The following is a 229297-nucleotide window of genomic DNA, read 5'->3' on the forward strand; positions in this document are numbered from 1 at the left end:
ACGGCGGCAAGCGCCCACCCAACCCTGCACCGAAACTGCTGGAGTGTTGGCGCGCGGTGTATGCCGTGGTGCGACGCCATGTCACTGGGCGTCTGGCGATAGGTGGCAAGTCCATGGGCGGGCGGATGGCCAGTCTACTGGTCGATGAATTGGGCGCGGACGGGTTGGTGTGCCTGGGCTATCCGTTTTATGCGGTGGGCAAGCCGGAGAAACCCCGGGTGGAGCATCTGGCCGAGCTCAAGACCCCGACCTTGATTGTGCAGGGGGAGAGGGATGCGCTGGGCAACCGCCAGGCGGTGGAAGGCTACACATTGTCGCCGAACATCGAGCTGATGTGGCTGGTGGCGGGGGATCATGACTTGAAGCCGTTGAAGGCTTCCGGGTTTAGCCATGAGCAGCATCTGGAAGCGGCGGCTGCGAAGGTCGCAGGCTTTTTACAGGGTTTGTGATGATCGTACCCACGCTCTGCGTGGGGACGCCGCCAGGGACGCTCCGCGTTCCGATTTTGGAGGTGACGCAGAGCGTCACAAGATGCATTCCCACGCAGAGCGTGGGAATGATGGGGGTGACAGGCCTAGCGGTTAAACCGCTCCACCAACGAGTACTGGGTATTGGCTGTCCTGGTCAGCTCTTCACTCAACAGTGCCGAGCTCTGTGCCTGTTCCGAGGTGTGGTCGGCCAGTTGGGAAATGTTGCTGATGTTGCGGCTGATCTCTTCGGCAACCGCGCTCTGCTCTTCGGTCGCGGCGGCGATCTGGGTGGTCATGTCGGTGATGTTGGCCACCGCTTCACTGATGCCCACTAGCGCCTGGTCTGCTTCCAGGACCCGTGCCACACCTTCTTCAGCCTGGCGATGCCCGGCTTCCATGGTCTGGACCGCGGTGCTGGCGGTTTGCTGGAGCTTGGCGATCAGGCTGTGGATCTGCCCGGTCGATTCAGCGGTGCGTTGTGCCAGCTGTCGAACTTCGTCGGCCACCACCGCAAAGCCACGTCCCATCTCGCCGGCGCGAGCCGCTTCGATGGCGGCGTTCAAGGCCAGCAGGTTGGTCTGGTCGGCAATGCCTTTGATCACATCGACCACACCACCGATTTCGTCGCTGTCCTTGGCCAGCTGGGTGACGGTGAGGCCGGTCTCTCCCACCACCGCCGACAGGCGCTGAATGGCGTCGCGGGTTTCGCCGGCGATGTCACGCCCGCGCCCGGTCAGGCGGTTGGCTTCCTGGGTGGCGTCCGCCGTGCGCTGCACGTGGCTGGCAACTTCCTGGGTGGTCGCGGCCATCTGGTTGACGGCAGTGGCCACTTGTTCGGTTTCGACGCGCTGGCGCTCCAGGCCGCTGGAACTGTTGTGTGCCAGGGTATCGGATTGGCGCGCCTGGTCGGTCAGGTGCTCGGCGGTGTCCTGCAGACGGGTCAGGCAGGTCCTGAGGCGAGCTTCCTGGCTGAGGATCGACATCTCCAGGCGCGCCTGGGCACCGCGGCTGTCGGTGTACATCTGGGCGATCAGCGGGTCGGAGGTGGTCTGTTCGGCCAGGCGCAGCAGGCGCTTGATGCCGCGTTGTTGCCAACCCAGCCCCAGCAAGCCCAGTGGCACGCAAAGGCCGGCGGCCAGGGCAAAGCCCCATTGCGAGTTCAGCGTGGCGCCGATCATGAAGCTCAACTGGCTGACCAGAATGAACGGCAGCCAGTCCTGCAACACCGGCAACCATGTGTCGCGTTTAGGGATAGCCGACTTGCCCTGGTTGATGCGTTGATAGAGCGCTTCGGCGCGGCGGATCTGTTCAGCGGTGGGCTTGACCCGCACCGACTCGTAACCGACCACCTGATTGCCGTCGAACACCGGTGTGACATAGGCGTTCACCCAGTAGTGGTCACCGGTCTTGCAGCGATTCTTGACAATGCCCATCCATGGCAAGCCTTGTTTCAGTGTGCCCCACATGTGCGCGAACACCGCTGCCGGAACGTCGGGGTGACGGACCAGGTTGTGCGATGCACGGATCAGCTCCTCACGAGAAAACCCGCTGATCTCGACGAAGGCGTCATTGCAGTAGGTGATCACGCCCTTGGCATCGGTTGTGGAAATCAACCGTTGCTGAGCCGGGAAGGTCCGTTCGCGTTGTGTAATGGGCTGGTTATTACGCATGGCTTTTTCAATCCGCAAGGCTTTGACAGGGTGTCGGCATGGCGGGCGAATTATTGAAAATTTTTTTCAATTGTTGGCACTGCGTCGCAAAACGACCGATGCGTCAGTGGGCGAGCATCGGGTAGCTGAACAAGCCGAAATGCAGCAGGTTCAAGCCAAAATGCGTGGCGATCGCAGCAGCCAGTCCGCCGAAGCGGTAGGCCAGGCCATAACCGACGCCGGCCAGGCCCGCGAGCAGCACCCACTGCCAGCCCGCGCCCAGGTGCGCCAGGCCGAACAACAACGAGGCGAGCAGCAACGCCAGGTGCTCGCCATAAGGCAGGTGCTTGAAGTGCCGGCTCAGGCCACCTTGAATGTAGCCACGAAACAGGGCTTCCTCGACCAGGGTCACCAGCAACAGATTGTTGAGCACCCACAACCAGGCCTGGTCTGGCCATTTTGGTGCCCAGTTGATCATGCCCAGCAACAGCGCGCCGCCAAGACCCAGCGTTGCGCTCAAGATCAATGCCGCGGCTGTGGCGCGAATGGCCTGGGGCAGCGAGCGCCGGCCGACGATCCACGGGCAGACCAGCAACAGCCAGAAGCCGATCAGTGGCTTGTCCAGATTCAGGTACAGGACGAAGGTGACGGCGTCGTCCGTGAAGCGCTGCGGGTTGATCCCGCGGCCATTGTAGAAACCGGGCAGCCAGTGCAGCGCCAGCGCCAGGGTCATCACGATGAACAAGGCGTGGCCCAGGTAGCGACCGATGAGCACCTGTCGCTGATGTACGGCATAACCGGCGAACAGCAACAGGCTGAAGGAGATGACGGCCAACCCGCCGAGTCGACCATAGGCCAGCGCCATGCCGTAACCCATGGAGAGGAGTGCCAGGTACGTCCATGGCAAGGCAAGCATGTGCAGTCCTTACGCGCCTACGGGGCGGGGGTGTTTGCGGGGGCGCAATTATAAACAGCGAACCTACAAAAACACCGCCCTGAGGCGGTGTCTTTGTGGGAGGGGTGTTATGAGGCAATCAATTGTCGCAACACGTAGTGCAAAATCCCTCCGGCCTTGAAGTATTCCACTTCGTTGAGGGTGTCGATCCGGCACAGCACTTCGATTTTTTCGCTGCTGCCGTCCTCACGGGTGATCACCAGGGGCAGGTTCATTCGTGGCGTGAGCTCGACCTGGCTCAGGCCCTCAATGCTGAATGTCTCTTTGCCCGTGAGGTTGAGGCTCTTGCGGTTCTGGTCGAGCTTGAACTGCAGCGGCAGGACGCCCATGCCCACCAGGTTGGAGCGGTGGATCCGCTCGAAGCTTTCGGCGATGACCGCCTTGACCCCCAGAAGATTGGTGCCCTTGGCGGCCCAGTCGCGGCTGGAGCCGGTGCCGTATTCCTGGCCTGCGATTACCACCAGCGGGGTGCCCTCGGCTTGATAGCGCATGGCGGCATCGTAGATGGCCAGCTTCTCGCCACTGGGAATGTGCAAGGTGTTGCCGCCTTCTTCGCCACCGAGCATTTCGTTGCGGATCCGGATATTGGCGAAGGTGCCGCGCATCATCACCTCATGATTGCCGCGCCGTGAGCCATAGGAGTTGAAGTCTCGCGGCTCCACGCCTTGTGCGCGCAGGTAGTGGCCGGCCGGGCTGTCGACCTTGATGTTGCCAGCGGGGGAGATGTGGTCGGTGGTCACCGAGTCGCCGAGCAGGGCCAGGACCCGGGCGCCGCTGATGTCCTGAATCACCGGCAGGGGGCCGGCGATGTCGTCGAAGAACGGCGGGTGCTGGATGTAGGTCGAGTCCTTCTGCCAGACATAAGTGGCGGCCTGCGGCACCTGGATGGCTTGCCACTGTGCGTCGCCGGTAAAGACTTCGGCGTACTCCTTGTGGAACATGGCGGTGTTGACCTGATTCACCGCGTCGGCAATCTCCTGGGTGCTGGGCCAGATGTCCCGCAGGTAGACCGGGTTGCCGTCCTTGTCATTGCCCAGGGACTCGCTGCTGATATCGATGCGTACGGTGCCGGCCAAAGCATAGGCCACCACCAGGGGCGGGGAGGCCAGCCAGTTGGTTTTCACCAGCGGATGCACCCGGCCTTCGAAGTTGCGGTTGCCGGACAGGACCGAGGCCACGGTGAGGTCAGAGCTCTGGATGGCTTTTTCAATCGGTTCGGGCAGCGGTCCGGAGTTGCCGATGCAGGTGGTACAGCCATAGCCGACCAAGGCAAAACCCAGTTGGTCGAGGTACTGGGTCAGGCCCGCAGCCTTGTAGTAGTCGGTGACCACCTTGGAACCGGGGGCCAGCGAACTCTTGACCCAGGGTTTGCGCTTGAGGCCTTTTTCCACGGCTTTTTTTGCCAACAGGCCTGCCGCCATCATCACGCTCGGGTTGGAGGTGTTGGTGCAGGAGGTGATGGCGGCAATCACCACGGCGCCGTTTTTCAGGCGGTGGGTGTAGCCCTCAAAATGGTAGTCAGCCTCACCGATCAGGTCGGCATTGCCCACGGCAACGCCACCGCCGCCTTCGCTCTCCAGGCGACTTTCTTCCTTGCTGGTGGGTTTGATCTGTAGCCCGAGGAAGTCGTTGAACGCCTGGCCGACATTCGGCAGCGACACCCGGTCCTGTGGACGTTTCGGCCCCGCCAGGCTGGCTTCGACGCTGCCCATGTCCAGCGCCAGGCTGTCGGTGAACACCGGTTCCTTGCCCGGCAGGCGCCACAGGCCCTGGACCTTGCAGTAGGCCTCCACCAGCTTGACCACCGCCGTGGGGCGGCCGGACAGGCGCAGGTAGTCCAGCGTCACCTCGTCCACCGGGAAGAACCCGCAGGTGGCGCCGTACTCCGGGGCCATGTTGGCGATGGTCGCGCGGTCGGCCAGCGGCAGATCGGCGAGGCCGTCACCATAGAATTCGACGAATTTGCCCACCACGCCTTTCTTGCGCAGCATCTGGGTGACGGTCAGCACCAGGTCGGTGGCGGTGATGCCTTCCTTGAGCTTGCCGGTGAGTTTGAAGCCGATCACTTCCGGGATCAGCATCGACACGGGCTGGCCGAGCATCGCCGCCTCTGCCTCGATGCCGCCCACGCCCCAGCCGAGTACGCCGAGGCCGTTGATCATGGTGGTGTGGGAGTCGGTGCCCACCAGGGTGTCCGGGAAGGCATAGGTGCGACCGTCTTCGTCCTTGGTCCACACCGTGCGCCCCAGGTACTCCAGGTTCACCTGGTGACAGATACCGGTGCCGGGGGGGACCACGCTGAAGTTGTCGAAGGCACTTTGCCCCCAGCGCAGGAAGGCATAACGCTCGCCGTTGCGCTGCATCTCGATGTCGACGTTCTGTTCAAAGGCGCGGCTACTGGCGAACTTGTCGACCATCACCGAGTGGTCGATCACCAGATCAACCGGTGACAGTGGATTGATCCGCTGCGGGTCGCCACCGGCCTTGGCCATGGCGGCGCGCATGGCGGCCAGGTCGACCACCGCCGGGACGCCGGTGAAGTCCTGCATCAGGACCCGTGCGGGGCGGTACTGGATTTCCCGGTCGCTGCGGCGTTCCTTGAGCCAGTCGGCGAGGGCCTTGAGGTCGGTGCCAGTGACGGTCTTGTCGTCCTCCCAGCGCAGCAGGTTTTCCAGCAGGACTTTGAGCGACATCGGTAGTTTGTCGAGATCGCCCAGGCTCCTGGCGGCGTGCGGGAGGCTGAAATAGTGGTAGGTCTTGTCGTCTATTTCCAGTGTCTCAAGGGTTTTCAGGCTATCGAGGGACGGCATTGAAATGACTCCTTTGGGTCCGCACGGCTACGGACAGGCGGGACGGACAGAGCTTTAAACCTAGCCCTGTTTCAAGTAGCTGGCTAATAACCGGACTCTATGGGCAGGTCCAGCGTTGCGAAGTCAGCTATCATGCGCCGGTTTTCGTGACAGGCTTTGCTACAGGGCAAGTTTGCGCGCATTTGCCCAGGAGATTTAATGAACATCCTCTTTATGCATTGCCGGCCAGGCTTCGAAGGTGAAGTCTGCTCCGAGATAGCCGAGCACGCCGCGCGCTTGAACGTGGCCGGTTATGCCAAGGCCAAGACCGGTGCTGCGTGCGCCGAGTTTGTCTGCACGGAAGAAGACGGCGCCGAACGCTTGATGCGCGGCCAGCGTTTCTCGCAGTTGATCTTTCCACGGCAATGGGCCCGTGGGATGTTTATCGACCTGCCGGAAACCGACCGCATCAGCGTGATCCTGGCGCACATGGCGGATTTCCCGGTGTGCGGCAGCCTGTGGCTGGAAATGGTCGACACCAACGACGGCAAAGAACTGTCGAACTTCTGCAGAAAGTTCGAAGTCCATCTGCGCAAGGCACTGATGGCCGCCGGCAAGCTGGTGGAAGATGCCCACAAGCCGCGTCTGTTGCTGACCTTCAAAAGCGGCCGTGAAGTGTTCATGGGCCTGGCCGAGGCCAACAACTCGGCCATGTGGCCGATGGGCATTCCGCGCTTGAAGTTCCCCCGTGAAGCGCCAAGCCGCTCCACCTTGAAGCTGGAAGAGGCCTGGCACCACTTCATCCCGCGTGATCAGTGGGACGAGCGCCTGCACAGTGACATGACTGGCGTCGACCTGGGTGCCGCCCCTGGCGGCTGGACCTGGCAGTTGGTCAACCGCGGCATGCTGGTGACCGCCATCGACAACGGCCCGATGGCCGAAAGCCTGATGGACACCGGGCTGGTGCAGCACTTGATGGCCGACGGTTTTACCTTCAAGCCCAAACAGCCGGTGGACTGGATGGTCTGCGACATTGTCGAGAAACCGGCGCGCAACGCGGCGATGCTGGAAGAGTGGATCGGCGACGGACATTGCCGCGAAGCGGTGGTCAACCTGAAGCTGCCGATGAAACAGCGTTACGCTGAAGTGAAGCGCCTGCTCGAGCGTATCGAGGACGGCTTCAAGGCACGTGGCATCAAGGTCGACATCGGTTGCAAGCAGCTGTACCACGACCGTGAGGAAGTGACCTGTCATTTGCGTCGGCATGATGTGAGCAAGCCGAAGAGACGCTAATTCCCGCGGACCAGGCTTTTGTGGCGAGGGGAGCCAGCTCCCTCGCCACAGGTACAGTTTGCATGCGCTGTTAACGCATCCGGTTTTGCGCGACAATGCCGGCCAGTTTCAGGAGTTAACCATGAGTGAAATGATCAATGCGCCGGTAGACGGCACCCTCGACGCCACTGGCCTCAATTGCCCGGAACCGGTGATGATGCTGCACCAGCACATCCGCGACCTGGTGCCTGGCGGCCTGCTCAAGGTGATTGCCACTGATCCGTCGACCCGTCGCGACATTCCCAAGTTTTGCGTGTTTCTGGACCATGAGCTGGTCGGGCAGCATGAAGACGCCGGAACCTTTCTGTACTGGATTCGCAAAAAGTCCGTTTAGCCAGCGTTTGTAGAGCTGCCAGTCAGACGTGTAGGAGCGAGCGCGCTCGCGATGGACGTCAACGATAACGCGTATTTTCTGGGTAAACGCGTTGCTCTGGAGTTCATCGCGAGCGCTCGAACGTCGACCGGCTGCTCCTACAAGGGTCAGCGTTCGTTCAATTGACTGATGCGTATCCGCTTGCGTGAACTGCGCACCAGCCGGATCGACAGCATCAACGCCGCGCAACTCAAGCCGGCAATCAACCCCTCCCACAGTCCGCTCGGGCCGCTGGCCGGGCCGAACCAGTCGGTCAGCCCCAGTACGTAGCCCACCGGCAAGCCAATGCCCCAGTAGGCAAACAGCGTCAGGATCATGGTCACCCGGGTGTCCTGGTAGCCGCGCAAGGCGCCCGCGCAGATCACCTGGATCGCATCGGAGAACTGGTACAGCGCCGCATACACGATCAGCATCGAGGCGATCTGGATCACCGCCTTGTCGGGGGTGTAGATCGAGGCGATGGGCTCGCGCAGCAGCAGGATCAGGCTCGCCGAGAACGCCGCGAACACCAGTGCCGCGCCCAGCCCGACCTTGGCCGCGAAGCGCGCCTGATACGGGTCACCGGCCCCCAGTGCCTGGCCCACTCGCACGGTGACCGCCATGCCCAGTGAATAAGGAATCATGAACAGCAACGAACTGATGTTCAGGGCAATCTGGTGCCCGGCCACCACAGTCGAGCCGAGGCTGCCGATCAGCAGGGCAATGACCGCGAAGATGCTGGACTCGGCGAAGACGGCGATACCAATTGGCAAGCCGATGCTGACCAGGCGCTTGATCACGGCCCACTGCGGGCGATCGAAACGCACCAGCACGCGGGTACGGGCATAGACGGGCGCCCAGCGGGTCCATCCGGCCATGCTCAGGGCCATGAACCACATGACGATGCCACTGGCCCAGCCACAGCCGACGCCACCCAGGGCAGGCAGGCCGAAATGGCCATAGATCAGCGCATAGTTCAGCGGGATGTTGAGCAGCAGGCCGCACAGGCCAATGACCATGCTTGGGCGGGTGCGGCCCATGCCATCGCTGTAGCAGCGCAGTACGTAATAGAAGGCAATGCCCGGCAAGCCGAAGGCGATACCGTGCAGGTAGCCCATGCTCGGTTCGATCAGCTGTGGGTCGACTTTCATCCAGTGCAGGATCGGCTCTGCGCTGAGCAGCAGGCCGCTGCCCATCAGTCCGACACAAAGTGCCAGCCACAAGGCCTGGCGTGCCAGCGGACCGATCTCATCGTACTGCTCTGCACCAAAGCGTTGGGCAATCTTGGGTGTGGTCGCCAGCAGAACGCCGGACATCAACAGGTAAATCGGGATCCAGATCGAATTGCCCAGAGCCACCGCAGCCAGGTCTCGTGGGCTCACCCTGCCGGCCATCACCGCATCGACGAAACCCATGGCCGTGGTGGCCAGTTGCGCGATGATGATCGGCACGGCCAGGCCAAGCAGCCCTTTGAGCTCCAGGCGAACCCGGGCCGGGCGGGGGAGGGAAGTAGCGGCGAGGCTGTCAGTCACAGAGTTCACAGGCGAAGCGTCCAGAAGGTGTTGATGCGCAAAGCGACGCATTCTACGCCTTTGACACAGCGGTCAGGAAAACTCCCGTGTTAGGGATTTGTAAACCCCGACTGACGGGAGCTGCGCTACACTGCCGATCCGCCAAAGGAGCCTGCCATGCTGATTGTTGCCGACGAAAATATCCCGCTGCTCGATGCCTTTTTTGAAGGGTTCGGCGAAATCCGCCGTGTGCCAGGACGCTCCATCGACCGTGCCACGGTCGAGCAGGCCGATGTGCTGCTCGTGCGCTCGGTGACCAACGTCAGTCGCGCGTTGCTCGAAGGCAGCAAGGTACGGTTTGTCGGCACCTGCACCATCGGCACGGATCACCTGGATCTGGATTATTTCCAGCAGGCCGGCATCACCTGGTCCAGTGCGCCGGGTTGCAATGCGCGAGGGGTGGTCGATTACGTGCTCGGCAGTCTGCTGACCCTGGCCGAGATCGAAGGCGTGGCGTTGACCGAGCGCACCTATGGCGTGGTCGGGGCCGGTGAGGTGGGCGGGCGACTGGTCAAGGTGCTCAAGGGGCTGGGCTGGAACGTGCTGGTCTGCGATCCGCCGCGCCAGGCCGTCGAAGGCGGCGATTACGTCAGCCTGGAGCAGATCGTTGCACAGTGTGACGTCATCAGTCTGCACACCCCGCTGACCAAGAGTGCCGAGCAGCCTACCTGGCACCTGTTCGATGAGCCACGTTTACGGCAGCTCAAGCCAGGCGCCTGGCTGATCAACGCCAGCCGTGGCCCGGTGGTGGATAACAGCGCGCTGCGCGAAGTCTTGCTGGAGCGCGAGGACCTGCAGGCGGTGCTGGATGTGTGGGAGGGCGAGCCGAGTGTGGATATCGCCCTGGCGGAACTGTGCGTGATCGCCACTCCGCATATCGCCGGCTACAGCCTGGATGGCAAGCAGCGCGGGACCGCGCAGATCTACCAGGCGCTTTGCCAGTTCCTCGGCCAACCCGCGACGGTTTCCCTGGATGATCTGCTGCCGGCGCCGTGGCTGGCACAGGTCAGCCTGAACGCCAGCAGTGATCCAGCCTGGGCCCTGGCGATGCTGTGCCGCGGGGTGTACGACCCGCGCCGTGACGATGCGGACTTTCGTCGCAGCCTGGTCGTCAGCGGTGCCGAACAACGCACGGCATTCGACCTGTTGCGCAAGCACTACCCGGAGCGACGCGAGATTGACGGGCTGAAGGTGCGGATCGAGGGTGATTCGCCAGCGTTACGGCAGATCGTGACGGCGCTGGGCGCGCAAGCAGTCTGAGTCATTCGCGCCCATAAAAAACCCGGCCTATAGGGGCCGGGTCGGAAGACGTAAGGCTATGTATCAATCTTGCTTGGCAGGCTTGACCAATCGCTGTTCCAGTTCGCGGCAAGCGCTCTGGATCATGGCTTCAGTGATCGGTACTTCGCGGCCCTGAGCATCAATAATCGAGCACCCCAGAGACTGGTCTGGCTGCGTGCGGATCACTTGAATCTTGTCATCGCTGCTGTGTTGCAAGGACATGGCCTGTCTCCTCATCAGGTTGTGCGCATAGTGTAGATCCGCCAAATGACCACGCTGTGACAGCTCCCCACAGGCGATGAGGCGGTCTATTCAGTCCATCAGAAATAACCTCTGACTGCCAGCCGGACTTTAGACCAATAACAACTAGGCTCTAGTGTCAGCGGTCATATTCAAACCGACTCATTGTGATTTACATCAGTTCAAACGGATTGACCGGTGTAGGCTCATCCTGTTGATCCTTACCGTTGGTCTTTTCGGATGATCCTGATGCTGTCTGCCCGTCACCGCCGCGCCATTCGTCTTTCCGTGCGGTTTATCGCGCCCTATCGTTGGCAGGCGTTGGGTGCCTTGCTGGCGCTGGTCGTCACGGCGGGCATTACCTTGTCTATGGGGCAGGGGATCCGCCTGCTGGTGGATCAGGGCTTCATGACCCGCTCGCCCCACCTGCTCAACCAGAGTATCGGCCTGTTCCTGATGTTGGTGGTGGGGCTGGCGATAGGCACCTTTACCCGGTTTTACCTGGTGTCATGGATCGGCGAGCGCTGCGTGGCCGATATCCGCCGGCAGGTGTTCAACCACTTGATCTACCTGCACCCGGGGTTCTACGAAAACAACCGAAGCTCCGAGATCCAGTCGCGCCTGACGGCCGACACCACGCTGTTGCAAACGGTGATTGGCTCCTCGCTGTCACTGTTCCTGCGCAATGGGTTGATGGTGATCGGCGGCATTGTGCTGCTGTTCATCACCAACCCAAAACTCACCAGCATTGTGGTGGTCGCCTTGCCCCTGGTGCTGGCGCCGATCCTGATTTTCGGGCGGCGGGTGCGTAGCCTGTCGCGCCAGAGCCAGGACCGTATCGCCGATGTCGGCAGTTATGTCTCGGAAACCCTGGGCCAGATCAAAACCGTGCAGGCCTACAATCATCAGGGGCAGGATGAACAACGCTTCGCGGTGACCGTGGAGCAGGCCTTCGATACGGCGCGCAAACGTATCCTGCAGCGGGCCTGGCTGATCACCCTGGTGATCGTCCTGGTGCTGGGGGCGGTCGGGGTGATGCTCTGGGTCGGCGGCATGGACGTGATCGCCGGACGCATCTCCACCGGCGAACTGGCGGCGTTTGTGTTTTACAGCCTGATTGTCGGCGGTGCCTTCGGGACTTTGAGCGAAGTGATTGGTGAGTTGCAGCGGGCAGCCGGGGCGGCGGAGCGGATTGCCGAGTTGCTGCGCTCGGAAAACATCATCCAGCCGCCCGTGACTGGCCGGGTGACATTGCCGGATCGGGTGCGTGGTGAACTGCAACTTGAAGACCTGCGCTTTTGCTACCCGTCACGCCCTGAAAGCTACGCAATCGACGGCCTGAGCCTGGCGATCAAGGCGGGTGAAACCCTGGCGCTGGTCGGCCCTTCCGGTGCGGGCAAGTCGACGGTGTATGACCTGCTGCTGCGTTTCTACGACCCGGTGCAGGGGCGCATTCTGCTCGATGGTGTGCCGTTGACCCGGCTCGACCCTCTGGATGTGCGCCGTTGCTTTGCCCTGGTGTCACAGACCCCGGCGCTGTTTTTCGGCAGCATCGAAGAGAATATTCGCTACGGTAAACCCTCGGCGACGCTGGAGCAGGTCCAGGAGGCGGCGAAGATTGCCTATGCCCACGAGTTCATCGAGCAGATGCCCAGCGGTTACCAGACCCATCTGGGCGATGGCGGGCAGGGCCTCTCCGGCGGTCAGCGCCAGCGCCTGGCCATCGCTCGGGCGCTGCTGGTGGACGCGCCGATCCTGTTGCTCGACGAAGCCACCAGCGCCCTCGATGCGCAGAGTGAACACCTGATCCAGCAAGCACTGCCCAGCCTGATGAAAAACCGCACCACCCTGGTCATCGCCCATCGCCTGGCCACGGTGAAAAATGCCGACCGGATTGCGGTGATGGATCAAGGCCGGCTGGTGGCGGTGGGGACGCATCAGGAGCTGGTCGTGAGCAATCCGTTGTACGCGCGGCTGGCGGCGCTGCAGTTCAGTGACGGACAGACTGCCCTCACCGACCAGGCAACCGACTAAGTAGAACCCCACAAAAAATGCCCACATCTCGCGATATGGGCATTTTTCTTACGGCCAACCAGAGCGGCTTACAGCTTGCTGCTCTTATTGATCGTCAAAATACCGCTCATGCCAATCCACCAGCGGTTGCGGTGAATTGAGTTTCTGGCCGTAGATCACCGAGTACGACAACACGTTCTGCACGTACTGGCGGGTTTCGTCGAACGGGATGCTCTCCACCCAGACGTCGAAGCTCAGGTGGTCGGCGCCGCGCAGCCATTGGCGGACGCGGCCGGGGCCGGCGTTGTAGGCCGCGGAGGCGAGCACGCGGTTGCCATTGAACTGGCTGTGCACCTGGCTCAGGTAGGCGGCGCCGAGCTGGATGTTTTTCTCCGGATTCAGTACTTGCTGTGGCGAGGCCAGCGGAATGCTGAACTTGCGCGCGGTTTCCTTGGCGGTGGCGGGCATCAACTGCATCAGGCCGCTGGCGCCGACACTGGAGCGGGCATCCTCCATGAAGGCGCTTTCCTGGCGGGTAATGGCGAACACCCAGCTCGAATGCAGGCCACGGACCTTGGCTTCCCTGACCAGGGTGCCGCGGTAGGCCATCGGGAAACGGATGTCCAGGTCGTCCCAGTACTGCGCCTGACTGATGGTACGAATAGCCGGGAAGTACCACTTCAGGTCGTAGGCCAGCTTGGCCTGGGCAACCATTTCGTCACGGTTGAAGCGGCGACTGACGTGGTACCACTCGCGGCGCCCGTCGACGATCTGCCCGCGGGCATGGAACTCCAGTGCGCGGCGAATGCCCGGTGTGTTGCGCACCTTGTTGATCAGTGCCTGGCTCATCACCAGCGGCTTGTGGTTCAGGGAGTACGGTGATTGCGAGCGATCGGCCGCCAGGAAACCGTAGAAGTCCCGCTCGCGGGCGAGGTTGCGGTACAGGGTCTGTGCTTCCGGGTTCTTTGGCTGGGCCAGTTCCAGGCTGCGGGCCTGCCAGTAGCGCCAGCGGTTGGTGGTGGCCAGGTCCTGCGGCAGGCGGAGGGTCAGCTGATAGGCATCGTCCCAGCGGGCCAGGCGCAGCAACAGGCGCAGGCGCCATTCGGATACGGTGTTGTCACGCAGTTCCGGGTCGTACTTGGTCATGACATCAAGGGCGCGGCTGTCGTAGCGACGCGCCAGGGTCAGGCCGATTTCCCGGGCAATGGCGACTTTTTCGTCGCGGGAAAAATGCATGCGGCTGGCGTAATCGTCGAGCAACGCCATGGCCCGCTCCGGATCCTGGCGTGCCAGGCGCCGCAAGCCAAGGCTGACCACATCGCCCATGGCTTCATCGGCGGGGGTAAAGCGCGACGGCTGGTTAAGCAGCTCCGGCTTTTGCGCCACGTCCACCAGCAGGCGGCCACGGGGGGCCAGGGTGGTCATGTTGTTGATCAGACTGTTGGCCAGGGCATAGTTACGGCTCTGGGCGGCCAGTTTGGCGCGTTCCCAGCGCTTCTGCTCGGTCAGTTGGCCTTGGGCGGCCCACTGGGCAAACAGCGCATCACAGGCCGCCGGCTGGGATTTTCCAGTCAGCCAGAGTTTTTCGGTGTTGGCATAGCCTTCAGCCTTGAGATTGTGGCTGATCTGGTATTGGGCGTTGAGGCAGTCCAGCTCAGTGAAGTTGAGCTTGGGGTCGTAGTATTTGACGAAGGTCGACCAGTCGCCGCGCTCGGCCAGCCAGCGCAACCAGCGCAGCTTCATCCAGTTGGCCTGTGGCAGGTCACCGTGTTCGGCGAGGAACTTTTCGATTTCGGCATTGCTCGCGCTTTTCAGTCGCGCGGTCAGCTCGTCATAGGCCAGATAAGGTTCGAGCGGGTAGTCGGCGAGCGCCTGGCTGTAGCGAAAGTACGGGCCGGTGTCACCCTTGGCCAGGGCACGCTTGGCTTCATCGTAGTACTGGCGTTGGGTGGACAGGTCCACCGCCTGAGCGGATTGAGCGGCAGTGGCTGTAAGAAGCAGGCAGGATAAAAAACTGAAAAGGCGACTGCGCATGAGACATCCGGGCAGAGAAATCATGACAAGTGCCGGCTGGTGCCGGCACTGATTACTTGTAGCTTAGCCTTTTGCCAGCAACGGGTGAAAGCTTTGCCGGTTCGGCGGCACAAGTTCGCAACAATTAATGTGCAGAGTGCTTCGGCAGTGAAAATGCCGGCCTTCTGGAGCCTCAAGTCAGGTAGAATGCGCGCCCGGTTTTTGGAGAAGCTCATGACCCTGCTCAAATTCAGCGATGTGTCCCTTGCTTTCGGCGCTATGCCGTTGTTGGACAAGGTGTCCTGGCAGATCGCCCGTGGTGAGCGGGTGTGCATCATCGGCCGCAACGGCACAGGCAAGTCCAGCATGATGAAGCTGGTCAAGGGCGATCAGAAGCCCGATGACGGCTCTGTATGGCGTGCCCCTGGCCTCAAGATCGGCGAATTGCCGCAAGAATTGCCAGTGGCCGACGAGCGGACAGTGTTCGACGTGGTGGCCGAAGGCCTGGACGGTGTGGGCGAGCTGCTTGCGCAGTACCACCACCTGAGCCAGAACATCGTCACCGACGCCGACCTGGACAAGCTGATGCACGTCCAGCACGACCTCGAAGCTCGCGACGGCTGGCGTTTGCAGCAACTGGTCGACAGCACCCTGAGCCGTCTGCAATTGCCGGCCGACAAGACCCTCGCCGAATTGTCCGGCGGCTGGCGTCGTCGCGTCCTGCTGGCACAAGCCCTGGTTTCCGAGCCGGACCTGCTGCTGCTCGACGAACCGACCAACCACCTGGACATCGGTGCGATTGCCTGGCTTGAAGAAGCCCTGAAGGATTTCCAGGGCGCCGTGCTGTTCATCACGCACGACCGTTCCTTCCTGCAGAACCTTGCCACGCGCATCCTGGAACTGGATCGTGGCGGCCTGATCGACTGGAACGGCGACTACGCCAGTTTCCTGGTGCACAAGGAAGCCACACTGGCGGCTGAAGAAACCGCCAATGCGCTGTTCGACAAAAAGCTGGCCCAGGAAGAAGTCTGGATCCGCCAGGGCATCAAGGCCCGTCGCACCCGTAACGAAGGCCGCGTGCGTGCCCTCAAGGCCCTGCGTGTTGAGCGCAGCGAGCGTCGTGAGCGTACCGGCAAGGCCAATATCCAGCTGGACACCGCCGACAAGTCTGGCAAGCAAGTGATGGTCCTCGAGAACGTCAGCTTCGCTCACCCGGACGGCCCGTTCCTGATCAAGGATTTCTCCATGGTCTTGCAGCGCGGCGACCGTATCGGCCTGCTGGGCGCCAACGGTACCGGCAAGACCACCTTGCTGAAACTGATGCTCAACGGCTTGCAGCCGACCAGCGGCACCGTGGAAGAGGGGACGCGCATCGACGTGGCCTACTTCGACCAGTTGCGCCACCAGTTGGACCTGGAAAAGACCGTGATCGACAACGTGGCCGAAGGCCGCGATTTCATCGACATCGACGGCCAGAGCCGCCACGTGCTGAGCTACCTGGGCGACTTCCTGTTCAGCCCGCAGCGTGCCCGCACGCCGGTCAAGGCGCTGTCCGGTGGTGAGCGTGCCCGTCTGTTGCTGGCCAAGCTGTTCAGCAAGCCGGCCAACTTGCTGGTCCTCGACGAACCGACCAACGACCTGGACGTGGAAACCCTTGAGCTGCTGGAAGAGGTCCTGCTGACCTTCAACGGCACCGTGCTGATGGTCAGCCACGACCGGGCATTCCTCGATAACGTGGTCACCAGCACCCTGGTCTTCGAAGGTGAAGGCAAGGTCCGTGAATACGTCGGTGGTTACCAGGACTGGCTGCGTCAGGGTGGCTCGCCGCGCCTGCTGGGCGTGACCGAGAGCAAGTCCGGCAAGGCCGACCTGAACTCTGCCGTGGTCACCGCGGCACCTGCGCCGGCACCGGCTGTTCAGGAAGCACCGGCGGCGAAGAAGAAGCTCAGCTACAAGCTGCAGCGCGAGCTGGAAGCCTTGCCAGGGCAGATCGAGGCCATGGAACAGCAGATCGCTGTGGTTGAGGCCCAGATGGCCGACGCCGGGTTCTATCAGCGTCCTGCTGCCGAAACCGCGACGGTGATCGCTCAGCTGGAACAGTTGCAGGCTGAGCTCGACGTGATGGTCGAGCGTTGGGCCGAGCTGGATGCCTGAGTGATCCTGCGATAAAAAAGCCCGGCGTTCAGTGATGAGTGCCGGGCTTTTTGTATGCAGCAGGATCGACTCGATCCGCTGTAGGAGCGAGCTTGCTCGCGATGGTCGTCAACGATGACGCGGGGAGCCTGACACCCGCGTGGCGTTCTCGGGCTCATCGCGAGCAAGCTCGCTCCTACAGGGGGCGTGTCAGCTTTTGACCAGGCGTACCGCCAGCACATCGCACGGCGCGCCGTGCAGTACGTCGTTGGCGGTGGAACCCAGCAGCAATGCCAGGCCGTGACGACCATGGCTGCCGACGACAATCAGGTCACAACCTTGCTCCTTGGCGAAATGGTGGATTTCCTGGCGTGGCTGGCCGTAGGTCAGGTGGCTGTTTTCCTTGGAAAGCTCGGGGTATTTGTTGATCAGGCGCTCGAGGCGCTCCTTGGCCTGGTCGAACTGCTGTTGTTGCAATTGCGACAGGTCCATCGGCACGTCACCACCAAAGGCCATGGCCATCGGTTCGACGATGTGCACCAGGGACAGTTTGGCGCTGTTGCTGACCGACAGCTCGCGAGCGCGGTGAATCACAGGATCGCACTCTTCGGTTAGGTCTACGGCGACCAGAATATGGTGGTAGGGCATGAGGTGCTCCTCCTGAGGATTGCGATAAGGGTAAGTATGGCTGGTTTCAAGCGAATGGTTTTCGACAGGGATCAATTCGCTCATCAAGAATCGGGAGTACAGATATGACGGTCTGGATAGTGGTGTCAATCCTTGCAGTGGTGCTGAGCCCCTTGGCGTGGCTTCGGCCATCACGTCGCCAGGGTGGCCAGATGGCGCTGCGCATGGAGGCTCGGCGCATTGGCCTGGCCATGCAACTGGCGCCCCAGGTGTGGCCCCACTGGCTGGCGCCCGAGCCGCCCAGCCCCTGTGCGCAGTACCATCGGCCACGGCGCGGCAATCGGCCGGCGTGCTGGAGTTACTGGCAAAAGACCCCGGGGGTTTGGGTCAATCAGTGGCAGGAGGTCTGCGAGGATCGGGCGTTACTGATTCATTTCGAGAAGTTGCCGGCCAACGTGTACAAGGTCGAGGCCGACAAACAGATGATTACTCTGTATTGGGGCGAGAAGGGCGAGGTTGAGGTGTTGCAGCACATCGATGCCACGCTCAAGGCGCTCGCCTGAATACTTCGCTCCCCGTGGCGGCAGGCTTGGCTGGCCGCCGCGGGGGGCGTGTTTATGGCGGGGCATAAAAAGCCCGACATCATCATCGGGCTGGAGTTGGCCAGGCAGGCCGGCAATCGGGTTCGGTCCGATCTCACGCCGGGTATTCGCCCAAAGCGTTGATCTTTTTCCTTCAAGTCCTGCCAGCGTAGCTGCTTGAGCGCACGTTGCGTCGGATTAGGGCGACGTTTCTAAATATTGATTCTATGAATGTCTGTACAGGCTTCGGCGTGTTGCGGCTCTTCGCGTTACGGAAATGACTGCAAAGTCGAGTTTCAACCCGCATTTTGGGCGATTGACAATTGTCGGAAATTCCGTGAAGGTGGCGTACCCAAATCAAACGGGCGTATGAATTGAGCGTTTGTATTTCAGACCGCTCCTACAGAATCCCGACTATCGCGTTGGCGGGTGTGCCTGGTGGAATGGTGTCAGCATCGACGTATATGTCCATGCCGAGCCAGAACATCAGCGTCCGACGTGTACTGTTCAGCTTCCATATCGTGGAGATCAGTTGATGATTTACGAAGGTAAAGCCATCACGGTTACGGCTCTTGAAAGTGGCATCGTCGAACTGAAGTTCGACCTCAAGGGTGAGTCCGTCAACAAGTTCAACCGTCTAACCCTGAACGAATTGCGTCAGGCCGTGGACGCCATCAAGGCAGATGCGTCGGTCAAGGGTGTGATCGTCAGCAGCGGTAAAGACGTCTTCATCGTCGGCGCCGACATCACCGAATTCGTCGACAACTTCAAGCTGCCGGATGCAGAGCTGGTTGCTGGCAATCTCGAAGCCAACAAGATCTTCAGCGATTTCGAAGACCTCAATGTTCCGACCGTCGCCGCGATCAATGGCATCGCCTTGGGTGGCGGTCTGGAAATGTGCCTGGCGGCGGACTTCCGCGTCATGGCCTCCAGCGCGAAAATCGGCCTGCCGGAAGTCAAGCTGGGCATCTACCCAGGTTTCGGCGGTACCGTGCGCCTGCCGCGCATCATCGGTGCCGACAACGCCATCGAGTGGATTGCCGCTGGCAAGGAAAACCGTGCTGAAGACGCGCTGAAGGTTGGCGCCGTCGATGCCGTGGTTGCTCCCGAGAAGCTGGCGGACGCCGCATTGAGCCTGATCAAGGGCGCCATCAGCGGCGAATTTGACTACAAGGCCAAGCGTCAGCCAAAGCTGGAAAAACTCAAGCTCAACGCCATCGAACAAATGATGTCGTTCGAAACCGCCAAGGGTTTCGTGGCCGGCCAGGCGGGCCCGAACTACCCGGCACCGGTTGAAGCGATCAAGACCATTCAGAAAGCCGCGAACTTCGGTCGCGACAAGGCACTGGAAGTCGAAGCTGCAGGTTTCGTCAAGCTGGCCAAGACCTCTGCCGCGCAGAGCTTGATCGGTCTGTTCCTGAACGATCAGGAGCTGAAGAAAAAGGCCAAGGCCTACGACGAAATCGCCAAGGACGTGAAGCAGGCCGCCGTATTGGGCGCCGGCATCATGGGTGGCGGTATCGCCTATCAGTCGGCGTCCAAAGGCACGCCGATCCTGATGAAGGACATCAACGAGCACGGTATCGAGCAGGGTCTGGCCGAAGCCGCCAAGCTGCTGGTTGGCCGCGTTGACAAAGGCCGCATGACCGCCGCGAAAATGGCTGAAGTGCTCAACGGCATTCGTCCGACCCTGTCCTACGGTGACTTCGGTCACGTGGACCTGGTGGTTGAAGCCGTGGTCGAGAACCCGAAGGTCAAGCAAGCCGTACTGGCTGAAGTTGAAGACAAGGTCAAAGAGGACACCATCCTCGCCTCGAACACCTCGACCATTTCCATCACCTTGCTGGCCAAGGCCCTCAAGCGTCCGGAAAACTTCGTCGGCATGCACTTCTTCAACCCGGTGCACATGATGCCGCTGGTGGAAGTCATCCGTGGTGAGAAGTCCAGCGAGCTGGCTGTTGCTACCACCGTTGCCTACGCCAAGAAAATGGGCAAGAACCCGATCGTCGTCAACGACTGCCCGGGCTTTTTGGTCAACCGCGTGCTGTTCCCGTACTTCGGCGGTTTCGCCAAGCTGGTCAGCGCCGGTGTGGACTTCGTCCGTATCGACAAGATCATGGAAAAATTCGGCTGGCCGATGGGCCCGGCGTACCTGATGGACGTAGTCGGCATCGACACCGGCCACCACGGTCGTGACGTGATGGCCGAGGGCTTCCCGGACCGCATGAAGGACGACCGTCGTTCGGCCGTTGACGTGCTCTACGAAGCCAAGCGCCTGGGCCAGAAGAACGGCAAGGGCTTCTACGCCTACGAGACCGACAAGCGCGGCAAGCAGAAGAAAGTGGCCGACCCGTCGGTGCTGGAAGTGCTCAAGCCGATCGTTTACGAGCAGCGCGAAGTCACCGACGAAGACATCATCAACTGGATGATGATCCCGCTGTGCCTGGAAACCGTGCGTTGCCTGGAAGACGGCATTGTCGAAACCGCTGCCGAAGCCGACATGGGTCTGGTCTACGGTATTGGTTTCCCTCCATTCCGTGGTGGCGCGCTGCGCTACATCGATTCGCTCGGTGTTGCAGCATTCGTTGCCCTGGCTGACCAGTACGCTGATTTGGGCGCGCTGTACCACCCGACCGCGAAGCTGCGCGAGATGGCCAAGAACGGCCAGAGCTTCTTCGGTTAAGCGCCCAAACGACTAGAGCGAGAATATTTATGAGCTTGAATCCAAGAGACGTCGTGATTGTCGACTTCGGTCGTACTCCGATGGGCCGCTCCAAGGGCGGCATGCACCGCAACACCCGCGCTGAAGACATGTCGGCGCACCTGATCAGCAAATTGCTGGAACGCAACGTCAAGGTCGACCCGAGCGAAGTCGAAGACGTGATCTGGGGCTGCGTGAACCAGACCCTGGAGCAGGGCTGGAACATCGCCCGCATGGCATCCCTGATGACCCAGATCCCGCACACCGCTGCCGGCCAGACCGTCAGCCGCCTGTGTGGCTCCTCCATGAGTGCCCTGCACACCGCGGCGCAAGCGATCATGACCGGCAACGGTGACGTATTCGTCGTGGGCGGCGTCGAGCATATGGGTCACGTGAGCATGATGCACGGTGTCGATCCTAACCCGCACATGTCGCTGTACGCGGCGAAAGCCTCGGGCATGATGGGCCTGACCGCGGAAATGCTGGGCAAGATGCACGGCATCACTCGCGAGCAGCAGGATGCCTTTGGCGTGCGCTCCCACCAACTCGCCCACAAGGCGACCGTGGAAGGCAAGTTCAAGGACGAAATCATCCCGATGCAGGGCTACGACGAGAACGGTTTCCTGAAACTGTTCGACTACGACGAAACCATTCGTCCGGAAACCACCCTGGAAAGCCTGGCGGCTCTGAAGCCGGCGTTCAATCCGAAGGGTGGCACCGTGACAGCTGGTACTTCGTCGCAGATCACCGATGGTGCTTCGTGCATGATCGTGATGTCGGCGCAGCGTGCCCAGGACCTGGGTATCCAGCCAATGGCGGTGATCCGTTCGATGGCGGTGGCGGGTGTGGATCCGGCGATCATGGGCTATGGTCCAGTACCGGCTACACAGAAAGCATTGAAGCGCGCGGGTCTGGGTATTTCCGATATCGACTTCTTCGAGCTCAACGAAGCTTTTGCAGCGCAGGCCTTGCCAGTGCTGAAAGATCTGAAAGTGCTCGACAAGATGAACGAGAAGGTTAACCTGCACGGCGGCGCGATCGCCCTGGGCCACCCATTCGGTTGCTCTGGCGCGCGTATCTCCGGCACGTTGCTCAATGTAATGAAGCAAAATGGCGGCACCTTCGGTGTGTCGACCATGTGCATTGGCCTCGGCCAGGGCATTGCCACCGTCTTCGAACGCGTTTAAGCGTTGCGTTGACGGAAGCCGGGGCCAAGTGCCCCGGTTTTTGTTTTTCTGAAGATTTTTTTGTTTTTTATTTGATTGGATTTCAGCGAGGCCCAAAGCATGCCGATACAACCAGGGCTCTACCAGCATTACAAAGGTCCGCAGTACCGTGTTTTCAGTGTTGCGCGGCACTCCGAGACCGAAGAAGAAGTGGTCTTCTACCAAGCCCTGTATGGTGATTACGGCTTTTGGGTGCGTCCCTTGAGCATGTTCCTGGAGTCGGTCGAAGTTGACGGCGAGCAGGTCCCACGCTTTGCTTTGGTGCAGGCCGAGCCGAGCCTTTTTTCAAGGCCATAAGGGCAGGGCGCGCAGAACCCTGCGCTTGACCTCACCTTGTTGCCACTATATATAGCGGTGCCGCGTCAGGCGCCAACCGCCTTTCACTTCTAGAATTCAGGAATTTTCTGATCCATGGGCAAATCGCTGGTCATTGTGGAATCCCCGGCTAAGGCCAAGACCATCAACAAGTATTTGGGCAACGAATACGTGGTGAAGTCGAGTATCGGCCATATCCGAGACCTGCCCACCAGCGGTTCGGCTAGCGCCAGCAAAGAGCCTGCCGCCAAGCGTGGCAAGGCGGCTGCTGGTGAAGTGCCGGCGCTATCGCCCAAGGAAAAGGCGCGCAAGCAGCTGGTCGCGCGCATGGGTGTCGATCCGGATCATGGCTGGAAAGCCAAGTACGAGATCCTCCCGGGCAAGGAAAAGGTCATCGAAGAGCTGCGCCGGCTCGCCAAGGATGCTGACACCATCTATCTCGCAACCGACTTGGACCGCGAGGGGGAAGCTATTGCCTGGCACCTGCGCGAAGCCATTGGTGGTGACGACAGCCGCTACAAGCGCGTGGTGTTCAACGAAATCACCAAGAAGGCGATCCAGGAAGCCTTCTCCCAGCCAGGCGAGCTGGACATCGATCGTGTCAACGCCCAGCAGGCACGTCGTTTTCTCGACCGCGTGGTGGGTTACATGGTCTCGCCGCTGCTGTGGGCCAAGATCGCCCGCGGTCTGTCGGCCGGCCGTGTGCAATCGGTTGCCGTGAAGCTGGTGGTGGAGCGTGAGCGCGAGATTCGCGCGTTCAACCCGGAAGAGTACTGGGAAGTCCACGCTGACCTCGGCACCGCCAAGGGCGCCAATGTGCGCTTTGAAGTGGCCCGTGAAAACGGCGAAGCCTTCAAGCCGCTCAACGAAGCCCAGGCCATGGCCGCGCTGGAGAAGCTCAAGGCATCCAGCTACACCATCGCCAAGCGCGAAGACAAGCCGACCAGCAGCAAGCCGTCGGCCCCGTTCATCACGTCTACCCTGCAACAGGCCGCGAGTAACCGCCTGGGCTTCGGCGTGAAGAAAACCATGATGATGGCCCAGCGTTTGTATGAAGCCGGCTACATCACCTATATGCGTACCGACTCGACCAACCTCTCGGCCGATGCCGTGGCGATGGCCCGTACTTATATTGAAGGCGAATTCGGCGGCAAGTACCTGCCGGAAACCCCGAATGTCTACAGCAGCAAGGAAGGCGCGCAAGAGGCTCACGAAGCGATTCGTCCTTCTGACGTGAATACCGACCCAAGCAAGCTGTCGGGCATGGAGCGTGACGCTGAGCGTCTCTACGAGCTGATCTGGCGCCAATTCGTCGCGTGCCAGATGCTGCCTGCCAAATACCTGTCGACCACCGTCAGCGTCGCTGCCAGCGGCTTCGAGCTGCGCGCCAAGGGCCGCATCCTGAAGTTCGACGGTTACACCCGCGTCATGCCGCAAATCGCCAAGCCGGGCGACGACGACGTACTGCCGGACATGGCTCAGGGCGACGTGCTCAAGCTGATCAAGCTCGATCCAAGCCAACACTTCACCAAGCCGCCGGCGCGTTACTCGGAAGCGAGCCTGGTCAAGGAAATGGAAAAGCGCGGTATCGGTCGTCCGTCGACCTACGCGGCAATCATCTCGACCATCCAGGACCGCGGCTACGTCGCCCTGCATAACCGTCGTTTCTATTCGGAAAAGATGGGTGACATCGTCACCGAGCGTCTGTCCGAGAGCTTCTCGAACCTGATGGACTACGGCTTTACCGCCGGCATGGAAGAGAACCTCGATGACGTCGCCCAGGGCGAGCGTGACTGGAAGAGCGTGCTCGACGAATTCTACGGCGACTTCAAGAAGAAACTCGAAGTGGCCGAGAGCCCGGAAAGCGGCATGCGTGCCAACCAGCCGGTCATGACCGATATTGCGTGCCTGACCTGCGGCCGTCCGATGCAGATTCGCACCGCATCGACCGGCGTGTTCCTCGGTTGCTCGGGCTACAGCCTGCCGCCGAAAGAGCGCTGCAAGGCCACCGTCAACCTGGTGCCGGGCGACGAGATCGCCGCGGACGACGAGGGTGAGTCGGAGTCGCTGGTGCTGCGTGGCAAGCACCGTTGCCCGATCTGCAGCACCGCGATGGATGCTTACCTGCTGGATGAGAAGCGCAAGCTGCACATCTGCGGTAACAATCCTGATTGCGACGGCTACGAAATCGAACAAGGCAGCTACCGCATCAAGGGCTACGAAGGCCCGAGCCTGGAATGCGACAAGTGCGGCAGTGAAATGCAGCTCAAGACCGGTCGTTTCGGCAAGTTCTTCGGGTGCACCAACGCCACCTGCAAGAACACCCGCAAGCTGCTGAAAAGCGGTGATGCGGCGCCGCCGAAGATGGACCCGGTGAAGATGCCTGAGCTCAAGTGCGAGAAGGTCAACGACACTTACATTCTGCGTGACGGTGCTTCCGGCCTGTTCCTGGCGGCCAGCCAGTTCCCGAAAAACCGCGAGACCCGTGCTCCGCTGGTGATCGAGATCGTGCCGCACAAGGATGAGATCGATCCGAAGTACCACTTCCTGTGCGAGGCGCCGAAGAAGGATCCGGAGGGTCGTCCAGCGGTGATTCGCTACAGCCGCAAGACCAAGGAGCAGTACGTGCAGACCGAAGTCGAAGGCAAGCCTACCGGCTGGAAAGCGTTCTACGACGGCGGCAAGTGGGTGGTTGAAGACAAGCGCGTAGCCAAGTAACCAGGCAGCGTGATACCAAAGGCCGCATGCAAACCCTCGGGTTGGCCTGCGGCCTTTGTTTTGGGCTTGCAGTCAGCTCGTCCGATCCACGACACTGTCTGACCTGCATCATGCGTCTTATTTCGTTGTGGAGACTGCCGTCATGGCCTTTGAGCTCTATACCCGCACCAATCAGAAAATTTACTTCGCCGGCCTGTCGCTCGAGGCGTTGGCCCGAGCGGAAGAGGGGCGGGCGATGAACTCCCTGGCGCTGATTCAGGCCGGGCGCGAATCGGCGCTGTTTCATTTGTATGGTGCGTTGCTGGGTTTGTGCCATGAGATTGCCGGTTTTTACCGGTTGCCTCAGGCCAATGCGCCACGGGCAGAACTGCTGCTGACCCGTGAGGTGCTCGAGACCATTGCCATTCCGGAAATGGCTGAAATGGTCGAGTTGGCGCATAACCCCGAAACCTGGCTGGCAAAGCTGATAGCCGCCCATGCCGCGCTGTTTCAGCCACCCCGCGCACCGCACAAACCTAAAGGCGACGTGACGCAGCCGTTGATTGTGGCGGTGAGCCTTGATGACGAAGCGCCGACGGAGTTGAGCAGGGAAGAACTTGAGAGCTGGCGCCAGAACCTTAAAAGCCTGGCATTACGCTTTCGCGAAGGGCTGAACGAGTGTTGAGTGTCCGCGCGATGCGCTGATCGCTCAAGTGTGGCCATGGATCAGGGATGATCGCAAACAGTGGTTTCGGTGACATGCAGCCGGTCAAGATCCCGAGCGAAGCAGCGTCGATGCCTATATAATCCCCGCCTTTCGTGGAGAACAGACCTTTATGCCAACGTCCTTTCTAGAAATTGTCGAACTGCCAGACGGCCGTATTGAGCTGCGTAGGGCTGAGGACGAGGGTTCTCTGGTGACGCTGGACTTCTCTGAAGACGCCAAGGCGTTCCTGCAAGGCCAGCACGTCGAGGTCGCCAAGGCGATGTTGAGCGTGGGCGTGCAGATGGCCGGGCGCTTGGTCGAAGGCGAATTCGAGAAGGAAGAAGGGCCGCGGATTCTTCATTGATTCCGTTTGTCGGTTTTTCCTGAAGCATCATTGCACGTTATTGTGACAGATCGGCTTCTCTGTTCTGGAGAAGCCCTGCATCCTTCAAGTACGCATTGCGCGTCACTTAACCCAAGCGAATATTCAGGCTCTGTGCATCCCCGATACGGGCGGCGCTGATCAACTGTTGCCGTGCGCTGCCATTTAGCGGGTTCAGCCAGCTGACGACCGTGTGGCTGCGGCCCAGGCGCAAGGCTTCGCAGGCCAGTTGCTGGGCGCTTTGTGTTCCGCTTGGCTGCAACAGAAGAATACGCTCGCGGTTCAGGCCGGCATCGCGTAACCAGGCTTGGGTCAGGCTGGCCGGTGGCGCAATCAGCGTCAGCCAGCGGGCGTCCTGGTCCTGGCTAAGCTCCCTGAGGATAGGGGCCAGAAGGTTCAGGCAGTTCCCGGCCGCACCACGTAACGACAGCTCACTGAAGGCTTCGGGTTCGGCACTCCAGGGTGTCTCGGCCACCTCTTTGAGGATCGGCGCCAATGGCTGGGCCAGAAACGCTTCGAACAGCGGAAGTTGTGCGTGTTGTGGTGTGTGTGGAAACTGCATAACGCCTCCTTTAGCGGCGAATGACGCCGACACTCAAGCCTTCGATCACCAGTTCCTGGTCTTTCAGGTTCACTTCGATCGGGGCAAACTCCGGGTTTTCGGCAAGCAGCCAGACCTTGCTGCCATCGCGCTTGAAGCGCTTGACGGTGACTTCGTCGCCGATCCGCGCGACGACGATCTGGCCATTGCGGGCTTCGCGAGTGGTGTGTACGGCGAGGAGGTCACCGTCGAAAATCCCCACGTCCTTCATGCTCATGCCGTGGACCCGCAGTAGGTAGTCGGCGCGTGGATGAAAGAACGCCGGGTTGATGTTGCAGGACTCTTCGATGTGCTGCTGGGCGAGAATCGGCGCGCCTGCAGCGACCCGGCCGATGATCGGCAGGGAGGACTCGTCGGCCTTGGCTTCGAAGCCCGGGATACGAATGCCCCGCGATGCACCGGGGGTCATTTCGATAGCGCCCTTGCGGGCCAGGGCTTTGAGGTGTTCTTCCGCCGCGTTGGGCGACTTGAACCCCAGTTCCAGGGCGATTTCCGCGCGGGTGGGCGGATAGCCGTTGTCTTCGAGGCAACGTTTGATGAAGGCCAGAATCTCAGCTTGGCGTGGCGTCAGTTTTAGCATCTCGATCGCTCTGTCTTTTTATACAGTGACTGGAATTATATACAGTGGAGTGGGCTTGGCAATCCTCCATTTGCGCAGGGTCGCCGGACGGTCACCGACAGGTCGTTGGCCCGCAAGGTGCGGGGGCGGCTACAGCCGGCGGTTTATATGGTTAAATGGCTGACTGGGCGTTCGCAAAACGAACCGGTAGACTTGACAAGATACAGACTGAAACGTATGTTTCAAACAAGTGTTTGTCAGGCGGAGTAGCCATGGCCCAGTCGGAAACCGTTGAACGCATTCTTGATGCCGCCGAGCAGTTGTTCGCGGAAAAAGGGTTTGCCGAAACTTCATTGCGTCTGATCACCAGCAAGGCTGGGGTCAACCTGGCGGCGGTGAACTATCATTTCGGCTCGAAGAAAGCCTTGATCCAGGCGGTCTTCTCGCGTTTTCTCGGTCCGTTCTGCAGCAGTCTCGAGCGTGAGCTGGAGCGTCGTTCCGCCCGGCCGGACAACAAGCCGAGCCTGGAAGAGCTGCTGGAAATCCTCGTCGAGCAGGCCCTGGTGGTGCAGCCACGCAGCGGCAATGACCTGTCTATCTTCATGCGCTTGCTGGGCCTGGCATTCAGCCAGAGCCAGGGGCACTTGCGGCGTTATCTGGAAGATATGTACGGCAAGGTGTTCCGCCGCTACATGATGCTGGTCAACGAAGCCGCCCCGCGTATCCCACCGATCGAACTGTTCTGGCGCGTGCACTTCATGTTGGGTGCGGCGGCGTTCAGCATGTCGGGGATCAAGGCCTTGCGGGCTATCGCCGAAACCGATTTCGGGGTCAACACCTCCATCGAGCAGGTCATGCGCCTGATGGTGCCGTTCCTGGCCGCGGGCATGCGCGCTGAAACCGGCGTGACCGACGACGCCATGGCCGCGGCCCAATTGCGTCCGCGCAGCAAATCGGTACCGGTGGCCGCCAAGGTTTAACCGCGTACGGGTGGGCGCGGCAGCTGACATCCGCTAAGCTAGCCGCCCATGCCGACTCTCGTTTCAGACCTGCTCCCGTTTCCCTCTACCGACTCCGTTGCGCCGGGCATTACCCTTGGCGGCGTGGTCGTGTGTCTGCCTCGAGCCGGGTCCTTCAAAGACGCGCCGTGCGCGCATTTCGTTATCAAGGAATCTCTATGACTGCTGGCCTGCAAGGCTCGTTGATGGTGGACGTCGCCGGTACCTGGCTGACGGCCGAAGATCGCCAGTTGTTGCGTCAGCCCGAAGTGGGCGGCCTGATCATTTTTGCGCGCAACATCGAGCATCCACGTCAGGTGCGCGAGTTGAGCGCGTCGATCCGCGCGGTGCGTCCGGACCTGCTGCTGGCGGTGGACCAGGAGGGCGGTCGGGTGCAGCGCTTGCGTCAGGGCTTCGTCCGTCTGCCAGCCATGCGGGCGATAGCCGACAATCCGAACGCTGAATACCTGGCTGAGCAGTGTGGCTGGATCATGGCCACCGAAGTATTGGCCGTGGGCCTGGACCTGAGCTTTGCGCCGGTGCTGGATCTCGACTACCAGCGCAGCGCGGTGGTGGGTACCCGTTCGTTCGAGGGCGATCCGGAGCGTGCGGCCCTGTTGGCCGGTGCTTTCATCCGCGGCATGAACAGCGCCGGCATGGCGGCCACTGGCAAGCACTTCCCGGGCCACGGCTGGGCGGAGGCGGATTCCCATGTCGCGATCCCGAATGACGAGCGCAGCCTGGATGACATCCGCGCCCATGACCTGGTGCCGTTCGCGCGCTTGAGCAAGCAATTGGCGGCCGTGATGCCGGCCCACGTGATCTACCCGCAGGTCGATTCCCAGCCTGCCGGTTTCTCGCGACGCTGGTTGCAGGACATTCTGCGTGGCGAGTTGCAGTTCGATGGCGTGATTTTCAGCGATGACCTGTCGATGGCCGGCGCCCATGTGGTGGGCGATGCCGCCAGTCGCATCGAGGCGGCCCTGACGGCCGGTTGCGACATGGGGCTGGTGTGCAATGATCGTGCGGCGGCCGAACTGGCCCTGACGGCGGCGCAGCGCATGAAGGTCAAGCCGTCGGCGCGGATTGCGCGGATGCGTGGCCAAGCCTTCGCCAGCACCGATTACCGACAGGATCCCCGCTGGCTCGCAGCCATCGGCGCCCTCAAAGACGCCCAACTGATTGATTAAGGACTTTTTGCAATGACGGTTTACGCAATTATCGGTGGCACCGGCCTGACCCAGCTCGAAGGTCTGGACATTCGTCGGTCGTTGGCCCTGGATACGCCGTATGGCGCGCCGTCGGCCGAGATTCAGGTGGGCGAGTACGCAGGGCGTGAAGTGCTGTTCCTGGCCCGTCACGGCCACCCGCACCGCTTCCCGCCGCATCAGGTGAACTATCGCGCCAACCTGTGGGCGCTCAAGCAAGCCGGCGCGCAGGCGATCCTGGCAGTCAATGCGGTGGGCGGGATTCACGCGGCGATGGGCACCGGGCATTTCTGCGTGCCCCATCAGTTGATCGACTACACCAGTGGTCGTCAGCACACCTACTTTGCCGATGACCTGGAGCAGGTCACCCATATCGACTTCAGCTATCCCTACAGCGAGCCCTTGCGCGAACAGTTGATCGCTGCGCTGGCTGCCGAAGGCTGTGCCTACAGCAGCCATGGCGTATACGCCTGCACCCAGGGCCCGCGCCTGGAAACCGTTGCCGAGATCGCTCGCCTGGAGCGCGATGGTTGCGACATCGTCGGCATGACCGGTATGCCGGAAGCCGCGCTGGCCCGTGAGCTGGAGCTCGATTACGCCTGTCTGGCGCTGGTGGTGAACCCGGCGGCGGGCAAGTCGACGGCGGTGATCACCATGGCCGAGATCGAGCAGGCCCTGCATGACGGAATGGGCAAGGTGAAGTCGACATTGGCGCGGGTGCTCAAGGGCTGAGTCCGGCTTTCCATTGGGTTGATCCCATCGCGGGCGAGCCAGTTTAAGGTGGGGCGCATTTGTAGGAGCGAGCGTGCTCGCGATGAACTCAAGAGCAACGCGTTTAATCAGAAAGCACGCGTTATCGTTAGCGTCCAACGCGAGCACTCGAGCGTCGACCGGCTGCTCCTACAAAGGTCGACGTTCGCTTAACTGGCTGACATTAGGGCTTGCCCGCGATGGCTACCTGTCTGGCGGCGAAGACCTCAGCGCTTGTCGAGCTTGTCAGGCAGTGGCGCAAACAGCGCCTCGATGTCATCACTCTGCAGCTTCCAGTCGCCCGTCGTGCGCCCATCCAGCACGCCGGCTGCCAGGTCGGATTTTTCCTTCTGCAGGTGCTGGATTTTCTCTTCGACCGTGCCACGGGCGATCATCTTGTAGACGAACACCGGTTTCTCCTGGCCAATCCGGTATGCCCGGTCGGTGGCCTGGTTTTCCGTGGCCGGGTTCCACCACGGATCGTAGTGAATCACCGTGTCGGCTTCCGTCAGGTTCAGGCCCACGCCGCCGGCTTTAAGGCTGATCAGGAAAATCGGTCGCTTGCCGCTCTGGAATTCCTTCACCGGGGTGCGTCGGTCCCGGGTCTGGCCGGTCAGCAGTGCATACGCGATCCCGCGCTTGTTCAGTTCATCTTCGATCAGCGAGAGCATCGAGGTGAACTGGGAAAACAGCAGGATCCTGCGGCCTTCATCGAGCAGCTCCTCGAGCATTTCCATCAGGCTGTCCAGCTTGCCTGAGGTGCTGCCGCGGGTGGGCAGGGCGGCTTCATTGACCAGCCTCAGGTCGCAGCACACCTGGCGCAGCTTGAGCAGTGCTTCGAGAATGATGATCTGGCTGCGCGCCACGCCTTTGCGGGTAATTTCGTCGCGCACTTTCTTGTCCATGGCCAGGCGCATGGTTTCGTAAACATCACGCTGCGCCTCGTTGAGTTCGACCCAGTGGATGATCTCGGTTTTCGGTGGCAGTTCGGTGGCCACCTGTTCCTTGGTTCGGCGCAGCAGGAAGGGCTTGATTCGGCCGTTCAGGTGCTGCAGTCGTACGTCGCTGGCGTGCTTTTCGATCGGCACGCGGTAATCGCGGTTGAAGCTTTTGACGTCTCCCAGCCAGCCTGGCAGCAGGAAGTGAAACAGTGACCACAGCTCGCCCAGGTGATTCTCCAGGGGTGTGCCGCTCAGGCACAGGCGCTGGCGGGCGTTGAGCTCGCGTGCCGCTTGGGCGGCCTTGCTGGTGGGGTTCTTGATGTACTGCGCTTCGTCGAGCACCAGGATGTGCAAGGGTTGTCTGGCGAGGCGTTCGACATCCTTGGGCAGCAGTGCGTAGGTGGTGAGAATCAGGTCGTAGTCGCCCAACTGCTCGAAATATTTTTTGCGTCCGGCGCCATACAGCGCCAACACCTTGAGCTGTGGGGCGAAGTGCGCCGCTTCGTCGAGCCAGTTGGGAATCAGGCTGGTGGGCATCACCACCATGCAGGGGCGGTCGAGGCGCCCGGCGTTTTTCTCGCTCAGCACATGAGCCAGGGTTTGCAGGGTTTTGCCCAGCCCCATGTCGTCCGCCAGGATGCCGCCGACTTCGAGTTGGCGCAGTGACTGCATCCAGCTCAAGCCTTCGAGCTGATACGGGCGCAAGGTGGCGTTCAGCCCCTCGGGGGCTTCGGCGCTGTAGTCCCGGATGTCGCGCAGGCGCTGGGCGAAGGTGCGGATGTGCTCGCCGCCTTCCCAGAGCAGTGGCAGGTCTTGCAGAGGGTTCAGGCGCGTGGCGTCGGCGTTGCTCAGGCGCAGGGTGGTTTCACCGGGCTCTTGCAGGTAGAACTCGCCGAGGGTCGCCAGCACTGGCTTCAAGCGGCCGAACGGCAGTGCGACCTGCAGGGGGCCGTCAGCGTTCGGGCGGTGCGGGATATTCACCAGAATCAACTCGTCGTCGCGACGCCTGGCCAGGCGCTCCGGGTTGAGAATCTCGGTGTGCGAACGCATCAGGTTCAACAGAATCGGCAACAAGCTCAGGCGCTCGCCGTTGACGATGATCCCCAGTTCCAGGTCGAACCAGTCACGTTCCGGCGCCTCGTCGACCGTGGCGTACCAGTCATCGACGGCCGTCAGGTCGAACCCGAAGTCTTCGTCGATCTGCAGTTCCCAGCCCTGGGTGCGCAGCTTGGGCAGCTCATTGAGGGTAAAGGTCAGCCAGGCGCTGTCATTGACCATCTCATAGAGTTCGCCGGCACTTTCAGGCAAGGCCTTGCTTTGGCGGGTGGCGACTTTGAAACCGAGGGTGCGCAGCTTTTCCCTGTAGATCTGTTCGACTTCAGGGTGACGTTTTATCCGCAACGTCTGCGTCTCCTGACGAATCAGGATGTCGGCGTTCTTCTGTCCGCTGACGTATTCATCCAGGTAGCTGAAGGACAGCGCTGCGCGGTGCTGGATGTAGCGCTGCATTTTGCCGTTGCGCGGTTCGAAGGCGCTGAACTCGACGCTGGCCAGCCACAGGCGCGGCACCGGTTGTACGGTGTCGATCAACTGCTGCGGGAGCGGTGCGGGCGTGCGGTTTTCCAGGACCGCCTGAAGCTTTTCCAGCAACTGCAGGTCCGTGGCGGCCGCAGGGTATTGCAGGGTGTCCTGGACTTTGAGCAGCACCGCCGCGCAATGCTTGCAGTTCACCCGTACCGGGCAACTGCACAGGGCGTCGACCAGCAGCAGTGTGTTTTTGGCTGACTCGCGCAGGGTGATGGTCTGGCGGTAGACATTGCCGCCAGAGCCCTCGCAACTGGCAGTGATAGTGCTGTCGCCGGCTTCGACGATCCTGACGCGGTTTTCCAGGGCGTAGCGGCGGCCACGCTCCAGGCTTTGTTCCTTGAATCGGCTGGCCCAGGAAGGGGCCAGGGGCTTGCTCAGGCTCGGGGACATAGGGACTTCAATCAGTCCGGAATGACATCGGGAGCTGGTTGCGGTGCAGGTGCCGTCAGGGACGTGATCTTGATCAACAGGCCCAGGTGGCCGTTATCGAGAAAGTTCAGCTGGCCATTTTTGGTGTGGCTCTGCTGTTGCAGGCGCTCGCTGGTGGCGACCAGGCCATTGCTGCCGAATTGATTGACCCAGAAGTCGGCGTTGACGTCGGTAAAGCGCCCCAGTTTAAGGTCCAGCGTGCCTTCGATCGGAAAGTGGCCGTATTGCTCCCGGCCATCGCTGATCGCCACTTTGCTCCCCGTTTCGTCGATGTACTGCTGCCAGGCCTTGTGCAGCAGGACGGTGTAGTCAGCGCTGGCGCTGAGTTTTTCCACGTCGGCGTTGAGGGCTGGCGTGCGCAGGCTGTCAGCACCGACCGGCTGCGCGCCGGCGGCCCAATCTTCGGGTGCGGCGGGGCTGGCAACGGCCGGTACGGCGTTCTGGCGAACCAGGATCATTTCAACCTGATACAGGTCGGCGGCAAATGCGGTGGGGGCGAGCAGCGTCATCAGCAAGGTCAGTGAGCGAAACAGGCGCATGGGGCGTCCTTCAAGCAGTTTTCGGGATGAGGTGCTCAAGCAGCGCCTCTACAGTATTAAAGCGCTCTTGCGGGCTTTCCATGGGCACCATGAACTTGAACAGGGTCGCGCCTTCGAACTTGTAGCGTTTGGGCTGGCCCTGGATCAGTTTGATCAGCGTCAGTGGATCGACCGGCGTTTGCGCACTGAACTCGATGCGGCCGCCTTGCGGACCGCCGTCGACTTTCTTGATGCCCAGCTTCTCGGCCTGCAATTTCAGGGCGGTGATCCGCACCAGGTTCTTGGTCGGCTCCGGCAGCAGGCCAAAGCGGTCGATCATCTCCACTTGCAGGTCCTTGAGGCCGTCCTCGTCGGTGGCCGAGGCGATGCGTTTGTAGAGAATCAGGCGGGCATGCACGTCCGGCAGGTAGTCCTCGGGAATCAGTGCCGGCAAGCGCAGGTTGATTTCCGGTCCGCCACCGAGGGGTTGATCGAGGTTCGGTTGTTCGCCCTTGCGGATCGATTTCACCGCGCGCTCGAGCATTTCCATGTACAGGGTGAAGCCCACCGCCTGGATCTGCCCGCTCTGGCCGTCACCCAGCAGTTCGCCGGCGCCACGGATTTCCAGGTCATTGGTGGCGAGCACAAAGCCCGCGCCGAGGTCCTGGGTGTTGGCGATGGCTTCCAGGCGTTTTTCCGCGTCCGGGGTGATTTGCTGGCGCGGTGGCGTGAGCAGGTAGGCGTAGGCCTGGTGGTGACTGCGACCGACCCGGCCGCGCAACTGGTGCAACTGCGCCAGGCCGAACTTGTCGGCACGCTCGATGATGATGGTGTTGGCGCTCGGCACGTCGATGCCGGTCTCGATGATGGTCGAGGCGATCAGCACGTTGAAGCGCTTGTGATAGAAGTCGCTCATCACCTGTTCGAGCTCGCGTTCGCGCATCTGCCCGTGGCCGATGGCGATCCGCGCCTCGGGCACCAGTTCGGCGAGGTCGGCGGCGCACTTCTCGATGGTTTTCACATCGTTGTGCAGGTAGTAGACCTGGCCGCCGCGCAGCAGCTCACGGAGCAGGGCTTCTTTGACCGTGCTCTTGTTCTGCTCCATGACGAAGGTGCGCACCGACAGGCGACGGGCCGGTGGGGTGGCGATGATCGACAGGTCGCGCATGCCCGAGACCGCCATGTTCAGCGTGCGCGGAATCGGCGTGGCGGTCAGAGTCAGGATGTCGACTTCGCTGCGCAGGGCCTTGAGCTGTTCTTTCTGGCGGACACCGAAGCGGTGTTCTTCGTCGATGATCACCAGGCCGAGGTTTTTGATCTTCACATCGTCTTGCAGCAGCTTGTGGGTGCCGATGACGATGTCGATCTTGCCTTCGGCCAGATCCGCCACTGCGGCATTCACTTCCTTGGTCGACTTGAAGCGGCTCATTACTTCCACGGTCACCGGCCAGTCGGCAAAGCGGTCGCGGAAGCTGTTGTAGTGCTGTTGGGCGAGCAGGGTGGTGGGCACCAGGATCGCCACCTGGCGACCGCCGTGCACGGCGATGAAGGCCGCGCGCATCGCCACTTCGGTCTTGCCGAATCCGACGTCGCCGCAGACCAGGCGGTCCATCGGCCTGGGCGCGAGCATGTCTTCGCGCACCGCTTCGATGGTGGTTTGCTGGTCCGGCGTTTCTTCAAACGGGAAGCCGGCGCTGAACGTGGCGTAGTCGGCCTTCGGGTCGGCGAAGGCATAGCCTTCGCGAGCGGCGCGGCGAGCATAGATATCGAGCAGCTCGGCGGCCACGTCGCGCACTTGTTCGGCGGCCTTGCGCTTGGCCTTCTGCCAGGTCTCGGAGCCCAGTCGGTGCAATGGTGCCAGGGCGTCATCGCTGCCGGTGTAGCGGGCGATCAGATGCAGGTTGGCCACCGGCACGTACAGCTTGGCGCCCTCGGCGTATTCGAGGGTCAGGAACTCGGCGGCCTGGTGTTCGATTTCCAGGGTCGCCAGGCCCAGGTAGCGGCCAACGCCGTGATCGATGTGCACCACCGGCGCGCCTTCGCGCAGTTCGGTGAGGTTCTTGATCACCGCATCGTTGTTGGCATCGGCGCGTTTCTCGCGGCGACGACGCTGCATCACGCGCTGACCGAACAGCGGGCTCTCGGCAACCAGCGCCAGGGCTGGATCGTCCAGTAGCAGGCCTTCGTCCAGTGGCGCGATGGTGATGGCCAGGCGTTCCTTGCTGGCGACGAAGTCCGGCCAGCTGTCGACGGTCTTCGGCCGCAGCTTCAGGCGTTCCAGCAATTCCAGCAGGACTTCGCGGCGACCGGCCGACTCGGCGGTAAACAGCACGCGCCCGGAGAACCCGTCGAGGAAGTTCGCCAGTGCTTCCAGCGGCTGATTGGCCTTGGCCTCGATGGCCAGGTTCGGCAGCGACTGGGCCGGGAAGCGTTCACGACCGATACCGGTTTCGACGTCCTGCTGGCTGGCGACCACTCGCGGCCAGTTCTTGAGGCGGGCAAAGCAGTCTTCCACCGGCAGGAACAGCTCGGCGGGCGGCAATAAAGGACGGGACGGATCGATGCGGCGCTCTTCATAGCGGTTGCGCACGTCGTTCCAGAAGTTCTCGGCCGCCTGCTCGATACCGGGCAGGGAGAACACCTGGGTATCCTGGGGCAGGTAGTCGAACAGCGTCGAGGTTTCGTCGAAGAACAGCGGCAGGTAGTACTCGATGCCGGCAGGTGTGATCCCGCTGCTCAGGTCCTGGAAGATCGGGCAGCGGCGGAAGTCGACATCGAAGCGCTCGCGAAAGCGCGCCTTGAAGCGGGTCACCGCATCCTTTTGCAACGGAAACTCGCGCGCCGGCAGCAGCTTGACCGAATCGACCTTGTCGATGGAGCGTTGGTTCTCCGGGTCGAAGGTGCGTAGGGTTTCGATTTCGTCGTCGAACAGGTCGATGCGATAAGGCAGCTTGCTGCCCATCGGAAACAGGTCGATCAGCGAGCCGCGCACCGTGAACTCGCCGTGCTCGTACACGGTATCGACATAGCGATAGCCGGTGGCCTCAAGGCGTGTGCGCATGTGCTCGACGTCGAGCTTCTGGCCAATGTCCAGCACCAGGCTGCTGCCAAGCAGGAATTTGGTCGGCGCCAAGCGATGCAGGGCGGTAGTGATCGGCACAACCAGAACGCCGTGACTCAGCTCGGGCAACCGATAGAGGCTGGCGATGCGCTGGGAGATGATGTCCTGGTGGGGCGAAAAAAGATCGTAAGGAAGTGTTTCCCAGTCCGGGAAATGCAGTACCGGCAAATCGGGGGCGAAGAAACTCAGCTCCTGTTCCAGCCGTTCAGCGCTTTGGCTGTCGGCCGTCAGTAGCAGGGTGAAGCGCTTGGCAGCGCTGGCGGCCTCGGCAATGGCCAGGCTCAGGGCGGCACCGGGCAGGTTGCCCCAGTGCTGTTTACCTGCCGCGGCAGGGAGAAGCGGTAGACGCAGAACGGGCACGGAAGGTTGAGCTCCAAGCGTTGCGACAAAGTCGTCAATTGTAGCGGCCTCGGGTGCCGGCTGTCAGTTGCAGACTGTGTCTATCTACGTGGGGTGCGAAAAATGTAGTGGTAATGACAAAAACGGCGGGTGTTTTGCCGGATATGTAGTGCCGAAACGGGGGTGTGTTACGGAGGGTTACAGACATGACTGCGCTGTCGTCGATTATTTGACGGCGCTGAAAGCCCCGGTTTTACTGGGCTGGCGCAGGGCGTGTTTTTTTTGCAAGAGATTTTGTTACTGCTCGAACGACAGGCGCGCATTGCTACACGAGTCACTCGGCGGCATAATGTAGCCCCTTTTTTCTGCCCCTACATGTGGAAGGTTCCCGTGACTCAGAAGCCCGACCAGTGTCTTGGTGAATGGATCGACCGTGAAGCACTCGCAGAAGCGATGATTCCGCTTATCGGTCAGCTCTACCGCAATAACAACGTGGTGAGCTCGATCTATGGCCGCAGCCTGATCAATCGTTCAGTCATTGCGATTCTCAAAGCTCACCGCTTTGCTCGTCACCGTCAGTCCGACGAAAGCGAGCTGTCCGTCCACGAAACATTCCCGCTGCTCAAAGCGATGAGCGAGCTCAAGCTCGGCGCCGCTTCGGTAGACCTGGGCAAGCTGGCGGCCAAGTTCAAGGCCGAAGGCAATGGCCGTACTGCCGAGCAGTTCGTCCGTGACGAGATGGCCGACGTGGTTGGCCAGCAGAACGCTTCCGCCCGTAAAGGCACCGACGTTGTCCTGTACGGTTTCGGTCGTATCGGCCGTCTGCTGGCGCGCATCCTGATCGAGAAAACCGGTGGTGGCGATGGCCTGCGTCTGCGCGCCATCGTTGTCCGCAAGGGCGCCGAGAACGATCTGGTCAAGCGTGCCAGCCTGCTGCGTCGCGACTCGGTTCATGGTCCGTTCGATGGCACCATCACCATTGATGAAGCCAACAACACCATCACCGCCAACGGCAACCTGATCCAGGTTATCTACGCCAAGGGCCCGAGCGAAGTCGACTACACCCAGTACGGCATCGAAAACGCGCTGATCGTCGACAACACCGGTGTATGGCGTGACGCTGACGGCCTGAGCCAGCACCTGGCTTGCCCGGGCGCTGCCCGCGTGATCCTCACCGCACCTGGCAAGGGCGCGCTGAAGAACATCGTGCATGGCATCAACCATGGCGACATCACCCCTGACGACAAGATCATCTCGGCGGCTTCCTGCACCACCAACGCCATCGTGCCGGTGCTCAAGGCAGTCAACGACAAGTACGGCATCGTCAATGGCCATGTCGAAACCGTTCACTCGTTCACCAACGACCAGAACCTGATCGACAACTTCCACAAGGGCAGCCGTCGTGGCCGCTCCGCGCCGCTGAACATGGTGATCACCGAGACGGGTGCCGCCACCGCAGCCGCCAAGGCGCTGCCAGTGCTCAAGGGCAAGCTGACCGGCAACGCGATTCGCGTTCCTACACCAAACGTGTCGATGGCTATCCTGAACCTGAACCTGGAAAAGGCTACCACTCGCGAAGAGATCAACGAGTACCTGCGCCAGATGGCCATGCACTCGGATCTGCACAAGCAGATCGACTACGTCAGCTCCCAGGAAGTGGTTTCCACCGACTTCGTTGGCTCGCGCCACGCAGGCGTTGTCGACGCTGAAGCAACCATCACCCAAGACAACCGCGTTGTTCTGTACGTTTGGTACGACAACGAATTCGGTTACAGCTGCCAGGTGGTTCGCGTGATGGAAGACATGGCCGGTGTAAACCCGCCAGCATTCCCGCGCTAAGCCTTAGCCGCACATGAAGACGCCCCGACCCTGTCGGGGCGTTTTTGTTTGTGCGGTTTGTAGGAGTGAGCAAGCCCGCTCCTACCGTTCTATCGCATAATACCCGGCCTTGGCGTTGTGTCAGGGCGGAGCATCGGGGGAGACGGTTTTGTTGAGTGGGCGCAAGGGTTCTTTTCTGGTGTTGTTCGTTGCCCTGTCTGGCTGCGGTGCTGGCGACTCCATGGAAAGCTTCGGCGGCCCGACCATGGGCAGCACCTATTCGATCAAGTACGCCCGTCACGCTGGATTACCCGCTCCGGCGGACGTTCAAGTGGAAGTCGAGAAAATCCTCGCCGAAGTCGACCGGCAAATGTCGACCTACCGCAGCGACTCGGACATCGAGCGCTTCAACGCATTACCCGCCAACCGTTGTCAGCCTATGCCTGTGCCAATCCTTGAGTTGGTTCGCGTTGGCGAGGATTTGTCTGTGCAAAGTGAAGGCTCCTTCGATTTGACGGTCGAGCCGTTGCTCAATCTCTGGGGGTTTGGCCCGCAAGCCCGCGAGGAAAAAGTCCCGACCGCCGAAGCGCTCGCCGAGGCACGGCAGCGAGTCGGTCATGGGCACCTGCGCATCGATGGCGATCAGTTGTGCAAGGATGCTGCGGTCGAGGTCGACTTCAACAGCATCGCCGCCGGTTACGCGGTGGATCGCATTGCGGCACAGCTCGAAGCCGCCGGCATTCATAGCTACCTGGCTGAAGTCACCGGCGAACTCAAGGCGGTCGGCAAGAAGCTCGACGGCTCGCCATGGCGCATCGCCCTGGAAGAACCTCGGGATGACAGGCAAGTGGCCGAGCGGATCATCGCCATCGACGGTTACGGTGTATCGACGTCCGGTGACTACCGCAACTATTTCGAGCAGGACGGGCGCCGCTACTCCCACACCTTCGATGCCCGTACCGGCAGACCGGTCTTGCATGACCTGGCGTCGGTGACGGTGATTCATCCTCAGGCGTTGATGGCCGATGGCTTGTCAACGCTGTTGCTGATTCTGGGGCCCGAGCGCGGCCGGGATTATGCGCAAAGGAGCCAGATCGCTGCATTTTTTGTGATGCGTACCGATACAGGCTTCGTCACATCTACCAGTCAGGCTTTTGATCGCCTGAGTGCCGGAAAAACCCAGTGAACACGGCCCCGATCGCAAGGATTGCTGGCGTTGTAGTGCAGGCAAAACTAGCCTACGACGCTACCAAGGGTTAATGTGCGCGGCGTTGACGCATCTATAGACTGTTCCTGGGTTTTCGACTGACCCCAAATTGTTCCTTCATGCCGCGCCGTCGGCATGATTTAGCCGCGGGTGCCAACGGGGTGCCGCGGCCTGTTCTGAGGAGTACGCATGGCTGTCTACAACTACGACGTGGTGGTGTTGGGTTCCGGCCCGGCGGGAGAAGGCGCGGCAATGAACGCCGCCAAGGCAGGACGCAAGGTGGCGATGGTTGACAGCCGTCGCCAGGTCGGCGGCAACTGCACTCACCTGGGCACCATCCCGTCCAAGGCATTGCGTCACTCGGTCCGGCAGATCATGCAGTTCAACACCAACCCGATGTTCCGGGCCATTGGTGAGCCGCGCTGGTTCTCGTTCCCGGACGTGCTCAAGAGCGCCGAGAAAGTCATCTCCAAGCAGGTCGCCTCGCGCACCGGTTACTACGCGCGCAATCGGATTGACGTGTTCTTCGGCACCGGCAGTTTCGCTGACGAGCAAACCATCGAAGTGGTCTGCGCCAACGGCGTGGTCGAAAAACTGGTGGCCAAGCACATCATCATCGCCACTGGCTCGCGCCCATACCGCCCGGCCGATATCGATTTTCACCACCCGCGTATCTACGATAGCGACACCATCCTCAGCCTCGGCCACACCCCGCGCAAACTCATCGTTTACGGCGCCGGTGTGATCGGTTGCGAATACGCCTCGATCTTCAGTGGCCTGGGTGTGCTGGTTGAACTGGTGGACAACCGTGGCCAGTTGCTGAGCTTCCTGGACTCGGAAATCTCCCAGGCCCTGAGCTACCACTTCAGCAACAACAACATCACTGTGCGCCATAACGAGGATTACGATCACGTTGAAGGCGTGGACAACGGTGTGATCCTGCACCTCAAGTCCGGCAAGAAGATCAAGGCCGACGCCTTGCTCTGGTGCAACGGCCGTACCGGCAACACCGACCAGTTGGGTCTGGAAAACATCGGGGTGAAGGTCAACAGTCGTGGCCAGATCGAAGTCGACGAAAACTATCGCACCTGTATCCAGAATATCTATGGTGCCGGTGATGTGATCGGCTGGCCGAGCCTGGCCAGTGCTGCCCATGACCAGGGCCGTTCGGCCGCTGGCAGCATCGTCGACAACGGCAGCTGGCGCTTCGTCAACGACGTGCCGACCGGGATCTACACCATTCCGGAGATCAGCTCGATCGGCAAGAACGAGCAGGAGCTGACCCAGGCCAAGGTGCCGTACGAAGTCGGCAAGGCGTTCTTCAAGAGCATGGCGCGTGCGCAGATCGCCGGCGAGCCGCAAGGCATGCTGAAGATCCTGTTCCACCGCGAGACCCTGGAAGTGCTGGGCGTGCACTGCTTCGGTTATCAGGCGTCGGAGATCGTGCACATCGGCCAGGCGATCATGAACCAGCCGGGCGACCTGAACACCCTGAAGTACTTCGTCAACACCACGTTCAACTACCCGACCATGGCCGAAGCCTATCGGGTAGCGGCATACGACGGCCTCAACCGGCTTTTTTGAGCGGCTCCGGCCGGTGGCCTGAGCCGGCCGGGGAGACCGATTTCAGCAATTCTCGAGGGTGGCAGTGGCCAAACCGGGAAAGTCTGTAATCAGGCTGTCAACGCCGAAATCAGCGAGCCTGCGCATCAGCGCGGGTTCGTTGACTGTCCACACCGAGACATGCAGCCCCTGGCGCTGCGCCTTCTCCAGGCGTTCCGGCGTACACAGGGTCCAGTTCAGCGCCAGCATCTCGCAGCCATAACCCTGCGCGACCTTCAGCGGGTCGAGCCAGGCGTATTCGGCCACCAGTCCGCGCGACACATCCGGCACTAGGTCCAGTGCGGCCTTGAGCACTTCCCGTGAGCTCGAGGTGATCGTCACCTTGTCCAGCAGGCCGAAACGCTGCGCCATTTCGCGAATCGCCAGTACCGTGGTGGCGGCGCGGGTGCGTGAGGCGCTTTTGACTTCCAGTTGCCAGTGCTCGAAATCGCATTGCTCGAACAGCGTCTCCAGCGTCGGGATCGGGCAGGGCTTGATCCAGCCCGGGCCGCCCTTGCGTGCGTCGTAGGTCACCAGCTCTGCCGCTGTATGCTCGACCACCTTGCCGCGACGGTCGGTGGTGCGCTTGAGTGTCGGGTCGTGGATGACCATCAACTCGCCGTCCATGGACAGGTGCAGGTCCAGTTCGCAACGGCGCACGCCGTGCTTGAGGCATTGCTGGAAACTGCTCAGGGTGTTTTCCGGTGCTTCGCCTTTGGCGCCGCGGTGGCCATAGATGAGGGTCACGGTTGTTCCTTAATTAATTGCCGGATTCGGTGTGCTCGCGTGCCAGGCGTCGTTCTTGGGCCTGTCGCTGCAAGATATAGCGGGCCAGCAATTGTCGCTGGGCATCGGTCAGGTATTGGAACTCGGTGCCGATCGCGAAGGTACCGAAACTCTCCGGTTCACAGTGAGTGACCTTGGCTCGCAACAACAGGCCCAGCGCTTGCGGCATCAACAACAGCTTGATCGCCAGATGGCTGCCGGCCGGGTAGGGGAGGTGGTGCTCGAACTCGATACCGCCTTCCGACAGCACCACGCGCTGCGGCTCATCGAACTTACCGAGCACGGTTTGGGCGACCACCTGACTGAGCAGGTCGATGCGTTTGTTCAGCACTTTCAGGTACGCCGCAGTGTTTCGGTCGCGCTCAGTGATCTGGCGCAGCAAGTGTTGCGACTCGAATTCGCTCAGGTGCAGTTCGCTGAGCAGATTGAACAGCGGGGAAGCATCCTGCAACACTTCCTGGCCTGCGGCTTCGGGGCCGGACAGGGGCTGAATTTCCAGTGCGATCATGTCCTCGATACGGTAGTATTCGCGGCGATCTTCTTCATCTAATGTCGACATGGCGAACCCATGGTAGCGGCGGTGGTCTGAGTGTAAAGCTGGTTATCGACCCCCGCCACAAGGACGTTCCTTTTCCCTCCGAACAAGCCCCGACATGTTCAGACCACTCTTCGTATTTATCGGCACGCGTTATACCCGTGCAAAGCGTCGCAATCATTTTGTGTCATTCATTTCCCTGACTTCGATGATCGGGCTCGCCCTTGGCGTGGTCGTGATGATCGTGGTGCTGTCGGTCATGAACGGCTTCGATCATGAGATGCGCACCCGCGTGCTGGGCATGGTGCCCCATGCGACCATCGAATCCGGTGAAGCCATCAACGACTGGCAAGGCCTGGCCGCCAAGGTCAAGCAGAATCCGCAGGTGCTGGCCGTTGCGCCGTTCACCCAGATGCAGGGGTTGCTGACCAACAACGGCCAGGTCTCCAAGGTGTTGCTCAATGGCATTGATCCTGCGCTGGAGCGGCAGGTGTCGATCATCGACAACTTCATGCAGCAGGGCAAACTCGACGACCTGTCCCCGGGCAGCTTCGGCATCGTGATCGGTGACAAGGCCGCGGCCAAGCTGGGCGTGGGTGTCGGCGACAAGCTGACCTTCGTCGCCCCCGAGGTCACGGTGACGCCGGCCGGGATGTTCCCGCGCATGAAGCGCTTTACCGTGGTCGGCATCTTCCACGTCGGCGCCGGCGAGATCGACGGCTACCTGGGGGTTACCAACCTGCAGGACCTGTCGAAACTGCATCGCTGGAAGCCGGACCAGATCCAGGGCTTGCGCCTGAAGTTCGACGACCTGTTCCAGGCGCCGCGCACGGCGTGGAGCATCGCCCAGCAACTGGGTGACGACCGTTTCTATGCCCGTGACTGGACCCGCACCCACGGCAACCTCTATCAGGCCATTCGCATGGAAAAAGCCATGATCGGCCTGTTGTTGCTGCTGATCGTTGCCGTGGCGGCGTTCAACATCATTTCCACGCTGGTGATGGTGGTCAATGACAAGAAGGGCGACATCGCGATCCTGCGTACCCTGGGCTCCACGCCGGGGCAGATCATGGCGATCTTCATGGTCCAGGGCACGGTGATCGGCGTGGTTGGCACGGCGATCGGCGCGGTGGTCGGCATGTTTGCCGCGCTGAATGTCAGCGCCGCGATCGCCGCCCTCGAGAGCCTGATCGGGCACAAATTCCTTAACGCTGACGTGTACTTCATCGACTACCTGCCTTCGCAGTTGCAGGCCCGGGATGTGTTGATGGTCTGCGGCGCGGCGTTGGTCCTGAGTTTCCTCGCCACCCTGTATCCAGCCTGGCGTGCTGCGCGCACCCAGCCGGCGGAGGCGCTACGTTATGAGTGAGTCGGGCATGAGTGATAAAGCAATCTTGAGTTGCCGCAACCTGGGCAAGTCCTACGAGGAAGGCCCGGAGTCGGTGGTGGTGCTGAACGGTTTGCAGCTGGAGCTGCATCCGGGCGAACGCGCAGCGATCGTGGGCACTTCGGGGTCGGGCAAGAGTACCTTGCTCAACCTGCTGGGCGGTCTCGACACGCCAACCGAGGGCAGCGTCTGGCTGGCCGGCGAAGAACTGTCGGCGCTGAACGAAAAGAAACGTGGCCTGCTGCGCAACCGCTCCCTGGGTTTCGTCTACCAGTTCCACCACCTGCTGCCTGAGTTCACCGCCCTGGAAAACGTCTGCATGCCGCTGTTGATCGGCCGCACCGCGATCCCGGAGGCCCGTCAGCGCGCCACGGCGTTGCTGGAGCGGGTGGGCCTGAGCCATCGCCTGGAGCACAAGCCGGCCGAACTGTCCGGCGGCGAGCGTCAGCGCGTGGCCATTGCCCGTGCCCTGGTGAACAACCCCGGGTTGGTGATGCTCGACGAGCCCACCGGCAACCTCGACTCCCACACGGCCCAGGGCATCCAGGACTTGATGCTGGAACTCAGCACCTCGATGCGCACGGCGTTCCTGGTGGTGACCCACGACATGAACCTGGCGCGCCAGATGGACCGTGTCCTGCACTTGCAGGAAGGTTTTCTGACGCCCATCTGATGGGTTGAAACCCGGTGCCTGAAGCGGCACCGGGTCTTTTATTTTTATACGGTGCCCCAGCGAATGTTCAGACCGTTATCGATCTTTATCGGCACGCGCTATACCCGCGCCAAGCGCCGCAATCGCTTTGTTTCGTTTATCTCGATGACCTCGATGATCGGCCTCGCCCTGGGCGTGCTGGCGATGATCGTGGTGCTGTCGGTGATGAACGGCTTCCAGCGCGAAATGAGTTCGCGCATCCTCGGCATGGTGCCCCACGCCACTATCGTCGGGGTCAAGCCGATCGACGACTGGCAGCCGGTGGCAGCGGCCGCGATGAAAAATCCGCAAGTGACCGCCGCCGTACCGTTCACCGAAATGGAAGGCATGCTGTCCTACAAGGGGTCGATGCAGCCGATCCAGATCAGTGGCATTGATCCGGCTCAGGAAGGCAAGGTGTCCATCGTCGCCCAGCACATTGTGCAGGGCCGTCTAGATGCCTTGAAGCCTGGCGAGTTCGGCGTGGTGCTGGGTGAAATCACCGCACGGCGCTTTCGCTTGAACGTCGGTGACAGGATTACCCTGATCGTGCCGGAGGTCAGCACCGCACCGGGTGGGATCACGCCGCGCATGCAGCGGTTGAACGTGGTGGGGGTGTTCAAGGTCGGTGCCGAGCTGGACGGTTCGATGGCCCTGATCCATGTCGCCGACGCCGCGCAAATGCAGCGCTGGGAGCCGAATCAGGTGCAGAGCGTGCGCCTGGCGGTGACAGACCTGTATGCCGCGCCCAAGGTGTCGAGCGATATCGCGGCAAGCCTGGGCAGCGCCTACAAGGCCGATGACTGGACCCATACCCAGGGCAGCCTGTTCAGCGCGATGAAAATGGAAAAGACCATGATCGGCCTGTTGCTGCTGATGATCGTGGCCGTGGCGGCGTTCAACATCATCGCCACCCTGATCATGGTGGTGAACGACAAGGGCGCGGACATTGCGATCCTGCGCACCATCGGCGCCACGCCGCGGCAGATCATGGCGATCTTCATGGTGCAGGGCACGGTGATCGGTGTCGTCGGGACGCTGATCGGCGGCGCCCTTGGGGTGCTCGCGGCGCTGAACGTGAGTGCGCTGGTGGGCTGGGTGGAGCGGGTGAGCGGCCAGCACATCTTCAGCTCCGACGTGTATTTCGTCAGCAACCTGCCCTCGGAGTTGCAGGGCGCCGATGTGGTGTTGATCTGCTCGGCCGGTTTTATCCTGAGCTTCCTGGCCACCCTTTACCCGGCCTGGCGTGCGGCGAAAACCGAACCGGCGAACGCGTTGCGTTATTCGTAAGGCTGATCGATCCCACGCTCCCGCGTCACTAGTGTCCGGTAAACATGTGTCATAGCTGAAGGCTGCCTTGGGCAGCCTTCAGCTTTTCTCGCTCCTGCCTTCGTCGGTCTTTGAATTCTTGGGTAGCAGGCCGTTCATGCAGGACATGAGCGATGCGAACCGTCAGTTCAAATAACGAGCCGGGAAACCCTGAGCGGCGCTGGAAAAGGTGCAACAGCAGGTAGCTGATCAAGGCACTGTAGATCTGTAGGCGCACGGCGTTTTCGGAGAAGGCATAGAAGCGTTTGAGTTTCAGATGTTGCTTGATCCACTTGAAAAACAGCTCGATTTTCCAACGATCTTTGTACAAATCAGCGATTTCTTCAGCGGTTCTCGCGAAGTCGTTGGTCACCAGGATCAGCGGCGTTGCATGCCCCTCGCGTGCAACCACGACACGCCTTACCGGCTCTTCCCAGTAGTCATTCAGACGTTTGCCGCCTAGGTGCTTTTTGCCGAACCGTATGACTTCATCGGTCATGACCACGCTGTGCTCAGCCACATTTGAGTGCTCGTGCAGCACCTTGATATTGGCGTTTTTCTTCAACCGGGTAACGAACAGAGCCCCCTTGGTTTGCAACTGGTGCCACCAGTTGTAATCGCAGTAGCCCTTGTCAAAGACGTAGGTCATGCCGGCCTGAATCGGCATGTCCAACGCGTCACTCAGGTCGTTGACGTTGGCGTGAGTAATGTTCACGTAGACCGGGGCCAACTGCGCCAGATCCAGCCCTACATGCACTTTGAGACCTTGTGTAATGCGGGTTTTCGTCGCGGCAGTCCAATCATCGAAGTGAGGTCCGCGCAAGGTAATGGACGTGGAGTCAATTAAGCTGACCATGGCGCCGACTGCCTTGCGCTGCTGGTGACTGACGCCGCGTAACAGGAGTTCGCAAAGGTCCTGAAACGGCCGGTAGTCACGCTTGTTCAAGGCATCCGACAGTGTCGAGCGAGCAATGGGACCGGCCTGCAGATGGTAGCTATGCGCAGCCAGAGTCTCGGAGAAAGTCGCCAGGGACCGCAGGCTCAAGGCTTGGGTCAGATGGCCGCTGATCAATGTCACCAACAGTTGCCAGGACGTACAGCGTTTGACGTAGTGATCAGCCCGATGCGTTTCGATGGATTGCTGGAAGTACGGGCGCGGGATCGCACTGAGCAGTTGGCCTAAGCGGGTGCTGGAAAACATGAGTCGAAATCGAGTCTGAAAGATCCGATTATGACCGAAGGCCGCCAACAGCAAGGGGGAGCAAGCTCCCCCTTCGGTTTTTACCGGACACTAGTGACGCTCCGCGTGGGAACGATCAGGTGCGGGGCAACTCCATCACAAACCGCGTCCAGCCTGGGCCTGATTCGCAACGAATCGTTCCGCCATGGGCGCGGATGATCGACTGGGTAATCGCCAGTCCCAGCCCGGCATGTTCACTGCTGCCTTCACGGCGCGCCGGGTCGGCGCGATAGAAGCGGTCGAACAGGCGCGGCAACAAGGCTTCGGGAATGCCTTCCCCGGAGTTTTCGATACTCAGCTGCAGTCCCTTGTCGCCATCGACAATCCGTACCTCAACCGCGCCCTGTGGCGGGGTAAAGCGCAGTGCGTTGTCCAGCAGGTTGGAGAGGGCGCGGCGCAGCATGCTGCGGTCGCCTCGGATGGGCGCGTCACCGTGGCGGGTCAGGCGGACCTGCGCGTCTTCGGCCAGCGGCGCGTAATACTCCAGCAGCAGATCCGCCTCATCGCCCAGTTGCAGCGGTTCACGCTTGGGCATCAATAAGCCGTGGTCGGCCTTGGCCAGGTACAGCATGTCATTGACCAGTTGCGCCATCCATTGCAGTTCTTCGAGGTTGCTGTGCAGGGCTTCGCGATAGTCTTCCAGGCCCCGGGGGCGGGTCAGGGTGACTTGGGTGTGGGTCAGCAGGTTCGACAGCGGCGTGCGTAGCTCATGGGCAATGTCGGCGGAAAACGCCGACAGCCGCTGGAACGAATCATCGAGCCTGCCGAGCATGGCGTTGAACGTGTGGGCCAGTTCCGCAAGCTCGGCGGGCATCTGGTCTTCAGGCAGGCGCTGGGTCAGGGAGCTGGCGGAGACGCCGGCGGCGACTTCACTCATGCGCCGCAACGGCCGCAGCCCGCTGCGCGCGGCCCAGGCGCCGAGCAGTGCAGTGGCCAGCGCGCAGAGGCTCACCGTCAGCCAGATCAAGTGCTGCATGCGTTGCAGGAAGTGCTGATGGTGGGTGATGTCGAGCAACAGTGTCAGTTGTGCGGAGTCGGCCTGTTCTGGCTGCAGCGGCACGCTGTAGACCCGGTAGGCCGTGCCCGCGCTTTGCACGGTATGGAGGCCGGGCTGGGCGGGCAGGTCGGTGGGCAGGTTCGGGCTGCTGTCGAACCATAGGCCGCCGTCGGCGCCACGCACGCGCAACGCCAGGTCGGTCTGGTGGCTCATCTCATCCTGCAATTGTGTTTTGCGCTCGGCAAACAGTACGGGATCGTCGGCGCCCTGCAGTGCACTGCGCAGGGCGATCAGCTTGCCGTCGAGCAGTTGCTGGTCGAGTTCAATGAAATGTGCTTCGCTGGCGCGGCTGAACAGGACGCCGGCAAACAGCGAAACCACTGCGGTGCAGGCGGCAAACAGCAGGGCCAGGCGCGTGCCCAGGGACAGGCGGCGCATCAGGCTGGCCGCTCTTCAAGCACATAGCCCATGCCGCGCACGGTATGAATCAACTTGTTCGGGAAGTCATCGTCGATCTTCAAGCGCAGGCGCCGGATCGCCACTTCAATCACGTTGGTGTCGCTGTCGAAATTCATGTCCCAGACCTGGGAAGCGATCAGCGATTTGGGCAGCACTTCGCCCTGGCGGCGCAGGAGCATTTCCAGCAGGGCGAACTCCTTGGCGGTCAGGTCGATACGCTGGCCGCTGCGCTCGACCCGGCGGCGAATCAGGTCCAGGCGCAAGTCGGCCAGTTGCAGGCTGGTTTCCTGCGGCGTGGCGCTGCCGCGACGCAACAGGCTGCGCACCCGGGCCAGCAGTTCGGAGAAGGCAAAGGGTTTGACCAGGTAATCGTCGGCGCCCAGCTCCAGGCCGTGGACCCGGTCTTCCACCGCGTCCCGCGCGGTGAGGAATAGCACCGGAATCTCCAGGCCAGCGCTGCGCACGGCTTGCAGGATCTGCCAACCGTCGCGGCCGGGCAGCATCACGTCGAGAATCAGCAATGAGTAATCGCCGGTCAGGGCCAGATGCTGGCCGGTATTGCCATCGGCCACCAGTTCGGCGTTGAAGCCGGCCTCGGCCAGGCCCTGGCGCAAGTAGTGGCCGGTTTTCGGTTGGTCTTCGACGATCAGCAGTTTCATGGGCGACTCGAGTGGGATGGCACGGGTGCGTTATACCGTGGCGGGCGGTCGATCAGCCCAACCTTACAAAGTTGTAATCTGCTTGTCAGCTGCTTGGCAGCGGCGGGACACTAGAGTTTCCCACAGGCTGAACCTCATCTTGTTGGAGTGTAATCATGTTTTTGCGTAATCGACTGGTACTGGCTGGCTGCTTGCTGGTGTTGAGTTTTCCGGTATTTGCCGCGCCGGCACAGACCTACGGGTTCGGCACGCCGGCCCCGGCGGCGAAGGCCACGCGCACCGTTGAAATCGTCATGGGCGATATGTCGTTCAACCCCAAGGCCCTGCAGATCAAGGCGGGCGAGACCGTGCGTTTTGTGCTGATCAATAAAGGCCAGTTGCTGCACGAGTTCAACCTGGGCGACGTGACCATGCATGCCCAGCATCAGGCCGAAATGCTGAAAATGCAGCAAAGCGGCATGCTCACCCCGACCGCGATGAAAACCACCGCAGCGCCGATGGATCACGCCGCCATGGGGCACGGCTCGATGGCTGGCATGGACCATGGCGCGATGAAGCATGACGACCCCAATAGCGTGCTGGTAGAGCCGGGCAAGACCGTCGAGCTGACCTGGACCTTCAGCAAGGCCGGTAGCCTGGAATTTGCCTGCAATGTTCCCGGCCATTATCAGGCCGGTATGGTCGGCAAACTGACGGTCAGTCAGTAAGCACTCAAAGGCGGGAGCAAAGGCTGATAGAATCGGCTGATTCTTCAGTCAGGTTTCCGCCATGCATCCCGCAGCCGAACACTCGCCGCTGGGCAAGTCCAGCGAATACATCGCCACCTACACGCCGTCCTTGCTGTTCCCGATCCCGCGCACCGCGAAATGGGCCGAGCTAGGCCTGACGGCCGACACCCTGCCGTACAAGGGCGTGGATTTCTGGAACTGCTTTGAACTGTCCTGGCTGCTGCCATCGGGCAAGCCGGTGGTGGCCATTGGCGAGTTCAGTATTCCGGCGGACTCACCGAATATCATTGAGTCCAAGTCCTTCAAGCTGTACCTGAACTCGCTGAACCAGACGCCGTTCGTCGACACCCAGACACTGCAAGCCACATTGGCGACCGACCTGTCGGCCGCCGCTGGTAAGCCGGTGGGCGTGCGCATTCGTCGTCTGGACGAGGTGCAGGCCGAGGGTGTCGTGGCCTTGCCGGGCGTGTGTATCGATGACCTGGATATCAGTGTCAGCAACTACGAGCATCCGCGCCCGGAACTGCTGCGTTGTGATGCTTCGCGTATCGTTGAAGAGAGCGTGCACAGCCATCTGCTCAAATCCAACTGCCCGGTCACCAGCCAGCCGGACTGGGGCAGCGTGGCGGTGGAGTACCGTGGCGCGGCACTGGATCACGCCAGCCTGTTGGCCTATCTGGTGAGTTTCCGCCAGCACTCGGATTTCCACGAGCAGTGCGTGGAGCGGATCTTCCTTGACCTGCAGCGCTTGTTGAAGCCGGAAAAACTCACGGTGTATGCGCGTTATGTGCGCCGTGGCGGGCTGGACATCAACCCGTATCGCAGTACCGAGGACGTGCAACTGCCGAACCATCGTCTGGTCCGTCAATAAAGATCTAATGTGGGAGCGGGCTTGCTCGCGAAGGCGGAGTGCCAGTCACCATTGATGTTGAATGTGATGACCTCTTCGTCGGAACGCCGCCCGGAGCAAGCTCGCTCCCACAAGGGATTGCATTGTCAAACGCAGAAATGAAAAAGCCCTGCTATCGCCAGCAGGGCTTTTTTGCATTTGGCGGGTTCAGATACCCATATTGCCCAACGCTTGCCCGATGTTGCGCAGGGTTGCGGCAAGTGTGGGGTGTTCGAGTTCGAAGCGTTCGACGGCCAGGTTGACGCCGTCGGCGAGGCTGGCGTCCTGGGTCTTGGTTTCGAGCTCAAGCTTGAGTTCAATCTGTTGCATCAGTTCATGCAGGTTGGCGCGCTCGGATTCGGACAGTGGAGGGTTCTGTTCCAGTTGCTCGCGCAGGGTAGTGAGTTGTTCTTGCAGTTCGCGGGCAGGCATGACGTCTTTCCTTTTATCGATAGGCACTGGCATAGACCGCAAGCGTGGATCAAAGGTCTACGTCTGGCCTTTAGATTAATCCACTGGCGAGCGAAGTGCATGATCTTGATCAACAATGACCGATCAGGGCTTCTCGCCCTTGCGTCGACGCAGGCCGATGTCCGACAGGCAGGTGTCGAGTTCGCCCAGGTGATCGATGACCGAGTGCACGCCCAGGCCGAACAGTTGCAGGGTCGCCTTGCCACGTTTGAGTTCGCGTTCCTGCTGGCTCAGGGCATGCCATTCGTTCGGTGCCAGCCCGCACAATGAACCGCAGGACGCCAGGCCGATGGTCCAGAGTCCGGCGTTGAGGCCCGATTGCAACAGGCGCGGTTCACCGCTGACCAGCACGCAACCGTCCAGGCGATCGATATTGAGCGTCATCAGGGCTTGCCAACAGGCATCGGGAGCGGGCCACTGGCCGACGCTCGGGGTGCGCGGGCTGGCAATGATCCAGTCCGGCAGCGAGACGGCCAGTGCCTGGCTTTGTCTGGGAGGCAACTCCTCGAGCCAGGCACAGGGAATGCCTTGCAGTTGCAGGGAGAGCAGCGCTTGCTCGGCCCCAGGTGTTGGTTGTGCGTGCCGGGTGCAGTTGGCGCCGTCGTGTCGGGTGCGGGCGCCGAAATCCACCAGGCAGCCGCTCAGGCCGAAGAGTATGGCGGTGGGGTGGGGGATGGGGTGTGGGACTGTCTGAGCGTGGGGCATTATTACATCCCTGAAATAATCAGAGAGGTTAAGGCAGCAGAGTGACAGTTGAGTGACAAAAAAGGGCCTGATTATAGGCTGATGAGTTGTAGGTGATTTCCCTGAAAGCGGGCATCCGTCTTATACTAGGCGGCTTATTGCCCGGGTTTTGCGACCAGGGCCAGTACCAACCAAGGAGTTTGCGTCTATGCGCTGGAGCAATTGCCTGGCTCGAGTATGTGTGTTTGCCGGCGTTTTGCTGGTCCCGTTCGCTGCCCAGGCGGCCACCGAAGAAGACCCTTGGGAAAGCATCAACCGCCCCATCTACACCTTCAACGATGTGCTGGACACCTATGCCCTCAAGCCTTTGGCACAGGGTTACCAATTCATCACGCCGCAGTTCCTTGAAGACGGCATTCACAATATGTACCGCAACATCGGTGACGTCGGCAACCTGGCCAACGACATCCTGCAGGCCAAGCCACATGCCGCGGGTGTCGACACTGCGCGCCTGATGCTCAACACCACCCTGGGCCTGGCCGGCTTTTTCGATGTGGGCACCAAGATGGGCCTGCAACGCAACGACGAAGACTTCGGTCAGACCCTGGGCTATTGGGGCACGCCCAGCGGTCCTTACGTGATGCTGCCGTTCTTCGGTCCGAGCACACTGCGTGATGCGCCGTCCAAGTACATCGACGGCTATGCCCAGCCTTACCGCTACATGAACGACGTTCCGGCGCGCAACATGGCGATCGGCATGGACGTGATCGACACCCGCGCCAGCCTGTTGTCGAGCGAGAAGCTGATCAGCGGCGACAAGTACGTGTTCATTCGTAATGCCTACCTGCAAAACCGTGAATTCAAGGTCAAGGACGGCCAGGTTGAAGACGATTTCTGAATCGACTCCGGCATGACAGGAAGGCGGCCTGATGGCCGCCTTCTTTGTCTGGATCGTTGTTCAATTCGTCGTGAAGTCGCCGGTATTGTTCCGCTTGAACCCTGCCACTTCGGTTTCGGCCTTCGGGGCCCTGTTATATCCGTATCCATCCGAAGACGGATGAAATCGCGCTTTTCACGGTAGCCACGACCGGTTTGGCTCATGGGTACGATCCTTCCATTGTGTCGCGGATTTAGCTGTTCTTATAACTCCCGGTGATTTGCGACGCAAAGACGCCGGATGACCATCGGCGCAAGCTTGAAACACCTCGCGGATGGGAGTACCGTCTGCGCCTTAGAAGGGCACCTCTGATGAACACGTGTGTAGGGCAAATGCTCGAAAGCAGTGCAACAGAGAGGCTAGAAAGCGAATCCAGTAGTGTGTGCCGGGCCAATTGCCCCGCCAGCTACGCCAACCTAATTCTGGCGCCGTTTGCCCACATGCAAAAAACCAGTGCCACGCTGCTGATAATCGATGACGACGAAGTAGTGCGCGCGAGTCTCGCGGCCTATTTGGAAGACAGTGGGTTCAGCGTCCTTCAGGCCAGCAATGGCCAGCAGGGGCTCGCGGTATTCGAGCAAAATCAACCCGATCTCGTGATCTGCGATCTGCGCATGCCGCAGATGGGCGGGCTCGAACTCATTCGTCAGGTGACCGACCTTTCGCCGCAAACCCCGGTGATCGTGGTATCCGGTGCCGGCGTGATGAACGACGCGGTCGAAGCCTTGCGCCTGGGCGCGGCGGATTACCTGATCAAGCCGCTGGAAGACCTGGCCGTGCTTGAGCACTCGGTACGCCGGGCGCTGGACCGCGCGCGACTGCTGGTGGAAAACCAGCGCTATCGCACCAAGCTCGAAACCGCCAATCGCGAGCTCGAAGCCAGCCTCAACCTGTTGCAGGAAGACCAGAACGCCGGGCGTCAGGTGCAGATGAACATGCTGCCGGTCAGCCCTTGGGCGATCGACGAGTTCAAGTTTGCCCACCAGATCATTCCATCGCTGTACCTGTCGGGCGATTTTGTCGACTACTTCAGGGTCGACGAACGTCGGGTAGCCTTCTACCTGGCGGACGTTTCGGGGCACGGCGCGTCCTCGGCATTCGTCACGGTGCTGCTGAAATTCATGACCACGCGCTTGCTGTTTGAATCAAAGCGTAATGGCACCTTGCCGGAATTCACCCCTTCAGAAGTCCTCGGCCATATCAACCGGGGCCTGATCAGCTGTAAGCTGGGCAAACATGTCACGATGGTCGGTGGCGTCATCGACGAGGAGACCGGTTTGTTGACCTATAGCATCGGCGGACACCTGCCGTTGCCAGTGTTGTACACGCCAGACAGCGTGGGTTATCTCGAGGGTCGCGGTCTGCCGGTGGGCTTGTTCAACGAAGCCACCTACGAAGACCACGTCATCAAGCTGCCGCCGGTGTTCAGCCTGACGCTGATGTCCGACGGTATTCTGGACCTTTTGCCAGAACCCACACTCAAAGAAAAAGAAGCCGCCTTGCCGCAACGGGTAAGATCGGCGGGCGGCAGCCTGGACGGTCTGCGGCAGGTTTTTGGATTGGCCACGCTAGGGGAGATGCCGGATGATATCGCCCTGTTAGTGTTGAGCAGGAATCTTCAATGAGTACCGGTAGAATCCAGTTCGCCGAGCAGGACGGCACCTTCGTCCTGAAGTTCGTCGGTGAAGTTCGCCTGACCCTGTGTTCGGCGTTGGATGCGACTATAGAGCGGATCTTCACCGCGTTGAATTTCAATGCGATCGTGATCGATCTGACCGAAACCCGCAGCATCGACAGCACCACGCTGGGCCTGCTGGCCAAGCTGTCGATCATGTCGCGGCAAAAGGTCGGCCTGCTGCCGACGGTCGTCACCACCCACGAAGACATCACCCGTCTGTTGGAGTCCATGGGCTTCGAGCAGGTGTTCAACATCGTTGACCGCCCAGTGCCATGCCCTGAGTGCCTGACCGACCTGCCAGACCAGGACCAGTCCGAAGAAGTGGTGCGGATCAAGGTGCTTGAGGCACACAAGATCCTGATGGGCCTGAACGACTCCAACCGCGAAGCGTTCCACGACCTGGTGAATGCCCTGGAGCGTCACTGATCTCAGATAACTGAGTGCCTGTGGCGAGGGAGCTTGCTCCCGCTGGGCTGCGAAGCAGACCCAAAATCAGCGTACAAAAAAGGGCGAACCTGTGAGGGTTCGCCCTTTTTGCACTGGCTAGGCCTGAATCACAACTTGGCCTGCAACAGCGCCTCCAGCTTCTCCTGGTCCCGCGCGAACTGGCGAATGCCTTCGGCCAGCTTCTCGGTCGCCATCGCGTCTTCATTCGATGCCCAGCGGAACTGCGCTTCGGTCAGGCTCTGGCGCGCTTCACCGGCGTGGCCTGGTGCCAGCTTGCGTTCCAGCTTGCCGGTGTCGGCCGCCAGCTTCTCGATCAGGTCCGGGCTGATGGTCAGGCGATCACAGCCGGCCAGTTGCTCGATTTGATTGAGGTTGCGGAAGCTCGCGCCCATGACCACGGTCTTGTAGTCATTGGCCTTGTAGTAGTTGTAGATGCGCGTCACCGACTGCACGCCCGGATCATCGGCGCCGGTGTAGTCGTTGCCGTTGGCCTTTTTGTACCAGTCGTAGATGCGGCCCACGAACGGCGAAATCAGGAATACACCGGCCTCGGCACAGGCAATCGCCTGGGCGAAGGAGAACAGCAGGGTCAGGTTGGTCTGGATGCCTTCCTTTTCCAGTTGCTCGGCGGCGCGAATGCCTTCCCAGGTGGAGGCGATCTTGATCAGCACGCGGTCGCGGCCAATGCCGGCCTTGTCGTACAGCTCGATCAGGCGGTGCGCGCGTTTGAGCATCGCGTCGGTGTCGAACGACAGGCGCGCATCCACTTCGGTGGAAACACGCCCCGGAATCACTTTCAGAATCTCCTGGCCCACCGCAACAGCAAAGCGGTCACTGGCCAGGCCGACATCGCCCTTGCAGTCATGGACGCAGGCGTTCAGCAGCTCGGCATAAGCAGGAATGGCGGCCGCCTTGAGCAGCAGGGACGGGTTGGTGGTGGCATCCACCGGTTTAACGCGGGCGATAGCCTCGAAGTCGCCGGTATCGGCCACGACGGTGGTGATTTGTTTGAGTTGTTCCAGCTTGGAAGTCATGAGCGTGCTCTATCCTGTGGGTCTGTTGACATTACCCGAGCGCTGACAGCCACTCAAGGGCGCGAATGCGTAACAACGGCCTGGGCGGCAACTACCTGGAAACAGGTGTTTGAAAGGCCCGGCGCTATCCGTTAACTACGATGTCGAAACAGACCACAGGTTCAATACAAACGACGGTCAGCGCCCCTCGAGCAGCGCCGCCGCCTGATCCAGCAATACCAGCGGCTCCTTGGCCTTGTGGATGTCCACCGACAGCAGCTGGCGAAACTTGCGTGCCCCCGGAAACCCGGTGCCCAGGCCCAGCACGTGCCGGGTGATATGGTGCATCGCACCACCCGCGTCCAGGTGCGCAGCGATATACGGTCGCAACTGCGCCAACGCTTCAGCGCGGCTAATCACCGGCGCAGTGCTGCCGAACAACTGCTGGTCCACCTCGGCCATCACATAAGGGTTGTGATACGCCTCGCGGCCCAGCATCACCCCGTCAAAGGTCTGCAAATGCTCGCGGCAGGCCTCCAGCGTCTTGATCCCGCCGTTGAGAATGATCTCCAGCTCCGGGAAATCCGCCTTTAGCTGCGCGGCCACGTCATACCGCAGCGGCGGAATATCCCGATTCTCCTTCGGCGACAAACCCTCGAGAATCGCAATCCGCGCATGCACGGTAAAACTGGTGCAGCCGGCATCTCGCACCGTACCGACGAAATCACACAGCTCGGCATAACTGTCGCGGCCATTGATCCCGATCCGGTGCTTCACCGTCACCGGAATCGACACCGCGTCGCGCATCGCCTTCACGCAATCGGCCACCAACTGCGGATGCCCCATCAGGCACGCGCCAATCATATTGTTCTGCACCCGATCACTCGGACAGCCGACGTTGAGGTTCACCTCGTCATAACCGTGCTCTTGCGCCATGCGCGCGCAGGCCGCCAGATCCAGCGGAACACTACCGCCCAACTGCAACGCCAACGGATGCTCGGCCTCGTCGTGACGCAGGAAGCGCTCGTGATCGCCGTTGAGCAGGGCGCCCGTGGTGACCATCTCGGTGTAGAGCAGCGCATGCCTGGAGAGCAGGCGCAGGAAGAAACGGCAGTGGCGGTCGGTCCAATCCATCATGGGGGCGACGGAAAAGCGTCTAGACAGCTCTGGCCTTGTATTTACTGCTCTGGAGTGGGTGTTCTGTGCCATTTTGCTCTACGTGTTCACAGCATGTTTTAGGGCGTTTTCAGGCGTTTTTTCGATGGCGCTGGTACAATGTACCAATCACTTTCGGAATTGTACCAGTCGACTATGGCAACGATCAGAGCACGAAAACGCACCGATGGCTCAGTCAGCTACACAGCACAAATACGCCTGTTTCGCGATAGAGCGCAAGTCTACCAAGAGAGCCAGACCTTCGCCCGGAAACAGGCAGCTCAAGCCTGGGTGCGGCGACGTGAGGCAGAGCTTGATCAGCCGGGTGCAATCGAGCGAGCCAATCGGAAGGGCGTCACGGTTAAGGAGATGATTGCCCAGTACCTGGTGGAAATAGAGAAGGCTCGGCCGCTAGGTAAAACTAAGCGAGCTACTCTCAATGCCATTGCCGAAACCGAGTTCGGTCAGACCGTTGACTCTGAGATCAATAGTCAACGATTGGTTGACTACGCGCTTTGGCGTATGAGTAAGGAGGGTGGTGGTGTACAGCCTCAGACCGCCGGCAATGACCTGGCGCATCTTGGTGCTGTTCTATCAATAGCTCGACCGGCCTGGGGGTATGAGGTCGATATCCATGCAATGGCGGATGCCCGTAAGGTATTGAAGAAGTTGGGCTACAACATGAAAAGCCGTGAGAGGGATCGGCGGCCCACCAAGGACGAACTTGATAAGTTGCTGAAACACTTCACCGGGATCCTTCAACGGCACCCCAGCTCAATCAACATGCTCAAAGTGAGTGGTTTTGCACTGTTCTCGACGCGTCGACAAGATGAAATTTGTCGCATTCTTTGGGCTGATGTCGACGAGGAAGGGAAAAGGGTACTGGTACGAGACATGAAGAACCCGGGGCAGAAAATCGGCAACGATGTCTGGTGCCTCCTTCCTGATGAAGCCTGGCGCATTCTGCAGAGCATGCCGAAAAGCTGCCCAGAGGTGTTCCCCTACAACTCGGCATCTATTTCGACGTCATGGGCGAAAGCGTGCAAGTTTCTTGAGGTCGAGGATCTGCATTTCCACGATCTGAGGCACGATGGAGTGAGCCGGTTATTTGAGATGGGCTGGGACATTCCCAGGGTCGCCAGTGTTTCTGGTCACCGCGATTGGAATTCTATGAGGCGCTATACGCATTTAAGGGGGCGTGGTGACATTTATGCTGGATGGAAGTGGCTGGATAAGATAGTCGAAGCTGTTGTGGTGTCCCGTTTGTAAAATTAACTTTCAAGGAAGGGAGGGGTGGGTTGTGACTATAGCAACTAGTTTCTGGGTTCGAGATTATAGAGGGTTTAAAGGCGTCGGCGCGGGCCTTGAGGTTGTCAAGCCTATAAATGTGATAGTTGGTAAAAATAATATCGGTAAATCTAGTCTAATTGCTGCTGTGGAACATATGTTTAGGGATCTTGGGACCCAGTATGAGATCAGCAATAGTGTTGAATTTTGTGAAGAGTTAACTGAGGCGGAATTACAAGCTCAGTTTAGTAGCGGTATGGCTGGGGGAGATCTGCCTGATAATCATTGGCGAGGGCATGGGCAGAATTTTGTAGGTGAACGCGTAGTTTGGAAAGAATCTGCGAGAGACGTGGAGGTGCTCAGGATTGAAGGGGGGGATGGAGCAACGCTCCTAACTGGTGAAAGATCACGTCTCAGTAATGTAATAACAGTGAGTAAGCGTCGGCATTTCCGCCATATTCGACTTGATGCGGATAGAGATCTTGTAAGGGAGGTGCACTCGAATGAGTGTTCGTTGCAGAGTAATGGGGTTGGCGCTACAAATATAGTTCAAAACTATATAAATAGTTCGAACTTGGATAGGGACCTTATTCAGGTAAGGTTGCTTGCCGCGCTGAATGAGGTTTTTACTCCGGATACATTGTTTTCGGAGATTGTAGTTCAGTTTCATCCTCATAGTAATAATTGGGAGATTTATCTAGGGGAAGAAGGAAAGGGCCTAGTTCCGCTATCAGCTTCAGGGAGCGGTCTGAAGACTGTTATTTTGACTTTGATTAATTTGTTGGTTCGTCCGAATTTTGAGAGCAGAGCTATTGATAGTTATGTCTTCTCGTTTGAAGAGCTAGAAAATAATCTGCATCCATCTCTACAAAGGAATTTGTTTTCATTTTTGCTTGCGTATGCGCAATCGAAGGGGTGCTATATATTTTTAACTACACATTCACAGGTGGCAATTGATCTTTTTCATGGTGAGGCCGATGCGCAAATTCTTCATGTTAAAAAGCAAGATGGAGAAGTGCTTGGTGTTGTATTGGATGACTTAAATCGCGGTTACTCTGTTCTGGATGATTTAGGAGCAAAGGCAAGTGATATACTTCAGGCTAATGGCATTATCTGGGTTGAAGGCCCTTCGGATAGAGTTTATTTAAATAAATTTATCGAGTTGTGGGGTGAGGGGGCGTACAGGGAGGGGCATCACTATCAGTTTATTTACTATGGTGGTAGCGTGCTTGCGCATATCGACGCTAGTACTCCGGAAGCGGACATACAGGAAGCTGTTAGCGCAATTAAGATAAATAGGAATTTTATTTTTGCGTGTGATAGTGATAGAAAGAGCAAAAATGGAAAATTAAAGAACAGAGTTACTGAGCTTCTTGCTAGCGTCGCTAACGAACGGGGGTATGTGTGGGTTACGCGATGCAGGGAAATCGAAAACTATATTCCGAAAGAGTGTTTTGAATTGGAGTATGGCGCCTCTAATCTTCCACAAATCAGCGAGTATGAGTATGTGCAGGACTACATGAATCATAATCGTCTCTCTATAGCTGTTGCGTTTGCAGATAAACATCATAAAGCGGTAAGGTTTAGTGAGAACTTCTCCAAAGAAAATCTATCATTTCGACCGGAGTTAGCTGTGGTAATGACTGAAATTATTGAGCGCTTAATGATGTGGAATAGTTAAGATGATGCTCGGTTTCTGTTGTGATGAGTACAATGACAAATGCAGCGGCTGATAAAGATTGTCCAGATGCCCGCGAGGTGAGCGCTTGGTTTGTCGTGTGAGTCAGCAGGCTCGGCGAAGTCCATTGAGCTGGTTGTGTTCCTTCACTGCCGCCTCCCGTTGTAGATCAAGGTAGGCCGCGAGGTCAGTGATATGAATACCTTTGGCACTCTTCTGGCTCGGCTCCAGCCTTGTGATGGGAATCCTGATCTGGCCTGCCAGCACCTTGCGCTGGAACATCTCCGGAGTCAGGTGCGTGAAGTAATCCTTGCAGATCTGATCCAGAGGGATGATCGCCAGGCCGTTGTATTGAGCAATAAGGATGAAGGCAGTGTTCATGCTACCTCCTGGTTTTTATTTCTTTTGGAGTACGACGGGTCAGCGCCTATCAATACGTCCTCTGATGCTTCTGGCCACTGGTCGCGAATTGAGTCGAAATCACCTTCGTTCCAGCACCGAAAAAACTCAATGCCGTCAATATCACCGGAAGCCTCCTCCAGGGCGAAACCGATCGCGGCCACAGCGGTGTCATTGTCCAGCGGATGCTGATCTTCTGTCGGTGTCCGAGCATTCATGGAGCAACACGCGTCCGACTTGACCCGGCGCATGCTCAACGAATTGTCGGCATCACCGATGCCGGTGACCGGGGATTGATTACGTTGGCGGCCTGCCAGGCATACGTCAGAGGTACTGGCCGCTGAACTGGAGTCACCAGCCGGCTCAATTTAAATTTAGAACTTGTCAGCCCAGCCCTATGCCCTTTGTTGGGGTGTAGGGCTTTTTTAGTTTTGGCGTGGGTAATTAGAGTGAGTTCTGAGTGCAGGCAAAAATGTTGCTGATCCCAGTTTTGCTCACTTTGGCATAGTTTGTTTTTTGCCGCTGATGAAAATGTAGGTGTCTGGTTCCCAGTCGAACTTCATTTTTGCGGTATCGGCAGCAGCCAGTTTTTTGTCCGCGGCTTGAAATTGGTTGTAATCCATTGTGCCACTGTAGATGTAGGTTTTTCCTGGGTCAATCTGACTGTCGTTAGTGAGTCCAATTTTTTTGATCACCTCGCCGAACATGTCGCTGAGTACAACTGTCCCCTTGATGCCAGACAGAGCCTCGGTTGTATTGTTATGTAACGCAATTTCAATGGAGAAGTATTCGCTGTATTGTTTGTTTTTATAGTCGACCGGGTTGAGCTTGAGCTCAAGCAGAGATGCTGTAAGAGTGCCATTCATTTCCTTGAGTGCCACAAGTTGCTGCTGTTTCACTTGTTCAGCCAAGGCTTGTTGCTTTGCCGTTTCGACGGCTTTGGCTTCTACCCAAGCCTGCTGTGTTTTCAGGGCATCTCCCAAGGTTGTATCTGACACGATCGTGTTGCCGCCGAAGGCGCTTGCCACTACTTGGCGAGCAGCGTAACCGCCAAACAACTTTCTCTCGTTTTCATCCAGTTTACCAACAGCTTCCATCAGGCCTTTGTCCTCCGACCATTTGCTGATGTCGGCAGGCAGTTTTGCTAGCTTTGGATCAGAGCAAGCTGCGAGTAGCAGGCAGGCAAGAAGGGTTACGATAGCTTTTCCGTTCATGGTTCATTCCTTAATAACATCATGTTGAGGCTCATCCGCTTACCTGATACTGGCCAATCGCGAGTATGGTCGAGAGATTTTCAGGCAAGACTTTGGAGTTCTCAAGCTTTTGTGGGGGGGGGGGCGTAGAAATTAGGGCAAAACACAGGTCACCGCAGGCCGATTCTGGCGTTGTCTTGGCGTTTTTCACCTAGTAAATGCTGGTCTGTAGCGGTTTGAGCGTATAGCGGAGGGGGTTCGAATCCCTATCTACACTTCAAATCCCGAATCATGGCAATGACCGCTTTCAACTGTGGATTCAATTCGATGATTGCGAATTGCTAGTTTCCACAAAGGTGCAGGGGCGACCGTTCGCCCCTGCTGTGTTCAATCAACGCAACCTAGGTATCAAAGCAAGGATGCCAGGCCTGCCAGAATCGGTGAGAACACAGTAATATGCGCTGAAACGTCCTGCATAAAGTCCTTATACGCGTCTCGGAAACGTCCTTCTTTGTGCCCAACGGCAAGCTCTTCGACGTTTTTTAGCAACGCCCCCTCGGTCGTCCCATCGAAACCTTGGGCCTTCACCGCCGCGATAAGCTCATCGAAAACTGCCGGCTGCTGATAGCTCGTCTTCACTGTAGCGGTGGCACCTGCAGAGTTGATATTGATACTGGACCCGGATACCCCGCTCAGGGTGATGTTTGCCTCTTGCTTCACGATGACCTCTCCATTTTCCTCTCTGTACAAATCGCTGCGTTTGAGCATTTCCAACGTCGAGCGAACTGCTGCCAACAAGTTCTCTTGCCGCTTGAAAAGCGAAACCATGCGCCCTACTGACCAAAGCTCAACGTCATGATCAGCACATACTTTTATCGCATCTTCCGGAATTTCGGGCGTATACCCACCGTACACCCAGCTACCCTTGAAATGCTCGACAATTGAAGTGAGCGTCGGATATCTGCCAAAATCGGTATTGATCTCGATCAACGAACCGCCCATGTACATAGCCATGTCTCGCCCCGTTGCGTATACAGCTTCGACCTTGTAACGCTTGTTGTAGGGCACCCGAACGATGAATTTGAAGTCTTCCTCGTTCTTCAGATGAACCCAGTCCTTATCATGCTTGTAGAACTCCAGACCTATATTAAGGAGCCTGGAAATATGCGGTGCTACCGATTCCAAATCCCGTCTAACTTCCACGTTGTGCTCTCCGGCCTCGGCAAACTCGTTTGTCCTTCTGAAATGCGCCACTACTTTGACATATGAGCGATCGGCCGGCCAGAGGAAGGGCATCGTGGTTGTTGGCTAACGTTGAGTTTGCGAAGACCTAGAGACGTTCTAGCTGCCAGCGCCACGATTGCTAATGAGATTTGGTCGACACCAGCGGCAACCTATGGTCGGAAATTGCTTAAGTGTGAGCCTTGACGGACGTTTTTTATAAGCAAGACAGTGTTCGTGATCGGAGCCAAAAAAGGTTGCTTAAATTTGCTACGGTATGACTCACCCACATAGGTAACAAAACAGTTCAAGCCTATCGAGACCGCTAACTTGGCAAGCACGAGTCGAATGACAGGGCTATCGCTGCGTTCAACCCATCCTGCGTACAGCTCACAATTCATACCATTGCATTATAGGGATGTTCAGATTGGTTATATCCGCGCTCCAACATTCGGCTACCGTGATCATTAATACGGTGTGTTGACGCTATGTTTGCCTCTGCTGCGATACATCCACATCCCCCAAGCACGAGGAAACCATGATGAGCTCCCACAAAGCTGTCGCTGTTTCTCTGGCCTTGCTCAGCGCAGCCTTCCTGGCATCTGCGGCCCAGGCCGAGGGAGCGGGTTTGATTACCGCCACCCCATCCGAACTCAAGTGGACAGCGGCACCGTCGGTGGGGCCCGGTGCGATGATCGCAGTGATTGAAGGTGATCTGAAAGCCGCCGAGCCCTTCACTCTGCGCTTGAAGCTGCCGGCAAATACGAAAATCGGCGTGCATACCCATCCCGTGACCGAACGCGTAACCGTTATCTCGGGCACTTTCTACTTCGCCACCGGCGACAAATTCGATTCGGCACAGGCCAAAGCCTATCACCCGGGTGACACCCTGATCATTCCTGTCGGCATGTCGATGTATGGCGCCAGTCGAGAACAGGAAACCGTACTCCAACTCCACGGCACGGGGCCTTGGGGGATCACCTACCTCAACCCGGCGGACGACCCCAGGAACAGCAAGATGTAGCGAGCGTTCTCGCCTGAATGGGTAGCCGGTTAGCTGGAGTTTCGGGACAAGGTCAGACTGCGGCAACACGCCCGGCGTGTTGCCGCAGTCCTCAGTCGGCTGTGGAAAGCCCATGCTTGTGTGCGTAGGCGTACAGATCTATGCGGTTCGTCAGGCCCAGCTTGCTATAGATCGATGTCAAATGGTTGCGCAGCGTGTGCTCGCTGATGTGCAGCCTCTCGGCCACCAACTTGCCAGGGGCGGAGGGGTCGCTGGCCAGCGATGCAATGGTCTGGTGCTCGCGGCGCGTTAGCTTGGCGATTTTTTGCTGCTCCGGGTCTTTATCGCGCTCGGCTTTCTTGCGCGCCAGTTCAAGAAAGATACGGCTGGTCGCATTGCGGTCAATCCAGAGTTCGCCGTCATGCACTTTTTCTATGGCTTTGAGCAATGTGGATGCGGATGCCGACTCCCGCTTATCCACCACGCCACGTGCACCCGCCAGCACCGCACGGTCATGCAGCGCCACGTCGCTCGACCCTGTCACCACCAGAATCCTGGCTTTGGTCTGGCTGTGCAAGTCGGCCAGCGACTCGATACAGTCCTCGCCGTCCAGGTCCAGCACCACCACATCTGGCGCGTCTTGGTGCAGCGAAAGCAGGTATTGCGCCACCGACGGCGCCGAACCCAGCAGCGCCAACCTCGGTTGAGCGCTTTCCACCAGACGCTCAAGGCCCCAGGCCACGAGCGGTAGAGCGACTAACTGGACTTGAATTGGCATGCGGGATGCTGCCTCTTTAGGCGGGTTGTGTTAGCTGCTCATGATAGCAATCGTTGCAGCCTGTCGCTTTTTTCTATAGCGCTTCAGGCAGCCCCTCCCATGACATTTGTCCCATAAAACACTGTTTTCATGGGGGATTGACTCCCAGAAAAAAGGGATAGCGCGCTCATGTAAAAAACAGTGGTCGTTTTTAGACTGCAACCATGAAAGACGCATACCGAACTGAGCCCCGTGAACAAGTCACCCTGTCGCTGCAACTGACCGGCGGGAGCGAAGGTGTCACCCGTGACATCAGCGCCTCCGGTTTGTATTTCGTAACCGATAGCGAGCAGCAGGTGGGTAGCTTGATTGACTTCGAGATCGAACTCGACACCCCCGGCGGCCCCATGAAGTTCAAGGCACAAGGACAAATCGTGCGCATTGAGCCACAGGGCGGCAGGACCGGGGCGGGCGTGAAGCTGCTGGCCAGCCGGTTGGTTCCGGTTGAGTGAGCTGTTCGTGGGTTGAGGAAGAATCGGCTTGTGGCGGTTAGCGGCCCACAGCGGTTTTTTTGCTCAGAGTGACATTCTTGGGAGAAAGACATGGCTAGCACCACCACTACCAGCGGCGGAACCGTTACCTCGTTTTCCAACACGCCACAGGCGAAGGATGACATCTTCACCACCACTGAAGATACGCTGGGGGTCGTGTATTGGGACGTCATGTCTAATGACCTCGGCGGCAACGCGAAGACACTCTGGTCACTCGACAACGCGGACAGTCTTTCTACTGCCACCAAGACTTATGCTCCTGCCGACCTCCTGACCCAGGATACGGCGAGGGCTGAGGCGACGAGTTCTGACACCAGTTTGAATGGTGCAAAGATCTGGATCACCTCGGACGGTAAGGTCGGCTACGACGCCGCTACTTTGTCGGGTGCTTTCAAGGTGCAACTCCAGGCGCTTGCTGCTGGCGAGCTCCTGACGGACAGCTTTACCTATGCGATTCGTCTCGGCAACGGAACGCTCGGTTGGGCCACCACGACGGTGCAGTTTTCGGGCGTGAATGATGGTGTGACGATGAGCATCGGCGCGCAGGCCGGCATGGTGACCGAAGACGCCGGCACCACTGCGAGCACGACCGACTCGCTGACGGCCAACGGCACGATTGCCTTTAACGACGTCGACCTGAGCGACACGCACACGGCGACGTTCGCGCCGACGGGGGGCAACATTACTTATCTTGGTACGTTCGCGCTCTCGCCGGTAAGCGAAGCAGCGAACGAGGCCAACGGCTCGGTGCAATGGACGTACAGCCTGAGCAATGCGGCGGCGCAGTACCTGGCCCAGGGACAGACAGTTACCGAAACTTACCTGGTCACCATCAGCGATAGCCATGGTTCGTCGGTAACGCAGAATGTGACCATCACCATCACCGGCACCAATGACGCGCCGACGGTGACGGCGACAGAGGTCGAAAGCGGTGCGGTGGCCGAAGACGGCACCACGGTGGCCAGCGGCAGCTTCGCCTTCGGCGACGTGGACCTGGCCGATGACGCGCATGTGGCCAGCGTGAGCGCGCCGACCGGTACGCTGGGTACGCTGGTAGCCAATGTGAGCGACGAGAGCACAGGCGACGCTGCGGGCAGCGTGGGCTGGACCTATACGCTGGACAACAGCGCGGCGCAGTACCTGGCCGAGGGCCAGATCAAGACCGAAGTGTTCACGGTGACGCTGACCGACGACTTCGGGGCGACGGTGACCAAGGACGTGACGATCACCCTGACCGGCACCAACGACCAGCCGACACTGACCATCGCCGACACTACCGGAGCAATGAACGAAGGCAACGCCGCAGCCACGCTGAGCGACAGCGGTGCGCTGAGCTTCGCCGATCTGGACAGCCACGACGTAGTGACCGTCAGTCAGACCTTCAATGACGACCTCACCTGGAGCGGCGGTACCCTCGACGCGGCGCAGGCCGCAGCGCTGGTGGCCGGTTTCTCGGTCGATCAGGACAGCTGGAACTACAGCAGCAGCCAGAACCTGGACTTCCTGCGCGCCGGTGAAACCATCACCTTCTCCTACGCCGTGATAGCCAGCGACGACAGCGGCGCGGGCAACGCGGTCTCGGCGACGCAGACGGTGACGATCACCCTTACCGGCACCAACGACCAGCCGACACTGACGATCACCGACACGACCGGGGCAATGAACGAAGGCAACGCGGCAGCCACGCTGAGCGACAGCGGTGTGCTGAGCTTCGCCGATCTGGACAGCAATGATGTAGTGACGGTCAGCCAGACCTCCAACAACGACATCGCCTGGAGCGGCGGTACCCTCGACGCGGCGCAGGCCGCAGCGCTGGTGGCCGGTTTCTCGGTCGATCAGGACAGCTGGAACTACAGCAGCAGCCAGAACCTGGACTTCCTGCGCGCCGGCGAAACCATCAGCTTCTCCTACGCCGTGATAGCCAGCGACGACAGCGGCGCGGCTAACGCGACCTCGGCAACACAGACGGTGACCATCACCCTGACCGGCACCAACGACCAGCCGACACTGACCATCACTGACACGACCGGGGCAATGAACGAAGGCAACGGCGCAGCCACGCTGAGCGACAGCGGTGCGCTGAGCTTCGCCGATCTGGACAGCCACGACGTAGTGACGGTCAGCCAGACCTTCAACAACGACCTCGCCTGGAGCGGTGGTACCCTCGACGTGGCGCAGGCTACGGCGTTGGTGGCGGGTTTCTCGGTCGATCAGGACAGCTGGAACTACAGCAGCAGCCAGAACCTGGACTTCCTGCGCGCCGGTGAAACCATCAGCTTCTCCTACGCCGTGGTGGCCAGCGACGACAGCGGGGCGGGCAACGCGGTCTCGGCGACGCAGACGGTGACGATCACCCTGACCGGCACCAACGACCAGCCGACACTGACGATCACCGACACGCTCGGGGCGATGAACGAAGGCAATGCGGCCGCCACGCTGAGCGACAGCGGTGCGCTGAGCTTCGCCGACCTGGACAGCCATGATGTGGTGACCGTCAGTCAGACCTCCAACGACGATATCGCCTGGAGCGGCGGTACCCTCGACGCGGCGCAGGCCGCAGCGCTGGTGGCCGGTTTCTCGGTCGATCAGGACAGCTGGAACTACAGCAGCAGCCAGAACCTGGACTTCCTGCGCGCCGGTGAAACCATCACCTTCTCCTACGCCGTGATAGCCAGCGACGACAGCGGCGCGGGCAACGCGGTCTCGGCGACGCAGACGGTGACGATCACCCTGACCGGGACCAACGACCAGCCGACACTGACCATCACCGACACGCTCGGGGCGATGAACGAAGGCAATGGGGCGGCCACGCTGAGCGACAGCGGTGCGCTGAGCTTCGCCGACCTGGACAGCCATGACGTAGTGACCGTCAGCCAGGCCTTCAACAACGACCTCGCCTGGAGCGGCGGTACCCTCGACGCGGCGCAGGCTACGGCGCTGGTGGCGGGTTTCTCGGTCGATCAGGACAGCTGGAACTACAGCAGCAGCCAAAACCTGGACTTCCTGCGCGCCGGTGAAACCATCAGCTTCTCCTACGCCGTGATAGCCAGCGACGACAGCGGCGCGGCTAACGCGACCTCGGCAATACAGACGGTGACCATCACCCTTACCGGCACCAACGACCAGCCGACGCTGACGATCACCGACACGACCGGTGCAATGAACGAAGGCAACGGGGCGGCCACGCTGAGCGACAGCGGTGCGCTGAGCTTCGCCGACCTGGACAGCCATGACGTAGTGACCGTCAGCCAGGCCTTCAACAACGACCTCGCCTGGAGCGGCGGTACCCTCGACGTGGCGCAGGCTACGGCGTTGGTGGCGGGTTTCTCGGTCGATCAGGACAGTTGGAACTACAGCAGCAGCCAGAACCTGGACTTCCTGCGCGCCGGTGAAACCATCAGCTTCTCCTACGCCGTGGTGGCCAGCGACGACAGCGGCGCGGCTAACGCGACCTCGGCAACACAGACGGTGACGATCACCCTGACCGGGACCAACGACCAGCCGACACTGACCATCAGCGACACGCTCGGGGCGATGAACGAAGGCAATGGGGCGGCCACGCTGAGCGACAGCGGTGCGCTGAGCTTCGCCGACCTGGACAGCCATGACGTAGTGACGGTCAGCCAGACCTTCAACAACGACCTCGCCTGGAGCGGCGGTACCCTCGACGCGGCGCAGGCCACGGCACTGGTGGCGGGCTTCTCGGTCGATCAGGACAGCTGGAACTACAGCAGCAGCCAAAACCTGGACTTCCTGCGCGCCGGTGAAACCATCAGCTTCTCCTACGCCGTGATAGCCAGCGACGACAGCGGCGCGGGCAACGCGGTCTCGGCGACGCAGACGGTGACCATCACCCTCACCGGCACCAACGACCAGCCGACGCTGACCATCACCGACACGACCGGGGCAATGAACGAAGGCAGCGCGACAGCCACGCTGAGCGACAGCGGTGCGCTGAGCTTCGCCGATCTGGACAGCAACGACGGGGTGACGGTCAGCCAGACTTTCAACGACGACCTCACCTGGAGTGGCGGCACCCTCGACGCGGCGCAGGCCGCGGCGCTGGTCGCCGGTTTCTCGGTCGATCAGGACAGCTGGAACTACAGCAGCAGCCAGAACCTGGACTTCCTGCGCGCCGGTGAAACCATCAGCTTCTCCTACGCCGTGATAGCCAGCGACGACAGCGGCGCGGGCAACGCGGTCTCGGCGACGCAAACGGTGACCATCACCCTGACCGGCACCAACGACCAGCCGACACTGACCATCACCGACACGACCGGGGCAATGAACGAAGGCAATGCGGCCGCCACGCTGAGCGACAGCGGTGCGCTGAGCTTCGCCGACCTGGACAGCCATGACGTAGTGACCGTCAGCCAGGCCTTCAACGACGACATCGCCTGGAGCGGTGGTACCCTCGACGTGGCGCAGGCTACGGCGTTGGTGGCCGGTTTCTCGGTCGATCAGGACAGTTGGAACTACAGCAGCAGCCAGAACCTGGACTTCCTGCGGGCCGGTGAAACCATCACCTTCTCCTACGCCGTGGTGGCCAGCGACAACAGCGGCGCGGGCAACGCGACCTCGGCGACGTGGACCGTCACCATCACCATTACCGGCAGCAACGACGCGCCAGTGCTCAGTTTCACGATGGGCAATGATGCCGGCGCGGTGCAGGAAGACACCACGCTCGCCGTGAATGGCCAGTTCAGTTCGGCCGACATCGATCACGATGCCACGGCGACATGGACCATCAATGGCTCGTCAACAGGCACCTACGGTTCGATCGCGGTGGACAACACCGGCAAGTGGATCTACACGCTGGCCAATGGCACCAATGGCGTCGCCAGTGCGGTGCAGTCGCTGAAGGCTGGCGAGAGTCATGATGACGTGTTTACGGTGCACGTCAGCGATGGCCTGGGTGGCGTGGACACCCAGCTGGTGACCGTCACCGTCAGCGGCAGCAACGATGCGCCAGTGCTCAGCTTCGCGGTGGGCAATGATGCCGGCGCGGTGCAGGAAGACACCACGCTCACCGTGAATGGCCAGTTCAGTTCGGCCGACATCGATCACGATGCCACGGCGACATGGAGCATTGCGGGTGCGGATACGGGCACCTACGGTTCGATCGCGGTGGACAACACCGGCAAGTGGACTTACACGCTGGCCAATGGCACCAATGGTGTCGCCAGTGCGGTGCAGTCGCTGAAGGCTGGCGAGAGTCATGATGACGTGTTTACGGTGCACGTCAGCGACGGCCTGGGCGGCGTAGACACCCAGCTGGTGACCATCACCCTCACCGGCACCAATGATGATCCGGATATCCATCTGGTCACGAGCGACAGTGCGAGCGCGACGCTGACGGAGACTAATGCGGGGCTCACCGCGAGCGGTACGCTGAGCGTCAATGATGTCGATCTATTAGATTCGATCAGCACGTCAATCACCGGAGTGGTTGCAACAGGCACTACTGCAGGGCTTGGCCTGACGAACGCGCAACTGCTAAGCATGCTGAGTGCAACACCTGCTTCCGGCCTGGCGGCTGACAGTGGCGACGCGCACAACCTGGTCTGGAGCTTCGATTCCGGCATACAGGCATTCGACTATCTCACTGTCGGCCAGTCCCTGGTGCTGACTTACACGATGCAGAGCGCAGACAACACTGCTGCGTCTGACACACAGACAGTGACAGTGACTATCAACGGCACGAACGACGACACGACGGCGCCGACGGTAACGGGCACCAGCTATGGCACTAACGATGGCACGCTCAAGGCAACTGAGACGGTGACACTGAGCGTAACTTTCAGCGAGGTCGTACTGGTCACAGGTTCGCCGACGCTCAACCTGAACACCGGCGGGACGGCAAGCTACGCGAGCGGCTCGGGCACTAATACGCTGACGTTCACTTACACGGTAGGGGCCGGTCAAAATACAGCCGACCTTACCCTGGCTGCGTCCCCATTCACGCTTGGTGGTGCGACGATCAAAGATGCGGCGGGGAACAATGCCATTCTTACAGGAGCCAATGGCGTCAATCCAACCGGCACATTGATAATCGATACTGTTGCACCCGTCGGGGGGGCTGGGGGGGGGAACGGATACTACGTTCCAGGTAGCAATGTTTTCACAATAGGTGTGACTGACACTTCAGGTTCAGGCGTGGTGTCGGTGACCGTTCATGATAACCATCCCACTTCTCCTGTCGCAGACTTCTCTTTAGTGCTGGTGAATGGAACTGCAACCAATGGAAATTGGGCGATAGATGGCGATACCAGCTCCGCTTTAGGAACTTCAGACAGTATAGAAGGGCACAATGTCACAGTGACCATGACTGACCTGGCGGGTAACACAAGCACGAGATCAGGAGTTGCCCCAGCGGGGATCGCTGGAGAGGCTATCAACCTTGCACTGACTGATCCGACGGTGGGCGCAAGTGACTCTATCCTGGTGACGATAACAGGGATGCCGTCAGGCTGGACGCTGAACGCCGGAACCAACAACGACGACGGTAGCTGGACAGTGCATACCGACGATCCCGGCTCACTGACGGTGACCACGCCAACTGACTTCGCCGGCGCGCTGGTGCTCGACGTCAGCATGACCTGGACCAACGCCGATGGCAGCATTGGCAATACCTTCGTTTCCGACAACGTCGAAGCCTACGCCCCAGGCTCACCGATCTTCGCTTTGTCAGCGGACGACAACCTGACTGGCTCCAGCGGCGCCGACCTGTTCGTGTTCGCCCAGCCGATCGGCAACAACGTCATTCACAACTTCGATGCGGCGGCGGACAAGATCGACTTGATCGGCTTCACGGGCGTCAACGATTTTGCGGATGTGAGTGTCGTCAACGACGCGAGCGGCAATGCCGTGGTCAGCATCAGCACCGGCCAGACGATTACTGTCAAAGGCGTGGATGCGGCGGCGCTGAGCGGGGCCAACTTACTGTTCGATGTGGACCCGGTCACGACTAATACGGGCACCATCGCCATTGCCGACGGCGCGATCATGCCGTTCGGTGGCAGCATCGACAACAGCGGCACCATCACGCTCGGCTCCACCGGCAGCGGGACCCATCTTGAGATCCTGTTCCGCGGCGCGACGTTGACCGGTGGCGGGCAAGTGGTGCTGTCCGACAGCGCGCAAAACGTGATCTTTGGTGGCAGCGCGGACACGGTACTCACCAATGCCGACAACACCATCTCGGGTGCCGGCCAGTTGGGAGCGGGGCAGATGATGCTGGTCAACGCAGGCCTGATCCTTGCCAGCGGCGTCAATGCGCTGGTGATCGATACGGGTAACAGCGCCGTCATCAACACGGGCGTGCTGGAAGCCAGCGGCAGCGGCGGACTGGTGATTAAAAGCGCGCTCGTCAACAGCGGTAGCCTGTGGGCGAACGATGGCAATATCATCATCCACGCAGATGCCAGCGGCGCGGGAAGCGCGACTATCAGCGGTTCGGCGATGCTCGAATTCGGTGCTGCCTCCGATCAGCACGTGACGTTTGACAGCGGCGCGGCAGGTACGCTCAAGCTCGATGTGTCGACGGCGTTCAGTGGCAGCGTCAGCGGTTTTACCACGGGCGACACGCTGGACTTTGGCGATATAGCGTTCGGCGCCAATACGCAGATCACCTATGCAGCGAGTGACACAGGCACCGGCGGCATGCTGATCGTGAGCGACGGCGTGCATGTGACGCAGGTCGCGCTGAGTGACCAATACGCGGCGGCGGGCTTGCAGGCGAACGCCGAGGGCAGCGGCAGTGAGCTGGCCTACGATGCCGCGGCGGCCAACCACACGATGCTGGGCGGCCTGGCCAACGACATTCTGGTCGGCGGCGCGGGTGACGATCTGTTCCTCGGCGGGCTGGGCAACGACACGCTCAACGGCGGCCTCGGCAACGATACCTTTGTGTTTGCTGCTTCGGGCTTTGGCAACGACTCGATCCAGGGCTTCGACGCCAATCCGACCGGAGGGCAGGACTTGCTCAATATCGCGGGGCTGGGGATCAGCAGCGAGACGTTCGCCGCCAACGTGAGCATTGCGGCTGACGGGGCGGACACGGTGATTGGGATCGGAGTGGAGTCTATTCGCCTTGTCGGTGTCAGCAGTGAAGGCATCGACCAGGCGGACTTTATCCTGACGGTATGATGTTTTTGCTGCTGGCCGCACGTTGCTACGCGGTTGCAGACCCCATTGCGGATAAATTTGCGATGGGGTCTGTGCGAGGTGTTTTTCTCGGCATTCCACCCGGAGCGATTCATTTCGGCTTTTTCGAAATTGATTGAGACTGATCTTTTATGTGGCGTTTCTGTTGTTCCGGGAAACGATACTTGATCAGAACAATGAGTCTCGAGGCTCAGCGGGTAAGTGAACGTTCTGTCAGCTCTAATAGAGGGGTGCCGGATGTATCATTCGTTCAACCATGAGAATGGTTAAGCGACCTTGTCGGAATGCAGCGCCTGGCTATCCATGGTGATTCGGACTGCGTCATGACGCCAGAACTCGCGATCGCAATCAAGTATCTGTCCATGTTGATCGTAGTTGACGCGAATGATCATTAGCAGCGGGCTGCCTTCTGGCAGATTGAGGTAATTCGCCACGCTGGCCTGTGCCGCCGTCGGGTAAATATCAAAAGTCGCGCGGCCGCAATGGATGTCATAGTGCTTTCGGTAAATCAATGTCAGCGACTGACTCAGGTCCAGTTTCAATATGTCCGGGAAAAACTCGGGTTTCAGATAATGTTCTACAAACATCACAGGGCGCCCATCGACTGAACGCAGGCGGCGTATACAGTGCAGCCTGCTTAACGGCGGCACCGCCAACTTCAGGCACAACTCCGGGCTCGCCAATTCCGTACTGGTCGACATGACCTGTGTGATCGCCTTGCGTCCCTGGCTTTCGACCATCTGGTGGAACAGTGAGTGTGTGAAGGGGTTGTACACCAGTCGGGGTGGGGTAACAAACCAGCCACGCCTGCTTTCCCGATAGATCGATCCTTGCGCCTCCATTCTTTGCAGGGCTTCTCTGAGCGTAATGCGGGTTGTGGAAAACAGCTCGCTCAGTTCTCGCTCGGAAGGGAGCTTGCTACCGGACGCCAGCGTGCCATCGATGATCTGCGTTGCCAGGGCGTGATGGATGGTGGCAGCTTGGGTGGTGATTTTTTTTGTCACGGTGAAGGTCTGGATGATTTTCGAGCGCTGATGTTATCCCAGTTAATGATTTCATTCCCTTTACGACTCTCAACTGATGCTCTTCGGGCACACCTGGCCCACTACCTCCCTGACGTTTGATCTCCCGCGACGGGGGCTCGACTGTCGTCCGCGTTCGCGTTCTGGTGCACCTTGGGATAGCGCTTGCCTTTCTTGTTTCTGGTCGAGCCAGGCGCGCCACGAGCGTGGCATCGACAGTAACGACAGCCCTGTTGCATTGCGCATATCTCATCGCATTGGGGGCAGTGTCCCAGCATCCCGAGTGTCATATTTCGGTCATTTCCTCTGGGTAGTATCCAGTTTCCGCCCCAATCTGGTCTATACCACACGGCTAAATCATGAAAAAAATCCTGATTACGAGTTTGCTTGCAAGTGCCTTGTCGATTGCAGTTCCTGCTGCGTATGCGCAGCAGGACATGGATGCTTTAGTCGCCGCAGCCAAAAAGGAAGGCGCGGTTAATAGTCTGGGGATGCCGGATAACTGGGCGAACTGGAAAGATACCTGGGCCCAGATCACGCAAAAATATGGCCTGGTACACCTGGATACCGACATGAGTTCCGGGCAGGAAATCGCCAAATTCGAAGCTGAGAAAACGAACGCATCAGGCGACATCGGCGACGTTGGCCAATCGTTCGGCCCGATTGCCGTCAGGAAGGGTGTAACCCAAGCCTACAAGCCGACCAACTGGGACGACATTCCGGCGTGGGCCAAAGACGAAGACGGTCATTGGGTCGTGGCTTATAGCGGGACCATTTCCTTCATCAGCAACAATAAGCTGGTCAAGAATCCGCCCAAGACCTGGGGCGATTTGCTCAAAGGCAACTATAAGGTGACCGTAGGCGAAGTAGGTGTTTCGGCGCAGGCCAACAGTGCGCTGCTGGCAGCCGCGATTGCCAATGGCGGCAACGAAAAGAATCTGCAACCTGCGTATCAGTTGTTTGCCGAACTGGCTAAACAAGGGCGGCTCTCCATGACCGATGCGAGTATTGCCAACCTGGAAAAAGGTGAAGTGGAGGTCGCGCTGTTATGGGACTTCACCTCATTGGGTTACCGCGAAAAGATTGACCCATCCTTGTTCACGGTCTCCATTCCCGAAGATGGAAGTGTGAGTGCCGGCTATTCAACCCTGATCAACAAATACGCGCAGCATCCGAACGCCGCCAAACTGGTGCGTGAATACATCTTCAGCGATGCCGGCCAGATTAACCTGGCCCGTGGTTTCGCGCGTCCGATTCGTAGCGACGTGGTCCTGCCACAGGATGTAAAGGACAAGATGTTGCCTGCTGCGCAATATAACAACGCCAAACCGATCCAGGACTTCGTGGCGTGGGAGGGGACCACCAAGGCCATACCGCGCCAGTGGCAAGAGCAAGTCATGATTTATAACAAGTAATGCCAAGGGCGTTAGGCCGCCTCTACAAACCACTGCGCGCACGTTGCTCGTTCACTACGGTTTTTAGAGGTGGCCATGAGAGGAGTGTTCGGGGCATTGGCCGCACTAAAGCTTTACTGCCGCGGTGCCCCGCTATCACTTATCAAAACCCAAGGAACACGGAGTTGCTAGTTGTATGACAGTTGCATCGAACCCGCTGGCCACCCCAGTGACCATCGACACCCGGCTTTCTCCACGCTTTCGCCACTGGCGGGCGGCGCTGGTCCTGCTGCCCTTGTTATGTGTATTGGCGTTGTTTTCACTGGCGCCGACAGCATGGCTGCTGATCAACAGCGTGCAGGTTGATGGCGCATGGTCGCTGGCGAACTTCAGTGAAATCCTGAGTTCCCCGTTTTACCGTCAGGCCTTTGGCAACAGCCTCTGGGTTTCCGTCTGCTCCAGCTTGATTGGATTAGCCATCGCGCTGGTGGCCGCCGCTTCGTTGAAGCGGGTGGATTGCACGGTTCGCGACATAACGGTGGCATTCACCAACATGACGGGCAACCTGAGTGGGGTGTCATTGGCATTCGCCTTCATTATCGTGATGGGAACCAATGGTGCCGTGACGTTGCTCTTGCGGCGATGGGGTTGGCTGACTGATTTTGATCTATACACGCAGACTGGGCTGACGCTGATTTACAGCTATTTCCAGATACCGCTGGCGGTACTGTTGCTCTATCCAGCCTTTGATGCGCTGCAGGACGATTGGCAAGAGGCCGCCTCCTTGCTGGGTGCCAGTCGCGCCAGTTACTGGCGCCGGGTTGCGTTGCCGGTGCTGATGCCGGCGATTTTCGGTACGTTCATTTTGTTGTTGGCCAATGCCATGGGGGCGTATGCCAGTGCGTACGCACTGATGACCTCCAACTACAACCTGGTCACCATCCGGATTTCCAGCCTGGTCGCAGGGGACATTTCTCTGGAACCGAATCTGGCGGCAGCACTGTCCGTGCTTCTGGTGGCGATGCTGGTGTTCGTGGCGATGGTCAACCAGTTCTTGATGAAGAGAAGCTACCATGCACACTAACCGTTATCACCAGTTCGTGCTGTATGGCTTGATGGCTCTACTCAGTGTCCCTGTTCTGGCGACCCTGGTTTATTCATTTTCCCAACATTGGGGTGCAACGATATTACCCGATGGGCTGACGTTCGACTGGTATCTCAAGTTGTGGCAAGAGCCGCGCTTCTTGAGCGCATTTAGTCATTCCTTGTTGATTGCACTGGGCACATTGGTCTTCAGCACAGTGGTCATCGTGCCTGCCACCTTTGTCGTGTTCTATTATTTTCCGCACTTGGATCGATGGATGAACATCCTGATTCTGATCCAGTTCGCGGTGCCGCCTGTGGTGTCGTCGGTGGGCCTGTTGCAGATTTATGCCGACGGCCCGTTACCGCTGATTGGCACGCCGTGGGTACTGATAGGGTGTTATTTCACAATTGTTCTGCCGTTCATGTACCGGGCACTCGCCAATGGTCTGCAAGGGCTGAACGTGCGCGACCTGATGGATGCGGCGCATCTGCTGGGGGCAAGTACTCCCGCTGCTTTTCTACGGGTGGTCTTGCCGAATATCCGCAAGGGATTGATGGCCGCCTTGTTTCTCTCTTTCTCCTTCCTGCTGGGCGAGTTCGTGTTCGCCAACATACTGGTTGGCAGCCGTTACGAAACCTTGAACGTCTATCTCTATTCCGTGCGCTCCACCAGTGGCCATTTTGTGAGTGCCGTGGTGATGAGTTATTTCATATTTACGCTGGGCGTGACCTGGATCGCCACCCGCTTGAGCCGATAGGACAGTGCGATGAATTATCTTGAAGTCTCCAAGTTATCTAAATCTTTCGGCAAAAGCTCGGACAAGACCCGGGTGTTTGACGACATCAATTTCACTATCAAGGAAGGCGAACTGTTGACCCTGCTCGGCCCCAGCGGTTGCGGCAAGTCGACCTTGTTGCGCTGTATCGCAGGTTTGACTGAGGTTGATGGCGGTCAGATCCATGTGGCGGGGAATAACATTACCCATGTTGCTCCGCAGAAACGTGGCATCGGCATGGTATTCCAGAGCTATGCGTTGTTTCCGAACCTGACGGTGACGGGCAATATTGCCTTTGGCCTGAACATGCAGGGCGTCTGTGTCGAGGAAACCTTGCAGCGCGTGGCCGAAGCGGTGAGCCTGGTGGAATTGCAGGGGCACGAGAACAAATTCGTGAGCCAACTCTCCGGCGGCCAGCGTCAGCGAGTCGCCCTGGCACGGGCATTGGTGGTACGGCCACGCATCCTGCTGCTGGATGAACCGCTGTCGGCGCTGGATGCACGCATCCGCAAGCACCTGCAGGAAGAGATCAGGCGGATCCAGTCGCAGCTGAAACTGACGACCATTTTCGTGACCCACGATCAGGAAGAAGCGCTGATGCTGTCCGATCGCATCATCGTCATGGATGGTGGTCGCATCGTGCAGGAAGGCAGCGCCGAGACCATCTACACACGTCCGGCCAATGGTTTTGTCGCGCGTTTCATGGGCAGCTACAACCTGCTGGATGCCAGCCAGGCGCAACGACTGCTTGGTCTGCACATACAAGGGCAACTGGCAATCCGGCCGGAAGCGATCCATGTGGCGCAAGCCGGTCGCAGCTATGGCCCGCATCTGGGCGCACCGTGCCGCGCCACGGTACGTCACCATCAACTGCTCGGCAACGTCATCCGTTATCACGTCGATGCGCAAGGCTGTTCGTTGATGGTCGATCTGCTCAATCGCAGTTCTGCATCCTTGCTACCGGCAGGCGCGCAGCTCGACCTGCTGTTCAATCGTGAAGAACTGCAGGAGGTCGCATGACGACGCTGGCTATTTTTGACATGGACGACACCCTTATCGATTGCGATAGCTCCAGTCTCTGGCTGCGCTATCTGGTGAAGCGCGGAGTGGCAGCCGCCGACATGCTGGTCACCGAGCAGGCGATGATGCAGGCCTATCATCTGGGCGAACTGTCCATGGCGCAGTACATGGACTTTACGCTCCAGCCGTTGTCTGGAGTGGCCGTCAGCGAAGTGGAGCGATGGGCTGATGACTTTGTCTCCAGCATGATTTCCACGCGCATATTTCCAGCCGCGCGTCGACAAATCGAGTGGCATCGTCAACAGGGAAACAAACTCTTGATCATCTCGGCCACGGCTGACTTTATCGTCCGCCGTATCGCCGCCATGCTGGGCGTGGACGAGGTGATCGCCATCGAACTTGAGCAGGTAGCAGGCAGCTTTACCGGCGCAACCGAAGGGGTGCTCAGTTTTCGGGAAGGCAAGGTAGAACGCTTGCAGGCGTGGCTGCAGATCCATGGCAACAGCTTGCAAGGCAGCTATGGCTACAGTGACTCGGTGAATGACTTGCCGCTATTGCATGTGGTCCAGCATGCGTGCGTCGTCAACCCCGCGCCAGCGCTGAAACAGGTCAGCGACCAGCATCAATGGCGACAGTATGACTGGCAGTTGACGTAACATGAGCACAGCGTCACGGGGCAGGCCCAAGGGGCGGCATGCTGTTAATCCAGTTGCATTCCGATGCTTTGTTGCGCCACAAGGCAACGGGCCTGCCGGTACCTGGGCTAACCCTGGCGCCGTCGATAGGGACAGGGATGTCTGAATAGAGGCGGGCACGAGGGTGTACGGGTTCGTGCCTGGCCAGACTTGAATGCTTGAGTGCCATCAGACGGCTGCGAAGGGGCGCTTCTTGGCCGAATGTGGCAAGTGACACTCAGTCAGCAGTCTGCGGCCTGACGCCCGACTGAATCTCGCCATGTGAACCATCCCGAACATTTCATGCCGCAACCACCGCTTAGGGTTTTCCCTGGCCGTCCAGACCGCGTATTATCCCGACATATTTTCTGCAGACTTCCTACGCCCAGCGTTTAGGTGACTTGTCTTGCTTTCCACAGGTGCTTGGCAAGGTAACCTCCAGATCACAGAATAATCCTCAGGTAACGTTTAACGACTTGCCCAAAATATATCGGCCAGGCATGCGGCTGTCCGCTGGATGGGACGGTGTTCGGTAGTGTTTTAAAGGAATGGATTTTGACAAAGCCTAGACAGGTAGCAATTGTTGGTTGTTCTTTTCGTTTCCCCGGTTCCACGACCAGCAATTTCTGGCAGAACCTGATGGCAGGGCGGGACCTGGTGACCCAGGTCGACGCCTCGCGCTGGGATCACGCCGAATTCCTGCACCCGGATAAAGCCAACCCGGCCACCAGTTATACCTTTGCCGCCGGTAGCCTGGGCGACATCAGTGCCTTCGATGCGGGCTTCTTCAACATCTCGCCACGGGAAGCGGCGGTGATGGACCCGCAACAGCGCTTCCTCCTGGAAATGTGCTGGGAAACCTTCGAGAACGCGGGCATCAAGCCCTCGAGCCTGCGCGGCAGCAATTGCGGTGTGTACCTGGGGATCGCCGGTGTCGAGCAGGCCTATCGCCTGGTGGAAGACCTGGCGTCGATCGATGCCGCCACGGCCACTGGCAACACCATGAGCATTGCCGCCAACCGCCTGTCGTTCTTCTACGACCTGCGTGGCCCGAGCATGGCGATCGACACCGCGTGCTCGTCTTCGCTGGTGGCCTTTCACCAGGCCTGCCAGGCGATCATCAGCGGCGATATCGATCAGGCGGTGACTGGCGGCATCAGCCTGCACATGCACCCGTTCGGCTTCATGATTTTCGCCAAGGCCTCGATGCTGTCGCGTACCGGGCGTTGCCAATCCTTCGATCAGAACGGTGACGGTTACGCGCGCTCCGAGGGCGGTGGTCTGTTCCTGCTCAAGGACTACGACCAGGCCGTGGCCGACGGCAACCCGATCCTCGCGGTGGTCGCTGCCAGCGCGGTGAACACCGACGGTCGCAAGTCGAGCCTGACCCTGCCGAGTGCCGATGCCCAGGCAGCTCTGCTCAAGAGCACCTATGCCAAGGCCGGGATCGATCCGTCCCGACTCGACTATCTGGAAGCCCACGGCACCGGTACGGCCGTTGGTGACCCGATCGAGACCCGCGCCATCGGCGAGGCTCTGGGCCAGGCCCGGGGGGCGGGTAATCCGCTGCCCATCGGTTCGATCAAGAGCAACCTCGGTCACCTCGAAGCCGCCTCTGGCGTAGCCGGATTGATGAAGGCCCTCAACTGCCTGATCCAGCGGGAGGTCCCGGCGACCATCGGGGTCGAGGCGCTCAATCCGAACATTGCGTTTGCCGACCTGAACCTGCAGGTGGTCACCGAAAACCGTACGCTCAAGCCCGAAGGGCAGTTGACCGTCGGTATCAACTCGTTCGGTTTCGGTGGTGCCAACGCTCACGTGATTTTGCAGAGCGTCGAGTCCGTGCCTGCGGCCGCTGCGTCGACACAGGCCCGGCGCCTGCCGTTGTTGCTCAGTGCCAAGGATGCCGAAGGCCTGCGTGCCACGGCCGAGGGCTTTGCCGAATACCTGGCAGCACACCCACAGATCAATTACTACGATGTGGCCTACCAGGCCATGTTCCGTCGTGACGCGCACCCGCATCGCTTGCTGTTGATCGGCTCCGATCCGGCCGAGGCCGCCCAGGCCCTGGCGGACTATGCCCAGGACCCGAGCCTCAGCGAACTGAGCTCGGTGGTCGAGGTTGGCCAGGCACTGGACAAGGTCCAGGGCCCGGTGTTCGTCTATTCCGGTAACGGTTCGCAGTGGCAGGGCATGGGCCGGGCGATGCTCGACCATCCGCTGTTCGAAGCGGCGGTGACCGAGGTCGACGGGCTGTTCCAGCCATTGGCGGGCTATTCGCTGCGCGCCGAGCTGCTGGGGGAAAACGGCGATGACCGTTATGTGCGCACCGAGATCGCGCAACCGGCGCTGTTCGCCTTGCAAGTCGCGGTCACCCGCGTGCTGGCGGCGCAGGGCTTCCATCCGGCGGCCGTGATCGGCCACAGCGTTGGCGAAGTGGCCGCGGCCTGGGCCAGTGGTGCCCTGAGCCTGGAAGACGCCACCCAGGTGATCTTCCATCGCAGTCGCCTGCAAGGGCTGACCCGCGGCAACGGCAAGATGGCGGCCGTGGGGCTGTCGGGCGAAGCCACCGCGAGCGTGCTGGTGGAACTGGGCCTGGACGACCGTCTGGTGGTGGCGGGCGAAAACAGCGCCCGCGGCGCCACGGTCGCAGGTCCCGTCGAGGCCCTGGCCGAGCTGGAGCAGGTGCTGACCGAGCGTCAGGTGTTCGTTCGTCGCCTGGACCTGGACTACGCCTTCCACTCCCCGGCAATGAATCCGATCGAGCAACAGGTCATCGCCGACCTGGCTCACATTCGTCCGTGCAGCGGTCGCATTCCTTTTTACTCCACGGTAGTGGGTGGCGAACTGGACGGTCAGCGTCTGGACAGCCGTTACTGGTGGCAGAACATCCGCTTCCCGGTGTTGTTCCAGGGCGCGATGGACGCGCTGCTGGAGCGGGGTTTCAACCTGTTCGTCGAAGTCGGTCCGCACCCGATCCTGCGCTCTTATGTGACCGATGCCCTGACCCAGCGCGAGCTGCCCGGTCAGGTGCTTGCCACGCTGCAGCGCAAGGACGACAGCCCTGCGCTGCTGGAGCGATGCGTCGCCAGGTTGCTGATTGCCGGTGCCGAGCCGGATTGGCAGGCCCATTTCCCGGTGGCCGGTAACAACCTGCGTCTGCCGAACTACGCCTGGCAACGCGAGCATTTCCAGTTGCCCGTCAGCGCCGAGTCGTTCGGTGTGCTGCAACGCGAGCGTGTGCATCCGCTGCTGGGCTACACACTGCCCGACCGCACCCTGACCTGGGAAAACCGCCTCGACACGCAACTGTTCCCGACCCTGGGCGACCACAAGGTCGGTGACGCGGTGCTGTTCCCCGGCGCCGGTTTCACCGAGCTGGCACTGGCCGTGGCCTTGTTGCACCAGCCGGGCGAGTTCGTCGACATCGAAGAGCTGGAAATTCATAACCCGCTGCTGCTGGGGCACGAAGGCAGCAAGAAGATCCGGGTCAGCATCGAGGAAGCCGATGGCACCCTGCACATCACGTCCCGCAGCCTGGCCCAGCGTGAAGAGTGGGTGCAGCACGTGGTCGCCCGCCTGCCTGGCGAAGCCCGTGGCGTGATGCTGGGCGGTCGTGCCCCGGCGCTGCCGCAACGCCCGGCGGACTTCACGGGTGAGCAGCACCTGGCGCTGACCCGTGCGGTCGGCCTGAACTATGGCCCGGCCTACCAGGCCGTCGCGGCGGTGTGGGTCGAGCCGGCGCGCGTCCTTGCGCAACTGAGCGTGCCCGACGCCATCACCCATGAGCTGGCCGCGCTGCATTTGCACCCGGCCTTGCTCGATGGTGCATTCCAGTTGATCACCGAGTTGCTGGTCGGCACGCCTGGCAGCAACAAGGGCCTGGCGTTCATTCCGGTCAAGCTCGGCCGCATCGCCTTTGCCAAGGCCGGCGGTGTGCCGTGCCTGGCCGAGGTGCGGCAGCTCAAGCGCACCGAGCATTCGTTGCTGGTGGACTTCACCCTGTACGACGCCGCGGGCGACGCCGTGCTGTTTATCAAGGATGCCCGTTTCCGTGGGGTGCGCCTGCAGCGCGACCGCTCCGGCGACATCAAGCGCCTGGCCCATGTCGGCCTCGCCGCGCCAGGCCAGGTGGTGCCCGTACTGCGTGAAGCGCACGGCAGCACTCCGCTGGCCGCTCATCTACAAGGGTTGGGTGACGAGCCGGTGCAGGCCCGTTACCTCAATGAGGTCGAGCCGCTGCTCGATGCCCTGTGTTCAAGCTTCGTGCTGGACCTGATCGACCAGGCCGGTGGCCATTTGAGCGCCGAGCAGGTTGCCCTGTGGTCGCAGCAGGACGGCGTGCCGAGCGACTACCTGTCGACGCTGCTGCGTCATGGCCTGGAAGACGGCAGCCTGAGCCGCGATGCCGACGGCACCTGGCACGTTGTCGAGACGGGTGAGCGCCCAGCGTCCGAGGCCATCTGGCAGGAGTTGTTCCAGAGCTACCCGGAACACTTCCAGATCATTCATTCGGTGGGTCGTATCGGCCGCCATTTGCAGGCATTGCTCGACGGTCGTCAGCCCCTTGAGCAATTGCTGCCGAGGGAAACCAGCGGCGCCAACCTGTTGCGTCTGGTGCTGGGGGCGTCCGGTCAGCAGCGCGTGCTTGCCGGTCTGCGCGAAACCCTCGCCCAGCGCCTGGCGGCATTGCCGGCCGGGCAGCGCCTGCGGGTGCTGGAACTGGGCTTTGGCGGGCCATCCTTCGCCGAGTCGTTGTACGCCGGGATCGATTTCGATCGTGTCGATTACAGCTATTGCGTGCAAGAGCCGGAGCTGGCGCAAATGCTGCGCGTTGATTGTCCGGCCCTGGATGTCCTGGGCTTTGATCAATTGGCGCAGGGCAGCGGCTACGACTGGGTGCTCATGCCGACCGACCTGGCCGCCCTGGATACCGTGGGCGAAGCCCTGCGTCAGGCGGCGAGCCAGCTCAACCCTCACGGGCAGCTGGCGTTGCTGGCACAACATCCGGCGCGCTGGGCCGACTTCGTGTTCGGTGCCCAGGCCGACTGGTGGCTGGCCGGCCCGGAGCAGGCGTTGTCACGCCAGCAGCGTCCGCAGTTCTGGCAGCATGAAGTGCAACGCCACGGCTTGACCCTGACACACACCCTTGAAGCCTTGCCGGGCACTGCCTGTGGCAGTTACCTGCTACTGGCCGATAAACCGGCGGGCGCGATGAGCCCGCGGGGCGAGACAGCGCCACAGCGCTGGGCGCTGCTGGCCGAGGCCGGGCAGGGCGCTGCTGAAGCGTTGGCCCAGGCCCTGCGTGAGCAAGGCCAGCAGGTCAGCCTGCTGGTTCCGGGCGATGCCCGGGCCTTGGCGCAACAACTGGCCGCCCTGGATCAGGCGCCGGAGCAGGTGCTGCACCTGGTCGGTTTCGACGGCGACCAGGGGCTGGATGCCCAGGGTGCTCGTTGCCTGCAGGCCGCCGCGCTGGTCCAGGCGTGCGAGTCGTTGGGCATGGCCCCGTCATGCTGGCTGCTGACCCGTGGTGCGGCCGGTCACTTCTATGGTGCCGATACGGCCACAGACGTCGACGCCATCGCCGATGCCGCGTTCTGGGGCTTTGGCCGGACCCTGGCGAACGAGTCCGCCAGCTGCCGCATCCGGCTGCTCGACCTGGCCTTCAAGGCGCCGATTGTCAGCCTGATCCCGGCGCTGCTGCACGCCGATGCCGAGACCGAACTGGCGATCAGTGCCGACGGTCAGCGTTATGTGCCACGCTTGCGTGTTCTGCAAGAGCAACACGGTGTCGCTCGCGATGGCGACACGCGTATCAGCCTGGGCTTTGATTTGCCGGGGCAATTGCGCAACCTGCGTTGGGAAGCCCGGGCGCTGACGCCGCCGGCTGCGGACGAGCTGGACATTGAGGTACGCGCCACCGGCCTGAACTTCCGTGACGTGATGTTCGCCCTCGGCCTGTTGTCCGATGAAGCCATCGAGAACGGTTTCTCCGGTCCGACCATGGGCTTTGAATTCTCCGGCGTGGTCCACGGCAAGGGCGCCGCAGTGCTCGGCGATTTCGCCCCGGGCGACCGTGTGGTGGGTTTCGGCCCACGCAGTTTCGCCAACCGTTTGGTGACCAACGCCAATGCCGTGGCGCGGATTCCCGAAGGCATGTCGTTCGAAGCGGCGGCCACCATCCCGAGTACCTTCTTCACCGTGTACTACGCCCTGCATCATCTGGCACGTCTGGAGCCGGGCGAAAAGGTGCTGATCCACGGCGCAGCCGGCGGCGTCGGCATTGCCGCGATCCAGATCGCCAAGTGGTGCGGTGCAGAGATCTACGCCACCGCCGGCAGCGACGAGAAACGCGACTTCCTGCGCCTGCTCGGTGTCGACAAGGTGTTCGACTCCCGCTCCCTGGCCTACGCCGACGAAGTGCTGGCCGTGACCGGTGGCCGTGGCGTCGACGTGGTCCTCAACTCCCTGGCTGGCGAGGCGATCAACCGCAACTTGCGGGTGCTCAAGCCGTTCGGTCGCTTCCTGGAGCTGGGCAAGCGCGACTTTTACCAGAACACCCGGATTGGCCTGCGGCCGTTCCGCAATAACATCAGCTACTTCGGCATCGACGCCGACCAGTTGATGAGCGAGCGTCCGGACCTGACGCGGCGTTTGTTCGGGCAAATGATGGCGCTGTTCGAGCAGGGCATTTTGCATCCGCTGCCATTCCGCGAATTCGATGCCAACCATGTGGTCGAGGCATTCCGCTACATGCAGCAGGCGCGGCAGATCGGCAAGATCGTGGTGACCTATGGCAACCCGATCGAGCAGTTGGTGGAAACCCGCGAACAGCCGTTGCAACAGCTGCAACTCAGTGGCGAGGCGACCTACCTGGTCACGGGTGGCCTGGGCGGTTTCGGCTTGCGCACCGCCCAATGGCTGGTGGACAAGGGCGCCCGGCACTTAGTGCTGCTCGGTCGTCGTGGCCCGGCCAGTGTCGAGGCTCAGCCGAGCCTGGCGGCCTGGCAGGCCCTGGGCATCGATGTGCAGGCGCTGGCGTGCGACATCACCGATGTGCAGCAGCTGCGAGGCGTGTTCCAGCGCATCGCCGCCAGCCCGTATCCGCTGCGCGGCCTGGTGCACGCGGCGACGGTGATCGACGACGGTCTGATCCGCAACCTCGACGCCGAGCAACTGCAGCGCGTGCTGGAGCCCAAGGCCAAGGGTGCGCAATACCTGCATGAACTGACCCGTGAGTTGCCGTTGGACTTCTTCGTGATGTTCTCCTCGGCCACCACCCTGTTCGGCAACCCCGGCCAAGCCAACTACGTCGCGGCCAACCATTGGCTCGAAGCCCTGGCCCGCCATCGTCGCGGTCAAGGCCTGGCCGCCACGGCCGTACTCTGGGGCGCCATCGACGACGTGGGCTTCCTGGCTCGTAACGAGCAGATCAAGGACGCCCTGCAAAGCCGCATGGGCGGTGCTGCGTTGCGGGCCGACGTGGCCCTGGCGCACCTGGAGCAGATGCTGCTCGGTGGTGATGACGGCATCGGCGTGCTGGAGCTGGAATGGAAGGCCTTGTCGCGCTTCCTGCCGAGCGCGGCGACCCCGCGTTTCCAAGAACTGGTCCGCGCCCACGGCGGGGATCAGGACGACGACAATGACGCCGAGGACATCCAGCGCATGCTGCTCGAGCTTGATGACGAGCAACTGCTGGAGCGTTTCGTCGAATTGCTCAAGCACGAGGTCTGCGAGATCCTCCGGCTGCCGGCGGCCCGCCTGGACCCCCAGCGCCCGTTGCAGGAACTGGGGCTGGACTCGTTGATGAGCGTCGAGTTGGTGGTGGCGCTGGAAGAGCGCTTCGGCGTTCGCCTGCCGGTGATGGAGCTCAGCGAGAGTTCCAGCATCGACAAGCTCAGTGTGCGCATTCTTGACCTGCTGCGCGGTGAAGCGGGGGCTGATGAAGCCCCGGCGCCTGTGGCCCTGGCCGAGAACGTACTGGCTCGCCACGGCAGCGAATTGAGCCGCGAGCAAATGGCCGAGATGAACGCCGAACTGGCCGACAGAGCCGCGGCACCCAACCGATTGATTGAGTGATGTTTGATTGAGTGATAGCCCGATGACTGCAACAACGACCACCGGCCTGAGTGTCGGTATCAAGCAACGGCTGATCCAGCAAGCGCTGGAACGCCGTCGCAGCGAGGCGGGCGACACGGCGGGTGGTGCGACTCTGGAGCAAGCGCAACAGGCCGCGCTGAAAGTGCCCGAAGCGTTTTATCGCTTCGACCAGCACCCCGGTTATCAGCAGTTGCGCGTGATACAGCAGAGCGCCGCGCGCCTGGGCCTGGCCAACCCGTTCTTTCGCATGCACGAAGGGACGGCGGGTGCCGAGACCTGTATCGGCAACCGTGAATACGTCAACTTCGCCAGCTACAACTACCTCGGTTATTCCGGTCACCCGGTGGTGGCCGAGGCGGCCAAGGCAGCGATCGACCGGTACGGCACTTCGGTGTCGGCCAGTCGTCCGGTGTCGGGCGATCGCCCGTTGCACCGTGAGCTGGAACGCGAGCTGGCCAGTCTGTACGAGGTTGATGATGCGGTGGTGTTTGTCAGTGGCCATGCCACCAACGTGACCACCATCGGCTATCTGTTCGGCCCCCGGGACCTGGTGCTGCACGACGAACTGATTCACAACAGTGTGCTGCAGGGCATCCAGTTGTCCGGTGCGCGTCGCCTGAGCTTTGCCCACAACGACTGGCAAGCGCTGGACCGAATCCTCGGTGAGCAGCGCCAGCACTTTGAGCGGGTGCTGGTGGTGGTCGAAGGGATCTACAGCATGGACGGCGATTACCCGGACCTGCCGCGCTTCGTCGAACTCAAGCGCAAGCACAAGACCTTCCTGATGGTCGATGAGGCGCATTCGCTGGGGGTGATGGGAGCAACCGGCAAAGGTATTCGCGAGCACTTCGGCCTGGCGGGCGATGACGTGGATATCTGGATGGGTACCCTGAGCAAGACCCTCGCCAGTTGCGGCGGCTACATTGCCGGCAACACGGCGTTGGTCGAGCACCTGAAGTTCCTCGCGCCGGGCTTCCTCTACAGCGTGGGCATGCCGCCGTCAGTCACGGCGGCGGCGCTGGCGGCGCTGCAGTGCCTGGCTCAGGATCGTGAGCGGGTGCAGGCGGTACAGGCCCGTGGTGAATTGTTCCTGCGCCTGGCCAAAGAGGCGGGCCTCGACACGGCCACCAGTACCGGGCTTGCGGTGATCCCGGTGATCACCGGCAGCTCGTTCAAGGCCGGGCGGCTCTCCAGCGCCCTGTTCGACCGGGGCATCAATGCCCAGCCGATCTTGTACCCGGCTGTCCCGGAGCACGCGGCGCGGGTGCGTTTCTTCGTTTCCTGCGAACACACCGAAGCGCAAATCACCCGCACCGTGGCCATCGTTGCTGAGGAAATGGCCAGGATCGGCTGACGCGGCGGGTTATCGTTTATCGTCGGATCGCCGCCAGGAGCCAGCGCGTTTTCACGGGCTGCCTGGCAGCCCCCCAAAAAGGTCGCCCAATGCTGCTCAGCTAAGGCATTGAGACCGCCCGTGTAGGAGCAGCCGGTCGACGCTCGAGCGCTCGCGATGGGCGTCAACGAATACGCGTATTTTCTGAATAAACGCGTGGCCCTTGAGTTCATCGCGAGCGCGCTCGCTCCTACAAAGGTCGGCGTTCTCTAACTGAACGGGATTGCCCAAAACTGCAAGACCGCAAGCTCCCTCGCCACAGAGACGACGTTTAGGCTTGATTGAGCGGCACGCCGCGGCCGTTGCGGATCAGATATACGGCTTTTCGTAGGCGTTGAGCTGTTCGATGAAGCGCCAGTGGCTGCGTTTGTCGAAGCCCATCAGGCGCTTGAGGCGGATGTCCCAGCGCATGTGGTGGTTGGCGATCCAGGGCAGGGCGAACAGGTGGGCGCCGCGCCAGGGGATGAACGGGTTGCGGCGCAGGCTGGCGTAGATTTCCACCCGGTGGCTGGGGCGCAGGCTTGGGCAGCGGGCGTGGAAGCCCGAGGTGTCCGCCACCACCAGGGTGTTGGCCGGTACCGAAAAGCGTCGCGGTGCCGGCAGGCCGAGCCCGGCCAGTTCGTGTTCGTGAATGCGGAACGAGCCCTCGCGGTGCATCTGCTCGTCGGAGCGTGCCGCGCCGAGGCTCTGGCGATACTCCCAGGCCAGCCGTTCAGGTGTCAGGCGATGGGAGCCCGGGACGTAACTGAACGGCCCCTGGTCGTCGGCCACGTCATCGAGAAACAGCCAGGCCTTGGCGGTCGGATGGAAGGTGTCGGCGTGCAGGCGGGTTTGCGGGTCCTGCTCGGCATTCACTCCATCGATCACGATCGACTGCAACTGATAGGTGATCCCGCCGGTGTTCGACGAGGCATAGGCAATCAGGTCACGCACACTGCGGTCGGCCACAAAGGCAGCGCTGGCCGGGTTTCGGGCCAGGACATCCTGGTCCAGGCTGACCCGCCGGGTCACGGCCTTGCCCTGGCGCATTTCCCAGCCGGTGCTGCGCAGGTCACCCAGTTCGGCACGCAGGGCGGCGAACTGTTCGGCGGGCAACGCGTTCTCGCGAACGAAAAACCCCTGCTCCTCGAAGCTGGCAAGCTCCCCGGCATCCAGCCGTGGCGCCAGGGCCCGGCGCCGCATGGCGGCCATGCTCATGGCCAGTTGGCGGCGTTGCACGTGCAGGCCCAGGGCATTGAGCCGGGCGCTGCCGATTACCGGGTTGTTCTCGAACGATTTGGCGTGGGTCAGCAATTGCAGGCAATGCCAGGGCAGTGCCGCGTAGCGGCCCAGGTCCTTCAGTGATGCAGGCATGGTCTAATCCTTGAGGGGGACCGCTGCGCGGGCGCAGCCGAGCATGGTCCGGGTGTAATTGAGCAGCGGCAGCAGACGCGGATGGTGCGTCAGGCGCGGCGGGCGAGGGGTCGACAGGCATGCCAGGGCATGCCACGCATCGCAGGGCAAAGCTTGCTGGGGGTCGGCATAGCGCGCATAGCGCAACAGGGCGCCGGCTACCAACTGGTCCAGGGTCAGGCGCCGGGTCCGGCGCGGCAAAGGCTGGTGGTCACGGGTCAGGCCCCAGCCGGCATAGAAGGGCGTGCCGTAGGTCACCACCGTCAGGCCACGCAGCAAGGCCTCGAAGCCCGAAGTGGAACTGAGGGTGTGTACTTCGTCGACCTGGGCATACAGGCGGGCGATGTCGGCACCGGGCAGCACCTGGTCGGCCAGCCCGTGCAGCAGCTGCGCAGGCACGGCGCCCTGGCGTTTTCCGGCTTCCACATCCGGGTGCGGCTTGTAGACGATCCAGGCGTCTGGCGCGCTGGCCCGCACTTGTCTGAGCAGTTCGAGATTGTCGTGCAAGGTGCCGCCACTGCACAGCAGCGAGGCGTCGTCTTCCACTTGGCCGGGTACCAGAATCCGCCGTTGGCCAGGTCGTGCGCACACCGGGTGATCGGCGTCGATCTTGAGGTTGTACTTGCTGGTGCCGCCGGTCACGATCCGCTCGCGCAGGCGGGCGGCTTCGGCGAGGCTGTCGGCGTCGAAGTCCCCGTGTTCCAGCAAGTGTTCCAGGTCACAGCTGGCGCTGGCATCGAAGTGCATGCCGCTGCGGTCGAGCACCAGCGACAGGGCCGGTGCGTTCAGCGCGCCAAGCCCCCTGGAACGCAGAAAACCGTCTTCGACGCGCCACAACGGCACCCCGAGTGCGGCAGCGCGAACCTTGAGGTCGGCCGGTTCGCGAGCGGCCCACACCAGCAGCTTGCCGCGCTTGGCGGCGATCTCCTGGAGCAGCGTCGGGCTGTCCTCGGCGAAGTCCAAGCGACCCCAGCGGCTTTCGAAAAAGCGCCGCATGTTGTGCTGCTTGTGACGCTTGACCCCGAGCACGGTGATGCTCCCGGCGAACTCGGCGTCCCGGGCTTTCTTGCGGGCCAGTTGGTGGGCCACGGTCAAGGCGTCGGTGGGTTGGCCGGTGAGCGGGTCGACATAACGGCAATAGCGCAGGTAGGCGGCGGCCACCAGTTGCACCAGGTCCGGCCGTGCCTGCCGTCGGGGGATCGGCATGCGATCGTCCGTCAGGCCCCAGCCGGCATAGAAGGGCAGGCCGAAGCAGGTCACCGGCACGCCCTGGATCAAGGCTTCGAGCCCGGCCTGGCTGGTGCCGATGTACACCCGTCGGGCGCGCCGAGCCAGCGAGGCCCAGGACACCGGGCGACTCTCAAGGCTTACCCCTCGCGCCGTGGCGGCCGCCAGCAGGCAACTGGGCTTTTGTCCGCCCACGCAGTCCGGGTGAATGCGCACCCGCACCTCGGCGTCCGGGTTTTCCGCCAGGGCCGCATCGAGCATGCGCACGTAGTCGGCCTCACACAGGCCACCGCCAGGAATCGAGTAGTCCCCGGCGGTCTGGTCCACCACCAGCACCAGGGGTCGCTCACGGCCCAGCGGGTCGTCCGGGTCCAGGTCCGGGGCATTGTTGTACTTGCCGATGCCGCTGCTGCGCATCAGCGCGATCAGTTGCCGGGCGCTGTCGAGCTCCTCAGGGCTGAGGCTGTCCGGCTCCTGCAGGATGTTTTCCAGCAGTGAAGGGCGGTCGGCCAGGTAATGGATACCCACCGGATCGACCACCATCGACATCGGCGTGTCGCCCTCGATGCCCAGGGACGAAGAGCGCAGGAATCCGTCTTCCAGAGCGATGTAGGGCAAGCCCCAACGCTGACACAACACCCGGGCCTGGGCCGAGGAGTGCTTGTAGCCAATGCCGGCAATGGCTTTCAGGCCCTTGGGGGCATGCCGCCCACGCCGCCACAGCCAGAAGGGCGAGCCTTCCGGCCCGAGGAATTGCGGCAGGTGCAGGACCTTCCACGCCACCCACTGGGACATGATGCCGATCCAGCCGGGGCCTTCGACCATTGGCTGCAGGGTGATCGCGGGTCTGTCGAGGCCGTTCAAAGGACGGGCTCCGCGCGTCGGTGCATGGTGCGCACCGGTGGCCACGGCACCCAGCGTTTGCGCAGCAAACGGAAGCCGTTATGCAGGTACAGTTCGCGCGCTCGCTGGTTGTCCAGTGGCACTTCCAGGAACACGTCCTTGAAACCGCTGGCCGCGGCCTGTGCGCAACACGCCTGGACCAGTGCCGAGCCGACGCCATGCTGGCGTGCGGTTTTGTTCACGCGCAGGCCGTACAGCAGAAACGGGTAGCGCCATTCGCGCCACTCGCTCAGACAGAACGCGGCAAAGCGCAGCCAGCCGCGCAACCAGCCGAATTCGCGGACAAAGGGTTGCGAGCGCAGGGCAAAGGGGCCGCGCAGGTGATGCTTGAACGCGGCATAGCCCTGCGCCTGACCGTCTTCGAAGGCCAGCAGCACCCGGTCCCAGTGAATGCTGGTGCCGAGCAGGCGCTGGCGGCAGGCGGTATCGCCGAGAATAAACGCCAGCGAGCCGCGACCGTCCGTGACGATCCGCGACAGCGCGGGGTCGGCGGTCAGGTCCGGCGCCAGGCTCGATCCCAGTACGATCGTCACCACGGCTTCAAACCACGCCGGCAACAGCGGTGGGCGTGCGAGCTTCGTGGGCGTAGGCAACCAGACGGCTGGACAACACGTCAACGCGGATCGGGCAGGGGCTGGCGCCGGGGTGTCGTCGGTTGGACCAGATCAGGTAATCGGTGTCGCCGGCCGGCGCGCCAATGGCCTGGTACACGTTCGGCAGGATCGGCACATGATCGCCGAAGAAACACAGGAGCGCTTCCCGTGGCTGTGCGAGCAGGGTGCCGCGCAGCTTGCCCAGCATGCGATCGGCGTTGGCGATGTGGCGAAGATAGGGGACCAGGTCGTCCATACCGGCGAGCAGCGGGCGGTCGAACCAGGTCGGCAACTCGGCAGCGTCGACGTGCTCCAGGTGCAGCGGGCCGTGGTTTTCCATAGTCACCGCGTGGATGAACAGCGGCTGGCTGCGGGCCGGGTCTTCGAGCAGTTCGCGGATCTTGTCGGCCACGGCGCAATCGCCAATGAACGGCCCGGCCTTTTGCGAGTCGTCGAAGGCGCGCACGTCAATGAACTCATCGAACCCCAGGGCCGGCAGCACGGTGTTACGTCCGTAGAAACTGCCGTCGTAAGGGTGGATGCAGACCGTGCGGTAGCCCAGGGCCTTGAGGTGCGCCGCGATGCTTGGCAAGCCTTGGCGCGCCAGCACCCGGTAGGGGTTGAAGCGGTGTACGCCGAGGCGGTCGCCGGGGATGCCGGTCAGGTAGGCGAACTCGGTGCGCACGGTGTTGGCGCCCCAGGCGGCCACTTGCAGCTTGCCACGGGCCAGGGATTGCTCGACAAGGTGGTCGTATTCACTCAGTACCTGGGTCTTGACGCCAGGCCACAGGTCGCGCACATCGAAAAACGATTCGCTCTGCACCGACACCAGGTCGGGCAGGGGCATGCCGGGTGGGCAAGCGCCTGGTGTGTTGAACGGCGAGCCCAGTGCACTGCGGTCGACCGGTGCGCGGGCTGCCCAGAAGTACCGCCACAGGCTGGCCGCCAGGCCCCAGCGCCGTACATCGGCCTCGGCATCGAAAGTCGGTGCGCTGCGGCGATGGCCGAGCTTCAGCAGAATCACGCCCGCGAGGCCCAGCCAGAGTGCGCTGAGGCGCCCCCCCGCGACTTGCGGTTCGAAGCTCAAGCCGGCCCACAGGTAAATCACGAAGCCCACGGCCAGCAACGCGGCCTTGCCGATGCCGAAGAACGGCAGGTACAGGCGCGGGAAGCGCACGGCATCGCTGAAGTATTCGAAGTCGGCGCACACGAACGGTTCGCGCAGGGAGTGGTACTTGGCGTTGCTGACCATCACGATCAACAGCCACAGCAGCAGTACGTTGATGCCGCTGAACAGCGGGCGCGCGGTCGCGCCATACAGCACAGCCAGAGCGACGGACCACAAACCGCCGTGCAGCAACCAGCAACTCAACGGGCGGCGCAGGTTCGGGCGTGGGGTCAGCAGGCGTTCGATCAGGACGGTGAGGAGCAGGCCGACGATGCCGACCTGAAGGATGGACAATTCACTCACTGTAATTCAGACCACGCAGGATAAACGAAGAAAGGCGCTGCGGAATCACCCCCAGCAGCCAGGTGCCGAGGTTCAGCGGGAACGGGAAACTGATGCGGGCCTGGTTTGCTGCCAGCCCGCGCTTGATCCGTCGGGCAGCCTTTTCGGCGGTCCACAGAAAGGGTTTGGGGCCGGGCATTTCGAAGCACATTTTCGACTCGACGTAGCCGGGGACGATCACGTTGATCTTCACTCCTTCCGGCGCCAGCCAGTCGCGGATCGCCTCGCCGTAGACACGGATCGCCGCCTTGCTGGCGCTGTAGGTCGGCGTTACCGGCAACCCGCGCCAGCCCGCCAGTGAACTGAACAGGGCAATCTGTCCATTGCCGCGGGCACGCATGGCCGGCAGTGCCGCTTCAACGGTGGCCAGGGCCGCCATCACGTTGACTTCGAGCAAGGCGCGGCTGTCGTCCCAGCGCTCGGCTTCGCCATGGCTGCCCACGGCGGTATTGAGCCCGGCGCCGACCAGGACCAGGTCTGGCTGCTCGTCTTCGCTGACCCGGCGAACCATGGCGCGCAGCTCATCCAGTTCGCGCACGTCCAGGGCTTCGAGCAATACCCGGGCACCGAGTGCGCGGCATTCGCTGGCCAACTCTTCGAGGCGGTCCAGGCGGCGGCCCTGCAGGATCAAGGTCACGCCCGGCGCGGCATAGGCCGGCGCCAGTGCGCCACCGATACCGCCGGTGGCGCCAGTGATGAGAATGCAGCGGGGCGAAGATCGGTGCGTCATAGGAAGTTTTCGATTCTCGAGGTCTTTGCCAGCAACACGTCCAGGCAATTGTTCACGGCCATGTCGATACCGCAGCCGGTATAGAAACCGCCATTGATCTGGGTGGTGTGGATGACGGTGTTGCGAAAATGATGGAACAGGGCCATGTCCGGCGCTTGCGGGTGATGCCAGAAGTCGTCGAGGTTGCCTTGCTGGGTCAGCCCGGGCATGGCGTAGATCGGGTTGGCGAGGGTGAAGGTCGGGCGTTTGTGCAGCAGCGCCGACGCGCCTGCCGTGCTGTTGACCGTAATCATCCCGGCAATGTGCGAGAGCAGCGTCGGCATGTGCCCGCTTTCCAGGAAGTCGACCCGGTCGGCCACGTCATACTGCCTGGCAAGTGCCTGGGTGATGCGCTGGTAGTTCACCAGGCCAGGGGTCAGCGGATGGTTCTTCACCAGCAGTCGTGCGGCGCTCGGCGCCGAGGCGGCGAACGAGGCGATCACATGGTTGATAACGTCGAACATGTTGGCGAAGGGCGAGTGGTCCTTGATCTGCGCATCGCTGTCCAGTTGCAGTGGCAACAGGAAGGTCGGATGCCGCTCGCGAGCGACTTCGGCCACCCGTGCATCGTCGCGACGCGCGGCAAACAGCAAGCGTATGCCCTGGCGGACGAAACCGGCATATTCCGTGGCCGCACTGTATGGCGCATGGGTGCGGTAGTGGGGGAAGCACAGTTTGTTCAGTGCGCCGCCGCTGTGGTAGAGCACGTCATGGGCGGCACGGGCGACGAACGACAGTTTGAACGGGTTGCCATTGTCATAGCGTGCAATGTGCTGGCCGACGTCGCGGAACCAGTCGGGGTCGCGTGGCAGGCGCGAGTTGTTGTTCACACCGTCGCGTTCCAGGGTGACCCAATAGGGGCGGAAGTAACCTTCCTCGAACACATGCACGCGAATGCCCTGCAGCCGGGCCAGGGTCACCGCCGGGCGATGCACGGGGCGGCAGTCTCCGAACAGCACCAGGTCGGTGACCTGGTGGTCGTGGAAATACTGGCTGTAGAACGCCTCCAGTTCCTGCGGGTGCGCCGAATAGACGCTGCGCGAACCGGTGCTGTACAGCAGGTCGCCGACGTTGAAGCTGATGCTGTGCACGCGTTGGTCGATCGTCCGCAGGGCCTTGGCCAGCCGGGCGAAAAACGGCGAGCTGACACCCTGCAAAAACAGAAAGCTATTGCGCGGATGAGGCGCAGGAGGGCGATCCGTTGCCCGCGCCTTCAGCTTCTCAGGCGTCTCATGCCCAACAAGCTGCTCAAGCGCTGTTTCAAGTCCTGCCATCGGGATGTTGCTCCTGGCTGCGGTAGAGCATGCCAATTCTGTAATTCGTAGAGAGTCTGTTCAGCGGTGGTGAAGCGGTTGGTGATGCGGCTGACATACGTGGGGTACAGCAGCAGCGTGCCCGCCACCAGTTCATCCAGGCTCAACTGGCGTCCGCGCCGGGCTTGCACGTCGGGCTGGAGGTCGACATCCCGGGTCAGCCCCCAGCCGGCATAGAACGGCTGGCCATAGGTGGTGACCGGGACACCGCGCAGCAAGGCTTCGAAGCCGGACTGGGAGGTCAGGACGTGCACCTCGTCCACGGTTTCGAGCAATTGCTGCAAGGGCGTATTGCCGATGACCTCGTCGCACCAGTGCACCGTCTGTGCTTCGTCGTCGCCCCGGGCTCGGGTACCGGCCAGCACTTCAGGGTGCGGCTTGTACAGCACCCACGCCTCGGGGTTGCGCTCGCGCACCGCTTGCAGCAGTTGCAAGTTGCTGCGGATGCGATGGGCGCCGAAGCGGATCGAGGCGTCGCCTTCCACCTGACCGGTCACCAGGATCACCCGTTGTGCCTGGGGCGGTCGCTGCCAGGCGTCGCCAGGCAAGTTGTATTTGGTCAACCCTGCGCGGCAGATGGCTTCACGCAGATCTTGGGCGCGGGTCAGCAGCCCGGCATCAAAGCGCTGATCCAGCAAGATGCGCTCAAGGCGCGAGCTGCGGGTGGCGTCGTAATAGATGCCCAGGTCGTCGACGACCCAGGACAGCGGGCGGGCCTTGCCGGCGCCGAGGCCAACCGAACGCAGGAACCCGTCCTCGACCCGGCTGACCGGTTGCGGGTGCTCCCTGAGGTCAGTGTCGTGCTTGCAGCCCCAGGACACGGTAGCCAGGCGTGGGTCCAGCGGTTGTTCGGGTTTGACGAAGCGAATCTCGCAGCCGTTGAAAAACAGCTTCACCAGCGGCTCTTTCCAGCGGCTGAAACCGAGCATCTGGATGGCTGCCGGCAGCGCACTGCGATGGCGGCGTTGCAGGCCGAGCCAGTTGATCAACACTTCCGGGGTACATGGCTGACCGGTTTCGGGGCTGACATAACGTGGGTAGCGCACCAGGCTGGCGTGTACCAGTTGGGCAAGGCTCACCGGCTGGCGCCGTGACGGTGCCGGCAGGCGGTCATCCGTCAGCCCCCAGCCGGCATAGAACGGCATGCCCCAGGTGTGCACGGGCACATTCCACAACAGCGCATCGAAGCCCAGTTGCGAGGTCATCACGTACACGGCCCGCAAGCGCGGCAGCAGCTCGGCCGGGTGGACATTGCGCGCCAGCACCTGGACCCGTGGCTGGTCAGCCAGCGCCGCCAGGTCGAAATGCCCGCGCTTGCGGCCGGCGACCACGTCCGGATGCACCTTGAGCAGGATCGTGCTGGCGGGATAGCGCGCCAGGGCCGCCTCGAGCATCGCCCTGAAGTCAGCGGGGCCGGCGCCCTGCAGCGAGGCATCGGCGAAGGTCTGGTCGGCCACCAGCACACAGTCGGCGGGCAGGTCTGGGTATTCTATGCGGGCGTCGTTGTACTTGGACACCCGCTGTTGTTGCCACAACTGTTGCAGCGCCGTGGCACGCAGGGTGTCGGCATCGTTCAGGGGGAGGGCAATCAACTGCTCCAGGCGCGAAGGCGCGCTGGCATCGTAGTACACGCCGATGTCATCGACGATCAACGACAGCGGTGGCTCGTCAGCGCCCAGACCCACGGAACGCAGGAAGCCGTCTTCCAGTGTGAGGATGGGTCGATTGGCTTTCGTTGCTTTGGCGATGATGTTGAGTGCGCTAGGTTTGCGTCCCCAAGCCATAAGGTAGTCCGCTCTACCGACGGCGCGCACGCCGCCATGCTGCAGGACGTAATCGGGCAGCAGCGAGGGCAGCGTGGCAATGCGTTGAGCACCCTTGGAGAGGATCAACAAGCGCGGGCGATGAGAAACGTCATCCATAAACGTGGAACGGAAATCCATTAGAGTGAGCGATTGCGCAGGGCAATGATGATGAAAAAGCCATTGCCCCTGAATAATATCGCGCGAATGTTAATACAATTTAACAGATGGAGAGCGGACTTTTGGATATGTATGTAGGGGATTTCTGAAAAGTGTCCGCTATCACCCTCGATGACTGCCTTTCGCCAAGCTCACAGCAAGCTGAGCAAGTAGTCGTACTTCTGCCGCAGCACCGGCATGCGCTGTGTTTCCTGGTACTCGGCAATGGTCTCCGGGCGCAGGCAATGGAAGAGGGCGTTGAGCAGGAACATGTAATGCAGGTTGCGCAGCGCTTCCCCTGTGTCGAAGCCGGCAGGCAGGGCCTCGCGGTAGGCGTCCAGGAACTGCTGCCGGGCCGTGAGGAACACCGGCATGTCCTTGCGCCGGAACAAGGCCCCCAGGTAGGCCCCGCCATCGAACCCCACGCGTCCAACCTTGACCTCGCTCCAGTCGATCAACTGCAGTTGGTCGTTGTCGATGAACAGGTTCTTGCGCAGGTAATCCATATGACTGATGCAGCGGGGACTGCGGCGCGCGGCCCGGCCCAGTCGCGCCAGCAGCGGCTCGAAGGCCTTGAACGAGTCGGCCAGGCCGATGAATCGCTCATCGTTTCGGGCCAGGTGTTCGAGTTCGGGCAGGCAACGGGCGAAGTTGAAGCGCGGGCGCAGCAGGAACCAGGGGCGAAAGAAGTCCATGCTCCAAAACAACGGGGCCTTGTGCCTCGGCTGCTGGCTCAAATATCGGTGGCTGAGGCTTTCCAGTTCGGCGATGCCGAGCGCCAATTGCTTGGCAATGGCCTGCATGCGCGGCGGCTTACCGCGTACGAAGCTGGTGAAAATCAGACTTTCCCAAGGGGTTTCAATGACGCCCAGGCAGTCGGGGTAATGAAAGTGCTCACTGCCGCTGAGCATGTCCCGGGCCCGATAGAAGCGGGCCTCCTGGCTGCCGATGAACGCCACTTTGCGAATCGACTTTTCCACCAGCTCCAGGTCCTGACCCGTGCAGGGGTCGACCAGTCGGTGATGGCGCACGTAATTGACGAAAGAAGCGTTGGAGGCCAGGTCTTGGCTGATGATGGTCACCGGGCGCTCTCCCCAGTGAGGGTGCAGGGTGCGTAAATGGTGTTCCAGGTGACCGTGTTGCCAGCGGTAGAGCGTTCTGCAGCCTTGCAGGGGGTGTAGATCCAGGTTCATAGCTTCAACTTAGGCAAACGCCATATGTCCGATTTGTAGCGGTTTTGGTAACAATATGCTGCGGGATACAGAACGCAGGCACAACGAAAAGTTTGCTGAAATGGCTGTTGCCGTGGCTCGGGCCGGTATTTAAAGCGTTTTAATTGCTTGTCCGGCAGCAATGGGACTTTGCTAAATGTTGCAAAAACCCTAAAATTGGCCGTTCAACGCCACGTTGTTTTCAGGGACGAAAGTCAAAACATGAATCACCTCGCTATCGCTAAAGAAGCCCTTATTGCCCAGGCGCAGGCTGTCACTCAGCTGGCCAGCCGTCTGGATGGTGAATTCCAGAATGCCGTCGAGCTCATCCTCGGCTGCAAAGGCCGCACCGTCGTGTGTGGCATGGGTAAATCCGGCCTGATCGGGAAAAAGATGGTCGCGACCTTCGCTTCCACCGGCACCCCGAGTTTCTTCCTGCACCCGGCGGAAGCCTTTCACGGCGACCTGGGCATGCTCAAGTCCATCGACGTGCTGATCCTGATCAGCTACAGCGGCGAAACCGATGAACTGATCAAGCTGATCCCGAGCCTGAAGTCCTTTGGCAACAAAATCATCGCCATGACCGGTAACGGCAAGTCGACCCTGGCCAAGCACGCGGATATCTGGCTGGACATCTCCGTCGAGCGCGAAGTGTGCCCGAATAACCTGGCCCCTACCACGTCGACCCTGGCGACCATGGCCATGGGCGATGCCCTGGCCGTGGCATTGATCGACGCCATTCAGTTCAAGGCCATGGACTTTGCCCGTTACCACCCCGGCGGTAGCCTGGGCCGTAAACTGCTGACCCGCGTCAGCGACGTCATGCATTCGCCGGCACCGATCGTCACCCCGGCCACCAGCTTCCACGACTGCCTGCTGGTCATGACCCAAAGCCGCATGGGGCTGACCGTGGTCATGGACGACAATGTGCTGGTCGGTATCGTCACCGACGGCGACCTGCGCCGCGCGCTGCTGGAAGACGAAGGCGTGATCCACACCACCGTGGCCCACTTCATGACCGCCAACCCGCACACCATCAAGGAAGACTCGCAGCTGTCGGAAGCCGAAGCCTACATGCTCGACAACAAGATCCGTGCCCTGGCCGTCACCAACCACGACAACGCTGTCGTGGGTGTGGTTGAGATCTTCGACTGATACCGCGGAACCCCAAGGCTTTGATCGTTCCCGCGCTCCCGCGTGGGAATGCAGCCAGGGATGCTCCGCGTCCCATCAACGGCCCAACGCCAAACGCTGAACTGCACCAACGATAACGGGGCCCGACATCGGCCCCGTTACCCTCAACAGCGAACAGTCCTTGCGCTTACTGCGCCATCTTCGCCATCACCTGCGCATAACCCGCCGCAGTGCCCAATACCGCGTCCTTGCCCTGGGCAAACAGGATAGTGTCCGCCACTTCACGGAACGCACCGGTACCGCCCGCAGCCTTCAGTTCATGGGTGGCCGCCGCTTTCACGTACACCGGCGCATCCGCCACGGCAAACGACAGCGCGCACGCGGCGAACGCCGGCAGGTCGATGCAGTCGTCGCCGATGCATGCCGTTTGTGCGGCGCTGACACCGGCTTCGGCCATCAACTGGTTGCAGGCCGCCAACTTGTCCTTCACGCCGAATTGGCAGAGGGTAATGCCCAGGTCGGCCACGCGCTTGCGCAGGGTGGCCGAATCGCGACCCGACAGCACCGCTACTCGCACACCGTTTTCTTCCAGCAGGCGCATGCCCATGCCGTCACGCACGTGGAAGCGCTTCAGGCATTCGCCAGTGGCATCGTAATAGATGCCACCGTCGGTGAGCACGCCGTCCACATCGGTGATCACCAGGCGGATGTCATTCAGCGTAGGCCGTGGGGCAGGGGCCTGGCCGCTCATCAGCGCACGCACTTGCTCCAGGCACTCTGGCGTGTCCACGCCCGGGCCGGTCGGTTCCACCAGGTACGCACGAATGCAATAACCCGCGGCCATCAACCTCAGTTGCTCCAGCTTCTCGGCGTGTTCCAGCATCGGCTGCGGCAGGCTGCTGTAATCAGCCAGCACGTCGCGACGATAGCCGTACACGCCCACGTGCTTGAGGTAGTGAGCGACTTCGCCGTCCCGTGGGTACGGGATCGGCGAGCGGCTGAAGTACAGCGCGTTGCCGTTATTGGCCAGCACCACTTTCACGGTGTTGGGGTTGCCGGCTTCGTGTGCTTCGATCGGGTGGCACAGGGTGCCGACCTTCACGCTCGCATCGGCGAGCATGCCGACTGCAAGCGCCTCGATGTCCGCCGGACGCACCAACGGCTCATCACCTTGCAGGTTGATGTAGATGTCTGCCTCGACCTGGGCCATGACTTCGGCCAAGCGGTCGGTGCCGGACGGGTGATCCGGCGAGGTCATCACGCACTCACCGCCAAACGCCCGTACCGCTTGCGCGACGCGTTCGTCGTCGGTGGCCACCACGACCACCTGGGCATTGGCGACTTGCAGGGCGCGCTCGTAGACGTGCTGCACCATCGGCTTGCCGGCAATGTCGGCCAGCGGCTTGCCTGGCAGGCGAGTCGAGCCGTAGCGGGCCGGAATGACAATCGCGACCCGTTGTTCTGTACGTGCCATGTTCAGAATCCTTGCTTCAAGAGGCGCTGCTTCAGGCAATGTTCAGTGGTGCGAACGACTTGACCAGGTCATCCAGTGCCTTGATCTGCGCCAGGAACGGCTCCAGTTGATCCAGTGGCAGGGCGCTCGGGCCGTCGCACTTGGCCTGGTCCGGGTTCGGGTGCGCTTCCAGGAACAGACCGGCCAGGCCTACGCCCATGCCAGCACGAGCCAGCTCGACGACCTGGTCGCGACGACCACCGGAAGCGGCACCCGACGGATCGCGCTGCTGCAGGGCGTGGGTTACGTCGAAAATGATCGGCAGGTTCTCGCACGTACGCTTCATCACGCCAAAGCCCAGCATGTCCACGACCAGGTTGTCATAACCCAGGCAGGTGCCTCGGTCGCACAGGATCAACTGGTCGTTACCGGCTTCCTTGAATTTGTGCACGATGTTCTGCACTTGCGACGGGCTCAGGAACTGAGGCTTCTTGATGTTCACCGGCTTGCCGGTCTTGGCCAGGGCCATCACCAGGTCAGTCTGGCGCGCCAGGAACGCAGGCAGTTGCAGTACGTCGACCACTTCGGCAACGGGAGCCGCCTGATAAATCTCGTGCACGTCGGTAATCACCGGAACACCGAACTCAGCCTTCACCGCTTCGAAAATCCGCAGGCCTTCTTCCATGCCGGGGCCGCGATAGGAGTGAATGGACGAACGATTGGCCTTGTCGAAGCTCGCCTTGAATACGTAAGGAATGCCCAGTTTCTCGGTGACGCGCACGTACTCGGCGCACGCGGTCAGGGCCAGGTCCAGGGATTCAAGGACGTTGATGCCGCCGAAGAGAACGAAGGGGGCGTTGTTGGAGCATTCGATGGTTGGGGTGATTTTGATCATTTTTTTTACTCGGAGAAACCCATAGGAAAATAGCCAATGGTTAGGCAGGCATTCTTAATCTGAACGACTTTGCTTTTTCCATCGGCAGCTAGATTGAACCTTACGAAGATACGGTCCTTATGGTTATGGTTTACAGACGTGAATTGCTCGAATACAACAAGCCTCTTCCACTTTCCTGCGGAGCTCTTATCTGAGTTCTTATGGTGATAACCAGAATCTCCGACTCCGCCGAGAGTGAGTGAAATCTCACCGTCGGTTGTAAATACGTCAGCAGTAAATGTCAAAAACTGGCCGCGGATGTTTTTGGTTTCCACCGACTCGGGTATGCTGGAGTTGATGTAAATGTTCTTGTTTCTTGCTTCGCTGATATGTATTTCACAGAAGTTGTGGTTGCCGTTTATGGTTACTGGGGAGGCCAGTTCATTTCTAATCCACCAGTAATCATTGAAGAATGAATTGTTGTTTGAAGCGTTGAAATTTCCGTTTGTGGCAAAGTCATTGCAGGAAATCAGATTGTCGGAGGCGTTGTAGGGCAAACTTGTTAGGCGCCACTTTTCACCATCGAAATAGCAAATTGCACCGGAAAGTGTATTGTTGTGATAAAAGCCAATGTTTCCGAAAAGGATATTGGAGCCGGCCGCCTCATGGTTGTACCGGTCTTGCCAGAGGATGCCTTTTTTTGGGGGTGTCAGAGATCTAAAAGGATCGTCTATTGATAGAAGATTCCTTTCAGATCTCAATGACTTTTTTGTGTTTTTTGCTTCTGCGGTTAAGCTTTCGACTGTCGATGAAAGATCAAGGTTTTTTCGAAATATAGAGAGTAACTCCATAACATCATAGACGTACTCGATGTTCTTTCCGAAATAAAGTACATGGGAGTCAACGTCAACAGTTTGGATAATGAGCTTTTTGTTGTCAGGCTTGGTGTTGATAAGTAGATTGGCATTGATCGTATCTATATCGTCATGCCCATGTATGATGTAGATGGCTGAGTCTTTCCAGATTGCTCCGGCAATCTTTTCGATATTTATATGGTTTCCGTTTAAGTCATTGATGTGTTCAATGAGTTCTGGCCACGCATAGTCTTTGGTGATGTTTAGATTTATTTGAGGGTTGGATGCAATCGCATTGAGGTTAAGCTTCAATGCATGAAGGATTGCGCCATATCCCGACATTGATGAGCCAAAAAGAAAGACGTTCTTGTTGTCGTAGTTTTTTGAGTAGTTGTAAATAACTCTTTCGAAGGATTCGCCATTGTCTTCGTCGAGATACCAAGAATTCTTTGGATCGGTTATGAATAACAGATCGCAGGTCTGCTTTTCTAGGAATGACCGGAGCGCCATGTATTTTTCGCCATGGTTGTGCGCGCTCATGACAATCAATAGTCTTTCTGAATATTTTTTTCGGTTTAGACGTACAAAAAGAGTTCTCTTCCCTGAGACAATTGATTCGTTGCGTTCGATGATTTCTACAAGGTCGAGCGTGGCAGTCACATTCAGTTCTCTTGTTTGATGTGGAGGTAGATACACTCTGTATATTGAGGTGTATCTAACTCCACTTGGTTTATGCTTTATTTATTTCTAGAAAAGCGCATTTTTTTTGGAAAAAAAACATGTAGCCAGCGAATTCGCTTGTTTTTCGAGTCCGAAAAGAACTTTTTTGGAGTATTGCGAAATTTTTGCCATTTTTTTTTCGATCTTTCAATCGCTTCTACTTTTTCTTCTTCTATTTTTGCTTGTGCGATGCGTTTTCCATGATCTTCGGAATCGGTTTCGATTGCTTTATTTTGGGGGGCTGTGCTTGGTTTTTCAACCTGGGCGGGTTGCTGTGGCTTGGGGGCTGCCGTTCCTGCGGGAGCGGGAGCGGTTGCTGGTTTAGCGGGGGCAGTTGTTTTCGCAGGAACAGCTGCTTTGGCAGGAACAGCTGCTTTGGCAGGTGCAGTTGCTTTTACCGCCGGGACCGGTTTGGCAGCAGGTGCAACCGGTTTTGCTGGTGCGACAGGAGTGGCTCCTGGCACGCTCGGTTTTAAAAGAGTGACATGTGAAGGCAACTGGAATATGTTTTTCAGTTGGGCCTTTCCGGAAGGGAAAGCAGAAACCAAAGAGTACTGAAGCGTCCGAAGCAAAAAGTTTTCGTAGCTGCGGTATGCTTCTATTCCAAGGTGGCTCGGTACCTTGCCAGAGTTTAGATCTTTAATGAAAAGATCAATTTCGTCAGCATTGTAGTCCGAAGTGAAACCTTTTTTCCCGTAAAAGGCGTTGCCGAATTGTATGGGCTGGTAGCCCTCAAATGCTGCCTCGATTAAAGCCTGAGAGTTTATTCCGGCAATAAAGTCAACTTGTTTGAATAGTGACTTTATGTTGAAGTCTTCAATAAATATTAGTCGGTCGTTTGCGCTCGTGATGCTGGGGGAGGCGCTGAATTTTTTGCAGAGTGTATTCAGTGTCAGAGGTGCAGTGATGTTTTTCTTTTTTCGTTCCCAAGGGTGGGATTTAAAAATTATATTCAGTTCAGTGTTGGCAAGAAGCTTTTCTATGAGTTTTGTATAGAAAGAGATACTATTTAGACCGGTGCCATTGTGTTCAAGGACCGAGAAATCATTCAGTACTTGGCCAGTGATAAGGATCGTTGGTTTTTTGTTTTTGAAAAGTTTAGCCTTGGATTCACTTGGTTGGCTTACATTTTTGTTTTTTGCTGAGATGACTTTGTTGATCGCTTTGTTGCGCTCGCGGTCTCGTTCGTCAGCCGAAATTTTTGGTTCTAAGGATTTGAAATAGGCCAGGTGCTTGATGTTTGAGTTGTTTGCGATGGGTTCGTATTTTTCTTCAATATAGTTGTCATTTCCAGTGAAGAAACTTTCGAGTACGAATGCACGTGCAGTATGCGTGCGGGTGAACTCAAGTAATGCCCGTGCATATGTCAAACTGCCAGAGAACACCAGCGCAAATTTTGGATTATGCTTTCTAAGCGAGCCTGACCAAAAATTGACCCAATGAATAGCTGCGGCCATATTCCACAGTACTATTTCACGATGATTTTCTAGCAATAAGCTGAGCAGTGCTTTTGCGTCTTTTGGTAGTTCCTTGTCTTGGAACTCATCAAAGGTTATTGCGAGGCATAGAATTTCCGCTCGAGATACTTTGAAAATATTGATTTCTAGTACGCTGTACTCGAACAGTTGAGCAGCAGAAAGATTTTTTATAAGGTTGTAATTTTCGGTTAGCTTTTCCTTGAATGGAGTGTAGTCGCCGAAGGCGCTCATCCATTCGTGGTAGTCGTTGTTCGTAATTACGGTCGCTTTTGCGTCTACAAAATAGTCGAACAGACTGCGAAAGTTTCTGGTGTGAATGTGTACCGGGTCCGCGATAAGAAACTTGCTCATGCAATTGCATCCAATGCTTTATTGATTGATACCTGATTTCCCTTCAGAAGCTTGAGGTGTTGCTTCATGTTCATGAGAATGGAGTCTTGCCACGTAATAAGGTTCTGGCTAGGTGATTGGCAGGAATGAAACATTCTCGAATAAGCATTGCCTTCATTGCTGGCCAGGCTATTGATGGTGTTGGCGTCAGTGGCGGGGTCCATCGTTAGATAAATGCCGTGGCGCCCATTCTCGATAAGATCCGGCACCATCCCTATTGGATTTGAGAGCACAGGGACGCCCATCGCTGCGGCCTCGGGGATGTTGGCGGGACCACCTTCAAAATAACTCGTCATCAAGAGTGCATCGATACTGCGGTAGGCATCGATCAGGGTCGGGTAAGGGAGTCTTTCGTATACTTCGGTTTCGAATCCGAGACCTCTAAATACGCGACCTTCCTCGGCTCGACCATCACCTACCAGGAAAAATTCGATGAGTGAAGGGTCTAGGCGTTTGGCAAGCTCAAACAAAAATGCCTCTCCCTTGACCTTTCTTCCATATCTTTTCGATACGATGGCAAGCGTGAACTTTTCTCGTCTGATGCGTCCCTTCGCGCGTGCGCCATCAATAAGGTGATGGTTGTATCCGTGAGGAACAACGCAGGTGTGGTAGATGCCACACTCGGCTAGTTTTTTTTGCTGCAGGGTATTCAAGCAAATAACCATATCTGCTTCACGGTACCGATCAAGAAATGCGTTGAGCGACAGCCATCCATCAGGGTCGTTTAGATCGTGGTGAACAGTAACGACGCACGGAGATATTAGCTTATCCTCTAGGTGAGGGCGGTGGTAATGTCTAACGTGTGCGCCTATAACAGGCTTTTCGCTAACGATTTGCTCGGCGAATCCTTCGGTATAGCGAGAAAAATAACTAAATATATCGTCGAAGATCCCGCTATGAACGTTGTTGGATGTGACGTGGTTTATGATGATGGTCATGTCGAGTTTTCAACCCTGAAAATTCGTGATGTTTAAGATTTAACGCTGGGTGTCAGACGTCTATTTAACAGGGCGGGCTAATCAGAAGGAGTCCTACGGATTGCCCGTTGTTGGCTTCGTCTTATTTGTAAACGCCTACGGCACGTCCTAGCACCATGGTCTGTACGACTGGCGAGATAACTTTTTGCCACTCGTACACTGCTGCGTTAGTTACGTAGATCGTGTCATCCGGTTTAATTACGATTTGACGTGCGTAAAAAATCGCCGCTGGATCGCGCATGTCCAGGCGAAGAACTGTTGGTTTTGGATTGGCACCTTCCCCCATGCGGAACACGAAGACTCCTTCCGGATTCGCGCTGGCTTCTCGCAGGCCACCGACGCTACCCAGCGCATCCAGCAGGCTGGTGTTCTGTGCTGGCAAGTCTTTCAGGCCTGGTTCGGCTACGGCGCCCATGGCTACGAAGCGTTGCCGTGCACGGTCCAGTACCACTTCCGAGTTCGGGCGCAGCACCATGTTGTTGCCGGCCAGTACGTCTTCATAGTTGAACTGCTGAACCTGACTGCCGGTACGCACGGTGACGTTTACCAGGTGAGGCTCCATCACGGGGCCACCGGCCTGGTTGACCGCGTCGAGCAGGGTCAGCGGGCCTTGCAGGGTGCTGAAGCGGCCAGGGGACTTGACCGCGCCGGCCACCAGTACCGAGCCCGACAGGTCGCCGACCAGTTCGACGTGGGTCTGCACGTCGGTGGTCACGCCTTTGAGCTGCTTGCGGATCATGTTCTCAACCTGGTTGAGGGTCATGCCGGCGACGAACTGACGGCCCACATAGGGCAGGGAGATCATGCCCTGGTCGTCGATGCGGGTCTTGAGTTGGGTACCGCCGGTGGACAGTGGCGCGAACAGGGCCGAGCCTTCCGGTGCGTTGTCGGTGATCAGCACGCTGAGGGTGTCACCGGCCATCAGGCGCGCCGAAGGGGCGACCGGCTTGGCGATGCTCGACTGCACTGTACGCTCGGCACCGCGCATGTAAGGCGCGATGGTGTTGGCGTTGATCTCGACCAGGTTGTACGACTCGTTCTTGGTTTCGATATCGCCCTTGTACGGTCCGGCGCCCGACAGCGTGCCGCCGCATCCGGCCAGGCACAGGGTTGCCAGGGCCAGCGCCGCCAGTTTCAGGTTGAACTTAGGGGAGACAGCAGGGGATTTAATCACGATGATCCTCGATCGAAGCCAGGATGAAGCGGGTTATGCCGTACAGCATGAGCAGGCCAAGCAGGATGGTTGCCAGGTTGTACAAACGCTCTGGGTACAGGGCCAGTTGCGGGGTGTTCGGGCTGACCACGGTGACCAGGGTGCGGATCTTTTTGCTGGCCTCGATACGGGCGTTGTCGAGGGCGGCGACGGCTGTCTTGTAGCTTTCTTCGGCGATGCCGGCGTCCAGGGTCAGTTGCTGGAAGCGCGAGGCGACCACGTTCAACTGGGAGCCATCGGGCGAGGAGACCAATAGGCGTTTTTCCTTGGCCAGTTGCTGGGTGATGGCGGTGACTTTCTGCTTTTGCTGTCTGACCTGAGGCGAGTCCGCCCGCAGCTTGAACAGCATTTCGGTGAGCACCGCCTGCTCCTTGGTGTACTGGCCTTCCAGGTCGGCAATGATGGTGGCGCGGCTCTGTGCGGTGTTGCCGCCGTCCAGTACCTTGTTGTCATTCTGGAAGTCGAGCAGTTCGGTCTTGCGCTCGGCGTAGTTGGTCCGCACCGTTTCCAGCTCGCTTCTGGCAAAGGCCATTTGCTCGCGGGCGATGCTATGGCTGACTTCGTTGACGAAGTGTTCGCTGGCTTCGAGGATGGTGCGCAGCATCTGCTCCGACAGCTCGGGGGTAAAGGCTTGCACCTCGACCCGCAACAGGCCGGTGGTTTCGTCATAGTGAGCCGAGACCATGCGCTGGTAGTACTTGAGCAGGTCTTCGCGTTCGGCGTCGTTGTCCAGCCAGAAGAAGATGTCGCGGCGCTGGGTGGCATACTGCTCGATCCAGTGCAGGCGCTCTTCCAGCAGCAGCATCATGTCCATGGACACGATGTACTCGCGCAGGTAGAGGGTCTCTTCCCGGGAGGCCGGGTTGGTGCCGGTCAGCAGGGTGGCCAGCCCGGGCACCGCGGCGCTCTGGTTGCCGCCATCCTGGCGGACGACCACCTGGGCGGAGCTGACGTAACGGTCGATGGCGAACATGCCGTAGTAGATGGCCGCCAGGGCCAGTGGCAGGACCACCAGGCCGATTGCCAGGCGCCAGCCCTTGAGTTTACCCGTACTGCTCATATGTGATGCATCCTTGAAGTGGAACGGTGCTGCGATATAAGGGGGGGTGATCAGGTGTTGTAGGCCTTGATGCCTTCGGCGACGTCTTCGTAGATCTGGATGCCGCCATCGCGTACCAGCAGGACGATGTCGCAGAGCTTTTCGACTTCAGGCATGGTGTGCGTGACCAGTACCACTTTCGATTGCTGCAGTTTTTGCTGGAACACTTCGGCGCATTTGCGCTTGAACTGCGCATCACCCACCGACATCACTTCGTCGATCAGGTAGTAGTCGAAGTCGAACGCCATGCTCAGGCCGAAGGCCACGCGTGAGCGCATGCCGGAGGAGTAGGTCTTGATCGGCTCATCGATCCAGTCGCCGATTTCGGCGAACTCCTGAACGTAGCGGACTTTCTCGCGCATGGCTTCGCCTTCGGCGCCGTAGACCCGGCAGACGAACTTGATGTTGTCGCGGCCGGTCATGCTGCCCTGAAAGCCACCTGACAGGCCGACTGGCCAGGAAATGCTCCGGTCGGTGACGATGGTGCCGGAGTCGGGGATGTCGGCGCCGCCGAGCAGGCGCATCAGGGTCGACTTGCCTGCGCCGTTGCGGCCGATCAGGCCAATGTTCTTGCCCGGTGGAATCGACAGCGACAGGTTGCGGAACACATACCGGCGCCCCTTTGGGGTCAGGTAGGACTTGGTGACATTCTTGAGTTCGAACACGTTGCCTGTACTCAGCCGTTTTTCGTGGAAATGAGGTGCAGCCGGCGGGCGCGGTAGCTGCCCAGGGCAACGAACAGCAAGATCACCGTGAACGTGATCACGTAGGTTTCAGACACGCCATCGACCGGGGTGTAGTGAGGCAATACTTCGGCACGGATCAGTTCGACCAGATGCAAAAACGGGTTTAGCAGTAGCAGGGGCATCATGGCTTGTGGCAGATAGGATGCCGGCAAGAGCACGCCGGAAATGAAGTAGAGCGGGAAGAAGGCCATCCGGATGACCACCTTGAGACTGGGAAGGGCATGGGTAATCAGCGCCAGCAGCATGCCCAGACCAAAAGCAAACAGCAGACCGAGGGCTAATGTTGCCACCCATTGAAGCGGGCTGTGCACCGACATGTCGAAGCCGAACCAGGCGAAGCCGAACACCAGAATTGCGTAGACCGTGACGCTGATGCAGGCTTCTACCAGTACTCGGGCCACATAGGTGTCCAGCGGTTTGATCTGCTTGTAAGCGAATAGAGAGCGATTTTCTCGCAGGCTGTCCATCAGTCGCAGGGCGATGTTGCGGTAGAGCAGGAAGGGGGCCATCCCCACCAACACGAACACCGGGTATTCAACGCCGGAGACGGTGCGGCCGCGAATCAGCGAGAACAGCACGGTAAAGATCAGCAGGTGGCAGATCGGCTCGATCAGGGTCCAGACCGCGCCCATGCGGCGGTCGCCGAAGCGGGCGCGGGCCTCGCGCAGCACCAGGGCAAAGATGACCGATTTTTGAATCTGGAAGGAGGAACGAGGCTTCAAGATAGTTACCGCACAGCGAAGCAGCGTGCCTGGGCGCGCCGGTGAATTCATTTCAGGAAAAGCCCGTGTCCCGCGCGGTGTTTTGGGGGATTCAGGCAGCTTCCTTGCTCTAAGGGCGGGGAGATTAATCGCTGGGTGGTATTAGCGTCAAGGGAGAAGCATTCCCTATAACCTACATTCAGCAGGCTATTTTCCTATCTCGAGGTATTACATTTTTGGCTGAAAGTTGTGTGTGGAAAAGTCAAGCCCCACATAAAAGATAGAGTTTCATGTCGAAATGCCATGATACCAAAGTGATATCACTGTGTCGAATTAGGTTGTTTCAGACTCATTGTGTTGAAAGTATGCGCGAACTGTTCGTTCGCGAATCCGCGGCTCAGTAGACTTATTGCTTACAACTGGCTTGGAGAGTGGATACATCGCACCAGCGGACCCCTTGCAAGCCCTGATTCGCAGGAGTGTAGATGCCAGAAGGGTGCGACGCTCACGGCAGGCGACTCTGGGCTAGCGGACAGGTGTGTTTTTCAGTTTGAACGGTATTGGTACGGATGTACCGTTTGCGCCTGGCGTGCGTGGACTGCGTTGCATTGTCGAGCACCACGCTGATTTGTAACGGCAAAGCTTGTTGAAGCAGCGGCTTTGAAATCTACTTTGTCACAATGCGAGCGCATTCGATCTCAATACAGAATTGTGCCTCGATCATGTAACCACCGGAAGTGGTGCGGTAATTTGCCGGTTTTTTGGCGTGCGATTTCTTGACTGTGTAACCGTGATCGCGTGTTAAGTAATGCGCGTGTATTGATCCAATTACATTCGTCATCCAAGTTTCATGGTCATGTCACATAAAAGGATTAAGGGGGGGATGTAATAGTCGAAGTCGGGCGTTGGTATGATCAGGTGTCGATTTGTAAATACCGCTGGGGTGTTTTGACACTTTGTATGCGCAGATCGGTTTGCTATCTGATCACTGAGTGACCGTGTCGAAATGAACAAAAAAGGGGCCAGCATAAGACTGCCCCTTTTTTCGATTAAAGGGAGCGTTGGTTAACGCGCTTGCTCAGCTCCTGCGCGCTTTCCTTGCGTTCCGAGTAGCGGTCGACGAGGTCGGGGCGGTCGCGCAGCAGGAGGGTGAATTTCACCAGTTCTTCCATCACGTCGACGACGCGGTCGTAGAGAGCCGAGGGTTTCATACGGTCCTGCTCGTCGAACTCCATGAAAGCCTTTGGCACGGAGGACTGGTTGGGGATGGTGAACATGCGCATCCAGCGCCCGAGCACGCGCAGTTGGTTGACGGTGTTGAACGACTGCGAGCCTCCTGAAACCTGCATCACGGCCAGGGTTTTGCCCTGGGTCGGGCGCACGGCGCCGAGGGCCAGCGGCACCCAGTCGATTTGTGCCTTGAACACGGCGGACATCGAGCCGTGGCGTTCTGGCGAGCACCACACCTGGCCTTCGGACCACTGCATCAGGGTCAGCAGTTCCTGGACCTTGGGGTGGTCGCTGGGTGCGTCATCCGGCAGGGGCAGGCCAGAGGGGTTGAAGATGCGGGTTTCGGCGCCGAAGTGCTCCAGCAGGCGTGCGGCTTCCTCTACCAGCAGGCGGCTGAACGAGCGTGGGCGGGTCGAGCCGTAGAGCAGCAGGATGCGTGGCTTGGGGGTGTCGACAGCGGCGCGGTGCAGGGTATCGGACAGCAGGGCGTCGAGGTTAGGCAGGTGGTCGCTCACGGCGTGCTCCAGATCAGAGGGTGGCGATGCGCTCGAGTTCGCGCTGGCGTGCGGCGGCGTCGAGGCGGTCGAAGGGTAGTTGCAGGAAGGCGCGGCACCGGCTTTCGAGGGTGGCCAGTGTGGTGTTGAAGGCGGCGTTGATTTGGTCTTCGCTGCCGCTCGCCTCGGACAGGATGCCGCGGCAACGGTTGGCCGTGCACATGAACAGCACTGTCATGGGGTTCTCCGTTGGAAGCCGCTCATAGGTCGAGGGGTTTTACATATGGTTTATCGAATATACGGATTATCGAATATTAGGTAAAGCCCGGAGAGGGTTTTATGCAGGCGAGCGGTTGGTCGTCGAAACGAAAATGGGCGAGCTCAGGGTTGATGCCGGTCAGTTAAGCGAACGCCGCCCCTGTAGGAGCGAGCGAGCTCGCGATGGACGTTAACGATAACGCGTGTTTTCAGATTAAACGCGCTGCCCTTGAGTTCATCGCGAGCACGCTCGCTCCTACAAATGCGCGCCGTTCTCCTTAATATTGACGAGCATTGGCTCCTGAGGTCGCCCATTTTTCGGGTCGGCAGGGAGGGGCGGCAAGCCGGCCTTCTCGAAGCGTTAGAGCGCCAGCCCTTCCTGGATCACCGAGAGGAAGTTGTCTTCGTTGAGTGCCACCGGATCCGGTCGTGCTTGCCCGGTGCGGGCAAGGGTCTGGATCTGCCATTGGGCATCGCCCTGGTCGTTCTCGGTGCGGCGGATGTACTGGTCCCTGGTTTTGCCGAGGATATCGACTCGGCCGGTGCCACCAATAATGAAGCGGGCAATGGGATCGAGGGTGATGGTGTGGTGGTTACCCTCGATCTGCAGCTTGTCGATGGCATAGTTGAAGGTCTCGCCGGACGGCAGGCTTTCGAAGACGCGGGTGGGTACCCGGCGAATGTTCAGGCCGGCTTCGGTCAGCGGCTCCAGCCACGTCTCGAGCTGGTGGTACATTTCATAGACCTGTGTCGGCCAATGCTCAATCGCCAGGTCTGCGCAGGCCTGTGCGTCCGCACGGGTTTGTTGTTTTTGCTTCAGTTTTGTGGCGAGCTCATCTGCCTTACTCATACCGATTTCCTATCGTGCTGTAAGTGTGGTCGTTGTCACTTCAAGGTACTTCACCTGGAGGGGCGATTGCCAGTCACTCGCGCCGGGCGGATTTCGGTTCGGGAAGAATTTCTCTTGGACTTCAGCCGCCAGTCGTCACAATACGCCCCCCCAAGTTCCGCCCTCAGGTGCGTTAATGAAAAAACTGTACACCCTGGTTGTGCTCTGTGTGCTGACGGCTGTCAGTGTGTTTATGAACCAGGCGCCGCAATCCCGTCAGAGTCAGCCGCAGAATGCGTCAGTGGTGGGGGTGTTCGACTATTACGTGCTGGCGCTCTCCTGGTCGCCGACCTTTTGCCTGACCCGTCCGGAAAATGCCCAGTGCTCGGGGAAGGGCTATGGCTTTGTGCTCCACGGTCTGTGGCCGCAGTACGCCCAGGGTGGCTGGCCGCAGTCCTGCGAGCCGAAGGTGGGGTTGTCGCAAGCCGAGCGCGCGCGCGGCCTGACGCTGTTTGTGACGCCGGCACTGCTCAAGCATGAGTGGTCGAAGCACGGAACTTGCAGCGGCCTCGGGGCCATGGGTTACCTGGCGGCCGCAGACAAGGCGGTCGGCGCGGTGAAGATCCCCGATCAGTTGCAACCCTTCCACAAGGAGGTCTACTTCTCGGCGCAGGACATTGCGCAGATGTTCCGTCAGAGCAATCCCGGATTAGAGAAGGATGGCCTTGCGGTGATCTGTCGGGGGCCGGAGTTGTCGGAGGTGCGGGTGTGCATGGGCAAGGACTTGTCGTTCCAGGCCTGTGGCAAGGGGGTGAAAAACCAGTGTCGCGCGGGGGATATCCGGGTGCCACCGGTTCGCTAGAGCCGTTTTAACGTAAAACAGGGAAGCGCCCGGCAGCCGGCGCTTCCCTGTTTGCATTCAGACCGCCTAAGCCTGTTCGACAGGCAAGCCCAGCGCCGCCAGGTCTTTGCGCAATTGCTCGGCACTGGTGAACTGGAGTGCCTTGAAGCCTTCCCGGCGCGCACCTTCGATGTTCGGGGCGTGGTCATCGATAAACACGGCATGGTGCCCTTCGAGCTGGTAGCGGGATTTCAGCAGCTGGAAGATCGCCGGGTCCGGCTTGATGATGCCTTCGGCGCCTGACACCAGGATGCCTTCGAACCGGTGCAGGAAGGCGAAGCGTTCCAGGGCGATGGGGAAGGTTTCGGCCGACCAGTTGGTCAGGGCCAGCAGGCGGATACCCTTGGCATGCAACTCCTCCAGAATCCGTACGCTGCCTTCCAGGACACCACCGAGGGTTTCTTCCCAGCGCTCGCGGTAGGCGCGAATCAGCGCTGCTTGCGATGGGTGGCGAGCGATGGCTTCGGCGATCCCGGCTTCCCAGGATCGGCCGGCGTCCTGTTGCTCGTTCCAGGCGGGCGGGCAGACCTCGGACAGGAACGTCTCCATGGCCTGTACGTCATCGCCGAAGAGTTTGCGGTAGAGGTTTCTCGGGTTCCAGCGGATCAGGACATTACCGAGGTCGAATACCACGGTGTCGATGGTTGCGGGATGGTTCAATGCGCTCATGCTTTTCCTCCATTGATCGGCTTGGCGAGCGTGTCGTCCTTGGGCGGTCTCATCCTAGCAGAGGTGTTTCGAATCGTCGGTATTTGCAGGGTGACGGTACCCGATGGACTGTGGCGGATTGCAGGCACTGTGACAGCGTGACCATTTGCCCCTCGTCACTGCCGTAAGCTAAGCTCCGCGCACTAGGTGGGCAGGGCCTTTGCTCATGCCATAGCCGTCAAGGATGATGCGTTTGCCTACTCCGATTCACGACCTTTATTACGCCAGCGTTGATCCACTCAAGCGCTTGCCCCTGCGCAAGGCTGCAGTGATTTTCATTGTCGGGGTATGTTTGAGCCTGTGTGGCTTGCTCTACCTGCAGCTGGAGCAATCCCGGCAGCACGAACTGTCCCAGGCTCGACTGGCCTCGGCGAACCTGACCCGGGCAATGGCGCAGCAGGCCCAGGATACGTTTCTGGCGGCCGATCTGGTGGTGACCAGTCTGGCCGACTGGATTCAGTCCGATGGCTTTGGCGTGGCGCAATTTGGGCAGTTGCAGCGCACCTTTGCGCGTCGGGTGCAGGCCCTTGAACCGTTGCACGGGCTGTTTCTGTTCGACCGCGACGGGCAGTGGGTGGTGACTTCGTTCAGCGATCTACCGCGGCGCAAGGGGGTGGCGGATCGTGACTACTTCAGGTTCCATCAGCAGAACCCGTCGCTGCAGGCCCATATCGGGCCGGCGGTTCGCAGTCGGCAGAACGGTGAGTGGATCATTCCGCTGTCGCGGCGCGTGAACGATCGGAACGGCGAGTTCCAGGGCGTGCTGTTGGCCGGGATCCGCATGGCGTATTTCGAGCGGTTTTTCAAAAGCTTCGACCTCGACGACAACGGCTCGATGTTTCTCGCGCTGTCGGACGGCACCTTGCTGGCCCGGCGTCCGTATGAGGAGCAGCGTATCGGCGAGTCGCTGGCCCAAGGAGAAATTTTCAGCCGGTACCTGCCGCAAGCGCCGTCCGGCAATGCGATGATTCGCTCGGTCCTGGATGATGTGGTGCGCTTGTATGGTTATCGCCAGCTGGACGCTTATCCGCTGGTGGTCTCGGCGGCCGTGCCCGAGGAGGCGATTCTTCGGGTGTGGTACGCCAATGCCGTGCAATCGAGCGTCATTGTCGCCTTGGTGGTGCTTGGCGTGGGTCTGTTTGGCTGGGTGTTTGTGCAGCAAGTGCGCAACGGCGAGCGTATCGAGGCGGACTTGCGCGCCGCACAGGAGCGCCTGGAAGTGATCGCCACCCACGACAGCCTGACCGGGTTGGCCAACCGGCGCTTGTTCGAGCGGGCGCTGGACATCGAGTTCTCCCGTGGCGCGCGGCAGCAACGCCCGTTAAGCCTGATCATGCTCGATATCGATTTCTTCAAACGCTTCAACGACGCCTACGGGCACGTGGCGGGGGACCAGTGCCTGGCACAGGTGGCCGGTGTGGTGAAGCGCCATTGTCAGCGCAAGTCCGACCTGGCGGTGCGCTACGGCGGCGAAGAGTTTGCCGTGTTGCTGCCCGACACCGACATCAAGGGGGCGTTTGCCATTGCCGAGCGCATCCGCCTCGCTATCAAGGACATGCACATCATCCATTGCGGCGCACCGTCGGGCTATCTGACGCTCAGTCTCGGTTGCTTTGCGTTCGTGCCCAGGGCCGGGGACAGTATTGAAGGGTTCATCGAACGGGCAGACGCGGCGCTGTACCAGGCGAAGAACTTTGGCAGAAACCGCACTGTGGTGCTGTCGGTCGAAGCCAATTCGCCGGTCAAGGGGCGGGCAACGGTTACGGAGTGAGGCGTTTGTCCGGCTGTCACTCTTGCGGGTGGGTTCCGGGCTCTCAACTACAGTTGAACTGCGCCTCACGCTAACCCCCTTCTTCATGGCACGGACGATCACCCTCATGTCGATACCCAATACATTCAAGACCGTTGCGCTGACGGTTGCCGCACTCTCCTGGCTACCTCTGTCGACGAATGCCGCTGAAGCGATCACCGCCGAAGAGGCCCATGCCATTGGCCTTGACGCCTATGTGTATTTTTATCCGTTGTTGTCGATGGACATCACCCGCAAGCAGTTCACCAATATCGAGTCCGGCAAGGCGTTCGGCAAGGGCCCGATGAACATGTTCGTCAGCGTGCCGGAATACCCACCCGCCAATTTCAAGGGCGTGGTGCGTTCCAACTTCGATACCTTGTATTCGGTTGCCTGGCTGGACCTGACCAGGGAGCCGCAGGTGGTCGCTGCCCCGGACACCGACGGCCGCTTCTATTTGTTGCCGATGCTCGACATGTGGACCGATGTGTTCGCTTCACCGGGGTGGCGCACCACCGGGACCCGGGCTGGCCAGTTCCTGGTGACGCCACCGGGCTGGACCGGCACCGTACCCGCCGGGCTCACCCGGCTCCAGGCGCCCACCCCCTATGTCTGGGTGATAGGGCGGACCAAGACCGATGGCTCGGCGGACTATCCCGCCGTGCACAAGATCCAGGCCGGCTACACCGTGACACCGCTCTCGCGCCTGGGTAAGGCACCCGAGGCGGTCAGCGTGAAAATCGATCCGGCCGTCGACATGAAAACCCCGCCCAAGCTCCAGGTCGATTCGATGTCGGCAGCCAACTACTTCGCTTATGCCGCCGAGTTGCTCAAGCTGCATCCGCCCCACAGCACCGACCAGCCGATCATTGCGCAGATGCAACGCATCGGCATCGAGCCCGGTAAATCGTTCAACCTCGATGCGCTGGAGCCGGCCGTGAAGCAGGCGCTGCAAACCGTCCCGGCTGAAGGCCAGGCATTGATGAAGTGGAAAGTCGATACCCTGGCCCGGGTCGACAACGGCTGGTCAATGAACACTGACACCATGGGGGTCTATGGCAACTACTACCTCAAGCGCGCCATTGTCTCGCAGGTCGGGCTGGGGGCTAACTTGCCGGAGGATGCGATCTATCCGCTGAACCTGGGGGACGACAAGGGGCAGCCCCTCGACGGTGCCAACCACTACGTGTTGCATTTCGACAAGGGCTCGGAGCCGCCGGTCAATGCGTTCTGGTCGATCACCCTGTATGACCCGGAAGGCTTCCAGGTTGGCAACGAACTCAACCGCTTTGCCGTCAGCAGCTGGATGCCGTTCAAGAAAAACGCCGATGGATCCCTGGATCTGTATTTCCAGCACAAAAACCCTGGCAAGGACGGCGAGGCCAACTGGTTGCCCGCACCCAAGGGCGCGTTCAACCTGACCATGCGCTTGTACGGGCCAAAACCCGAAGCGCTGAACGGCAAGTGGAATCCGCCAGCGGTGAAACGTCTGTAGTCAGGGCGTCGTTGTATCGAAGGCGGTGCGCAACAGGTCAATGGTCTGCTCGGTGGACATCCCGGGCGCTGGAGGCGGGTCGGGACGTTCACAAAATTCGCGCCACACGTACAGCGTGAGTTCCGCGCCATCGGTCAGGGTTTGCGGGCTCGGGGAGGCATAGGTCTCAAGCAGTCGATAGCGCTTATCCTGCCAGAACAGGGTTTCAACCCACTCGAAAACCGGGATGAAGTGAAAGTGGATCGGCTGCCCGGGGGTGTGTCCGTAACGACCGATGTACAGGCGTTTCGGTGCAAGGCAGGTCTCGACGATTTTCTGCGTTCGGGCCATCAGCACCCCCAGCTGCGCCAATGCTGCATCCGGCAACTCATGGAGTGCGTTGACGTTCGACCGTGCACCGAGCATGAGGTAACCCGGCAGTGCCGAGTTGATTCGGTGATTGACAATCCAGTGCTCGGTTTCGTGGACAATGAAGCGTGGGTCGATGTTCATGCTGAGGGCGTCACGTGTTTTTCAGGCGGGTTGATTGGTGAAATCAATTGTCGTTACTGCGGGAGGATACCGTATAACTTTCGCCCATCGGCAGGGCGCCGCGCTGTCGAGGTGCCCGGCGCGCATTCATGTCCAAGGAATCGCCCATGAACCTGACCCCGCTCAACGACATCGCTCTGTACCTGCAACGCCTGGGCTATTCCGCGCCGCCTGCACCCACCCTCGAAACGCTGCGCGCGTTGCAGCTGCGCCATACCAGCACCTTCGTGTTCGAAAACCTGTCGCCGCTGGCCCGGCTGTCTGTGCAGCTGGACCTTGAATCGATCCAGCGCAAGGTGTTGCACGAGGGGCGTGGGGGTTACTGCTACGAACTCAATAATCTCTTTATGACGCTGTTGCAGCACCTGGGGTACGAGGTGTGCGGCATCACCGGCCGAGTGGTGATGAACGCGCCTGAAGACGTCTGGGCGGCGCGTACCCATCGCCTGACCCTGTTGACCCTGGACGGGGTGCGCTACATCACCGACGTCGGCTTCGGCGGCATGGTGCCGACCGCCCCCTTGTTGCTCGACACCGACGAAGAGCAGGCCACGCCCCACGAGCCCTATCGCATCACCCGGGAGGGCGACAGCTACACCTTGCGTGCCAAGGTCGCCGGAGAGTGGCGGGCGATGTACGTGTTTGACCTGCAGCGCCAGGGCGATATCGATTACGAGATTGGTAACTGGTATGTCTCGACCCATCCCCAATCCCCCTTCCTTCAGCGCTTGATGGCGGCGCGTACCGGGGAGGGCGTGCGCCGTACGCTGAACAACGGCAGTTTTGCCATCCATCATATGGGTGGTGCCAGTGAGCGACGGGAGATCAGCGATCCCGATGAGCTGATCGAGTTGCTGCGCAGTGAGTTCGAATTGCGGGTGCCCGAGCATCCGGCGCTCAAGGCGACGATCGCGGGGTTGATCAGCGCCTCGCAGTGAATGGCCCGGGAAAACCAAAAAAGCTGATCAATTGATCAGCTTTTTTTTCGACAGATGGTATCGCCTCACAGGCCCGTGCCAGAGGGCTTCAAAGGGCCAAAGCTGGACGCCTGTCCATAATGTGACTGACAAGTTGTATACAACTCTATGGACATTTGTTTGGACTCTTGAATACAGTGTGCGCATAACAAAAACCCAGGGAACCCCCCACGATGAAAACGCCCTCTGTTTCACACCAACGGCCCGAGGATGAAAACCTCGGGGTCGGCGCGAATATGGCTTACGGCCTGCAACACGTTCTGACCATGTATGGCGGTATCGTTGCGGTACCACTGATCATCGGCCAAGCGGCCGGGCTTTCTCCGGCAGACATTGGTCTGTTGATCGCGGCATCGTTGTTTGCAGGGGGGCTGGCAACGTTGCTGCAAACCCTGGGTTTACCGTTTTTCGGTTGTCAGTTGCCGCTGGTGCAGGGCGTGTCGTTCTCCGGTGTCGCGACCATGGTGGCGATTGTCAGCAGCGGCGGCGAGGGGGGGTTCCAGTCAATCCTGGGGGCGGTGATTGCCGCCTCGTTGATCGGATTGCTGATCACCCCGGTGTTCTCGCGGATCACCAAGTTCTTCCCGCCCCTGGTCACCGGCATCGTGATCACCACCATCGGCCTGACGCTGATGCCAGTGGCCGCACGCTGGGCGATGGGGGGCAACAGTCACGCCGAAGACTTCGGCAGCATGGCGAACATCGGTCTGGCGGCCGTGACCCTGATGCTGGTATTGCTGTTGAGCAAGATCGGCAGCGCCACCATCTCTCGCTTGTCGATCCTGCTGGCCATGGTGATCGGTACGTTGATCGCGGTATTCCTTGGCATGGCCGACTTCTCGAGCGTCAGCGAAGGGCCGATGTTCGGCTTCCCGACGCCCTTCCACTTCGGCATGCCGACCTTTCACTTCGCCGCGATCCTGTCGATGTGCATCGTGGTCATGGTGACACTGGTGGAGACCTCCGCGGACATCCTGGCGGTCGGTGAAATCATCGACACCAAGGTGGATTCCAAGCGCCTGGGCAACGGCCTGCGCGCCGACATGCTGTCGAGCATGATCGCGCCGATCTTCGGCTCTTTCACCCAAAGCGCCTTCGCCCAGAACGTCGGGTTGGTGGCGGTGACCGGGATCAAGAGCCGTTACGTGGTCGCCACCGGCGGCCTGTTCCTGGTGATCCTGGGCCTGCTGCCGTTCATGGGGCGGGTGATTGCCGCTGTGCCGACCTCCGTGCTTGGCGGCGCCGGCATCGTGTTGTTCGGGACCGTGGCGGCCAGCGGTATTCGTACCCTGTCCAAGGTCGACTACCGCAACAACGTGAACCTGATCATCGTCGCCACCTCCATTGGCTTCGGCATGATCCCGATCGCCGCACCGAGCTTCTACGATCACTTCCCAAGCTGGTTCGCGACCATCTTCCATTCCGGTATCAGTTCGTCGGCGATCATGGCGATCCTGTTGAACCTGGCGTTCAACCACTTCAAGACCGGCAACTCGGACCAGCAGTCGGTATTCGCCGCCGGCACCGAGCGCACCCTGCGCTTCCAGGACCTGGCCGCCCTGCGCGAAGGCGATTACTTCGCCGATGGCAAGCTGCACGACTGTGAGGGCAACGAAGTGCCGGTGGTGGTGGAGGATGATCATGGCCATGGCGCGCCAGGACAGCGTCCGGTGCATGCCAAAAGCAGTGAGCATGTCTGACGGTTGTCATGATTGAACAAAGCCGATCTGCTGAGTCAGCAGATCGGCTTTTTTGTCTGTGCGGGCTGCGCTGTCCGGTACGTGCCTCGGCAAGCCGGCGACAGAGGGGCAGTCAGTCGACTTTCTGTCCGGCACAAAAAAGCCCCTGATCTTTCGATTCAGGGGCTTTTGGGTCTTGCTGTCTGGCTCCACGACCTGGACTCGAACCAGGGACCCAGTGATTAACAGTCACTTGCTCTACCAACTGAGCTATCGCGGAATGCGCCGTATGTTACTGATTAAAAAGAACAAGTCAAGCGTGAGTTGCTCGAATGGCAGATTTTTCGGGTGAGCGGTGCTGATTCAGAGGCGAGAAGGGGGGTATCAGCCATTGGCGGTTACCAGAGTCGTGATGGAGGTCTACCATGCCCCTCCGGAAGTGGTTTCACGCGCTGCCGGCCCTCAGCCGAAAAGGTACGCGTCATGACTCATCAGCCACTGTTCACGTTTATCCTGCCGGGCGAGGTGTTCGCATGAGCATCGCCCAGATCAGCCTGCCCAAGGGCGTCGGCCCGCATGCCGAGAAACTCTTTGATGCAATCACTCAGGCTGGCACCGCTGAAGAACTGAACCGTGCGGGCGGCAAGGCAGAAGGTTTTGTACTGGGACTGGAAAGCACCAAGGCGATCAAAAGCCAGGTCGCCGAGTCGCTGTATGTGGCGTATGACGACGCCGCCAGTCAGCGCTCGAGCGAACTGGCGGGCTGATCGACCTTAACCTCCGAAGGTAACGGTGCCGAGCAGGAATTTGGCATACAGCGAGGTGGCCACCAGTTGCACCAGCCACAGGGCCAGACCGCCGAGAAACACCCCGGCCGCCACTTGCAGCACCAGGTTGTTGCCGCGCCTGGCCTGGGGGCGGGGGGTGAAGTGGTCCAGCTCATCATCGCGGTCAGCGCGTAAATCGTCGTTCTTCATGGGGTCTCTCGAAAGGGCGGGCCACTGGACCTTTTAGTCTAGTGATTTTCCGGGCGACAACGAAAAGGGGAAGCCAGACGGCTTCCCCTTTGCTTGTCGCGGGCGTGGTTTAGATCACCGCAACGATGGCCTTGGTCACCACGTCGATGTTGTTCTGGTTCAGCGCGGCAACGCAGATGCGGCCGGTGTCCAGGGCGTAGATGCCGAACTCGGTGCGCAGGCGGGTCACTTGTTCAACGGTCAGGCCGGAGTAGGAGAACATGCCACACTGGCGGCCGACGAAGCTGAAGTCGTGATCCGGGGCGTGCTTGGCCAGCAGGTCAACCATCTGCGTGCGCATGCCGCGAATGCGCAGGCGCATTTCGGCCAGTTCCTGTTCCCATTGGGCGCGCAGTTCAGGGCTGTTCAGTACCGCAGCCACGATCGCGGCGCCGTGGGTCGGCGGGTTGGAGTAGTTGGTGCGGATCACGCGCTTGACTTGCGACAGGACGCGCGCGCTTTCTTCTTTCGATTCGCTGACGATCGACAGCGCGCCCACGCGTTCGCCGTACAGCGAGAACGACTTGGAGAACGAGCTGGAGACGAAGAAGTTCAGGCCCGACTCGGCGAACAGGCGCACGGCGGCGGCGTCTTCGTCGATGCCGTCGCCAAAGCCCTGATAGGCCATGTCGAGGAACGGCACCAGGTTTTTCGCCTTGACCACGTCCAGCACGTTGTTCCAGTCCGCCGGGCTCAGGTCGACGCCGGTCGGGTTATGGCAGCAGGCGTGCAGCACGACGATGGAGCCGGCGGGCAGGGCGTTCAGGTCTTCCAGCAGGCCGGCGCGGTTCACATCGTGAGTGGCGGCGTCGTAGTAGCGATAGTTCTGCACCGGGAAACCAGCGGTTTCGAACAGTGCGCGGTGGTTTTCCCAGCTTGGGTCGCTGATGGCCACAACGGCGTTCGGCAGCAGTTGCTTGAGGAAGTCGGCACCGATTTTCAGCGCGCCGGTACCGCCGACGGACTGGGTGGTAACAACCCGGCCTGCGGCCAGCAGCGGCGACTCGGCACCAAACAGCAGCTTTTGTACGGCCTGGTCGTAGGCGGCAATGCCGTCAATTGGCAAGTAGCCGCGCGAGGCGTGTTGAGCGGCGCGAATCGTCTCGGCTTCGACAACGGCTCGCAGGAGTGGAATTCGCCCCTCCTCGTTGCAGTAAACACCGACCCCCAGGTTGACCTTGTTGGTACGGGTGTCAGCGTTGAATGCTTCGTTGAGGCCCAGGATTGGATCGCGTGGTGCCATTTCGACAGCGGAGAACAGGCTCATTATTGCGGCGGCTCTGAATGGAATGTGGAGGGACGTGTGGCGCTCCAGCCGAATGCACTAGAGCGGTGCACAAACGGGGAGCTAGTATAGAGGCCATCACCGGGCGCGGCGACAGGCGTTTGGGCTTTTCGGCCAAGTTTTTCGGATTATTTTTCGACCGTTAGTCTTATTGTCATGTCAGGCGCTTAGGGCGTATGCAGGACGTTTACCTTGAAACCACAGGCATTCGCCACCACATCAACGGTTATCATGATTTTTCCCCGCGACATCCGTTGAAATCGGTCTGCGCCGTTGTGACGTGTCTGCCCGCGCCCGAGCGAATCCCTCGGCGCAAACCCAGAGGTCTGTTATGTCTGAATTCCAGCTAGTCACCCGCTTCGAGCCCGCCGGCGATCAGCCGGAAGCCATCCGCCTGATGGTCGAAGGCATCGACGCCGGGCTGGCGCACCAGACGTTGCTCGGTGTGACAGGTTCCGGCAAGACCTTCAGCATCGCCAACGTGATTGCCCAGGTGCAGCGTCCGACCCTGGTGCTGGCGCCGAACAAGACCCTGGCCGCGCAGTTGTACGGCGAGTTCAAGGGTTTTTTCCCGAACAACGCGGTGGAGTACTTCGTTTCCTACTACGACTACTACCAGCCCGAAGCTTATGTGCCGTCGTCCGATACCTTTATCGAGAAAGACGCGTCGATCAACGATCACATCGAGCAGATGCGCCTGTCGGCGACCAAGGCGCTGCTGGAGCGTAAGGACGCGATCATCGTCACCACGGTGTCGTGCATCTACGGTCTGGGCAGTCCGGAAACCTACCTGAAAATGGTCCTGCACATTGATCGCGGCGACAAGCTCGATCAGCGCGCCTTGCTGCGCCGCCTGGCAGACCTGCAGTACACCCGCAACGACATGGATTTTGCCCGCGCCACCTTCCGTGTGCGCGGCGATGTGATTGATATCCACCCGGCGGAATCCGATTTTGAAGCGATCCGCATCGAGCTGTTCGATGACGAGGTCGAGAGCTTGTCAGCCTTCGATCCGCTGACCGGCGAAGTGATCCGCAAGCTGCCGCGCTTCACCTTCTATCCGAAAAGCCATTACGTGACCCCGCGGGAAACTCTGCTGGGAGCTATCGAAGGGATCAAAGTCGAGTTGCAGGAGCGCCTGGACTACTTGCGCTCCAACAACAAACTCGTTGAAGCCCAACGCTTGGAGCAGCGCACCCGTTTCGACCTGGAGATGATTCTCGAATTGGGGTATTGCAACGGTATCGAAAACTACTCGCGCTACCTGTCCGGTCGTGAATCCGGTCAGGCGCCGCCCACCTTGTTTGACTACCTGCCGGCCGACGCCTTGTTGGTGATCGACGAATCCCACGTCAGCGTGCCGCAAGTCGGCGCCATGTATAAGGGCGACCGCTCCCGTAAAGAGACGCTGGTGGAATACGGTTTCCGTCTGCCCTCCGCGCTCGATAACCGGCCGATGCGCTTCGACGAATTCGAGAACATCAGCCCGCAGACGATTTTCGTTTCGGCCACGCCGGGCAATTACGAGGCGGAACACGCCGGTCGCGTGGTCGAGCAATTGGTACGCCCGACCGGTCTGGTCGACCCGCAAATCGAGATTCGCCCGGCGCTGACCCAGGTCGATGACTTGCTGTCGGAAATCACCAAGCGCGTGGCGGTCGAGGAGCGAGTGCTGGTCACCACCCTGACCAAGCGCATGGCCGAAGACCTGACCGACTACCTGGCCGATCACGGGGTGCGTGTGCGTTACCTGCACTCGGATATCGACACGGTGGAGCGGGTCGAGATCATTCGCGATTTGCGCCTGGGAACCTTCGATGTGCTGGTGGGGATCAACCTGCTGCGTGAAGGCCTGGACATGCCGGAAGTGTCGCTGGTGGCGATTCTCGATGCCGACAAGGAAGGCTTCCTGCGCTCCGAACGCTCTTTGATCCAGACCATTGGCCGGGCCGCGCGCAACCTCAATGGCCGGGCGATTCTGTATGCCGATCGCATCACCGGCTCCATGGAGCGGGCAATTGGCGAGACCGAGCGCCGTCGCGACAAGCAGATCGCCTTCAACCTGGCCAACGGCATCACCCCCAAGGGTGTGTTCAAGGACGTTGCCGACATCATGGAAGGCGCCACCGTGCCGGGCTCGCGCAGCAAGAAGCGCAAGGGCATGGCCAAGGCCGCCGAGGAAAGCGCCCGGTACGAAAACGAACTGCGTTCGCCGAGCGAAATCGCCAAGCGCATCCGGCAGCTGGAAGAGAAGATGTACCAGCTCGCCCGCGACCTGGAATTCGAAGCCGCCGCCCAGACCCGCGACGAGATCGCCAAGTTGCGCGAGCGGTTGTTGACCGTCTGAGTGTTGCAGTGACTGGACTGGCCTCTTCGCGAGCAAGCCCGCTCCCACATTTGACCGTATCTGAATGGTCAACTGTGGGAGCGGGCTTGCTCGCGAAGGCGTCCGAAAGAGCGTCACACTGTTCCAGGCTTAGTGCGCTTCGCCTGCCTTCAACCCCGCCGGCAATGCCCTGGTCAACAGAATCGCCAGCATGCTCACTGCCAACGCGATCCCGACAAAGTGGAACGCATCGTTGTAGGCCATGATCGACGCCTGCTGGTGGGCGATTTCGCTGATTTTGCCCAGGGCGGCGGTTTCGCTGCCGAAGCGATCGGTCAGGCTGGCGATGCGTTCGGCCACTTGCGGGTTGGTCGGGACGATCGACTCACGTAAATAATCGAAGTAGGTCTTGGTCCGTGCGTCCAGCAAGGTGGCGAGGAGGGCGATGCCGATCGCGCCGCCGAGGTTGCGCAGGATGTTGAACAGGCTCGAGGCCGAGCCGGCATCCTGGGGCAGGATGTAGGCCGTGGCGATCAACGAGATGGTGACCATGATCAGCGGCTGGCCCAGCGCCCGGACGAGCTGGATCTGGTTGAACTGCGGCCCGGCAAAATCCGGGTTGAGCACGCCGGAGTAAAAACTCGCCAGGCCGAACAGGCCAAAGCCCAGGGTGCATAACCACTTCGGTGAGACGAACTTCATCAGTTTCGGCACCAGGGGAATCAGGAACAGCTGCGGCACCCCCATCCACATGATCACCTCGCCGATCTGCAAGGCGTTGTAGTTCTGGATCTGCGCCAGGTACAGCGGCAACAGATAGATAGAGCCATACAGCCCCACGCCCATGCCCAGGCTGGAGATGCTCGACAAGCCGAAGTTGCGGTTGCGCAGGATGCCGAGGTTGATCAGCGGATTGGGTTTGGACACCTGGACGATGACGAAGGTGATCAGGCTCATCAGGGCGATGCTGCCCAGGGTCACGATCAGGCTCGATTCCAGCCAGTCCTTGCGATGGCCTTCCTCGAGGAATACCTGCAGGCAACCCAGGCCAACACCCAGGGTGAGGATGCCGGCGTAGTCGGTGCTTTTCAGCAGTTCCCAGTGCGCGCTCTTCTTCTCCAGGCCGTACATCAGGCCGGCGATCATGAGCAGGCCGGGCGGGATGTTGATGTAGAAGATGTACTCCCAGCCCCAGTTTTCCGTCAGCCAGCCCCCCAGAGTCGGGCCAATGGAGGGCGCGAAGGTGGCGGTCATGGCGAACATGGCCATGCCTTTGGCGCGGTGGTGCTCGGGCAGCTTGATCAGGGTCAGGGTGAACGCCAGCGGGATCAGCGCGCCGCCGGTAAACCCTTGCAGGGCGCGAAACACGATCATGCTCTCCAGGCTCCAGGCCATGGAGCAGAGCAGGGAGGCGAACAAAAAGCCCACGGATACCCACACCGCCAGGCGCCGTGCCGAGAGCAACTGCACCAGCCAGGCGGTGAGCGGGATCATGATGATCTCCGCCACCAGGTACGAGGTGGAGATCCACGAGCCTTCTTCCAGGGTCGCCGACAGCGCGCCCTGGATGTCCTTGAGCGAGGAGTTGGTGATCTGGATGTCGAGCACCGCCATGAAGGCGCCGAGCATCACGCTCATCACCGCAATCCAGTCCCGCCGGGTCGGTTCGCCGACCGGGCGGATCAGTTGATCACCGGCCATCGGCAGGGGCTTGGATGTTCACTTTGGCGGTGACCGACATGCCCGGGCGGATCTTGCCGTGCAGCGGATTATTGGCGGCAAAGGTCAGTTTCACCGGGATTCGTTGCACGACCTTGGTGAAGTTGCCGGTGGCGTTGTCCGGTGGCAGCAGGCTGAACTGCGCGCCGGAGGCGGCGAACAGGCTGTCGACGCGGGCTTCTATGGGGGTATCGCTGTAGGCGTCGAACGTCAGCTCGGCCTTTTGCCCGGGCTGCATGTGGCCGATCTGGGTTTCCTTGAAGTTGGCCTGAATCCAGATGTCCTGGTCCGGGACGACCGACAGCAGGTAGGCGCCGGCCTGCACCACTTGACCGTTGCGGGCGGCGCGCTGGCCGATCAGGCCGCTGATGGGGGCGTAGATTTCGCTGCGGGTCAGGTTCAGTTGCGCTTGAGCCAGGTCGGCCCTGGCGTTGGCGATTTGCGCGTCGAGGCGCTTGATCTCGGCACTGAGGGCGTTGACCTGCTGGCGCTGCGCTTGGGCATCAGCCTGGGCCTTGGTCACTTGCGAGCGGGCGATGTGGTTTTCGGCGGACAAGGTCGTGACCCGTTCTTCCGATACGTAGCCGGGCTTGCGCAGGGTTTCGGCGCGGGACAGGTCCATTTGCGAGCGACCCAGGCTGGCCTGGCTGGAGGCGACCTGAGCTTCGCTGGCGGCAATCAGGCTGGCTTGCTGGGTCAGCTTGCTCTGGGCTTGCAGGCGCTCGGCTTCGCGGGTGGCGAGGGCGGCATTGGCGCGATCCACGGCGAGGCGGAAGTCGTCACCTTCGAGCTTGACCAGCAACTGGCCTTTTTCCACGTGCTGGTTGTCCTGCACCAGAACCTCGTCGATGCGCGCACTCAGCTGGCTGGAGACACGGGTGATTTCGCCCTGGACATAGGCGTTATCGGTGCTTTCGTAAAACCGTCCCTTGAAGAACCATTCGGCAAAGAAGCCGCCGGCAATCAGCAGGGCGATAAACAGGAAAATGGACAGGCGACGCTTGAGTTGGGCTGGCATGGGCAGGCTTGTAGTCGAAATAAAGTGTAAGTGAATTTAACAGGGGGTGAATCTGGCACATAGCCGATAAGTGGTAAATGCCACCTATTGATAATCCGCCATTCAGTGGCGTTAGCGCCTTTTGTAGCCCCAATCTTGGCTTAAATGCCCTGCTCACTGGAGCGGGGCGGCTGTCGCCTGTTACCATTCGCCCTTTGTTTCATCTCCGCTTTTCATATTATTTCGAGACACGCCATGACCACCGTCCGCACTCGCATCGCGCCATCGCCTACCGGCGATCCCCATGTCGGCACCGCTTACATCGCTTTGTTCAACTACTGCTTTGCCAAGCAGCATGGCGGTGAGTTCATCCTGCGCATTGAAGACACCGACCAGCTGCGTTCGACCCGCGAGTCCGAACAGCAGATTTTCGACGCCTTGCGCTGGCTGGGCATCGACTGGAGCGAAGGCCCGGACGTCGGTGGCCCCCACGGCCCGTATCGCCAGAGCGAGCGGGGCGATATCTATCAGAAGTACTGCCAGCAGCTGGTGGACATGGGCCACGCGTTCCCGTGCTTCTGCACCGCGCAAGAACTGGACCAGATGCGCGCCGAGCAAATGGCTCGTGGTGAAACCCCGCGTTACGACGGCCGCGCGCTGCTGCTGTCCAAGGAAGAAGTCGACCGTCGCCTGGCGGCTGGCGAACCGCACGTGATCCGCATGAAGGTGCCGAGCGAAGGCGTGTGCGTGGTGCCGGACATGCTGCGTGGCGATGTCGAGATCCCGTGGGATCGCATGGACATGCAAGTGCTGATGAAGACCGACGGCCTGCCGACATACTTCCTGGCCAACGTGGTCGACGACCACCTGATGGGCATCACCCACGTCCTGCGCGGTGAAGAATGGCTGCCCTCGGCGCCGAAACTGATCCTGCTGTACGAGTACTTCGGTTGGGAACAACCGGAGCTGTGCTACATGCCGCTGCTGCGTAACCCGGACAAGAGCAAGCTGTCCAAGCGCAAGAACCCGACCTCGGTGACCTTCTACGAGCGCATGGGCTTCATGCCCGAAGCGATGCTCAACTACCTGGGCCGCATGGGCTGGTCGATGCCGGACGAGCGCGAGAAGTTCTCCCTGCAGGAAATGGTCGATAACTTCGACCTCAAGCGCGTGTCCCTCGGCGGGCCGATTTTCGACATCGAGAAACTGTCGTGGCTCAACGGCCAGTGGCTGCGTGACTTGCCGGTGGAGGAGTTCGCCTCCCGCCTGCAAACCTGGGCGCTGAACCCCGAGTACATGATGAAGATCGCGCCGCACGTACAGGGCCGCGTCGAAACCTTCAGTCAGGTTGCTCCACTGGCCGGGTTCTTCTTCGCCGGTGGCGTGAACCCGGAGGCCCGGCTGTTCGAATCCAAGAAGCTCTCGGGCGATCAGGTGCGTCAGTTGATGCAGTTGATCCTGTGGAAGCTCGAAAGCCTGCGCCAGTGGGAGAAGGACAGCATTACCGCAACGATTCAGGCGGTGGTCGAATCCCTGGAGCTGAAGCTGCGTGATGCCATGCCGCTGATGTTCGCTGCGATCACCGGGCAAGCCAGCTCCGTGTCGGTGCTCGATGCCATGGAAATCCTCGGCCCGGACCTGACCCGTTTCCGTCTGCGCCAGGCCATCGACCTCCTCGGTGGCGTGTCGAAGAAAGAAAACAAAGAGTGGGAAAAGCTGCTGGGCGCGATTGCCTGAGACGCGTCCTGCAGGACTGATGGCCATTGCGCGCGCCTGTTGTTGGGCGCGCAGTGGTCGCCAGACCCCCGAATTTACGGGGGGAGGGCGGTAAGTGATTGTTATGTCGGCAAAAAATTTTAAATTTTTTGAAAAATAAGTTTGACAGACTTTCGATACGCCCTTAAGATTCGCCCCGTCCTCAGCGATGACATCAACGATGAGGGGCTATAGCTCAGCTGGGAGAGCGCTTGCATGGCATGCAAGAGGTCGACGGTTCGATCCCGTCTAGCTCCACCAATTTACACTTCAAGGCCTGGCCACACCGGTCTTGAAGCGATCAACACTCAGCGTTGATCAGTTGTATAGAAGGGTTTGCGTCCCCTTCGTCTAGTGGCCTAGGACACCGCCCTTTCACGGCGGTAACAGGGGTTCGAGTCCCCTAGGGGACGCCAGTTTTACAGAAGTGATGTTGCAAGACATCGCTCCGCCGCGAGGCGAAAAATCTGGGGCTATAGCTCAGCTGGGAGAGCGCTTGCATGGCATGCAAGAGGTCGACGGTTCGATCCCGTCTAGCTCCACCAATTTTACAGTTCAAGGTCTGGCCACACCGGCCTTGAATCGATCAGTACTCAGCGCTGATCAGTGTATAGAAGGGTTTGTGTCCCCTTCGTCTAGTGGCCTAGGACACCGCCCTTTCACGGCGGTAACAGGGGTTCGAGTCCCCTAGGGGACGCCACGATTACCCGCTCTGCGGGATTTTATAAGGGTCATTCAATTATTGAATGGCCCTTTTGTTTGTCTGGCGTTTGGCCAATTCCCCCTTTCCCCTATTCTCCCCGACAGTTCTTCTGACCAACGGTCACATCAACGACTTGCGTAAATTTATTATGAGAATAATATTTCAATCGTAATATTCGGAGGCAACGATGAACGACAAGAAAGCTCAAACCCGTGAACGCATTCTCCAGGCCGCCAGTTCCGCGCTGATCCAGCGGGGTCCGGCCGAGCCAAGCGTGGGCGAAGTGATGGGGGCGGCCGGCCTGACGGTGGGTGGCTTCTATGCGCACTTCGACAGCAAGGACGCGATGATGCTGGAGGCCTTCACCCAGTTGCTTGGCCAGCGTCGGGCGTTGATCGCCGAGATGGACGCCGAGTTGACGGGGGAGGAACGCCGGGCGTTGGTCGCTGCGTTTTACCTGTCGCGCAAACACCGTGATTCCACCGAGCACGCCTGCCCGATTCCGGCTTCGATCGGAGAGATGGGGCGCCTGCCAGATGATTTTCGCGTGGCGCTCAATGAGCACGTCGAGCTGATGGTCGCGCAGTTGGCCAGCAGCCCGGAAGACATCGACAAGGTGCTGGCTGACCTGGCGTTGATGGTGGGTGGCCTGGCGCTGGCGCGGGCGCTGGGTGGCGGAGAGTTGTCTGATCGATTGCTGCGTGCCGCCAAGTCGGCGGTGCGATGACCTGAAGCACAAGCCTTTGGAGATGAGCGATGAGCACGTTAAGTTGGGTTCGTGGCGTTAATGGCACCTTGGGCTGGATTGCACCGCAGCGGGTCGCGAGCAGGATGCGCCAGGCGTTCATGACGCCCCGTGAGCTGCCTCCCCGGGACTGGGAAATGCCGCTGCTGGAGAAGGCCGAGCGGATCACCCTGCGCTTCGGCCTCTCGGCCTTGCGCTGGGGGCAGGGGCCGACGGTGCTGCTGATGCATGGCTGGGAAGGACGGCCCACCCAGTTTGCCAGCCTGATCAGCGCGTTGGTGGACAGCGGCTACACCGTCGTCGCGCTGGACGGTCCGGCCCACGGTCGTTCGCCAGGGCGTGAGGCCAACGTCGTGCTGTTCGCCCGGGCCATGCTGGAAGCGGCGGCCGAGTTGCCTCCCTTGCAGGCGGTTATCGGCCACTCCATGGGCGGGGCCAGCGCCATGCTCGCGGTGCAGTTGGGCCTGCGCACCGAGACCCTGGTCAGCATCGCCGCGCCGGCGCGGATCCTCGCCGTGTTGCGCGGTTTCGCGCGATACGTTGGTTTGCCGCCCAGGGCGCGTTCGGCGTTTATCCGCCAGGTCGAACAGGATGTCGGTATCCAGGCCTCGCGGCTGGACGTCGCGCACTACCAGTTGGATATGCCCGGGCTGATCGTGCACGCCGAAGACGACACCTTTGTCCCGGTCAACGAGTCGCAGCTGATTCACGACGCCTGGTTCGACAGTCGCCTGCTGCGCCTGGAGGAGGGTGGGCATCAGCGGGTGCTGGCTGACCCGCGACTTATCGAGGGCGTGTTGACTCTGCTCTCCGGTCGTAGCTTGCAGGCGCGCCAATCGGCCTGATCATCCGTTACACTCCTCCCGGTCGAATAATCTGACCGGGAGTGAGGCATGGGCTGGGATCGGGCAACGCCGTTTATCATTGACCTTGAGGTGGCCGCTGAGGACATCGACGGGCTGGGGCATGCCAACAACGCGGTGTATGTCACCTGGCTGGAGCGATGCGCCTGGCGCCACTCACAGCGCCTTGGGCTGGACCTCGTCGAGTATCGGCGGCTGGACCGGGCGATGGCGGTGGTGCGCCACGAGATCGATTACCTGGCAGCAGCCTATGAGGGTGATGAGTTGCAGTTGGCGACCTGGATCGTCGACTGGGATCAGCGCCTGAAAATGACGCGCCATTTCCAGCTGATCCGTCCCCGTGACAACGCCACGCTGCTGCGGGCCCAGACCACCTTTGTCTGTATCGAACTGTCCAGCGGCAAGCCCAAGCGCATGCCGGCCGAGTTCATCGAGGGTTATGGCCCGGCGTTGCACGCCATCGCCTGACCTCAAGGCAAATCCCCTGAATGCAAAAACGGCACCCGAGGGTGCCGTTTCTGTTGGTGCTGCCTGTCGCTGGAGCGATCAGCCCACCAGGCCGGTTTGCTGAACCAGATTCAGCAACGGTTGCGGGTAGACGCCCAGGAAGAACGCCAGGACGGCGATGGCCAGCAGCATGACGCCACCTGCCTTTTGCTCCCAGTGCAGCTGAGCGTCGACGCGACGCAGGTTGGGTTCGATCAGGAACAGGGTGACCATCACGCGCAGGTAGTAGAAGACGCCAATGGCGCTACCCAGTACCAGCGAGCCGACCAGCCACCACTGGTGCGATTCGACACCCGTAGCGATGATGTAGAACTTGCCGATGAAGCCCGCGGTCAGCGGGATACCGGCCAGGGACAGCATCATCACGGTCAGTACGGCGGTCAGGTACGGACGACGCCAGAACAGGCCGCGGTACTCGTACAGGGCGTCTGCGTCACGGCCTTTGTACGGCGAGGACATCAGGGTGATCACGCCGAAGGCGCCGAGGCTGGTGATCACGTAGGTGACCAGGTACACGCCGATGGCTTCCAGTGCCAGGCCCTTGCTCGCCACCAGGGCGATCAGCAGGTAGCCGAAGTGGGCAATGGAGGAGTAACCCAACAGACGCTTGAGGTTGCTCTGGGTCAGCGCCAGCAGGTTACCGAACAGGATCGAGGCAATCGCGATCACGGTCAGCACGGTGCTCAACACACCGCTGTTGGCCACTGGCGACATCTGGAACAGGCGCACCATCACCGCGAACACGGCGACTTTGGAAGCGGTGGCCAGGAACGCGGCCACCGGTGCCGGAGCACCTTCGTACACGTCCGGGGTCCAGAGGTGGAAGGGTACCAGCGACAGCTTGAAGGCCAGGCCGATCAACATCATGCCCAGGCCCAGTTGGGCCAGCGGGCTAGGCAGGCCGGTGGCTTCCAGCGCCATGCCGATGCCGCTGAAGCTCAGGGTGCCGGCTTCGGCGTAGAGCAGGGCCATGCCGAACAACAGGAACGCGGAACCGGCCGCCGACAGCACCATGTACTTGATGCCGGCTTCCAGGGAGCGTTTGTTGAAGAAGGCATAGGCCACCAGACCGTAGACCGGTACCGAGAGCAGTTCCAGGCCGATGAACAAGCCGGCCAGGTGCTGCGCGCTGACCAGGACCAGGCCACCAGCGGCAGCCATCAGGATCAGCAGGTACAGCTCTTCACGGTTGCCCGGGTAACCGGTGCCGCCATCGCCGAGGTAGGCGTGGGCGAGGGTGACGCAGGCGAGGGTGGCGACCAGGATCAGCGCCATGTACAGGCAGGCAAAGCTGTCGATTTGCAGCAGTGGGGTCACGACCAGGGGCGCGACTTTCAAGGCTGGCAGGATCGACAACAACGCCAGGTTAAGACCCGCCACCGACAACAGGAAGGTCTGTGAGTGGTTGCGGCGCCATGCGATAGCCAGCATCACCACGATGATCGTGGCGCTGGTGATCAACAACGGCGCTAGCGCGATAAAGTGTTGAATCGTGAATTCCATAGCGCTCTTACCGGGCCGAAGCGAGTTGAGTGAAGGCGGTGCCGAGCCATTGCTGCACGCCACTCATGGTGGCAGCAGAGGTATCGAGGAACGGTTGCGGGTAGACGCCGAGGTAAATCAGCAGGCCCGCAAGGCCGAGCACCATGATCAGTTCGCGAGCATCCATGCCGTGCAGCACCGCGTCCGACTTGGACGGGCCGAAGTAGGCACGGTGAATCATGATCAGCGAGTAGACCGAACCGAACACCAGGCCCGAGGTGGCAATCGCGGTGATCCATGGTGCGCTGGCGAAGGTGCCGATCAGGATCAGGAATTCACCGACGAAGTTACCGGTGCCCGGCAGACCCAGGGAGGCGGCTGCGAAGAACAGGCTGATGGCGGGCAGGTACGCGATCTTCGACCACAGGCCACCCATTTCACGCATGTCGCGGGTGTGGGTGCGCTCGTAGAGCTGGCCGCTGAGGATAAAGAGTGCCGCTGCCGACAGGCCGTGGGCCAGCATCTGGATCACCGCGCCCTGCAGGGCTTGCTGGCTGCCGGAGTAGATGCCGATCAGCACGAAGCCCATGTGGGAAACGCTGGAGAACGCGATCAGGCGCTTGATGTCGGTCTGGGCAAACGCGAGGAACGCACCGTAGAAGATCCCGACCAGGCCCAGGGCCATGGCCACCGGCGCGAACTCGGCCGATGCATTCGGGAACAGCGGCAGGGCGAAGCGCAGCAGGCCATAGGCAGCGGTCTTGAGCAGAATACCGGCCAGGTCGACGGAACCGGCGGTCGGCGCCTGTGCGTGGGCATCCGGCAGCCAGGAGTGGAACGGCACCACCGGCAGCTTGACCGCGAAGGCGATGAAGAAACCGAGCATCAGGATGTACTCGGTGGTCATCGACATCTTGGTTTTCAACAGGTCGGCGTAGTTGAACGTGATCACGCCCGTGCTGTTGTAGTTGACCAGTACCAGGCCCAGGATCGCCACCAGCATGATCAGGCCGGAAGCCTGAGTGAAGATGAAGAACTTGGTGGCCGCGTAGATCCGGGTCTTCTTGCCGTCCGAGGAACTGTGACCCCAGAGCGCGATGAGGAAATACATCGGCACCAGCATCATTTCCCAGAAGAAGAAGAACATGAACAGGTCGAGGGCCAGGAACACGCCGACGACACCGCCCAGGATCCACATCAGGTTCAGGTGGAAGAAGCCAACGTGACGCTGGATCTCTTTCCACGAACACAGTACCGAGAGCACACCCAGCAAGCCGGTGAGCAGGATCATCAGCAGCGACAGGCCGTCGAGGGCCAGGTGCACGTTGATGCCGAAGCGCTCGATCCAGACGTGCTTGAACTCAAGCGCCCAGGTCGGATCGGCGCCAGGCGCCGGGGCAAATGAATAGTCACCGTTGGCCCACAGCCAGAGGCCGAGGGAGAGCAGCAGGGACATGGTGATCAGCGCAATCCAGCGGGGGAGGGTGGCGCCGAAGCGCTCACCCATCCAGCACAGCAGGCCGCCGATGAAGGGAATCAGGATTAGCCAAGGCAGAATCATGACGGGCTCGTTTCCTTTCGCAAGTTCGCAAGGTTCATAGTCAGACCGCTACCAGCACGACAGCGCCGATAACCAGCACGGCACCAGCAGCCATCGAGGCGGCATACCAACGCAATTGACCTGTTTCGGTACGGCTGAGGGAGTTGTGTCCCCCTTTGGCCAGACGCGGGATCAAACCGATGGTTTGGTCGCACGGGTCGTTGCGCAACAAGTGGACGATTGCCAGGTACGGTTTGACGAACAGTTTGTCGTAGATCCAGTCGAAGCCCCAGGCGGCGAACCACCAGGCGCTGAGCAGACGACCGATGCCGCTGTTGGCAATGGCGGTCACGAAGCGGCGCTTGCCCAGGAACAGCAGGGCAGCCAGCAGGATACCGGACAGGGCGATGGCACCCGAGGCGATTTCCAGGCTGTGCTTGGCATCGCCGCCAGCGTGGCCGACGCTTTGTGGCAGTACGCCGTGCAGTGGCGGCACGATCATCGCGCCAATGGCGGTCGACAGTACGATCAGTACCGACAGTGGCAGCCAGTGGGCAACGCCGTGGCCGGCATGGGCTTCGGTCTTCGCTTCACCGTGGAACGCGATGAAGATCAGGCGGAAGGTGTACAGCGACGTCATGAAGGCACCCACCAGGCCGGCGTACAGCAGACCGTGGTTACCGCTGGCGAAGGCTTCCCAGAGGATTTCGTCCTTGGAGTAGAAACCGGCGGTCACCAGTGGCAGGGCCGCCAGGGCCGCGCCGCCAACGATGAAGCTGGCGTAGGCCAGTGGCAGTTTCTTCCACAGGCCGCCCATCTTGAAGATGTTCTGCTCGTGGTGGCAGGCAACGATCACCGAACCGGACGCAAGGAACAGCAGGGCCTTGAAGAAGGCGTGGGTCATCAGGTGGAAGATCGCGCCATCCCAGGCACCAACGCCCAGGGCCAGGAACATGTAGCCGATCTGGCTCATGGTCGAGTAGGCGAGGATACGCTTGATGTCGGTTTGTACCAGGGCTGCGAAACCGGCCAGCACCAGGGTCACACCGCCAACCAGGCCCACCAGTTGCAGGATGTCCGGCGCCAGGGCGAACAGGCCGTGGGTACGGGCGATCAGGTAGACACCGGCGGTCACCATGGTTGCGGCGTGGATCAGTGCCGAAACCGGGGTAGGGCCGGCCATCGCATCCGCCAACCAGGTTTGCAGTGGCAGTTGCGCGGATTTACCGACAGCGCCGCCCAGCAACATCAGGGTCGCCAGGACCATCCAGAAGTCGCCTGCCTGGAATTTCTGTGGTGCCAGCACCAGCAGTTCCTGGATGTTCAGCGTGCCCAGTTGGGCAAACAGGATGAACAGGCCGATGGCCATGAACACGTCGCCGATACGGGTGACGATGAAGGCCTTGAGTGCGGCGTTACCGTTGTTGCGGTTGCTGTAGTAGAAACCGATCAACAGGTACGAGCACAGGCCCACGCCTTCCCAGCCGAAGTACAGGAACAACAGGTTATCGCCCAGGACCAGGAACAGCATGCTGGCGATAAACAGGTTGGTGTAGGCGAAGAAACGCGAGTAGCCGTCTTCACCGCGCATGTACCAGGACGCGAACAGGTGGATCAGGAAGCCCACGCCGACAACCACACCCAGCATGGTGACCGACAGGCCATCCAGGTACAGGGCGAAGTTTGGCTTGAACTCGCCTACCGCCATCCACTGCCACAACACCTGGGTGTAGTGGCCGCCTTCAGGCGGTGCAACGTTGAACTGCCAGATCACATAGGTCGCGACGATTGCCGAGAGACCGATGGAGCCGACGCCGATCAGCGCCGCGAGGTTTTCCGAGAGGCGACCGCGCGAGAACGACAGCAGCACGAACCCGATCAGAGGGAATACGAAAGTCAGGAAGAGTAGGTTCATCCGCGCATCTCACTGGCAGCGTCGATATCGAGCGTGTGGAAGCGGCGATACAGTTGCAGCAGGATCGCCAGGCCAATACTGGCCTCGGCGGCTGCCAGGCTGATCACCAGGATGAACATGATCTGTCCATCCGGTTGAGCCCAACGTGCACCGGCAACGATGAACGCCAGTGCAGAGGCGTTCATCATCACTTCCAGGCTCATCAACACGAAAAGAATGTTGCGGCGGACCATCAGCCCGACCAGGCCGAGGCAGAACAGGATGCCGGCAACGGCAAGACCATGCTCGAGAGGGATAGCAGGCATGAGTTACTCCTTCGCCTCAGTGCGGCCCAAATGGAACGCCGTGACGGCTGCGGCGAGCAGCAGCATCGAGGCGAGTTCGACCACCAGCAGGTAAGGACCGAACAGGCTGATGCCCACGGCCTTGGCGTCTACGGTGGTAAGACCGATGGCGGTGCCGCTGGAGTGGCTGAACAGCACATACAGCAGTTCAGCCAGCAGCAGTGCCGCGAGCACGACCGGGCCAAGCCAGATACCGGGCTTGAGCCAGACGCGCTCTTGCTGGGCCGAGGCAGGCCCCAGGTTCAGCATCATCACCACGAACACGAACAGCACCATGATGGCGCCGGCGTAGGCGATCACTTCCAGGACACCGGCAAATGGTGCACCGAGGCTGAAAAAGGTCATCGCCACGGCAATCAGCGAAATGATCAGGTAGAGCAGGGCGTGCACAGGGTTGGTGTTGGTGATCACGCGAAGCGTGGACACCACCGCGATACCCGATGCGAAATAGAAAGCGAATTCCATCTTTCTTCCTTAAGGCAGCAAGCTCTTCACGTTGATCGGTTCGGCTTCATTCTGCGCGGCGCCTTTCGGCTTACCGGCAATGGCCATACCTGCAACACGATAGAAGTTGTAATCAGGGTTTTTGCCGGGGCCGGAGATCAGCAGATCTTCTTTCTCGTAAACCAGGTCCTGACGTTTGAACTCGGCCATTTCGAAATCCGGTGTCAGCTGGATCGCGGTGGTCGGGCAGGCTTCCTCGCAGAGGCCGCAAAAGATGCAGCGCGAGAAGTTGATACGGAAGAACTCCGGGTACCAGCGACCGTCTTCGGTTTCAGCTTTCTGCAGCGAGATGCAGCCTACCGGGCACGCCACGGCGCACAGGTTGCAGGCTACACAACGCTCTTCACCGTCGGGGTCGCGGGTCAGGACGATACGGCCACGAAAGCGCGGCGGCAGGTACACGGCTTCTTCCGGGTACTGCAGCGTGTCGCGCTTGCGGAAGGCATGGCCGAAGATCATCACCAGGCTGCGAAGCTGGGTGAAGAAGCCATGCACGATGTCAAAAATATACTTCATGATTCTCTATCCTCACTGAGCCGCGACGGCGGGCGTGTTGAGCAACACGATCGCAGCGGTCACCAGCATGTTGATGAGGGTCAGCGGCAGGCAGAACTTCCAGCTGAAATCCATCACTTGGTCATACCGTGGGCGCGGAATCGAGGCGCGCAGCAGGATGAAGAACATGATGAAAAACGCGGTTTTCAGAGCGAACCAGATGAACGGGATCTGCGGCAGAATGCCGAACGGACCGTGCCAGCCACCGAAGAACAACGTCACCAGCAGCGCCGAAATCAACACGATGCCGATGTACTCGCCGACAAAGAACATGCCCCATTTCATGCCGGCATATTCAATGTGGTAACCGTCGGCCAGTTCCTGCTCCGCTTCCGGCTGGTCGAACGGGTGACGGTGAGTCACGGCGACGCCGGCAATGAAGAAGGTCAGGAAACCGAAGATCTGCGGAATGACGAACCACAGGTTCTGCGCCTGGTATTCGACGATGTCGCGCATGTTGAACGAGCCAACCTGGATCACGATGCCCATCAGCGACAGGCCCATGAACACTTCGTACGACACGGTTTGTGCCGAGGCCCGCAAGCTGCCCAGCAGGGCGAACTTGTTGTTACTCGACCAGCCGGCGAACAGCACCGCGTAGACCGATAGACCGGCCATGGCGAAGAAGAACAGGATGCCGATGTTGATATCCGCCACACCCCAGGTCGGGGTGATCGGGATGATCGCGAAGGCCATCAGCAAGGCGCTCATGGCCACGACCGGCGCCAACGTGAAGATCACTTTGTCGGCGAACGGCGGAGTCCAGTCTTCCTTGAAGAACATCTTGATCATGTCGGCGGCGATCTGGAACGCGCCGAACGGGCCTACCCGGTTCGGACCGTAACGGTCCTGCCAGAGGGCGAGCAGACGACGCTCGACCCAGCTCAGCAGCGCACCGCAGACCACCACGGCGAGCAGAATCACGATGGCCTTGAGCACCGCGATGATCACGTCAATCACTTCAGGCGTGAACCAGGTCATTGAGCTGCCTCCTGCAGACCGTCAACGGATTTGCCAAAGATCGCGGGCGGAATGCCGGCGATGCCCGCAGGCAATGCCACCAGACCAGCGCCCAGCTCTTCGTTGATGCGCAGTGGCAGACGCAGGGTCTGGCCGGCCACGTTCAGGCTCAGCATGGCACCGTCGTTGACGCCCAGGCGGTCAGCTTCGGACTTGGCCAGTGCGACGTAGGCGGCCGGGATGCGCTCCTGGACCGGTGCGGCTTTGGAAGAGTTCTCTTCGCTGCCGAACAGGTGGAAGAACGGCACGACCTGCCAGGTGCCCTGGGCCGGGTTGAACGCACGCGGAACGTTGGCGAACCAGTTCAGCGAATCACCGGTGCTTTCGATCAGGCGAGTGCCCGGGTCGCCAGCGCGGATGTGACCACCGACTTCGTCCTGGAACTTGTTCCAGGCTTGTGGCGAGTTCCAGCCCGGCGACCAGGCGAACGGCACCTGTTGGCGCGGTTCGACGGAGCCCGAGTAACCTTCCATGGAGAAGGCGAACGCGGTGTCTTTGTCCTGCGGGGTACGCGGCTCGTGCACGCTGATGTCTGCACGCATGGCGGTACGACCGGAGTAGCGCAGCGGTTCGCGGGCCAGTTTCAGGCCCTTGATGCGGAACGCGGCGGACGGTGCGGCATCGACAATGCGGTTCAGAATCGAGGTGCTGGAAGCGACGGCGGCGGTGACGTGGTCCAGTTGGGTCCAGTCAATCGGCTGGTTCAGCAAGGTGGCGCGCAGGGCATGCAGCCAGCGCCAGCCTTCGTGAACCAGGATGCTCGCGTCCATGTACTTCGGATCGAAGACCTGGAAGAAGCGCTGGGCGCGACCTTCCTGGCTGACCAGGGTACCGTCGCCTTCAGCGAAGCTGGCGGCTGGCAGCACCAGGTGCGCGCGATCGCTGGTGGCGGTCTTCTGATGGTCGGCGACGATCAGCACTTTGGCGGCGGTCAGGGCAGCATCGACCTTGGCCTTGTCGGTACGGGTGTACAGATCGTTTTCCAGCACGACGATGGCGTCGGCCTTGCCATCGATCACCGCTTGCAGCGCAGCGTCGACCGATTCACCACCGAGCATGGCCAGGCCGAGGCTGTTGGCCTCTGGCACGATCAGGCTGATGGAACCGTTCTTCTCGCGCAGCTTCAGGGCCTTGGCAATGTTAGCAGCAGCCTCGATCAGCGCTTTGGAACCCAGGGAGGTACCGGCGATGATCAATGGGCGCTTGGCCGCCAGCAGAGCGTCGGCAATGCGCTTGGCCAGCTCGAGGGCTTCAGCGTCCAGGCCTTCAACGGCTGGAGCACTGGCATCAAGGGCGTGAGCCACGGCGAAACCGATGCGAGCCAGGTCGTCGGGAGCGGCGTGAACGCATTCTTCGGCAACGTCATCGAGCTTGGTTTCAGCCAGGCTGGCGATAAACAGCGGGTTCAGCGCGTGTTGGCCGATGTTCTTCACGGCGGCGTCGAGCCAAGGCTGAACGCGCATGGCGTCGGCCATGTCTTCGGCCTTGCCTTTGACCGATTGACGCAGGGCCAGGGCCATACGTGCAGCGGTCTGGGTCAGGTCTTCACCGAGGACGAACACGGCGTCGTGGTCTTCGATGTCGCGCATGTTCGGGATCGGCAGCGGGCTGTCTTTCAACACCTGCATGACCAGGCGAATGCGTTCCAGTTCGGCCGCTTCGATACCGGAGTAGAAGTGCTCGGCGCCGACCAGTTCGCGCAGCGCGTGGTTGCTTTCGAGGCTGGCGCGTGGAGAACCGATACCGACGATGTTGCGACCGCGCAGCAGGTCAGCGGCTTTATCCAGCGCTTCGTCCAGGCTCAGCTTGGCACCGCCCGCCAGCAATGGCTGACGCGGGCGGTCTTCGCGGTTGACGTAGCCATAGCCGAAACGGCCACGGTCGCACAGGAAGTACTGGTTCACCGAACCGTTGAAACGGTTTTCGATGCGACGCAGTTCGCCGTAACGCTCGCCCGGGGAAATGTTGCAACCGCTGGAGCAGCCATGGCAGATGCTCGGCGAGAACTGCATGTCCCACTTGCGGTTGTAGCGCTCGGAGTGAGTCTTGTCGGTGAACACGCCGGTCGGGCAGACCTCGGTGAGGTTGCCGGAGAACTCGCTTTCCAGGGTGCCGTCTTCAACGCGCCCGAAGTACACGTTGTCGTGTGCGCCGAATACGCCGAGGTCGGTGCCGCCGGCGTAGTCCTTATAGAAGCGTACGCAGCGATAGCAGGCGATGCAGCGGTTCATCTCGTGGGAAATGAACGGGCCCAGTTGCTGGTTCTGGTGAGTACGCTTGGTGAAGCGGTAACGGCGCTCGTTGTGGCCGGTCATTACCGTCATGTCTTGCAGGTGGCAGTGACCGCCTTCTTCACAGACCGGGCAGTCGTGAGGGTGGTTGGTCATCAGCCATTCAACGACGCTGGCGCGAAACACTTTTGCTTCTTCGTCGTCGATGGAGATCCAGCTGCCATCGGTGGCAGGCGTCATGCAGGACATGACGATACGACCACGCTTGTCGTTCTCGTCGGTGTACTGCTTGACTGCGCACTGGCGGCAAGCGCCAACGCTGCCGAGGGCGGGGTGCCAGCAGAAATAAGGAATATCGAGGCCTAGCGACAGACATGCCTGTAACAGGTTGTCTGCCCCATCGACTTCGAGCTCTTTGCCGTCTACGTGGATAGTGGCCATGGTTCAAAGTTCTTCGTTGGCCCGGTGTCAGCGGGCGTGGCTAATGGAATCTTGTTATTCGCGTGAATCAAAACAGCCGCTTGCGGCGTCATCACACGAGAAAGCGAAGGGCACGGACCCTTCGCCTTTTTAAGCGTTACGCGCCGACTACGATCGGCCTTGCCAGAGGCGGGACGGCAGCGCTGGTAGGCGCGATGCCGGCTTCGAACTCTGGGCGGAAGTATTTGATTGCGCTGCCCAATGGCTCCACGGCACCCGGTGCGTGAGCACAGAAGGTCTTGCCTGGGCCGAGGAAGCCGACCAGACCCAGCAGGGTCTCGATGTCGCCGGGCTGACCTTCGCCGTTCTCGATGGCCATCAGGAGCTTGACGCTCCATGGCAAACCATCGCGGCACGGGGTGCAGAAACCACAGGATTCGCGTGCGAAGAACTGCTCCATGTTGCGCAGCAGGGACACCATGTTGACGCTGTCGTCCACCGCCATGGCCAGGCCGGTACCCATGCGGGTGCCTACTTTGGCGATGCCGCCGGCGTACATTTGTGCGTCCAGGTGTTCCGGCAACAGGAAGCCGGTACCGGCGCCGCCTGGCTGCCAGCACTTGAGCTTGAAGCCGTCGCGCATACCGCCAGCGTAGTCTTCGAACAGCTCACGGCCGGTGACGCCGAATGGCAGTTCCCACAGGCCCGGGTTCTTGACCTTGCCGGAGAAGCCCATGAGCTTGGTGCCCATGTCGTCACTGCCTTCGCGGGCCAACGATTTGTACCAGTCCACGCCGTCGCCGATGATCGCCGGCACGTTGCACAGGGTCTCGACGTTGTTCACGCACGTCGGCTTGCCCCACACGCCCACGGCGGCAGGGAAGGGCGGCTTGGAGCGCGGGTTGGCGCGGCGGCCTTCGAGGGAGTTGATCAGTGCGGTTTCTTCACCGCAGATGTAACGCCCGGCGCCGGTGTGGACGAACAGCTCGAAATCAAAACCCGAGCCCAGGATGTTTTTACCCAGCAGGCCCGCTGCCTTGGCTTCTTCCACGGCACGGTTGAGGTGCTTGGCGGCGGTGGTGTATTCGCCACGCAGGAAGATATAGCCACGGTAGGTTTTCAGCGCGCGAGCACTGATCAGCATGCCTTCGATCAGCAGATGGGGCAGTTGCTCCATCAGCATGCGGTCTTTCCAGGTGTTGGGCTCCATCTCGTCCGCGTTGCACAGCAGGTAGCGGATGTTGATGGATTCGTCTTTGGGCATCAGGCCCCACTTGACGCCCGTGGGAAAGCCAGCACCGCCGCGACCTTTCAAGCCGGCGTCTTTCACGGTCTGGACGATGTCGTCCTGGGCCATGTCGGCGAAGGCCTTGCGTGCTGCCGCGTAACCGTTCTTGGCCTGGTACTCGTCGAGCCACACCGCCTCGCCGTCGTCACGCAGGCGCCAGGTCAGGGGATGGGTCTCTGGCGAGCGCTTGATGCGGTTGGCCGGGCCGAAGGAAGTCAGGGTCATACGTAGCCCTCCAACAGCTTGGCAACGCCAGCTGGCTGTACGTCACCGAAGGTGTCGTCGTCGATCATCAGTGCCGGGGCCTTGTCGCAGTTGCCCAGGCAGCAGACCGGCAGCAGGGTGAAGCGGCCGTCGGCGGTGGTCTGGCCCAGGCCGATGCCCAGCTTGCTCTGGATTTCGCTGACCACGGACTCGTGGTCACCGATGTAGCAGACCATGCTGTCGCAGACGCGAATGATGTGGCGGCCAACCGGCTGGCGGAAAATCTGGCTGTAGAACGTCGCCACGCCTTCAACGTCGCTGGCCGGGATGCCGAGGATCTCGCCAATGGCGTACAGGGCGCCGTCCGGCACCCAGCCACGTTCCTTCTGGACGATCTTCAGGGCTTCGATCGACGCCGCGCGCGGGTCTTCGTAGTGATGCAACTCGTGCTCGATGGCCGAGCGCTCGGTTTCGCTCAGGGCGAAACGGTCTGTCTGGATAAGCGTGCTGTTCATGCTTAGCGGTCCACGTCGGCCATAACGAAATCGATACTACCCAGGTACGCGATCAAGTCCGCGACCATGCTGCCTTGGATCACCGAAGGGATCTGCTGCAGGTGCGGGAAGCTTGGGGTGCGAATCCGGGTGCGGTAGCTCATGGTGCCGCCATCGCTCGTCAGGTAATAACTGTTGATGCCCTTGGTTGCTTCGATCATCTGGAAGGATTCGTTGGCCGGCATGACCGGGCCCCACGAAACTTGCAGGAAGTGCGTGATCAGGGTCTCGATGTGCTGCAGCGTGCGCTCTTTGGGCGGCGGCGTGGTCAGCGGGTGATCCGCCTTGTACGGGCCTTCCGGCATGTTGCGCATGCATTGTTCGATGATCTTGAGGCTCTGGCGCATTTCTTCGACGCGCACGATGCAGCGGTCGTAGGCATCGCCATTGGCGGCCAGCGGCACTTCGAACTCGAAGTTCTCGTAACCGGAGTACGGGCGAGCCTTACGCAGGTCGAAGTCGCAACCGGTCGACCGCAGGCCGGAACCGGTGACGCCCCATTCCAGGGCTTCCTTGGTGTTGTAGGCCGCGACGCCGATGGTGCGGCCACGCAGGATACTGTTGTCCAGGGCGGCTTTCTGGTATTCGTCCAGACGCTTTGGCATCCACTCGACGAAATCCTTGACCAGTTTTTCCCAGCCGCGCGGCAGGTCGTGGGCGACGCCACCGATGCGGTACCAGGCCGGGTGCAGGCGGAAGCCGGTAATGGCTTCGATCACCGTGTACGCCTTCTGGCGGTCGGTGAAGGTGAAGAACACCGGGGTCATGGCGCCGACGTCCTGGATATAGGTACCCAGGAACAGCAGGTGGCTGGTGATCCGGAAGAACTCGGCCATCATGATGCGGATGACGTCGACCTTCTCGGGCACCTTGATCCCCGCCAGCTTCTCGACCGAGAGCACGTACGGCAGGTTGTTCATCACGCCGCCGAGGTAGTCGATACGGTCGGTGTACGGGATGAAGCTGTGCCAGGACTGACGCTCGGCCATCTTCTCGGCACCACGGTGGTGGTAGCCGATGTCCGGTACGCAGTCGACGATTTCTTCGCCGTCCAGTTGCAGGATGATACGGAACGCACCGTGGGCCGAAGGGTGGTTCGGACCCAGGTTGAGGAACATGTAGTCCTCGTTCGCGCCGGAACGCTTCATGCCCCAGTCTTCAGGCTTGAAGCGCGCGGCTTCTTCCTCGAGCTGTTGCTTGGCCAGGGTCAGGCTGAACGGGTCGAACTCGGTGGCGCGGGCCGGGAAGTCCTTGCGCAGCGGGTGACCTTCCCAGGTCGGCGGCATCATGATGCGGCTCAGGTGCGGGTGGCCGGCAAAGTCGATGCCGTACATGTCCCACACTTCACGCTCGTACCAGTTGGCGTTCGGCCAGATACCGGTGACGGTCGGCACGCTGAGGTCGCTCTCGGACAAGGCGACCTTGATCATGACGTCACTATTACGTTCGATCGACATCAAGTGGTAGAACACGGTGAAGTCGACGCCGTTCGGCAGCCCTTGACGCTTGGTGCGCAGGCGCTCGTCCACGCCATGCAGGTCATAGAGCATGACGTACGGCTTGGGCAGGCTGCGCAGGAAGGTCAGGACTTCGACGAGTTTGGCACGGGCAACCCAAAGCACCGGCATGCCGGTGCGGGTAGGCTGGGCGGTGAACGCCTCTGGGCCAAAACGGTTGTTCAGTTCGACGACCACATCCTGGTCGTCTGCCTTGTAAGGCGGGATGTACAGAGCACTGCCTGTAGTCATGGTTATTTATCGCTTTCGGTCAACGTAAAGAATGAAGCCAGCTTCTCGTTTCTTGGTAAGAACAGATCTGGATCAGACTTCGTCGGGGCTGCGCAGGTTGGTGACCTGAATACGCTGTTCGCGGCGCGCATCCTTTTGCGAAGGCATCTCGGCGCGATACACGCCTTGATCACCAACGACCCAGGAAAGTGGGCGACGCTCCTGGCCAATCGACTCCTGCAAGAGCATCAAGCCTTGCAGAAAAGCTTCAGGGCGGGGCGGGCAGCCAGGCACGTAGACGTCCACGGGCAGGAACTTGTCCACCCCTTGAACGACGGAGTAGATGTCGTACATGCCACCGGAGTTGGCGCACGAACCCATGGAGATGACCCATTTAGGCTCGAGCATTTGCTCGTAGAGACGCTGAATGATCGGCGCCATCTTGATGAAGCAGGTACCGGCGATAACCATGAAATCCGCCTGACGCGGCGATGCCCGGATAACCTCGGCGCCGAAGCGTGCGATGTCGTGGGGCGCCGTGAAGGCGGTGGTCATTTCCACGTAGCAGCACGAAAGACCGAAGTTGTACGGCCACAGGGAGTTCTTACGCCCCCAGTTGATCGTACCGTTCAGCACGTCTTCGAGCTTGCCCATGAAGATGTTTTTGTGGACTTGATCTTCTAACGGATCGGAAACGGTTTCCCGTTCGCCGATCGGGTACTGCTCGTTAGGAGCATCCGGGTCGATCCTGGTGAGATTGTATTGCATTGCCAAAGCCTCATTGTTTCAGCTTCGCTTGCCGCTTACGACGAGCTTCCGGAGCCCAGTCAAGGGCGCCCACTCGGAATAGGTAGACAAGGCCTGCCAACAGAATTGCTATGAAAACGAGAGCTTCGACGAATCCGGTCCAGCCGCTTTCGCGGACGGACACAGACCATGCAAAGAGAAAGAGGGCTTCGATATCGAAGATCACGAACAGCATCGCGACCAGATAGAATTTGGCTGAGAGCCGCAAGCGGGCGCCACCTGTAGGTAGCATGCCGGACTCGAACGGTTCGTTTTTGCTGCGGCCCCAGGCTTTTGACCCGAGGAGGCTGGAGACGCCGAGCATGAAGGCACAAAGGCCGCCGACACCCAGAAGGAAAATGGCAAAGCCCCAGTTGTGGGCCATGAGTCCTGTCGCTTCGGGCATGCTGGTAATCCTTAACAGAGAGCAAAGGTCTCTGAGCTTGATATAGAAATAAAGCAGTGACGATATGTCGCAGCGCAATCAATCCCGCTGATTTTATGGCTAAACACCGGGCAAGTAAATTTTCTGTGGCGAAATTATTTATAAGAATAAGGACATAGCACTGCTCAAAACCCCCGCAGCCCTTGCGTTGCGGGCATTAGCCGGGTTTTCATCAATATTGTTTTGTAGGGAATGTAACGAACATCGTCACGGCTAAATGATAATCAATATTGTTTGTGTCGGTTTTTAAACTGTTAAACGAGGTAAGAGCCGGGAAGTTGTCTTACATGCGCGTAACTGTAAGTAGCGACGGCGTGTGTTTTAGCTGATTTTTCGGGTGGCGATGGCGCTCTGGATCAATGATTTACTGCATGCGCCACCGTCCCCTGTAGGAGCGAGCGTGCTCGCGAAAAAACGTCCGGAAAACGCGGTCGTTCAGACAGGGCGCGTTATCGTTGGAGTCCTTCGAGCACGCTCGCTCCTACAGGGGGGCTGTGTTACTGAGAAATCACGCGCAAAAAAAACGCCCCGAACCAGTCGGGGCGTCAGATGTGCAGCGCTGCGGTTAGCTTTCTACTCGGTCCGCAACGGCCGTTTACTCAGAAGCCGATCAGTGGAACTGTTCTTCTTCGGTCGAACCGGTCAGTGCGGTAACCGAGGACGAGCCACCCTGGATCACGGTGGTCATGTCGTCGAAGTAGCCGGTGCCCACTTCCTGCTGGTGAGCCACGAAGGTGTAACCCTTGGCCGCGTCAGCGAATTCCTGCTCCTGCAGCTTCACGTAGGCGGTCATGTCGTTGCGGGCGTAGTCGTGCGCCAGGTTGAACATGCTGTGCCACATGTTGTGAATGCCGGCCAGGGTGATGAACTGGTGCTTGTAGCCCATGGCGGACAGTTCGCGCTGGAACTTGGCGATGGTCGCGTCGTCCAGGTTTTTCTTCCAGTTGAAGGAAGGCGAGCAGTTGTACGACAGCAGTTGGTCCGGGTATTCCTTCTTGATCGCTTCAGCGAAGCGACGAGCCTCGTCCAGGTCCGGCTTGGCGGTTTCGCACCAGATCAGGTCGGCATACGGTGCGTAGGCCAGGCCGCGAGCGATCGCCTGGTCCAGGCCAGCGCGTACTTTGTAGAAACCTTCCTGGGTGCGCTCGCCAGTCACGAACGGCTGGTCGTACGGGTCGCAGTCGGAAGTCAGCAGGTCAGCCGCGTTAGCGTCGGTACGTGCCAGGATGATGGTCGGCGTGCCGGCAACGTCAGCCGCCAGACGGGCAGCGGTCAGCTTCTGTACGGCTTCCTGGGTTGGAACCAGTACCTTGCCGCCCATGTGGCCGCATTTCTTCACGGATGCGAGCTGGTCTTCGAAGTGAACGCCGGCGGCGCCTGCCTCGATCATGCTCTTCATCAGCTCGTAGGCGTTCAGAACGCCGCCGAAACCGGCTTCGGCGTCGGCAACGATTGGCGCGAAGTAGTCGATGTAGCCCGCGTCGCCCGGGTTCTTGCCGGCTTTCCACTGGATCTGGTCGGCGCGACGGAACGAGTTGTTGATGCGCTTGACCACGGTCGGAACCGAGTCAACCGGGTACAGGGACTGGTCCGGGTACATCGATTCTGCAGAGTTGTTGTCTGCAGCAACCTGCCAGCCCGACAGGTAGATGGCCTGGATACCGGCCTTGACCTGTTGTACGGCCTGGCCGCCAGTCAGGGCGCCCATGCAGTTGACGAAATCTTTCTCAGGACGGAAGGCTGGCTTGGCACCCTGGGTGACCAGGTTCCACAGCTTTTCAGCGCCCATTTTTGCAAAGGTGTGCTCAGGTTGAACCGAGCCACGCAGACGGACGACGTCAGCAGCGGAGTAAGTGCGTGTCACGCCTTTCCAGCGCGGGTTTTCAGCCCAGTCTTTTTCAAGGGCTGCAATTTGCTGTTCGCGTGTCAGTGCCATGGAGATAAACCTCGTCGCATAGGTCTTGGGTGGAAAATTCCTGTTCCGCCACGTACGCACATTCAAAGTGGGGCGTAGATGGCTGCTCGCTGACCAGAGGCTTGAGGACTCAAGTCGGTTTGGCGCAGGAGGCGACGGGATGAACGGTGCTCGAGGAGGAGGCTGAGCAGGTAAGGGCGAGCTGTCGGGCGCATTTGGGCGTCGTGGGCCTTCATACGTTCATCAGTGTGGTGCCGGGCTACCTATTACGCTTCCGTCCCTCGGGACAACTTCGTTCCAGTCGCAACCTCGTCAAACACACCTTGTGGGCGGTACAGACACGAATCGGCTCAGGTCGGTAAGGTGAGAGCGGCGATCCGAAGGCCCTTGCCAGGGCCCCTGATTAGCGGGAGCGAGGCCATCATGCCTTCGCTTTTTTGCCTCGTCAAACGTTTTGTAGTGCTTTTTTTCAGGCACTACATCTTTGGTCTAATACGACTAATCAGTCAGTTTCCGGTGTCTCAGTCCAAGGTGTCGACTTTCACCCGCAAGGTCATGTCATCCCGGCCTTGAGTCCCGTAGTGGCGGGTCATGCCTTGTTTGCCGGCCTGATTCTGGCGGTTGATGCCGGCCAGGGTGATCCATTCGCCCAGGCGGCCGCTGACGCTGGTGTCGGTACTTTGCACGTTCACTACATCGGGGCGTTCCTGGCTCATGTGGTCACGGTTGGTGCTGATGGCCAGGTGTACGGTTTCGCCGGTGACACTGGCGGTGACGTAGAAACCCTGGGTGACGTTGCGGTATTCGGTCTGGCTGAGCAGGCGGCCGTCGGTGTCGGTCCGGGTGCTGGTGAGCGGCACGCTCTGGCCGGTCTGGATCAGCGCGGGAACGCCTTCGCTGGCCTGAATCTGCTGGATGCCGCCCTCGCGGCTGGCGGTGCTGTAGCTGATGATCTGGGTTTGCGGGTCGCCGCTGTCTTGCTGGTTGTTTTCGCTGCTGTCGACGGTAATCAGCAGGCGCTTGGGGGCGGTGTCCAGTTGCGCTAGCAGGGCCTTGAGCCCGTCGATCTTGCCGGGTTCGGCGTTGACGATCAGTTGATTGCCGTAGGCGCTGACGGTGCCGTCCTTGCCGATGAAGTTCTGCGCAACCGGCAGCAGGTCTGCGCTGGTGCGATGGTTGAGCGGCACCACCTCGGTCGCGGCCATGGCCGAAAAGCTGCAGGTCAGCAGCAGCGTGGTGAGCAGGGTGCGTAGGGACATGTCCGTTATCTCCGCGTTCAAGTAGCTTGATAGTGCCAGTTTGTCGGCCTGCGGTGGGGCAAGTTGAATCGTAGACAGCAAAACGCCCCGGCATCCGAAGATGGCGGGGCGTTTTTGAGTGTGTGCCTGAGATCAGTGTAGGAGCGAGCGTGCTCGCGATGGATTTGAAGGCGATGCGTTTTGCCAGGCAGTACGCGTCATCGTTCACGTCCATCGCGAGCGGGCTCGCTCCTACAGGTGTGGATCAGGCACCGCGCACCATGTCTACGTGGGGAATCCCTGCTTCCAGGAATTCCTCGCTGACGATGCGAAAGCCCAGGCGCTCATAGAACGCCGTGGCCTGCACCTGGGCGCTGAGCATCTGCTGCTTGAGCCCGCGTTTCTCGGCTTCACCGATCACCGCTTGCATCAAGGCGTCGCCGACTTTCAGGCCGCGCCAGTCCTTGAGTACCGATACCCGGCCGATGTGGCCATCGGGCAGCAGGCGGGCGGTACCAATGGGGAAGTCACCTTCAAGGGCGAGGAAATGCACGGCGCTTGCGTCGTCGGCATCCCACTCCAGTTCAGGCGGAACCGATTGCTCGGCGATGAACACCGCTTCACGAATGCGCCGGATCTCGGCGTTATCCTTTTGCCAGTCTGCGACACTTACGTGAATCTTATTCATCGGCAAACCCCAGGCTTCCTTGCTTGACCAGTTCACACAGCAGGCTGCGGCCGTCTTCGTCGCTCAGCCACTGGCCGAGGTTGTCGATATGCAGGGCATCGGCGGCGCAGATCATTTTCAGCAGTTCACGCAGTTTGCCCGGCAAGTAACGGCTCTGGCCGCTGGCGAACAGCAGCAGGTCGTCGTCCACTTCCGACCACGCCAGGCGCGCGCTCGGGTTGCGGATCAGCACGGCGCCTTGTTCCAGGCTGCTCAGCAGGTCGTCTTCTTCCAGTTCCGGGCCAACCACCAGTTCGGGGTAGCGCGGCTCGGTCATGAACTGGCCGAACCAGGTCAGCAGCAGGCGTTCGTCGCTCATGTGCTCGGCCAGCAGGCTTTTCAGGCGGTCGAGGGCGTCGTGCTGGATCTGGTGCGGGTCGACGGCTGGCTGTGCGTCGGCGTCGGTGTAGCGCTCTTCGTCAGGCAGGAACTGGCTGAGGAAGTCGGTGAAGTGGGTCAGCACTTCGGCTGCGCTCGGGGCGCGGAAGCCGACCGAGTAGGTCATGCAGTCGTCGACCGCCACGCCGCAGTGAGCCAGGCGCGGTGGCAGGTACAGCATGTCACCCGGTTCCAGTACCCATTCCGCGGTTTCTTCGAATTCGGCGAGGATGCGCAGGTCGGCGTGTTGCAGCAGCGGGCTCTCGGAATCGCACATCTGGCCGATTTTCCAGTTGCGCTTGCCATGGCCTTGCAGCAGGAACACGTCGTAGTTGTCGAAGTGCGGGCCGACGCTGCCACCTGGCGCGGCGAAGCTGATCATCACGTCATCGATGCGCCAGCTCGGCAGGAAGCGGAAGTGCTCCAGCAACTCGCTGACTTCCGGCACGAACTGATCCACTGCCTGTACCAGCAGGGTCCACTCGCGCTCTGGCAGCTTGCTGAATTCGTCTTCGGCGAACGGGCCGCGGCGCAATTCCCACGGGCGCTCGCCGTGTTCGATGACCAGGCGCGATTCGACTTCTTCTTCCAGCGCCAGGCCGGCCAGTTCGTCGGCGTCGATCGGGCTTTCGAAGTCAGGGATCGCCTGGCGGATCAGCAGGGGTTTTTTCTGCCAGTAGTCGCGCAGGAATTCCCGTGCCGTGATGCCGCCCAGAAGTTGAAGAGGAATGTCAGGATTCATGTGTAACCTATTGAAAAAAAGCACTTTTCATACGGGAATAAAAACGCCCGGCGCTGCCGGGCGTCTCAAGAGGTCAAGCGACAGTCAGATGCGTTTGGCTTGTGCCACGGCGTTGCCGATGTAGTTGGCCGGGGTGAGCAGTTTCAGCTCGGCCTTAGCCTCGGCAGGCATGTCCAGTGCATCGATGAAAGTCTGCAGCGCTTCAGGGCTGATGCCCTTGCCACGGGTCAGTTCTTTCAGCTTTTCGTACGGGTTTTCGATGTTGTAGCGGCGCATCACGGTCTGGATCGGCTCGGCCAGTACTTCCCAGCAAGCGTCCAGGTCAGCGGCGATCTTCTGGGCGTTGAGCTCCAGCTTGCTGATGCCTTTGAGGCTGGCTTCGTACGCGATCACGCTATGGGCGAAGCCCACGCCGAGGTTGCGCAGTACGGTGGAGTCGGTCAGGTCGCGCTGCCAGCGGGAGATTGGCAGTTTGCTCGCCAGGTGCTGGAACAGGGCGTTGGCGATCCCCAGGTTGCCTTCGGAGTTTTCGAAGTCGATCGGGTTGACCTTGTGCGGCATGGTCGAGGAACCGATTTCGCCGGCGATGGTGCGCTGCTTGAAGTAGCCCAGGGAAATGTAGCCCCAGATGTCGCGGTCGAAGTCGATCAGGATGGTGTTGAAGCGCGCGATGGCGTCGAACAGCTCGGCGATGTAGTCGTGCGGCTCGATCTGCGTGGTGTACGGGTTGAAGCCCAGGCCCAGCTCGTCTTCGATGAAGGTGCGGGCGTTGGCTTCCCAGTCGATCTGCGGGTAGGCCGACAGGTGGGCGTTGTAGTTGCCCACGGCGCCGTTGATCTTGCCCAGTAGCGGAACGGCGGCGACCTGAGCGATCTGGCGCTCCAGGCGGTAAACCACGTTGGCCAGTTCCTTGCCCAGGGTAGTCGGCGAAGCCGGCTGGCCGTGGGTGCGCGACAGCATCGGCACGTCGGCGAAACGGATCGCCAGTTCGCGGATAGCCTCGGCAGTCTGGCGCATCAGCGGCAGCATCACTTCATCACGGCCTTCGCGCAGCATCAGGGCGTGGGACAGGTTGTTGATGTCCTCGCTGGTGCAGGCAAAGTGGATGAACTCACTGACCTTGGCCAGTTCCGGCAGCTTGGCCGCTTGTTCCTTGAGCAGGTACTCGATGGCTTTGACGTCGTGGTTGGTGGTGCGCTCGATCTCTTTGACACGCTCGGCGTGTTCCAGGGAGAAGTTTTCCGCCAGGGTGTTCAGCGCAGCGTTGGCTTCGGCAGAAAACGCCGGCACTTCGCTGATGGCGGGGTGAGCGGCCAGGCGCTGGAGCCAGCGCACTTCAACCAGTACGCGAGCGCGGATCAGGCCGTACTCGCTGAAAATTGGGCGCAGGGCCTGGGTTTTGCCGGCGTAGCGGCCGTCAACAGGGGAAACCGCAGTGAGCGAAGAGAGCTGCATGGGGTGTTCTCGGACAGTCGGGCAACGAAATGGGGCGCGTATCATACATGAAAAAATCCGCCGGTCCGTTGCCAACTGACCAGCGTATTACGCGTTACAGACTACAAAAGCGATGTTTCAGGTGCGGTTCAGCTGCTGCGCATCAGCGGATACAGCTCTTTGAGCAGTTTGCGCCGGCTGATCACCAGCTGCCAGCGATGGCCGCCCAGTTGCCGCCACAGGCGCGCCGAGCGGATGCCGGCCAACAGCAGGGCACGGATCTTCGAGGCGTTGCTCGGTTGCTGCAGGTTGCGCATGTCACCGTGTACCTGGATGCGTTGGCGCAGGGTGCTCAACGTGTCCTGATACAGCGCGCCACAGGCGGCGATCACGTTTTCGTGAGCCGGGCCGAAATGTTCCACCTGGGACTGGATCTGGGGCAGACGCTTGCCGATGACTTCGAGCATGTCCTCGCGCTTGGCCAGTTGTCGCTCAAGGCCCAGCATCGACAGGGCGTAGCGCAGCGGTTCGCGTTGCAGGGTGTTGGGGTCGCGCTCGAGGGCGCCGATCAGTGCGCGATAGCCTTCGCGCAAATTGAGGTCGTCGCCACCGTAGACTTCCAGGGTGTCCTTGGGGTCGCGGATCAGCAGGCTGCCGAGCATGCAGGTCAGGCCCGCTTCGCTGACCTGGCCGGTCTTGGCGATCTTGTCCACTAGCACGGCGGCCAGAAACACGCCGCCCAGTGCCGTCAGTTGCTCCTGGGTCGGGCTCATGGGCGCGAATCCTTGCTGTGCCAGGGTTCGGCGACTTCAATGACGCCGCCACCGAGGCAGATTTCACCGTCGTAGAAGACGACCGACTGGCCCGGGGTGACCGCGCGTTGCGGGTCGTCGAAGATGGCGCGGTAGCCGCTGGCGGTTTTTTCCAGGGTGCAGGGCTGGTCGCCCTGGCGGTAGCGTACTTTCGCCGTCAGGCGGCGTGGCTCGCTCAGGTCGACCGGGTTGACCCAGTAGATCTCGGAGGCGAGCAGGGCGCGGGAGAACAACCACGGGTGGTCGTTGCCCTGGCCTACGATCAGCTCGTTGTGCTCCAGGTCCTTGATCAACACGTACCACGGCTCGTCGCTGGCGTCTTTCAGGCCGCCGATGCCCAGGCCCTGGCGCTGGCCGATGGTGTGGTACATCAGGCCATGGTGGCGGCCGATCACTTCACCTTCGGTGGTCTTGATTTCGCCTGGCTGGGCCGGCAGGTATTGCTTGAGGAAGTCGCTGAAGCGTCGCTCACCGATAAAGCAGATGCCGGTGGAGTCTTTCTTCTTGGCGGTGGCCAGGTCGTGTTTCTCGGCGATTGCGCGCACTTCGGGTTTTTCCAGTTCGCCAACCGGGAACAGGGTCTTGGCGATCTGTTCACCGCCCACGGCGTGCAGGAAGTAGCTCTGGTCCTTGTTCGGGTCCAGGCCCTTGAGCAGTTCGGTGCGGCCATCGATGTCGCGGCGGCGCACATAGTGGCCGGTGGCGATCAGGTCGGCACCGAGCATCATGGCGTAGTCGAGGAACGCCTTGAACTTGATTTCACGGTTGCACAGGATGTCCGGGTTCGGCGTGCGACCGGCCTTGTATTCGGCCAGGAAGTGCTCGAACACGTTGTCCCAGTACTCGGCAGCGAAGTTGGCGGTGTGCAGCTTGATGCCAATCCTGTCGCATACGGCCTGGGCGTCTGCCAGGTCATCCATGGCGGTGCAGTACTCCGTACCGTCGTCCTCTTCCCAGTTCTTCATGAACAGGCCTTCCACCTGGTAACCCTGCTCGATCAGCAGTAAGGCAGAAACGGAAGAGTCCACGCCGCCGGACATGCCGACAATGACGCGCTTCTTTTGAGTGTCAGAAGGGGCTGGATCACGCATAGGAGTTTAATGAGTGTCTTGAAAAAGGACGCGATTCTAGCAGGCCCGGGCCCACAAGGCTAAAGAGAAGGGCGGATCAGTTCGAGGTCGAAGTGCTTACCGTCCAGATAATCGTCGATACAGCGGATGATCAGCTCGCTGCGCCAGTGGTCGCGCTGATTCATGAGCTCGTCGCGGGTCAGCCACTTGGCGCCGACGATGCCGTCGTCCAGTTGATAGTCCGGATGGTGTTGCAGCTGTTTGGCGCTGAAGCAGACCCGTTGATAGGTTACGCCGTTACTGGGGGCGGTGTAGAGGTAAATGCCGATAACGCCGGTGGGTTCGACGTCCCAGCCGGTTTCCTCGAGGGTTTCGCGCACGGCGGCTTCGATCAGGGTTTCGTCTGGATCCAGGTGGCCGGCGGGCTGGTTGAGCACCGTGCGCCCAGCCTTGAGTTCTTCGACCATCAGGAAGCGACCGTTGTCCTCGACGATGGTGGCGACGGTGATGTGGGGGAGCCAATCCATAAGATGCACTCGATGTTTAGTATTGGAACGCCGTCCCAGCATACAAGCGGGCTTCGGTTTCTAGGGTTGAATTTTTGTCGCGGCCAGAAGCAGAAACCCCGGCGCTGGGCCGGGGTTCCTTTGCATCCTTACAACCTTACACCAGCGCAGCAATCGCCGCGTTGAAGGTGTTGCTCGGGCGCATGGCCTTGCTGATCAGCTCGGCGCTGGCGTGGTAGTAGCCGCCGATGTCCACTGGCTTGCCCTGCACGGCGTTGAGCTCGGCAACGATGGTCGCCTCGTTCTCGGTCAGGGTCTTGGCCAGTTGGGTGAACTGGGCCTGCAGCGCAGCGTCTTCGGTCTGGGCGGCCAGGGACTGAGCCCAGTACAGCGCCAGGTAGAAGTGGCTGCCGCGGTTGTCGATGTTGCCGACTTTGCGCGATGGCGACTTGTTGTTATCCAGGAACTGGCCGGTGGCCTGGTCCAGGGTCTTGGCCAGAACCAGCGCCTTGGGGTTGTTGTAGGTAACACCCAGGTGCTCGAGGGATGCGGCCAGGGCCAGGAACTCGCCCAGCGAATCCCAGCGCAGGAAGTTTTCTTCCAGCAGCTGTTGAACGTGCTTCGGCGCCGAACCGCCAGCGCCGGTTTCGAACAGGCCACCGCCATTCATCAGCGGTACGATCGACAGCATCTTGGCGCTAGTGCCCAGTTCCATGATCGGGAACAGGTCTGTCAGGTAGTCGCGCAGCACGTTGCCGGTCACCGAGATGGTGTCGAGGCCTTCGCGGGTACGGTCCAGGGTGAACTTCATCGCGTCGACAGGCGACATGATGCGGATGTCCAGGCCGGCGGTGTCGTGATCCTTCAGGTAGGCCTGAACTTTCTCGATCACCACGCCGTCGTGGGCGCGCATCGGGTCCAGCCAGAAGATTGCCGGAGTTGCACTTGCGCGAGCACGGTTGACGGCCAGCTTGACCCAGTCCTGGATCGGTGCGTCTTTGGTCTGGCACATGCGGAAGATGTCGCCGGCTTCAACCGATTGCTCCAGCAGGGTGCGACCGGCGCTGTCGGAAACGCGAACCACGCCGTCGGCCTTGATCTGGAAGGTCTTGTCGTGGGAGCCGTACTCTTCGGCTTTTTTCGCCATCAGGCCAACGTTTGGCACGCTGCCCATGGTGGTCGGATCGAAGGCGCCGTGTTGCTTGCAGTCTTCGATCACCGCCTGGTAGATGGTGGCATAGCAGCGATCCGGGATCACGGCCTTGGTGTCGTGCAGCTGGCCGTCGGTGCCCCACATTTTGCCGGAGTCACGGATCATGGCCGGCATCGAGGCGTCGACGATGACGTCGCTCGGCACGTGCAGGTTGGTGATGCCTTTGTCGGAGTTGACCATGGCCAGCGACGGACGAACGGCGTAGACCGCCTGGATGTCGGCTTCGATCGCAGCTTGTTGCTCGGCCGGCAAGGCCTTGATGCGAGCGTACAGGTCGCCGATGCCGTTGTTCAGGTTGAAGCCGATTTGAGCCAGCACGTCAGCGTGCTTGGCCAGTGCGTCTTTATAGAACTCGGCAACGATCTGGCCGAACATGATCGGGTCGGAGACCTTCATCATGGTGGCTTTGAGGTGGACCGACAGCAGCACACCCTTGGCCTTGGCGTCTTCGATCTCGGCAGCAATGAAGCTGCGCAGCGCGTTTTTGCTCATGACCGCGCAATCGAGGATCTCACCGGCTTGTACGGTGGTTTTTGCCTTCAGGACGGTGGAGGTGCCGTCCTGGGCGATCAGTTCGATTTTGACGGCGTCAGCGGCGTCGATCAGGGCGGCCTTTTCGCTGCCGTAGAAATCGCCGGTGCTCATGTGAGCGATGTGGGACTTGGAGTCCTTGGCCCAGGCGCCCATTTTGTGCGGGTGCTTGCGTGCGTAGTTCTTGACCGACAGCGGAGCGCGGCGGTCGGAGTTGCCTTCGCGCAGAACCGGGTTGACCGCGCTGCCCTTGATCTTGTCGTAACGCGCCTTGGCGTCCTTGTCGGCATCGCTGGTAACGGTTTCCGGGTAGTCCGGCAGGGCGTAGCCCTGGGCTTGCAGCTCTTTGATCGCGGCTTGCAGCTGTGGAACCGAAGCGCTGATGTTCGGCAACTTGATGATGTTGGCTTCAGGCGTAACGGCCAGGGCGCCCAGTTCGGCGAGGTGGTCGGCTACGGCTTTGTCGCCCAGTTGCTCGGGGAAGCTGGCCAGAATACGACCTGCCAGCGAGATATCGCGGGTTTCGACAGCGATATCGGCCGAAGCGGTGAAGGCTTCAACGATCGGGAGCAGGGAATAGGTGGCGAGGGCGGGAGCTTCGTCGGTGAAGGTGTAGATGATCTTCGAGCGGGTGGGCATATTCGGATTAACTCTCTTCTTTGCTAGAGCGTGCGCAGAAACTCGAGGGGCGCCGGGTAAGCGCGTTCGTTCAAAGTCATCCATGAGCCGAATGTCGAGGTTTCTTCGCGGTGATGTTGGGTGCATCAGTCGAGCGTCAAGCGGGTGGACTGCGGTAACAGTCCGGCTTTTCGGGCCTCGGGTCTCGGCTACATTTCCTGTCGCAGAGCGGTCGGCCGTCGTGACTCTGTGGTCAGCGGCGGCATTATACATAGGTAGCTGGCAAAGCGCCGATGGTTCATACGCAACTCCTCTCGTCCATTGGTCTAAAGGTCGCACCCGCATCGGGGAGTAGAGGCAGCCAATGTGCTTGAATTTGGCGCTTTTCCCTTTGCTTTCAGGCTTGTAGGCCGCGAACTGCACCGGTTTCGCTACCTGGGAGTGGAACATGAGGTTCCCGTCCAGATTCAACTGGGGTACGCTCGGACGCAGCCAGATGTTCAATCCACACAACGGAGTTCAGCATGGGATACAAGAAGATTCAGGTTCCAGCAGTCGGCGACAAAATCACCGTCAACGCAGACCATTCTCTCAATGTTCCTAACAACCCGATCATCCCGTTCATTGAAGGGGATGGTATTGGCGTTGATATCAGCCCGGTCATGATCAAGGTTGTCGATGCTGCTGTTAAGAAGGCTTACGGCGGCGAACGCAAGATTTCCTGGATGGAAGTGTATGCCGGGGAAAAAGCGACTCAGGTTTACGATCAGGACACCTGGCTGCCTCAGGAGACTCTGGACGCAGTCAAGGATTACGTGGTTTCCATCAAGGGTCCGCTGACCACGCCGGTCGGTGGCGGTATTCGCTCCCTCAACGTTGCCCTGCGCCAGCAGCTTGACCTGTATGTGTGCTTGCGCCCAGTGCGCTGGTTCGAAGGCGTGCCTAGCCCGGTCAAGAAGCCGGGCGACGTCGACATGACGATCTTCCGCGAGAACTCGGAAGACATCTACGCCGGTATCGAGTGGAAGGCCGGCTCGCCGGAGGCGACCAAGGTCATCAAGTTCCTTAAAGAAGAAATGGGCGTCACCAAGATCCGTTTCGACGAAAACTGCGGCATCGGCGTCAAGCCGGTTTCCCTGGAAGGTACCAAGCGTCTGGCTCGCAAGGCCCTGCAGTATGTGGTCGACAATGATCGTGATTCGCTGACCATCGTCCACAAGGGCAACATCATGAAGTTCACCGAAGGTGCCTTCAAGGAATGGGCCTACGAAGTGGCGGCGCAAGAATTCGGCGCCACCCTGCTCGACGGCGGTCCGTGGATGCAGTTCAAGAACCCGAAAACCGGCAAGAATGTCATCGTCAAGGACGCCATCGCCGACGCCATGCTCCAGCAGATCCTGCTGCGCCCGGCCGAGTACGATGTGATTGCCACCCTGAACCTGAACGGCGACTACCTGTCCGATGCCCTGGCGGCTGAAGTCGGTGGTATCGGTATTGCGCCAGGTGCCAACCTGTCCGACACCGTGGCCATGTTTGAAGCGACCCACGGTACTGCGCCCAAGTATGCCGGCAAAGACCAGGTGAACCCGGGCTCGCTGATCCTGTCCGCTGAAATGATGCTGCGCCACATGGGCTGGACCGAAGCGGCCGACCTGATCATCAAGGGCACCAACGGCGCTATCTCGGCCAAGACCGTGACCTACGACTTCGAACGTCTGATGGAAGGCGCCACCTTGCTGTCTTCTTCGGCGTTTGGTGATGCACTGATCTCGCATATGTAAGCGGATCGGCGGCCAACAAAAAACCGGCCGGCTCAAGTGATTGAGTCGGCCGGTTTTTTTATGATCGGATGTTTGTCGGATTACGCCGTGGCGGTGTGGGTCTGCTCTGCCTGGGTGGCGGCTTGAGTTTCCTTGGCGGTGTTGATGTTGACGGCATGCAAGCCCTTGGGTCCCTGGATGATCTCGAAGATCACCGGTTGGCCTGCCTTCAGGGTCTTGTAGCCCTCCATCGTGATGGCGGAGTAGTGGGCAAACAGGTCATCCGTTTTGCCTTCTTCATTGATAAAACCGTAACCCTTGGCATTGTTGAACCATTTCACCTTGCCGACTGCCATGCTCATATCCCTCTGCAACAGACTCCATCACTGGAGTATCATCCAGTTAATCCTCGTCAAATCCTCCATAATTGGATTCGACGGCAAGGACCTTTTTTACCCACTGTGGGCTCTATTGGTTGTAACACTGTTTTACCGATAGTCAAGGCATCCAGGTATTCGGAGTTGAAAAGCTCTAGCGCCGCCCCCACCACTGTATTCAGCTCAACTGACGAACCTTTCTTTCCATGCATGCAATCAGCCAGATTCGACTAACATTCAATCAGGATCGCCCGGATTTACACGACGACGATTCCGCAGGCATTGCTGTACAGGAGGCAAAACCTGCGTTGCAGGCGCCGCCGATGTACAAGGTGGTTTTGTTCAACGATGACTACACACCGATGGATTTCGTCGTCGAAGTGCTCGAGGTGTTTTTTAACCTGAATCGAGAGCTGGCGACCAAGGTAATGCTGGCCGTCCATACAGAAGGACGGGCAGTATGTGGATTGTTTACCCGCGACATCGCCGAGACTAAGGCCATGCAGGTCAACCAGTACGCCAGGGAAAGCCAGCATCCGCTACTCTGTGAAATCGAGAAGGACGGTTAACGCCGACCACTTGGGTATGAGGTGAAGCTATGTTAAACCGCGAGCTCGAAGTCACCCTCAATCTCGCCTTCAAGGAGGCGCGTTCGAAACGTCATGAGTTCATGACTGTCGAACACCTCCTGTTGGCTCTATTGGATAATGAGGCCGCCGCCACCGTTTTGCGTGCTTGCGGCGCAAACCTCGACAAACTCAAGCATGACCTGCAGGAGTTCATCGACTCCACCACGCCTTTGATTCCTGTCCATGACGAGGATCGCGAAACCCAGCCAACCCTGGGCTTCCAGCGTGTACTGCAACGTGCAGTCTTCCATGTACAGAGCTCGGGTAAACGCGAAGTGACCGGCGCCAACGTGCTGGTTGCGATCTTCAGTGAGCAAGAGAGTCAGGCCGTGTTCCTGCTTAAACAGCAGAGCGTTGCCCGTATCGATGTCGTCAATTACATCGCCCACGGCATCTCCAAAGTGCCCGGGCATGGCGATCACTCCGAGGGTGAGCAAGATATGCAGGACGACGAGGGCGGTGAGTCTTCTTCTTCAGGCAATCCTCTGGATGCATATGCCAGCAACCTCAACGAGCTGGCGCGCCAGGGGCGTATCGACCCGCTGGTCGGGCGTGAAATGGAAGTTGAGCGCGTTGCGCAGATTCTGGCGCGTCGGCGCAAGAACAACCCGCTGCTGGTGGGTGAGGCTGGCGTGGGTAAAACCGCGATTGCCGAAGGCCTGGCCAAGCGCATTGTCGACAATCAGGTGCCTGATCTGTTGGCCAATAGCGTGGTGTATTCCCTTGACCTGGGCGCCTTGCTGGCGGGTACCAAGTACCGCGGCGATTTCGAGAAGCGCTTCAAGGCGCTGCTCCATGAGCTGAAAAAACGTCCGCAGGCCATCCTGTTCATCGACGAGATCCACACTATCATCGGCGCCGGTGCTGCGTCCGGTGGCGTCATGGATGCATCCAACCTGCTCAAGCCGCTGCTGTCGTCGGGTGATATCCGCTGCATTGGCTCGACCACGTTCCAGGAATTTCGTGGAATCTTCGAGAAAGACCGTGCCCTGGCCCGACGCTTCCAGAAAGTCGATGTATCGGAGCCTTCGGTCGAAGACACCATCGGCATCCTGCGCGGCCTGAAAGGGCGTTTCGAGCTCCATCACAATATCGAATACAGTGATGAAGCCCTGCGCGCCGCGGCTGAACTGGCTTCGCGCTACATCAACGACCGGCACATGCCGGACAAGGCCATCGACGTGATCGACGAGGCGGGTGCGTATCAGCGCTTGCAGCCGGTCGAGAAACGGGTGAAACGCATCGAAGTGCCACAGGTCGAGGACATCGTCGCGAAAATCGCGCGGATTCCGCCTAAACACGTGACCAGTTCCGACAAAGAACTGCTGCGTAACCTCGAGCGTGATCTGAAGCTGACGGTGTTTGGTCAGGATGCGGCGATTGACTCGCTGTCTACCGCGATCAAGCTGTCCCGTGCTGGCCTCAAGTCGCCTGACAAGCCGGTCGGTTCATTCCTGTTCGCCGGTCCCACGGGCGTCGGTAAAACCGAAGCGGCCCGGCAGTTGGCCAAGGCGATGGGGATCGAACTGGTTCGTTTCGACATGTCCGAGTACATGGAGCGTCACACCGTATCGCGTCTGATCGGTGCGCCTCCAGGTTATGTCGGGTTCGACCAGGGCGGCCTGTTGACCGAGGCCATCACCAAGCAGCCCCATTGCGTGTTGTTGCTCGATGAAATCGAGAAGGCGCATCCGGAAGTCTTCAACCTGCTGCTGCAGGTCATGGACCACGGTACGCTCACCGATAACAACGGGCGCAAGGCGGACTTCCGTAACGTGATCGTGATCATGACGACCAACGCCGGCGCTGAAACCGCGGCCCGTGCCTCGATCGGTTTCACCTATCAGGATCACTCGTCCGATGCGATGGAAGTGATCAAGAAGAGTTTCACGCCGGAGTTCCGCAACCGCCTGGACACCATTATCCAGTTTGGTCGCCTCAGCCATGAGGTTATCAAGAGTGTGGTGGACAAGTTCCTTACCGAGCTTCAGGCGCAGCTGGAAGACAAGCGCGTGCAACTGGAAGTGACCGATGCCGCACGCAGTTGGCTGGCGGCGGGAGGCTACGACACGGCAATGGGTGCTCGACCCATGGCCCGTTTGATCCAGGACAAGATCAAGCGTCCGCTGGCGGAGGAGATCCTCTTTGGCGAACTGGCCGACCATGGCGGTGTGGTGCACATCGACATCAAGGATGGCGAGCTGACCTTCGACTTCGAGACTACGGCTGAAATGGCCTGATGGTTGTTGACCTGCTGTAAAGCGAAAGGCGCCTGTTGGCGCCTTTTTGCTGTCTACTCGGTTGGGGGGGGTATCCGGTGTTGCGGTTGAGGCCGCTGGCTGTGTGTTGGTGGGTGTGTATATCCGTTGCTGCGGTTAAGGCCGCTGGCGGTTTCGCCCTTACGGCGACTCACTTTTTTGACAAGCGCCTCAAAAAAGTAAGCAAAAAAACGCTCGCCCCGAGCGTCCGGCCCCTCGCTAAGGCTCGGCGTTCCTTCGCTCCGGTATCCATCTGGGGGCATCGTCCTCCGGTTTGCTTCGCTGCACCTCCATGCGATGTGTTCGACTTCGTCGAACGGCGCTGCGCGCCAATCCCCAGATGAATACCTACGCTCAGCCTCCCGAAGGGGCGGGCAAATCAAAAGCGAGGCGGCCTGCCGGCCGGCCTGATTGTTGGTGTGTTCAGTTCGTTTGTGCGGGGGGGCTAAGATCTTTGGCTTTGGCTTTGGCTTTGGCTTTGGCTTTGGCTTTGGCTTTGGCTTTGGCTTCGGCTTTTGATCTTGCTTTTGCTCTTTCGCCCCATCGGCAGGCCGAGCGTAGGTGTGCATCAGGGGGAAGGCGCGTAGCGCCGTTCGGTGAAGCCGAACACATCGAGAGGAGGTCGTCGCGAAGCAGACCGGAGGCGATGCCCCCTGATGGGCACCGTAGCGAGGGAATACCGAGCCTTGGCGAGGTACCGTACGCCGGGGCGAAAGCCTTTTGGTTCCTTTTTGGCGTTTGAAAAAGGGACTCGCTGTAAGAGCGAAACCGCCAGCGGCCTTAACCGCAGGAACGGATATGTACACAGCCCAGGCTGTAAAAGCGAAGCCGCCAGCGGCCGTTACCGCAGAAATGGATATGTGCTCGATCTACGCAAACAACAGACAAACAAAAACGCCCGGCATAAACCGGGCGTTTTGTATTGACTTGATTAGCGAGCGCGGTAAGTGATGCGCCCTTTGCTCAAGTCATAGGGCGTCAGCTCGACGCGCACCTTGTCACCGGTAAGAATACGAATGTAGTTCTTGCGCATCTTGCCGGAAATATGCGCGGTTACGACGTGCCCATTTTCCAACTCCACACGAAACATGGTGTTGGGCAGGGTGTCGACGACAGTGCCTTCCATTTCGAAGCTGTCTTCTTTCGACATGCAGTAAAGCCCTCGGTATCCAATGAATGGCCCGGTGCAACTGCGCCAGGCAAAAGCGGCGTGCATTGTGCCCGAAAAGTGGGGTTCAAGCCAAGGGATTTAGGGAGCAGGCTAGTTCAGGACCACCCAGCGCTGGTTAATCAGCAGCTCTATGGGGCGATATTGGGTCTTGTAGCTCATTTTTTTGCAGTTCTTGATCCAGTATCCAAGGTACACCGCATCAAGGCCCAGGCGGCGGGCTTCGCCGATTTGCCAGAGGATGGCATAACGCCCCAGGCTGCGGCGCTCTTCGTCGGGGTCATAGAAGGTATACACCGCGGACAACCCGTTGGGCAGCAGGTCGGTCACGGCGATCGCCAGCAGGCGACCTTCGAGGCGGAATTCATAGAAGCGCGAAAAAGGCAGGTCACGGACCAGAAAGGTCGAGAACTGATCACGGCTGGGCGGGTACATGTCGCCGTCGGCGTGACGCTGTTCAATGTAGCGTTGATAGAGGTCGAAGTATTCTTCGCTGAAACCGGGTTTCGCCGGGCGCACCTGCACGTCGGCGTTGCGCTTGAAAATGCGTTTCTGTTGTCGGTTGGGGGTGAACTGCATGACCGGAATGCGCGCAGGCACACACGCATTGCAGTTCTGGCAATGAGGTCGGTACAGGTGGTCGCCACTGCGACGAAAACCCATTTCCGACAGGTCTGCATAGACGTGCACATCCATGGGCTGGCTAGGGTCGAGAAACAGCGTCGTCGCCTGTTCCTCTGGCAGGTAGCTGCAAGAGTGGGGCTGAGTGGCATAAAACTTGAGGCGCGCCAACTCGGTCATAATCAACCCTCGGGATTTGCTGTTCAATTAAGTGTAAGCCACGGGCGCCAAAGGCGCCTAGCAAACCCATGTGGCGCGGTTGGGTAGATCAAGGTGTTGTGCCAGGTAGCCGGCAAACTCCCGACGCGGGATCGAGCGGGCACCCAGACTGTGCAGGTGGCCGGTGGGCATCTGGCAGTCGATCAGCACAAAGCCTGCGTCCTTGAGGTGGTTGACGAGAGTGGCAAAGCCGTACTTGGAGGCGTTGTCGGCGCGGCTGAACATCGACTCGCCAAAAAACAGTTGCCCCATCGCCAGGCCATAAAGCCCCCCCACCAGCACGCCTTGATCCCAGACCTCTACGGAGTGGGCGTGGCCGCGGGCATGGAGTTCGGTGTAGGCGCTTTGCATGGCGTCGGTGATCCAGGTGCCGTCGGCGTAGTCCCGTGGTGCGGCGCAGGCGCTGATAACGGCGGTGAAGTCCTGGTCGAAGGTGACCTGGTAGCGCTGTTGTCGCAGCAGTTTGGCGAGGCTGCGAGAAACATGCAGTTCGTCGGGAAACAAGACGGTGCGCGGGTCGGGAGACCACCAAAGAATCGGTTGGCCTTCCGAGAACCAGGGAAAGCAGCCGTGGCGATAGGCATGGACCAGCCGATCGGCGGACAGGTCGCCGCCAGCGGCAAGCAGGCCGTTGGGCTCGCGCATGGCTTTTTCCAGCGGCGGGAATGTCAGGGAGTCGCGTTGTAACCAGGTCAGCATGGCATCCAGCTTACAGAAGGGGAGGGCGGCGGCAGGTCCGGCCTGCCGCCATGGCTCTGATTCAGTTGTCGTCGAGGTATTTTTCAGCGTCCAGCGCCGCCATGCAACCGGCACCGGCGGAGGTCACTGCCTGGCGGTACACGTGGTCGGCGACATCGCCGGCGGCAAACACGCCGTTGATTTCGGTGGCGGTGGCATTGCCTTCGCTACCGCCCTGCACCCGCAGGTAGCCGTTATGCATCTCCAACTGGCCCTGGAACAGGTCCGTATTGGGTTTGTGGCCAATGGCGATGAACACGCCCGCCAGCGGCAGTTCGCGGGTTTCGCCGGTGTTGCTGTCGCGCAGGCGGGCACCGGTGACACCGCTGGCGTCGCCCAGTACTTCGTCGAGGTTCTGGTTCCAGTGCAGATGGATATTACCGTTTGCGGCTTTTTCGAACAGTTTGTCCTGCAGGATCTTCTCCGAGCGCAGTTTGTCGCGGCGGTGAATCAGGTGAACCTCCCTGGCAATGTTGGACAGGTACAGCGCTTCTTCAACGGCGGTATTGCCGCCGCCGACCACCGCGACCACCTGGTTGCGATAGAAAAAACCGTCGCAGGTGGCGCAGGCCGAAACCCCCTTGCCGGCGAAGGCCTCTTCCGAAGGCAGGCCCAGGTACTGGGCCGAGGCTCCGGTGGCGATGATCAGCGCGTCGCAGGTGTAGGTGCCGCTGTCGCCGATGAGTTCGAACGGGCGCTGCTGCAACTTGGCGGTGTGGATGTGGTCGTAGACGATTCGGGTGTCAAAGCGCTCGGCATGCTTTTGCATGCGTTCCATGAGTACCGGGCCGGTGAGGCCTTCGACGTCCCCGGGCCAGTTGTCGACTTCGACGGTGGTGGTCAGCTGGCCACCTGCCTGTATGCCGGTGATGACAACGGGTTTGAGGTTGGCGCGGGCAGCATAAACGGCGGCGCTGTAACCGGCGGGGCCGGAGCCCAGAATGATCAGGCGTGAATGCTTGGGTTCGCTCATAAAAACACCTCATAAGCCTTTGTCACAAAAGAGAATGCATGCTCAAATTGACCCGCATGCACTGTACTTTTGGCTATGCTGTAGCCGAAGACCTGAAGCATGGCATCGGACGCACAAACCCGTACAATACCGGGCTGTTACAGTGTATTTATCAAAATAAGCAGTGCATGCCGTGTTTATAAAAACCCGAGTGCAGTGTTAAAAGTAGTCCCAGTTGCACCTGTTCACTTTTTTACCTGCCTGGATTGGGCAGTTTTATAGTCATTCAACAGATGGACGCGCCAAGGGCGCAGGAAAAGAAGCGTTTTGAAGAAATCCACCGCAGCACCTAAAACAGTCGTTCCGCTCTGGCGTCAGCACCTGCACTACCGTCTCAAGGAAGGTGCGCTGATCGCCATTGGCGCCTTGTGCCTGTTCCTGATGATGGCCTTGCTGACCTACGGCAAGGACGATCCGGGCTGGAGCCACAACAGCAAGATTGACGATGTGCAGAACTTCGGTGGGCCGGCCGGCTCCTACAGCGCCGATATCCTGTTCATGGTGCTGGGTTACTTCGCCTACATCTTCCCGCTGTTGCTGGCGGTCAAGACCTACCAGATCTTCCGCCAGCGCCATGAGCCGTGGCAGTGGAGTGGCTGGCTGTTCTCCTGGCGCCTGATCGGCCTGGTGTTCCTGGTGTTGTCGGGCGCGGCCCTGGCCCACATCCATTTCCATGCTCCGACCGGGCTGCCGGCGGGCGCCGGTGGTGCGCTGGGGGAAAGCCTGGGGGATCTGGCGCGGAACGCGCTGAACATCCAGGGCAGCACCCTGATGTTCATTGCCCTGTTCCTGTTCGGCCTGACCGTGTTCACCGACCTGTCATGGTTCAAGGTGATGGACCTGACCGGCAAGATCACCCTCGACCTGTTCGAGGTGTTCCAGGGCGCCGCCAATCGCTGGTGGGCGGCGCGCGCCGAGCGCAAGCAACTGGTTGCCCAACTGCGTGAAGTCGATGACCGGGTGCATGATGTAGTTGCGCCGACCGTCACTGACAAACGCGAGCAGGCCAAGGTCAAGGAACGCCTGATCGAGCGTGAGCAGGCCCTGAGCAAGCACATGTCCGAGCGCGAAAAACAGGTGCCGCCAGTGATTCTGCCCGCGCCACCGAAGCCGCCGGCACCGAGCAAGCGCGTGGAAAAGGAGAAGCAGGCGCCGCTGTTCGTCGACAGTGCCGTGGAAGGCACCTTGCCACCGATCTCGATCCTCGACCCGGCGGAAAAGAAACAACTCAACTATTCCCCTGAGTCGCTGGCGGCGGTCGGCCACCTGCTGGAAATCAAACTCAAGGAATTTGGCGTCGAAGTCACCGTGGACTCGATCCATCCGGGTCCGGTGATTACCCGTTACGAAATCCAGCCGGCGGCCGGGGTCAAGGTCAGCCGTATTTCCAATCTGGCCAAGGACCTTGCCCGTTCACTGGCAGTGACCAGCGTGCGGGTCGTGGAAGTGATCCCGGGCAAGACCACGGTCGGTATCGAGATCCCCAACGAAGACCGCCAGATCGTGCGTTTCTCCGAAGTGCTGTCGACCCCGGAATACGACAACGCCAAGTCGCCGGTGACCCTGGCCCTGGGGCATGACATCGGCGGCAAGCCGGTGATCACTGACCTGGCCAAGATGCCCCACCTGCTGGTGGCCGGTACCACCGGTTCCGGTAAGTCGGTGGGGGTGAACGCGATGATCCTGTCGATCCTGTTCAAGTCGGGCCCGGAAGACGCCAAGCTGATCATGATCGACCCGAAAATGCTTGAATTGTCGATCTACGAAGGCATTCCGCACCTGCTGTGCCCGGTGGTCACCGACATGAAGGACGCGGCCAACGCCCTGCGCTGGAGCGTGGCCGAGATGGAGCGGCGCTACAAACTGATGGCGAAGATGGGCGTGCGTAACCTGGCCGGCTTCAACCAGAAGGTCAAGGACGCCGAGGACGCCGGCACACCGCTGACCGACCCGCTGTACAACCGCGAGAGCATCCACGACGAAGCGCCGCTGCTGAAGAAGCTGCCGACCATCGTGGTGGTGGTCGACGAATTCGCCGACATGATGATGATCGTCGGCAAGAAGGTTGAGGAATTGATCGCCCGTATCGCCCAGAAGGCGCGGGCGGCCGGCATTCACTTGATCCTGGCGACCCAGCGTCCGTCGGTGGACGTGATCACCGGCCTGATCAAGGCCAACATTCCGACCCGCATGGCGTTCCAGGTGTCGAGCAAGATCGACTCGCGGACCATCATCGACCAGGGCGGTGCCGAGCAACTGCTGGGCCACGGTGACATGCTCTACATGCCGCCGGGCACCAGCCTGTCGATTCGGGTTCACGGCGCGTTCGTCTCCGACGATGAAGTGCATCGGGTGGTCGAAGCCTGGAAACTGCGCGGCGCCCCGGAGTACAACGATGACATCCTCAATGGTGTCGAAGAGGCAGGCAGCGGCTTTGAAGGCGGCAGCGGTGGTGGTGACGATGATGCTGAAACCGATGCGCTCTACGACGAAGCCGTGCAGTTCGTGCTGGAAAGCCGCCGCGCATCGATCTCGGCAGTGCAACGCAAGCTCAAGATCGGTTACAACCGTGCTGCACGCATGATCGAAGCCATGGAGATGGCCGGGGTCGTGACCTCCATGAATACCAACGGCTCGCGTGAAGTCCTGGCCCCAGGCCCGGTGCGCGACTGATCAGTGCCGCGTGAGTTCACGCGGCGCGCCATTCAAACGAATATCTAAGAGGACTCCCATGCGTCTTATCCGCATGTTGCTGTTGCCGGTACTGGCTTTAACCACGTTGTCGGCCCATGCCGATGACAAGGATGTGGCGCGTCTGACCCAACTGCTTGAAAAGTCGCAGACCCTGACTGCACGTTTTTCCCAGCTGACCCTCGATGGCACCGGCACCCAGTTGCAGGAAACCACCGGCCAGATGTCGCTGCAGCGCCCGGGCCTGTTCTACTGGCACACCGATGCGCCGCAGGAGCAACTGATGGTGTCTGATGGCAAGAAAGTCTCCCTGTGGGACCCTGACCTGGAGCAGGTCACCATCAAGACTCTCGACCAGCGCCTGACCCAGACGCCCGCCCTGTTGCTCTCCGGCGATGTGTCGAAAATCAGCCAGAGCTTCGATATCAGTTCCAAGGAAGCCGGTGGCGTGATCGATTTCACGCTCAAGCCGAAAACCAAGGACACCCTGTTCGACAACCTGCGCCTGTCGTTCCGTAATGGCCTGGTCAATGACATGCAGTTGATCGACAGTGTTGGCCAGCGTACCAATATCCTGTTCACAGGGGTGAAGGCCAACGAGCCGATCCCGGCGTCCAAGTTCAAGTTCGACATCCCCAAGGGTGCCGATGTGATTCAGGAATAAGATGTAGGACTTGTGTAGGAGCGAGCTTGCTCGCGATACACCCAAGCCCACCGCGGGCTGTCAGGTTTGCAGCGTTATCGTTGACGACCATCGCAAGCAAGCTTGCTCCTACAGGGTGCATATACCCGGTGAGGTTTCAAAAGTAGTGATGGATCTGTTTCGCAGTGCCCCGATCGCTCAACCCCTGGCCGCCCGTCTGCGTGCGGCCAATCTGGACGAGTACGTCGGTCAGGAACACCTGTTGGCCCGCGGCAAGCCCTTGCGTGAGGCGCTGGAGCAGGGTGCCCTGCACTCGATGATTTTCTGGGGGCCGCCGGGGGTGGGTAAAACCACCCTGGCGCGGCTGCTGGCGGAAGTCTCGGACGCGCACTTTGAAACGGTCTCGGCCGTACTGGCCGGGGTCAAGGAAATCCGCCAGGCGGTGGACGTGGCCAAGCAGCAGGCCGGACAATATGGCCGCCGCACGATTCTGTTCGTCGACGAAGTGCATCGCTTCAACAAGTCGCAACAGGACGCCTTCCTGCCGTATGTCGAAGACGGCACGCTGATTTTCATTGGCGCGACCACCGAAAACCCGTCCTTCGAGTTGAACAACGCCTTGCTGTCCCGTGCGCGGGTCTACGTGCTCAAAAGCCTCGATGAGGCTGCGCTGAACAAACTGGTGCAGCGCGCACTGACCGAGGAACGGGGCCTGGGCAAGCGACAGCTGAGCCTCAGCGACGAAGGTTTCCAGATGCTGCTGTCCGCCGCCGATGGCGATGGCCGGCGTCTGCTCAACCTGCTGGAAAACGCCTCGGACCTGGCCGAAGACCACAGCGAGATTGGCGTCGATTTGCTGCAAAGCCTGCTTGGTGATACCCGGCGCCGCTTTGACAAGGGCGGCGAGGCGTTTTACGACCAGATTTCGGCCTTGCACAAATCGGTGCGCGGCTCCAACCCGGACGGCGCGTTGTACTGGTTCGCGCGCATGCTCGACGGTGGTTGCGACCCGTTGTACCTGGCCCGGCGCGTGGTGCGCATGGCCAGCGAAGACATCGGCAACGCCGATCCTCGCGCGCTGAGCCTGTGTCTGGCGGCCTGGGATGTGCAGGAGCGCCTTGGCAGTCCCGAAGGCGAGTTGGCGGTGGCGCAGGCGATCACTTACCTGGCGTGTGCGCCGAAAAGCAACGCGGTGTACATGGGCTTCAAGGCCGCCATGCGCAGTGCCGCCGAACACGGCTCGCTGGAAGTCCCGCTGCATTTGCGCAACGCCCCGACCAAGCTGATGAAGCAGCTTGGCTACGGTGACGAATACCGTTACGCCCACGATGAGCCGGACGCCTATGCGGCCGGCGAAGACTATTTTCCGGAAGCACTGGAGCCGCAAGCGTTCTACCGGCCGGTGCCCCGGGGCCTGGAATTGAAGATCGGCGAGAAGCTCAATCACCTCGCCCAGTTGGACCGCCTGAGCCCCCGGCAGCGGAGAAAGCCTTGATTGCACTGATTGTTGCGGTCTCCGTCGGGGGCGTTGCCGGCACCTTGCTGCGGTTCGCCACCGGCAACTGGATCAACGCCAATTGGCCGCGGCACTTCTATACCGCGACGCTGGCCGTTAATATCGTGGGCTGTTTGCTGATCGGCGTGCTGTATGGCCTGTTTCTGATTCGTCCGGAGGTACCGTTTGAGGTGCGCGCCGGGTTGATCGTCGGCTTCCTCGGAGGGCTGACGACTTTTTCATCCTTTTCACTGGATACGGTGCGCTTGCTGGAAAGCGGGCAAGTGCCGCTGGCCCTGGGCTATGCGGCCATCAGCGTATTCGGCGGGCTGCTCGCGACCTGGGCTGGCCTGTCCCTGACCAAACTTTGATAAACGAGAGACCGACATGCTCGATTCCAAACTGTTACGTAGCAACCTTCAGGACGTAGCGGACCGCCTGGCATCCCGTGGCTTTGTGCTGGATGTTGCGCGTATCGAAGCGCTGGAAGAACAGCGCAAGATCGTCCAGACCCGCACCGAAGCACTGCAGGCTGAACGTAATGCGCGCTCCAAATCCATCGGCCAGGCGAAGCAGCGTGGCGAAGACATCGCGCCGCTGATGGCGGACGTCGAGCGTATGGCGAACGAGCTGGGTGCCGGCAAAGTCGAGCTGGATGCGATCCAGACTGAACTGGATTCGATCCTGCTGGGTATCCCGAACCTGCCGCACGAATCGGTACCGGTGGGCGATGACGAAGACGGCAACGTCGAAGTGCGTCGCTGGGGCACGCCGACTGCCTTCGATTTCGAAGTCAAGGACCACGTCGCCCTGGGCGAGAAGTTCGGCTGGCTGGACTTCGAAACCGCCGCCAAGCTGTCCGGTGCCCGTTTCGCCCTGCTGCGTGGGCCGATTGCCCGCCTGCACCGCGCCCTGGCGCAGTTCATGATCAACCTGCACACCACCGAACACGGTTATGAAGAGGCCTATACGCCTTATCTGGTCCAGGCGCCTGCCTTGCAGGGCACCGGCCAGTTGCCAAAGTTCGAGGAAGACCTGTTCAAGATCGCGCGCGAAGGCGAGGCCGACCTGTACCTGATCCCGACCGCCGAAGTGTCGCTGACCAACATCGTGGCGGGCGAGATCGTCGATTCGAAACTGCTGCCAATCAAGTTCGTGGCCCACACCCCGTGCTTCCGCAGTGAAGCCGGTGCCTCGGGTCGTGACACCCGCGGAATGATCCGCCAGCACCAGTTCGACAAGGTCGAAATGGTCCAGATCGTCGAGCCATCGACTTCGATGGAAGCCCTGGAAGGTCTGACCGCCAACGCGGAAAAAGTCCTGCAATTGCTTGAGCTGCCATACCGTACCCTGGCCCTGTGCACCGGCGACATGGGCTTCAGCGCGGTCAAGACCTACGACCTGGAAGTGTGGATCCCGAGCCAGGACAAGTACCGCGAGATTTCGTCGTGCTCCAACTGCGGCGACTTCCAGGCCCGTCGCATGCAAGCGCGTTTCCGCAACCCGGAAACCGGCAAGCCGGAGTTGGTGCACACCCTGAACGGTTCTGGCCTGGCGGTCGGCCGTACCCTGGTGGCGGTGCTGGAAAACTATCAGCAGGCCGACGGCTCGATCCGTGTGCCGCAAGTGCTCAAGCCTTACATGGGCGGCCTCGAGGTCATCGGCTAAATGGAATTCCTGCCGCTGTTTCACAACCTGCGCGGGCGCCGTGTGCTGGTCGTCGGTGGAGGGGAGATTGCCTTGCGCAAATCCCGTCTGCTGGCCGACGCCGGTGCGCTGTTGCGGGTCGTTGCACCCGAGATCGAAGCCCAGCTGCGTGAGTTGGTGCAAGGCAGCGGCGGCGAGCTGGTGGCGCGTGGCTATCTTGAGTCAGACCTCGACGGTTGCGGGTTGATCATTGCCGCCACCGACGACGAGTCGCTGAATGCGCAAGTCTCCCAGGATGCTCATCGGCGTTGCGTGCCGGTCAACGTGGTGGATGCGCCGACGTTGTGCAGCGTGATCTTCCCGGCGATCGTCGATCGTTCGCCGTTGGTGATCGCGGTGTCCAGCGGTGGCGACGCGCCGGTGCTGGCGCGCTTGATCCGGGCCAAGCTGGAAACCTGGATTCCTTCGACCTATGGCCAGTTGGCCGGGCTGGCGGCGCGTTTTCGCCACCAGGTCAAAGGGTTGTTTCCGGATGTCCAGCAGCGTCGGGCGTTCTGGGAAGAGGTGTTTCAGGGGCCGATCGCCGATCGCCAACTGGCCGGACAGGGCGCCGAAGCCGAGCGCTTGTTGCAGGCCAAGATCAACGGTGAGTCTGCCCGTGCGACCGGTGAGGTGTATCTGGTGGGCGCAGGGCCGGGTGATCCGGATCTGCTGACCTTCCGTGCCTTGCGCCTGATGCAGCAGGCGGACGTGGTGCTGTATGACCGTCTGGTGGCCCCGGCGATTCTTGAGCTGTGCCGTCGCGATGCCGAGCGGGTCTATGTCGGCAAGCGCCGCGCCGATCACGCCGTCCCGCAAGACCAGATCAACCAGCAATTGGTGGATCTGGCCAGGCAGGGCAAGCGCGTGGTGCGGTTGAAGGGCGGTGATCCGTTCATCTTCGGCCGTGGCGGCGAAGAGATCGAGGAACTGGCGGCCCAGGGCATCCCGTTCCAGGTGGTGCCGGGTATCACGGCGGCCAGCGGTTGCGCGGCGTATGCCGGGATTCCGCTGACCCACCGCGATTACGCGCAATCGGTGCGTTTCATCACCGGCCACCTGAAAGACGGCAGCACGGATTTGCCGTGGAGCGACCTGGTCGCGCCGGCGCAAACCCTGGTGTTCTACATGGGGCTGGTGGGGCTGCCGATCATCTGCGAACAGCTGATCCGGCACGGTCGTTCGGCGGACACGCCGGCGGCATTGATCCAACAGGGCACCACCTCCAACCAGCGGGTCTTCACTGGTACGCTGGCCAACCTGCCGCAGCTGGTGGCGGAGCATGAAGTCCATGCGCCGACCCTGGTGATCGTCGGGGAAGTGGTGCAGCTTCGCGAGAAGCTGGCGTGGTTTGAAGGCGCTCAATCTCAAATCTGACCCGTGGCGAGGGGGCTTGCCCCCGTTGGGGCGCGTAGCGGCCCTCAAACCGCTGGGCGCAGTCCTGGTTCTCGCGCTCCCACGCTAAACGTGGGAGCGATCATCGTTTAGTATTTTTGCCAAACCCCTTTCCCGCTCAACCGCTGCCGATCATGGGGCACGGTGAAGTCCTGTTCCGGTCCTTTGGGCACCACACCTGTCGGATTGATGGTCCTGTGGCTGGCGTAGTAGTGATGCTTGATGTGGGTAAAGTCCACGGTCTCGGCAATCCCCTGCCACTGATACAGCTCGCGCAGCCAGTTCGACAGGTTCGGATAATCGGCAATGCGTCGTAGATTGCACTTGAAGTGACCGTAGTACACCGCGTCGAAGCGAATCAGCGTGGTGAACAGGCGAATATCGGCCTCGGTCAGGTAGTCGCCGGTCAGGTAGCGTTTATTGCCCAGTAGCCCCTCCAGCCGGTCCAGTTCGGCAAACAACTCGTCGAAGGCCTCCTCATAAGCCGCTTGAGAGGTGGCAAAGCCTGCGCGGTACACACCGTTGTTTACCGCGGGATAGATGCGTGCGTTGAGCTCATCGATGGCGGTACGCAACGGCTGCGGGTAGAAGTCCAGGCTGTTGCCGGTCATGCCGTCAAATGCGCTGTTGAACATGCGGATGATCTCCGCCGATTCATTGCTGACGATGCGCTTTTGCTGGTTGTCCCACAGTACGGGCACCGTGACGCGACCGGTGTAGTCGCGGGCATCGGCGGTGTAGCGTTGATGCATGAAGTCGAAGTGGTCGAGCTTGTCGCCGGTTGAGCCCAGGTTTTTGTCGAAGGTCCAGCCGTTCTCCAGCATCAGCCAGCTGACCACCGACACATCGATCAGGGTTTCCAGGCCTTTGAGTTTGCGCAGGATCAGCGTGCGGTGGGCCCAGGGGCATGCCAGCGAGACGTAGAGATGGTAGCGACCGGCCTGGGCGGGGAAGCCGCCTTCGCCGCTGGGACCTGGCTTGCCGTCAGCGGTCAGCCAATGACGGCGCTGCGCTTGCTCGCGCTGGAAGGCACCGTCCTTGCTGCTTTCGTACCACTGGTCACGCCAGTGCCCTTCAATCAGCAAACCCATCTCGAACTCCAAGGTTGTTAAACGTTGGAGTCCAGTCTATTTCGATGCTTTCGAAATAAAAGCGCAAAGGTTGGGCGTTGATGATCGGTTAAATCGATCTATCGCGGGCGTCCCAGAACTGTTGGGCCTTGGCGAAGGCTTCATCACGTGGTGTGCCGAGGCCGCGCAAGGCCAGGGCCATGGTGGCAATCAGCGCCAGTTGCGGGTAGCTGTCCTCCACATCGCCACGCCACACGGCTTTGAGGTGCTCAGGATCGAGAGTTGCCGGTTTGACATGGCGCTGCGCCGACAGCTGCGGCCATTCTTCGTCCCAGCTTTCGCCGCCGGTGGTGCCGTACAGGTGGCTGTCGGCATCCGGATTGATCTCGATTTCGCCGCCATCGCCCTTGATCACGATCACGTTGTCACCCAGCAAGCCACTGGCATCGCGGTGTACGCCCTGGTAGCCGGGGTGGAAGATGCTTTGCAGGCCACAGCGCGCGCCCAGCGGGTTGAGAATCCGCGCCAGGGAGTGGATCGGCGAGCGCAGCCCGAGGGTGTTGCGTAGGTCGATCATCCGTTGCAGTTGCGGTGCCCAGTCGCCCAGCGGCATGAAGGCCAGGTTGCCTTGGTCCAGCGCCGAGCCCACTTGCTGCCAGGTACGGCACAACGGGATGTGGAGTTGGTCGAGCAGTTGCTCGCTGTACAGGCGCCCGGCGGTATGGGCGCCGCCGCCATGCATCAGGATGCGCACGCCGTTTTGCGCCAGGCACTTGGCCGCCAGCAGGTACCACGGCAGGTGACGCTTTTTGCCGGCATAGGTCGGCCAGTCCAGGTCCACCGCCAATGGCGGTGCCTGCAAGCGCTCGCGCAATGCTTCGGTGAACCCCGCCAGCTCTTCGGCGCTTTCTTCCTTGTGCCGCAGCAGCATGAGGAATGCACCGAGCTGGGTGTCTTCGACTTTCTCGTCGAGCAGCATGCCCATGGCTTGGCGAGCCTCCTCACGGGTCAGGCTGCGAGCGCCGCGCTTGCCTTTGCCGAGAATCCGCACGAACTGTGCAAAAGGGTGCTCGGCGGGCGTTTCGGTGATCAGTGGGGTGAAATCGGTCATAGACAATTCGTCGGTTTGGGCAGGCCCGCCAGCTTGGCGGCGAGTTTGGCGGGAGTGCCTTTGAACAAGCGGTTCAGGTGCAGGCTGTTGCCCTTGTCCGGGCCCAGTTTGAGCGCGGTGTATTTGATCAGCGGGCGGGTGGCTGGCGACAGTTGGTACTCCTGGTAGAAGCCGCGCAGCAACTCGAGGATTTCCCAGTGTTCGGGGCTCAGCTCAAGTTCTTCGGCAGCGGCCAAGGCGGTGGCGACTTCCGTCGACCAGTCAGCCAGGTCAACCAGATAGCCGTCCTTGTCCAGCTCGATGCGACGTGCCCCCAGGGTCAGTGAGTTCATAACCAGCTATTGACCTTGTCGTAGTGAATCGACAGCTCGACGAAGGCCGGGTAGTCGAGGCTTTTGATCCAGTCGGGCACCGGCAAACCGCGGGCCTGAACGTCCTCTTCCAGCACAAACAGGCGCAAGGTGTCACGCAGGACCTGCAGCTCGCCGAACGGCGCGGTGCCGGGTTGCAAGGCGTACACCGCATCGCCGCTGAGCAGCAGGGCGTCCTGTGCACCCAGGAGGCGCAGGCAGCTGGTCAGCCGGTTATCGGTGAACGGTGAGTGAGACAACACATGCAAAGTCGACATCAGAGGGTAATAACCTGGTCATAACGGTCAATAACGGCCGGGATCTCTCCGGTGGCCAGTACGTTCAGCGGATCAAGGCTCAAGGCGCCCGGCGTCAGGCCGCGCGCGCTGGCGCTGTCGCCACACACATACAGGTCTTCGATGCCAAACAGGCCGAGTGCTTGCAGATTGGCGCTGAGGTCTTTTTGCTGCACGGCCTTGGCATTCTGCTGCGTAGCCAGCTGGAACACACCGTCATCGAGAAACAGCAGGCCGATCGGCAAATCGAAGGCGCCGCCGGCCAGCACGATGTCCAGCGCTTCACGGGCGCTCGGGCCGGACCAGGGGGCCTGGCGGCTGATGATCAACAGGGATTTAGGCATGTTTCATGGCCCTCCAAAGCAGATCAGGCGATCGGCGTCCTGTACCGCATCGTGCAACTGGCCCAGTCCGGACAATTCCCACGGCGCACTGACATTGATCGCGGTGCGCTGGTAACGCTTGGCTTCAGCCTCATCCAGCACCCCACGCCTCAGGGCGGCGGCAATGCACACCACGCCGTCCAGTTGATGGTCGCTGACGAAGGTGCGCCATTGCGCGGCGATGTCCTGCTCGTCCTGGGGTGTGACAACGTTGCTGGAGGCGTTGTAGACGCCGTCCTGATAAAAAAACAGTCGCACGATCTCATGCCCGCCGGCCAGCGCTGCCTGGGCAAACAGCAGGGCGCGGCGCGAGGAGGGCGCGTGTGCGGCGGAAAACAGCGCGATGGCGAACTTCATGGCGAACTCTGACGACAAATCTGCGGCCATGATAATGCTTTATCGGCGGGGCGGCGAAGGGCGATTCAGCGCGGCATGTAGCCCAGCTGCCAGCGGCGCGGAATCTTCAGCGCAACGATCCCCAGCACCGCCGCCAGCAGGCCGCTGGCGTACAGCGCGTGCAGGCCGAAATGGTGTTCCAGTACCGCGCCCAGCACGGCGCCGGCAAACATGCCGGTCCAGGGGATCAGTTGCACTCGCCAACCGTCGCGCCGCTCGCCGAGCAGCCAGCGCCCCAGGCCGCGACCGAAGCGTGACAGGGCACCGGTGACGTAGGTCAGGCCGATGGGCAGGCCATTGACCTGTTCGACGGCTGCATTGAGCATGCCCATGGCGATGATCGCGGCCAGCAGCGCCGGGAATCGCGCCTCGAATGGCCATGCCGCGGCGGCGCATAACAACGAGGCGATGCTCAGCATCAACGGCAGGGCGTGTCGTCGGCCGATACGGGTGATGATCACGCCCAGCGCATTGCCGACGACGAACATGGCGACCAGTACCAGCAGACGCAGGGTCATGCTCCAGTCACCGTTGCTGATCGCCACCGCCAGGCGTGTGGTATTGCCGCTCATGAATGACACAAAGTCGCCGGTGGCCATGAAGCCTATGGCATCGGTCATGCCTGCCAGCACGGACAGGCTGGCCACCAGGCAGAGTCCGACCCGGCCACGCCATTTCTGCGTGTGCAACAGGCGGCTTGTCGGGGTGCGATGGGGGGCGGATGGCAGCATCGATCAGGGCTCGAGGCCATGCAGTTCGCAGTATTCCAGCCAGTCCATGCCGGCCATCTGCGCTACTTCCTTGTGCACCTCCCGCCGTTGGGCGGCGAAGTCCTCCGGTGTGGCGGCGGTCAATTGCAACGTCAGCTCCCAGGCAAAAAGGCCCTGCTGCTCAGCCTCGGCTTCGAACGCTTCGTGCAGTCGTTCATTGCGGTACTCGGCCATGGTTTCGCCTTTGGCCTGGGCGGCCAGCGGGTTGAGGTTGTCGAGTGTGTCGCGCAGTGCCGGACGTGCATTGAGAAACCGTTGCAGGGCGAGTTCGTGTTGCGATTCGATCGGAGCCATGGATCATCCTGGTCAAAACGAAAGTATGAGCGGTTGGCTAGCGTTTACCTTGACGCGCGTCAGGAGGTTTTTTTCTTGTTCGCCTTGGCCTCGGCCGCCAGGCATTCCAGCGCAAACTGCTCGGTGTAGGTCATCTGGATCGGTGTGGTTTCGCCTTTGACGGTGCGTTCGCCGTCGAGGATGTAGCGAATGCGTTTATCGGTCACGCCAATGCGCTTGGCAATCCAGGAAGGGGTCTGGCCGATCTGGCTGATCAGTTTGTCAGCATAGTCGGTGGACGGTTTGTAGAACTCGGCATTGGGGGTCATTGGCTTTCCAGAGCAGGGTAGGCGGCGCGAGGCACCGATTATGGCGCGATAGGGTGCGCGCATTGCTGCGGTCTGTCGCGTCCTATCTGCAGTAAAGCAGAGCGGCGTCGTTTCGGGTCAATGACAGGCGGTGATACAGTCAGCGTTTTTCGAGTCTTGAGGAAGCACAATGCGGATTTTGATGGTGGCGCTGGCCGGTGTGTTGCTGGCCGGGTGCGCGGGATCGACCATGAAGGATGCTCGCTCCCAGAGCCCTTACAAGACGCTGGCCTCGAACAAGGCTGATCTGGTGGTGGCCCAGTGCGTGCAGTTTGCCTGGCAGGACGAGGCGGTGTTCGGCGTGGATGCCAGCGGTTACCTGCAACCTGGCGAAACCGGCGGCTTTACGGTCTACACCCGTTCGGCCGAGTCCTTCATCGATGTGCAAGGCGGCACGCTGAAGTACTACGCCCTTGAAGACAACTGGGTGGCCAAGCGCCGACTCGCGGCGATGGCCACCTGTTTGTGACGTGTCGAGGGGCCGGGTGTCTTGCCTCTCACCCATCCAGGCGTTTCTGAAAGAAGAAGCGCTTGCTGCCCCTCGGGTAGTCGGCTATTTGCCCAACCTCGCTGAACCCCATCTTCCTGTAAAACCCCGGCGCCTGGAATTCGAAGGTGTCGAGGTACATTCCGATGCATCGGAGTTCCCGTGCCTGCTCTTCGGCCATTTGCATCAATCTGGCCCCCAAGCCTTGGCCTCGGGCCTGCTCGGGCACGGACAGTAGATCGATAAACATCCACTGGTAAAACAGACGGGCATAGAGCCCACCGAGTACTTCATTGCTCTGCTCATCCCGAACCAGAAAGGCAATTTCCCGGTAGTGGCCTTCGCCGGCGTTGGCGATGTTGTAGGCGCGCAGCGGGTCGAGAATGGCCTGGCGTTCTTCGGGTGTGGGCTCCTGCGATAATTCAATGCGCAATGTCATTGGCGACGTCCTGGTGTCGGTGGGGGAGTGGGGCAGATTACCCTGTGAGCCTCGCGGTGATGAAGGCAATTTTTGCAGCACCAGGCCTGGCGCTTTTCCAGGGGCAAAAAAAGGCCCGCCGGGAGGGGCAGGCCAAATGTTCCTTGAATGAGACGCGCTGGACTATAAGCGCTGGGCCTTTGGGGCACAGTGAAAGATCTTTCATGTGGTCGTGGCGGGCCGTTCGACCAATGGCGCCCGCCTCGGACAGGTCCGGGTGTAAGTTGACTTCGGGCTGATCGACTTCAGTGGAGGTAGCTATGAGTGATTCGATGCTGAGCAAAATGCACATGAACGGTTATGAGCTGGTGAGCGTCAAGGGTGGCCCCTGGCGGGTCTGCACCCAGCGTGACCGGTTAGGTTCTTTCAGTTCTCGTGAGGAGGCCTTGGCATTCGCCGCATCCTTACCGGCTTACAAACCCCGCGCCCTGCGGGCGGCCAATACCCAGTGATGTGAACCCGGGAGCCCGCGTATGACGGGCTCTTTGGGTCAAGGCCAGGATCAAGGATTGTGGCTTTGCAGCGGTACGGTTTTGCGTCGATCCGCGCCGTTCGGATTGCCGGTATTGAGCAGTCTTCGCTCCACCAGCACATTTTCAAGGGCCAGGCGGTCGGCCGGGGCCAGTTGATGAGCTCTTTCCTTGAGCTCGAGCAGGATCGGGCTGGACCACATTCGATAGGTCCGCTCGGCAGATTGAATCGGGTTCATCTTCGTCTCCCAGACTAGATGTGCTTGGATATGGCAGAGTCCTTGTACACCGCGAAAATCCTAGTCGACAAAGCCCTGTATCGCCAGCCACGAACATGCGCTTTGTCGGGAAGCCATGCTTTCAGCCATGGCTCTTGTGATCCCCGCGCAGCACTTTACCGATGGGGTTGAGCAGGTCCGGTTGCTGGTTCCTGACATTGCCGATAGCATTGTCGACCTTGAACCATTCAAAGGCTTCGACGGGCTCCCCCTGGTGCAGCAGCATCTGGTGAGCCAGCTCCTTGGGCATGGCCAGGTTGAGCCATTCGCGGGCCAGTTCGGGGGAAAGGGCCACGGGCCGACGGTCATGCAGGTCGATCATGCCCCCGACGCTGTCGGCGGTGATGATCACGAAACCGTCGTCGGCTTTCGGGTCCCTGCCTCCGGCCGGATACTGGCCGATAGCAGCGCACAGAATCGGTGCCCGGTCGCGGCGGCGAACCAGGTAGGGCTGTTTGCTTGGCCCGCCTTCGTAGACCCACTCGAACCAGTTGTCGATGGGGGCGATAGCGCGGTGAGGCCAGATCTCCCGGAAAGACGGACCATGGACGACTTTCTCGACCCTGGCGTTGACCGGGATGGAATGGTCCCTGGACCCGTGCGGTCGCCAGCCCCAGCGCACCCGATCGGCGTGCAAGGTTTCACCTTCCAGGTGCAGCAGCGCAACCTGGATCGTGGGGGCGACGTTGTACTGCGCCAGCTCCTCGTCACCCACGGTGTTGATCAAGGCGTTGGGCATGCTCAGCGTCGCGACGAAGTCGTGAATGCCCCGGTACTGTGAAAGTCTTCCGCACATGGGAAAGCCCTCCGTTCCAATTTTCAGCTTAGCCCAGTGGGGCTGCGAAAATGTACCGGCGTGCTCGGTCTCAGCTCAAATCAAGGACGCCCTCAAGGAAAATGCGCCGGCGTTCCTTGCGACCGATTTTCATGTGCTTGCTGGCCTGGTAAAACCGCTTGAACCTTTGCGGGTTGATATTCTCGTATTGGCCTAGTGATTCTTCGACCCATTCATCGTATTGGGCTTCGGTGACAAAGCGGTAAATCTCTCGGTGATAGAAAAAGCCGAACTGGAACCCCAGTGTCTCGCTTGGGTAGTGGGGTTTGCGGTGAAAGCAGTTCTCCAGGTCGATGCCCTTGGCAGGCAGATCCCCGCTTTCACACAGCATGAGATTGGCGGCCCAGAAGTCCATATGAGTAATGTGACTCTCATTCAGGGATCGCAACAGGGCGAAGGACTTCTTGATCAAGCGTTCTATCTGTGCCGGATTGCGTTCAAGCCATTGAAGGCCATCGGTATGGCCCTCGAGCATATGGGTAATGATGAAGAACTCTTCAACCAGCCCCAGGCGCGACTTCTTGTAGCCGTAGCCGATCAGTGGGGCGACATCCGCGCCGCGATCATTGGCCTCCACCGTGTTCAGGAACTCTTCGACAGGCCAGTCAAAGTCACCGCTGCGCTTGGGCTTGCCCAGTGTCACTCGAATCCTGGACTTGAAGTTATCCAGCGCCTGCGTTTTGGCAAACACAGACGTGCCGGCGCTGGTGACCGCAGCGCTCAGCCTTTTGATGTTCGATTGGCGTCGATGATCGAGCAGTCCGAACAGTGCCTGGGACAGACTGGTGGAGGGAGTGTGGTCGAGGTGTATGGTTGAGCGCAGATCCTTGATGGTGCATGGAAATTTGCGGTCAATCTGATGCTTGCTGATGGCCACTGCCACATCCGTAATATCATATTGCAATCAGTGAAATTTAACACAATTTCACATTTTTTTACAGTTTCCCAAGGGGCGACTGGACGCAGATAGGAGGTGTGGAAACGCCTTTGGTTCCGGGGGTGACCTCGAGAACGCAAACGGCCTGATAAGCGGGCTATTGACTCCTTAGCCCCTTTGTCGGGGCTAATGAGCGATTCTTTTTGTCGTTTCGGTCAAGCAAGGGCATCGGCCTTTGAAGGCTTGAAGGCACCATTAAAACGCAAGACCGATTTTGACGCCGTACTCATCCCGGGTCTGCTGGTCATAATCGGTCTCCTCAAATTGACTATCCAGCTCATATTTGAAGCGGTTGTAGTAGAGGGAGGCTACAAGGGGATACGTCCCTTGCTGATTGAACAGATAGCTCAGTTCGACAAAAGGATTGGTCGTGTCTTTCAGGTCGGAAGTCTCGTTGTTGACGTCATGGATTTCGAGCTGTGATTCACCATTCATGATCTTTCGAACGCCCACCTCAAAGCGCAGGGTTGTCTGGCTGAATTGATGGTTGTAGCCAGCCGCCGCTTTAATGAACGGTGTGCGGCTGGTGAGATTAATGTCGTACTTGTTATAGCCCGGATCGAAGCGATTCCATTTGTATCCTCCGCCCAGGAGAACATCGATAAAATTGCGTTCATCCAGCGCAACCCTCCAGCCAAAGTCCAGGTCGAACTGGCCATCCTTTACTCTCTGACCATCTTTTTCAGAGTACTGCCCGCTGATTTCACCGTGATAAACAAGACCGGTCCGAGCAGTCATTTTGTTGCCATAGTTGAGAAATAATCCTCCTTCCGGCATTCGATCGATGTCAGTGTTTGCAGGGCCTTTGAATTCGAGTTCGCTGTAGCTTCCCAGAACGCCGAATACAAGGAGAGGGTCGGTAGGAGGTGCGGCACTTGAGAGTGTCGGTGTGGTTCCCGCGAGGAAGGTCGTGACAACAGCAGCAAAATTGGTCCTATTCATCAGAACTCCATGAGCGTGCCGCCGGTCCGTCGTGGACCGATCAATTACAACGATAGTCGGTTTTTTTCAAGTGCTGGATCGCTTGTCGAGAAGGGCTGGCCAGGAGGGTGGCTTTTGGCCCTTATTGCCTCGTTTTTGTCAGGTTTGATTTGAGGGAGGACGGTTGGCAGGAGGCCAAAGAAGGGGGGCGAAAGACGCGCTGGGGTCTGCCGGGTTTTCGAGCGAGAGGGGGTGAAAATAGCCGAAAAGATGCGGAAACGACCAGTAGGGGCTGCTAGGAAAGTACAAACCCCAGAAACGAAAAAGCCCTGAATAATCAGGGCTCTAACGTACAAATATGGCGGAGGCGATGGGATTCGAACTCATGGACCTGTTACAGTCGACGGTTTTCAAGACCGTTGCCTTAAACCACTCGGCCACACCTCCGTATTGCGTTGCGGGCGCCATAATACCTGAATGAAACACACTGTCAAACTCTCTGCATCGCTTGTTACAAGGCGTCTGCTATGATCTTTGCCACTGAACGTTTCAAACCTACAGGAGTGTCGCCATGCGCGAACAGGATTACGCAGTCAACAACAGCGTGCAGGCCGAGCAGCTAGAGGTTAGCCGCGTCCTGCGCAATACTTATGGCTTACTCGCCCTGACGCTGGCATTCAGCGGTGTCATGGCCTACGTCGCGCAGCAGATGCGTGTCGGTTACCCGAACATTTTCGTGGTGCTGATCGGCTTCTATGGTCTGTTCTTCCTGACCAACAAGCTTCGTGATTCGGCCTGGGGCCTGGTGTCGGCGTTCGCCCTGACCGGTTTCATGGGCTTCCTGCTCGGCCCGATTCTCAACCGCTACCTGGGCATGCAGGGTGGCGCTGAAGTTGTCAGTTCCGCGTTCGCCATGACCGCGCTGGTATTCGGTGGCCTGTCGGCCTATGTGCTGATCACCCGCAAGGACATGAGCTTCCTCGGTGGTTTCATTACCGCTGGCTTCTTCGTGCTGCTGGGGGCAACGCTGGCGAGCTTCTTCTTCCAGATCAGCGGGCTGCAGCTGGCAATCAGCGCGGGCTTCGTGCTGTTTTCTTCGGTCTGCATCCTGTTCCAGACCAGCGCCATCATTCATGGCGGCGAGCGTAACTACATCATGGCGACCATCAGCCTGTATGTATCGATCTACAACCTGTTCGTCAGCTTGTTGCAGCTGTTCGGCATCATGAGCCGCGATGACTGATCGCTGCTCTTGAACCAGAAAACCCGCTTCGGCGGGTTTTTGTCATTCAGGGGCGGTCATTCGGATACGATGATGCTGCCGTCAGCCTGTTGCCGGTAGACGGTGTAGGGCAGCAGCGCGGTGTCCAGAACACCGGAAATGAGCGCGTCTATCAATACGACAATCGTGCCGTTGTCGTGTTTTTGCGCGTCGATGCCTTCTTTCAGGGGGGCGTACAGGGTGCAGAAATCGTAGGTAACGCCGCTGTAGATACGTGGCACGGCGCCGCAGTAACTTTTCTGCTCCTTGAGGCTCTTTGCCGCGGCCTCGTCGCTGCGTACGACCGTCTGAATGGTGCCGCATCCTGCGAGCAGCAATGCTGTCAGGGCCATTGCTTGTGTTTTCATACCGTCAATCCTTCGCCGGAAAACACCCAATCTACCCGCTTTGCGTCAAAACAGCACTCAGGCCATTGGCGGCAGCCGGCGCTTGACCGGTGTCTTCTTGACGATGGCGGTGTTGGTCTCGGCGTAGCTGTTCAGACGGTCGAGCAGGGTGTCCAGTTGTTCCATCGAGCGCACATGCAAGCGCGCGATGAAGCAGTCATCGCCGGTGACCTTGTCGCATTCGGTGAACTCGGCAATGGCCTGGATTTGCCGTTCGACATTCTGCAGTTGCCCGGGCAGCGGGCGAATGCGCACGATCGCTTGCAGCTGATAGCCAAAACACTTGGGGTCGATCTCGACGGTGTAACCCTTGAGCACGCCGCGTTCTTCAAGCCGGCGCAGGCGCTCGGCGACGCTGGGGGACGACAGGCCGCTGATCTGTGCCAGGGCCTTGAGCGAACGCCGTGAGTCCTCCATGAGGGCCGCGATCAGCAGTTGGTCAATGTCGTCAGTCATACCCGCCCCGTTAGGCAAATACTCGTATCTGCCTTGGTAATAAAGGTGAATTTACAGTTTAGCCTGCATTTGGCCATGGAGAGTGGCCGGGGAGGATTGGCATACTTTGGGCTCACCTCGAGGAGCCTGATCATGGATAACACCTTACGTCGCGGCACGCTGGAAATGACCGCCGCCATGCTGATTTCCGGAACCATCGGATGGTTCGTGCTGGTTTCCGGCCAGCCTGTGCTGGACGTGGTGTTCTGGCGCTGCGTGTTCGGCGCGGGAACCTTGCTGCTGATTTGCGCAGGGTTCGGCTTTTTGCGCCCCGGCATTCTCACCCGCACCACCTTCCTGCTCGCCGTGCTCAGCGGGGTGGCCATTGTCGGTAATTGGGTGTTGCTGTTTGCCTCCTATTCCAGGGCTTCGATTGCCATCGGTACGGCGGTCTACAACGTTCAGCCGTTCATGCTGGTGGGGTTGGCGGCGCTGTTTCTCGGCGAGAAAATCACCGCGCAAAAGCTGTTCTGGCTGGGGGTTTCGTTTCTCGGGATGCTGGCGATTGTCAGCGCCCATGGCGATCAGGGCGAAAGCGGGGGCGAGTACCTGTTGGGGATTGGCCTGGCATTAGGGGCCGCGCTGCTGTACGCCTTTGCTGCGCTGATCATCAAGCGCCTGACCGGTACGCCACCCCATTTGATTGCGCTGATTCAGGTCTGCACCGGCGTACTGTTGCTGGCGCCGTGGGCCAACTTGTCCGCATTGCCACAACAGCCCGGTGCCTGGGCCAGCCTGTTGACCCTGGGTGTCGTGCACACCGGGGTGATGTACGTACTGCTGTACGGGGCGATTCAAAAGTTGCCGACCGCAATGACCGGCGCCCTATCGTTTATTTATCCGATCGCGGCGATCTTCGTCGACTGGCTGGCCTTCGGTCATCAGCTTGAGCTGATGCAATGGATTGGCGTGATCGCGATTCTGCTGGCCGCTGCCGGCATGCAACAGGGCTGGGGCAGTGGGGTGCGCAAGGCCGTGACGCAATGACCGGGCCTCAAATCTTCCAGTGCGGTGCAGTCTTCACCAGGCGTTGGCTCATGTCGCTCAGATTGGCGGCCAGTTGCCGGGTCAGCAACCGGTAGCCGTCGAGGGCGCTGTACACCGGTTCGTCCATGGCGGTTGGCGCGACCGGCTCATCGAGGGTGCGCTCCAGGCGCTGGGTAGTACCGGACTGCAGGGCGCGGGCCATGCCGATCAGCATCCGTCGTATCTGTTGGTGTTCGGCTTTCAATGCCCATTGCAGTTGCGCCATGGCCTGCGCATCGCGGGCATCGGGGCGGGTGTTGGCGAGGATTTCCAGGGTACTGATGCACATCCGCAGGTTGCGTTGCAGGCCATCGAGTTCCGTCATGGATATCCGCACTTCCTTGGACACCGAAGGCATCAGTGAGCGCAGTTGCACCATCACGCCATTGAGACGGCCCAGCAGCGTGAGGTAGTGGTCGTCCGTTACCGACTGGCCGCTGACGATCCGGCTGTAGATGCTGGCGCAGTCACGCAGTGCACTGGCGAGTTTGTAGCGCCAGGAATAGACCGCGTACAGCGGCAGGGCGAAGGAAAATGCCAGGGCCAGGGCGATGCCGATCAGTATGTCGACCGTACGCCACAGGCCATCGGTGATTGGGTTGTCGCCATGGCCGGCGACGATGAACACGGTGATCGCCGACAACAGGGCGGTATAACCGCCCTTGCCGATGGCGTGGTAGGAGAAAAATCCGCAGACCACCGACATGCCGAAATAGGTCAGCCACGGCAGGCCGAGCCAGGCGTGCTGCACCACCAGCAGCAAGCCCACGCCCGCCCCGATAAGGGTGCCATAGGCCCGCTCGGCGGCTTTCTTGCCGATATTGCCGTGGTGTTGCAAGCCGCCGATCACCACCAGCATGGTCACCGATGCCCATTCGCCGTGGGGCAGGTTGATCCCCGTGGTCAGCAGGATGGTCGCCAGCAGCCCCAGCGATACCCGAACGGCGTGGATGATCCGGGCGTTGCGGTAGCGCCGGTACGGGTCCAGGACCGGGCGTAGCAGGCGCCGCAGCAACGGTGACACTCGGGATGATCGAAAGGTCGTCATCGGGTTGGCAGATTTCCCTCGGCGCTGATGTCAGAAAATGTAGTCGGTGGTCAGGAAGCTCGACTCCCGGCCGCGAATGATGTCGCTGATCAACGTTTTGTTGCTCTCCTGGAATTTGGTCGCCACCATCGTACGAATCGAAAAGGTGCGCAGGGCATCGTGTACCGACAACGTGCCTTCGGCCGAATTCTTGCGCCCGTTGAACGGAAAGGTATCCGGGCCGCGCTGGCACTGGGCGTTGATGTTGATCCGTCCGACCTGATTGGCGAAGGTATCGACCAGTCGCCCGACCTCGGCGGCATCGGTGCCAAACAGGCTCAACTGCTGACCGAAGTCTGACTCAAGCACGTAGTCGATCACCGTATCCAGATCACGATAAGGCACGATCGGCACCACTGGGCCGAACTGTTCCTCCTGGTACACGCGCATGTCCGTGGTGACCGGGTACAGCACCGCCGGATAGAAGAACGAACCGCGCGCCTGTCCGCCGTTGGCATTCACCACGTTGGCGCCTTTTCTGACCGCGTCGTCCACCAGGCCATGCAGATAATCGACCTTGCCCGACTCCGGCAGCGGGGTCAGCGATACGCCGCTTTCCCACGGCATGCCGGGTTTGAGGGCGGCGAGTTTCTGGTTGAATTTCTCGATAAAAAGATCGACCACGTCTTCGTGCACGAAGAGAATTTTCAGCGCGGTGCAGCGCTGGCCATTGAACGACAGCGAGCCGGTGACGGCTTCGTTGACGGCGTTGTCCAGGTCAACCTGGGGCAGCACGATGCCGGGGTTCTTTGCGTCCAGCCCCAATGCTGCGCGCAGGCGATGGGGTCTGGGGTGAAGCTTTTTCAGGTCGCTGGCGGCCTTGTTGGTGCCGATGAAGGCAAAGATGTCGATCTTGCCGCTGGCCATCAGGGCACTGACGGTCTCACGGCCGCTGCCGTAGATCACGTTGATCACGCCGGCCGGGAAGCTGTCGCGGAACGCTTCCAGCAACGGACGAATCAGTAGCACGCCGAGCTTGGCCGGCTTGAACACTACGGTGTTGCCCATGATCAGTGCCGGGATCAGCGTGGTGAAGGTCTCGTTCAGCGGATAGTTGTAAGGCCCCATGCACAAGGCAACGCCCAGCGGTACCCGGCGGATCTGGCCCAGGGTGTCCTGTTCCAGTTCAAAACGGCTGGAGCGACGGTCGAGCTCCTTGAGGGCATTGATGGTGTCGACGATGTAGTCGCAGGTGCGGTCGAACTCTTTTTCCGAGTCCTTGAGGTTCTTGCCGATCTCCCACATCAACAGCTTGACCACGGCCGCGCGCTGTTCGCGCATGCGCGCGAGGAAGGCTTCGACATGCTGGATGCGTTCCGCGACGCGCATGGTGGGCCAACTGCCCTGACCGCGGTCGTAGGCACGGACGGCGGCGTCGAGGGCGGTGAGTGCGGTCTCGGCATCCAGCAGCGGTGTGCTGCCCAGAATCACTTGTTCATCCTGCTGCTCGCCGGCCAGGTACACCGGGCTGCGGACCGCCGCCAGGGGGCCACTCCAGATTTTCAACTGGCCTTCGACGAGGTACTCGCGTTGCTCAAGCGGCTCGCCCGGGCGGTATGGCTCCGGGATCTGGGCGGCAGTAGGAAACAACGTGCTGAGGAGGTGTTCGGTACTCATGAGGCTACCCCGTATTGGCTGTGTGCAAGGCGGCTTGAAGACGCTCGGCTGTCAGGCGGCTTGCAGTCAAGAATGTGCTCTATGGGTTATACGCCTTAACGGCAGGTTTTTTTAACTGAAAACGTCCGGCGAAGGGCAGAGCAGAGGGGTTGAGGTGTGGTGTGGTGTCGCAAGCGTAGACGAATCTTCCGGCGGTCGTAGCGTGGTGCGGGTGCTTTGCTGCCTGTCTGTGGCCATACGCGTGGCCTCGAAAGTCCCCCTTGCTGACCCTCAATGACCTCAACCAGCCATGATGACTGGCATAGAGTTCAGCGGTGTGTCATGACAACCAGAATGCGCCGGGCAATAGGCGCTGCACCCGTGGGGAAAGCTATGTGGGCAACGATTCGATTCGGGCGACGGTTAACTGATCCCGGTGGTGTGTGCCGGATGGCCGCGTTGCTGGTGGTGCTTGGCGCGTTGGGTGGCTGTGGCGATAAACCAGAAAGCAACGCCTCGCGCACGGCAGCGGCCAGTGCCATGCCTGTCGATGCCGGTTTGGCGCGTACCTACGACACCAGTTGCAAGTTGTGCCATGCCAACCCGGCCTCGGGTGCGCCGCTGACGGGCGACCTGCCAGCCTGGCAACCCCGCATCGCGCAAGGTGCGGACACCTTGCTGGACCACACCATCAACGGTCATAACGGCATGCCGCCGATGGGGATGTGCATGCAGTGCTCCGAAAGCGAGTTCCTGGCGCTGATCGGTTTCATGTCTGGCCAACCACTCCAATAACAATCACAAGGTGGGATTGATGACCATGCACCTCACACGACGTCAGCTTCTGCAACGGGCCAGCCTTGCAGGCATGCTGGGCGCCTTGGGCAGCCACTCGGTGATGGCCGAACTGATGCGCGCGCCGCGGGTGATTCCCTGGCGCAATTGGTCGGGTGCCCAGAGCTGCCTCCCCGAGGCACGGCTGGCGCCCAGGGATCTGGACGAACTGGCCGGGGTTATCGCTAAGGCCACCGGCAAGGTGCGCCCGGTGGGCTCTGCCCATTCGTTCAGCGCGTTGGTGCCCACCGACGGCACGCTGCTGTCGCTGAGCAACTTCACCGGGTTACTGGGCGATGACCCGAACACCCTGCAGGCCGAGTTTGGCGCCGGCACACCGATGTCGCGCATGGGCCCGGCATTGAAGGAGGTCGGCCAGGCGCTCACCAACATGGCAGACATCGACTACCAGACGCTGGCCGGGGCGATCGCCACCTCGACCCATGGCACCGGGAAACACTTCCAGTCCTACTCTGGCTACGTGACGGGTTTGCAGTTGGTGACGGCCCAGGGTGAGGTGCTCGATTGCGACAGCACCCGCAACAGCGAGGTGTTCAAGGCCGCTCGCGTGTCATTGGGGGCGCTGGGGGTCGTGACCAAGGTGCGCATGCAGAACCGCCAGGCTTATCGTCTGCGGGAGCACCAGTGGATTGCCAAGACCGAAGAGCTGTTGGAGGACGTGGAAAAGAACACCCGGGAGAACCAGCACTGGGAGATGCTGGTGGTGACTCATTCCGACTACGCGCTGTCGATGACCCTCAACGAAACCGTTGACCCGGCGACACCGCCCATCAGCGCCGAGGAGGAGGGGGGTAACGAATTCGTCAACCTGATCGAGAAGTTCGACAAATACGTCAGCGACTTTCCTGGCGCCCGGCGCATGTTGCTCAATAACATGCGGCATATCGCCAGTTTCGATGACCGGGTGGGCGACTCCTTCGACATCTATGCCAACGTGCGTACCGTGCGTTTCAACGAAATGGAGTATTCGGTGCCGGCCGAGCATGGCCCGGCGTGCTTGCGGGAGATCATCAAGCTGATCGCCGACAAGGACCTGCGCACCTGGTTTCCGATCGAGTACCGTTACGTCAAGGCCGATGACATCGCCTTGAGCATGTTCGAGGGGCGCGACAGCTGTTCGATCTCGGTCCACCAGCACTACCAGATGGATCATCACAATTTCTTCGCCGCCATCGAACCGATTTTCTGGAAGTACGAGGGCCGACCGCACTGGGGCAAGCTGCACACCTTGAATGCCCGTAATCTGCAAGCACTGTACCCGCGCTGGCAGGAATTTCGTCAGGTGCGCCAGCAGCTCGACCCGGGTGGAAAGTTCTTGAACGCCCATTTGTCGTCCATTCTGGGAGTCAGCTGATGGCCATCAATCGCCGGAATTTCCTGGGAGGTGTAGTGGGCATTGGCGCGTTGCTGGCGGGTGTCGGAGCGCTATTGCGGCCCGGTGACCGTGGCGGCCCCTACAGCGATTACTTTCGCGCCTTGAACCAGGAACTGCAGCGCAACGGCCCGATGCGCCCGTTGCTGCTGATTGACCTGGAACGGCTCGATCACAACATCGACGTGGTGATGCAGTCGGTCAAGCGCGGCGGCAAACAGCTGCGTCTGGTGGAGAAATCCCTGCCGTCGCCGGAGTTGCTGGCCTACATCAGCCAGCGCGCGGGCACGCAACGATTGATGTCGTTTCATCAGCCCTTTCTCAATCATGACGCGCAGCGGTTTCCCGGATCCGACATCCTGCTGGGCAAGCCTTTGCCGGTTCGCTCGGCCGAGCTTTTCTATCGCTTGCACAAAGGTCCGTTCGACCCGGCGCGGCAGTTGCAGTGGCTGCTCGACACACCCGAGCACATGCAGCAATACCTGGCCCTGGCCCAAGGGCTGGGGACGCGGTTGCGGGTGAACATTGAACTGGACGTCGGCCTGCATCGCGGTGGTGTGGCGGACACTGCCACGCTGGGACAGATGCTCGGTCTGATTCGTGCTAATGCGCAACATCTGGAATTTGCCGGCTTCATGGGTTATGACCCCTTTGTCGGCATGGGGGTGCCAGGCATTCTGGGGACGGCGGACGAGCTGTTCGCCAAGGTCATGACGCGCTACAACGGCTACGTGGACTTCACCCGGCAGCAGTTTTCGGGGCTTTGGCATGACGGCTTGACGCTCAACACCGCCGGAAGCCCGAGTTACCGCATGCATGAGCAAGAGTCGCTGAGCAGCGAAGTGTCGGTAGGCACCGCGATGCTCAAGCCCACCCATTACGATTTGCCGTCACTGGCCGAGCATGTACCGGCCGCCTACATCGCCACCCCGGTCGTGAAGCGCACCGGTGCCGTGCAGATACCGGCACTGGACGGCAAGTCGCGGCTGTTTTCCTGGTGGGACACCAATCAGCGCGAGACTTATTTCATCTATGGCGGCAACTGGATGGCCGAGTTCGAATCGCCGCCCGGTTTGCAGAGCAACGGCCTTTATGGCCGCAGTTCCAATCAGGAGATGGTCAATGGTTCAGCGACGGTCGGGTTGGCGGTGGATGACCAGGTGTTTCTGCGTCCGACCCAGACCGAATCGGTGTTGCTGCAGTTTGGCGACATGATCGCGATGCGGGGCGGCAAGATCGTCGACACCTGGCCGGTCTACTCCTGATCCCTGGAGCATTGCGTCGGTGCCGGTTGAAGGGCACCGACTATAGAGGAAGATCAGAAGTCGAACTTGTCCCGCAGGCCGTAGTACCAGGCGCCCAGTGCCGCGAAAGGCGTGCGCAGTAACTGGCCGCCGGGGAAGGGGTAGTGCGGCAGGTCGGCAAAGGCGTCAAAGCGCTCGGCCTGTCCGCGCAGGGCCTCGGCCAGGACTTTACCGGCCAGGTGGGTGTAGGTGACGCCGTGGCCGCTGCAACCCTGGGAGTAGTAGAGGTTGTCGCCCAAGCGTCCGACTTGTGGCAAGCGCGACAAGGTCAGCAGGAAGTTACCGGTCCAGGCGTAGTCGATTTTCACGTCCTTGAGCTCAGGGAAGGCCTTGAGCATCTTCGGTCGAATGATGGCTTCGATGTTGGCCGGATCGCGCGCGCCATACACCACGCCCCCACCAAAGATCAGGCGCCGGTCCCCCGAGAGGCGGTAGTAGTCGAGCAGGTAGTTACAGTCTTCGACGCAGTAGTCTTGTGGCAACAGGCGCTTGGCGAGTTCTTCGCTCAAGGGCTCGGTGGTGATCACCTGAGTGCCGCACGGCATCGACTTGGCGGCGAGTTCCGGAACCAGGTTGCCCAGGTAGGCGTTGCCGGCCACGATCACGAACTTGGCTCGCACCTTGCCTTCAGCGGTATGCACCACCGGGTTGGCGCCGCGTTCGATACGTAGGGCGGGTGATTGCTCATACAGGGTACCGCCCAGTGACTCGACGGCGGCGGCTTCACCTAGTGCGAGGTTGAGTGGGTGGATGTGGCCACCGCTCATATCGAGCATGCCGCCGACATACTGCTCACAGGCCACGACCTCACGGATGCGGCGCTGGTCCAGCAACTCGAGCTGCGTGTGGCCGTAGCGCTCCCACAGACGCTTCTGTGATTCCAGGTGACCCATCTGCTTGCCGGTGAGGGCCGCGAATACGCCGCCATCCTTCAGGTCGCACTGGATCTGGTACTTGGCCACGCGCTCACGAATGATATTGCCGCCTTCGAATGCCATTTGCCCAAGCAGTTGCGCCTGCTTGGGGCCGACACTGCGTTCAATGACGTCGATATCTCGGCTGTAGCTATTAACGATCTGCCCGCCATTGCGGCCCGAAGCACCAAAGCCAACCCTGGCCGCTTCCAGGACCGTCACCCGAAACCCGTTCTCCAGCAGGAACAGGGCGCTGGACAGGCCGGTATAGCCGGCGCCAATGACGCAGACATCCGTTTCTACATCATCCTGTAGCGACGGACGCAACGGGGCGGCGTTGGCCGACGCGGCGTAATAGGACTCCGGATAGGGAATGTGCGCCATCCTGCAACCTCTGTTTAATATATTTTACGATTAACCTGATCCTACCTGAGTTAAAAATCCACTGCCAGCCACCCGAATGGCTTCTTTGCGGGGCCAAAATTAAATATTTTGCATATTCATAGGCTTAGGTGAAAAAAAGGTGTTGACACCCCTCCGGAATTCCGTAGAATGCCGCCTCACAGCAGGCACGTAGCTCAGTTGGTTAGAGCACCACCTTGACATGGTGGGGGTCGTTGGTTCGAGTCCAATCGCGCCTACCAAACAAAATCCGCTCTGCTGGGCGGTCTAGAAGGGCTCACCGAAAGGTGGGCCCTTTTTTGTTGTCTTGGATTTCTTGCGCAACGTTCACAACATCTCGGGTACGTTCACACTGGGCAATCTGAACACCGATAACGGCTTGTTCTGGGATGGGATTCAGGCCTGCCAGGCTGGATGTGTCAACATCTGGCCCGGCCGCCATCCCTGCGGGTCCAGTCAAGACTCCCGCTCTGTGCACAAAGCTCAGCGAGCCTGGAATCTGTTTATTTACACCGTATCGGTATCACTGACTCAGCACGAAAGTCGCCAGGGTTTGCAGATCGTCTGGGCTCAACTGTGCAAAAGGTGGCATCGTGATGTTTCCCCATTTGCCGGTTCCACCTTTCTGAATGCTGGACATTATCTTGGCCAGAGCCTGCGGGTCGTTGGCGTACTTGGTAGCCACCTCGCGATAGGCCGGGCCTACGACCTTGTGATTGATCGCGTGGCAAGACAGACAGGAATTGCTCTGAAGCAATGCCATGGCGTCGACTTTGGCTACAGGTGCCGCGGGGCTTGAGGCAGCCTGCACATCGGCATCGCTTGCCTGAGCGCTGCCGTAGGTCGCCGCCAGGTAGGCGCCGATGATGTTCACATCCTGATCGCTGATTGGAGCGCCATATACCTGCTGCATCTTTCTGGCTTCTCCAGTCCATTGCGTCAGGCTCATGCCCGGAGGCTGGAAGTTGATGTAGTCGGCAGAATGACAAGTGGAACACTTCTGCTGCGCCAGTGGGTATCCGGGCAGGGCACTGGGCTTGAGTACCGCCGTTTCGGGCGGCAACGTGATTTCTAACGGCGTTGCGCAAGCCAGGGTAGCCACGCAAATCTGAGCCGCGCACAGCAAGGCGCTCATGCGTTTCATGTAGGGGCCCCTCATGCGATGGTCACATGGCTGGTTTCTACGACGTGGCGGCGGTAGCCACCGGGGTTCCAGTCGGCTTGAAGCGGTTGCGTCTCGCCCGCACTGTTACTGGCGCGCACCATCAACTGTGTGGCTCCCTTGCTGGTGAAGGTGATCGGCAGCGTCCACTGGCGGAAGGAAAAACGGCCAAGATCCTCTCCGAGCCTGGCTTCGCGCCAACTGTTCCCGCCGTCGACCGAGACTTCCACCTTGTTGATTCCAGCACCTCCATCAAATGCAATGCCCTTTAGCTCCACGCTCTTTTTCAGTGGCAACACATCGCCGTGTTTGATGCTGGTGATGAAGCTGCGTACCGGCAACTTGGAAATCGGCTGCGTTTGCGCAGCTGTCGTGCCGGGGGCGATGCAGAAACAATCGTTGTCTGGAACGCGGTAACCTTTCGTCATGAAGAAGCCGTCGTAGGTTTGGTCGATGACTTCGATCTCACTCAGATGCTTGATCCAATAGGTGCCGAAATAACCTGGCACCACCAGGCGTATTGGGTAGCCGTTGAGGAATGGCAGGTCGGTGCCGTTCATGGACCAGGCGATCAAGGGCTCGCCGTCCATGGCATGGTTGATGTCCAGCGCCTTGATGTACTCCGGCGTGCTCGGCAGCACTGGCCTGTCTAGCCCGCGGAACGTCACTTGCCTGGCGTCGGCTTTCACGCCCGCCTTTTCCAGTACCACCTTGAGCGGGACGCCCACCCAGCGGGCATTGCCCATTGAGCCATTGCCCAATTGCGCGCCGAATACGCGCGGCATCGAGAACCCGCGGCTGTTTCCCGAGCACTGATTGACGGCCACCACCTCTACCGGTTCGGCCAGGGCTTTGAGGTCTGCGAGGGAAAGTGACAGCGTCGTGTTGACCGAGCCCTTGATTGCCAGGCGGTAACTGTCTGGATCGATACGGGTCGGGAAATTGGCCAAGTGGTAACGCACAAAAAAGGCGTCATTTGGCGTGATGGGCCCTTCGTTGAAGACGGAGAACGGAGTCTCGAGGTGTGGCGGGCGGGTGGTCACCAGGGTCAGCGGCCGTTTTTGCGGGTATTGCACCAACGGTCGTGGACCGGATGCAAAGGTGACTTCTTCGGCGGTTTCGTCTCCTGCCTTAGCGAGGCGTGCCAACGGAGAGGCCGCCAAAGCCCAGACAAAGGCATCACGTAGCACGCGTCGGCGGTTCGGCTTGCTGTTATCTACAAAATGGAACCTCATTCTTCGCTCTCCTTCGCTCTTTATGATTGTTTTGCTGAGATGTCACCAAAGCCCCCCCCCCCCCGCTGGGTGCAGAGGCATCGGATTTGATGTGTCAATGGAGTTTCGCTCAGCTGTTCGGCTTCGGTGAGCGATCCAGTATGGTCATGCGCAAGTCGATTGCTTTTCATTGAGCGTCAGTGATTTTGCATTTGATGACAGCGGCTGCCGACACCCGCTGGCCGTTACGCTTGAGCGAGCGCAGTACACGCACAAGTGGGGTAGTCACGTGCCGGACGAGGCCGCGAAGGTGCGTCTGGCGGTGCTCAATCGTTCCACGGCTTCTGCGAAGGTCGGCGTTCGCTTAACTGAGCTGACCGGATTGCCGACTTCGTGATTGAGGCGCAGGGCTTCAAGCGTGGGCTGGATGGCGAGTAGCTTGAGGAGATGCGCAAGCCGTCAGTCTTCATCATCTCGCAAATGGCGGTACCAGCCGTACAGTGCAAGGCCGAGGATTATTACTAAGACGACCAGGATGAAGATGACCAAATAGCGCATGCAGCCTCGCTCGTATCGGGTCTGGTGTTTTGCAGTTGACTGGGCTCACATCAAGCTTAGCCCTTGCGGTCAGGCGAGCAGTGCGACCTGTCTCTTCGATCAGTGCTTACCTGGCAGGAGCGCAGAAGGTGAATCGATCCGGGGGTGTGATCGAATTTTCGGGTCAAGGGGGAGGGGCGATTCCAGTTCGGTTTCTTCATTTCTCAAGTGTCGATACCAGCCGGCCATTGATCCGCAAAGGATGATGAGGGCTGCCGCTGCACAGGTGATCATTAGATAGTGCATTCAATCTCTCGCCTCAGGCGTTGTTTTTATTGTTCTGATAAAACTGGAGATTTTGTAATGGGGTGTAGCTCTATCTGTCTTTGATACTACGCTGCTTTCTGGGTCGGGCAAGGGCCTGGCTTCGGGGGCACAACGAGCCCGGCTTTTGGCATGACAGGCATCAGTCTAGCCAGCTTGCAGGTTTTTGCCTTATCCAGGCAGGTGCGTTCCAGCGTACTGGGTTGCGTTGCTTGATGGAGAGGGGGCAGGCGAACCCTGGCGATGTGGGCTACTACTGACGGGGCAAATTCTTGTTGTTCTGAATGGGGGGACGTATCGATGCGGGTTCACTGGTTTCTGGCGGCGGTCCATCTTCTGGCCTATGGCCTCGCACTCTGGGCGGTGCTGGCGCGGGGAGCGGCTTTTCGTCGAGTTACTCCGGAGGGTGGCGGTGCTCGAAATGTATTGCTGGCCGATAATGTCTGGGGCCTCTCAGCGCTCATTCTGTTGATCACAGGAGGAATGCGTGCCTTTGGCGGTTATGAGAAAGGTACGGATTATTATCTGCATCAGCCGTTGTTCCACCTGAAGCTGACGCTGTTCATCCTGATTCTGTTGCTGGAGATCGCACCCATGGTGGCGTTGATCAAGTGGCGAATTGCACTGGGCCGCAAGGGGCCGATCGATGTGGGGCGCACGCGGCTGTTTGCCCGAATCAGTCATATCGAGGCGTTGTTGATTGTGCTGATGGTCGTGGCTGCGACGGGCATGGCTCGCGCAGTGACGTTTGGCTGACGGGGGCAGGTTGGAGAGAGGCGCATAATCTTTAGCCAGCCATGGCGGTAAAGCAGGCTGGCTACTGATTGCAGTTGCCGTTCAGGGCGTCTGCGGTTTGTCCGGTGCGGTCAGGCCTGCCTGGATGCGCTGGTAGATTTCTTCTCGATGCACCGCGACGTCTTTCGGGGCATTGATGCCAATTCTGACCTGCTGGCCGCTAACGCCCAGTATGGTGATCGTAATGTCGTCACCGATGTTTATGCTTTCACCGACTTTACGGGTGAGTATCAGCATGATCTTCTCCTTGATAGCTTGGTAGGGCACCTGACTCAAACGATGCGGATGTCGGTGATACCTATAGATTAGTGCGAAGTGTCGCGGTTTGGGTGCTTCTTTCTGACGTGCAGACGCGGCATTAATTCCCGGGGTGCGACTATACAGAGGCGGCAAACATCATTCTCGTTGTTTTATGCCCTGTTTGCTTGGGTTGCGAGGCATTTTTGAGTGATAAAATCTCCGTTTTGGCATTCCGAGGGGAAAACTGTGGGCAAAATGATATGGATGATCGCGGTAGTGGCGTTGGTCGGGTGTGGTCAGCAAGCCGCGCAGGAGCCGAAAAAGCCTCGTGCACCCTTCATTTCTGCTCCGGCAGAGGCCGCTACGCAGCAATGGGATGTGCTGGTTCAAGGTCAGACTGTTCAAGCTGTCAGTGATCTCACCGGCTGGTTGATCGAGCATAGCTTTGTTTCCAGCGTCGTCACGCAGGATGGCAAACAGCGCGTGCTGGTGGGGCCTTTCAATTCAAGGGCAGAAGCTGAGGCGCGGCAGGCTGACGTGACGGCTGCCCTGATCAAGGCGAAGAAGCAGAATATTGAGGCGCTGGTGGTCGAGCACCAGATCGCTCAGTGACGCCGTCCTGAAGGGCGCTGATTGTCGTCCGTCTTGGCGTGGGGTGACGGTGTCCGGTCCTGAAACAGCGTTGCGCCTGTTTCAGGGCCGGACAGGTGAGTTGTCAGCCACACCGCTTCAGGTCGACAGGCCCGACGAACTCGTTGGCGCGCCCCATGACACATGCGACCGTCTGGTTGCGTTGCTGCTCCCAGGCCTGCACCGGGTAGGTCTTGTTCCAGGCTTCGTACAGTTGCCGGTCTTGTTTGGACAGGCGCAAACCATACTGTTTGCTCATGTAGAAGTAGGTGCGGGCGATCATGCCGCGAATGGAGGGGCGAGGCATGACTTTCTTTGCCTTGAAATCGACTTGCGTCAGGCACGAGCCATACTGGCCGGTCTGCACGGGCAGCCAGCCAAAGCTGAAGTTGCTGCGGTCCCCGTTCACCTCGCCAATGCTGGGGACCAGGTTGTGCAGGTCGGCCTCTGCACGCTGGTAGGCCGGGTCGTAGCGGGTGCAGTTCTTGCGCCCGCCCTCTTGCCAGCACTGGCGCTGGTGGCCGATTTGCCAGGCTGGAACAATGTGCTCCCATTCAATGCGTGCCGCACGGCTGGCGTTTTTGCGCGGTACGTAGCCGCAGGCTTTCAGGTCCACCCGATTGCCCGTGTACTTGCAACCACAGTAGAACTCCGTGGATTGCGGGGCATAGAGCTTCCAGGCGACCTTCTTGGCCTCGTTAAAGGTGCGTGGCGCCTGCGCGTGAGCGCTGGCCGCCACGAAGAGCAACAACAAGGCGAAACAACGAACACTCATTGACTCAATCTTCCTTCGGCACGACCCAGAAAATCTGTACGCCGCCATCGTCGCGATAAGCGAGGGTGACGTTGTCGTTCTCGGCGATCTCCTCGAGCAGACGCTCCCATTCCTCGACCGGTTCATCGGGGAAGCGGAAGATCAGGGCGGCCTTGGCTTTTTGGGCAGTCGGGGAATTGATGATTTTTTGAACGCGCAAACCGAGTCGTTCGTAGGAGCCAAGAGGGTTGGTTGCTGCTGAGGAGGTCGTGGCCACGGGATAGTCCTTATTAAGCTGTACGTGCGTACAGTATTTAACTGTAGGCATTTTCGCAACTGCTTAAAATTCAAGAAGATCCTCTGACAGCGAATTTTCCCGTTTGGTGTAAATCGGATGCAGGTTTTCTGTCGAAATGACGAAGGAGGGGGCAAGCGAGGCAGGATCACTCGCCCGGGCGGGCGAGTGAAGAGGGTGAGCGTCCGACCGGATCAGGCCGGACGCAATCAATCAGTACTCCCAGAACATCCGTTGCAGCTCTTTGCTGTCGGAGGTCTTGGTCAGGGCGACCATGGCCAGGATGCGGGCTTTTTGCGGGTTCAGGTCATGAGCCACGACCCAGTCGTACTTGTCGTCCGGCTGTTCGGCGTTGCGCAGGACAAAACCGCCGGCATTGACGTGGGAGGAGCGAATGATCTGCACGCCATCCTTGCGCAAGGCTTGCAGGGTTGGAACGACGCGCGACGACACAGAGCCATTACCGGTGCCGGCATGGATGATGGCTTTGGCGCCAGACTGGGCCAGGGCTTTGTAGGCGGTATCGCTTACGTTGCCGTAGGAGTAGGCGATTTCGACGTCAGGCAGGCTCTTGATGGTTTTGATGTCGAATTCCGAATCCATGGTGTGACGCTTGGCTGGCTGGCGGAACCAGTAGGATTTGCCTTCGACCACCATGCCCAGTGGGCCCCAGGCGCTCTTGAACGCTTCGGTCTTGATATTGACCGTTTTGCTGACATCACGACCCGACTGAATCTCGTCGTTCATGGTGACCAGTACGCCTTTGCCCCGAGCGTCTTTGCTGCCGGCAACAGCCACGGCGTTGTACAGGTTGAGCATGCCGTCGGCCGACATGGCGGTACCCGGACGCATCGAGCCGACAACGATGATTGGCTTGTCGGTTTTTTCCACCAGGTTCAGGAAGTAGGCCGTCTCTTCCAGGGTGTCGGTGCCGTGGGTGATGACGATGCCGTCGACGTCTTTGCTGTCGGCCAGTTCCGCCACGCGACGACCCAGTTGCAGCAGGTTTTCGTTGGTGATGCTCTCGGAGGCGATTTGCATCACTTGTTCGCCGCGAACGTTGGCCAGTTGGCTCAGTTCAGGGACGCCGGCGATCAATTGTTCGATCCCGACCTTGGCGGCCTGGTAGGTAGCGCTGTTGGCAGCGCTGGCGCCAGCGCCGGCAATGGTGCCGCCGGTGGCGAGGATCACCACGTTGGCCAGCTTTTGTTTGTTTTCCACTTCTTTTGCTTGCAGTGCGGTCGGCAGGAGCAGCAGGAGGGCCAAAGCGCCCGGAACAAAGGTCTTGAAGGCAGATTTCATTATTTTCTCTCTTGGTGATGACGGTGCGTCTGCAGGTTCATCCAGATACGCCCCCAGGCCGATCTGAATGCCGGGGGCCGTCTGTAAGAGCAGGATCTGTACCATTCGTCGCTGAATATGAAATATCTTTTAACTTATTGATTTATATCGAATTAATTTAGTTTGAATGAGGTCGTGGAGAAGGTCGGCGTCCGGGATCCCGACTATGTGGCGCATTCGCGTTCGGATGACCGAAAATTCATACAGTGTGCGTCGACTTATCTTGCATTTGAGGCAGGGCATCAGGGGTAAAGAAAACCCCATGCCGGCCGATAAGCCTTGAAGGATTATTTTTTCAAGGAGCTTCTATGACGGGTTCGATCGGTTTTCCATCAGGTGGCGCTATCACCTTTAACGGCAAACCCCTGGCGGTTGTCGAGACGCTGAGCAAGACAACCGCGGACGCCTCGGACGAAGCGCTCGGTACGAAGGAGGAGGGGGCTGGCAAGACGGTGCCTGGCGCGCAATTGCAGGCGGGCCAGCGTGCGGGCGCAAGCGAAAGTGAGGGCGGCGGCAATGTGGTGGTCGAGACGTTGCTCAAGCGCATGAAAGAGTTGCAGGAACTGTTGCAGCAGCAACAGGAACAACTGGCGGCTGCACAGGCCGCGTCCTACCCCACACCGGAACAAAAAGCGACCGTCGTGATGGGGCTCCAGGCTCAGATCGCCACTACCAGCGCAGCGTTGCAGCAAGTCTCGGCGGCGTTGGTCAAGGAGTTGAGCTCGGGTTCGAGCGTCGGTTCGCAGGTCAACACCATCGCCTGACTCCGTGAACGGTACGCGTCAGTGAGGCCGACTTCGTTGAGGCGTATCGTGCGGCGTGTGTGCCCCCCTGTAACCTGCGGGCGGGCTCACAAGGGGGCCTGTCAATCGTTGACAAATACCCGCAGGGTTCTCATAGTTCGGCTTACGCAAACGTTTGCGCGATCTGCCAGCGCCCAGGTTCAATGGGCTCGGCACCCCTCGTTCTCGCCCATTGAGGCGCGGGTGAACGGGTTTCAAGCGTACGCACTGCAAGCGTTGCTCACAATAATCATAAGATCGGAGTGAACCCATGAAGCTGCCATTCGCTGGACGTCTTCTCGCTGTCGCTATGCTGGCTGCCGCCTCCACCGCATTGCCCCTTTCTTCGGCTTTCGCCCAAACCCCTGAAAAACCCAAGGTCGCACTGGTCATGAAATCCCTGGCCAACGAATTCTTCCTGACCATGGAAGATGGCGCCAAGGCTTATCAGAAAGAACACCCCGCCGATTTCGACCTGGTCTCCAACGGGATCAAGGACGAAACCGACACCGCCAACCAGATTCGCATTGTCGAGCAGATGATTGTTTCCAGGGTCAATGCGCTGGTGATCGCGCCCGCTGATTCGAAAGCGATGGTGCCGGTCATCAAGAAGGCCGTCGATGCCGGTATCACGGTCATCAACATCGATAACCAGCTCGATCCGGATGTGCTCAAAAGCAAAAACATCAGCGTGCCCTTCGTCGGCCCTGACAATCGCAAGGGCGCGCGCCTGGTGGGTGAATACCTGGCCAGGCAGCTGAAGGCCGGCGACGAAGTCGGCATCATCGAAGGTGTTTCCACCACCACCAATGCCCAGGCCCGTACCGCAGGCTTCAAGGATGCGATGGAGGCCGCGCAGATCAAGGTGGTGTCGCTGCAATCCGGCGACTGGGAAATCAACAAAGGCAATCAGGTTGCCTCCTCGATGCTCAGTGAATACCCGCAACTCAAGGCGCTGCTGGCGGGTAACGACAGCATGGCCGTCGGCGCCGTGTCAGCGGTGCGTGCGGCGGGCAAGGCAGGCAAGGTGCAAGTGGTCGGCTACGACAACATCAATGCCATCAAGCCGATGCTCAAGGATGGCCGTGTGCTCGCCACCGCCGACCAGTTCGCGGCCAGGCAGGCGGTATTTGGCATCGAGACCGCACTGAAAATACTCAAGGGCGAACAAGTCGACAGCGGCACCCGCGGTGTTATCGAAACGCCGGTTGAGCTGGTCACCCAGTAATCATTCTGACAGTACAAAGGCGCTCGCCCGTCCGGGCGAGCCCATGGAGCGTTACTTATGTCAGCAAGTGCCCCGAGCGCAGTCCTTTCGGTCAGCGGTATCGGCAAGACGTATGCGCAACCGGTGTTGACCGGCATTGATCTGTCGCTGATGCGCGGCGAAGTGCTGGCGCTGACCGGTGAGAACGGTGCCGGTAAAAGCACGCTGTCGAAAATCATCGGTGGGCTGGTCGAGCCGACCACTGGCCAGATGCAATTCCAGGGAAGCGATTACCGTCCCGCCAGTCGGGCCCAGGCGGAGCAGCTGGGTATTCGCATGGTCATGCAGGAGCTCAATCTGCTGCCGACCTTGTCGGTCGCGGAAAACCTGTTTCTCGACAATCTGCCCAGCAAGGCGGGATGGATCAATCGCAAGCAATTGCGCAAGGCCGCGATTGAGGCCATGGCCCATGTCGGTCTCGACGGGATCGATCCGGACACGCTGGTGGGCGAACTGGGGATTGGCCATCAACAAATGGTCGAGATTGCCCGCAACCTGATCGGCGATTGCCATGTGCTGATTCTCGACGAGCCGACGGCAATGCTGACCGCCCGTGAAGTCGAGATGCTGTTTGAACAAATCACCCGCCTGCAGGCTCGTGGCGTGGCGATCATCTACATTTCCCATCGCCTGGAAGAGCTGGCGAGGGTGGCCCAGCGCATTGCGGTGTTGCGTGACGGTAACCTGGTCTGCGTCGAGCCCATGGCTGATTACAACAGTGAGCAACTGGTCAACCTGATGGTGGGGCGTGAGCTGGGTGAGCACATTGATCTGGGGCTGCGGACGATGGGTGCGCCGGCCTTGACCGTCAAAGGCCTGAGCCGCTCAGGCAAGGTCCGCGATGTGTCGTTCGAGGTGCGCAGCGGTGAGATCTTCGGGATTTCCGGCTTGATCGGGGCTGGGCGTACGGAGCTGCTACGGCTGATTTTCGGCGCGGATGCGGCGGACAGTGGCACGGTGGCGCTGGGTTCGCCGGCGCGGGTCGTGAGCATTCGCTCGCCTGCCGACGCGGTTGGCCACGGAATCGCGCTGATTACCGAGGATCGCAAAGGCGAGGGGCTGCTGTTGACTCAGTCGATCAGCGCCAACATTGCCCTGGGTAACATGCCGGGCATTTCCAGGGGCGGCATCGTCAACGCGGGTGACGAGGCGGCGCTGGCCCGGCGTCAGATCGACGCCATGCGCATTCGCAGCTCCAGCCCCGGGCAGTTGGTCAGCGAGTTGTCGGGCGGCAATCAGCAGAAGGTCGTGATCGGTCGCTGGCTTGAGCGCGAGTGTTCGGTGCTGTTGTTCGACGAGCCGACTCGCGGTATCGATGTGGGCGCCAAGTTCGATATTTACGCATTGCTCGCAGCGCTGACGCGTCAAGGCAAGGCGCTGGTGGTGGTCTCCAGTGACCTGCGCGAGCTGATGCTGATTTGCGACCGTATTGGTGTGCTGTCCGACGGGCGTCTGATCGACACCTTCGAGCGCGACAGCTGGACCCAGGATGACTTGCTTGCCGCTGCGTTTGCCGGCTACCAACAACGTGATGCGTTGCTCAATGAAGCAGCGCCAAGGAATTTCCCATGACAACTGCACTGTCCGCCGGCAACCGCAGCGGCAACTTTTACGGCCTCGGTACTTACTTGGGGCTGGCCGGTGCCCTGCTGGCGATGATTGCGCTGTTCTCGGTCCTGAGCAGCCATTTCCTTTCCTATGACACCTTCAGCACCCTGGCCAACCAGATCCCGGACCTGATGGTGCTGGCGGTCGGCATGACCTTCATCCTGATCATCGGCGGCATCGACCTGTCGGTGGGTTCAGTCCTGGCCCTGGCGGCATCGACGGTCAGCGTGGCGATTCTCGGCTGGGGTTGGAGCGTCCTCCCGGCAGCGCTGCTGGGCATGGCGGCGGCGGCATTGGCCGGGACCCTTACCGGTTCGATCACCGTGGCCTGGCGCATTCCCTCGTTCATCGTGTCGCTCGGGGTGCTGGAAATGGCCCGTGGTGTTGCCTACCAGATGACCGGCTCGCGCACGGCCTACATCGGCGATGCCTTCGCCTGGTTGTCCAACCCGATCGCCTTTGGCATTTCGCCCTCGTTCATTATTGCGCTGCTGATCATCTTCATCGCCCAGGCAGTGTTGACTCGCACCGTGTTTGGTCGTTACCTGATCGGGATCGGCACCAACGAAGAAGCCGTGCGATTGGCGGGCATCAATCCCAAGCCTTATAAGATTCTGGTATTCAGCCTGATGGGCTTGCTGGCCGGTGTCGCAGCGCTGTTCCAGATCTCGCGCCTGGAAGCGGCGGACCCGAATGCCGGTTCCGGTCTGGAGCTGCAAGTCATCGCGGCGGTGGTAATCGGCGGCACCAGCCTGATGGGCGGTCGCGGTTCAGTGATCAGCACCTTTTTCGGTGTCCTGATCATCTCCGTACTGGCGGCGGGGCTGGCGCAAATCGGTGCGACGGAACCCACCAAGCGCATCATCACTGGTGCGGTCATCGTGGTCGCGGTGGTGCTGGACACCTATCGCAGCCGCCGCGCAAGTCGACGGAGCTGAGCCATGGCAACGATTAAGGATGTGGCGGCGCTTGCGGGTATTTCCTACACCACGGTTTCCCATGTGGTGAACAAGACGCGACCGGTCAGTGAAGAGGTGCGGTTGAAAGTCGAGGCCGCCATCGAGCAACTCGACTACGTGCCCAGCGCGGTCGCCCGTTCGCTGAAAGCGAAAAACACCGCGACCATCGGCCTGTTGGTGCCTAACAGCCTCAACCCCTATTTCGCGGAGCTGGCCCGGGGTATCGAGGACCACTGCGAGCGCAATGGCTATTGCGTGATCCTCTGCAATTCCGATGACAACCCGGACAAGCAGCGCAGTTACTTGCGCGTGTTGCTGGAGAAGCGCATCGACGGGTTGATCGTGGCTTCGGCCGGGGGAGATAGCAGCCTGGCCCAAGGGTTGGCGGGGGTGCGCACGCCGATGGTGATCGTCGACCGAGGCCTGGAAGGGGTCAATGCGGACCTGGTGCGCATTGACCATGAATACGGCGCTTACCTGGCGACCCGGCATTTGCTGGAGCTGGGTCATCGCGATATTGCCAGCATTGGCGGCCCGGCGCATACCAGTGTGGCCCGGATGCGCCAGGCCGGTTTCTGCCGGGCGTTGCAAGAGGCGGGCATCGAGGTCTTGCCCGAGCGAATGCTCGAAAGCGATTTCACCAGCACCGGTGGTTACAACGCGGCCGCGCGGCTACTGGCGAACAATCCACCCAGCGCGATCTTTGCCGGCAACGACATGATGGGTATCGGCGTGCTGCGCGCGGCGGCCGAGCGCAATATCCGAGTGCCCAGCGAGCTCTCGGTCATCGGTTTCGACGATATCCAGATGAGTCGTTATGTCTACCCGGCGCTGACCACCGTGGGCCAGTCAATCCTGCAGCTGGGTGAAATGGCGGCAGAAGTGCTTTTGCGACGGATCGCGACTCCCGAACGGGCGACCGATCAGCGGATCGTGACGCCCAGCATTGTCATGCGCGAATCGACTGCACCGTTGTCCGGTGTATTCGACCAATACCGTTGAAGCGAATTGATGAGTACTGATGTATGCCAGCAAGCGTAGTAGTCGTAGGCAGTCTGAATATGGACCTGGTGACCCGTGCCCCGAGGTTGCCGCGTGGCGGTGAGACACTGATTGGCGAGTCGTTCGCCACTGTGTCGGGAGGCAAGGGGGCCAACCAGGCGGTTGCATCGGCCAGGCTCGGTGCGCAGGTCTCGATGATAGGTTGCGTCGGTGAAGACGCCTATGCTGGCCAGTTGCGCGCGGCGCTGCAGGCTGAACAGATCGATTGCCGGGCGCTGAGCTCGGTCGAAGGTTCCAGTGGCGTGGCGCTGATTGTGGTCGATGACAGTGGCCAGAACGCCATTGTGATCGTCGCTGGCGCCAACGGTTTGCTGACCCCTGGTGTGATTGCCGGCTACGACAGCGTGCTGGAGGCCGCGGACGTGATCGTCTGTCAGCTGGAAATACCGATGCACACGGTGGGATATGTCCTCAAGCGCGGGCGTGAGCTGGGCAAGACGGTCATCCTCAACCCGGCACCGGCCAGCGGCCCATTGCCGGCTGACTGGTTTTCCTGCATCGACTACCTGATTCCCAACGAAAGCGAAGCCTCGGCACTGAGCGGCTTGCCGGTGGACTCCCTGGAGAGCGCCGAAAGGGCGGCCGGGCAACTGATCGCCGCGGGTGCCGGCAAGGTCATCATCACCTTGGGTGCCCAGGGTTCACTGTTCGCCAACGGGCAAGGCTTTGAGCACTTTGCAGCGCCCAGGGTCAAGGCCATCGATACCACGGCGGCCGGCGACACCTTTGTCGGTGGTTTTGCCGCGGCGCTGGCGTGCGGCAAAAGTGAAGCAGATGCCATTCGCTTCGGTCAGACCGCCGCCGCCCTGTCGGTGACGCGGGCGGGTGCACAGCCTTCGATCCCTGCTTTGTCCGACGTACAGGCCTTTAAAGCATCATGAAGAAGACACCTCTGCTCAACGTAGCGCTGTCGCGGCTGATCGCGTCGCTGGGGCATGGCGACATGCTCGTGATCGGCGATGCGGGCTTGCCGGTGCCCCCCGGTGTCGAATTCATCGACCTGGCCCTGACTCAGGGCATTCCGGATTTCGTCAGCACCTTGCGTGTCGTGTTGAGTGAAATGCAGGTGGAAAGCCACGTGTTGGCCGACGAAATCCTGCTCAAACAGCCGCCTGCGCTACAAGCTCTCGACGAGTTGACCGCGACGGCGATGCTGGGCACTCGACAGTTACTCAGCCATGACGCGTTCAAGCACCTGACTCGACAGGCGCGCGCGATAGTGCGCACGGGTGAATGCCAGCCGTACTGCAACATCGTGCTGGTTGCCGGGGTGACGTTCTAGCCCGCCCAAAAAGGATCTATCCACGCACAAGGAGTGCACTATGCATCGCTATGCTCAACGACTGCCTCACCTGATCCGGAGCCTGCTGCTTTTGTCCCTGCTCACTGCTACAGGCGCCCACGCGGCGCAGAAAATCGACTTGATCATCGATACCGACCCGGGTGCCGACGACGTGGTGGCGTTGCTGTTTGCACTGGCTTCGCCGGAGACTTTGAACGTTCGCGCGCTGACCACCGTGGCCGGTAACGTGCGCCTGGACAAGACCTCGCGCAATGCGCGGCTGGCCCGTGAGTGGGCAGGGCGCGAAGACGTGCCGGTCTATGCCGGTGCGCCGAAGCCGCTGATGCGCACACCGATCTATGCCGAGGATATTCATGGCAAGGAAGGCTTGTCCGGTGTCGCGGTGCATGAGCCCAAGGCCGGACTTGCCGAAGGCAATGCCGTCAGCTACCTGGTCGACACCTTGCGAGCGGCCAGGCCTCACAGCATCACCATCGCCATGCTGGGGCCGCAGACCAACCTGGCATTGGCGCTGATCCAGGCGCCGGAGATCACTCAGGGCATCAAGGAGGTGGTGATCATGGGCGGTGCGCACTTCAACGGCGGCAATATCACGCCGGTGGCCGAGTTCAATCTGTTTGCCGACCCGCAGGCGGCTGAAGTGGTGCTCAAGAGCGGTGTGAAGCTGACCTATCTGCCGCTGGACGTGACCCACAAGATCCTCACCAGCGATGCCCGGCTCAAGCAGATCGCGGCACTGAACAATCATGCCAGCAAGCTGGTGGGCGGCATCCTCAACGAGTACGTCAAGGGCGACATGGAGCACTGCGGCATGTCCGGTGGCCCGGTGCATGACGCGACGGTCATTGCCTACCTGCTCAAGCCTGAGCTGTTTAGCGGTCGGGCAGTCAACGTGGTGGTCGACAGCCGTGAAGGGCCAACCTTCGGCCAGACCATCGTTGACTGGTATGACGGCCTGAAAGCACCGAAGAATGCGTTCTGGGTCGAAAGCGGTGATGCGCAAGGTTTCTTTGATCTGCTGACCGAGCGCCTGGCTCGCCTCAAGTAAGTCTGGCCCCGCAGGTGTGAGCCTGCGGGGTTCTACGTCTGTCCGGTGTGCATGACGCCCTTGTGGTCGGCGGGGTGCTTGTCGAATATCTGTTCGATGAAGCGTTGCGCGGCTTGGGTCCCCAGTTCCTTGACCAGCAGGTCGATACCAATGATCGCCAGTTCTTCCGGGCTGCCCGGGCTATAGGAGCAGTGGCCTTCAGGCCAGCTGGCCTTGATGTCGGCGTCGATGTGCACGGTGCTCATGGGTATCTCGCGAAGTCGGGATAGTCAGTGGATTGAGTTAAGCATTTTGCGCGACGTTTGGCACTGCGACTTAGGCATGAATGTGCAGCTATGCGACACTTGGACATCTACCGATGTCGAGGAAAAGGCTGTGCAGATTGATTTGAGTACCCCGGACGGCTTGACGCTGGAGGCCGTGCGCCAGCTATTGGCGTCTGCCAGCGATGAGCAGCACACCCAGTTGAGGGTTACGCGCTCGGGTATTGCCTACATTTCGTCGGGCGCCGTGGGCGGGACGGATATCGACGGGCTACTGTTTCGGCTGGAGACTTGGGCCAAGGGCTCGGGCTACGTCGGCGCGGTCGCGGCCAGTGACGCGGTGTGGGTGATGCAGATCTTCAACGCCTTGAAGCAGAACTGGCCCAATCCTCCCTTTGACTACATCGATATCTACTGAGCCCTGTTCATATTCAGTCACATTGTGGGCTGAACAGGTGCTTCTGGCTCAGGCAAACTTGCACGTTTGGCGCGTAAGAGGGCAGGGTAGTGGTCGTGACCATGAAACCAAGCCCCTGAACGGTTGTCGCAGGCATTCAGTTTAAATTTTTTGAAAAAAGGAGGCGTCATGCCTTGGAAGCTCGTGTCATTGGGTACATTGCTGGCTGCTGTCATGTTGACCGGTTGCAGCACCACCTCCGAGAAGGCAAAAGACCCCGTGGTGGCCCAGGCGGGCAGCGGTCGCTGTGATGCAAAGGCTGCCGAATTTGCCTTGGGCAAGAAGGCTTCGCCGCAATTGCTGGAAGAGGCCCGTACGCGCTCTGGCTCGCAGAATGCCCGGATCCTCAAGCCTCACGATATGATGACCCTGGAGTACCGCTCCGATCGTTTGAACCTGAACACCGATGCCAACCTGGTGATTACCCGGGTCAATTGCGGCTGATCGCTTCAGGTTTTTGTAGCGCCCATAAAAAACCCCGTCACATGGACGGGGTTTTTTTAGCGCGCCGAGAAATTACTCTGGGCGAACCTGTGCAGCTTGCATACCCTTTTGGCCTTTCTCAGCCACGAAGGAAACGGTCTGGCCTTCTTTCAGGCTTTTGAAACCGTCGCTTTCGATAGCTTTGAAGTGTACGAACAGGTCGTCACCGCCACCTTGAGGAGTGATGAAGCCGAAGCCTTTTTCATCGTTGAACCATTTGACGGTGCCGGTTTGGCGATTAGACATGGTGTATCTCCAAGAAACATATATTTTCAGTAGTACTGTGCTGCTCAGGCCAACTGGGCACACCGGGGTATCATAGTCGAAATGTTCGACTTGGAACCCCCCCAGCAGCACTGTTTGCCAACCCATCGCATGTTATTTCGCCCTGAAAACCGCTGAAACCCCCTGTTTACGGGGGGTTGAGGCAAAAATAAAAGCGATAAAAAAAGCTGTAAAAGCTGTGTAATTTGTTGGTTTTGGCCGGTTTCCGGCCTTTTTTTGACCGTCCTGAGCGTCAAGACACCCTGCCGAAGCCGGTGTTATTTAGCCTTGCAGACGGCAATGGCGGCCTGCGCCTTGGCAACGAGCTGGGGTGATGGCGGGGTCTGCTTGCTCATCAATTGGCCGATTTCTTCGGTCGTGAGTTTTTCGTTGAGCTGGTCTGCACCGCAGGCGCAATGCTTCTTGGCGTTTGCCTCGCCGATGGTCTGGGCCGCGGCAGGGGTGCAATCCTTCATGAATGCGTCGCGCGTTCCGGCAGGCCAGGCTGCCTGTGCACTGAGCGGAAGCAACATGATCAGTGGGGCGACAAGGGCGAAAAGGCGGGTAAGGCGCATGGCAGGAACTCCTCGAGGTCGATAAGTGGTGCGATTCTCAGCCTATTTGAGGCTCGGCGTACATGCCAAGTTCATTTTTCCGCGGCACGCCCTCTGAATCGGTGCTTTGCGCGACGACCGCGCAGCCATGACCGTTCATCTGTGCTAGCATCCCGAGCTTGGGTGTTTTCAGGCGCCGGATGATCCGTTCTCCGTTCGCGGTCGATACCCGAATAACCCTGATTTGATCTCCAGTCACTCTGGTTCGGTTTCCGGTTGGCCGCAAGGCTCCTGCCGCTGTAAGGCAGGCGTTCATCATTGAATGGCCTGGGCTGAATCGCGTACTGGCTGCTCATCCCAACCCACGTGACCTTTGGTAGGGGTCACCACTAGGAGAGGAGGCGCCATGCCCACTATTACTCTTCCCGACGGCAGTCAACGTTCGTTCGATCATCCGGTTTCCGTAGCCGAGGTCGCCGCATCCATTGGTGCAGGCCTGGCCAAGGCCACCCTGGCCGGCAAGGTCAACGGCCAGCTGGTCGATGCCTGCGATGTCATCGACGGCGACGCCACCCTGCAAATCATCACGCCCAAAGACGAAGAGGGGCTGGAGATCATTCGCCACTCTTGCGCGCACCTGATTGGCCATGCGGTCAAGCAGCTGTACCCGACGGCGAAAATGGTGATCGGTCCGGTCATCGATGAAGGCTTCTATTACGACATCGCCTACGAGCGTCCTTTCACTCCGGACGACCTGACGGCCATCGAACAGCGCATGCACCTGCTGATCGAGAAAGATTACGACGTCATCAAGAAAGTCACTCCGCGTGCCGAAGTGATCGACGTATTCACCCAGCGTGGCGAAGACTACAAGCTGCGCCTGGTCGAGGACATGCCGAACGAACAGGCCATGGGTCTGTACTTTCACGAAGAATATGTCGACATGTGCCGCGGTCCGCACGTGCCGAACACCCGCTTCCTGAAGTCCTTCAAGCTGACCAAGCTATCCGGCGCCTACTGGCGCGGTGATGCCAAGAACGAGCAATTGCAGCGCGTTTACGGCACCGCCTGGGCGGACAAGAAGCAACTGGCCGCTTACATCCAGCGTATCGAAGAAGCCGAAAAGCGCGACCATCGCAAGATCGGCAAGCGTCTTGGGCTGTTCCACACCCAGGAAGAAGCGCCGGGCATGGTGTTCTGGCACCCGAACGGCTGGACCCTGTACCAGGTGCTCGAGCAGTACATGCGCAAGGTTCAGCGTGAAAACGGCTACCTGGAGATCAAGACTCCGCAAGTGGTTGACCGTAGCCTGTGGGAGAAATCCGGGCACTGGGCCAACTACGCCGAGAACATGTTCACCACCGAGTCGGAAAGCCGCGACTACGCCATCAAGCCAATGAACTGCCCTTGCCACGTGCAGGTGTTCAACCAGGGCCTGAAAAGCTACCGCGAGCTGCCAATGCGTCTGGCCGAGTTCGGTGCGTGCCACCGTAACGAGCCGTCGGGCGCGTTGCACGGCATCATGCGCGTGCGTGCCTTCACCCAGGACGATGCCCATATCTTCTGCACCGAAGAGCAGATGCAGGCCGAATCCGCTGCCTTCATCAAGCTGACCATGGATGTCTATGCCGACTTCGGCTTCAAAGACATCGAGATGAAGCTGTCCACTCGTCCGGAAAAACGCGTCGGTTCCGATGAGTTGTGGGATCGCGCAGAAACCGCATTGGCCGCAGCCCTAGACAGTGCGGGCCTGCCGTACGACCTGCAGCCGGGCGAGGGTGCTTTCTACGGTCCGAAAATCGAGTTCTCGCTAAAAGATTGCCTTGGCCGTGTCTGGCAATGTGGTACCTTGCAGCTCGATTTTAACCTGCCGATCCGTCTGGGAGCCGAATACGTCTCCGAAGACAACAGTCGCAAGCACCCGGTCATGTTGCACCGGGCGATCCTGGGTTCCTTCGAGCGTTTCGTCGGGATTCTGATCGAGCATTACGAGGGCGCGTTCCCTGCGTGGCTGGCTCCGACCCAGGCAGTGATCATGAATATCACTGATAAACAGGCAGATTTTGCAGCTGAAGTTGAAAAAACTCTCAACCAAAGCGGTTTTCGTGCCAAGTCTGACTTGAGAAATGAAAAGATCGGCTTTAAAATCCGCGAGCATACTTTGCTCAAGGTTCCCTATCTCTTGGTTATTGGAGATCGGGAAGTCGAGATGCAGACTGTCGCTGTGCGTACTCGTGAAGGTGCTGACCTGGGCTCGATGCCCGTCGCCCAGTTCGCTGAGTTCCTCGCGCAAGCGGTTTCCCGGCGTGGTCGCCCAGATTCGGAGTAATTATTATTAAGCGTGAAATGAGACAAGATAAACGAGCTGCACCGAAAGCCCCGATCAACGAGAATATCTCGGCACGCGAGGTTCGGTTAATTGGCGCTGACGGCGAGCAGATTGGCATCGTCTCGATTGATGAAGCGCTTCGTATTGCTGAAGAAGCCAAGCTTGATCTGGTAGAAATCTCCGCCGACGCAGTCCCACCGGTTTGCCGTGTGATGGACTACGGCAAGTCGATCTTCGAAAAGAAGAAGCAGATTGCAGCGGCGAAGAAAAACCAGAAGCAGATTCAGGTAAAAGAAATCAAGTTTCGTCCAGGGACGGAGGAAGGGGATTACCAGGTAAAACTGCGCAACCTGGTACGTTTCCTGAGTGATGGGGACAGGGCCAAGGTATCCTTGCGATTCCGCGGCCGTGAGATGGCCCACCAGGAGCTGGGGATGGAACTCCTCAAGCGGGTTGAAGGTGACCTGCTCGAGTACGGTTCGGTCGAACAGCATCCTAAGATGGAAGGACGCCAGCTGATCATGGTCATCGCCCCGAAAAAGAAGAAGTAATCAACAGGGCACGGCAGGCCTTCTGATTATGTTTATCAACTGAATGCGGAGTATCCGAACATGCCAAAGATGAAAACTAAAAGTGGTGCTGCTAAGCGGTTTCTGAAAACTGCTAACGGTATCAAGCACAAGCACGCTTTCAAGAGCCACATCCTGACCAAAATGTCGACCAAGCGTAAGCGTCAACTGCGCGGTAGCAGCTTGCTGCATCCGTCTGACGTGGCAAAAGTCGAGCGCATGCTGCGCCTTCGTTAATTTTTGGTTAAGAATAGAGGAAGTAACTCATGGCTCGTGTAAAGCGTGGCGTCATTGCCCGTAAACGTCACAAAAAAATTCTGAAACTTGCTAAAGGCTACTACGGCGCTCGCTCGCGCGTATTCCGTGTTGCCAAGCAAGCGGTAATCAAGGCAGGCCAATACGCCTACCGTGACCGTCGTCAGAAAAAACGTCAGTTCCGCGCTCTGTGGATCGCTCGTATCAACGCTGGTGCTCGTATCAACGGTCTGTCCTACAGCCGTTTCATCGCCGGCCTGAAAAAAGCGTCCATCGAGATCGACCGTAAGGTTCTGGCTGATCTGGCAGTGAACGAAAAAGCGGCGTTTGCTGCGATTGTCGAGAAAGCTAAAGCCACCTTGGCTTAAGTACCCCCGACAGTCACCCGGCCTCACCTCTGTGGGGCCAGGTGTTAAACGTCATAAATAGGGGAAGAGCCTTCAAGCTCTTCCCCTATTTTGTATCTGGAGTCTGTACATGGAAAACCTGGATGCGCTGGTCTCTCAAGCACTAGAGGCTGTGCAAAGCGCTGAAGATATCAATGCCCTGGAGCAAATCCGGGTTCACTACCTTGGCAAAAAGGGCGAATTGACTCAGGTGATGAAGACCCTGGGGAATCTGCCGGCAGAAGAGCGTCCGCAAGTCGGCGCCCTGATCAACGTTGCCAAGGAGCGTGTCACAGAGGTTCTCAATGCGCGCAAGGCATTGTTTGAAGCGGCAGACCTGGCCGCCAAACTTTCCGCCGAGTCCATTGACGTGACCCTGCCTGGCCGCGGCCAGACCTCGGGTGGCCTGCATCCGGTTACCCGGACTCTGGAGCGTATCGAGCAGTTCTTCACCCACATCGGCTACGGCATTGCCGAAGGCCCTGAGGTCGAAGACGACTACCACAACTTCGAAGCACTCAACATCCCAGGCCATCACCCGGCCCGGTCGATGCATGACACCTTCTATTTCAACGCCAACATGTTGCTGCGCACCCATACCTCGCCGGTACAGGTCCGTACCATGGAGTCGAAGCAGCCGCCGATCCGCATCGTCTGCCCAGGCCGTGTGTACCGTAGCGACTCCGATATCACCCACTCGCCGATGTTCCATCAGGTCGAAGGCCTGCTGGTCGATCGCGATATCAATTTCGCTGACCTCAAAGGCACCATCGAAGAGTTCCTGCGGGTGTTCTTCGAAAAAGAACTGGCCGTGCGTTTCCGCCCTTCGTACTTCCCGTTCACCGAGCCGTCCGCTGAAGTCGACATGGAATGCGTGATGTGCAGCGGTAAAGGCTGCCGTGTCTGCAAGCAGACCGGCTGGCTGGAAGTCATGGGCTGCGGCATGGTGCATCCGAACGTGCTGCGCATGTCCGGCATCGATCCGGAAGAGTTCTCCGGCTTTGCCTTCGGCATGGGCGTCGAGCGTCTGGCCATGCTGCGTTACGGCGTGAACGACTTGCGTCTGTTCTTCGACAACGACTTGCGGTTCCTCGCGCAATTTCGCTAGTCGTAACGAATTCTTAGGAGAGCAGGATGAAATTCAGTGAACAATGGCTGCGCGGCTGGGTAAGCCCGCAGGTAAGCCGCGACGAGCTGGTTGCTCGTCTGTCGATGGCCGGTCTTGAGGTCGATAGCGTGACGCCGGCCGCCGGTGTTTTCAGTGGTGTGGTAGTGGGTGAGGTGCTGAGCACCGAGCAGCACCCGGATGCCGACAAGCTGCGCGTTTGCCAGGTCAGCAACGGTTCGGAAACCTTTCAGGTCGTGTGCGGTGCGCCAAACGTGCGTCCGGGCCTGAAGATCCCGTTCGCCATGATCGATGCCGAACTGCCAGGTGACTTCAAAATCAAGAAAGCCAAGCTGCGGGGCGTCGAGTCCAACGGCATGCTGTGCTCGCAATCCGAGTTGCAGGTTGGTGAAGGCAACGATGGCCTGATGGAGCTGCCGGCCGATGCGCCGGTGGGCGAGGATTTCCGTGTCTACCTGGACCTGGAAGACGCCAGCATCGAGGTCGACTTGACCCCGAACCGCGGCGACTGCCTGTCCCTGGCCGGCCTGGCCCGTGAAGTCGGCGCGCTGTATGCCGCCGAAGTCACTCGTCCGGTAGTCGCTAGTGTTCCAGCCATGCACGATGAAGTGCGTCCGGTTGAAGTGCTGGCCCCGGCTGCCTGCCCGCGTTACCTGGGTCGGGTGATCCGTAACGTCGACCTGTCCAGGCCTACGCCGCTGTGGATGGTCGAGCGTCTGCGTCGTGCCGACGTGCGCAGCATCGATGCTGCCGTCGACATCACCAACTACGTGATGCTGGAGCTGGGTCAACCGCTGCACGCCTTCGATCTTGCCGAGATCAACGGTGGCATCCGCGTGCGCATGGCCGAAGAGGGCGAGAAGCTGGTACTGCTCGACGGTCAGGAAGTCAGCCTGCGTGCCGATACCCTGGTCATCGCTGACCATACCCGTGCCCTGGCGATCGCCGGCGTCATGGGTGGCGAGCACAGCGGCGTGTCCGCCACCACTCGCGATGTGTTCCTGGAAAGCGCGTTCTTCGACCAGATCGCAGTGGCGGGCAAGGCACGTTCCTATGGCCTGCACACTGACGCCTCGCACCGCTACGAGCGGGGTGTGGACTGGCAACTGGCCCGTGAAGCCATGGAGCGCGCCACTGGCCTGCTGCTGGAAATCACTGGTGGCGAAGCCGGTCCGATCATCGAGACCGTCAGCGAGCAACACCTGCCGTCCGTGGCGCCGGTTACCCTGCGTGCCCAGCGCATCACCCAGATGCTGGGCATGGAAATGGATTCGGCCGAAGTCGAGCGTCTGCTCAGCGCGTTGGGCCTGAAGATTTCTGCTGACGGGGCAGGGCAGTGGCGCGTCGAAGTGCCAAGCCATCGCTTCGATATCAGCCTGGAAGTCGACTTGATCGAAGAGCTGGCCCGCCTGTACGGTTATAACCGTCTACCGGTTCGCTACCCGCAAGCCCGCCTGGCGCCGCAAGCCAAGGCTGAAGCGCGCAGCGATCTGCCTGAGCTGCGTCGCCTGCTGGTGGCGCGTGGTTACCAGGAAGCGATCACGTACAGCTTCATCGACCCGAAACAGTTCGAACTGTTCAATCCGGGTGTTGAACCGCTGCTGCTGGCCAACCCGATCTCCAATGACATGGCGGCGATGCGTTCGTCCCTGTGGCCAGGTCTGGTCAAGGCACTGCAGCACAACCTGAACCGTCAACAGGATCGCGTGCGCCTGTTCGAAAGCGGCCTGCGCTTCGTTGGTCAGCTGGAAGGCTTGAAGCAAGAACCGATGCTTGCCGGCGTGGTATGTGGCAGTCGTCTGCCGGAAGGTTGGGCACAGGGGCGCGATGTCGTCGATTTCTTCGACGTCAAGGCTGACGTGGAAGCGGTGTTGGGCTTTGCCGGTGCGCTGGATTCGTTCACGTTTGCTCCGGGCAAGCACCCGGCGTTGCACCCGGGTCAAACCGCGCGCATCGAGCGCGATGGTCGCGAAGTCGGTTTTGTCGGCGCGCTTCACCCTGAGTTGTCGAAAACCCTCGGTCTCGACCGTCCGGTCTTCGTCTTCGAGCTGGTTTTGAGCGAAGTGGCCTTGGGCAAAATGCCTAAATTCCATGAGTTATCGCGCTTTCCTGAAGTGCGTCGTGACCTGGCATTGCTGGCCGATGCCGGTGTTGCAGCCAGTGCTGTCATGGACGTAATCCGTGAAAATGCAGGCGAATGGCTGACAGACCTCAGGCTCTTTGACGTTTATCAGGGTAAAGGCATTGATCCTGATAGAAAAAGCCTTGCAGTTGGCTTGACCTGGCAGCATCCATCGCGCACTCTTAATGACGATGAGGTGAATACCGCGACGCAAAACATCCTCACCTCGCTCGAACAAAGGTTGAACGCCACGTTAAGGAAGTGACGTATGGGGGCTTTGACGAAAGCTGAGATGGCGGAACGTCTGTATGAAGAGCTGGGCCTGAACAAGCGGGAAGCCAAGGAATTGGTCGAACTGTTTTTCGAAGAAATCAGGCACGCTCTTGAAGACAACGAACAGGTCAAGTTGTCCGGTTTCGGCAACTTCGACCTTCGGGACAAACGCCAGCGGCCTGGCCGCAATCCGAAAACGGGAGAAGAAATCCCGATCACGGCTCGCCGTGTGGTCACCTTTCGTCCAGGGCAGAAGTTGAAGGCCCGAGTTGAGGCTTATGCTGGAACCAAGTCATAACGACGAACTTCCCGTCATCCCGGGCAAACGCTACTTCACCATTGGTGAAGTCAGCGAGCTATGTGCGGTAAAACCGCACGTGCTGCGCTACTGGGAGCAGGAGTTTCCTCAACTCAACCCCGTCAAGCGCCGCGGAAACCGTCGGTATTATCAGCGCCAGGATGTGCTGATGATCCGGCAGATCCGCGCGTTGCTGTACGATCAGGGGTTCACCATCGGCGGCGCACGCCTGCGTTTGTCCGGCGATGAAGCCAAAGACGACACCACCCAATACAAACAAATGATCCGCCAGATGATCTCCGAGCTCGAAGATGTGCTGGTGGTACTCAAGAAGTAAATTCTTGCTTTTAAATACTTCCAGTTTTCAAAAGCTTGCGTTATATTCTTGAGCGTCCCTCGAGAAGAGGAACAGATTCACGCCTAGTCGGGGCGTAGCGCAGTCCGGTAGCGCACTAGCATGGGGTGCTAGGGGTCGAGTGTTCGAATCACTCCGTCCCGACCATATTTCGTAAGGGGATCAAGCACTTAGCGGCTTGGTCCCCTTTCTCGTTTCAGGGTTGCGCAAAATCCGCGCAAAACTGGCGCAAAACTAACCGGTGATTTCGCTGATATTCAGGTCCGGAACTGCCTCGGACCAGACGATTTCCTCGTGGTCTCGCTGGTAGTTTTTGGTCATGCCTTCGCTCGCATGCCCCGCGATTTTCTGCCCATCCTTTCCGGCTTTCTTGTACAGGTGCAGTGATAGCGCTCGCACTTCGTGGAAGCCTGGCATCTCCTCTTCCTTCCATCCCTTGTAGCATTCCGCCGTCTCTCTGGCGTCCTTGAACGCTCGCGTCAAATACCGCTCTTCAATCTTCGTCCAGTGATCCTTGGTCTGCGCCTGTTTCTGTTTCAGGCGGTCAGGCTTGCGATGCACCAGGTACGGCGAAGCAGTGTCGTCACGACATCGGCTGATGACCGCCTGCAGCTCCGCGGTGACCCGAAAGCGAATCCACGCCGCGTCACTGGCCTTGGCCGTCTTTTTCTGTACCACGTACAGGTATCCCTCCCGGACACCGTCGAAGCGCATGTCGAGGATATCCGTCCGACGCTGAGCAGTGATCAGGGCCAGGTCAATCGCGTTTTGTAGCCAGGCTGGCGCTTTCTCCCTGATGGCCTTCAGGCCTTCGACGGTGTGGCGCTTGCGCAGTTTCTTCTCAATGCGGTTGATCGTGGTTGCCGCGGGATTGTCAGGGCACAGGCCCTTGGCGGCGGCATGGTTGAAGATGTCGATCAACAGAGCTCGGCACTGGTTCGCCGTGCGTGGGGTCAGTGCGTCGAGCATTTCCGCGATCATGCGGATTGTGATCTGGTCGATCGCCTTTCCCTCGAACTGCTTGCGGAAGCGCCTGAAATGCACCGCGTACAGGCCGAGCGTGCCCTTGGCCAACTCGCGAGGTGGCAGCACGTCGGCTTCGTACTTGTCTAGGAAGGTGGCGAATGACTCCGATGAAGCTGACAGCACGGCGCCGACTAGGTCAGCACCGCGCATAAACTCCAGGTTCAGTTGCTTCGCTGCGTCGATCGCTTTGATGCGGTCGGTACCGAACTGGAACCACTTCCCGTCGGTCGGCCGCCGGTAGCGATAGGTCGAGCGCCGCGCATCGAAGTACAGGTTCTGCGGTAGGTTCTTGTTCGCAGTATTGCGCGGCCTTGGGACCATCACGCTGCTCCTTTCAATACCATAGCCACCAGATCATTTCCGCCTGACCGGTTGAAGGCAGTCCAATCAACGTACCAGAGATTTCCCAATCTGCTCGCCGGGCACTACTCCGTTACGGATGTGGTTGCGGATGGCTTGGGGGCATTGCGGGGTTCCGTTTTCGCCCCAGCGTCGACGCTGAAACTCGCTGATCTTTATCAGTTCTCGCTTCATTGAATACCTCTGCCCGGGTTGGGCGTTGATGCTCCATACCGCGCGTGGCGGCAGAAGGTGGGGGTTGTAGAAATCTGATGAAGGGGGGTGAGGCAAGCTCTGCGGGTGAGCTACTGTTGATGCGTTCGCCTCACCAGCTGCTGTCCAATCAGCACCCTTCCTGAGGTGGTTGGTGGGGCGAGCTCCAGTGCGTTTTTTTCACGCTGATCCGGACCACCTGGTTGAAGTGCCCAGCGCGCTGTTGCTTCAGGGGAGGCGTGTTTTCTGTGGGCATGAGGCGTCCTATGCCGGGGCATGCCCGGGCGGTGAAGGGGTGGGAATCGTCTATAGTTGGGGGTTCAGCCAATGGAGGTAGATATGGAATGCCTAATTTGCGATGAGCCTGCTTCGCACGTCGATGTTGGTGATGATTACCAGGAAAGAGCATGCGCGAAGTGCGGACACTATCGAATTACCCATACAGCGCTTGTTTGGATGGAAGCCCATGGCTGGCGATTCGACGTGAAGCTGACTCGGGCCTGGCTCGCACATCAACAGGGCTCAGGATTGATCCCGACTATTGATTCGCAGCAGGCGAGCGTTCTGATCCAGGATTAAGCTGCCGCCATCACTGCCTCGATGATCTTCTGCCCGGCCAGCGGCGGCACGGCGTTGCCTGCCACGTGCATAGTCAGCCGATGGTTGTCCGGCCGCTTTGTGTTGGCGGGAAACGACATGGCTGCAAGCGCCTCATTTGCCGAGAGCATTCGCATCTCATCGTCACGTACCAAAGCCCACCGATCCAGTGTTGTGATGGTACCAATTGGACGCTCCAGGTAGCGGCCAGTTAGGCCAGAGCCGGAACCGTAATAGGGCATGATGAAACGCTCGCCGAAGCGCTCGCAGCCATTCTTCACGCGGAGCAACGTCGATTCCGCTCGGCCTGGCTTCACAACCTGGCTCCTGCCCGATTCGAAATCGATAAAGGACGAGGCTGGCACATGCCGGCGCTGATGCAGCTGCAGGTTGAGCGGTGCCTGCTTTGGGTGCAGACCAGAAACAGTCGCACGCTATGTTGGGGCACGGCGATGTCTTCAGGCATGGCCTCGTCCTTGCCGCTACAGCGGCTGACTTTGAAGGGGGAGGGAGTTACTGCTGAGTGGCGATGAAGGCGCGCATATCATTGAGCACCTGGTCATGCTCAAGGTCGTTCGGCTCAACGTCTTCGTGGTACCTGATCTCAGTGTCAAAGTTGGCAAGCAATCGGCGGATCAGGGAGGTAGCGGTGTCCACCCGCTGATCCGCTGCGTTCAGGTGCCGCTGCAGGCCGTCACGCTCTTTGATGAGCCGCACACCCAGGGCACCGTACTCATCTGCTCGTTGCTTCCAGGTGACCGGCCAAAGAGGCCCGCAACCGTTTGGGCACGGTTCTGGGTTGTTGTCGGCAGGTCCAGTCGTGCCGTCCAAGTATAGGGTGAAGCGGCTTAATTGGAACTTGCACTCCGCACACCTCGCTTGCCCAGGAACGAAGCTTTCGGTTCGCAACGCTGCCTCTCGGGCTAGGGCATCGCCCAGATTGCCTTGGAGTACATCCATGGCCTTATCAGTGTTTGTCAGTAACTGCATCAGTTCATCGCCGTTCATGACGTGCTCCGACTGGATTATTCTGTTTTCTGTGGGCATGGGGCGTCCTATGCCGGGTCATGCCCGGGCGGTGGAGGAGAGGTGAATGGGCTCGACGAATGGTCGATTACAGCTGATAGGGGAAGTACTTGAAGGGTTGAAAATAGAGGCTCAGGATGAGCGCTCACTTCATTCGGAGTTACTGCAATGACCGTCAAATTCGTTTGCCAGAAATGCGGTAAGGACACTGAAGTCGACATGCATTATGACAAGGATGTTGGAACTCAAGCATTCATCTGTGCCGAGTGCGGTGCTCGGCATGTGCAGATCAGGGAAACGAAAGCACCAGGTGCGCCGGTCGAGTTGCAGTTCAGACTGGCTGACGACTAACCCGGGTCCAACTGCCGCAGAATCCGCATTCCTATCCAGCGAACGACGGTGACCGCTTTGCTGTTCCCGATCGCCTTGTAGCGCGGTCCGTCCGGGCACTCGCCGGCAGGTTTGCCGCGCCAAGGGATCAGCGTGTAGTCGTCGGACATGCCTTGGAGGCGTTCGCACTCGCGGGGGATGAGGCGCCGAACCGAGCTTGCTCCGGACACAACGTTGAGCCCCAGGGCTGAGTCAGTATTGTCGACCTGCTTTCCGTAGTTGCTGGTCAGGGTCTGGGCAATTTCGCGACAGGCAACAATTGGCTGTCCACGTCCTGTGCCATCCTCGCTTCCGTCGAAGCCGTCGGCCTTCAACGTGTGAGTGATTTCGCCCGTGATGCACACGGCGACCTGGCCCCCGGCATTTGCATGGCTTCCGGAGTGGTTCATGGCCCGTAGTGTCGGCGCCAATGACCCGGCATCCGCGCCGTGATCCTTGCAGGAAAAGGCCAGCACTGCGTTTTCCGCACCGTTGTTTCGACCTAGGGCAAAGGCAAGCCTGTCGCTGACACCTGGGTCTTGCGTGCCATGCACCACCAGAAGGCCTGACTCTGCGTCTTGCTGAGTAGCGCTGCCGGCAGCCTTGCCATTGGCGTTCAGCGTGCCGGCCACGATGAATGCTTCCGAGTCTGCGCGATGACTGCTCTGCGCCTGGGCCCGGAGTGAGGGAGCCACAGCAAGGAAGTGACCAGCCGCTGCGCCGTCCGGTCGACCTCCTGCACCGCCGCTGTAGGCGTGGCTGGTGAGAGCACCGATAACTTCAGACTGCACAAAGAACGTTTCGCTTTCCATGTCTAGCCGGCTGTCTTTCGCGGTGAGGGTGGCTGATCTCTCGATCGAGCCGCCCAGGCTATGCCCGCCGAATGCAGGTATCCCGCCGAACATTATCAGCGCCGGGCCTTCGTCACCCTCGCAGTTCATGCAGCCGAACGGTCCGAGTTCTTCGCCGAAGACATTCCCACATCCGCACTGGAGCGCAGGGCCGAAAGGAGCTGTTCCGGTAATGTCTTGCCCCTCGCCTCGGCGCGGCGCAGTATCCCGGCGCACGCCTTCTCGCTCAAAAAGTACCTCGACGGGATCGAACCCGTTTCGAGCACTTGCGACAACGAACACACGGCGGCGTCGTTGGGCCAGGCCGAAATATTGGGCGTCCAGGACCCGCCACGCGATTGTTCTTTTGGGTCCATACACACAACCAGCGTCCGGCCACCTTTTCCCTGAAGGCTGCAGTTCGCAGTCTTCCCCAGCAAGCGCGCCAAGAAAGCATCCGAAGGCGTTCCCTTTGTCACTGAGGACACCGGGGACGTTTTCCCAGACGATGACGCAGGGCGGCTCACGGCGGCTGGCTCGAACATAGTCAGTTGCATCTGCAAGCTCCACGTATTTGATGGTGAGGGCGCCGCGCGGGTCGGCGAGGCCTTCGCGCATACCGGCGACGCTGAAGGCCTGGCATGGAGTTCCGCCAACCAGAACGTCCGGCGCGGCGATCTTCCCGGCCAGCACCTGGGCGCCGAGTTTGGTCATGTCGCCGAGGTTCGGCGTGTTCGGGTAGTGGTGGGCAAGCACCGCGCTTGGGAAGGCTTCAATCTCAGCGAACCAGGTGGCGCGCATGCCGAGAGGCTTCCATGCGAGCGTTGCCGCCTCGATGCCTGAGCAGACCGAGCCGTAAGTGATGGGCACAGTGGCACCTCGCCGGTATAGTCCGGAAAAATTTAAAGGAGTGGTACGGATGCAGCTTTTAGATTGGTTGGAGCACAAACGTGAGTTGAAGAAAATTCGCCGAGCGGAAAGGGAAGTTGAAAAGAAATTCCCTCGGGAGCCTGGTGATGACTGGCAACACTATGTTGAAGAGTCCGATAATATTTTTGAGTGGCGTCAGATGGTTTTGACCAAATATCTCTCGCGAAAAGCAGATGAATTGCATGTCCCGCTTCCGGATCGAAGTGATAAGTCGCTCTGGGAAGCCGTGGATTTCGACGATGATCCCTCGCAGCCAAAGTATCTAACTCAAAAAGGACTTGTAGAGGCGAGAAGGCTGATCCGAGAGGAGCAGAAGGCAAAGAGGGAGGCTATTGCTTTTTGGGTGCCCATCTTCTTTGGTTCTGCGGGCATGATTACTGGGATTATTGCGGCGCTAAAACACAGCTAATCCCCGCAAAAGCATGAAATGGCCTCGTCGTGGACGGCGAACATGTCGAATTGGGTATCTGAGTAGTCGAGCATCTGCTGGTAGCTGGGCCGGTCACTGCGGAACCGGGCGCCGTCACCGGTGAACTTGCCACCGGACACCACCGAGCTTTCCATGCGGGCCCACCATTCAGCTTTGGGCCTGTCGCTCGCGATGATTGAATAGACCTGCTTGGCGCCCTTCAGGAAGCAGAGGTCGCAGTTGCCTTCCAGTGTGCGGCCGTTGATCGTAGGCAACATCAGGTCGAACGGTTGGGCCGCCCAGAAGTCGGTTACGTCCTGTACGCCGACACCGGCATCGGCCAGGGGCATCACCATCGTGGCCCACTTGCTCTCGCTGGTGCTTTTGCGGTGCCGAATCTTTACGACTCGGCGCGGCTCATCGGCCCGGATACCCGTCATCATGTCCACGGGGTTTTCTTCGTTCGATAAGCTCTGGCTGCGCAGGTACTTGTGGATGATGCGGATCTTCAGGTCGATGGTGCAGAACCTGGTCACTGGGTTGGGCAAGTACTTCCGCTTGCGGATAAGGGCCTCGAAGGGCTCGCCATTCCGACTGCAGGTGTCGAAGTCCACCACGGCAAAGCCTTCATCGTCGTCTCGGTACTCCAG

The 229297-nt window shown here is 60.1% G+C and carries 202 protein-coding genes, 8 tRNA genes and 3 pseudogenes (2 of these 213 only partly in view); 97 read left to right on the forward strand and 116 right to left on the reverse strand.

From position 1 onward, the window contains the following. A protein-coding gene (locus tag CKW07_RS00515; protein ID WP_095143112.1) for an alpha/beta family hydrolase crosses the window boundary here: on the forward strand, positions 1 to 449 show its 3' portion. It extends 244 nt beyond the left edge of the window; only the last 449 of its 693 coding nucleotides appear in the window; the start codon falls outside the window, past its left edge; its stop codon occupies positions 447 to 449. Positions 450 to 574: 125 nt separating this feature from the next. Here the strand turns inward: CKW07_RS00515 and CKW07_RS00520 are convergent, their stop codons facing one another. From CKW07_RS00520 to acnA, 3 genes are all read right to left on the reverse strand, one after another. Next, on the reverse strand, positions 575 to 2140 hold the full coding sequence (locus tag CKW07_RS00520; protein ID WP_095143113.1) for a PAS domain-containing methyl-accepting chemotaxis protein: 1566 nt from the start codon (positions 2138 to 2140) through the stop codon (positions 575 to 577). A gap of 103 nt (positions 2141 to 2243) precedes the next feature. Further along, positions 2244 to 3035: a CPBP family intramembrane glutamic endopeptidase gene (locus CKW07_RS00525; protein ID WP_095143114.1), complete on the reverse strand. Its 792-nt coding sequence runs from the start codon at positions 3033 to 3035 to the stop codon at positions 2244 to 2246. 107 nt (positions 3036 to 3142) lie between these two features. After that, complete coding sequence (gene acnA / locus CKW07_RS00530) at positions 3143 to 5884, reverse strand: aconitate hydratase AcnA (RefSeq protein ID WP_095143115.1); 2742 nt, start codon at positions 5882 to 5884, stop codon at positions 3143 to 3145. A gap of 198 nt (positions 5885 to 6082) precedes the next feature. Here acnA and rlmM point away from each other — a divergent pair, with 198 nt between their 5' ends. Together rlmM and tusA are read left to right on the forward strand one after the other, a co-directional pair. Next, the gene (gene rlmM / locus CKW07_RS00535; protein WP_095143116.1) at positions 6083 to 7156 is read left to right on the forward strand and encodes a 23S rRNA (cytidine(2498)-2'-O)-methyltransferase RlmM; all 1074 of its coding nucleotides are present in this window, start codon (positions 6083 to 6085) and stop codon (positions 7154 to 7156) included. Between the two features lie 121 nt (positions 7157 to 7277). Beyond that, positions 7278 to 7529 (forward strand): sulfurtransferase TusA, encoded by a 252-nt coding sequence (tusA, locus tag CKW07_RS00540; RefSeq protein ID WP_095082256.1) that lies wholly within the window; start codon positions 7278 to 7280, stop codon positions 7527 to 7529. A 146-nt stretch (positions 7530 to 7675) separates the two neighbouring features. On the opposite strand, the gene CKW07_RS00545 is transcribed toward tusA, so the two are convergent. Further along, positions 7676 to 9088: an MATE family efflux transporter gene (locus tag CKW07_RS00545; protein ID WP_095143584.1), complete on the reverse strand. Its 1413-nt coding sequence runs from the start codon at positions 9086 to 9088 to the stop codon at positions 7676 to 7678. Between the two features lie 147 nt (positions 9089 to 9235). On the opposite strand from CKW07_RS00545, the gene pdxB reads away from it, so the two are divergent. Next, complete coding sequence (gene pdxB / locus CKW07_RS00550; RefSeq protein ID WP_095143117.1) at positions 9236 to 10378, forward strand: 4-phosphoerythronate dehydrogenase PdxB; 1143 nt, start codon at positions 9236 to 9238, stop codon at positions 10376 to 10378. A gap of 63 nt (positions 10379 to 10441) precedes the next feature. On the opposite strand, the gene CKW07_RS00555 is transcribed toward pdxB, so the two are convergent. Further along, positions 10442 to 10621, reverse strand: a complete 180-nt coding sequence (locus CKW07_RS00555; RefSeq protein ID WP_095082259.1) for a PA1571 family protein — start codon at positions 10619 to 10621, stop codon at positions 10442 to 10444. A gap of 258 nt (positions 10622 to 10879) precedes the next feature. On the opposite strand from CKW07_RS00555, the gene CKW07_RS00560 reads away from it, so the two are divergent. Further along, complete coding sequence (locus CKW07_RS00560; RefSeq protein ID WP_095143118.1) at positions 10880 to 12673, forward strand: ABC transporter transmembrane domain-containing protein; 1794 nt, start codon at positions 10880 to 10882, stop codon at positions 12671 to 12673. An 84-nt stretch (positions 12674 to 12757) separates the two neighbouring features. Here CKW07_RS00560 and CKW07_RS00565 read toward each other — a convergent pair whose 3' ends face one another. Then, positions 12758 to 14686 (reverse strand): transglycosylase SLT domain-containing protein, encoded by a 1929-nt coding sequence (locus CKW07_RS00565; protein ID WP_095143119.1) that lies wholly within the window; start codon positions 14684 to 14686, stop codon positions 12758 to 12760. A 213-nt stretch (positions 14687 to 14899) separates the two neighbouring features. Between CKW07_RS00565 and CKW07_RS00570 the strand changes: the two genes are divergently transcribed. Beyond that, on the forward strand, positions 14900 to 16819 hold the full coding sequence (locus CKW07_RS00570) for an ATP-binding cassette domain-containing protein (protein WP_095143120.1): 1920 nt from the start codon (positions 14900 to 14902) through the stop codon (positions 16817 to 16819). 189 nt (positions 16820 to 17008) lie between these two features. Here CKW07_RS00570 and CKW07_RS00575 read toward each other — a convergent pair whose 3' ends face one another. Beyond that, entirely contained in the window at positions 17009 to 17446 is a 438-nt protein-coding gene (locus tag CKW07_RS00575) for a universal stress protein (protein WP_095143121.1), read from the reverse strand. A 104-nt stretch (positions 17447 to 17550) separates the two neighbouring features. Here CKW07_RS00575 and CKW07_RS00580 point away from each other — a divergent pair, with 104 nt between their 5' ends. The 7 genes from CKW07_RS00580 (at position 17551) to CKW07_RS00615 (ending at position 26015) form a co-directional block, all read left to right on the forward strand. Further along, complete coding sequence (locus CKW07_RS00580; protein ID WP_095143122.1) at positions 17551 to 17988, forward strand: hypothetical protein; 438 nt, start codon at positions 17551 to 17553, stop codon at positions 17986 to 17988. Positions 17989 to 18541: 553 nt separating this feature from the next. Then, complete coding sequence (gene fadB, locus CKW07_RS00590; protein WP_095143123.1) at positions 18542 to 20689, forward strand: fatty acid oxidation complex subunit alpha FadB; 2148 nt, start codon at positions 18542 to 18544, stop codon at positions 20687 to 20689. Positions 20690 to 20718: 29 nt separating this feature from the next. Then, positions 20719 to 21894, forward strand: coding sequence for an acetyl-CoA C-acyltransferase FadA (gene fadA, locus CKW07_RS00595; protein WP_095143124.1), 1176 nt, complete (start codon positions 20719 to 20721; stop codon positions 21892 to 21894). Between the two features lie 99 nt (positions 21895 to 21993). Further along, on the forward strand, positions 21994 to 22230 hold the full coding sequence (locus CKW07_RS00600) for a DUF1653 domain-containing protein (protein ID WP_019692748.1): 237 nt from the start codon (positions 21994 to 21996) through the stop codon (positions 22228 to 22230). Between the two features lie 114 nt (positions 22231 to 22344). Further along, positions 22345 to 24966, forward strand: coding sequence for a type I DNA topoisomerase (gene topA / locus CKW07_RS00605; protein WP_095143125.1), 2622 nt, complete (start codon positions 22345 to 22347; stop codon positions 24964 to 24966). A 142-nt stretch (positions 24967 to 25108) separates the two neighbouring features. Continuing rightward, a complete protein-coding gene (locus CKW07_RS00610; protein WP_095143126.1) occupies positions 25109 to 25630 on the forward strand; it encodes a DUF6586 family protein in 522 nt (173 codons plus the stop codon). 151 nt (positions 25631 to 25781) lie between these two features. Continuing rightward, on the forward strand, positions 25782 to 26015 hold the full coding sequence (locus tag CKW07_RS00615; protein WP_095082274.1) for a hypothetical protein: 234 nt from the start codon (positions 25782 to 25784) through the stop codon (positions 26013 to 26015). 106 nt (positions 26016 to 26121) lie between these two features. Here the strand turns inward: CKW07_RS00615 and sulA are convergent, their stop codons facing one another. Further along, positions 26122 to 26595, reverse strand: a complete 474-nt coding sequence (gene sulA, locus CKW07_RS00620; protein ID WP_095082275.1) for an SOS-induced cell division inhibitor SulA — start codon at positions 26593 to 26595, stop codon at positions 26122 to 26124. Between the two features lie 10 nt (positions 26596 to 26605). Next, positions 26606 to 27214 carry a transcriptional repressor LexA gene (gene lexA / locus CKW07_RS00625; protein ID WP_095143127.1) on the reverse strand — a complete coding sequence of 203 codons (609 nt, stop codon included), beginning with the start codon at positions 27212 to 27214 and terminating at the stop codon, positions 26606 to 26608. 251 nt (positions 27215 to 27465) lie between these two features. On the opposite strand from lexA, the gene CKW07_RS00630 reads away from it, so the two are divergent. The 3 genes from CKW07_RS00630 (at position 27466) to CKW07_RS00640 (ending at position 30131) form a co-directional block, all read left to right on the forward strand. Then, a complete protein-coding gene (locus tag CKW07_RS00630; RefSeq protein ID WP_095143128.1) occupies positions 27466 to 28173 on the forward strand; it encodes a TetR/AcrR family transcriptional regulator in 708 nt (235 codons plus the stop codon). Positions 28174 to 28370: 197 nt separating this feature from the next. After that, positions 28371 to 29381 carry a beta-N-acetylhexosaminidase gene (gene nagZ / locus CKW07_RS00635; RefSeq protein ID WP_095143129.1) on the forward strand — a complete coding sequence of 337 codons (1011 nt, stop codon included), beginning with the start codon at positions 28371 to 28373 and terminating at the stop codon, positions 29379 to 29381. Between the two features lie 12 nt (positions 29382 to 29393). Then, positions 29394 to 30131, forward strand: coding sequence for an S-methyl-5'-thioinosine phosphorylase (locus CKW07_RS00640; RefSeq protein ID WP_095143130.1), 738 nt, complete (start codon positions 29394 to 29396; stop codon positions 30129 to 30131). A 245-nt stretch (positions 30132 to 30376) separates the two neighbouring features. Here CKW07_RS00640 and CKW07_RS00645 read toward each other — a convergent pair whose 3' ends face one another. The 3 genes from CKW07_RS00645 to mfd are packed head-to-tail and all read right to left on the reverse strand — an operon-like array spanning position 30377 to position 37105. After that, positions 30377 to 33067, reverse strand: coding sequence for a DEAD/DEAH box helicase (locus tag CKW07_RS00645; RefSeq protein WP_095143131.1), 2691 nt, complete (start codon positions 33065 to 33067; stop codon positions 30377 to 30379). Positions 33068 to 33078: 11 nt separating this feature from the next. Next, positions 33079 to 33645, reverse strand: coding sequence for a CsiV family protein (locus CKW07_RS00650; protein WP_095143132.1), 567 nt, complete (start codon positions 33643 to 33645; stop codon positions 33079 to 33081). Between the two features lie 10 nt (positions 33646 to 33655). After that, complete coding sequence (gene mfd / locus CKW07_RS00655; protein WP_095143133.1) at positions 33656 to 37105, reverse strand: transcription-repair coupling factor; 3450 nt, start codon at positions 37103 to 37105, stop codon at positions 33656 to 33658. Between the two features lie 354 nt (positions 37106 to 37459). Here mfd and CKW07_RS00660 point away from each other — a divergent pair, with 354 nt between their 5' ends. From CKW07_RS00660 to sthA, 3 genes are all read left to right on the forward strand, one after another. Continuing rightward, a complete protein-coding gene (locus CKW07_RS00660; protein ID WP_095082285.1) occupies positions 37460 to 38923 on the forward strand; it encodes a glyceraldehyde-3-phosphate dehydrogenase in 1464 nt (487 codons plus the stop codon). A gap of 220 nt (positions 38924 to 39143) precedes the next feature. After that, the gene (locus CKW07_RS00665) at positions 39144 to 40088 is read left to right on the forward strand and encodes an FAD:protein FMN transferase (protein ID WP_371850635.1); all 945 of its coding nucleotides are present in this window, start codon (positions 39144 to 39146) and stop codon (positions 40086 to 40088) included. 210 nt (positions 40089 to 40298) lie between these two features. Then, positions 40299 to 41693: a Si-specific NAD(P)(+) transhydrogenase gene (gene sthA, locus CKW07_RS00670; RefSeq protein ID WP_095143134.1), complete on the forward strand. Its 1395-nt coding sequence runs from the start codon at positions 40299 to 40301 to the stop codon at positions 41691 to 41693. Between the two features lie 42 nt (positions 41694 to 41735). Here the strand turns inward: sthA and CKW07_RS00675 are convergent, their stop codons facing one another. Together CKW07_RS00675 and CKW07_RS00680 are read right to left on the reverse strand one after the other, a co-directional pair. Then, entirely contained in the window at positions 41736 to 42458 is a 723-nt protein-coding gene (locus CKW07_RS00675) for a glycerophosphodiester phosphodiesterase family protein (RefSeq protein WP_095082289.1), read from the reverse strand. Between the two features lie 13 nt (positions 42459 to 42471). Continuing rightward, positions 42472 to 43056: a PilZ domain-containing protein gene (locus CKW07_RS00680; RefSeq protein WP_095143135.1), complete on the reverse strand. Its 585-nt coding sequence runs from the start codon at positions 43054 to 43056 to the stop codon at positions 42472 to 42474. A 94-nt stretch (positions 43057 to 43150) separates the two neighbouring features. Between CKW07_RS00680 and CKW07_RS00685 the strand changes: the two genes are divergently transcribed. From CKW07_RS00685 to CKW07_RS00695, 3 genes are all read left to right on the forward strand, one after another. Beyond that, positions 43151 to 44401 (forward strand): lipoprotein-releasing ABC transporter permease subunit, encoded by a 1251-nt coding sequence (locus CKW07_RS00685; protein WP_095143136.1) that lies wholly within the window; start codon positions 43151 to 43153, stop codon positions 44399 to 44401. 7 nt (positions 44402 to 44408) lie between these two features. Then, on the forward strand, positions 44409 to 45092 hold the full coding sequence (gene lolD / locus CKW07_RS00690) for a lipoprotein-releasing ABC transporter ATP-binding protein LolD (protein WP_176465248.1): 684 nt from the start codon (positions 44409 to 44411) through the stop codon (positions 45090 to 45092). Positions 45093 to 45155: 63 nt separating this feature from the next. Next, positions 45156 to 46400 (forward strand): lipoprotein-releasing ABC transporter permease subunit, encoded by a 1245-nt coding sequence (locus CKW07_RS00695; protein ID WP_095143138.1) that lies wholly within the window; start codon positions 45156 to 45158, stop codon positions 46398 to 46400. A 49-nt stretch (positions 46401 to 46449) separates the two neighbouring features. Here the strand turns inward: CKW07_RS00695 and CKW07_RS00700 are convergent, their stop codons facing one another. The 3 genes from CKW07_RS00700 to CKW07_RS00710 all read right to left on the reverse strand — a co-directional run bounded on the left by CKW07_RS00700 (position 46450) and on the right by CKW07_RS00710 (position 49773). Next, positions 46450 to 47619 carry an IS4 family transposase gene (locus CKW07_RS00700; RefSeq protein WP_095143139.1) on the reverse strand — a complete coding sequence of 390 codons (1170 nt, stop codon included), beginning with the start codon at positions 47617 to 47619 and terminating at the stop codon, positions 46450 to 46452. A 115-nt stretch (positions 47620 to 47734) separates the two neighbouring features. Further along, positions 47735 to 49093, reverse strand: coding sequence for a heavy metal sensor histidine kinase (locus CKW07_RS00705; RefSeq protein ID WP_095143140.1), 1359 nt, complete (start codon positions 49091 to 49093; stop codon positions 47735 to 47737). Then, positions 49093 to 49773 carry a heavy metal response regulator transcription factor gene (locus CKW07_RS00710; protein WP_095143141.1) on the reverse strand — a complete coding sequence of 227 codons (681 nt, stop codon included), beginning with the start codon at positions 49771 to 49773 and terminating at the stop codon, positions 49093 to 49095. The genes CKW07_RS00705 and CKW07_RS00710 overlap by 1 nt, the downstream gene beginning before the upstream one ends. Before the next feature lie 155 nt (positions 49774 to 49928). Here CKW07_RS00710 and CKW07_RS00715 point away from each other — a divergent pair, with 155 nt between their 5' ends. Further along, positions 49929 to 50480, forward strand: a complete 552-nt coding sequence (locus tag CKW07_RS00715) for a plastocyanin/azurin family copper-binding protein (protein ID WP_095143142.1) — start codon at positions 49929 to 49931, stop codon at positions 50478 to 50480. A gap of 61 nt (positions 50481 to 50541) precedes the next feature. Then, on the forward strand, positions 50542 to 51372 hold the full coding sequence (gene queF / locus CKW07_RS00720) for an NADPH-dependent 7-cyano-7-deazaguanine reductase QueF (protein WP_095143143.1): 831 nt from the start codon (positions 50542 to 50544) through the stop codon (positions 51370 to 51372). A gap of 186 nt (positions 51373 to 51558) precedes the next feature. Here queF and CKW07_RS00725 read toward each other — a convergent pair whose 3' ends face one another. Together CKW07_RS00725 and CKW07_RS00730 are read right to left on the reverse strand one after the other, a co-directional pair. Continuing rightward, a complete protein-coding gene (locus CKW07_RS00725) occupies positions 51559 to 51822 on the reverse strand; it encodes a DUF4404 family protein (protein WP_095143144.1) in 264 nt (87 codons plus the stop codon). 123 nt (positions 51823 to 51945) lie between these two features. Then, entirely contained in the window at positions 51946 to 52566 is a 621-nt protein-coding gene (locus tag CKW07_RS00730; protein ID WP_095143145.1) for a phosphatase, read from the reverse strand. 187 nt (positions 52567 to 52753) lie between these two features. On the opposite strand from CKW07_RS00730, the gene CKW07_RS00735 reads away from it, so the two are divergent. The 3 genes from CKW07_RS00735 to rssC all read left to right on the forward strand — a co-directional run bounded on the left by CKW07_RS00735 (position 52754) and on the right by rssC (position 55586). Next, positions 52754 to 53443, forward strand: coding sequence for a VacJ family lipoprotein (locus CKW07_RS00735; RefSeq protein WP_095143146.1), 690 nt, complete (start codon positions 52754 to 52756; stop codon positions 53441 to 53443). A 479-nt stretch (positions 53444 to 53922) separates the two neighbouring features. Beyond that, positions 53923 to 55107, forward strand: a complete 1185-nt coding sequence (gene rssB / locus CKW07_RS00740) for a two-component system response regulator RssB (RefSeq protein ID WP_095082305.1) — start codon at positions 53923 to 53925, stop codon at positions 55105 to 55107. Continuing rightward, positions 55104 to 55586: an anti-sigma factor antagonist RssC gene (gene rssC / locus CKW07_RS00745; RefSeq protein WP_095082307.1), complete on the forward strand. Its 483-nt coding sequence runs from the start codon at positions 55104 to 55106 to the stop codon at positions 55584 to 55586. Before rssB ends, rssC begins: the two co-directional genes overlap by 4 nt. 128 nt (positions 55587 to 55714) lie before the next feature. Here the strand turns inward: rssC and tal are convergent, their stop codons facing one another. Both tal and dusA read right to left on the reverse strand, forming a co-directional pair. After that, positions 55715 to 56641, reverse strand: a complete 927-nt coding sequence (gene tal, locus CKW07_RS00750) for a transaldolase (RefSeq protein ID WP_095143147.1) — start codon at positions 56639 to 56641, stop codon at positions 55715 to 55717. A gap of 177 nt (positions 56642 to 56818) precedes the next feature. Beyond that, complete coding sequence (dusA, locus tag CKW07_RS00755; protein WP_095143148.1) at positions 56819 to 57829, reverse strand: tRNA dihydrouridine(20/20a) synthase DusA; 1011 nt, start codon at positions 57827 to 57829, stop codon at positions 56819 to 56821. Between the two features lie 102 nt (positions 57830 to 57931). On the opposite strand from dusA, the gene CKW07_RS00760 reads away from it, so the two are divergent. Both CKW07_RS00760 and CKW07_RS00765 read left to right on the forward strand, forming a co-directional pair. After that, on the forward strand, positions 57932 to 59044 hold the full coding sequence (locus tag CKW07_RS00760) for a site-specific integrase (RefSeq protein ID WP_176465260.1): 1113 nt from the start codon (positions 57932 to 57934) through the stop codon (positions 59042 to 59044). Between the two features lie 31 nt (positions 59045 to 59075). Beyond that, on the forward strand, positions 59076 to 60743 hold the full coding sequence (locus CKW07_RS00765; RefSeq protein ID WP_095143150.1) for an ATP-dependent endonuclease: 1668 nt from the start codon (positions 59076 to 59078) through the stop codon (positions 60741 to 60743). Between the two features lie 102 nt (positions 60744 to 60845). Here the strand turns inward: CKW07_RS00765 and CKW07_RS00770 are convergent, their stop codons facing one another. After that, a complete protein-coding gene (locus tag CKW07_RS00770) occupies positions 60846 to 61121 on the reverse strand; it encodes a pyocin activator PrtN family protein (protein ID WP_095143151.1) in 276 nt (91 codons plus the stop codon). Beyond that, positions 61118 to 61357, reverse strand: coding sequence for a hypothetical protein (locus CKW07_RS25380; protein WP_176465249.1), 240 nt, complete (start codon positions 61355 to 61357; stop codon positions 61118 to 61120). The genes CKW07_RS00770 and CKW07_RS25380 overlap by 4 nt, the downstream gene beginning before the upstream one ends. On the opposite strand from CKW07_RS25380, the pseudogene CKW07_RS25560 reads away from it, so the two are divergent. After that, positions 61352 to 61483: pseudogene (locus CKW07_RS25560) on the forward strand (lysis protein); the annotation flags it as partial. The gene CKW07_RS25380 and the pseudogene CKW07_RS25560 overlap by 6 nt on opposite strands. A 150-nt stretch (positions 61484 to 61633) precedes the next feature. On the opposite strand, the gene CKW07_RS00785 reads toward CKW07_RS25560, so the two are convergent. Both CKW07_RS00785 and CKW07_RS00790 read right to left on the reverse strand, forming a co-directional pair. After that, positions 61634 to 62353, reverse strand: coding sequence for a hypothetical protein (locus CKW07_RS00785; RefSeq protein ID WP_095143153.1), 720 nt, complete (start codon positions 62351 to 62353; stop codon positions 61634 to 61636). 387 nt (positions 62354 to 62740) lie between these two features. Further along, the gene (locus tag CKW07_RS00790) at positions 62741 to 63628 is read right to left on the reverse strand and encodes a hypothetical protein (RefSeq protein ID WP_256576995.1); all 888 of its coding nucleotides are present in this window, start codon (positions 63626 to 63628) and stop codon (positions 62741 to 62743) included. 466 nt (positions 63629 to 64094) lie between these two features. Between CKW07_RS00790 and CKW07_RS00795 the strand changes: the two genes are divergently transcribed. Then, positions 64095 to 64577 carry a cupin domain-containing protein gene (locus CKW07_RS00795; RefSeq protein ID WP_095143154.1) on the forward strand — a complete coding sequence of 161 codons (483 nt, stop codon included), beginning with the start codon at positions 64095 to 64097 and terminating at the stop codon, positions 64575 to 64577. 91 nt (positions 64578 to 64668) lie between these two features. Here the strand turns inward: CKW07_RS00795 and CKW07_RS00800 are convergent, their stop codons facing one another. Beyond that, positions 64669 to 65334 (reverse strand): response regulator transcription factor, encoded by a 666-nt coding sequence (locus CKW07_RS00800; protein ID WP_095143155.1) that lies wholly within the window; start codon positions 65332 to 65334, stop codon positions 64669 to 64671. 203 nt (positions 65335 to 65537) lie between these two features. Between CKW07_RS00800 and CKW07_RS00805 the strand changes: the two genes are divergently transcribed. Continuing rightward, complete coding sequence (locus CKW07_RS00805; RefSeq protein WP_095143156.1) at positions 65538 to 65825, forward strand: PilZ domain-containing protein; 288 nt, start codon at positions 65538 to 65540, stop codon at positions 65823 to 65825. 90 nt (positions 65826 to 65915) lie between these two features. Then, positions 65916 to 74012 (forward strand): VCBS domain-containing protein, encoded by an 8097-nt coding sequence (locus tag CKW07_RS00810; RefSeq protein ID WP_095143157.1) that lies wholly within the window; start codon positions 65916 to 65918, stop codon positions 74010 to 74012. A gap of 284 nt (positions 74013 to 74296) precedes the next feature. On the opposite strand, the gene CKW07_RS00815 is transcribed toward CKW07_RS00810, so the two are convergent. Beyond that, on the reverse strand, positions 74297 to 75034 hold the full coding sequence (locus CKW07_RS00815; RefSeq protein ID WP_095143158.1) for a UTRA domain-containing protein: 738 nt from the start codon (positions 75032 to 75034) through the stop codon (positions 74297 to 74299). A 377-nt stretch (positions 75035 to 75411) separates the two neighbouring features. Here CKW07_RS00815 and CKW07_RS00820 point away from each other — a divergent pair, with 377 nt between their 5' ends. The 7 genes from CKW07_RS00820 (at position 75412) to CKW07_RS00850 (ending at position 89456) form a co-directional block, all read left to right on the forward strand. Next, the gene (locus tag CKW07_RS00820; RefSeq protein ID WP_095143159.1) at positions 75412 to 76467 is read left to right on the forward strand and encodes an ABC transporter substrate-binding protein; all 1056 of its coding nucleotides are present in this window, start codon (positions 75412 to 75414) and stop codon (positions 76465 to 76467) included. A 175-nt stretch (positions 76468 to 76642) separates the two neighbouring features. Then, positions 76643 to 77530, forward strand: coding sequence for an ABC transporter permease subunit (locus CKW07_RS00825; protein WP_095143160.1), 888 nt, complete (start codon positions 76643 to 76645; stop codon positions 77528 to 77530). Beyond that, a complete protein-coding gene (locus tag CKW07_RS00830) occupies positions 77520 to 78290 on the forward strand; it encodes an ABC transporter permease (protein WP_095079514.1) in 771 nt (256 codons plus the stop codon). The genes CKW07_RS00825 and CKW07_RS00830 overlap by 11 nt, the downstream gene beginning before the upstream one ends. A 9-nt stretch (positions 78291 to 78299) precedes the next feature. Then, complete coding sequence (locus tag CKW07_RS00835) at positions 78300 to 79328, forward strand: ABC transporter ATP-binding protein (protein WP_095143161.1); 1029 nt, start codon at positions 78300 to 78302, stop codon at positions 79326 to 79328. Then, the gene (locus CKW07_RS00840) at positions 79325 to 79984 is read left to right on the forward strand and encodes an HAD family phosphatase (RefSeq protein WP_095143162.1); all 660 of its coding nucleotides are present in this window, start codon (positions 79325 to 79327) and stop codon (positions 79982 to 79984) included. Before CKW07_RS00835 ends, CKW07_RS00840 begins: the two co-directional genes overlap by 4 nt. Positions 79985 to 80557: 573 nt before the next feature. Beyond that, entirely contained in the window at positions 80558 to 88081 is a 7524-nt protein-coding gene (locus CKW07_RS00845) for a type I polyketide synthase (RefSeq protein ID WP_095143163.1), read from the forward strand. 22 nt (positions 88082 to 88103) lie between these two features. Further along, positions 88104 to 89456, forward strand: coding sequence for an aminotransferase class I/II-fold pyridoxal phosphate-dependent enzyme (locus CKW07_RS00850; RefSeq protein ID WP_095143164.1), 1353 nt, complete (start codon positions 88104 to 88106; stop codon positions 89454 to 89456). A gap of 348 nt (positions 89457 to 89804) precedes the next feature. Here the strand turns inward: CKW07_RS00850 and CKW07_RS00855 are convergent, their stop codons facing one another. The 8 genes from CKW07_RS00855 to CKW07_RS00890 form a co-directional block, all read right to left on the reverse strand. Further along, positions 89805 to 90848, reverse strand: coding sequence for a phytanoyl-CoA dioxygenase family protein (locus tag CKW07_RS00855; RefSeq protein ID WP_095143165.1), 1044 nt, complete (start codon positions 90846 to 90848; stop codon positions 89805 to 89807). A gap of 3 nt (positions 90849 to 90851) precedes the next feature. Beyond that, positions 90852 to 92939, reverse strand: coding sequence for a capsular polysaccharide biosynthesis protein (locus CKW07_RS00860; RefSeq protein WP_176465261.1), 2088 nt, complete (start codon positions 92937 to 92939; stop codon positions 90852 to 90854). A gap of 35 nt (positions 92940 to 92974) precedes the next feature. Then, positions 92975 to 93553, reverse strand: coding sequence for a GNAT family N-acetyltransferase (locus tag CKW07_RS00865; protein WP_095143587.1), 579 nt, complete (start codon positions 93551 to 93553; stop codon positions 92975 to 92977). A 4-nt stretch (positions 93554 to 93557) separates the two neighbouring features. Then, entirely contained in the window at positions 93558 to 95081 is a 1524-nt protein-coding gene (locus tag CKW07_RS00870; RefSeq protein WP_095143167.1) for an LTA synthase family protein, read from the reverse strand. Beyond that, the gene (locus tag CKW07_RS00875) at positions 95074 to 95850 is read right to left on the reverse strand and encodes an SDR family oxidoreductase (RefSeq protein WP_095143168.1); all 777 of its coding nucleotides are present in this window, start codon (positions 95848 to 95850) and stop codon (positions 95074 to 95076) included. The genes CKW07_RS00870 and CKW07_RS00875 overlap by 8 nt, the downstream gene beginning before the upstream one ends. Further along, positions 95847 to 97163, reverse strand: a complete 1317-nt coding sequence (locus CKW07_RS00880) for a capsule biosynthesis protein (protein ID WP_095143169.1) — start codon at positions 97161 to 97163, stop codon at positions 95847 to 95849. Before CKW07_RS00880 ends, CKW07_RS00875 begins: the two co-directional genes overlap by 4 nt. Continuing rightward, the gene (locus tag CKW07_RS00885; protein ID WP_095143170.1) at positions 97103 to 99124 is read right to left on the reverse strand and encodes a capsular polysaccharide biosynthesis protein; all 2022 of its coding nucleotides are present in this window, start codon (positions 99122 to 99124) and stop codon (positions 97103 to 97105) included. Before CKW07_RS00885 ends, CKW07_RS00880 begins: the two co-directional genes overlap by 61 nt. 191 nt (positions 99125 to 99315) lie before the next feature. Beyond that, positions 99316 to 100356, reverse strand: coding sequence for a phosphotransferase (locus tag CKW07_RS00890; protein WP_095143171.1), 1041 nt, complete (start codon positions 100354 to 100356; stop codon positions 99316 to 99318). 240 nt (positions 100357 to 100596) lie between these two features. Here CKW07_RS00890 and CKW07_RS00895 point away from each other — a divergent pair, with 240 nt between their 5' ends. Continuing rightward, positions 100597 to 101529 (forward strand): SIS domain-containing protein, encoded by a 933-nt coding sequence (locus CKW07_RS00895; RefSeq protein ID WP_095143172.1) that lies wholly within the window; start codon positions 100597 to 100599, stop codon positions 101527 to 101529. 166 nt (positions 101530 to 101695) lie between these two features. On the opposite strand, the gene kdsB is transcribed toward CKW07_RS00895, so the two are convergent. From kdsB to CKW07_RS00955, 12 genes are all read right to left on the reverse strand, one after another. Continuing rightward, positions 101696 to 102982 (reverse strand): 3-deoxy-manno-octulosonate cytidylyltransferase, encoded by a 1287-nt coding sequence (gene kdsB / locus CKW07_RS00900; protein ID WP_095143173.1) that lies wholly within the window; start codon positions 102980 to 102982, stop codon positions 101696 to 101698. A gap of 31 nt (positions 102983 to 103013) precedes the next feature. After that, positions 103014 to 103856 carry a 3-deoxy-8-phosphooctulonate synthase gene (gene kdsA / locus CKW07_RS00905; protein ID WP_095143174.1) on the reverse strand — a complete coding sequence of 281 codons (843 nt, stop codon included), beginning with the start codon at positions 103854 to 103856 and terminating at the stop codon, positions 103014 to 103016. 5 nt (positions 103857 to 103861) lie between these two features. Beyond that, a complete protein-coding gene (locus CKW07_RS00910; RefSeq protein WP_095143175.1) occupies positions 103862 to 105349 on the reverse strand; it encodes a hypothetical protein in 1488 nt (495 codons plus the stop codon). A gap of 77 nt (positions 105350 to 105426) precedes the next feature. Beyond that, positions 105427 to 107238 (reverse strand): polysialyltransferase family glycosyltransferase, encoded by a 1812-nt coding sequence (locus CKW07_RS00915; protein ID WP_095143176.1) that lies wholly within the window; start codon positions 107236 to 107238, stop codon positions 105427 to 105429. After that, complete coding sequence (locus CKW07_RS00920; RefSeq protein WP_095143177.1) at positions 107235 to 108215, reverse strand: glycosyltransferase family 4 protein; 981 nt, start codon at positions 108213 to 108215, stop codon at positions 107235 to 107237. The genes CKW07_RS00915 and CKW07_RS00920 overlap by 4 nt, the downstream gene beginning before the upstream one ends. A 121-nt stretch (positions 108216 to 108336) precedes the next feature. Next, entirely contained in the window at positions 108337 to 109428 is a 1092-nt protein-coding gene (locus tag CKW07_RS00925; protein WP_095143178.1) for a polysaccharide biosynthesis/export family protein, read from the reverse strand. Continuing rightward, on the reverse strand, positions 109421 to 110527 hold the full coding sequence (locus CKW07_RS00930) for an ABC transporter permease (protein WP_095143179.1): 1107 nt from the start codon (positions 110525 to 110527) through the stop codon (positions 109421 to 109423). Before CKW07_RS00930 ends, CKW07_RS00925 begins: the two co-directional genes overlap by 8 nt. A 50-nt stretch (positions 110528 to 110577) precedes the next feature. Beyond that, positions 110578 to 111231, reverse strand: a complete 654-nt coding sequence (locus CKW07_RS00935) for an ABC transporter ATP-binding protein (RefSeq protein ID WP_095143180.1) — start codon at positions 111229 to 111231, stop codon at positions 110578 to 110580. Between the two features lie 11 nt (positions 111232 to 111242). Beyond that, positions 111243 to 112034 carry an ABC transporter permease gene (locus tag CKW07_RS00940; RefSeq protein ID WP_256576997.1) on the reverse strand — a complete coding sequence of 264 codons (792 nt, stop codon included), beginning with the start codon at positions 112032 to 112034 and terminating at the stop codon, positions 111243 to 111245. A gap of 1028 nt (positions 112035 to 113062) precedes the next feature. Beyond that, a complete protein-coding gene (arsH, locus tag CKW07_RS00945; RefSeq protein ID WP_095143182.1) occupies positions 113063 to 113758 on the reverse strand; it encodes an arsenical resistance protein ArsH in 696 nt (231 codons plus the stop codon). A 13-nt stretch (positions 113759 to 113771) separates the two neighbouring features. Then, entirely contained in the window at positions 113772 to 113975 is a 204-nt protein-coding gene (locus CKW07_RS00950) for a hypothetical protein (protein WP_176465250.1), read from the reverse strand. A 381-nt stretch (positions 113976 to 114356) separates the two neighbouring features. Further along, positions 114357 to 114845, reverse strand: coding sequence for a hypothetical protein (locus CKW07_RS00955; protein ID WP_095143183.1), 489 nt, complete (start codon positions 114843 to 114845; stop codon positions 114357 to 114359). A 175-nt stretch (positions 114846 to 115020) separates the two neighbouring features. On the opposite strand from CKW07_RS00955, the gene CKW07_RS00960 reads away from it, so the two are divergent. Then, on the forward strand, positions 115021 to 115686 hold the full coding sequence (locus CKW07_RS00960) for a ribonuclease T2 (protein WP_095143184.1): 666 nt from the start codon (positions 115021 to 115023) through the stop codon (positions 115684 to 115686). A 66-nt stretch (positions 115687 to 115752) separates the two neighbouring features. Here the strand turns inward: CKW07_RS00960 and CKW07_RS00965 are convergent, their stop codons facing one another. After that, positions 115753 to 116394, reverse strand: coding sequence for an HAD family phosphatase (locus tag CKW07_RS00965; protein WP_095143185.1), 642 nt, complete (start codon positions 116392 to 116394; stop codon positions 115753 to 115755). A 232-nt stretch (positions 116395 to 116626) separates the two neighbouring features. Between CKW07_RS00965 and CKW07_RS00970 the strand changes: the two genes are divergently transcribed. Next, entirely contained in the window at positions 116627 to 118204 is a 1578-nt protein-coding gene (locus tag CKW07_RS00970; RefSeq protein ID WP_095143588.1) for a GGDEF domain-containing protein, read from the forward strand. Positions 118205 to 118310: 106 nt separating this feature from the next. After that, a complete protein-coding gene (locus CKW07_RS00975) occupies positions 118311 to 119717 on the forward strand; it encodes a DUF1254 domain-containing protein (RefSeq protein WP_095143186.1) in 1407 nt (468 codons plus the stop codon). Here the strand turns inward: CKW07_RS00975 and CKW07_RS00980 are convergent, their stop codons facing one another. Next, complete coding sequence (locus CKW07_RS00980) at positions 119718 to 120209, reverse strand: HIT family protein (protein ID WP_095143187.1); 492 nt, start codon at positions 120207 to 120209, stop codon at positions 119718 to 119720. Positions 120210 to 120355: 146 nt separating this feature from the next. On the opposite strand from CKW07_RS00980, the gene CKW07_RS00985 reads away from it, so the two are divergent. After that, entirely contained in the window at positions 120356 to 121186 is an 831-nt protein-coding gene (locus CKW07_RS00985; protein WP_095143188.1) for an arylamine N-acetyltransferase, read from the forward strand. A gap of 212 nt (positions 121187 to 121398) precedes the next feature. Then, positions 121399 to 122925, forward strand: a complete 1527-nt coding sequence (locus tag CKW07_RS00990) for a nucleobase:cation symporter-2 family protein (protein ID WP_095143189.1) — start codon at positions 121399 to 121401, stop codon at positions 122923 to 122925. A 183-nt stretch (positions 122926 to 123108) separates the two neighbouring features. Here CKW07_RS00990 and CKW07_RS00995 read toward each other — a convergent pair. Next, positions 123109 to 123184: transfer RNA gene (locus tag CKW07_RS00995), tRNA-Asn, on the reverse strand. A 253-nt stretch (positions 123185 to 123437) separates the two neighbouring features. On the opposite strand from CKW07_RS00995, the gene CKW07_RS01000 reads away from it, so the two are divergent. Then, entirely contained in the window at positions 123438 to 123671 is a 234-nt protein-coding gene (locus CKW07_RS01000) for a hypothetical protein (RefSeq protein ID WP_095143190.1), read from the forward strand. A gap of 6 nt (positions 123672 to 123677) precedes the next feature. On the opposite strand, the gene CKW07_RS01005 is transcribed toward CKW07_RS01000, so the two are convergent. Together CKW07_RS01005 and CKW07_RS01010 are read right to left on the reverse strand one after the other, a co-directional pair. Beyond that, positions 123678 to 123881, reverse strand: a complete 204-nt coding sequence (locus CKW07_RS01005; protein ID WP_095079263.1) for a hypothetical protein — start codon at positions 123879 to 123881, stop codon at positions 123678 to 123680. A gap of 109 nt (positions 123882 to 123990) precedes the next feature. After that, positions 123991 to 125187, reverse strand: coding sequence for an amino acid aminotransferase (locus CKW07_RS01010; RefSeq protein WP_095143191.1), 1197 nt, complete (start codon positions 125185 to 125187; stop codon positions 123991 to 123993). Between the two features lie 349 nt (positions 125188 to 125536). Here CKW07_RS01010 and uvrB point away from each other — a divergent pair, with 349 nt between their 5' ends. Beyond that, the gene (gene uvrB, locus CKW07_RS01015; protein WP_095143192.1) at positions 125537 to 127552 is read left to right on the forward strand and encodes an excinuclease ABC subunit UvrB; all 2016 of its coding nucleotides are present in this window, start codon (positions 125537 to 125539) and stop codon (positions 127550 to 127552) included. A gap of 129 nt (positions 127553 to 127681) precedes the next feature. On the opposite strand, the gene CKW07_RS01020 is transcribed toward uvrB, so the two are convergent. Continuing rightward, positions 127682 to 129172, reverse strand: a complete 1491-nt coding sequence (locus tag CKW07_RS01020) for an MDR family MFS transporter (RefSeq protein WP_176465263.1) — start codon at positions 129170 to 129172, stop codon at positions 127682 to 127684. A 49-nt stretch (positions 129173 to 129221) separates the two neighbouring features. After that, positions 129222 to 130268 (reverse strand): HlyD family secretion protein, encoded by a 1047-nt coding sequence (locus tag CKW07_RS01025; protein WP_095079267.1) that lies wholly within the window; start codon positions 130266 to 130268, stop codon positions 129222 to 129224. 234 nt (positions 130269 to 130502) lie between these two features. On the opposite strand from CKW07_RS01025, the gene gltX reads away from it, so the two are divergent. The 8 genes from gltX (at position 130503) to CKW07_RS01065 (ending at position 134781) form a co-directional block, all read left to right on the forward strand. Beyond that, a complete protein-coding gene (gltX, locus tag CKW07_RS01030) occupies positions 130503 to 131984 on the forward strand; it encodes a glutamate--tRNA ligase (protein WP_095143194.1) in 1482 nt (493 codons plus the stop codon). Between the two features lie 203 nt (positions 131985 to 132187). Beyond that, positions 132188 to 132263: transfer RNA gene (locus CKW07_RS01035), tRNA-Ala, on the forward strand. 79 nt (positions 132264 to 132342) lie between these two features. Then, positions 132343 to 132418: transfer RNA gene (locus CKW07_RS01040), tRNA-Glu, on the forward strand. Between the two features lie 53 nt (positions 132419 to 132471). Next, a tRNA-Ala gene (locus CKW07_RS01045) sits at positions 132472 to 132547 on the forward strand. Positions 132548 to 132626: 79 nt separating this feature from the next. After that, positions 132627 to 132702 (forward strand) — tRNA-Glu (locus CKW07_RS01050). A gap of 190 nt (positions 132703 to 132892) precedes the next feature. Further along, complete coding sequence (locus tag CKW07_RS01055) at positions 132893 to 133432, forward strand: TetR/AcrR family transcriptional regulator (RefSeq protein WP_095143195.1); 540 nt, start codon at positions 132893 to 132895, stop codon at positions 133430 to 133432. Between the two features lie 29 nt (positions 133433 to 133461). After that, positions 133462 to 134295, forward strand: a complete 834-nt coding sequence (locus CKW07_RS01060) for an alpha/beta fold hydrolase (RefSeq protein WP_095143196.1) — start codon at positions 133462 to 133464, stop codon at positions 134293 to 134295. Between the two features lie 48 nt (positions 134296 to 134343). Further along, on the forward strand, positions 134344 to 134781 hold the full coding sequence (locus CKW07_RS01065; RefSeq protein ID WP_095079271.1) for a thioesterase family protein: 438 nt from the start codon (positions 134344 to 134346) through the stop codon (positions 134779 to 134781). A 78-nt stretch (positions 134782 to 134859) separates the two neighbouring features. Here CKW07_RS01065 and nuoN read toward each other — a convergent pair whose 3' ends face one another. The 22 genes from nuoN to CKW07_RS01175 form a co-directional block, all read right to left on the reverse strand. Then, positions 134860 to 136323: an NADH-quinone oxidoreductase subunit NuoN gene (nuoN, locus tag CKW07_RS01070; protein WP_095143197.1), complete on the reverse strand. Its 1464-nt coding sequence runs from the start codon at positions 136321 to 136323 to the stop codon at positions 134860 to 134862. 7 nt (positions 136324 to 136330) lie between these two features. Continuing rightward, positions 136331 to 137863, reverse strand: coding sequence for an NADH-quinone oxidoreductase subunit M (gene nuoM / locus CKW07_RS01075; protein WP_095143198.1), 1533 nt, complete (start codon positions 137861 to 137863; stop codon positions 136331 to 136333). Between the two features lie 40 nt (positions 137864 to 137903). Further along, positions 137904 to 139757, reverse strand: coding sequence for an NADH-quinone oxidoreductase subunit L (nuoL, locus tag CKW07_RS01080; RefSeq protein WP_095143199.1), 1854 nt, complete (start codon positions 139755 to 139757; stop codon positions 137904 to 137906). Further along, a complete protein-coding gene (gene nuoK / locus CKW07_RS01085; RefSeq protein ID WP_003180046.1) occupies positions 139754 to 140062 on the reverse strand; it encodes an NADH-quinone oxidoreductase subunit NuoK in 309 nt (102 codons plus the stop codon). The genes nuoL and nuoK overlap by 4 nt, the downstream gene beginning before the upstream one ends. A 3-nt stretch (positions 140063 to 140065) precedes the next feature. After that, positions 140066 to 140566 (reverse strand): NADH-quinone oxidoreductase subunit J, encoded by a 501-nt coding sequence (nuoJ, locus tag CKW07_RS01090; RefSeq protein WP_095143200.1) that lies wholly within the window; start codon positions 140564 to 140566, stop codon positions 140066 to 140068. Positions 140567 to 140575: 9 nt separating this feature from the next. Beyond that, complete coding sequence (nuoI, locus tag CKW07_RS01095; RefSeq protein WP_218192018.1) at positions 140576 to 141121, reverse strand: NADH-quinone oxidoreductase subunit NuoI; 546 nt, start codon at positions 141119 to 141121, stop codon at positions 140576 to 140578. A 12-nt stretch (positions 141122 to 141133) separates the two neighbouring features. After that, the gene (nuoH, locus tag CKW07_RS01100; RefSeq protein ID WP_095079277.1) at positions 141134 to 142141 is read right to left on the reverse strand and encodes an NADH-quinone oxidoreductase subunit NuoH; all 1008 of its coding nucleotides are present in this window, start codon (positions 142139 to 142141) and stop codon (positions 141134 to 141136) included. Next, complete coding sequence (gene nuoG, locus CKW07_RS01105) at positions 142138 to 144852, reverse strand: NADH-quinone oxidoreductase subunit NuoG (RefSeq protein ID WP_095143202.1); 2715 nt, start codon at positions 144850 to 144852, stop codon at positions 142138 to 142140. Before nuoG ends, nuoH begins: the two co-directional genes overlap by 4 nt. 136 nt (positions 144853 to 144988) lie before the next feature. Next, positions 144989 to 146344, reverse strand: a complete 1356-nt coding sequence (gene nuoF, locus CKW07_RS01110) for an NADH-quinone oxidoreductase subunit NuoF (RefSeq protein WP_095143203.1) — start codon at positions 146342 to 146344, stop codon at positions 144989 to 144991. Next, the gene (gene nuoE / locus CKW07_RS01115) at positions 146341 to 146838 is read right to left on the reverse strand and encodes an NADH-quinone oxidoreductase subunit NuoE (RefSeq protein WP_095143204.1); all 498 of its coding nucleotides are present in this window, start codon (positions 146836 to 146838) and stop codon (positions 146341 to 146343) included. Before nuoE ends, nuoF begins: the two co-directional genes overlap by 4 nt. 2 nt (positions 146839 to 146840) lie before the next feature. Further along, complete coding sequence (gene nuoC, locus CKW07_RS01120) at positions 146841 to 148625, reverse strand: NADH-quinone oxidoreductase subunit C/D (RefSeq protein ID WP_095143205.1); 1785 nt, start codon at positions 148623 to 148625, stop codon at positions 146841 to 146843. Between the two features lie 72 nt (positions 148626 to 148697). Further along, positions 148698 to 149372 carry an NADH-quinone oxidoreductase subunit B family protein gene (locus CKW07_RS01125; RefSeq protein ID WP_095079281.1) on the reverse strand — a complete coding sequence of 225 codons (675 nt, stop codon included), beginning with the start codon at positions 149370 to 149372 and terminating at the stop codon, positions 148698 to 148700. Positions 149373 to 149382: 10 nt separating this feature from the next. After that, positions 149383 to 149796, reverse strand: coding sequence for an NADH-quinone oxidoreductase subunit A (locus CKW07_RS01130; protein ID WP_007905050.1), 414 nt, complete (start codon positions 149794 to 149796; stop codon positions 149383 to 149385). A 649-nt stretch (positions 149797 to 150445) separates the two neighbouring features. After that, on the reverse strand, positions 150446 to 151771 hold the full coding sequence (gene aceA / locus CKW07_RS01135; protein ID WP_007970439.1) for an isocitrate lyase: 1326 nt from the start codon (positions 151769 to 151771) through the stop codon (positions 150446 to 150448). Positions 151772 to 152271: 500 nt separating this feature from the next. Then, a complete protein-coding gene (locus CKW07_RS01140; RefSeq protein WP_095143206.1) occupies positions 152272 to 153009 on the reverse strand; it encodes a secretin N-terminal domain-containing protein in 738 nt (245 codons plus the stop codon). A 244-nt stretch (positions 153010 to 153253) separates the two neighbouring features. Further along, a complete protein-coding gene (locus CKW07_RS01145; protein WP_095079285.1) occupies positions 153254 to 153676 on the reverse strand; it encodes a GNAT family N-acetyltransferase in 423 nt (140 codons plus the stop codon). Continuing rightward, the gene (locus CKW07_RS01150) at positions 153669 to 154835 is read right to left on the reverse strand and encodes a cupin domain-containing protein (protein ID WP_095143207.1); all 1167 of its coding nucleotides are present in this window, start codon (positions 154833 to 154835) and stop codon (positions 153669 to 153671) included. Before CKW07_RS01150 ends, CKW07_RS01145 begins: the two co-directional genes overlap by 8 nt. Before the next feature lie 84 nt (positions 154836 to 154919). Continuing rightward, the gene (purB, locus tag CKW07_RS01155) at positions 154920 to 156290 is read right to left on the reverse strand and encodes an adenylosuccinate lyase (RefSeq protein ID WP_095143208.1); all 1371 of its coding nucleotides are present in this window, start codon (positions 156288 to 156290) and stop codon (positions 154920 to 154922) included. 128 nt (positions 156291 to 156418) lie between these two features. Continuing rightward, positions 156419 to 157042: a high frequency lysogenization protein HflD gene (hflD, locus tag CKW07_RS01160; RefSeq protein WP_095143209.1), complete on the reverse strand. Its 624-nt coding sequence runs from the start codon at positions 157040 to 157042 to the stop codon at positions 156419 to 156421. Continuing rightward, positions 157039 to 158172, reverse strand: a complete 1134-nt coding sequence (gene mnmA, locus CKW07_RS01165; protein WP_095143210.1) for a tRNA 2-thiouridine(34) synthase MnmA — start codon at positions 158170 to 158172, stop codon at positions 157039 to 157041. Before mnmA ends, hflD begins: the two co-directional genes overlap by 4 nt. Before the next feature lie 59 nt (positions 158173 to 158231). Further along, a complete protein-coding gene (locus CKW07_RS01170) occupies positions 158232 to 158678 on the reverse strand; it encodes an NUDIX hydrolase (protein WP_095143211.1) in 447 nt (148 codons plus the stop codon). A 136-nt stretch (positions 158679 to 158814) separates the two neighbouring features. Continuing rightward, positions 158815 to 161040, reverse strand: a complete 2226-nt coding sequence (locus CKW07_RS01175) for an NADP-dependent isocitrate dehydrogenase (protein ID WP_095143589.1) — start codon at positions 161038 to 161040, stop codon at positions 158815 to 158817. Positions 161041 to 161543: 503 nt separating this feature from the next. Here CKW07_RS01175 and icd point away from each other — a divergent pair. Continuing rightward, positions 161544 to 162800, forward strand: coding sequence for an NADP-dependent isocitrate dehydrogenase (gene icd, locus CKW07_RS01180; RefSeq protein WP_095143212.1), 1257 nt, complete (start codon positions 161544 to 161546; stop codon positions 162798 to 162800). Between the two features lie 80 nt (positions 162801 to 162880). Here the strand turns inward: icd and cspD are convergent, their stop codons facing one another. Continuing rightward, positions 162881 to 163135 (reverse strand): cold shock domain-containing protein CspD, encoded by a 255-nt coding sequence (gene cspD / locus CKW07_RS01185; protein ID WP_095143590.1) that lies wholly within the window; start codon positions 163133 to 163135, stop codon positions 162881 to 162883. 227 nt (positions 163136 to 163362) lie between these two features. Between cspD and clpS the strand changes: the two genes are divergently transcribed. Both clpS and clpA read left to right on the forward strand, forming a co-directional pair. Further along, the gene (gene clpS, locus CKW07_RS01190) at positions 163363 to 163725 is read left to right on the forward strand and encodes an ATP-dependent Clp protease adapter ClpS (protein WP_095079293.1); all 363 of its coding nucleotides are present in this window, start codon (positions 163363 to 163365) and stop codon (positions 163723 to 163725) included. 29 nt (positions 163726 to 163754) lie between these two features. Continuing rightward, complete coding sequence (gene clpA / locus CKW07_RS01195) at positions 163755 to 166025, forward strand: ATP-dependent Clp protease ATP-binding subunit ClpA (RefSeq protein WP_095143213.1); 2271 nt, start codon at positions 163755 to 163757, stop codon at positions 166023 to 166025. Between the two features lie 949 nt (positions 166026 to 166974). On the opposite strand, the gene infA is transcribed toward clpA, so the two are convergent. The 4 genes from infA to trxB form a co-directional block, all read right to left on the reverse strand. Then, positions 166975 to 167193, reverse strand: coding sequence for a translation initiation factor IF-1 (gene infA, locus CKW07_RS01200; protein ID WP_002553999.1), 219 nt, complete (start codon positions 167191 to 167193; stop codon positions 166975 to 166977). Positions 167194 to 167304: 111 nt separating this feature from the next. Then, positions 167305 to 168012 (reverse strand): arginyltransferase, encoded by a 708-nt coding sequence (locus CKW07_RS01205; protein ID WP_095143214.1) that lies wholly within the window; start codon positions 168010 to 168012, stop codon positions 167305 to 167307. Between the two features lie 57 nt (positions 168013 to 168069). Then, positions 168070 to 168750, reverse strand: a complete 681-nt coding sequence (gene aat / locus CKW07_RS01210; RefSeq protein ID WP_095143215.1) for a leucyl/phenylalanyl-tRNA--protein transferase — start codon at positions 168748 to 168750, stop codon at positions 168070 to 168072. A gap of 61 nt (positions 168751 to 168811) precedes the next feature. Next, complete coding sequence (trxB, locus tag CKW07_RS01215) at positions 168812 to 169762, reverse strand: thioredoxin-disulfide reductase (RefSeq protein WP_095143216.1); 951 nt, start codon at positions 169760 to 169762, stop codon at positions 168812 to 168814. 306 nt (positions 169763 to 170068) lie between these two features. Here trxB and CKW07_RS01220 point away from each other — a divergent pair, with 306 nt between their 5' ends. The 6 genes from CKW07_RS01220 to cysG all read left to right on the forward strand — a co-directional run bounded on the left by CKW07_RS01220 (position 170069) and on the right by cysG (position 177693). Further along, complete coding sequence (locus tag CKW07_RS01220) at positions 170069 to 172474, forward strand: DNA translocase FtsK (RefSeq protein WP_095143217.1); 2406 nt, start codon at positions 170069 to 170071, stop codon at positions 172472 to 172474. Between the two features lie 58 nt (positions 172475 to 172532). Continuing rightward, a complete protein-coding gene (gene lolA / locus CKW07_RS01225) occupies positions 172533 to 173156 on the forward strand; it encodes an outer membrane lipoprotein chaperone LolA (protein WP_095079299.1) in 624 nt (207 codons plus the stop codon). 148 nt (positions 173157 to 173304) lie between these two features. Then, positions 173305 to 174630, forward strand: coding sequence for a replication-associated recombination protein A (locus CKW07_RS01230; protein ID WP_095143218.1), 1326 nt, complete (start codon positions 173305 to 173307; stop codon positions 174628 to 174630). Then, positions 174627 to 175001, forward strand: coding sequence for a fluoride efflux transporter CrcB (gene crcB / locus CKW07_RS01235; RefSeq protein ID WP_095143219.1), 375 nt, complete (start codon positions 174627 to 174629; stop codon positions 174999 to 175001). The genes CKW07_RS01230 and crcB overlap by 4 nt, the downstream gene beginning before the upstream one ends. A gap of 16 nt (positions 175002 to 175017) precedes the next feature. Continuing rightward, positions 175018 to 176298 (forward strand): serine--tRNA ligase, encoded by a 1281-nt coding sequence (serS, locus tag CKW07_RS01240; protein WP_095143220.1) that lies wholly within the window; start codon positions 175018 to 175020, stop codon positions 176296 to 176298. After that, a complete protein-coding gene (cysG, locus tag CKW07_RS01245) occupies positions 176299 to 177693 on the forward strand; it encodes a siroheme synthase CysG (RefSeq protein ID WP_095143221.1) in 1395 nt (464 codons plus the stop codon). Positions 177694 to 177800: 107 nt separating this feature from the next. Here the strand turns inward: cysG and CKW07_RS01250 are convergent, their stop codons facing one another. The 9 genes from CKW07_RS01250 to CKW07_RS01290 all read right to left on the reverse strand — a co-directional run bounded on the left by CKW07_RS01250 (position 177801) and on the right by CKW07_RS01290 (position 182689). Continuing rightward, on the reverse strand, positions 177801 to 178802 hold the full coding sequence (locus CKW07_RS01250; protein WP_095143222.1) for a glutathione S-transferase family protein: 1002 nt from the start codon (positions 178800 to 178802) through the stop codon (positions 177801 to 177803). 88 nt (positions 178803 to 178890) lie between these two features. Next, complete coding sequence (locus CKW07_RS01255) at positions 178891 to 179892, reverse strand: glycosyl transferase family protein (RefSeq protein ID WP_095143223.1); 1002 nt, start codon at positions 179890 to 179892, stop codon at positions 178891 to 178893. Continuing rightward, complete coding sequence (locus tag CKW07_RS01260; RefSeq protein ID WP_095079308.1) at positions 179889 to 180224, reverse strand: TusE/DsrC/DsvC family sulfur relay protein; 336 nt, start codon at positions 180222 to 180224, stop codon at positions 179889 to 179891. Before CKW07_RS01260 ends, CKW07_RS01255 begins: the two co-directional genes overlap by 4 nt. Further along, on the reverse strand, positions 180221 to 180520 hold the full coding sequence (tusB, locus tag CKW07_RS01265) for a sulfurtransferase complex subunit TusB (protein WP_095143224.1): 300 nt from the start codon (positions 180518 to 180520) through the stop codon (positions 180221 to 180223). Before tusB ends, CKW07_RS01260 begins: the two co-directional genes overlap by 4 nt. Next, positions 180520 to 180882, reverse strand: coding sequence for a sulfurtransferase complex subunit TusC (gene tusC / locus CKW07_RS01270; RefSeq protein WP_095143225.1), 363 nt, complete (start codon positions 180880 to 180882; stop codon positions 180520 to 180522). The genes tusB and tusC overlap by 1 nt, the downstream gene beginning before the upstream one ends. A gap of 3 nt (positions 180883 to 180885) precedes the next feature. Beyond that, positions 180886 to 181278, reverse strand: a complete 393-nt coding sequence (tusD, locus tag CKW07_RS01275; RefSeq protein ID WP_095143591.1) for a sulfurtransferase complex subunit TusD — start codon at positions 181276 to 181278, stop codon at positions 180886 to 180888. 65 nt (positions 181279 to 181343) lie between these two features. Beyond that, on the reverse strand, positions 181344 to 182048 hold the full coding sequence (locus CKW07_RS01280) for a YoaK family protein (RefSeq protein ID WP_095143226.1): 705 nt from the start codon (positions 182046 to 182048) through the stop codon (positions 181344 to 181346). Between the two features lie 3 nt (positions 182049 to 182051). Then, a complete protein-coding gene (locus CKW07_RS01285; protein WP_095143227.1) occupies positions 182052 to 182381 on the reverse strand; it encodes a DUF6388 family protein in 330 nt (109 codons plus the stop codon). A 59-nt stretch (positions 182382 to 182440) separates the two neighbouring features. After that, positions 182441 to 182689: a hypothetical protein gene (locus tag CKW07_RS01290; RefSeq protein WP_019689854.1), complete on the reverse strand. Its 249-nt coding sequence runs from the start codon at positions 182687 to 182689 to the stop codon at positions 182441 to 182443. Positions 182690 to 182858: 169 nt separating this feature from the next. On the opposite strand from CKW07_RS01290, the gene CKW07_RS01295 reads away from it, so the two are divergent. Beyond that, positions 182859 to 183197, forward strand: coding sequence for a hypothetical protein (locus tag CKW07_RS01295; protein ID WP_095143228.1), 339 nt, complete (start codon positions 182859 to 182861; stop codon positions 183195 to 183197). Between the two features lie 28 nt (positions 183198 to 183225). Here the strand turns inward: CKW07_RS01295 and CKW07_RS01300 are convergent, their stop codons facing one another. After that, positions 183226 to 183654: a GNAT family N-acetyltransferase gene (locus tag CKW07_RS01300; protein WP_095143229.1), complete on the reverse strand. Its 429-nt coding sequence runs from the start codon at positions 183652 to 183654 to the stop codon at positions 183226 to 183228. 299 nt (positions 183655 to 183953) lie between these two features. Here CKW07_RS01300 and CKW07_RS01305 point away from each other — a divergent pair, with 299 nt between their 5' ends. Continuing rightward, complete coding sequence (locus tag CKW07_RS01305) at positions 183954 to 184145, forward strand: SPOR domain-containing protein (protein WP_095143230.1); 192 nt, start codon at positions 183954 to 183956, stop codon at positions 184143 to 184145. 50 nt (positions 184146 to 184195) lie between these two features. On the opposite strand, the gene CKW07_RS01310 is transcribed toward CKW07_RS01305, so the two are convergent. The 5 genes from CKW07_RS01310 to CKW07_RS01330 form a co-directional block, all read right to left on the reverse strand. Further along, positions 184196 to 184402: a hypothetical protein gene (locus CKW07_RS01310; RefSeq protein ID WP_095143231.1), complete on the reverse strand. Its 207-nt coding sequence runs from the start codon at positions 184400 to 184402 to the stop codon at positions 184196 to 184198. Between the two features lie 121 nt (positions 184403 to 184523). Next, positions 184524 to 185237, reverse strand: a complete 714-nt coding sequence (locus CKW07_RS01315; protein ID WP_095143232.1) for an SOS response-associated peptidase family protein — start codon at positions 185235 to 185237, stop codon at positions 184524 to 184526. A 70-nt stretch (positions 185238 to 185307) separates the two neighbouring features. Next, entirely contained in the window at positions 185308 to 186153 is an 846-nt protein-coding gene (locus tag CKW07_RS01320) for a lipopolysaccharide kinase InaA family protein (protein ID WP_256576998.1), read from the reverse strand. Positions 186154 to 186408: 255 nt separating this feature from the next. After that, positions 186409 to 187155, reverse strand: a complete 747-nt coding sequence (locus CKW07_RS01325; RefSeq protein WP_095143233.1) for a hypothetical protein — start codon at positions 187153 to 187155, stop codon at positions 186409 to 186411. 338 nt (positions 187156 to 187493) lie between these two features. Next, a tRNA-Ser gene (locus CKW07_RS01330) sits at positions 187494 to 187581 on the reverse strand. A gap of 124 nt (positions 187582 to 187705) precedes the next feature. Between CKW07_RS01330 and CKW07_RS01335 the strand changes: the two genes are divergently transcribed. Beyond that, the gene (locus CKW07_RS01335; protein ID WP_095143234.1) at positions 187706 to 188377 is read left to right on the forward strand and encodes a Bax inhibitor-1/YccA family protein; all 672 of its coding nucleotides are present in this window, start codon (positions 187706 to 187708) and stop codon (positions 188375 to 188377) included. A gap of 56 nt (positions 188378 to 188433) precedes the next feature. Here the strand turns inward: CKW07_RS01335 and CKW07_RS01340 are convergent, their stop codons facing one another. Further along, positions 188434 to 188763, reverse strand: coding sequence for a YceK/YidQ family lipoprotein (locus CKW07_RS01340; RefSeq protein ID WP_095143235.1), 330 nt, complete (start codon positions 188761 to 188763; stop codon positions 188434 to 188436). 57 nt (positions 188764 to 188820) lie between these two features. Next, on the reverse strand, positions 188821 to 189258 hold the full coding sequence (locus tag CKW07_RS01345; protein WP_095079335.1) for an Lrp/AsnC family transcriptional regulator: 438 nt from the start codon (positions 189256 to 189258) through the stop codon (positions 188821 to 188823). Positions 189259 to 189390: 132 nt separating this feature from the next. Between CKW07_RS01345 and CKW07_RS01350 the strand changes: the two genes are divergently transcribed. Continuing rightward, positions 189391 to 190284 carry a DMT family transporter gene (locus tag CKW07_RS01350; protein WP_095143236.1) on the forward strand — a complete coding sequence of 298 codons (894 nt, stop codon included), beginning with the start codon at positions 189391 to 189393 and terminating at the stop codon, positions 190282 to 190284. 7 nt (positions 190285 to 190291) lie between these two features. Here the strand turns inward: CKW07_RS01350 and CKW07_RS01355 are convergent, their stop codons facing one another. Further along, the gene (locus tag CKW07_RS01355) at positions 190292 to 191371 is read right to left on the reverse strand and encodes an FUSC family protein (protein WP_256576999.1); all 1080 of its coding nucleotides are present in this window, start codon (positions 191369 to 191371) and stop codon (positions 190292 to 190294) included. 30 nt (positions 191372 to 191401) lie between these two features. Further along, positions 191402 to 193027 carry an NADP-dependent glyceraldehyde-3-phosphate dehydrogenase gene (locus tag CKW07_RS01360; RefSeq protein ID WP_095143238.1) on the reverse strand — a complete coding sequence of 542 codons (1626 nt, stop codon included), beginning with the start codon at positions 193025 to 193027 and terminating at the stop codon, positions 191402 to 191404. Between the two features lie 372 nt (positions 193028 to 193399). Here CKW07_RS01360 and CKW07_RS01365 point away from each other — a divergent pair, with 372 nt between their 5' ends. The 3 genes from CKW07_RS01365 to CKW07_RS01375 all read left to right on the forward strand — a co-directional run bounded on the left by CKW07_RS01365 (position 193400) and on the right by CKW07_RS01375 (position 196498). Next, a complete protein-coding gene (locus CKW07_RS01365; protein ID WP_095143239.1) occupies positions 193400 to 193801 on the forward strand; it encodes a cytochrome c5 family protein in 402 nt (133 codons plus the stop codon). Positions 193802 to 193874: 73 nt separating this feature from the next. After that, entirely contained in the window at positions 193875 to 195215 is a 1341-nt protein-coding gene (locus CKW07_RS01370; protein WP_256577010.1) for a D-arabinono-1,4-lactone oxidase, read from the forward strand. A 74-nt stretch (positions 195216 to 195289) separates the two neighbouring features. Then, positions 195290 to 196498 (forward strand): DSD1 family PLP-dependent enzyme, encoded by a 1209-nt coding sequence (locus CKW07_RS01375; RefSeq protein WP_176465264.1) that lies wholly within the window; start codon positions 195290 to 195292, stop codon positions 196496 to 196498. Between the two features lie 53 nt (positions 196499 to 196551). Here CKW07_RS01375 and CKW07_RS01380 read toward each other — a convergent pair whose 3' ends face one another. Continuing rightward, positions 196552 to 197835, reverse strand: coding sequence for an FAD-binding oxidoreductase (locus CKW07_RS01380; RefSeq protein WP_095143242.1), 1284 nt, complete (start codon positions 197833 to 197835; stop codon positions 196552 to 196554). Positions 197836 to 198018: 183 nt separating this feature from the next. Here CKW07_RS01380 and CKW07_RS01385 point away from each other — a divergent pair. Continuing rightward, a tRNA-Val gene (locus CKW07_RS01385) sits at positions 198019 to 198095 on the forward strand. 281 nt (positions 198096 to 198376) lie between these two features. Here the strand turns inward: CKW07_RS01385 and CKW07_RS01390 are convergent. After that, positions 198377 to 198997: a c-type cytochrome gene (locus CKW07_RS01390; RefSeq protein ID WP_095143243.1), complete on the reverse strand. Its 621-nt coding sequence runs from the start codon at positions 198995 to 198997 to the stop codon at positions 198377 to 198379. A gap of 11 nt (positions 198998 to 199008) precedes the next feature. Continuing rightward, positions 199009 to 200250, reverse strand: a complete 1242-nt coding sequence (locus tag CKW07_RS01395) for a molybdopterin-dependent oxidoreductase (protein ID WP_095143244.1) — start codon at positions 200248 to 200250, stop codon at positions 199009 to 199011. A gap of 1140 nt (positions 200251 to 201390) precedes the next feature. Between CKW07_RS01395 and CKW07_RS01400 the strand changes: the two genes are divergently transcribed. After that, a complete protein-coding gene (locus CKW07_RS01400) occupies positions 201391 to 201846 on the forward strand; it encodes a DUF2214 family protein (protein ID WP_095143245.1) in 456 nt (151 codons plus the stop codon). A gap of 81 nt (positions 201847 to 201927) precedes the next feature. Here the strand turns inward: CKW07_RS01400 and csrA are convergent, their stop codons facing one another. Then, positions 201928 to 202122 carry a carbon storage regulator CsrA gene (gene csrA / locus CKW07_RS01405; RefSeq protein ID WP_007938114.1) on the reverse strand — a complete coding sequence of 65 codons (195 nt, stop codon included), beginning with the start codon at positions 202120 to 202122 and terminating at the stop codon, positions 201928 to 201930. 249 nt (positions 202123 to 202371) lie between these two features. On the opposite strand from csrA, the gene CKW07_RS01410 reads away from it, so the two are divergent. Next, positions 202372 to 202737 carry a penicillin-binding protein activator LpoB gene (locus tag CKW07_RS01410; protein ID WP_095143593.1) on the forward strand — a complete coding sequence of 122 codons (366 nt, stop codon included), beginning with the start codon at positions 202372 to 202374 and terminating at the stop codon, positions 202735 to 202737. 103 nt (positions 202738 to 202840) lie between these two features. Here the strand turns inward: CKW07_RS01410 and CKW07_RS01415 are convergent, their stop codons facing one another. From CKW07_RS01415 to CKW07_RS01425, 3 genes are all read right to left on the reverse strand, one after another. Further along, positions 202841 to 203530, reverse strand: coding sequence for an endonuclease (locus tag CKW07_RS01415; RefSeq protein WP_095143246.1), 690 nt, complete (start codon positions 203528 to 203530; stop codon positions 202841 to 202843). A 4-nt stretch (positions 203531 to 203534) separates the two neighbouring features. Continuing rightward, the gene (locus CKW07_RS01420) at positions 203535 to 203837 is read right to left on the reverse strand and encodes a DUF1654 domain-containing protein (protein WP_095143247.1); all 303 of its coding nucleotides are present in this window, start codon (positions 203835 to 203837) and stop codon (positions 203535 to 203537) included. 180 nt (positions 203838 to 204017) lie between these two features. Continuing rightward, positions 204018 to 205106, reverse strand: coding sequence for an asparaginase (locus tag CKW07_RS01425; protein ID WP_095143248.1), 1089 nt, complete (start codon positions 205104 to 205106; stop codon positions 204018 to 204020). A 347-nt stretch (positions 205107 to 205453) separates the two neighbouring features. On the opposite strand from CKW07_RS01425, the gene CKW07_RS01430 reads away from it, so the two are divergent. From CKW07_RS01430 to CKW07_RS01465, 8 genes are all read left to right on the forward strand, one after another. Continuing rightward, positions 205454 to 205909: a hypothetical protein gene (locus CKW07_RS01430; protein WP_095143249.1), complete on the forward strand. Its 456-nt coding sequence runs from the start codon at positions 205454 to 205456 to the stop codon at positions 205907 to 205909. Between the two features lie 289 nt (positions 205910 to 206198). Then, positions 206199 to 207155: a sugar ABC transporter substrate-binding protein gene (locus CKW07_RS01435; protein ID WP_095143250.1), complete on the forward strand. Its 957-nt coding sequence runs from the start codon at positions 206199 to 206201 to the stop codon at positions 207153 to 207155. A 57-nt stretch (positions 207156 to 207212) separates the two neighbouring features. After that, complete coding sequence (locus CKW07_RS01440) at positions 207213 to 208766, forward strand: sugar ABC transporter ATP-binding protein (protein WP_095143251.1); 1554 nt, start codon at positions 207213 to 207215, stop codon at positions 208764 to 208766. Beyond that, complete coding sequence (locus CKW07_RS01445; protein ID WP_095143252.1) at positions 208763 to 209740, forward strand: ABC transporter permease; 978 nt, start codon at positions 208763 to 208765, stop codon at positions 209738 to 209740. The genes CKW07_RS01440 and CKW07_RS01445 overlap by 4 nt, the downstream gene beginning before the upstream one ends. 3 nt (positions 209741 to 209743) lie before the next feature. Further along, on the forward strand, positions 209744 to 210763 hold the full coding sequence (locus tag CKW07_RS01450) for a LacI family DNA-binding transcriptional regulator (RefSeq protein WP_095143253.1): 1020 nt from the start codon (positions 209744 to 209746) through the stop codon (positions 210761 to 210763). Between the two features lie 23 nt (positions 210764 to 210786). Beyond that, positions 210787 to 211704, forward strand: a complete 918-nt coding sequence (gene rbsK / locus CKW07_RS01455; protein ID WP_095143254.1) for a ribokinase — start codon at positions 210787 to 210789, stop codon at positions 211702 to 211704. After that, entirely contained in the window at positions 211701 to 212105 is a 405-nt protein-coding gene (rbsD, locus tag CKW07_RS01460; RefSeq protein WP_095143255.1) for a D-ribose pyranase, read from the forward strand. Before rbsK ends, rbsD begins: the two co-directional genes overlap by 4 nt. Positions 212106 to 212145: 40 nt before the next feature. Next, a complete protein-coding gene (locus tag CKW07_RS01465; RefSeq protein ID WP_095143256.1) occupies positions 212146 to 213174 on the forward strand; it encodes a nucleoside hydrolase in 1029 nt (342 codons plus the stop codon). A 32-nt stretch (positions 213175 to 213206) separates the two neighbouring features. Here CKW07_RS01465 and CKW07_RS01470 read toward each other — a convergent pair whose 3' ends face one another. After that, the gene (locus CKW07_RS01470) at positions 213207 to 213419 is read right to left on the reverse strand and encodes a hypothetical protein (RefSeq protein ID WP_095143257.1); all 213 of its coding nucleotides are present in this window, start codon (positions 213417 to 213419) and stop codon (positions 213207 to 213209) included. Between the two features lie 130 nt (positions 213420 to 213549). Between CKW07_RS01470 and CKW07_RS01475 the strand changes: the two genes are divergently transcribed. Both CKW07_RS01475 and CKW07_RS01480 read left to right on the forward strand, forming a co-directional pair. Next, positions 213550 to 213855, forward strand: coding sequence for a hypothetical protein (locus tag CKW07_RS01475; protein WP_095143594.1), 306 nt, complete (start codon positions 213550 to 213552; stop codon positions 213853 to 213855). Positions 213856 to 214023: 168 nt separating this feature from the next. Then, positions 214024 to 214338, forward strand: a complete 315-nt coding sequence (locus CKW07_RS01480) for an I78 family peptidase inhibitor (RefSeq protein ID WP_095143258.1) — start codon at positions 214024 to 214026, stop codon at positions 214336 to 214338. Positions 214339 to 214410: 72 nt separating this feature from the next. Here the strand turns inward: CKW07_RS01480 and CKW07_RS01485 are convergent, their stop codons facing one another. Then, positions 214411 to 214623, reverse strand: coding sequence for a cold-shock protein (locus CKW07_RS01485; protein ID WP_003179963.1), 213 nt, complete (start codon positions 214621 to 214623; stop codon positions 214411 to 214413). 296 nt (positions 214624 to 214919) lie between these two features. After that, on the reverse strand, positions 214920 to 215216 hold the full coding sequence (locus CKW07_RS01490) for a hypothetical protein (RefSeq protein WP_095143259.1): 297 nt from the start codon (positions 215214 to 215216) through the stop codon (positions 214920 to 214922). Between the two features lie 385 nt (positions 215217 to 215601). Here CKW07_RS01490 and thrS point away from each other — a divergent pair, with 385 nt between their 5' ends. The 9 genes from thrS to CKW07_RS01540 all read left to right on the forward strand — a co-directional run bounded on the left by thrS (position 215602) and on the right by CKW07_RS01540 (position 223055). After that, positions 215602 to 217524 (forward strand): threonine--tRNA ligase, encoded by a 1923-nt coding sequence (gene thrS / locus CKW07_RS01500; protein WP_095143261.1) that lies wholly within the window; start codon positions 215602 to 215604, stop codon positions 217522 to 217524. Beyond that, complete coding sequence (gene infC / locus CKW07_RS01505; protein WP_169843736.1) at positions 217524 to 218075, forward strand: translation initiation factor IF-3; 552 nt, start codon at positions 217524 to 217526, stop codon at positions 218073 to 218075. The genes thrS and infC overlap by 1 nt, the downstream gene beginning before the upstream one ends. Positions 218076 to 218135: 60 nt before the next feature. Continuing rightward, positions 218136 to 218330 carry a 50S ribosomal protein L35 gene (gene rpmI, locus CKW07_RS01510; protein ID WP_002553160.1) on the forward strand — a complete coding sequence of 65 codons (195 nt, stop codon included), beginning with the start codon at positions 218136 to 218138 and terminating at the stop codon, positions 218328 to 218330. 29 nt (positions 218331 to 218359) lie between these two features. Then, positions 218360 to 218716 carry a 50S ribosomal protein L20 gene (rplT, locus tag CKW07_RS01515; protein WP_007905879.1) on the forward strand — a complete coding sequence of 119 codons (357 nt, stop codon included), beginning with the start codon at positions 218360 to 218362 and terminating at the stop codon, positions 218714 to 218716. A 109-nt stretch (positions 218717 to 218825) separates the two neighbouring features. Then, on the forward strand, positions 218826 to 219842 hold the full coding sequence (gene pheS, locus CKW07_RS01520) for a phenylalanine--tRNA ligase subunit alpha (RefSeq protein ID WP_095143262.1): 1017 nt from the start codon (positions 218826 to 218828) through the stop codon (positions 219840 to 219842). 26 nt (positions 219843 to 219868) lie between these two features. After that, a complete protein-coding gene (gene pheT, locus CKW07_RS01525) occupies positions 219869 to 222247 on the forward strand; it encodes a phenylalanine--tRNA ligase subunit beta (protein WP_095143263.1) in 2379 nt (792 codons plus the stop codon). Positions 222248 to 222250: 3 nt separating this feature from the next. Further along, the gene (gene ihfA / locus CKW07_RS01530; protein WP_002553164.1) at positions 222251 to 222553 is read left to right on the forward strand and encodes an integration host factor subunit alpha; all 303 of its coding nucleotides are present in this window, start codon (positions 222251 to 222253) and stop codon (positions 222551 to 222553) included. Next, positions 222534 to 222890, forward strand: a complete 357-nt coding sequence (locus CKW07_RS01535) for a MerR family transcriptional regulator (protein ID WP_027620568.1) — start codon at positions 222534 to 222536, stop codon at positions 222888 to 222890. The genes ihfA and CKW07_RS01535 overlap by 20 nt, the downstream gene beginning before the upstream one ends. An 88-nt stretch (positions 222891 to 222978) precedes the next feature. Continuing rightward, positions 222979 to 223055, forward strand: a tRNA-Pro gene (locus tag CKW07_RS01540). Between the two features lie 87 nt (positions 223056 to 223142). On the opposite strand, the gene CKW07_RS01545 is transcribed toward CKW07_RS01540, so the two are convergent. Beyond that, positions 223143 to 224255, reverse strand: a complete 1113-nt coding sequence (locus CKW07_RS01545; protein ID WP_095143264.1) for a phage integrase Arm DNA-binding domain-containing protein — start codon at positions 224253 to 224255, stop codon at positions 223143 to 223145. Then, positions 224255 to 224468: pseudogene (locus tag CKW07_RS25565) on the reverse strand (hypothetical protein). Before CKW07_RS25565 ends, CKW07_RS01545 begins: the two are co-directional and overlap by 1 nt. 357 nt (positions 224469 to 224825) lie before the next feature. On the opposite strand from CKW07_RS25565, the gene CKW07_RS01555 reads away from it, so the two are divergent. After that, positions 224826 to 225065 carry a hypothetical protein gene (locus CKW07_RS01555; protein ID WP_095143265.1) on the forward strand — a complete coding sequence of 80 codons (240 nt, stop codon included), beginning with the start codon at positions 224826 to 224828 and terminating at the stop codon, positions 225063 to 225065. Here CKW07_RS01555 and CKW07_RS01560 read toward each other — a convergent pair. Together CKW07_RS01560 and CKW07_RS01565 are read right to left on the reverse strand one after the other, a co-directional pair. Then, positions 225062 to 225540, reverse strand: a pseudogene (locus CKW07_RS01560) (DNA cytosine methyltransferase); the annotation flags it as partial. The gene CKW07_RS01555 and the pseudogene CKW07_RS01560 sit on opposite strands and share 4 nt — an antisense overlap. Positions 225541 to 225596: 56 nt before the next feature. Then, complete coding sequence (locus CKW07_RS01565) at positions 225597 to 226091, reverse strand: hypothetical protein (RefSeq protein WP_141234411.1); 495 nt, start codon at positions 226089 to 226091, stop codon at positions 225597 to 225599. A gap of 186 nt (positions 226092 to 226277) precedes the next feature. Here CKW07_RS01565 and CKW07_RS01570 point away from each other — a divergent pair, with 186 nt between their 5' ends. Continuing rightward, the gene (locus CKW07_RS01570) at positions 226278 to 226460 is read left to right on the forward strand and encodes a hypothetical protein (RefSeq protein WP_095143267.1); all 183 of its coding nucleotides are present in this window, start codon (positions 226278 to 226280) and stop codon (positions 226458 to 226460) included. Here the strand turns inward: CKW07_RS01570 and CKW07_RS01575 are convergent. Then, positions 226457 to 228178, reverse strand: coding sequence for a DNA cytosine methyltransferase (locus tag CKW07_RS01575; protein ID WP_095143268.1), 1722 nt, complete (start codon positions 228176 to 228178; stop codon positions 226457 to 226459). The two genes, CKW07_RS01570 and CKW07_RS01575, sit on opposite strands and share 4 nt — an antisense overlap. 49 nt (positions 228179 to 228227) lie before the next feature. Between CKW07_RS01575 and CKW07_RS01580 the strand changes: the two genes are divergently transcribed. Continuing rightward, the gene (locus tag CKW07_RS01580) at positions 228228 to 228647 is read left to right on the forward strand and encodes a hypothetical protein (RefSeq protein ID WP_095143269.1); all 420 of its coding nucleotides are present in this window, start codon (positions 228228 to 228230) and stop codon (positions 228645 to 228647) included. Here CKW07_RS01580 and CKW07_RS01585 read toward each other — a convergent pair. Next, positions 228644 to 229297, reverse strand: partial view of a phosphoadenosine phosphosulfate reductase family protein gene (locus CKW07_RS01585; protein ID WP_095143270.1) — the 3' portion only. It continues 204 nt past the right edge of the window; the window shows 654 of its 858 coding nt (coding positions 205–858); its start codon lies beyond the right edge, outside the window — the gene reads right to left on this strand; its stop codon occupies positions 228644 to 228646. The two genes, CKW07_RS01580 and CKW07_RS01585, sit on opposite strands and share 4 nt — an antisense overlap.

Source organism: Pseudomonas sp. Irchel s3b6 (genome assembly GCF_900187415.1).
In the GTDB taxonomy this organism is placed as follows: Bacteria; Pseudomonadota; Gammaproteobacteria; order Pseudomonadales; family Pseudomonadaceae; genus Aquipseudomonas.

Bases quoted from the DNA above. Each gene is read 5' to 3' on its own strand.
- CKW07_RS01150 (WP_095143207.1), bottom strand. From the start codon at position 154,835: ATGAATCCTGACATTCCTCTTCAACTTCTGGGCGGCATCACGGCACGG.
- pheS (WP_095143262.1), top strand. From the start codon at position 218,826: ATGGAAAACCTGGATGCGCTGGTCTCTCAAGCACTAGAGGCTGTGCAA.
- CKW07_RS01260 (WP_095079308.1), bottom strand. From the start codon at position 180,224: ATGAACTCACTGACCCTGGGGGCACGTCGCATCGAGCTGGACAAGGAC.
- nuoJ (WP_095143200.1), bottom strand. From the start codon at position 140,566: ATGGAATTCGCTTTCTATTTCGCATCGGGTATCGCGGTGGTGTCCACG.
- CKW07_RS00825 (WP_095143160.1), top strand. From the start codon at position 76,643: ATGACAGTTGCATCGAACCCGCTGGCCACCCCAGTGACCATCGACACC.
- nagZ (WP_095143129.1), top strand. From the start codon at position 28,371: ATGACTGCTGGCCTGCAAGGCTCGTTGATGGTGGACGTCGCCGGTACC.
- nuoC (WP_095143205.1), bottom strand. From the start codon at position 148,625: ATGACTACAGGCAGTGCTCTGTACATCCCGCCTTACAAGGCAGACGAC.
- queF (WP_095143143.1), top strand. From the start codon at position 50,542: ATGCATCCCGCAGCCGAACACTCGCCGCTGGGCAAGTCCAGCGAATAC.
- kdsA (WP_095143174.1), bottom strand. From the start codon at position 103,856: ATGATCAAAATCACCCCAACCATCGAATGCTCCAACAACGCCCCCTTC.
- CKW07_RS01065 (WP_095079271.1), top strand. From the start codon at position 134,344: ATGGGCTGGGATCGGGCAACGCCGTTTATCATTGACCTTGAGGTGGCC.
- CKW07_RS01355 (WP_256576999.1), bottom strand. From the start codon at position 191,371: ATGACGACCTTTCGATCATCCCGAGTGTCACCGTTGCTGCGGCGCCTG.
- CKW07_RS01325 (WP_095143233.1), bottom strand. From the start codon at position 187,155: ATGAATAGGACCAATTTTGCTGCTGTTGTCACGACCTTCCTCGCGGGA.
- CKW07_RS01250 (WP_095143222.1), bottom strand. From the start codon at position 178,802: ATGGGTTTGCTGATTGAAGGGCACTGGCGTGACCAGTGGTACGAAAGC.
- CKW07_RS01415 (WP_095143246.1), bottom strand. From the start codon at position 203,530: ATGAGTGTTCGTTGTTTCGCCTTGTTGTTGCTCTTCGTGGCGGCCAGC.
- CKW07_RS00875 (WP_095143168.1), bottom strand. From the start codon at position 95,850: ATGACGCACCGATCTTCGCCCCGCTGCATTCTCATCACTGGCGCCACC.
- CKW07_RS00835 (WP_095143161.1), top strand. From the start codon at position 78,300: ATGAATTATCTTGAAGTCTCCAAGTTATCTAAATCTTTCGGCAAAAGC.
- nuoL (WP_095143199.1), bottom strand. From the start codon at position 139,757: ATGAACCTACTCTTCCTGACTTTCGTATTCCCTCTGATCGGGTTCGTG.
- clpS (WP_095079293.1), top strand. From the start codon at position 163,363: ATGCATGCAATCAGCCAGATTCGACTAACATTCAATCAGGATCGCCCG.
- rssB (WP_095082305.1), top strand. From the start codon at position 53,923: ATGCAAAAAACCAGTGCCACGCTGCTGATAATCGATGACGACGAAGTA.
- CKW07_RS00770 (WP_095143151.1), bottom strand. From the start codon at position 61,121: ATGAACACTGCCTTCATCCTTATTGCTCAATACAACGGCCTGGCGATC.
- CKW07_RS00520 (WP_095143113.1), bottom strand. From the start codon at position 2,140: ATGCGTAATAACCAGCCCATTACACAACGCGAACGGACCTTCCCGGCT.
- CKW07_RS00760 (WP_176465260.1), top strand. From the start codon at position 57,932: ATGGCAACGATCAGAGCACGAAAACGCACCGATGGCTCAGTCAGCTAC.
- CKW07_RS00710 (WP_095143141.1), bottom strand. From the start codon at position 49,773: ATGAAACTGCTGATCGTCGAAGACCAACCGAAAACCGGCCACTACTTG.
- CKW07_RS00525 (WP_095143114.1), bottom strand. From the start codon at position 3,035: ATGCTTGCCTTGCCATGGACGTACCTGGCACTCCTCTCCATGGGTTAC.
- CKW07_RS01280 (WP_095143226.1), bottom strand. From the start codon at position 182,048: ATGCTGCCATCCGCCCCCCATCGCACCCCGACAAGCCGCCTGTTGCAC.
- CKW07_RS01285 (WP_095143227.1), bottom strand. From the start codon at position 182,381: ATGGCTCCGATCGAATCGCAACACGAACTCGCCCTGCAACGGTTTCTC.
- CKW07_RS01290 (WP_019689854.1), bottom strand. From the start codon at position 182,689: ATGACCCCCAATGCCGAGTTCTACAAACCGTCCACCGACTATGCTGAC.
- CKW07_RS00930 (WP_095143179.1), bottom strand. From the start codon at position 110,527: ATGAGCAGTACGGGTAAACTCAAGGGCTGGCGCCTGGCAATCGGCCTG.
- CKW07_RS01360 (WP_095143238.1), bottom strand. From the start codon at position 193,027: ATGAGTACCGAACACCTCCTCAGCACGTTGTTTCCTACTGCCGCCCAG.
- csrA (WP_007938114.1), bottom strand. From the start codon at position 202,122: ATGCTGATACTCACCCGTAAAGTCGGTGAAAGCATAAACATCGGTGAC.
- CKW07_RS00915 (WP_095143176.1), bottom strand. From the start codon at position 107,238: ATGAGCAAGTTTCTTATCGCGGACCCGGTACACATTCACACCAGAAAC.
- CKW07_RS00730 (WP_095143145.1), bottom strand. From the start codon at position 52,566: ATGCCCCACGCTCAGACAGTCCCACACCCCATCCCCCACCCCACCGCC.
- CKW07_RS00685 (WP_095143136.1), top strand. From the start codon at position 43,151: ATGTTCAGACCACTCTTCGTATTTATCGGCACGCGTTATACCCGTGCA.
- CKW07_RS01005 (WP_095079263.1), bottom strand. From the start codon at position 123,881: ATGAAGAACGACGATTTACGCGCTGACCGCGATGATGAGCTGGACCAC.
- CKW07_RS00890 (WP_095143171.1), bottom strand. From the start codon at position 100,356: ATGAACCTGGATCTACACCCCCTGCAAGGCTGCAGAACGCTCTACCGC.
- CKW07_RS00920 (WP_095143177.1), bottom strand. From the start codon at position 108,215: ATGACCATCATCATAAACCACGTCACATCCAACAACGTTCATAGCGGG.
- CKW07_RS00990 (WP_095143189.1), top strand. From the start codon at position 121,399: ATGAAAACGCCCTCTGTTTCACACCAACGGCCCGAGGATGAAAACCTC.
- CKW07_RS01450 (WP_095143253.1), top strand. From the start codon at position 209,744: ATGGCAACGATTAAGGATGTGGCGGCGCTTGCGGGTATTTCCTACACC.
- CKW07_RS00630 (WP_095143128.1), top strand. From the start codon at position 27,466: ATGGCCCAGTCGGAAACCGTTGAACGCATTCTTGATGCCGCCGAGCAG.
- CKW07_RS01350 (WP_095143236.1), top strand. From the start codon at position 189,391: ATGGATAACACCTTACGTCGCGGCACGCTGGAAATGACCGCCGCCATG.
- ihfA (WP_002553164.1), top strand. From the start codon at position 222,251: ATGGGGGCTTTGACGAAAGCTGAGATGGCGGAACGTCTGTATGAAGAG.
- rpmI (WP_002553160.1), top strand. From the start codon at position 218,136: ATGCCAAAGATGAAAACTAAAAGTGGTGCTGCTAAGCGGTTTCTGAAA.
- pheT (WP_095143263.1), top strand. From the start codon at position 219,869: ATGAAATTCAGTGAACAATGGCTGCGCGGCTGGGTAAGCCCGCAGGTA.
- CKW07_RS01395 (WP_095143244.1), bottom strand. From the start codon at position 200,250: ATGAGGTTCCATTTTGTAGATAACAGCAAGCCGAACCGCCGACGCGTG.
- CKW07_RS00680 (WP_095143135.1), bottom strand. From the start codon at position 43,056: ATGTCGACATTAGATGAAGAAGATCGCCGCGAATACTACCGTATCGAG.
- nuoM (WP_095143198.1), bottom strand. From the start codon at position 137,863: ATGATTCTGCCTTGGCTAATCCTGATTCCCTTCATCGGCGGCCTGCTG.
- CKW07_RS00880 (WP_095143169.1), bottom strand. From the start codon at position 97,163: ATGGCAGGACTTGAAACAGCGCTTGAGCAGCTTGTTGGGCATGAGACG.
- rbsK (WP_095143254.1), top strand. From the start codon at position 210,787: ATGCCAGCAAGCGTAGTAGTCGTAGGCAGTCTGAATATGGACCTGGTG.
- rssC (WP_095082307.1), top strand. From the start codon at position 55,104: ATGAGTACCGGTAGAATCCAGTTCGCCGAGCAGGACGGCACCTTCGTC.
- CKW07_RS00860 (WP_176465261.1), bottom strand. From the start codon at position 92,939: ATGGTCGAAGGCCCCGGCTGGATCGGCATCATGTCCCAGTGGGTGGCG.
- uvrB (WP_095143192.1), top strand. From the start codon at position 125,537: ATGTCTGAATTCCAGCTAGTCACCCGCTTCGAGCCCGCCGGCGATCAG.
- CKW07_RS01175 (WP_095143589.1), bottom strand. From the start codon at position 161,040: ATGCCCACCCGCTCGAAGATCATCTACACCTTCACCGACGAAGCTCCC.
- CKW07_RS00805 (WP_095143156.1), top strand. From the start codon at position 65,538: ATGAAAGACGCATACCGAACTGAGCCCCGTGAACAAGTCACCCTGTCG.
- CKW07_RS01430 (WP_095143249.1), top strand. From the start codon at position 205,454: ATGACGGGTTCGATCGGTTTTCCATCAGGTGGCGCTATCACCTTTAAC.
- hflD (WP_095143209.1), bottom strand. From the start codon at position 157,042: ATGAGCCCGACCCAGGAGCAACTGACGGCACTGGGCGGCGTGTTTCTG.
- serS (WP_095143220.1), top strand. From the start codon at position 175,018: ATGCTCGATTCCAAACTGTTACGTAGCAACCTTCAGGACGTAGCGGAC.
- CKW07_RS01555 (WP_095143265.1), top strand. From the start codon at position 224,826: ATGGAATGCCTAATTTGCGATGAGCCTGCTTCGCACGTCGATGTTGGT.
- cspD (WP_095143590.1), bottom strand. From the start codon at position 163,135: ATGGCAGTCGGCAAGGTGAAATGGTTCAACAATGCCAAGGGTTACGGT.
- CKW07_RS01230 (WP_095143218.1), top strand. From the start codon at position 173,305: ATGGATCTGTTTCGCAGTGCCCCGATCGCTCAACCCCTGGCCGCCCGT.
- pdxB (WP_095143117.1), top strand. From the start codon at position 9,236: ATGCTGATTGTTGCCGACGAAAATATCCCGCTGCTCGATGCCTTTTTT.
- CKW07_RS01315 (WP_095143232.1), bottom strand. From the start codon at position 185,237: ATGTGCGGAAGACTTTCACAGTACCGGGGCATTCACGACTTCGTCGCG.
- CKW07_RS25380 (WP_176465249.1), bottom strand. From the start codon at position 61,357: ATGAATGCTCGGACACCGACAGAAGATCAGCATCCGCTGGACAATGAC.
- CKW07_RS01535 (WP_027620568.1), top strand. From the start codon at position 222,534: ATGCTGGAACCAAGTCATAACGACGAACTTCCCGTCATCCCGGGCAAA.
- CKW07_RS01420 (WP_095143247.1), bottom strand. From the start codon at position 203,837: ATGCCTACAGTTAAATACTGTACGCACGTACAGCTTAATAAGGACTAT.
- CKW07_RS01300 (WP_095143229.1), bottom strand. From the start codon at position 183,654: ATGACATTGCGCATTGAATTATCGCAGGAGCCCACACCCGAAGAACGC.
- tusD (WP_095143591.1), bottom strand. From the start codon at position 181,278: ATGAAGTTCGCCATCGCGCTGTTTTCCGCCGCACACGCGCCCTCCTCG.
- CKW07_RS01465 (WP_095143256.1), top strand. From the start codon at position 212,146: ATGCATCGCTATGCTCAACGACTGCCTCACCTGATCCGGAGCCTGCTG.
- CKW07_RS01055 (WP_095143195.1), top strand. From the start codon at position 132,893: ATGAACGACAAGAAAGCTCAAACCCGTGAACGCATTCTCCAGGCCGCC.
- CKW07_RS00570 (WP_095143120.1), top strand. From the start codon at position 14,900: ATGACCCTGCTCAAATTCAGCGATGTGTCCCTTGCTTTCGGCGCTATG.
- dusA (WP_095143148.1), bottom strand. From the start codon at position 57,829: ATGGCACAGAACACCCACTCCAGAGCAGTAAATACAAGGCCAGAGCTG.
- nuoN (WP_095143197.1), bottom strand. From the start codon at position 136,323: ATGGAATTCACGATTCAACACTTTATCGCGCTAGCGCCGTTGTTGATC.
- rlmM (WP_095143116.1), top strand. From the start codon at position 6,083: ATGAACATCCTCTTTATGCATTGCCGGCCAGGCTTCGAAGGTGAAGTC.
- CKW07_RS00715 (WP_095143142.1), top strand. From the start codon at position 49,929: ATGTTTTTGCGTAATCGACTGGTACTGGCTGGCTGCTTGCTGGTGTTG.
- CKW07_RS00665 (WP_371850635.1), top strand. From the start codon at position 39,144: ATGGAAAGCTTCGGCGGCCCGACCATGGGCAGCACCTATTCGATCAAG.
- CKW07_RS00960 (WP_095143184.1), top strand. From the start codon at position 115,021: ATGAAAAAACTGTACACCCTGGTTGTGCTCTGTGTGCTGACGGCTGTC.
- CKW07_RS01580 (WP_095143269.1), top strand. From the start codon at position 228,228: ATGCAGCTTTTAGATTGGTTGGAGCACAAACGTGAGTTGAAGAAAATT.
- CKW07_RS01400 (WP_095143245.1), top strand. From the start codon at position 201,391: ATGCGGGTTCACTGGTTTCTGGCGGCGGTCCATCTTCTGGCCTATGGC.
- CKW07_RS00820 (WP_095143159.1), top strand. From the start codon at position 75,412: ATGAAAAAAATCCTGATTACGAGTTTGCTTGCAAGTGCCTTGTCGATT.
- CKW07_RS00735 (WP_095143146.1), top strand. From the start codon at position 52,754: ATGCGCTGGAGCAATTGCCTGGCTCGAGTATGTGTGTTTGCCGGCGTT.
- CKW07_RS01570 (WP_095143267.1), top strand. From the start codon at position 226,278: ATGACCGTCAAATTCGTTTGCCAGAAATGCGGTAAGGACACTGAAGTC.
- CKW07_RS00695 (WP_095143138.1), top strand. From the start codon at position 45,156: ATGTTCAGACCGTTATCGATCTTTATCGGCACGCGCTATACCCGCGCC.
- CKW07_RS00885 (WP_095143170.1), bottom strand. From the start codon at position 99,124: ATGGATGACGTTTCTCATCGCCCGCGCTTGTTGATCCTCTCCAAGGGT.
- CKW07_RS01440 (WP_095143251.1), top strand. From the start codon at position 207,213: ATGTCAGCAAGTGCCCCGAGCGCAGTCCTTTCGGTCAGCGGTATCGGC.
- CKW07_RS00855 (WP_095143165.1), bottom strand. From the start codon at position 90,848: ATGCCTGCATCACTGAAGGACCTGGGCCGCTACGCGGCACTGCCCTGG.
- tusB (WP_095143224.1), bottom strand. From the start codon at position 180,520: ATGTCGACTTTGCATGTGTTGTCTCACTCACCGTTCACCGATAACCGG.
- CKW07_RS01425 (WP_095143248.1), bottom strand. From the start codon at position 205,106: ATGAAATCTGCCTTCAAGACCTTTGTTCCGGGCGCTTTGGCCCTCCTG.
- nuoE (WP_095143204.1), bottom strand. From the start codon at position 146,838: ATGAACAGCACGCTTATCCAGACAGACCGTTTCGCCCTGAGCGAAACC.
- CKW07_RS00660 (WP_095082285.1), top strand. From the start codon at position 37,460: ATGTGGAAGGTTCCCGTGACTCAGAAGCCCGACCAGTGTCTTGGTGAA.
- CKW07_RS00555 (WP_095082259.1), bottom strand. From the start codon at position 10,621: ATGTCCTTGCAACACAGCAGCGATGACAAGATTCAAGTGATCCGCACG.
- CKW07_RS01145 (WP_095079285.1), bottom strand. From the start codon at position 153,676: ATGAATAAGATTCACGTAAGTGTCGCAGACTGGCAAAAGGATAACGCC.
- CKW07_RS01060 (WP_095143196.1), top strand. From the start codon at position 133,462: ATGAGCACGTTAAGTTGGGTTCGTGGCGTTAATGGCACCTTGGGCTGG.
- CKW07_RS01140 (WP_095143206.1), bottom strand. From the start codon at position 153,009: ATGTCCCTACGCACCCTGCTCACCACGCTGCTGCTGACCTGCAGCTTT.
- CKW07_RS01205 (WP_095143214.1), bottom strand. From the start codon at position 168,012: ATGACCGAGTTGGCGCGCCTCAAGTTTTATGCCACTCAGCCCCACTCT.
- CKW07_RS01125 (WP_095079281.1), bottom strand. From the start codon at position 149,372: ATGCAATACAATCTCACCAGGATCGACCCGGATGCTCCTAACGAGCAG.
- CKW07_RS00785 (WP_095143153.1), bottom strand. From the start codon at position 62,353: ATGAACGGAAAAGCTATCGTAACCCTTCTTGCCTGCCTGCTACTCGCA.
- nuoK (WP_003180046.1), bottom strand. From the start codon at position 140,062: ATGCCTGCTATCCCTCTCGAGCATGGTCTTGCCGTTGCCGGCATCCTG.
- lolA (WP_095079299.1), top strand. From the start codon at position 172,533: ATGCGTCTTATCCGCATGTTGCTGTTGCCGGTACTGGCTTTAACCACG.
- CKW07_RS01565 (WP_141234411.1), bottom strand. From the start codon at position 226,091: ATGAACGGCGATGAACTGATGCAGTTACTGACAAACACTGATAAGGCC.
- rbsD (WP_095143255.1), top strand. From the start codon at position 211,701: ATGAAGAAGACACCTCTGCTCAACGTAGCGCTGTCGCGGCTGATCGCG.
- purB (WP_095143208.1), bottom strand. From the start codon at position 156,290: ATGCAGCTCTCTTCGCTCACTGCGGTTTCCCCTGTTGACGGCCGCTAC.
- tal (WP_095143147.1), bottom strand. From the start codon at position 56,641: ATGACTTCCAAGCTGGAACAACTCAAACAAATCACCACCGTCGTGGCC.
- CKW07_RS01305 (WP_095143230.1), top strand. From the start codon at position 183,954: ATGAGTGATTCGATGCTGAGCAAAATGCACATGAACGGTTATGAGCTG.
- CKW07_RS01335 (WP_095143234.1), top strand. From the start codon at position 187,706: ATGCGCGAACAGGATTACGCAGTCAACAACAGCGTGCAGGCCGAGCAG.
- CKW07_RS00895 (WP_095143172.1), top strand. From the start codon at position 100,597: ATGAATCACCTCGCTATCGCTAAAGAAGCCCTTATTGCCCAGGCGCAG.
- nuoI (WP_218192018.1), bottom strand. From the start codon at position 141,121: ATGAAGTATATTTTTGACATCGTGCATGGCTTCTTCACCCAGCTTCGC.
- CKW07_RS01490 (WP_095143259.1), bottom strand. From the start codon at position 215,216: ATGCGCCTTACCCGCCTTTTCGCCCTTGTCGCCCCACTGATCATGTTG.
- CKW07_RS01345 (WP_095079335.1), bottom strand. From the start codon at position 189,258: ATGACTGACGACATTGACCAACTGCTGATCGCGGCCCTCATGGAGGAC.
- nuoG (WP_095143202.1), bottom strand. From the start codon at position 144,852: ATGGCCACTATCCACGTAGACGGCAAAGAGCTCGAAGTCGATGGGGCA.
- CKW07_RS01000 (WP_095143190.1), top strand. From the start codon at position 123,438: ATGAGCATCGCCCAGATCAGCCTGCCCAAGGGCGTCGGCCCGCATGCC.
- CKW07_RS01295 (WP_095143228.1), top strand. From the start codon at position 182,859: ATGCGGATTTTGATGGTGGCGCTGGCCGGTGTGTTGCTGGCCGGGTGC.
- CKW07_RS01370 (WP_256577010.1), top strand. From the start codon at position 193,875: ATGCTGGGCGCCTTGGGCAGCCACTCGGTGATGGCCGAACTGATGCGC.
- topA (WP_095143125.1), top strand. From the start codon at position 22,345: ATGGGCAAATCGCTGGTCATTGTGGAATCCCCGGCTAAGGCCAAGACC.
- thrS (WP_095143261.1), top strand. From the start codon at position 215,602: ATGCCCACTATTACTCTTCCCGACGGCAGTCAACGTTCGTTCGATCAT.
- CKW07_RS00600 (WP_019692748.1), top strand. From the start codon at position 21,994: ATGCCGATACAACCAGGGCTCTACCAGCATTACAAAGGTCCGCAGTAC.
- CKW07_RS00965 (WP_095143185.1), bottom strand. From the start codon at position 116,394: ATGAGCGCATTGAACCATCCCGCAACCATCGACACCGTGGTATTCGAC.
- CKW07_RS01470 (WP_095143257.1), bottom strand. From the start codon at position 213,419: ATGAGCACCGTGCACATCGACGCCGACATCAAGGCCAGCTGGCCTGAA.
- cysG (WP_095143221.1), top strand. From the start codon at position 176,299: ATGGAATTCCTGCCGCTGTTTCACAACCTGCGCGGGCGCCGTGTGCTG.
- nuoH (WP_095079277.1), bottom strand. From the start codon at position 142,141: ATGACCTGGTTCACGCCTGAAGTGATTGACGTGATCATCGCGGTGCTC.
- tusC (WP_095143225.1), bottom strand. From the start codon at position 180,882: ATGCCTAAATCCCTGTTGATCATCAGCCGCCAGGCCCCCTGGTCCGGC.
- rplT (WP_007905879.1), top strand. From the start codon at position 218,360: ATGGCTCGTGTAAAGCGTGGCGTCATTGCCCGTAAACGTCACAAAAAA.
- CKW07_RS00705 (WP_095143140.1), bottom strand. From the start codon at position 49,093: ATGCGCCGCCTGTCCCTGGGCACGCGCCTGGCCCTGCTGTTTGCCGCC.
- CKW07_RS00840 (WP_095143162.1), top strand. From the start codon at position 79,325: ATGACGACGCTGGCTATTTTTGACATGGACGACACCCTTATCGATTGC.
- kdsB (WP_095143173.1), bottom strand. From the start codon at position 102,982: ATGGCACGTACAGAACAACGGGTCGCGATTGTCATTCCGGCCCGCTAC.
- CKW07_RS01480 (WP_095143258.1), top strand. From the start codon at position 214,024: ATGCCTTGGAAGCTCGTGTCATTGGGTACATTGCTGGCTGCTGTCATG.
- lexA (WP_095143127.1), bottom strand. From the start codon at position 27,214: ATGCTAAAACTGACGCCACGCCAAGCTGAGATTCTGGCCTTCATCAAA.
- CKW07_RS00575 (WP_095143121.1), bottom strand. From the start codon at position 17,446: ATGCCCTACCACCATATTCTGGTCGCCGTAGACCTAACCGAAGAGTGC.
- CKW07_RS01170 (WP_095143211.1), bottom strand. From the start codon at position 158,678: ATGGATTGGCTCCCCCACATCACCGTCGCCACCATCGTCGAGGACAAC.
- CKW07_RS00975 (WP_095143186.1), top strand. From the start codon at position 118,311: ATGTCGATACCCAATACATTCAAGACCGTTGCGCTGACGGTTGCCGCA.
- fadA (WP_095143124.1), top strand. From the start codon at position 20,719: ATGAGCTTGAATCCAAGAGACGTCGTGATTGTCGACTTCGGTCGTACT.
- icd (WP_095143212.1), top strand. From the start codon at position 161,544: ATGGGATACAAGAAGATTCAGGTTCCAGCAGTCGGCGACAAAATCACC.
- CKW07_RS00800 (WP_095143155.1), bottom strand. From the start codon at position 65,334: ATGCCAATTCAAGTCCAGTTAGTCGCTCTACCGCTCGTGGCCTGGGGC.
- sulA (WP_095082275.1), bottom strand. From the start codon at position 26,595: ATGCAGTTTCCACACACACCACAACACGCACAACTTCCGCTGTTCGAA.
- CKW07_RS01130 (WP_007905050.1), bottom strand. From the start codon at position 149,796: ATGCCCGAAGCGACAGGACTCATGGCCCACAACTGGGGCTTTGCCATT.
- CKW07_RS01310 (WP_095143231.1), bottom strand. From the start codon at position 184,402: ATGAACCCGATTCAATCTGCCGAGCGGACCTATCGAATGTGGTCCAGC.
- mnmA (WP_095143210.1), bottom strand. From the start codon at position 158,172: ATGCGTGATCCAGCCCCTTCTGACACTCAAAAGAAGCGCGTCATTGTC.
- lolD (WP_176465248.1), top strand. From the start codon at position 44,409: ATGAGTGATAAAGCAATCTTGAGTTGCCGCAACCTGGGCAAGTCCTAC.
- CKW07_RS01365 (WP_095143239.1), top strand. From the start codon at position 193,400: ATGTGGGCAACGATTCGATTCGGGCGACGGTTAACTGATCCCGGTGGT.
- CKW07_RS00565 (WP_095143119.1), bottom strand. From the start codon at position 14,686: ATGCGCAGTCGCCTTTTCAGTTTTTTATCCTGCCTGCTTCTTACAGCC.
- CKW07_RS00725 (WP_095143144.1), bottom strand. From the start codon at position 51,822: ATGCCTGCCCGCGAACTGCAAGAACAACTCACTACCCTGCGCGAGCAA.
- aceA (WP_007970439.1), bottom strand. From the start codon at position 151,771: ATGGCACTGACACGCGAACAGCAAATTGCAGCCCTTGAAAAAGACTGG.
- CKW07_RS00580 (WP_095143122.1), top strand. From the start codon at position 17,551: ATGACGGTCTGGATAGTGGTGTCAATCCTTGCAGTGGTGCTGAGCCCC.
- acnA (WP_095143115.1), bottom strand. From the start codon at position 5,884: ATGCCGTCCCTCGATAGCCTGAAAACCCTTGAGACACTGGAAATAGAC.
- CKW07_RS00610 (WP_095143126.1), top strand. From the start codon at position 25,109: ATGGCCTTTGAGCTCTATACCCGCACCAATCAGAAAATTTACTTCGCC.
- CKW07_RS01545 (WP_095143264.1), bottom strand. From the start codon at position 224,255: ATGGTCCCAAGGCCGCGCAATACTGCGAACAAGAACCTACCGCAGAAC.
- CKW07_RS01380 (WP_095143242.1), bottom strand. From the start codon at position 197,835: ATGGCGCACATTCCCTATCCGGAGTCCTATTACGCCGCGTCGGCCAAC.
- CKW07_RS00980 (WP_095143187.1), bottom strand. From the start codon at position 120,209: ATGAACATCGACCCACGCTTCATTGTCCACGAAACCGAGCACTGGATT.
- CKW07_RS00985 (WP_095143188.1), top strand. From the start codon at position 120,356: ATGAACCTGACCCCGCTCAACGACATCGCTCTGTACCTGCAACGCCTG.
- CKW07_RS00950 (WP_176465250.1), bottom strand. From the start codon at position 113,975: ATGACAGTGCTGTTCATGTGCACGGCCAACCGTTGCCGCGGCATCCTG.
- nuoF (WP_095143203.1), bottom strand. From the start codon at position 146,344: ATGACCCTGACTTCCTTCGGCCCGGCCAACCGCATCAAGCGCTCGCCA.
- CKW07_RS00810 (WP_095143157.1), top strand. From the start codon at position 65,916: ATGGCTAGCACCACCACTACCAGCGGCGGAACCGTTACCTCGTTTTCC.
- CKW07_RS00700 (WP_095143139.1), bottom strand. From the start codon at position 47,619: ATGTTTTCCAGCACCCGCTTAGGCCAACTGCTCAGTGCGATCCCGCGC.
- infA (WP_002553999.1), bottom strand. From the start codon at position 167,193: ATGTCGAAAGAAGACAGCTTCGAAATGGAAGGCACTGTCGTCGACACC.
- CKW07_RS00650 (WP_095143132.1), bottom strand. From the start codon at position 33,645: ATGCGCCTGTTTCGCTCACTGACCTTGCTGATGACGCTGCTCGCCCCC.
- CKW07_RS00615 (WP_095082274.1), top strand. From the start codon at position 25,782: ATGCCAACGTCCTTTCTAGAAATTGTCGAACTGCCAGACGGCCGTATT.
- CKW07_RS01010 (WP_095143191.1), bottom strand. From the start codon at position 125,187: ATGAGCCTGTTCTCCGCTGTCGAAATGGCACCACGCGATCCAATCCTG.
- aat (WP_095143215.1), bottom strand. From the start codon at position 168,750: ATGCTGACCTGGTTACAACGCGACTCCCTGACATTCCCGCCGCTGGAA.
- CKW07_RS01485 (WP_003179963.1), bottom strand. From the start codon at position 214,623: ATGTCTAATCGCCAAACCGGCACCGTCAAATGGTTCAACGATGAAAAA.
- clpA (WP_095143213.1), top strand. From the start codon at position 163,755: ATGTTAAACCGCGAGCTCGAAGTCACCCTCAATCTCGCCTTCAAGGAG.
- CKW07_RS00640 (WP_095143130.1), top strand. From the start codon at position 29,394: ATGACGGTTTACGCAATTATCGGTGGCACCGGCCTGACCCAGCTCGAA.
- CKW07_RS00955 (WP_095143183.1), bottom strand. From the start codon at position 114,845: ATGAGTAAGGCAGATGAGCTCGCCACAAAACTGAAGCAAAAACAACAA.
- CKW07_RS01445 (WP_095143252.1), top strand. From the start codon at position 208,763: ATGACAACTGCACTGTCCGCCGGCAACCGCAGCGGCAACTTTTACGGC.
- CKW07_RS00795 (WP_095143154.1), top strand. From the start codon at position 64,095: ATGAGCTCCCACAAAGCTGTCGCTGTTTCTCTGGCCTTGCTCAGCGCA.
- CKW07_RS01435 (WP_095143250.1), top strand. From the start codon at position 206,199: ATGAAGCTGCCATTCGCTGGACGTCTTCTCGCTGTCGCTATGCTGGCT.
- CKW07_RS00850 (WP_095143164.1), top strand. From the start codon at position 88,104: ATGACTGCAACAACGACCACCGGCCTGAGTGTCGGTATCAAGCAACGG.
- CKW07_RS00830 (WP_095079514.1), top strand. From the start codon at position 77,520: ATGCACACTAACCGTTATCACCAGTTCGTGCTGTATGGCTTGATGGCT.
- fadB (WP_095143123.1), top strand. From the start codon at position 18,542: ATGATTTACGAAGGTAAAGCCATCACGGTTACGGCTCTTGAAAGTGGC.
- CKW07_RS01390 (WP_095143243.1), bottom strand. From the start codon at position 198,997: ATGAAACGCATGAGCGCCTTGCTGTGCGCGGCTCAGATTTGCGTGGCT.
- sthA (WP_095143134.1), top strand. From the start codon at position 40,299: ATGGCTGTCTACAACTACGACGTGGTGGTGTTGGGTTCCGGCCCGGCG.
- CKW07_RS00645 (WP_095143131.1), bottom strand. From the start codon at position 33,067: ATGTCCCCGAGCCTGAGCAAGCCCCTGGCCCCTTCCTGGGCCAGCCGA.
- CKW07_RS01255 (WP_095143223.1), bottom strand. From the start codon at position 179,892: ATGACCGATTTCACCCCACTGATCACCGAAACGCCCGCCGAGCACCCT.
- CKW07_RS01340 (WP_095143235.1), bottom strand. From the start codon at position 188,763: ATGAAAACACAAGCAATGGCCCTGACAGCATTGCTGCTCGCAGGATGC.
- CKW07_RS00790 (WP_256576995.1), bottom strand. From the start codon at position 63,628: ATGCCCTTCCTCTGGCCGGCCGATCGCTCATATGTCAAAGTAGTGGCG.
- trxB (WP_095143216.1), bottom strand. From the start codon at position 169,762: ATGAGCGAACCCAAGCATTCACGCCTGATCATTCTGGGCTCCGGCCCC.
- gltX (WP_095143194.1), top strand. From the start codon at position 130,503: ATGACCACCGTCCGCACTCGCATCGCGCCATCGCCTACCGGCGATCCC.
- CKW07_RS00560 (WP_095143118.1), top strand. From the start codon at position 10,880: ATGATCCTGATGCTGTCTGCCCGTCACCGCCGCGCCATTCGTCTTTCC.
- CKW07_RS01025 (WP_095079267.1), bottom strand. From the start codon at position 130,268: ATGCCAGCCCAACTCAAGCGTCGCCTGTCCATTTTCCTGTTTATCGCC.
- tusA (WP_095082256.1), top strand. From the start codon at position 7,278: ATGAGTGAAATGATCAATGCGCCGGTAGACGGCACCCTCGACGCCACT.